Origin of the sequence: Belnapia mucosa, assembly GCF_016775475.1 — a bacterium.
Taxonomy (GTDB): domain Bacteria; phylum Pseudomonadota; class Alphaproteobacteria; order Acetobacterales; family Acetobacteraceae; genus Belnapia; species Belnapia mucosa.
Window position 1 is genome coordinate 55,002 of sequence record NZ_JAEUXJ010000008.1, and the last position, 174,180, is coordinate 229,181.

General features: G+C 69.0%; 152 protein-coding genes, 1 tRNA gene, 1 other RNA gene and 3 pseudogenes (1 of these 157 cut by a window edge). 79 read left to right on the forward strand and 78 right to left on the reverse strand.

The genetic code is table 11. The features are described 5' to 3' along the window. Positions 1-829 carry the 5' portion of an FAD-dependent thymidylate synthase gene (gene thyX, locus JMJ55_RS18405; protein WP_202827058.1) on the reverse strand. Its footprint begins 110 nt before the window's first position, so the window shows 829 of its 939 coding nt (coding positions 1-829); it begins with the start codon at positions 827-829; its stop codon lies off the left edge, out of view. 145 nt (positions 830-974) lie between these two features. Between thyX and ssrA the strand changes: the two genes are divergently transcribed. The 8 genes from ssrA to JMJ55_RS18445 all read left to right on the forward strand — a co-directional run bounded on the left by ssrA (position 975) and on the right by JMJ55_RS18445 (position 7,418). Continuing rightward, positions 975-1,272, forward strand: a transfer-messenger RNA (tmRNA) gene (gene ssrA, locus JMJ55_RS18410). 74 nt (positions 1,273-1,346) lie between these two features. Continuing rightward, complete coding sequence (locus JMJ55_RS18415) at positions 1,347-1,847, forward strand: SspB family protein (RefSeq protein ID WP_202827059.1); 501 nt, start codon at positions 1,347-1,349, stop codon at positions 1,845-1,847. A gap of 233 nt (positions 1,848-2,080) precedes the next feature. Next, positions 2,081-3,682 (forward strand): fumarate hydratase, encoded by a 1,602-nt coding sequence (locus JMJ55_RS18420; RefSeq protein ID WP_202827201.1) that lies wholly within the window; start codon positions 2,081-2,083, stop codon positions 3,680-3,682. Then, positions 3,682-4,077 (forward strand): RidA family protein, encoded by a 396-nt coding sequence (locus tag JMJ55_RS18425; protein WP_202827060.1) that lies wholly within the window; start codon positions 3,682-3,684, stop codon positions 4,075-4,077. Before JMJ55_RS18420 ends, JMJ55_RS18425 begins: the two co-directional genes overlap by 1 nt. Then, on the forward strand, positions 4,077-4,475 hold the full coding sequence (locus JMJ55_RS18430; RefSeq protein WP_202827061.1) for a VOC family protein: 399 nt from the start codon (positions 4,077-4,079) through the stop codon (positions 4,473-4,475). The genes JMJ55_RS18425 and JMJ55_RS18430 overlap by 1 nt, the downstream gene beginning before the upstream one ends. 12 nt (positions 4,476-4,487) lie before the next feature. Beyond that, complete coding sequence (locus JMJ55_RS18435) at positions 4,488-5,723, forward strand: methyltransferase domain-containing protein (RefSeq protein ID WP_202827062.1); 1,236 nt, start codon at positions 4,488-4,490, stop codon at positions 5,721-5,723. Positions 5,724-5,797: 74 nt separating this feature from the next. After that, entirely contained in the window at positions 5,798-7,204 is a 1,407-nt protein-coding gene (locus JMJ55_RS18440) for a class II fumarate hydratase (protein ID WP_202827063.1), read from the forward strand. Next, entirely contained in the window at positions 7,197-7,418 is a 222-nt protein-coding gene (locus tag JMJ55_RS18445; protein ID WP_202827064.1) for a ribbon-helix-helix domain-containing protein, read from the forward strand. Before JMJ55_RS18440 ends, JMJ55_RS18445 begins: the two co-directional genes overlap by 8 nt. Here JMJ55_RS18445 and JMJ55_RS18450 read toward each other — a convergent pair. Genes JMJ55_RS18450 through JMJ55_RS18460 form a run of 3 tightly spaced genes read right to left on the reverse strand, consistent with a single transcriptional unit; the run spans position 7,415 to position 9,549 of the window. Next, positions 7,415-7,729 carry a hypothetical protein gene (locus JMJ55_RS18450; protein ID WP_202827065.1) on the reverse strand — a complete coding sequence of 105 codons (315 nt, stop codon included), beginning with the start codon at positions 7,727-7,729 and terminating at the stop codon, positions 7,415-7,417. The two genes, JMJ55_RS18445 and JMJ55_RS18450, sit on opposite strands and share 4 nt — an antisense overlap. A 39-nt stretch (positions 7,730-7,768) precedes the next feature. Then, positions 7,769-8,395, reverse strand: coding sequence for a maleylacetoacetate isomerase (maiA, locus tag JMJ55_RS18455; RefSeq protein WP_202827066.1), 627 nt, complete (start codon positions 8,393-8,395; stop codon positions 7,769-7,771). Beyond that, the gene (locus JMJ55_RS18460; protein WP_202827067.1) at positions 8,395-9,549 is read right to left on the reverse strand and encodes an acyl-CoA dehydrogenase family protein; all 1,155 of its coding nucleotides are present in this window, start codon (positions 9,547-9,549) and stop codon (positions 8,395-8,397) included. Before JMJ55_RS18460 ends, maiA begins: the two co-directional genes overlap by 1 nt. Positions 9,550-9,653: 104 nt before the next feature. Here JMJ55_RS18460 and JMJ55_RS18465 point away from each other — a divergent pair, with 104 nt between their 5' ends. Both JMJ55_RS18465 and JMJ55_RS18470 read left to right on the forward strand, forming a co-directional pair. Next, positions 9,654-9,887 carry a type II toxin-antitoxin system CcdA family antitoxin gene (locus JMJ55_RS18465; protein WP_236033825.1) on the forward strand — a complete coding sequence of 78 codons (234 nt, stop codon included), beginning with the start codon at positions 9,654-9,656 and terminating at the stop codon, positions 9,885-9,887. A 1-nt stretch (position 9,888) separates the two neighbouring features. Continuing rightward, the gene (locus tag JMJ55_RS18470; RefSeq protein ID WP_202827069.1) at positions 9,889-10,185 is read left to right on the forward strand and encodes a CcdB family protein; all 297 of its coding nucleotides are present in this window, start codon (positions 9,889-9,891) and stop codon (positions 10,183-10,185) included. 4 nt (positions 10,186-10,189) lie between these two features. Here JMJ55_RS18470 and JMJ55_RS18475 read toward each other — a convergent pair whose 3' ends face one another. Further along, positions 10,190-13,621 (reverse strand): indolepyruvate ferredoxin oxidoreductase family protein, encoded by a 3,432-nt coding sequence (locus tag JMJ55_RS18475; RefSeq protein ID WP_202827070.1) that lies wholly within the window; start codon positions 13,619-13,621, stop codon positions 10,190-10,192. Between the two features lie 151 nt (positions 13,622-13,772). Continuing rightward, positions 13,773-15,095, reverse strand: a complete 1,323-nt coding sequence (locus JMJ55_RS18480) for an LLM class flavin-dependent oxidoreductase (RefSeq protein WP_202827071.1) — start codon at positions 15,093-15,095, stop codon at positions 13,773-13,775. Between the two features lie 22 nt (positions 15,096-15,117). On the opposite strand from JMJ55_RS18480, the gene JMJ55_RS18485 reads away from it, so the two are divergent. Beyond that, the gene (locus tag JMJ55_RS18485) at positions 15,118-15,570 is read left to right on the forward strand and encodes an Lrp/AsnC family transcriptional regulator (protein WP_202827072.1); all 453 of its coding nucleotides are present in this window, start codon (positions 15,118-15,120) and stop codon (positions 15,568-15,570) included. Positions 15,571-15,576: 6 nt separating this feature from the next. On the opposite strand, the gene JMJ55_RS18490 is transcribed toward JMJ55_RS18485, so the two are convergent. Both JMJ55_RS18490 and kynA read right to left on the reverse strand, forming a co-directional pair. After that, positions 15,577-16,872: a DUF4214 domain-containing protein gene (locus JMJ55_RS18490; protein ID WP_202827073.1), complete on the reverse strand. Its 1,296-nt coding sequence runs from the start codon at positions 16,870-16,872 to the stop codon at positions 15,577-15,579. A gap of 94 nt (positions 16,873-16,966) precedes the next feature. After that, a complete protein-coding gene (kynA, locus tag JMJ55_RS18495) occupies positions 16,967-17,791 on the reverse strand; it encodes a tryptophan 2,3-dioxygenase (RefSeq protein WP_202827074.1) in 825 nt (274 codons plus the stop codon). Between the two features lie 59 nt (positions 17,792-17,850). On the opposite strand from kynA, the gene JMJ55_RS18500 reads away from it, so the two are divergent. The 5 genes from JMJ55_RS18500 (at position 17,851) to JMJ55_RS31940 (ending at position 24,206) form a co-directional block, all read left to right on the forward strand. Continuing rightward, a complete protein-coding gene (locus tag JMJ55_RS18500) occupies positions 17,851-18,993 on the forward strand; it encodes an aminotransferase class V-fold PLP-dependent enzyme (RefSeq protein WP_202827075.1) in 1,143 nt (380 codons plus the stop codon). 98 nt (positions 18,994-19,091) lie between these two features. Beyond that, positions 19,092-20,669, forward strand: coding sequence for an ABC transporter substrate-binding protein (locus JMJ55_RS18505; protein ID WP_407927549.1), 1,578 nt, complete (start codon positions 19,092-19,094; stop codon positions 20,667-20,669). Then, positions 20,662-21,630 (forward strand): tripartite tricarboxylate transporter substrate-binding protein, encoded by a 969-nt coding sequence (locus JMJ55_RS18510; RefSeq protein ID WP_202827077.1) that lies wholly within the window; start codon positions 20,662-20,664, stop codon positions 21,628-21,630. Before JMJ55_RS18505 ends, JMJ55_RS18510 begins: the two co-directional genes overlap by 8 nt. 52 nt (positions 21,631-21,682) lie before the next feature. After that, positions 21,683-21,757, forward strand: a tRNA-Val gene (locus JMJ55_RS18515). 127 nt (positions 21,758-21,884) lie between these two features. After that, complete coding sequence (locus JMJ55_RS31940; RefSeq protein WP_202827078.1) at positions 21,885-24,206, forward strand: ATP-binding protein; 2,322 nt, start codon at positions 21,885-21,887, stop codon at positions 24,204-24,206. Here the strand turns inward: JMJ55_RS31940 and JMJ55_RS18525 are convergent, their stop codons facing one another. Next, complete coding sequence (locus tag JMJ55_RS18525) at positions 24,207-25,265, reverse strand: hypothetical protein (protein WP_202827079.1); 1,059 nt, start codon at positions 25,263-25,265, stop codon at positions 24,207-24,209. Between the two features lie 346 nt (positions 25,266-25,611). Here JMJ55_RS18525 and JMJ55_RS18530 point away from each other — a divergent pair, with 346 nt between their 5' ends. Further along, entirely contained in the window at positions 25,612-26,010 is a 399-nt protein-coding gene (locus tag JMJ55_RS18530) for a hypothetical protein (protein ID WP_202827080.1), read from the forward strand. Here JMJ55_RS18530 and JMJ55_RS18535 read toward each other — a convergent pair. The 6 genes from JMJ55_RS18535 to JMJ55_RS18560 all read right to left on the reverse strand — a co-directional run bounded on the left by JMJ55_RS18535 (position 25,986) and on the right by JMJ55_RS18560 (position 38,589). Then, on the reverse strand, positions 25,986-27,614 hold the full coding sequence (locus JMJ55_RS18535) for a hydantoinase B/oxoprolinase family protein (RefSeq protein ID WP_202827081.1): 1,629 nt from the start codon (positions 27,612-27,614) through the stop codon (positions 25,986-25,988). The two genes, JMJ55_RS18530 and JMJ55_RS18535, sit on opposite strands and share 25 nt — an antisense overlap. Next, positions 27,611-29,662 carry a hydantoinase/oxoprolinase family protein gene (locus JMJ55_RS18540; protein ID WP_202827082.1) on the reverse strand — a complete coding sequence of 684 codons (2,052 nt, stop codon included), beginning with the start codon at positions 29,660-29,662 and terminating at the stop codon, positions 27,611-27,613. The genes JMJ55_RS18535 and JMJ55_RS18540 overlap by 4 nt, the downstream gene beginning before the upstream one ends. A 201-nt stretch (positions 29,663-29,863) precedes the next feature. Next, positions 29,864-30,451: an EF-hand domain-containing protein gene (locus JMJ55_RS18545; RefSeq protein ID WP_202827083.1), complete on the reverse strand. Its 588-nt coding sequence runs from the start codon at positions 30,449-30,451 to the stop codon at positions 29,864-29,866. Positions 30,452-30,547: 96 nt separating this feature from the next. Beyond that, complete coding sequence (locus JMJ55_RS18550; RefSeq protein WP_202827084.1) at positions 30,548-31,969, reverse strand: M20 family metallopeptidase; 1,422 nt, start codon at positions 31,967-31,969, stop codon at positions 30,548-30,550. 175 nt (positions 31,970-32,144) lie between these two features. After that, complete coding sequence (locus JMJ55_RS18555) at positions 32,145-34,964, reverse strand: AsmA family protein (RefSeq protein WP_202827085.1); 2,820 nt, start codon at positions 34,962-34,964, stop codon at positions 32,145-32,147. 16 nt (positions 34,965-34,980) lie between these two features. Next, positions 34,981-38,589: a hydantoinase B/oxoprolinase family protein gene (locus JMJ55_RS18560; RefSeq protein WP_202827086.1), complete on the reverse strand. Its 3,609-nt coding sequence runs from the start codon at positions 38,587-38,589 to the stop codon at positions 34,981-34,983. Positions 38,590-38,688: 99 nt separating this feature from the next. Here JMJ55_RS18560 and JMJ55_RS18565 point away from each other — a divergent pair, with 99 nt between their 5' ends. Continuing rightward, entirely contained in the window at positions 38,689-39,198 is a 510-nt protein-coding gene (locus JMJ55_RS18565; protein WP_202827087.1) for a winged helix DNA-binding protein, read from the forward strand. 13 nt (positions 39,199-39,211) lie between these two features. Here the strand turns inward: JMJ55_RS18565 and JMJ55_RS18570 are convergent, their stop codons facing one another. Then, complete coding sequence (locus tag JMJ55_RS18570; RefSeq protein WP_328702698.1) at positions 39,212-40,366, reverse strand: acyl-CoA dehydrogenase family protein; 1,155 nt, start codon at positions 40,364-40,366, stop codon at positions 39,212-39,214. A gap of 75 nt (positions 40,367-40,441) precedes the next feature. Between JMJ55_RS18570 and JMJ55_RS18575 the strand changes: the two genes are divergently transcribed. The 6 genes from JMJ55_RS18575 (at position 40,442) to JMJ55_RS18600 (ending at position 46,448) form a co-directional block, all read left to right on the forward strand. Next, positions 40,442-41,239 (forward strand): IclR family transcriptional regulator, encoded by a 798-nt coding sequence (locus tag JMJ55_RS18575; RefSeq protein WP_202827088.1) that lies wholly within the window; start codon positions 40,442-40,444, stop codon positions 41,237-41,239. Positions 41,240-41,412: 173 nt separating this feature from the next. Further along, on the forward strand, positions 41,413-42,399 hold the full coding sequence (locus tag JMJ55_RS18580; protein ID WP_202827089.1) for a Bug family tripartite tricarboxylate transporter substrate binding protein: 987 nt from the start codon (positions 41,413-41,415) through the stop codon (positions 42,397-42,399). 34 nt (positions 42,400-42,433) lie between these two features. After that, complete coding sequence (locus JMJ55_RS18585) at positions 42,434-43,618, forward strand: thiolase C-terminal domain-containing protein (RefSeq protein ID WP_202827090.1); 1,185 nt, start codon at positions 42,434-42,436, stop codon at positions 43,616-43,618. Then, positions 43,615-44,052 (forward strand): Zn-ribbon domain-containing OB-fold protein, encoded by a 438-nt coding sequence (locus JMJ55_RS18590; protein WP_202827091.1) that lies wholly within the window; start codon positions 43,615-43,617, stop codon positions 44,050-44,052. Before JMJ55_RS18585 ends, JMJ55_RS18590 begins: the two co-directional genes overlap by 4 nt. 15 nt (positions 44,053-44,067) lie before the next feature. After that, positions 44,068-44,931: a MaoC/PaaZ C-terminal domain-containing protein gene (locus tag JMJ55_RS18595; RefSeq protein WP_202827092.1), complete on the forward strand. Its 864-nt coding sequence runs from the start codon at positions 44,068-44,070 to the stop codon at positions 44,929-44,931. Continuing rightward, positions 44,928-46,448, forward strand: coding sequence for an acyl-CoA synthetase (locus JMJ55_RS18600; protein ID WP_202827093.1), 1,521 nt, complete (start codon positions 44,928-44,930; stop codon positions 46,446-46,448). The genes JMJ55_RS18595 and JMJ55_RS18600 overlap by 4 nt, the downstream gene beginning before the upstream one ends. A gap of 12 nt (positions 46,449-46,460) precedes the next feature. Here JMJ55_RS18600 and JMJ55_RS18605 read toward each other — a convergent pair whose 3' ends face one another. Both JMJ55_RS18605 and JMJ55_RS18610 read right to left on the reverse strand, forming a co-directional pair. Next, positions 46,461-47,591: a PAS domain S-box protein gene (locus tag JMJ55_RS18605; protein ID WP_202827094.1), complete on the reverse strand. Its 1,131-nt coding sequence runs from the start codon at positions 47,589-47,591 to the stop codon at positions 46,461-46,463. Further along, on the reverse strand, positions 47,584-48,498 hold the full coding sequence (locus JMJ55_RS18610) for an alpha/beta fold hydrolase (protein WP_202827095.1): 915 nt from the start codon (positions 48,496-48,498) through the stop codon (positions 47,584-47,586). Before JMJ55_RS18610 ends, JMJ55_RS18605 begins: the two co-directional genes overlap by 8 nt. A 497-nt stretch (positions 48,499-48,995) precedes the next feature. Here JMJ55_RS18610 and JMJ55_RS18615 point away from each other — a divergent pair, with 497 nt between their 5' ends. The 6 genes from JMJ55_RS18615 to arsB all read left to right on the forward strand — a co-directional run bounded on the left by JMJ55_RS18615 (position 48,996) and on the right by arsB (position 55,994). Next, positions 48,996-50,453, forward strand: coding sequence for an ATPase domain-containing protein (locus tag JMJ55_RS18615; RefSeq protein WP_202827096.1), 1,458 nt, complete (start codon positions 48,996-48,998; stop codon positions 50,451-50,453). Next, a complete protein-coding gene (locus JMJ55_RS18620) occupies positions 50,440-52,557 on the forward strand; it encodes an ATP-binding protein (RefSeq protein ID WP_236033827.1) in 2,118 nt (705 codons plus the stop codon). The genes JMJ55_RS18615 and JMJ55_RS18620 overlap by 14 nt, the downstream gene beginning before the upstream one ends. A 218-nt stretch (positions 52,558-52,775) precedes the next feature. After that, on the forward strand, positions 52,776-53,147 hold the full coding sequence (locus JMJ55_RS18625) for an ArsR/SmtB family transcription factor (protein WP_202827098.1): 372 nt from the start codon (positions 52,776-52,778) through the stop codon (positions 53,145-53,147). 2 nt (positions 53,148-53,149) lie between these two features. Beyond that, entirely contained in the window at positions 53,150-54,514 is a 1,365-nt protein-coding gene (locus tag JMJ55_RS18630) for an FAD-dependent oxidoreductase (RefSeq protein ID WP_202827099.1), read from the forward strand. A gap of 20 nt (positions 54,515-54,534) precedes the next feature. Then, complete coding sequence (arsC, locus tag JMJ55_RS18635; RefSeq protein WP_202827100.1) at positions 54,535-54,918, forward strand: arsenate reductase (glutaredoxin); 384 nt, start codon at positions 54,535-54,537, stop codon at positions 54,916-54,918. Then, a complete protein-coding gene (gene arsB / locus JMJ55_RS18640) occupies positions 54,915-55,994 on the forward strand; it encodes an ACR3 family arsenite efflux transporter (protein ID WP_456237080.1) in 1,080 nt (359 codons plus the stop codon). The genes arsC and arsB overlap by 4 nt, the downstream gene beginning before the upstream one ends. A gap of 33 nt (positions 55,995-56,027) precedes the next feature. On the opposite strand, the gene JMJ55_RS18645 is transcribed toward arsB, so the two are convergent. The 3 genes from JMJ55_RS18645 to JMJ55_RS18655 are packed head-to-tail and all read right to left on the reverse strand — an operon-like array spanning position 56,028 to position 59,816. After that, complete coding sequence (locus JMJ55_RS18645) at positions 56,028-58,274, reverse strand: xanthine dehydrogenase family protein molybdopterin-binding subunit (protein ID WP_202827101.1); 2,247 nt, start codon at positions 58,272-58,274, stop codon at positions 56,028-56,030. Beyond that, positions 58,267-59,322 carry an FAD binding domain-containing protein gene (locus JMJ55_RS18650; RefSeq protein WP_202827102.1) on the reverse strand — a complete coding sequence of 352 codons (1,056 nt, stop codon included), beginning with the start codon at positions 59,320-59,322 and terminating at the stop codon, positions 58,267-58,269. Before JMJ55_RS18650 ends, JMJ55_RS18645 begins: the two co-directional genes overlap by 8 nt. After that, on the reverse strand, positions 59,319-59,816 hold the full coding sequence (locus JMJ55_RS18655; RefSeq protein WP_202827103.1) for a (2Fe-2S)-binding protein: 498 nt from the start codon (positions 59,814-59,816) through the stop codon (positions 59,319-59,321). The genes JMJ55_RS18650 and JMJ55_RS18655 overlap by 4 nt, the downstream gene beginning before the upstream one ends. 174 nt (positions 59,817-59,990) lie before the next feature. Between JMJ55_RS18655 and JMJ55_RS18660 the strand changes: the two genes are divergently transcribed. Beyond that, entirely contained in the window at positions 59,991-60,593 is a 603-nt protein-coding gene (locus tag JMJ55_RS18660; protein WP_202827104.1) for a TetR/AcrR family transcriptional regulator, read from the forward strand. A gap of 51 nt (positions 60,594-60,644) precedes the next feature. Here the strand turns inward: JMJ55_RS18660 and JMJ55_RS18665 are convergent, their stop codons facing one another. Then, positions 60,645-61,613: a Bug family tripartite tricarboxylate transporter substrate binding protein gene (locus JMJ55_RS18665; RefSeq protein WP_202827105.1), complete on the reverse strand. Its 969-nt coding sequence runs from the start codon at positions 61,611-61,613 to the stop codon at positions 60,645-60,647. A 199-nt stretch (positions 61,614-61,812) separates the two neighbouring features. On the opposite strand from JMJ55_RS18665, the gene JMJ55_RS18670 reads away from it, so the two are divergent. Continuing rightward, the gene (locus JMJ55_RS18670; protein WP_202827106.1) at positions 61,813-62,991 is read left to right on the forward strand and encodes a uroporphyrinogen decarboxylase/cobalamine-independent methonine synthase family protein; all 1,179 of its coding nucleotides are present in this window, start codon (positions 61,813-61,815) and stop codon (positions 62,989-62,991) included. Between the two features lie 102 nt (positions 62,992-63,093). Here JMJ55_RS18670 and JMJ55_RS18675 read toward each other — a convergent pair whose 3' ends face one another. After that, a complete protein-coding gene (locus JMJ55_RS18675) occupies positions 63,094-64,104 on the reverse strand; it encodes a tripartite tricarboxylate transporter substrate binding protein (RefSeq protein ID WP_202827107.1) in 1,011 nt (336 codons plus the stop codon). 191 nt (positions 64,105-64,295) lie between these two features. After that, the gene (gene phnF, locus JMJ55_RS18680; protein ID WP_236033828.1) at positions 64,296-65,069 is read right to left on the reverse strand and encodes a phosphonate metabolism transcriptional regulator PhnF; all 774 of its coding nucleotides are present in this window, start codon (positions 65,067-65,069) and stop codon (positions 64,296-64,298) included. Between the two features lie 295 nt (positions 65,070-65,364). Between phnF and JMJ55_RS18685 the strand changes: the two genes are divergently transcribed. Continuing rightward, on the forward strand, positions 65,365-66,213 hold the full coding sequence (locus tag JMJ55_RS18685) for a universal stress protein (RefSeq protein ID WP_202827108.1): 849 nt from the start codon (positions 65,365-65,367) through the stop codon (positions 66,211-66,213). 42 nt (positions 66,214-66,255) lie between these two features. Here JMJ55_RS18685 and JMJ55_RS18690 read toward each other — a convergent pair whose 3' ends face one another. The 4 genes from JMJ55_RS18690 to JMJ55_RS18705 form a co-directional block, all read right to left on the reverse strand. Further along, a complete protein-coding gene (locus tag JMJ55_RS18690) occupies positions 66,256-67,266 on the reverse strand; it encodes a 2-hydroxyacid dehydrogenase (protein ID WP_202827109.1) in 1,011 nt (336 codons plus the stop codon). A gap of 11 nt (positions 67,267-67,277) precedes the next feature. Further along, positions 67,278-68,204 carry a glucokinase gene (gene glk / locus JMJ55_RS18695; RefSeq protein WP_236033829.1) on the reverse strand — a complete coding sequence of 309 codons (927 nt, stop codon included), beginning with the start codon at positions 68,202-68,204 and terminating at the stop codon, positions 67,278-67,280. A 2-nt stretch (positions 68,205-68,206) separates the two neighbouring features. Further along, positions 68,207-69,169, reverse strand: coding sequence for a 1-phosphofructokinase family hexose kinase (locus JMJ55_RS18700; RefSeq protein WP_202827110.1), 963 nt, complete (start codon positions 69,167-69,169; stop codon positions 68,207-68,209). A gap of 135 nt (positions 69,170-69,304) precedes the next feature. Beyond that, positions 69,305-69,649, reverse strand: a complete 345-nt coding sequence (locus JMJ55_RS18705; RefSeq protein WP_202827111.1) for a c-type cytochrome — start codon at positions 69,647-69,649, stop codon at positions 69,305-69,307. A 291-nt stretch (positions 69,650-69,940) separates the two neighbouring features. Here JMJ55_RS18705 and JMJ55_RS18710 point away from each other — a divergent pair, with 291 nt between their 5' ends. Further along, positions 69,941-73,042: a PAS domain S-box protein gene (locus tag JMJ55_RS18710; RefSeq protein ID WP_202827112.1), complete on the forward strand. Its 3,102-nt coding sequence runs from the start codon at positions 69,941-69,943 to the stop codon at positions 73,040-73,042. A 12-nt stretch (positions 73,043-73,054) separates the two neighbouring features. Next, on the forward strand, positions 73,055-73,735 hold the full coding sequence (locus JMJ55_RS18715) for a response regulator transcription factor (protein ID WP_202827113.1): 681 nt from the start codon (positions 73,055-73,057) through the stop codon (positions 73,733-73,735). Between the two features lie 35 nt (positions 73,736-73,770). Here JMJ55_RS18715 and JMJ55_RS18720 read toward each other — a convergent pair whose 3' ends face one another. Then, a complete protein-coding gene (locus JMJ55_RS18720) occupies positions 73,771-74,184 on the reverse strand; it encodes a response regulator transcription factor (RefSeq protein ID WP_202827114.1) in 414 nt (137 codons plus the stop codon). A 485-nt stretch (positions 74,185-74,669) separates the two neighbouring features. Between JMJ55_RS18720 and JMJ55_RS18725 the strand changes: the two genes are divergently transcribed. Beyond that, positions 74,670-75,257, forward strand: a complete 588-nt coding sequence (locus JMJ55_RS18725) for a helix-turn-helix domain-containing protein (RefSeq protein ID WP_202827115.1) — start codon at positions 74,670-74,672, stop codon at positions 75,255-75,257. Between the two features lie 100 nt (positions 75,258-75,357). Next, positions 75,358-76,098 (forward strand): universal stress protein, encoded by a 741-nt coding sequence (locus JMJ55_RS18730; protein ID WP_202827116.1) that lies wholly within the window; start codon positions 75,358-75,360, stop codon positions 76,096-76,098. Between the two features lie 59 nt (positions 76,099-76,157). On the opposite strand, the gene JMJ55_RS18735 is transcribed toward JMJ55_RS18730, so the two are convergent. Beyond that, complete coding sequence (locus JMJ55_RS18735; RefSeq protein ID WP_202827117.1) at positions 76,158-76,871, reverse strand: CBS domain-containing protein; 714 nt, start codon at positions 76,869-76,871, stop codon at positions 76,158-76,160. A gap of 189 nt (positions 76,872-77,060) precedes the next feature. Between JMJ55_RS18735 and JMJ55_RS18740 the strand changes: the two genes are divergently transcribed. The 3 genes from JMJ55_RS18740 (at position 77,061) to JMJ55_RS18750 (ending at position 78,855) form a co-directional block, all read left to right on the forward strand. Beyond that, positions 77,061-78,086: a zinc-dependent alcohol dehydrogenase gene (locus JMJ55_RS18740; RefSeq protein ID WP_202827118.1), complete on the forward strand. Its 1,026-nt coding sequence runs from the start codon at positions 77,061-77,063 to the stop codon at positions 78,084-78,086. A 100-nt stretch (positions 78,087-78,186) separates the two neighbouring features. Continuing rightward, a complete protein-coding gene (locus tag JMJ55_RS18745; RefSeq protein ID WP_202827119.1) occupies positions 78,187-78,609 on the forward strand; it encodes a CBS domain-containing protein in 423 nt (140 codons plus the stop codon). Between the two features lie 24 nt (positions 78,610-78,633). Then, on the forward strand, positions 78,634-78,855 hold the full coding sequence (locus JMJ55_RS18750) for a hypothetical protein (RefSeq protein WP_202827120.1): 222 nt from the start codon (positions 78,634-78,636) through the stop codon (positions 78,853-78,855). A gap of 171 nt (positions 78,856-79,026) precedes the next feature. Here the strand turns inward: JMJ55_RS18750 and JMJ55_RS18755 are convergent, their stop codons facing one another. Next, positions 79,027-80,736, reverse strand: a complete 1,710-nt coding sequence (locus JMJ55_RS18755) for an HAD-IIB family hydrolase (RefSeq protein WP_202827121.1) — start codon at positions 80,734-80,736, stop codon at positions 79,027-79,029. Positions 80,737-80,992: 256 nt separating this feature from the next. Between JMJ55_RS18755 and JMJ55_RS18760 the strand changes: the two genes are divergently transcribed. The 3 genes from JMJ55_RS18760 to JMJ55_RS18770 all read left to right on the forward strand — a co-directional run bounded on the left by JMJ55_RS18760 (position 80,993) and on the right by JMJ55_RS18770 (position 83,825). Beyond that, positions 80,993-82,015, forward strand: a complete 1,023-nt coding sequence (locus JMJ55_RS18760) for an LLM class flavin-dependent oxidoreductase (RefSeq protein ID WP_202827122.1) — start codon at positions 80,993-80,995, stop codon at positions 82,013-82,015. Positions 82,016-82,029: 14 nt separating this feature from the next. Next, positions 82,030-82,623 carry an NADPH-dependent FMN reductase gene (locus JMJ55_RS18765; protein ID WP_202827123.1) on the forward strand — a complete coding sequence of 198 codons (594 nt, stop codon included), beginning with the start codon at positions 82,030-82,032 and terminating at the stop codon, positions 82,621-82,623. A gap of 68 nt (positions 82,624-82,691) precedes the next feature. Next, entirely contained in the window at positions 82,692-83,825 is a 1,134-nt protein-coding gene (locus tag JMJ55_RS18770) for a mandelate racemase/muconate lactonizing enzyme family protein (protein ID WP_202827124.1), read from the forward strand. Between the two features lie 10 nt (positions 83,826-83,835). On the opposite strand, the gene JMJ55_RS18775 is transcribed toward JMJ55_RS18770, so the two are convergent. The 3 genes from JMJ55_RS18775 to JMJ55_RS18785 form a co-directional block, all read right to left on the reverse strand. Continuing rightward, on the reverse strand, positions 83,836-84,636 hold the full coding sequence (locus JMJ55_RS18775) for an LOG family protein (protein ID WP_202827125.1): 801 nt from the start codon (positions 84,634-84,636) through the stop codon (positions 83,836-83,838). 49 nt (positions 84,637-84,685) lie between these two features. Beyond that, the gene (locus JMJ55_RS18780; protein ID WP_202827126.1) at positions 84,686-85,162 is read right to left on the reverse strand and encodes a DUF2934 domain-containing protein; all 477 of its coding nucleotides are present in this window, start codon (positions 85,160-85,162) and stop codon (positions 84,686-84,688) included. 79 nt (positions 85,163-85,241) lie between these two features. Continuing rightward, the gene (locus JMJ55_RS18785) at positions 85,242-86,636 is read right to left on the reverse strand and encodes an amidase (protein ID WP_202827127.1); all 1,395 of its coding nucleotides are present in this window, start codon (positions 86,634-86,636) and stop codon (positions 85,242-85,244) included. A gap of 117 nt (positions 86,637-86,753) precedes the next feature. Here JMJ55_RS18785 and JMJ55_RS18790 point away from each other — a divergent pair, with 117 nt between their 5' ends. Beyond that, the gene (locus tag JMJ55_RS18790; protein WP_202827128.1) at positions 86,754-87,644 is read left to right on the forward strand and encodes a polysaccharide deacetylase family protein; all 891 of its coding nucleotides are present in this window, start codon (positions 86,754-86,756) and stop codon (positions 87,642-87,644) included. A gap of 10 nt (positions 87,645-87,654) precedes the next feature. Continuing rightward, a complete protein-coding gene (locus tag JMJ55_RS18795; protein WP_202827129.1) occupies positions 87,655-88,593 on the forward strand; it encodes a polysaccharide deacetylase family protein in 939 nt (312 codons plus the stop codon). A 25-nt stretch (positions 88,594-88,618) separates the two neighbouring features. On the opposite strand, the gene JMJ55_RS18800 is transcribed toward JMJ55_RS18795, so the two are convergent. The 3 genes from JMJ55_RS18800 to JMJ55_RS18810 are packed head-to-tail and all read right to left on the reverse strand — an operon-like array spanning position 88,619 to position 91,944. Then, a complete protein-coding gene (locus tag JMJ55_RS18800; protein WP_202827130.1) occupies positions 88,619-89,395 on the reverse strand; it encodes an SDR family NAD(P)-dependent oxidoreductase in 777 nt (258 codons plus the stop codon). Next, positions 89,395-90,972: an ABC transporter substrate-binding protein gene (locus JMJ55_RS18805; RefSeq protein ID WP_202827131.1), complete on the reverse strand. Its 1,578-nt coding sequence runs from the start codon at positions 90,970-90,972 to the stop codon at positions 89,395-89,397. Before JMJ55_RS18805 ends, JMJ55_RS18800 begins: the two co-directional genes overlap by 1 nt. Before the next feature lie 15 nt (positions 90,973-90,987). Then, positions 90,988-91,944 (reverse strand): SDR family NAD(P)-dependent oxidoreductase, encoded by a 957-nt coding sequence (locus tag JMJ55_RS18810; protein WP_202827132.1) that lies wholly within the window; start codon positions 91,942-91,944, stop codon positions 90,988-90,990. Here JMJ55_RS18810 and JMJ55_RS18815 point away from each other — a divergent pair. Beyond that, the gene (locus JMJ55_RS18815) at positions 91,903-92,739 is read left to right on the forward strand and encodes a TauD/TfdA dioxygenase family protein (protein WP_202827133.1); all 837 of its coding nucleotides are present in this window, start codon (positions 91,903-91,905) and stop codon (positions 92,737-92,739) included. The genes JMJ55_RS18810 and JMJ55_RS18815 overlap by 42 nt on opposite strands. 25 nt (positions 92,740-92,764) lie before the next feature. Here the strand turns inward: JMJ55_RS18815 and JMJ55_RS18820 are convergent, their stop codons facing one another. The 7 genes from JMJ55_RS18820 to JMJ55_RS18850 all read right to left on the reverse strand — a co-directional run bounded on the left by JMJ55_RS18820 (position 92,765) and on the right by JMJ55_RS18850 (position 101,860). Then, positions 92,765-93,550 (reverse strand): ABC transporter permease, encoded by a 786-nt coding sequence (locus JMJ55_RS18820; RefSeq protein WP_202827134.1) that lies wholly within the window; start codon positions 93,548-93,550, stop codon positions 92,765-92,767. 1 nt (position 93,551) lies between these two features. After that, positions 93,552-94,376 (reverse strand): ABC transporter ATP-binding protein, encoded by an 825-nt coding sequence (locus JMJ55_RS18825; protein WP_202827135.1) that lies wholly within the window; start codon positions 94,374-94,376, stop codon positions 93,552-93,554. After that, positions 94,376-95,365: an ABC transporter substrate-binding protein gene (locus tag JMJ55_RS18830; RefSeq protein WP_202827136.1), complete on the reverse strand. Its 990-nt coding sequence runs from the start codon at positions 95,363-95,365 to the stop codon at positions 94,376-94,378. Before JMJ55_RS18830 ends, JMJ55_RS18825 begins: the two co-directional genes overlap by 1 nt. Beyond that, positions 95,365-97,113, reverse strand: a complete 1,749-nt coding sequence (locus JMJ55_RS18835) for a hydantoinase B/oxoprolinase family protein (RefSeq protein WP_202827137.1) — start codon at positions 97,111-97,113, stop codon at positions 95,365-95,367. Before JMJ55_RS18835 ends, JMJ55_RS18830 begins: the two co-directional genes overlap by 1 nt. Next, positions 97,106-99,214 carry a hydantoinase/oxoprolinase family protein gene (locus tag JMJ55_RS18840; protein ID WP_202827138.1) on the reverse strand — a complete coding sequence of 703 codons (2,109 nt, stop codon included), beginning with the start codon at positions 99,212-99,214 and terminating at the stop codon, positions 97,106-97,108. Before JMJ55_RS18840 ends, JMJ55_RS18835 begins: the two co-directional genes overlap by 8 nt. A 151-nt stretch (positions 99,215-99,365) precedes the next feature. Then, complete coding sequence (locus tag JMJ55_RS18845) at positions 99,366-100,487, reverse strand: FAD-dependent oxidoreductase (protein ID WP_202827139.1); 1,122 nt, start codon at positions 100,485-100,487, stop codon at positions 99,366-99,368. 5 nt (positions 100,488-100,492) lie between these two features. Next, complete coding sequence (locus JMJ55_RS18850; protein ID WP_236033849.1) at positions 100,493-101,860, reverse strand: metal-dependent hydrolase family protein; 1,368 nt, start codon at positions 101,858-101,860, stop codon at positions 100,493-100,495. 287 nt (positions 101,861-102,147) lie between these two features. On the opposite strand from JMJ55_RS18850, the gene JMJ55_RS18855 reads away from it, so the two are divergent. After that, the gene (locus JMJ55_RS18855) at positions 102,148-102,846 is read left to right on the forward strand and encodes a GntR family transcriptional regulator (RefSeq protein ID WP_202827140.1); all 699 of its coding nucleotides are present in this window, start codon (positions 102,148-102,150) and stop codon (positions 102,844-102,846) included. 51 nt (positions 102,847-102,897) lie between these two features. On the opposite strand, the gene JMJ55_RS32070 is transcribed toward JMJ55_RS18855, so the two are convergent. The 3 genes from JMJ55_RS32070 to JMJ55_RS18870 form a co-directional block, all read right to left on the reverse strand. Then, on the reverse strand, positions 102,898-103,110 hold the full coding sequence (locus JMJ55_RS32070; protein ID WP_407927548.1) for a hypothetical protein: 213 nt from the start codon (positions 103,108-103,110) through the stop codon (positions 102,898-102,900). Between the two features lie 65 nt (positions 103,111-103,175). Then, positions 103,176-103,943: an enoyl-CoA hydratase/isomerase family protein gene (locus JMJ55_RS18865; protein ID WP_202827141.1), complete on the reverse strand. Its 768-nt coding sequence runs from the start codon at positions 103,941-103,943 to the stop codon at positions 103,176-103,178. Positions 103,944-103,971: 28 nt separating this feature from the next. Beyond that, complete coding sequence (locus JMJ55_RS18870; protein WP_202827142.1) at positions 103,972-104,988, reverse strand: Bug family tripartite tricarboxylate transporter substrate binding protein; 1,017 nt, start codon at positions 104,986-104,988, stop codon at positions 103,972-103,974. A gap of 82 nt (positions 104,989-105,070) precedes the next feature. Here JMJ55_RS18870 and JMJ55_RS18875 point away from each other — a divergent pair, with 82 nt between their 5' ends. From JMJ55_RS18875 to poxB, 4 genes are all read left to right on the forward strand, one after another. Beyond that, a complete protein-coding gene (locus JMJ55_RS18875) occupies positions 105,071-105,880 on the forward strand; it encodes an IclR family transcriptional regulator (RefSeq protein WP_202827143.1) in 810 nt (269 codons plus the stop codon). Between the two features lie 138 nt (positions 105,881-106,018). Then, positions 106,019-107,572 (forward strand): acyl-CoA synthetase, encoded by a 1,554-nt coding sequence (locus JMJ55_RS18880; protein ID WP_202827144.1) that lies wholly within the window; start codon positions 106,019-106,021, stop codon positions 107,570-107,572. A 39-nt stretch (positions 107,573-107,611) separates the two neighbouring features. Further along, complete coding sequence (locus tag JMJ55_RS18885) at positions 107,612-108,598, forward strand: Bug family tripartite tricarboxylate transporter substrate binding protein (RefSeq protein ID WP_202827145.1); 987 nt, start codon at positions 107,612-107,614, stop codon at positions 108,596-108,598. A 58-nt stretch (positions 108,599-108,656) separates the two neighbouring features. Next, positions 108,657-110,384, forward strand: coding sequence for a ubiquinone-dependent pyruvate dehydrogenase (gene poxB / locus JMJ55_RS18890; protein WP_202827146.1), 1,728 nt, complete (start codon positions 108,657-108,659; stop codon positions 110,382-110,384). Positions 110,385-110,491: 107 nt separating this feature from the next. Here the strand turns inward: poxB and JMJ55_RS18895 are convergent, their stop codons facing one another. From JMJ55_RS18895 to JMJ55_RS18910, 4 genes are all read right to left on the reverse strand, one after another. Beyond that, on the reverse strand, positions 110,492-111,670 hold the full coding sequence (locus tag JMJ55_RS18895; RefSeq protein WP_202827147.1) for a pyridoxal phosphate-dependent aminotransferase: 1,179 nt from the start codon (positions 111,668-111,670) through the stop codon (positions 110,492-110,494). Between the two features lie 338 nt (positions 111,671-112,008). Next, positions 112,009-112,470, reverse strand: coding sequence for a deoxycytidylate deaminase (locus JMJ55_RS18900; protein ID WP_202827148.1), 462 nt, complete (start codon positions 112,468-112,470; stop codon positions 112,009-112,011). A 329-nt stretch (positions 112,471-112,799) separates the two neighbouring features. After that, on the reverse strand, positions 112,800-114,179 hold the full coding sequence (locus tag JMJ55_RS18905; protein WP_202827149.1) for a coiled-coil domain-containing protein: 1,380 nt from the start codon (positions 114,177-114,179) through the stop codon (positions 112,800-112,802). 76 nt (positions 114,180-114,255) lie between these two features. Then, the gene (locus JMJ55_RS18910; protein WP_202827150.1) at positions 114,256-114,516 is read right to left on the reverse strand and encodes a GlsB/YeaQ/YmgE family stress response membrane protein; all 261 of its coding nucleotides are present in this window, start codon (positions 114,514-114,516) and stop codon (positions 114,256-114,258) included. Between the two features lie 730 nt (positions 114,517-115,246). Here JMJ55_RS18910 and JMJ55_RS18915 point away from each other — a divergent pair. From JMJ55_RS18915 to JMJ55_RS18930, 4 genes are all read left to right on the forward strand, one after another. Then, positions 115,247-116,359 (forward strand): DUF3182 family protein, encoded by a 1,113-nt coding sequence (locus tag JMJ55_RS18915; protein ID WP_202827151.1) that lies wholly within the window; start codon positions 115,247-115,249, stop codon positions 116,357-116,359. After that, positions 116,359-117,132 carry an alpha/beta hydrolase family protein gene (locus JMJ55_RS18920; RefSeq protein ID WP_202827152.1) on the forward strand — a complete coding sequence of 258 codons (774 nt, stop codon included), beginning with the start codon at positions 116,359-116,361 and terminating at the stop codon, positions 117,130-117,132. Before JMJ55_RS18915 ends, JMJ55_RS18920 begins: the two co-directional genes overlap by 1 nt. 168 nt (positions 117,133-117,300) lie before the next feature. After that, on the forward strand, positions 117,301-118,368 hold the full coding sequence (locus JMJ55_RS18925; protein ID WP_202827153.1) for a DUF2332 domain-containing protein: 1,068 nt from the start codon (positions 117,301-117,303) through the stop codon (positions 118,366-118,368). 436 nt (positions 118,369-118,804) lie between these two features. Continuing rightward, positions 118,805-119,785 carry a Bug family tripartite tricarboxylate transporter substrate binding protein gene (locus tag JMJ55_RS18930; protein WP_202827154.1) on the forward strand — a complete coding sequence of 327 codons (981 nt, stop codon included), beginning with the start codon at positions 118,805-118,807 and terminating at the stop codon, positions 119,783-119,785. Positions 119,786-120,053: 268 nt separating this feature from the next. Here the strand turns inward: JMJ55_RS18930 and JMJ55_RS18935 are convergent, their stop codons facing one another. Together JMJ55_RS18935 and JMJ55_RS18940 are read right to left on the reverse strand one after the other, a co-directional pair. Further along, on the reverse strand, positions 120,054-120,299 hold the full coding sequence (locus tag JMJ55_RS18935) for a hypothetical protein (protein ID WP_202827155.1): 246 nt from the start codon (positions 120,297-120,299) through the stop codon (positions 120,054-120,056). A 243-nt stretch (positions 120,300-120,542) separates the two neighbouring features. Next, on the reverse strand, positions 120,543-121,559 hold the full coding sequence (locus JMJ55_RS18940; RefSeq protein WP_202827156.1) for an amino acid ABC transporter substrate-binding protein: 1,017 nt from the start codon (positions 121,557-121,559) through the stop codon (positions 120,543-120,545). A 574-nt stretch (positions 121,560-122,133) separates the two neighbouring features. On the opposite strand from JMJ55_RS18940, the gene JMJ55_RS18945 reads away from it, so the two are divergent. Then, a complete protein-coding gene (locus JMJ55_RS18945; protein WP_202827157.1) occupies positions 122,134-122,451 on the forward strand; it encodes a DUF3489 domain-containing protein in 318 nt (105 codons plus the stop codon). Continuing rightward, positions 122,451-122,789 (forward strand): recombinase family protein, encoded by a 339-nt coding sequence (locus tag JMJ55_RS18950; RefSeq protein WP_202827158.1) that lies wholly within the window; start codon positions 122,451-122,453, stop codon positions 122,787-122,789. Before JMJ55_RS18945 ends, JMJ55_RS18950 begins: the two co-directional genes overlap by 1 nt. A gap of 149 nt (positions 122,790-122,938) precedes the next feature. Here JMJ55_RS18950 and JMJ55_RS18955 read toward each other — a convergent pair whose 3' ends face one another. Next, a complete protein-coding gene (locus JMJ55_RS18955; protein WP_202827159.1) occupies positions 122,939-123,934 on the reverse strand; it encodes a catalase family peroxidase in 996 nt (331 codons plus the stop codon). 481 nt (positions 123,935-124,415) lie between these two features. Here JMJ55_RS18955 and JMJ55_RS18960 point away from each other — a divergent pair, with 481 nt between their 5' ends. Further along, on the forward strand, positions 124,416-124,808 hold the full coding sequence (locus JMJ55_RS18960) for a GNAT family N-acetyltransferase (protein WP_202827160.1): 393 nt from the start codon (positions 124,416-124,418) through the stop codon (positions 124,806-124,808). Positions 124,809-124,993: 185 nt separating this feature from the next. On the opposite strand, the gene JMJ55_RS18965 is transcribed toward JMJ55_RS18960, so the two are convergent. From JMJ55_RS18965 to JMJ55_RS18975, 3 genes and pseudogenes are all read right to left on the reverse strand, one after another. Then, positions 124,994-125,461, reverse strand: coding sequence for a CsbD family protein (locus JMJ55_RS18965; protein ID WP_236033831.1), 468 nt, complete (start codon positions 125,459-125,461; stop codon positions 124,994-124,996). Positions 125,462-125,840: 379 nt separating this feature from the next. Further along, positions 125,841-126,443 (reverse strand): annotated as a pseudogene (locus JMJ55_RS18970) (IS481 family transposase); the annotation flags it as partial. Positions 126,444-126,528: 85 nt separating this feature from the next. After that, entirely contained in the window at positions 126,529-127,149 is a 621-nt protein-coding gene (locus JMJ55_RS18975) for a histidine phosphatase family protein (protein WP_236033832.1), read from the reverse strand. A 154-nt stretch (positions 127,150-127,303) separates the two neighbouring features. On the opposite strand from JMJ55_RS18975, the gene JMJ55_RS18980 reads away from it, so the two are divergent. From JMJ55_RS18980 to JMJ55_RS18990, 3 genes are all read left to right on the forward strand, one after another. Beyond that, entirely contained in the window at positions 127,304-128,305 is a 1,002-nt protein-coding gene (locus tag JMJ55_RS18980; protein ID WP_202827161.1) for a Vgb family protein, read from the forward strand. 44 nt (positions 128,306-128,349) lie between these two features. After that, complete coding sequence (locus JMJ55_RS18985) at positions 128,350-128,664, forward strand: c-type cytochrome (RefSeq protein WP_202827162.1); 315 nt, start codon at positions 128,350-128,352, stop codon at positions 128,662-128,664. Between the two features lie 107 nt (positions 128,665-128,771). Further along, positions 128,772-128,957, forward strand: a complete 186-nt coding sequence (locus JMJ55_RS18990) for a hypothetical protein (protein ID WP_202827210.1) — start codon at positions 128,772-128,774, stop codon at positions 128,955-128,957. A gap of 459 nt (positions 128,958-129,416) precedes the next feature. Here the strand turns inward: JMJ55_RS18990 and JMJ55_RS18995 are convergent, their stop codons facing one another. Continuing rightward, positions 129,417-130,325 carry an acetamidase/formamidase family protein gene (locus JMJ55_RS18995; RefSeq protein WP_202827163.1) on the reverse strand — a complete coding sequence of 303 codons (909 nt, stop codon included), beginning with the start codon at positions 130,323-130,325 and terminating at the stop codon, positions 129,417-129,419. Positions 130,326-130,529: 204 nt separating this feature from the next. Between JMJ55_RS18995 and JMJ55_RS19000 the strand changes: the two genes are divergently transcribed. The 3 genes from JMJ55_RS19000 (at position 130,530) to JMJ55_RS19010 (ending at position 133,686) form a co-directional block, all read left to right on the forward strand. Next, positions 130,530-130,988, forward strand: a complete 459-nt coding sequence (locus JMJ55_RS19000) for a hypothetical protein (RefSeq protein WP_202827164.1) — start codon at positions 130,530-130,532, stop codon at positions 130,986-130,988. Positions 130,989-131,139: 151 nt separating this feature from the next. Then, entirely contained in the window at positions 131,140-132,159 is a 1,020-nt protein-coding gene (locus JMJ55_RS19005; protein ID WP_202827165.1) for a Bug family tripartite tricarboxylate transporter substrate binding protein, read from the forward strand. 282 nt (positions 132,160-132,441) lie between these two features. Further along, complete coding sequence (locus JMJ55_RS19010) at positions 132,442-133,686, forward strand: MFS transporter (RefSeq protein ID WP_202827166.1); 1,245 nt, start codon at positions 132,442-132,444, stop codon at positions 133,684-133,686. A gap of 155 nt (positions 133,687-133,841) precedes the next feature. Here the strand turns inward: JMJ55_RS19010 and JMJ55_RS19015 are convergent, their stop codons facing one another. Beyond that, a complete protein-coding gene (locus tag JMJ55_RS19015) occupies positions 133,842-135,452 on the reverse strand; it encodes an MFS transporter (protein ID WP_202827167.1) in 1,611 nt (536 codons plus the stop codon). 643 nt (positions 135,453-136,095) lie between these two features. Here JMJ55_RS19015 and JMJ55_RS19020 point away from each other — a divergent pair. Next, positions 136,096-138,477 carry a type IA DNA topoisomerase gene (locus JMJ55_RS19020; RefSeq protein WP_236033834.1) on the forward strand — a complete coding sequence of 794 codons (2,382 nt, stop codon included), beginning with the start codon at positions 136,096-136,098 and terminating at the stop codon, positions 138,475-138,477. Positions 138,478-138,512: 35 nt separating this feature from the next. Here JMJ55_RS19020 and JMJ55_RS19025 read toward each other — a convergent pair whose 3' ends face one another. The 5 genes from JMJ55_RS19025 to JMJ55_RS19045 form a co-directional block, all read right to left on the reverse strand. Beyond that, positions 138,513-139,043 (reverse strand): deoxycytidylate deaminase, encoded by a 531-nt coding sequence (locus JMJ55_RS19025; RefSeq protein WP_236033835.1) that lies wholly within the window; start codon positions 139,041-139,043, stop codon positions 138,513-138,515. A gap of 480 nt (positions 139,044-139,523) precedes the next feature. Continuing rightward, the gene (locus tag JMJ55_RS19030; protein WP_202827168.1) at positions 139,524-141,113 is read right to left on the reverse strand and encodes a serine hydrolase; all 1,590 of its coding nucleotides are present in this window, start codon (positions 141,111-141,113) and stop codon (positions 139,524-139,526) included. 104 nt (positions 141,114-141,217) lie between these two features. Then, positions 141,218-141,373 (reverse strand): hypothetical protein, encoded by a 156-nt coding sequence (locus tag JMJ55_RS19035; protein WP_202827169.1) that lies wholly within the window; start codon positions 141,371-141,373, stop codon positions 141,218-141,220. Positions 141,374-141,500: 127 nt separating this feature from the next. Continuing rightward, on the reverse strand, positions 141,501-143,231 hold the full coding sequence (locus JMJ55_RS19040) for a tetratricopeptide repeat protein (RefSeq protein WP_202827170.1): 1,731 nt from the start codon (positions 143,229-143,231) through the stop codon (positions 141,501-141,503). A 26-nt stretch (positions 143,232-143,257) separates the two neighbouring features. Further along, a complete protein-coding gene (locus JMJ55_RS19045) occupies positions 143,258-144,406 on the reverse strand; it encodes a hypothetical protein (RefSeq protein ID WP_202827171.1) in 1,149 nt (382 codons plus the stop codon). A gap of 229 nt (positions 144,407-144,635) precedes the next feature. Here JMJ55_RS19045 and JMJ55_RS19050 point away from each other — a divergent pair, with 229 nt between their 5' ends. Continuing rightward, positions 144,636-146,930 (forward strand): ETX/MTX2 family pore-forming toxin, encoded by a 2,295-nt coding sequence (locus tag JMJ55_RS19050; protein WP_202827172.1) that lies wholly within the window; start codon positions 144,636-144,638, stop codon positions 146,928-146,930. A gap of 284 nt (positions 146,931-147,214) precedes the next feature. Further along, a protein-coding gene (locus JMJ55_RS19055) for an IS630 family transposase (protein WP_202827173.1) occupies positions 147,215-148,161 on the forward strand; the annotation gives its coding sequence in 2 pieces (ribosomal slippage) (positions 147,215-147,554 and positions 147,554-148,161; 948 coding nt in all). A 43-nt stretch (positions 148,162-148,204) separates the two neighbouring features. On the opposite strand, the gene JMJ55_RS19060 is transcribed toward JMJ55_RS19055, so the two are convergent. From JMJ55_RS19060 to JMJ55_RS19080, 5 genes are all read right to left on the reverse strand, one after another. Then, entirely contained in the window at positions 148,205-148,627 is a 423-nt protein-coding gene (locus tag JMJ55_RS19060) for a hypothetical protein (protein WP_202827174.1), read from the reverse strand. A 179-nt stretch (positions 148,628-148,806) separates the two neighbouring features. Then, entirely contained in the window at positions 148,807-149,643 is an 837-nt protein-coding gene (locus tag JMJ55_RS19065) for an amidohydrolase family protein (protein WP_202827175.1), read from the reverse strand. Between the two features lie 68 nt (positions 149,644-149,711). Further along, positions 149,712-150,305, reverse strand: coding sequence for a 2-hydroxychromene-2-carboxylate isomerase (locus JMJ55_RS19070; protein ID WP_202827176.1), 594 nt, complete (start codon positions 150,303-150,305; stop codon positions 149,712-149,714). Between the two features lie 706 nt (positions 150,306-151,011). Next, positions 151,012-151,986 (reverse strand): Bug family tripartite tricarboxylate transporter substrate binding protein, encoded by a 975-nt coding sequence (locus JMJ55_RS19075; protein WP_202827177.1) that lies wholly within the window; start codon positions 151,984-151,986, stop codon positions 151,012-151,014. A 1,115-nt stretch (positions 151,987-153,101) separates the two neighbouring features. Beyond that, entirely contained in the window at positions 153,102-153,911 is an 810-nt protein-coding gene (locus JMJ55_RS19080) for an MBL fold metallo-hydrolase (protein ID WP_202827178.1), read from the reverse strand. A gap of 403 nt (positions 153,912-154,314) precedes the next feature. Here JMJ55_RS19080 and JMJ55_RS19085 point away from each other — a divergent pair, with 403 nt between their 5' ends. The 3 genes from JMJ55_RS19085 (at position 154,315) to JMJ55_RS19095 (ending at position 157,027) form a co-directional block, all read left to right on the forward strand. Further along, on the forward strand, positions 154,315-154,527 hold the full coding sequence (locus JMJ55_RS19085; protein WP_202827179.1) for a dodecin: 213 nt from the start codon (positions 154,315-154,317) through the stop codon (positions 154,525-154,527). Between the two features lie 367 nt (positions 154,528-154,894). Further along, the gene (locus JMJ55_RS19090) at positions 154,895-155,659 is read left to right on the forward strand and encodes an alpha/beta hydrolase family esterase (protein ID WP_202827180.1); all 765 of its coding nucleotides are present in this window, start codon (positions 154,895-154,897) and stop codon (positions 155,657-155,659) included. 981 nt (positions 155,660-156,640) lie between these two features. Beyond that, positions 156,641-157,027 carry a hypothetical protein gene (locus JMJ55_RS19095; RefSeq protein WP_202827181.1) on the forward strand — a complete coding sequence of 129 codons (387 nt, stop codon included), beginning with the start codon at positions 156,641-156,643 and terminating at the stop codon, positions 157,025-157,027. 65 nt (positions 157,028-157,092) lie between these two features. Here the strand turns inward: JMJ55_RS19095 and tnpC are convergent. Next, positions 157,093-158,081: pseudogene (gene tnpC, locus JMJ55_RS19100) on the reverse strand (IS66 family transposase); the annotation flags it as partial. 82 nt (positions 158,082-158,163) lie between these two features. Between tnpC and JMJ55_RS19105 the strand changes: the two are divergent. Then, positions 158,164-159,207: an IS110 family RNA-guided transposase gene (locus JMJ55_RS19105; protein ID WP_202827182.1), complete on the forward strand. Its 1,044-nt coding sequence runs from the start codon at positions 158,164-158,166 to the stop codon at positions 159,205-159,207. Between the two features lie 225 nt (positions 159,208-159,432). Here the strand turns inward: JMJ55_RS19105 and JMJ55_RS19110 are convergent, their stop codons facing one another. The 4 genes from JMJ55_RS19110 to JMJ55_RS19125 all read right to left on the reverse strand — a co-directional run bounded on the left by JMJ55_RS19110 (position 159,433) and on the right by JMJ55_RS19125 (position 162,329). Continuing rightward, positions 159,433-160,077: an IS66 family transposase zinc-finger binding domain-containing protein gene (locus JMJ55_RS19110; protein WP_202827183.1), complete on the reverse strand. Its 645-nt coding sequence runs from the start codon at positions 160,075-160,077 to the stop codon at positions 159,433-159,435. A 12-nt stretch (positions 160,078-160,089) separates the two neighbouring features. Continuing rightward, positions 160,090-160,446 carry an IS66 family insertion sequence element accessory protein TnpB gene (gene tnpB, locus JMJ55_RS19115; protein ID WP_202827184.1) on the reverse strand — a complete coding sequence of 119 codons (357 nt, stop codon included), beginning with the start codon at positions 160,444-160,446 and terminating at the stop codon, positions 160,090-160,092. Beyond that, a complete protein-coding gene (gene tnpA / locus JMJ55_RS19120) occupies positions 160,443-160,865 on the reverse strand; it encodes an IS66-like element accessory protein TnpA (RefSeq protein ID WP_202827185.1) in 423 nt (140 codons plus the stop codon). The genes tnpB and tnpA overlap by 4 nt, the downstream gene beginning before the upstream one ends. Before the next feature lie 396 nt (positions 160,866-161,261). Then, on the reverse strand, positions 161,262-162,329 hold the full coding sequence (locus JMJ55_RS19125; protein WP_202827186.1) for an AI-2E family transporter: 1,068 nt from the start codon (positions 162,327-162,329) through the stop codon (positions 161,262-161,264). A 292-nt stretch (positions 162,330-162,621) separates the two neighbouring features. On the opposite strand from JMJ55_RS19125, the gene JMJ55_RS19130 reads away from it, so the two are divergent. Then, positions 162,622-163,568 (forward strand): IS630 family transposase gene (locus JMJ55_RS19130; RefSeq protein ID WP_202827187.1). Its coding sequence is split into 2 segments (ribosomal slippage): positions 162,622-162,961 and positions 162,961-163,568, totalling 948 coding nucleotides; the frame shifts between segments, so codons are not numbered across the junction. Between the two features lie 255 nt (positions 163,569-163,823). On the opposite strand, the gene JMJ55_RS19135 is transcribed toward JMJ55_RS19130, so the two are convergent. Next, entirely contained in the window at positions 163,824-164,798 is a 975-nt protein-coding gene (locus JMJ55_RS19135) for a Bug family tripartite tricarboxylate transporter substrate binding protein (protein ID WP_202827188.1), read from the reverse strand. Positions 164,799-165,059: 261 nt separating this feature from the next. Between JMJ55_RS19135 and JMJ55_RS19140 the strand changes: the two genes are divergently transcribed. The 3 genes from JMJ55_RS19140 to JMJ55_RS19150 all read left to right on the forward strand — a co-directional run bounded on the left by JMJ55_RS19140 (position 165,060) and on the right by JMJ55_RS19150 (position 168,673). Beyond that, positions 165,060-166,052, forward strand: coding sequence for a Bug family tripartite tricarboxylate transporter substrate binding protein (locus JMJ55_RS19140; protein WP_202827189.1), 993 nt, complete (start codon positions 165,060-165,062; stop codon positions 166,050-166,052). A 336-nt stretch (positions 166,053-166,388) separates the two neighbouring features. Then, on the forward strand, positions 166,389-167,597 hold the full coding sequence (locus JMJ55_RS19145) for an LLM class flavin-dependent oxidoreductase (RefSeq protein WP_202827190.1): 1,209 nt from the start codon (positions 166,389-166,391) through the stop codon (positions 167,595-167,597). Between the two features lie 251 nt (positions 167,598-167,848). Beyond that, the gene (locus JMJ55_RS19150) at positions 167,849-168,673 is read left to right on the forward strand and encodes an amidohydrolase family protein (protein WP_202827191.1); all 825 of its coding nucleotides are present in this window, start codon (positions 167,849-167,851) and stop codon (positions 168,671-168,673) included. Positions 168,674-168,691: 18 nt separating this feature from the next. On the opposite strand, the gene JMJ55_RS19155 is transcribed toward JMJ55_RS19150, so the two are convergent. Continuing rightward, complete coding sequence (locus JMJ55_RS19155) at positions 168,692-169,666, reverse strand: Bug family tripartite tricarboxylate transporter substrate binding protein (protein WP_202827192.1); 975 nt, start codon at positions 169,664-169,666, stop codon at positions 168,692-168,694. 301 nt (positions 169,667-169,967) lie between these two features. Here JMJ55_RS19155 and JMJ55_RS19160 point away from each other — a divergent pair, with 301 nt between their 5' ends. After that, positions 169,968-170,465, forward strand: a complete 498-nt coding sequence (locus JMJ55_RS19160; protein WP_202827193.1) for a hypothetical protein — start codon at positions 169,968-169,970, stop codon at positions 170,463-170,465. A 17-nt stretch (positions 170,466-170,482) separates the two neighbouring features. Further along, positions 170,483-170,770, forward strand: coding sequence for a DUF3489 domain-containing protein (locus JMJ55_RS19165; protein ID WP_268885357.1), 288 nt, complete (start codon positions 170,483-170,485; stop codon positions 170,768-170,770). Between the two features lie 89 nt (positions 170,771-170,859). On the opposite strand, the gene JMJ55_RS19170 is transcribed toward JMJ55_RS19165, so the two are convergent. Both JMJ55_RS19170 and JMJ55_RS19175 read right to left on the reverse strand, forming a co-directional pair. Next, the gene (locus tag JMJ55_RS19170) at positions 170,860-171,858 is read right to left on the reverse strand and encodes an LLM class flavin-dependent oxidoreductase (RefSeq protein WP_202827195.1); all 999 of its coding nucleotides are present in this window, start codon (positions 171,856-171,858) and stop codon (positions 170,860-170,862) included. A 353-nt stretch (positions 171,859-172,211) separates the two neighbouring features. Beyond that, positions 172,212-172,646 (reverse strand): hypothetical protein, encoded by a 435-nt coding sequence (locus JMJ55_RS19175; RefSeq protein WP_202827196.1) that lies wholly within the window; start codon positions 172,644-172,646, stop codon positions 172,212-172,214. A 320-nt stretch (positions 172,647-172,966) separates the two neighbouring features. Between JMJ55_RS19175 and JMJ55_RS19180 the strand changes: the two genes are divergently transcribed. Beyond that, entirely contained in the window at positions 172,967-174,037 is a 1,071-nt protein-coding gene (locus JMJ55_RS19180) for an IS110 family RNA-guided transposase (RefSeq protein ID WP_202827197.1), read from the forward strand. Positions 174,038-174,052: 15 nt separating this feature from the next. Beyond that, positions 174,053-174,180, forward strand: a pseudogene (locus JMJ55_RS19185) (IS481 family transposase); the annotation flags it as partial.

Genomic DNA, 174,180 nt, shown 5'->3' on the forward strand with positions numbered 1-174,180 from the left:
GCATCCCGGCCGAAAGGGTGGCGGCGCCCATGCGGTAGTCCATGAAGGCCTCGTGGCAGGCGGGGACCCAGGCGCGCACCATCTCCAGCATTGGCTCGGCATAGGCGCGGATCTCGTACTGCGCATGGGCATCGGCGCGCAGCGAGAGGAAGTGCAGCAGGTTGTGGAGGTTGGTCTTCCAGTACCACTGCGTATAGGTATTGAGGGTGAGGTTCATCCGCGCCAGCTCCCGCGCCAGGCCCTGGCGGGTGGGATCGGCCGGCTGCCCCTCGGCATCCTCGTTCAGCATCCAGGCATAGTGGTCATAGGTCTGCATCGCGTCGCCGCGCAGCAGGTCGAGCACCCGCGCCGCCTCCTCACCGGCCAGGACCTCGCCGCGGCCCTGGCGGTTGGCGGTGGACTGGGCGGCGAGCTGATCGGGCGCCGGGATGTAGAATTCCCGGTCAAGGATGGAATAGCGCGCCGAATACTCGTTCACGTTCGCGGTGCGGTGCCGGATCCACTGCCGTGCGATGAAGATCGGCAGCTTTACATGGAACTTGATCTCGCACATCTCGAAGGGGGTCGAGTGGCGGTGCCGCATCAGGTAGCGGATCAGCCCGCGATCCTCATTGGCGGCGCGGGTGCCGCGGCCATAGGAGACGCGGGCCGCCTGCACCACCGCCGCGTCGTCGCCCATATAGTCGATGACGCGGACGAAGCCGTGGTCCAGCACCGGCACGGCCTGGAAGAGCAGCGCCTCCAGCCCTGGTGCTACGGGGCGGCGGGTGCGGCCCTCGGCGGCGCGGGCGGCCTCGATCTCCTGCTGCTGGTCGTCGGTGAGCGGCATCGCGGTCCCCTGTGCTGGGGGCGGGGTGTAGCCCAGCCCAAGCCGTGACGTCACGCTCTCAGGAAGGCGCGATCCAGCGCAGCCACCGCGACAGGTGTGGCGCCGCTGCATCGGCCGCCGCCTCACCGCGAGATGAGCCCCCTCGCCTCTCGTATTTCGCGGCCGGAGCGCTTATCTCTGCTCCGTCGCTTCGGCGACTATGGTGATAAACACGGTCTGAAATAATCGTTGCGGACCCGGGGGCAGTGCCCGGCGCCTCCACCATCACGGGGGCGAAACAGGCTCGACGCGCGTGGTAAAGAGACCGCTTTTGCCCGGCATGGTTCCGCCGTCATCGGGCCGATTCTAAGTGCGAACGATAACAGCCGCGAGGCTGTCGCACTCGCTGCCTAGGAATAGGTAAGCGCGGCTCGGGGGGCGCCGGGCAACAGAAGCCCCCCACTTTTCTGTCGTCTTTTGCACGCTCCCACTTCCGTGATTGAAGACAATCGCATTATATGGAGGCGGAGCCCGATGCATGAGCGATTCGACAACGCAACCTGAAAGCCTTCTGCCCTACGCTCTCTGGACCGAGGAGGCGCTACGCGCTGTCGTCCAGGAAGCCTTGGCGCATGCCGCACGGAATGGCTTGCCGGGCGAACACCATTTCTACCTGACCTTCCGCACCGATCATCCGGGCGTCTCGATCCCCGGCCATCTCCGCGCCCGCTATCCGCAGGAGATGACCATCGTGCTGCAGCACAAATTCTGGGATCTCTCGGTGGACCGGAGTGCGGGCAGCTTCTCGGTCGGGCTGTCCTTCGGTGGCGTCCCGTCGACCGTGACGGTGCCCTTCCGCGCGCTGACCGCCTTCGCCGACCCGCATGTGCGCTTCGGCCTGCGCTTCCAGGGCCAGCCGCCCGAGGCTTCGGCGCAGGAGCCGGAGCAGCCGGCCCCGGTGGCCGCTGCCGCCGCTGCGGCCGGGCCGAGCCAGGTGGTCAGCCTCGACAGCTTCCGCCGCCGCCCGGCGCGGGACTAGCTTCGGCTTGCGGTTCCGGTTGGCTTGGGCCCGAGCCTGGGCTAAGCCGCGGGGCAGATGATCGCGCCGCCGGTGCCCTGCCCGCGGCGCCCCTGCGGAGAGCACCCGTGACCCCTCCTCAAGACAGCCTGACCGCGTCGTCGCAAGCCGATGACCTGCGCGTGCCTTCGCACGACGTCGATGCCGGCCCGGTGACGCCGCCCGCCCGCCCGGGCAATTTCCTCTACAGCCCGATGTTCCCGATCACCGAGGACGGCACGCCCTGGCGGCGCCTGCCGATCGAGGGCGTCCGCGCCATCGAGGTCGATGGGAAGACCGTGCTGAAGGTGCCTGCCAAGGCCCTCGAGGAGCTGGCCTTCCAGGCCTGCCGCGACGTCTCCCACCTGCTCCGCCCCGGCCATCTGCAGCAGCTCGCCAAGATCCTGAAGGATCCGGAGGCGAGCGCGAATGACCGTTTCGTCGCGCTCGACCTGCTGAAGAACGCCAATATCGCCGCCGGCGGCGTGCTGCCGATGTGCCAGGACACCGGCACTGCCATCGTCTTCGGCAAGAAGGGCCAGCGCGTCTGGATCGAGGGTGACGAGGAGGAGGCGCTGAGCTACGGCGTCCACCGCACCTATACCGAGACCAACCTGCGCTACTCGCAGATGGCGCCGCTCTCGATGTTCGAGGAGGTGAACACCGGCAACAACCTTCCGGTCGATCTCTCGATCATGGCGCAGCCCGGCGAGCATCATGCGGACGAGCTTCACCTGATGTTCGTCCTCAAGGGCGGCGGTTCGGCCAACAAGACCTTCCTCTATCAGCAGACCCGCGCGGTGCTGAACAAGCCGAAGCTGCTTGCCTTCCTCGAGGAGAAGATCAAGACCCTCGGCACCAGCGCCTGCCCGCCCTACCACCTGGCGATCGTCATCGGCGGCACCACGGCCGAGACCACGCTGAAGACGGTGAAGCTGGCCTCCACACGCTGGCTCGACACCCTCCCCACCCAGGGCGACAAGTCCGGCCACGCCATCCGCGACCCGGAGCTGGAGGCGGAGGTCCATAAGCTCACGCAGAATCTCGGCATCGGCGCGCAGTTCGGCGGCAAGTATTTCTGCCACGACGTGCGGGTGATCCGCCTGCCGCGGCATGGCGCCAGCCTGCCCATCGGCATCGGCGTCTCCTGCTCGGCCGACCGGCAGGTGAAGGCGAAGATCACCGCGGAAGGCGTCTTCCTCGAACAGCTGGAGCACGATCCGGCCCACTACCTGCCGGAGGCGACGGACAGCATCCTCGGCGGCGACGTGGTCCGCATCGACCTGAACCGGCCGATGAGCGAGATCCGCGCCGAGCTCTCGAAGCATCCGGTGAAGACCCGCGTCTCGCTGACCGGCACGGTGGTCGTCGCCCGTGACATCGCCCATGCCAAGCTGCAGGAGCGGCTGGACCGCGGCGAGGGCCTGCCGGACTACATCAAGAACCACCCGGTCTATTACGCCGGCCCGGCCAAGACGCCGGAAGGCTATGCCACCGGCAGCTTCGGCCCGACCACGGCCGGGCGGATGGACAGCTATGTCGCCGCCTTCCAGGCCGCCGGCGGCAGCCTGGTCATGCTCGCCAAGGGCAACCGCAGCAAGGCGGTGCTGAATGCCTGCAAGCAGTATGGCGGCTTCTATCTCGGCTCGGTCGGCGGCCCGGCGGCGCGCCTCGCCCAGGACTGCATCCGCAAGGTCGAGGTGCTGGAATACCCGGAACTCGGCATGGAAGCGGTCTGGCGCATCGAGGTCGAGGACTTCCCCGCCTTCATCGTCGTCGACGACAAAGGCAACGACTTCTACGAGGGGCTGGAGTGATGGAGCAGCGCCGCATCTCCTCCGGCTCCCGCTTCGAGGAGGAGATCGGCTATTCCCGCGCCGTAGTGGATGGCGACCATGTCTGGGTCTCGGGCACCACCGGCTATGACTACAGCCGCATGACCATCGAGGATGATGTGGTGGCCCAGGCCGACCAGGCCTTCCGCAACATCGCCGCGGCGCTGGCGGAAGCCGGCGCCAGCCTCGACGATGTCGTGCGGGTGCTCTTCATCGTGCCTCGGCGGGAGGATTGGGAGCCCTGCTGGCCAGTGGTGAAGCGCTATCTCGGCCAGGCGCGTCCCGCCTCCACCCTCATCCATGCCGGGCTGCAGACCGATGCCATGCGCATCGAGATCGAAGTCACGGCCCGCCTGCCACGGAAAGGCTCCGCCTGATGCGCTTCGCGGTCGATCGGCTGGACCACCTCGTCATCAATTGCCGCGATGTGGAGGTCATGGCCTCCTGGTATCAGCGCGTCCTCGGGATGGAGCGGGAAGATTTCGGCTCCCCGCCCCGGGTCGCGCTGAAATTCGGCGGGCAGAAGATCAATCTCCGCCCCGCCGATGCCTCTCCGGAGGAATGGCTGGCCGCCGCCCGCTGCGAGCCCGGCACCCAGGACCTCTGCTTCATCGTGGCGGTAGCGCCGGATGAGATCATCGGGCAGTTCCATTCCTGCGGCGTCCGGATCGAGCTGGGCCCGGTGACCCGCACCGGGGCGCTCGGCGCCATGGGCTCGGTCTATTGCCGCGACCCAGAAGGCAATCTGATCGAGGTCTCCTCCTACTCCGCCTGAGGACCGCGCCGGATGCGCCCGGACCTGCTGCTGCCCCTGCTGGCGATCCCGGGCACCGACCGGCCGCCCCGCTTCCAGGCGGAGAGCCTGGTGGGCGAGGTGCCGCATTCCGGCTGGCTGCTGGACGAGGTGGGCGAGGCCATCGCCCGCCTCGACGGCTTCCGCTTCGACTTCCTGCATTTCGACCGCGTGGCGGAGACGGCCCGCGCCGCCGAAGCCGGCCCGCCCACGCCCCTCGCGCCGCATCCGGCCCTGGTCGCGATCGACCGCCGCTCGGCGCGGATCGAGGCGCGGGGTGGCTGGTTCTGGATCGGCGACTGGCTGCTCGGCCATCATGGCGATGCGGCCGGGGCGGAGCTGTCCTTCACCTCCGCCGCCCCGCGCATCCGCCTGGTGCTGCATGCGCATGGCTGGTCGGGCATCGCCCGCGTCACGGTGGATGGCGAGGTCTTCGCCGAGCCCGACCTGTACCACCAGCATGCCGGCATCCCGCATCTGGTCGAGGTGCCGAATCCGGCGCGGCGGCCGCTCCGCATCGCCCTCGCCCCGACTGGCCGCCGCCATCCCGAGTCCCAGGGGCGGCAGGTGCTCATCGAGGAGATCCTGGAGGAGGCCGGACCGCCCGTCCTGCCGGATTGGCGCAAGCCCGCCGCCGTCAACCGCGGCGGCGCCTTCGGCGAGAAGGCGCTGGCGCTGCTGGCGGGCGTGCCGGAGGACGGGGTGCTGCTCGATATCGGCGGCGGGCGGCGGCAGATCGCCGATCCCCGCTACCTCAACCTGGAATACACGCAGTTCAGTGAGCCGGACCTGTTCGGCGACGGCCTCGCTTTGCCCTTCCGCGATGGGGTGATCGACGCCATCCATTCCAGCGCCGTGCTGGAACATGTGCGGGATCCGCACCGCTTCGCCGCCGAGGTCTGGCGGGTGCTGCGGCCGGGCGGGCGCATCCTGGTCAATGCCGCCTTCATGCAGCCGATCCATTCCGAGGGGCAGCATTTCTTCAACCACACCCCCTATGCGATGGAGATGCTGTTCGAGCGCTTCGCCGACCGGCGGGTCTGGTGGGGCGGGTCGCTGCATGACGCCGTCGCCTGGATGATGCAGGTGGCGAAGGTGCCCGGCCGCGCCGATCCGGCGGAATACGAGGCCTTCCTCGCCAGCCTCCGCCGGTTCAGCGACATGGTGACCTATGACCGGCTGATGTATGTGGCCGGCGATGTCTGGCTGGAAGGGCGGAAGCCGGGCTGACGAACGGCCGGCCCTGCGCCACGTTGGCGCCGCGAAGGGGGCGCCCCCGCGCCCGCCGCCAAGGAGCCGCCAGCATGGCCGAGACCCGCACCGAGACCGACAGCCTCGGCACCATCGACATCCCCGCCGACCGCTATTGGGGCCCGCAGACCGAGCGTGCCCGGCGCCTGTTCCGTATCGGCACGGAGCATTTCACCCCGGCCCTGATCCGCGCCGTCGGCCTGCACAAATGGGCCTGCGCCGAGGCCAATGAGCGCCTGGGCGAACTCGCCCCCGACCTCGCCGGCCCGATCAAGCAGGCGGCGCAGGAGATCGTGGACGGCAAGCGCGACGCCGACTTCCCGCTGCCGATCTGGCAGACCGGCTCCGGCACCCAGACCAACATGAACGCCAACGAGGTCATCTCGAACCGCGCGAACGAGATGCTGGGCCAGCCGCTCGGCACCCGCAAGCCGGTGCATCCGAATGACCACGTCAATCGGGGCCAGTCCTCGAACGACAATTTCCCGACCATGATGCATATCGCCGCCGCCGAGACGGTGGAGGGGCGGCTGCTGCCGGCGCTCGGGCGGCTGCATGCGGCGCTGAACCAGCGCGCCGCCGAATGGGCCGACATCATCAAGGTCGGCCGGACGCATATGATGGATGCGGTGCCGGTCACGCTCGGCCAGGAGGCCGCGGCCTGGGCCCGCCAGGTGGAACTCGGCCAGGAACGCCTGCGCGCCACCCTGCCGCGGCTGCTGATGCTGGCCCAGGGCGGCACCGCGGTCGGCACCGGCCTCAACCGCCACCGCGACTTCGACCGCGTCTTCTGCGAAATTGTCGCCGACCTCACCGGCCTCGCCTTCGCGCCCAATCCCAACAAGTTCGAAGGCATGGGCGCGCATGACGCGCTGGTCGAGCTGCAGGGGGCGATGAATGTCATCGCCGTCTCGCTCAACAAGCTCGGTAATGATGTCCGCCTGCTCGGCAGCGGCCCGCGCTCCGGCCTGTCGGAGCTGGTGGTGCCGGCGGACGGCCTCTCCTCCTCCATCATGCCGGGCAAGACCAACCCGACCCAGGCGGAGGCGATGACCATGGTCTGCGCCCAGGTGATGGGCAACACCACCACCGTCACCATGGCGGGCGCGCAGAGCTTCCTCGAGCTCAATGTTTTCAAGCCGGTCATCATCCATGCGGTGCTGCAATCGGCGACGCTGCTGGCCGATGCCGCCGAGAGCTTCGCCGAGCACATGGTCCTGAAGCTGGAGCCGGCGCGGGAGCGCATCGCCGAGAATCTGGCCAAGTCGCTGATGCTGGTGACGGCGCTGAACCCACGGATCGGCTATGACAAGGCCGTCGCCATCGGCAAGCTGGCGCTGAAGGAGAATCTGACGCTGCGCGACGCCGCCCAGAAGCTCGGCCATGTCAGCCCCGAGGATTTCGACCGCTGGGTCCGGCCGGAGGACATGGTCACCCCCGGCGCGACGCTGGATGGGTGAGGAGAGGCATCTCCGGAAACGCAGCTTCCAGCTCGCCGGGCATCGCACCTCGGTGGCGCTGGAGGCGGAGTTCTGGGTGGTGCTGGAAGCGGCCGCCGCCCGGCGGGGGCAAAGCCTCGCCGGGCTGGTGACGGAGATCGACACCGCCCGGGCCGGTACGGCGCGGCCTTTGGCGAGCGCGTTGCGGGTCTTCGCCCTGGCGGAAAAGCCTTAACGCGTCCGCGCCGGCGCGGAGACGTTGCCGTGACCCTCATTGCCGCCGAGGGTCGCCGCCAGCAGCCCCGCCGCGACGCCGAGCGGCAGGGCGACCAGCAGCGGCATGGAACTGCCACTCTCCGGCGGCGGCGGCAGGCGGTCGCCGATCACCCGGCGCGGGCGTCGCAGCGCGGCGGTGCCGCCGATGGCCCCGGCGCCACGGGCCGGCACCACCACCGCCGCATCCCCTGGCACCACCACGCGCTGCTGCGCCGCCGCCGGCTCCGACAGGCCGGTGAGCAGGAACAGCAGGGCGGCTATCCGTTTCATAAGCGAACTGTTGACGCACCCGCTCTCGGGCTGCAAGCCCTATTCGGCATCCGGCTGGCGTTCGGGCGCCGCCTCGGCAAAGGCCGGCAGGGCGAGGCAGGCGGCCTCGGCGGCCAGCAGCCGCGGCATCGCCTCCAGCGCCACCCCGAAGCGCCGGGCATTGTAGAGCTGCGGCACCAGGCAGAGATCGGCAAGGCTGGGCGCCGGCCCGAAGCAGAAGGGGCCGGACTCGGCCAACGCCTCGCAGGCGGCGAGCCCTTCGGCGATGGTGTCATGCGCCCATCGGTTGGCCTCCTCCTGGCTGTGGCCCATGGATTTCAGCCGGGCGAGCACCTTCAGGTTCTGCACCGCATGAATCTCGCAGGCGATGGCCAGCGCAAAGGCCCGCACCCGGGCCCGCGTCACCGGATCGGCCGGCAGCAGCGGCGGGTTGGGATGCGTCTCGTCCAGGTATTCGATGATGGCGAGGGACTGGATGAGGCTGTGGCCATTCTCCAGCAGCAGCGCCGGCACCAGCCCCTGCGGGTTGAGCCGGAGATAGTTCGCCGCCCGCTGCTCGCCGCGGCGGAGATGGCGGAAGCTGTGCTGCGCCTCCAGCCCCTTCAGGTTCAGCGCGATCCGCACCCGATAGGCGGCGGAGGAGCGGTAGTAGCCGACCAGTTCCATCACCGCCTCCCCAGCATGCTGCGGGCGATGATCAGCCGCATCACCTCATTCGTCCCTTCGAGGATGCGGTGGACGCGGAGGTCGCGGACGATCTTCTCAATCCCGTATTCCGCCAGATAGCCATAGCCGCCGAGCAGCTGCAGCGCGTCGTCGGCCACCTTGTGGCAGGTGTCGGTGACGAAGCGCTTGGCCATGGCGCAGAAAGCGCCGGCATCGGGCGCCTTGGCATCCAGCTTGCCGCAGGCGCGCCAGAGCAACGTCCGGCTCGCCTCCAGCTCCGTCCGCATATCGGCCAGGCGGAACTGAGTGTTCTGGAAATCGGCGATCGGTTTGCCGAAGGCCTGGCGTTCCTGGACATAGGCCAGGGCCTTGTCGAGCGCCGCCTGCGCCCCGCCGAGCGAGCAGGCGGCGATGTTCAGCCGCCCGCCATCCAACCCCGCCATGGCGAAGCGAAAGCCGTGCCCCTCCTCGCCGAGCAGGGCGGAGGCCGGCACCCGGGCGCCGTCGAAGATCAGCTGCCGCGTCGGCTGGGCGTTCCAGCCCATCTTCCGCTCGTTGGCGCCGAAGGAGAGGCCGGGCGTGTCCTTCGGGATCAGCAGGGCGGAGACGCCGCCCGGCCCCTCGCCCCCCGTCCGCACCATGGTGAGATAGAGGTCGGAGGCGCCGGCGCCGGAGATGAACTGCTTGGTGCCGTCGAGGATGTAATGGTCGCCCTCCCGCCGCGCCCGGGTGCGCAGCGCGGCGGCGTCGGAGCCTGAGCCGGGCTCGGTCAGCGCATAGCTGGCGACGAGGCGCATCGGCACCAGCTCCGGCAGCCAGCGGTCGCGCTGGGCGTCGTTGCCGAAGCGGTCGATCATCCAGGCGACCATGTTGTGGATGGAGAGATAGGCCGAGACGGTGGGACAGCCCATCGCCAGCGCCTCGAACACCACCGCGGCGTCGAGCCGCGTCAGCCCCGCCCCGCCGCTCTCCTCCCGCACATAGAGCGCCGCCATGCCGAGCGCGGCGGCGGCCTGCATCTCCTCCACCGGGAAATGCCGCGCCTGATCCCATTCCAGCGCCCGCGGGGCGAGGGTGTCCATGGCGAAGCCGAGCGCGGTCTCGCGCAACTCTTGCGTCGCCTCGGGCAGTTCGAAGGCCTGGTCGGGCGGCATTCTGGGTTTCTCCTCTCAGCGGTATCGTTCGACGAGGGCGGCTTCGTCCAGGGGCTTGGTATCGGCACGTGTTATGCGCATAATGAATGCGCAAGGAGATGCCTATGCCCGAGCCAGTGCAGCGCCGCGCCACCAATGTCAGCCTGCCTGAGCCCCTGGTGGCCGCCGCGCGGGAGCTCGACATCAACCTTTCCCGTGCCTGCGAGGCGGGGCTCGAAGCCGCGGTGAGGGCCGAGCGTACCCGGCGCTGGCGAGACGAGAATCAGGCCGCGATGGAGAGCTGGGCCGAGGTGCTGGAGCGCGACGGCCTCCCCCTCGCCCGCCATCGCGGCTTCTAGGATGGCCCGCTTCGACCTGCATCGGCTGGATGGCACGTTGGTGGTCGACCTCCAGCACGAATTGCTCGACCATTTGCCGACCCGGGTCGTCGCGCCGCTCCTGCCGCCGGACAGGGCGGGCCGCCCGGTCCGAGACCTCAACCCCGTCATGACCTTGGAGGGAGCCCCGCATATTCTCGCGGTCCACCTCCTGGCCGCCGTGCCGCGACGGGAACTCGGCCCGCCGGTCGGCACGCTGGAGGGCGATTACGATTCCATCCTCCGCGCCGTCGACATGCTGCTGCTGACCGGGCTGTAGCGGCCTACTCCGCCGCCATCGCCACCACCGGCCGCGCGACCGCCGCCTCCAGCTCCGCCATCCGCGCCTGGGTCGCCGCGACGTTGCGGGCCTTGATATGGCCATAGCCCTTGATGCCCGCCGCCGCCTCGGCCCAGGCGCAGATGCGCGCATGGGTCTCGGGCGAGAGGAGGGCCAGCAGCCGCTCCACCCCGGCGCGGTATTCGCCGGGCAGGGCGCGTTCCATCCGCCGCTCCTCGGTGCGGCCGAAGGGGTCGAGCGGGGTGCCGCGCAGCGCCTTGCCATGGCGCAGCAGGCGCATCGCCGACAGCATCCAGGGACCGAAGGCCATCTTGCGCGGCTGGCCGGTCACCGGGTCGGTCTTGGCGAGGATCGGCGGCGCCAGGTTCAGCTCGACACGTTGGGTGCCGGTGAAGTGGCCGGCGAGATGCGCCTGCCATTCCGGCAGGTTGTGCAGGCGGGCGACCTCATACTCATCCTTATAGGCCATCAGACGGTAGAGCTGGGTGGCGACGGCGCGGGTCAGCCGCTCCTCGCCCGGCACCGCCGCGGCCTCGGCGGCGCGGACCTTGGCGACGAAGTCCGCATAGGGACGAGCGTAGGAGGCGCTTTGGTAGGACGTCAGCTCGCCGACACGACGGGCGATCAGCGCATCCAGCGTCTCCGCCGCCTCCGTCACCGGCGCGGGCGGGGCAAGCGCCGCAGCGCGGCCGAGGGCGAAGGCAGCCTTGTTGCGCTCGATCTGGGCGCCGTTCAGCTCCAGCGCCCGGTCGATCGCCTCGGCCGAGAGCGGCACCAGCCCGCGCTGGAAGGCGATGCCGAGCAGCCAGACATTGAGGTAGATGAGGTCGCCGAAAGCCTCCTCCACCGCATGGACGCCCGGGACCGTCACCACCTCGCGGCAGGCGCCACGGATGCTCTCCAGCATGCCGGCGCGGTCGTACTGGGTGCTCGTGTCCTTCACGAACTGCGCGGTCGGCTGCAGGTCGGCGTTCAGCACGGCAACCGTCCGCCCGGCGCCGAGCAGCGGCCGCGCCGTCCGCCCATGCGCGACCACCATATCGGCCGAGAGCAGGAGGTCGGTCTGGCCCATGCCGATGCGCGGCGCCTCGATCGTCTCCGGCGCCGCCCCGGCCCGGCCGATGCGGAGCTGGGCGAAGACGCCGCCGCCCTTCTGCGCCAGGCCGAGCATGTCGACCGAGCGGCTCGGCCGGCCCTCCAGATGCGCCGCCATGCCGAGGATGGCCGAGAGCGCCGTCACCCCCTGCCCGCCGACGCCGGCGAGCAGGATGTTCCAGGCCGGCTCGCCGGCGCGGGGCTCCGGCACCGCCGGCTCGGGCAGCGCCTCGCCCAACTTCGGCACCGGCTTCTTCACCGGCTCCGCGCCGACCAGGGTAACGAAGGAGGGGCAGAAGCCCTCGACGCAGGAGAGATCCTGGTTGCAGGCGCTCTGGTCGATCTGGCGCTTGCGGCCGAACTCGGTCTCGATCGGCTCCACCGCGAGGCAGTTGGAAGTGCGGGAGCAGTCGCCGCAATCCTCACAGACCCGCGGGTTGATGGCGACGCGCCGCTCCGCCACGGCCTGGGTGCCGCGCTTGCGCTTGCGGCGGCGCTCCGTCGCGCATTGCTGGTCGTAGATCAGGACGGAGACGCCTGGGACCTCGCGCAGCTCCCGCTGCACCGCATCCAGCTCGCTCCGGTGGCGATAGGTGATGCCCTTCGGCATCCGCGCATCGTCCTGGTGCCGCTCCGGGTCGTCGGAGACGAGGACGATCTTCCCCACACCCTCGGCCGCCATCTGTGCCGCGATCTCCGGCACGCCGAGCTCGCCTTCCGGCGTCTGTCCGCCGGTCATGGCGACGGCGCTGTTCACCAGGATCTTGTAGGTGATGTTGGTGCCTGCCGCGATCGCCTGGCGGATGGCGAGGCTGCCCGAATGGGCATAGGTGCCGTCGCCGATATTGGCGAACATGTGCTTTTCGCTGACGAAGGGCGCCATGCCGAGCCAGGGCATGCCCTCGCCGCCCATATGGGTCACCAGGTCGGTGCTGCGATCCATGTAGATCGCCAGAGTGTGGCAGCCGATGCCGGCCATGGCATGGCTGCCCTCGGGAACCTTGGTGCTCGTGTTGTGCGGGCAGCCCGGACAGAAATGCGGCGTGCGGTCATGCACCGGCGCCACGGCGAGGTTGGCCAGATCGTCGAGCTGGGCGATGCGCGCCGCCAGCTGCTCGGTCCGCAGCGCCTCGGGCAGCCGGGCATAGAGCGCCCGGAGCACCGCGCCGGTATCGAGCTCCAGCAGGTCGGAGAGTAGGCGCCGCCCCTGCTCATCCGTCTTGCCGGTGATCCGCGGCCGCTGAATCTCATGGTAGAGCGCATCGCGCAGCTGCGGCTCGATCACCGGCCGGCGGTCCTCGACCACCAGCACCTCCTCGAGGCCCCGCGCGAACTCCCGCGCGGCTTCCGCATCCAGCGGCCAGGCGAGGCCGACCTTCCAGATGCGAAGCCCCGCCATCCGCGCCAGCTCATCGGTGATGCCGGCATCACGCAGCGCCTGGCGCAGCGTCGCATAGGCCTTGCCACGGGCGGCGATGCCGAAGCGCGCCTGCGGGCTGTCCACCACGATGGGGTTCAGCCCGTTCGCCCGGGCGAAGGCGATGGCGGCTGGCAGCTTCACCTGCCGCAGCCGCTGCTCCTGCGGGATGGCATGGTCGCGGAGGCGGATATGCACGCCATCCGGCGGGAAGGTGAAATCCGGCGTGACGCTGGCATAGGCCGCCGGATCGACGAGGACGGAGGCGGCACCGTCCATCGTCTCCGCCACGCATTTCATGCCGACCCAGAGGCCGGCGAAGCGCGACATGTCGATCGCCTTCAGGCCGTAGTCGAGAATCTCATGGACGCCGGCCGGGTCGAGCACCGGCATCTCCACATCCATGAAGCTGATCTCGCAGCCCGAGGTGATGGTGGAGGATTTGCAGGTCGGGTCGTCGCCGGCCAGCGCCAGCACGCCACCCTTCGGCGCGGTGCCGGCGCTGTTGGCATGCCGCAGCACGTCGCCGGAGCGGTCGACGCCCGGCCCCTTGCCGTACCAGATGCCGAAGACGCCATCGACCGTCTGGTTGCCGTAGAGCGCCACCTGCTGGCTGCCCCAGACTGCGGTCGCGGCGAGGTCTTCGTTCAGCCCGGGGCGGACGACGATATTGGCCTCGGCCAGGCGCTTGGCCTGCTTCATCAGCTGCATGTCGTAGGTGCCGAGGGGGGAGCCGCGATAACCGCTGATATACCCGCCAGTGTTCCAGCCAAGCGCCTTGTCCAGCTGGTGGCGCATCAGCGGCAGCCGGACCAGGGCCTGGATGCCGGTCAGCAACAGGGTCTCGCCGGATTTCTCCCAGCGGTCGTCGAGCGTCGCTTCGGGGCGCTGGATGCTGCCCATGGTCCGTCTCCCGCCTTATTGCCCATCAATCTCGGGCGGCCGGGCCGCTGGGGCAATCCCCTGGACCCAGCCTTTCAGCGTGGAAGGATGAACCGGAATTTCCAGAGTTTCTTTTCGTATTTTGGTGTGCACCGCCGAAAGGACAGAAGGATCATCCGCGATGGGAGGTCGCGGGATGGGGAGCAGCCAGGCGCGGCCCGGCCCCGAACAGCTTTTCGCGATAGGCACCGGGCGCATGGGCCTGCTTATAGGCGCCACGCGCCTGCAATTCCGGCACCAGCAGATCGACCACCGCCTCGATTCCCTCCGGCATCACGGTGCGGGCGAGATTGAAGCCATCGACATCCGCCGCCTCGGCGAAGCCGATCAGCGCCTCTGCCACCTCCGCCGCGCTACCCACGATGGGCCGCTGCCGGCTGCCGAGGACGAACTGGTCGACCAGCTGCCGCTTGGTCCAGCCGGGACCGAAGACCCGACGCATGGCCTCGACATTCGAGCTGATGGCGTCGGTCTTCGCGACCTCGATCGGCTCATCCATGCCGAAGCGGTCGAAATCGAGGCCGAGCGAGGCCGCGGCATGGGCCAGCGCGCCCTCGATGCTGGCATGGCGGCGGTATTCGGCGAGCAGATCCTCCGCCTCGGCCCGGGTCCGGCCGACGATCAGCGTCGCACCGGCGAAGATGCGGATCGGGCGCGGCGCGGTCCGCGCCCGGAGATCGGCCGTGAGACGGGCGATATCCGCCGGCCGGCCGAAATTGACGAAGACGCATTCCGCATGCCGCGCGGCAAAGGCCCTGCCGCGATCCGAGGCGCCGGCCTGGTACAGCACCGGGGTCCGCTGCGGCGAGGGCTCGACCAGGAAAGGCCCGCCGCCGGCCACGTCCCGCACCCGCGCCGGGTCGGCATAGACCCCGGCCGACCGGTCCCGCCGCACCGCATCATCCGCCCAGGACCCCTCCCAGAGGGCATAGACGCGGTCCATGAAGGCCTCGGCCGCGTCATAGCGGTCGTCATGCGCGACCTGCTTCGGCAGGCCCATGGCGCGGGCGGCGCTGTCGAGATAGCCGGTGACGATGTTCCAGCCGATCCGCCCGCCTGTGAGATGGTCGAGCGTGCCCATCCGCCGGGCAAAGAGCGGCGGCGCCTCATAGGTCAGGTTGCAGGTGACGCCGAAGCCGAGATGCCGGGTCACCGCCGCCATGGCCGGGACCAGCAGCATCGGGTCGAGCAGCGGAACCTGCACCGCATGGCGGATGGCGGCATCCGGGCTGCCGCCCAGCACGTCATAGACGCCGACCACATCCGCGAGGAACAGCCCGTCGAACAGGCCGCGTTCCAGAGTCCGCGCCAGGCCCATCCAGTAGTCGAGGCTGGTATACTCCACCGACCGGTCGCGGGGATGGGTCCACATCCCCTGCTGGATATGGCCCACGCAGGCCATGTCGAAGGCATTCAGGCGGATTTCACGAGGCATGCCGGGCGGCTTAGCATAAGCCATGGACGCCATCGACCGCCGCATCCTCCGTGCCCTGCACCGCAATGCCCGCCTGACCAATGCGGAGCTGGCCGAGGAGGTGGGGCTCTCCCCCTCCCCCTGCTGGACACGGGTGAAGCGGCTGGAACAAGCCGGCGTCATCAAGGGCTATGTGGCGATCCTCGACCAGGCCGCGCTCGGCCTGCCTGACACGGTCATCATCGAGGTGATGATGGAACGGCACGACGAGGACAGCCTCCGCCGCTTCGAACAGGCGGTGCTGGAGATCCCGGAGGTGGTGGAGGCCTGGCTGGTGACGGGCGAATACGACTACGTCATCAAGGCCGCGGTCGGCGGCACCGCGGGCTATGAGCGGCTGCTGCGCGAGAGGCTGTATCGCCTGCCGGGCGTGCGGCATACGCGAAGCAGCTTCACCCTCAGGAACCTGAAGCAGGTCTGGACGCCGGCGCCCTAGGCCCGCTCACAGCATCCAGGCCGAGCCGACCGGATGGCTGGCGCTCGGCAGCAGGCCGGCGCTGATCCCGCCGGTATCCATATGCCAGGCAGCGCTGCCGCCCAGCGCCTGGGCAACCCAATGCCCATCGGGATCGGCATGGGCGGCCAGCGCCGCCGCCGAGCCGGCGATATCGGCCAGCATCTGCGCCCGGCTGGTGCCGGAGGCGAGCCGGCCGAGATCGAGGGCGAGTTCCGCCGCATCCGGGTCATGGCCGAAGGCGGCGTGGTAGAGGGTGGTGACCAGGTCCGTGTCATCCAGCCCGGCCAGCGGCCCCGCCAGCAGGCTCCCGGCGAGATCGACCCAGCCCTGCCCCGCCTGGACCTGCGCCAGCAGACTGCCGAGATCGGCACCGCTCGGCGCCTGGCCGGTCGCCGTCGCATGCAGCGCCGCGGCGCGGGTGGCGGCGCCGTTGGAGCCGAAATCCACCCAGCCATCGGCCAGCCGCAGGGTCTGCACCGCCGGCAGCCAGACCTCGCCTCCCTCGGCGAGGAGAAGCTGGCGGATATCCTCGCCATAGGAATTGGCCCCGGTCAGGTCGCGCGCCTCATGCAGGCTGACGGCCTGGACCGGGCTGCTGAGGGCGATGCCCGATTGCGGCTGCTCGGCCGAGACTACCGTCACCACGCTCTGCTGCGCGCCGGGGTCGTTGACGGTGATGTTGAGCGTGAAGCCTGCGCTCTGATGCCCGTCGGAGACCTCGATGAAGAGCGGATGGTTCGGCATCTCATCGAGGCCGAGGCTGATGCCGTCCTTCAGCTTCAGGACATTGCCGACCACCTCGAAGCGCCAGGCATCCTCCTCGGCGAAGGAGAAGAGGAAGGGGCCGGCCGAATCCGGATCCGTGATCGAGAGGATGCCGATGGTGCTGCCGATGGCCCCGGCGGTGACGCTGCCACCGCTGAGGAAGCGGAGCGCGGTGGGCGGCGTGTCATCCACATCGGTCACCGCGACCCGGTAGGTGGTCGAGGGGGCGTAGCGGCTGCCATCGGCGAAGACGAAGCGCAGCGCGAAGCTGAGCTGGGAGGGGATGCGTGCGACGGCGAAGGCCTCGAAATCCACCGGGGCGGCGACACCGAGCGTGGCGAGGCCGAGCGCCGCATTCCATTGCGCCGAGAAGGCCAGCGCATTCGCCCCCGTCAGCTCGATCCCGACCAGGCCGGAGGTGTCCCCGGCGAGTGTCAGCCCCGCGACCCAGTCTCCGGGTTTTGCATTCTCGCGGATGGTGGTGGGAATGCTGCCGGAAACCTGGAGGACTGGCATAGTTTCGCACTCCGTCGCCCTGTTCGGGACGGAATGTGCAGAAGTGGGATTTCAGAACCATAAATGAGACGACGCCCCGCTGTCGGGACCGGTCTCAGCCCCGGCCGAGCCGGGTGCGGACGGCATAGAGTTCGGGGAAGAAGCTGCGGCCGAGCGCGCCCTTGAGGTAGGAGACGCCGGCCGAGCCGCCGGTGCCCATGCGGTGGCCGATGATGCGCTCCACCGTCTTCATGTGGCGGAAGCGCCAGGTCTGGAAGGCGTCCTCCAGATCGACCAGCTCCTCGGCCAGCTCGTAGAGGTCGAAATGCGCCTCGGCCTGTTCGTAGATGATCGCCCAGGCGGCGGTGACGCCCTCATCCTCCGCGTGCCGGGTGGTGACGTCGCGGACCAGCATCGCGGCCGGCACCGGCAGGCCGCGCCGGGCCAGCAGCCGCAGCGCCTCGTCATACAAGGAGGGCGCGCGATAGGCCGCCTCCAGCTCCGCCAGGATGTCAGGGCGATGGGCATGCGGCTTCAGCATGAAGGCGTCCTTGGCGCCGAGCTTGAACTCGATCAGCCGATACTGCCAGGACTGGAAGCCGGAGGAGCTGCCGAGGCTGTCGCGGAAGGCGAGGTAGTCGTGCGGCGTCATGGTCGATAGCACGTCCCAGGCCTCGACCAGCTGCTTCTGGATGCGCGAGACGCGGGCCAGCGCCTTGAAGGCCGGGCGCAGCGCATCCTCGCGGATATTCGCCATCGCCAGGTCCAGCTCATGGTTGAGGAGCTTCATCCAGAGCTCCTGCACCTGATGGATGGTGATGAAGAGCAGCTCGTCATGCTGGCCGGAGAGCGGCTGCTGCGCCGAGAGGATCTGGTCGAGATGCAGGTAGTCGCCATAGCTCATGCGTTTGGCGAAATCGGTCTCGACGCCCTCGACCATGGTGGTGGCCTCCTCGCAGGGGTTACTTTAGGCTTAAAGCAATCAGCCGGAGCAAGACCATGCTGGACCTTCGCCCGCACTTCTCGCTGAGCCTCGGCGCCGTGCCGGGACGGCTGCATTTCGCAGCCCACAGCCACCATCCCTGGCCGGACGTGACGCGGGCGGCGCAGATCGCGGCCTGGGAGGATGCGGCGCGGCGGCTGGACGGCAAGTGGGACCACATCCTCGGGCCGGTCTGGCAGGCGGCGCAGCGGCATGTGGCGGGGCATCTCCGCCTGCCCGATCCGGCGACGCTGGTCTTCGCACCCAATACCCAGGAATTCGTGGTGCGGATCCTCTCCGCCCTGCCCTTGCACCGGCCGGCGCGCATCCTGACGACCGATGGCGAATTCCACAGCTTCGCCCGCCAGGTGGCGCGGCTGGAGGAGGATGGGCTGGCCGCCGTCACCCGCATCCCGAGCGAGCCCGCCACCGATTGCGCCGCAAGGCTGGCGGAGGCGGCGCGGGCCGGCTTCGACCTGATCTGGACGAGCGAGGTCTTCTTCACCTCGGGCGGCGTGCTGACCGGCATCGAAGTGCTGGCCGAGGCAGCCGGCGAGGCGGTGCTGGTGCTGGATGGCTACCACGCCTTCATGGCCCGGCCGGTCGATCTCTCGCGCGTCGCCGGCCGCGCCTTCTATCTCGGCGGCGGCTACAAATACGCCATGGCCGGCGAGGGCGCCTGCTTCCTGCATTGCCCGCCCGACTGGCTGCCGCGGCCGCGCGCCACCGGCTGGTATGCCGGCTTCGGCGCCCTGGCCGAGGGGCAGGCGGGCGTGCCCTATGCGGCGGATGGCTGGCGCTTCATGGGCTCCACCTTCGATGCCGCGGGCCTCTATCGGCTGAATGCGGTGATGGACTGGCTGGAGGGGCTCGGCCTCGATGCGGCGGCGATCCATGCGCATGCGCGGGGCCTGCAGGCGCGCTTCCTGGCTGGCCTGCCGGCAGGCGGGCTGCGGGCGGAGGCGCTGGTGGTGCCGGAGGATGCGCCGCGCGGCAATTTTCTCGCCTTCGACCTCGAGGATGCCGAAGCCTGGCAGGCCCGGCTGGCGGCGTGCGGGGTAGTGACCGATCGGCGCGGAAGGCGGCTGCGCTTCGGCTTCGGGCTCTACCAGACCACCGAGGAGCTGGACCTGTTGCTGGACCGGCTGCGCGCCGCCTGAAACCTCGGCCAGGCAGGCGGTCAAAGATCGCCCCTGTCCTTGCGGCCCCGCGCTGCGCCATGCTCGGTGCCTCGCCGGATCGGAGCCCGCCGATGCCCATCGCCCGCCGCCCGCTGCTCGCCGCCGCTGCCGCCTCCCTCGCCGCCCCGCGCCTCGCCGCGGCCCAGGGCGGGCGGGTTCTGAAATTCATCCCGCAATCGAATCTCAGCATGCTCGACCCGGTCTGGTCCACGGCCTATGTCGTGCGCAATCACGGCCTCATGGTCTTCGACATGCTCTACGGCATGGACGGCCAGTTCCGCATCCAGCCGCAGATGGCCGAAGGCCATACGGTGTCCGATGACGGCCTCACCTGGACCATCCGCCTGCGCGAGGGATTGCGCTTCCATGACGGCGCGCCGGTGCTGGCGCGGGATTGCATCGCCAGCATCCGCCGCTTCTGCGCCCGCGACGGGCTCGGCCAGTCGCTGATCGCCGCGACCGAGGAACTGGCACCGGCCGATGACCACACGATCCGCTTCCGCCTGAAGCAGCGCTTCCCGCTGCTGACCTATGCGCTCGGCAAGCCCGGCTCACCGATCTGCGTCATCATGCCGCAGCGCCTGGCCGAAACCGACCCATTCCGCCAGGTGACGGAGATGGTCGGCAGCGGCCCCTTCCGCTTCCTGCCCGGCGAGCACATCGCCGGCGCCCGCGCCGCCTATGCCCGGTTCGAGGAGTATGTCCCGCGCCCGGGCCCCGCGGCCGTCTTCACCGCCGGCGGCAAGATCGCGCATTTCGACCGGGTCGAATGGCTCGTCATGCCCGATCCGGCCACCGCCGCCGCGGCGCTCCGCGCCGGCGAGGCGGATTGGTTGGAGGCGCCGACCTTCGACCTGCTGCCCATGCTGGGGCGCGACCGCCGGCTCACCCTCACCCAGCTCGACCCGCCGGGCTTCATCGGCACGATGCGCTTCAACCAGCTGCATCCGCCCTTCAACAACCCGGCCATCCGCCGCGCGGTGCTGCCCGCCCTCTCCCAGGCGGATTACATGACCGCCGTCGCCGGCACCTCTCAGGAATACTGGCGTGACGGCGTCGGCTACTTCGCCCCCGGCACGCCCATGGCGAGCGATGCGGGGATGGAGGCGCTGACCGCGCCGCGGGACCTCGACAAGGCACGTCGGGCGCTGGCCGCCGCCGGCTACAAGGGCGAGACGGTGGTGCTGCTGGCGCCGGCGGATTTCCAGTCGCTGAAGGCGCTCGGCGATATCGGCGCCGACCTGCTGACCAAGATCGGCTTCAAGGTGGACTACCAGGTGACCGACTGGGGCACGCAGCTGCAGCGCCTGATCCGGCAGGAACCGCCGGACCAGGGCGGCTGGAGCGTCTTCCACACCACCTGGGCCGATCTCGATCATCTCGACCCGGCGGTGCACCAGTATATGCGCGGCAATGGCAAGGCGGGCCGCCCCGGCTGGCCGGACAGCCCGCGGGTCGAGGCGCTGCGCGATGCCTGGCTGGCCGAGGAGACCCCCGAGGGCCAGCGCCGCCTCGCCGCCGACCTGCAACGCCAGGCCTTCGAGGACCTGCCCTATATTCCGCTCGGCCAGCTCCGCGCCAGCACCGCCCATAAGCGGGAGATCACCGGGCTGACCGGCGGCTTCGCCATCTTCTGGGGAGTTCGCCGTGCATAACCTCACCCGCCGCGCTGCGCTGATCGCCGGGCTCCTGCCGCTCGCCGCCCGGGCCCAGCCAACGGGCTTCCCCGACCGTCCGGTGCGGCTGGTGGTGCCCTTCACCCCGGCCGGGCAGACCGACATCATCGCCCGCCTCGTCGCCGGACGGCTGGCGGATGAATGGGGCAAGCCGGTGCTGGTCGAGAACCGCGCCGGCGGCAATGCGCTGATCGGCGCCGATGCAGTGGCCAAGGCGCCAGCCGATGGTCATGCGCTGCTCGCCATCACCCTGACCCATGCGGTGAATGCCTCGCTCTTCCCGGCCGCGCCCTATGACTTCCTGCGCGACCTGCGGACGCTGACGCTGCTCGGCGCCCTGCCGCTGGTGGTGGTGGTGCGGAACGAGAGCCCCTGGCGGAGCCTCCCGGATCTGGTGGCCGCGGCGCGGACGGGGCGGCTGAACGGTGGCTCCTCCGGCACCGGCTCGCCGCCGCATCTGGCGCTGGAGATGTTCCGCCGCGCGGCCGAGGTGGGGGAGCGGCTGCAGCACGTGCCCTATCGCGGCGGCGCGCCATCGGTCACTGATCTGGTCGCAGGGAATCTCGACCTCGTCATCGGCAACCTGCCGGAGGTGATCGCGCAGGTGCAGTCCGGCCGGCTGCGGGCGCTCGCGGTGACGGATGCCACGCGCCACCCGCTGCTGCCCGCCGTGCCCACCACGGCCGAGGCCGGGCTGTCGGCGCTGCGGATCACCAGCTGGACCGCCATCCAGGCCCCTGCCGGCCTGCCCGACCCGTTGGCCGAGGCGATCGCCGCCGCGATCCGCCGGGCACTGGCCGATCCGGGCGTCGCGCAGCGGGCCGGGGAGCTCGGCTTCAGCCTGATCGGCGCCAGTGTCGCGGACTCGGCCCGCTTCGTCACGGCCGAGGTGCAGCGCTACGCCCAGGTGGTGGCGGAGGCGAATATACGCGCCGAGTAGGGTCTTGCGTCCGGCCGGCGATGCCCTTATTCAACCGGCCTCCGGCCGGACCGGGTGCGTAGCTCAGCGGTAGAGCATTGCCTTCACACGGCAAGGGTCACAGGTTCAATCCCTGTCGCACCCACCACTCCGGCATCTCTTCGCAAGAGATGGTGCGATCTGCCAATAAACACCGTAGACTGGCTGGCCCTTGAGAGGCAGGAGGGTATGGCTATTCGTCTGCGGTGGGCACTAGGCGGCCCGGGTGCCGGCGCGTGAGGATTTCCAACCGCCTGCTCCTGATCATCGCGCTCTGCCTGCTGCCAACCCTCGCGTTGCAGCTCATCCTCGGCTGGACCCAGTGGGCCGAGCGCCGGGAGCAGATCGGCACCCTGGCGATCCGTCAGGCCGAGCTCCTGGCCGGCAATGTCGCGAGCATCGCCGAGGGCGCCCGCATCCTGCTCGGCGCTGCCGCGGAGTTCCGCCAGGTGCGGATTCTCGGCGCCGATTGCGGCGCCCGGCTGACCGCGTTGCGGGACCATGCGCCGGGCTTCGCCTTCATCGCCCTGCTGGATGGCGGCGGGCGGGTCCGCTGCGCCTCCGATCCCACCCTCCAGACCCTCGGCGAGCGGCCGGACTGGGCGCCGGCCGAGCGGCCAGCGGGGTTCACGGCTGGCCGCTTCACCCGGGCGGCAGGCTTTCCCGGCGGGTTGCTGCCCTTCTACCTGCCGGTCGTCCCCGGCAGCGACCAGGGCGAGGGCATGCTGGTCGCGGCGCTCGATCTCGGCTGGCTCTCGGACTATCTGATTGGGCTGAAGCGCTCGGGCAGTTCCCTCCTGGCCGCTGGCGTGCTCACGGTCGCCGATGCCGATGGCGCCATCCTGGCGCGCGACCAGCGGCATGCCGAGTTCGTCGGCCAACGCTTCCCGCCCGCGGCCGAGCCGCTGCTGCGGGCCAGCCGGCCGGGCGCACTCCGCCTGCGCAGCCTGGACGGCACCCAGCGGATCGTCGCGATGACGCCGCCCACCCCCGCCAGCTACAATCTGGGGGCGACGGTCGGCTTTTCCGAGCCGGAGCTGATCGGCGACCTGGAACGGGCGCTGGCCCGCGGCGCGCTGCTGCTCGGGCTGGTCGCGGTCGTGGCCTTCGTCCTCACCCGGCTGATCGCCCGCCGCTTCATCGAGAATCCGACCGCGGCGCTGCTGGCGGTCGCCCGCCGCTGGGGCGCGGGCGAGCTTTCGGCGCGAGCGCCGGAGGGCAACCGGAAATCCGAATTCGGCCAGATCGGCGCCGCCTGGAACACCATGGCGGCCCAGCTCCAGCGACGGGAGGAGGAGCTGCGCGGCCATGCCGATGCGCTGGAGGCCCGGGTCGAGGAGCGCACGCGGGAGCTGCGCGCCGCCAATGACCGCCTCCAGCGCGAGATCGAGGAGCGGCGCCTGACCGAGGCGGCGCTGTTCCAGGCGCAGAAGATGCAGGCGGTCGGCCAGCTCGCCGGCGGCATCGCGCATGACTTCAACAATGTGCTGCAGGCGGTGCTGGGCGGCATCGGCCTGATCCGCCGCCGCGCCGGCAATGCGGAGGCCATCCAGCGCCTCTCGGGCATGGTCGAGGAGGCGGCGCGGCGGGGCGAATCCATCACCCGCCGGCTGCTCGCCTTCTCCCGCCGCGAGGAACTGCGGGCCACGGTGCTCGATGTCGGCGCGCTGCTGACCGGGCTGCGCGAGGTGCTGGCGGCGACCCTTGGCGGCCGGATCCGGGTGCGGGCGGATGTGCCGCCCGACCTGCCGCCGCTGCTGGCCGATCGTGGCCAGCTGGAAACCGTGCTGGTGAACCTCGCTACTAATGCGCGGGATGCGATGCCGGGGGGCGGCACCCTCACCCTCTGCGCCGAGGCGGTGCGGATCGAGGCCGAAGCGCGCGGGCTGAAGCCCGGCGACTACCTGCTGCTGCGCATCGCCGATACCGGCGAGGGCATGAGCCCGGACGTGCTGGCCCGCGCCGCCGAGCCCTTCTTCACCACCAAGCCGCTGGGCCAGGGCACCGGCCTCGGCCTCGCCATGGCGCAGGGCTTCGCCCAGGGCTCGGGCGGTGCCATGGCGATCGAGAGTCGGCCCGGCGAGGGCACCGTCATTTCGCTCTGGCTGCCGGCGGCGCAGGCGGAGGAGGCGGCCTCGCCACCGCCTGTGCCGGCACCGGCCCGGCCCGAAGCCTCCGCCCCGCGCAGCCGGCGGGTGCTGCTGGTGGATGACGATGCGGTGGTGCGGGAAGTGCTGGCGACCCAGCTCGCCGATGCCGGCCATGCGGTGACCGAACGGCCCGATGCCGGATCCGCCCTCGCCCTGATCGAGGCCGGTGAGCGCTTCGACCTGCTGGTGACCGACCTCGCCATGCCGGGCATGGACGGGCTCGGCCTGATCCGCGCGGCGCAGGGGCGCTGGCCGGGGCTGCCGGCCATCCTGCTGACCGGCTATGCCGGGGACGCGGCGATGCAGGCCCTCGGCACGGAGGCGCCGGGGCGCTTCCTCCTGCTCCGCAAGCCGGTCACCGGCGCGGAGCTGCTCGACCGGGTAGCGGCGGCGCTGGACGGGCGCTGATCAGCGCCAGGAGGCGCAGCCCTGGCGGACATGCGCCATCTCCTGCGAGGAGAGGCTGCCGCCCTGCTGGAAGCGGAAAACCGCGTCGGTGCAGCGACGGTCGATCGGCAGGGGCAGCCGGGCCGCCCGGCGCACCGGCGCCATCGCGCTGCGCTCCTCGACCGGCTCGGCCATGGGCGGGCCGAAGCCGCCGCTGGCGGGCAGCGGCGCCTCCGCCCCCGTATGGGGCGAAGGCAGCGGTTCGGCGGTCGCCACGGCCGCCGCGGCCGGCGGCGGTGTGACCAGGGCCGCCGTTGCTGCCGTGACGATGGGCGCCATGGGGGGCGCCATGGGGGGCGCCATGGGGGGCGCCATGGGGGGCGCCATGGGGGGCGCCATGGGGGGCGCCATGGCGGGTGCCACAGGGGCCGGCGCGATGGGCAGCGGACTGGCGAGATGGGCCAGGGTGCCGAAGCCGGTGCCGCCGGCGGCGGGCGGCGGCGCCTCCGCAGCCGGGGGCAGCAGCAGCGCCGAGGCGAAGCCGAGGCCAAAGACGCCGAGCAGGCCGCAGCCGATCAGGCCGGCGCGCAGCAGCGGCGCCAGGCGCGGCGGGGGCCGGCGCAGGGTCCAGGAGGAGCGCGGCTCGGGATCCGCGATCATCATCGGCGCGTCCAACGCCTCCCAGGTCACCCCGGCCTGGAGGGTGCGGCGCAGCACCGCGACCCAGCGGCCGCGATCGGCGATGGTGAGAACGGAATCATAGGTGAAGCCCTCCTCCAGCCGCGCATGCAGCCCGTCCATCTCCTCGGGCGTCACCTCGCAATGGATGATGGGCAGGTAGCCGCGGCAATGGGCGGAGAAGTCCACCGCGTTGAGCAGCCGGCGAAGCTGGGCCTCGGGCTGGCGCGACCGCATCGGCAGCAGGTCCACCAGCGCGACCCCGATCTCGGGATGGGCCAGCACGAAGCAGCCGCCGGTCGCCGCCCCATCCTCCCCAGCACGGCAGCGGCCGATGAGCTGCCATTCGGGCGGCAGCACGGCCTCGAAGGCCGGGCGGTAGTCGAGCAGCTTCGGTGCCATGGCTGGGGCTGCATCCGGCACGGGCTGGGCGGCACCTGGGACCGGTCCTTCTGGGCGCACGAATACCTCTCCGGAACCTGGGATAGCGGCCATGTCAGGCACGGGCCGAACAACGCAAAAACTAGCCTCCGGTCGGCGCGGAAACCGTCACAATCCCGAAACCGTGCCACTGCGGGTCGAGGCGGAATCTTTGTTATCAAAACTCCGGCGCGTCAATCCTGTGCGCAGAAGTTGTATGACAGATCGATACTATTGCTTCTTTGTACTGCCATCAGGATCAATACAACATTCTGTTGAGCACAAAATCCTCTTGCAGCGTTGCAGATGGACACAGCAAAGTACGCCCATGGGGTTTGGAACCGTTCAACAGGACACCATACGTTGGCGCTATGCGCTGCTGATCCTTGCCGTGGTGCTGGCGGCGGTCGGCACCGTCGTCCATGAGGGCTGGGATCTCGACCGGAACGGCGCGCTTTGCCTCTGGGAAGCGCTGATGGTTCTGGTGCGGCTGATGGCTTTCCCGGTGCACGCCCTGTTGCGCCTCACACCCGGGCCGCTGCTGGAAGCGGTGGGGCTGCCGGATGCGCCCTGGCCCTCCTCTGCCCTGCTCGCGGTCGGGGCCAGCCTGCCGCTCTGGGGCCTGCTGGTGATCGGCGGGCTGATGGCGGAGGCTTGGCTGGAACTGGGTGCCGAATCCGGCCGGGCCGGTCCCGGCGCGGCTCAGCGCGGCGCCAAGGCCCGGTAGGCCCGCCGGGCGGTTTCCGGACTGATCCGTCCCTCCGCCAGGTCGCGCGCCACCGCTTCGGGCGAGCGTTCCTCCGGCGGGCCGTAGCCGCCGGCGCCGGGAGTGATGATCTCCACCCATTGTCCGGCCTTCAGATCGCCATTGCCGAGTGCGAAGGGGGTGACGCCGGGGGCGAAGCGGAATTCGCCATGCCCGCCCGGCTCGCCGCCGAACAGCCCCCAAGGGCGGGAGCGCAGGCGGGAGCCATCGACCCGCAGCCGGCAATCCGCCTCCGCCCGATAGACTCGGCGGATCGCCATGCCGCCGCGCTGCCGGCCAGGGCCTCCGGAATCCTCCACCAGCTCGTAGCGCATCAGGGTCAGCGGGTATTCGTTCTCCAGCGCCTCGACCGGCAGGTTGGAGGTGTTGGTGGTGTGGACATGCACGCCGTCCAGCCCGTCCCGCGTCGCGCGGGCGCCGAAGCCGCCGCCGATCGTCTCCAGATAGACCCAGGGCTCGCCCGTGCCGGGCTGGCGGCCGACGAAGCTCGCCACCACGCAGGCGCCGTTATGCGCCGCCGTCACCCGCCCCGGCACCGCCGCGGCCAGGGCGCCGAGGATCAGGTCCACCACCCGCTGGCAGGTGGAGAGCCGCGCATTCACCGCCGCCGGCAGGGTGCAGTTGACGACGCTGCCCTCGGTCGCGGTGATGGTCAGCGGCCGGGCGAGGCCGGCATTGGGCGGCAGGGTCGGATCGACCACCGCCTTCACGGCGTAATAGACCGTCGCCTGCAAGGCGGTCATGACCATGTTGATGCCGGCACGCACCTGCGGCGGTCCGTCGAAATGCAGCCGCATCGCATCGCCGGCGACGGTGATCTCGACCGAGAGGTCGAGCTCACCCTCGATCTCCGGGCTGTCATGCCGGTCGGCGAAGCGATAGGTGCCGTCCGGGATGGCGGCGATGCCGGCGCGCATCTTCCGCTCGGCATAGTCGAGCAGCGCCGCGCCCGCCTCGGCCACCGTCGCCGCGCCGTACTTGGCCGAGAGCGCGGCATAGCGCTGCACGCCGAGCCGGTTGGCCGCCATCTGCGCCCGGAGATCCGAGAGGCGCTCGCGCGGCACTTGGCAGTTCAGCAGGATCAGCTCCTGCACATCGCGTTGCAGCTCCCCGGCGCGGTAGAGCCGGATGGGCGGGATGCGCAGCCCTTCCTGGTAGATATGCGCATGGCCCCGATCGGCGAAATCCGAGTGATGGGCGAGGTTCACCGCCCAGGCGGCGATGCGCCCCTCGATGAAGACTGGCTCGGCCAGGACGATATCAGGCAGATGCGTGCCGCCGCCCTCATAGGCGTCATTGCCGATGAAGACATCGCCCGGCCGCATCTCCGCCACCGGATGACGCTTCAGGATATGCGGGATCAGCCCGATGAAGCTGCCGAGATGGATCGGGATGTGCTCGGCTTGGCAGAGGGTGCGGCCCTCCGGCTCGAAGAGCGCGGTGGAGCAGTCGCGCCGCTCCTTGATGTTGGTGGAGTGGGAGGCACGGATCAGCGCCTCGCCCATCTCCTCGACGATGGAGGCGAGCGCGCTGCCGATGACCTCGACGGTGATCGGGTCGATCATGCCCCCTCCTCCAGGATCAGCGTCTCATGCGCATCGGTGCGGGCGGTCATGCCGGGCAGGACGAGGGTGGTGCTGTCCATCTGCTCCACCAGGGCGGGGCCGAGGAGGCGGTAACCGGGCCGCAGCCTCTCCCGTGCATAGACCGGGACCGTGGTGAAGCCGCCGGCCTCGGGCAGCCAGACCCGGCGTTCGCCGGCGAGGGCCGCCGTGGCATCGGGCCCGGATTCCGGCAGGGCGGGCAGCTGCGCCTTGGGCACGATGCCGGTCGCCTCCAGCCGGAAGGTGACGAGCTGGACCGGATCCTCCTCGGCGATGAAGCCATAGAGGCGCGCATGCTCGGCGGCGAAAGCCTCGGCCAGGGCGGCGAGCGTCGCCGGGCCGGGCTCGCCGGGCGGGAGGGGGATCGGCAGCTCGTAATTCTGGCCCGCATAGCGCATGTCGATGCTGCGGCGGAGGCGCTGGGCCTCGGGCGCGATGCCCTCCTGCGCGAACCAGGCCGTGGCCTCCCGCTCCAGTGCCGCGAAGGCCTCCCGCATCGGGGCGAGGCCGGCGGCGAGCGGGGTCAGCCGCGTCGCCGCGAAATCGGCGCGGAGATCGGTCAGCAGCAGCCCCATGGCGCAGAGGATGCCCGGGTTGCGCGGCACCAGCACGCGCGGCATCTCCAGCTCCCGCGCCAGCCGCGCCGCATGCAGCGGGCCGGCGCCGCCGAAGGCCATCAGCGCATAGTCGCGCGGATCATGGCCGCGCTGCACGCTGATGACGCGGATGGCGCGGGCCATATTGGCGGTGACAACGGCGATGATGCCCTGCGCCGTCGCCATCGGCTCCATCCCGAGCTGCTCCGCGAGGCGGGTGATGGCCTCGACCGCGAGGTCCCGCCGCACCGGCAGCCGGCCGCCCAGCAGATGCGTCGGGTGCAGCGTGCCCAGCATGATATTGGCGTCGGTCACCGTCGGATCGGCATTGCCGAGGCCGTAGCAGACCGGCCCCGGCGCGGCGCCGGCGCTGCGCGGGCCGACCTTCAGCAGCCCGCCGCCATCGACATGCGCGATCGAGCCGCCGCCCGCGCCGACCGTATGGATGTCGAGCATCGGCGCCTTGATCGGGTAGCCATGCAGCACGGCCTCGCCCGCCAGGCGCGGCTCGCCGCCCGGCAGCAGGGCGACATCGGTGCTGGTGCCGCCCATGTCGAAGGTGATGAGGTCGGGAAATCCGGCCAGCCGCCCCACGGCCTGGGCGCCGATGACGCCGGTGGAGGGACCCGACAGCACCATCCGCGCCGGCATCGCCGCCGCCGCCTCCAGCCCGATGACGCCGCCATTGGATTGCGTCAGATGCGGAGCGGCAGTGATGCCGAGCGCCGTCAGCCGCTCCGCGAGGCGGCGGATATAGCCCTGCATCACCGGGCCCAGATAGGCATTCACCACTGCGGTCGAGAGCCGTTCGTATTCTCGGAATTCCGGCGCGACGGCGTGGCTGGCGGTGAGGAAGGCGTCGGGCAGTTCCTCAACCAGGATGGCGCGGGCGCGCGCCTCATGCGCCGGGTTGACGAAGCTGTAGAGGAAGCAGACGGCCACCGCCGCGACGCCGGCCGCGCGCAGCGCCCGCGCCGCCTCGCGCACCGCCGCCTCGTCCAGCGCGGTCTCGATGCTGCCGTCATGGCGGAGGCGTTCGGGAATCTGCAGCCGCAGGTCACGCGCCACCAGCACCGGTGGCTTCTCCACCTGCAGGTCGTACAGGTCCGGCCGTCGCTGCCGGCCGATCTCCAGCAGGTCGCGGAACCCGTCCGTCACCAGCAGGCCGGTGCGGACGCCGCGATGCTGGATCAGCGCATTGGTGGCGACCGTGGTGCCATGGCCGAAATAGCCGAGATCGCCCGGGCTGCCGCCGACCCGGGCGATGGCCTCGGCCGCGCCCTCGGCGATGGCGCGGGACGGATCGTCGGGGGTCGAGGAGACTTTCCAGACCGCGATGCGGCCGGTCGCCTCCTCGAACAGGCAGAGATCGGTGAAGGTCCCGCCGGAATCCACGCCCAAGCGCCAGGCCATCCACCGGAACCCCCTGCTGCCCGGCGCCAGCCTCCCATGCGGGACGGCGCCGGGCAATCCGGTCAGCGTAGTCGGGTAAGCCCGGCACCGGCCTCCACCCCACCCGGCCACCCATCAGCATACTGTCGTGGATGGCGGGTGGGGGTGCGGGCCAGTGCCGCCATCAGGAATGCGCCATGCGGCGCATTCCTGATCGAGCTATCAGCGCGGCGGCGGCGGGGGCGCATCCGGGCCGCCATGATGCGGGCCGCGATGGTGCATCCGGTGATGCGGCACCGGCAGCTCGTCGAGTGTCACGCCGTTGTCGCCATTGGCATCCAGCGCGCGGAACCGGGCGTCCAGCATCGGCCGCAGCTCCTCGGGCGTCACCCGCCCGTCGCGGTTGGCATCCACGGCGCGGAACATCATCGCCATGACGCGCGCCCGCATCGGGTTCGGCTCGCGCGGGGGCGGTGCGGGGCCGCCGGCCGGCGGCGCGGGCGGCGCCATCAGCGGGGCGGACAGCGCCTCCTCCAGCACCAGCGCGCCGTCATGGTTGCGGTCGGCGTCGTTGAAGCGGGCCTGGGCGAAGGTCCAGGCCTCCTCCGGCGTCACCCGCCCATCGCCATTGGCATCGACGCGGGCGAACATGGCGGCCGGGCCGCGCGGCCCGCCCATGGGTGAGCCAGGCGGCGGGCCGGCGGGGCGGCCGGCCGGGCCGGGCGGCGGCGGGGCGGGCTGGGCCAGGGCCGGCAGGGCACCGGCGGCCAGCAGCACGGTGCCGAGCAGCGCCGTACGGACCATCCTCATGCGGTTTCTCCTTCTAGGGCCATGTGGGCAGGGGAGAGATTGGCCTCTCCTTGTAACGCCCACATGACGTCCCGGCCCTCGCTGCGTGAGGAAGCGTTACGCACCGGGTCTGGCCTGGGCCTTCCCTTGCGGCGTCCCCGGCTCGCCCAGGTCCCACCACATCCCGGCGAAGGCCAGCAGCCCCTCGCGCGCCGGGGCGATCAGCAGGTGCTCGTCCGGGCCGTGCTGCTTGCAGCCATTGTAGCTGTGCGGCACCCAGACCAGCGGCAGGCCGAGATGATCGACGAAGACATCCCCCGGCAGCCCGCCCGAGCTGTTGGGGATGATCTGCACGGCCTTGCCGAGGCTCTGCTCCATGCTCGCCTGCGCCCAGCGCACCCAGGGATGATCCGGCGCGGTGCGGCTGGCGGCCATGCGGATGCCGGCATTCTCGATCCGCACCAGCTCCAGCCCATGCGCGTCGAGGTGGCGGCGCAGCGCCTCTTCGAAGCCCGCCGTGTCGGAATCGACGGTGTAGCGGATCTGGCAATGCGCCCGGGCATCGGGCGCCACGGCATTCACCGGGTTCTCCGGCCGGCCGCTGATCATCGACAGGACGATCAGGCTGTTCCAGCCATAGATCTTCTCGGCCGGGGTCAGGTCGGGCTCGCCCCAGCCTTCGTCGATGGTCGCCGCCCCCTCCCCGCCGCCGACCGGGCAACCGGCGAGCACGCCGCGCACCGCGGCCGGGACGCCGTTGCGGGGCAGCCAGTCCCGCACCAGGATCTTGCCGTTGCGGTCCATGATGGTGGAGAGCGCATGGGCCAGGATGATCGCCGGATCGGTGGTCAGCCCGCCCCAATGGCCGGAATGCACGCCGCCCTCCCGCAGCTTGACCACCAGGTCGAAATGCCAGGTCCCCCGCGTGCCGGTGGCGATGGTCGGCACCGCCGGCTCCACCCGCGGCCCGTCCGAGGCGATCAGCGCATCGGCGGCCAACTCCTCGGCATGGGCGGCGACGAATTCGCGCAGGCCCTTGCTGCCCCGCTCCTCGGCCGTCTCCAGCACCAGCTTCACATTGAAGCCGAGCCGACCGCCGCGCTCGGCCAGCACCGCCTCCAGCGCCGCGAGGTTCAGGGCGTGCTGGCCCTTGTTGTCGGCGGTGCCGCGGCCGTACCAGCGATCCCCTTCCTCGGTCAGCGCCCAGGGCCTGAGCCCGGCGCGCCACTGGTCCTCGAGGCCCCGGACGGTATCGCCATGGCCATAGAGCAGGATGGTGGGGCGGGTGGGATCCTCGATCCGGCTGGCGCTGAGAATCGGGCCGAAGCCCGGCAGCGGGTTCGGATGCACCGTGCTGATGAAGCCGAGCCGCTCCAGCCAGGGGGCGATCCCCTCTCGCAGATAGGTCTCCAGCGCCGCCTCGGCGCCCGGCTCCTGCGAGGTGGAGGGGATCGCGACCAGCTCCGCGAGCAGCGATTTGAAGCCGCCCTCGTCGAAGAACCGGGTCGCGCGTGCCAGCGCGCCGCTGCGTGAGGCCATGGTCATTCCCACCCATCCAAGCTGTCGGCGGCCAGTGTGGCGGAACTTGCAGCTTTCGGACAAATCCCCCCGCGAGGGTGGACCGGGGCGGCAGGGGCCGGGATGGAGGGCGGATTCGGCATGGCGGGCGCCTCCGGAAATGGCGGCGTTATGTTAGGAATTCGATCTTATTCCGTCAAGGCTGCGCCGCCCGCCACAGCAGGAAGGGCGCCAGCTCGGCCAGCCGCCGCGGCTCGGTCGCCGGGCCGGTCAGGCGCAGCCCGACCTCCGGCGCGTCCGCCAGCGGCCGCGCCGCGATCCGCAGGTCCAGCGCGCCGCGCGCCAGGTCGATGCTGCCGCCGAGGCTCGCCGCCCCACCGCCCTCGGTCGCCAGGCTGCCGGCGGTCAGGGTGGCGCGGCCCTCATCCAGGCTCGCCGCCGCCTCCAGCCGCTCGAAGGCGGTGGCGCCACCGGCCAGCGCGGCGCGCATCGGGGCTTCCGGCTCGGCCAGCCCGGCCGCCGCATGCAGGGCACTGAGGTCGAGCCCGGTCAGCACCCCGTCGCGCACCGCCAGCGCCGCCGTCCCGTTCAGGGTCGCCGCCAGCGCCGCCATGCTGTGGCCGGCCGCCTGGAGCTTCACCTGCGCCTCCACCCGGCCGGCGCCGAGATCGAAGGGCAGACCGAATAGCGGCTCGCCGAGCGTCGCATCGGCCAGTTGCGCCTCCAGCCCGAGGCGCGGCGGGGTGGCGGTGGAATCGACCGAGAGCCCGCCGCGCAGCGTCCCGCCGGCGAGCCGGGCCTGCGCACCCTCCAGCCGCAGCACCCCGCCATCCAGCTTCAGCGTGCCGGCGAGGTTGGTCAGGGGCGGCCAGTCCAGCGGCTCCACCCGCCCCGCCTCCACCGCCAGCTCGGCATCGAGCAGGCCGAGCCGGTCGAGGCCGAGCGGGGCGGGGCTGCCCGGCACCGGCGCCGGCAGCGGCAGGCGCTCGGCCTCGATCCGCCCGGTCAGGCGCGGGCGGGGGCCGGTGAGGGCCAGGGCGAGCTGGCTGCGCAGCCGCAGCGTGCCGGCGACAAGGTCGAGCCGATCCGCGGTGAAGCCAGGCGTGGCGCCCATCTGCCCGGCGAGGCTGGCGATGAGGGAGAAGGACCCCTCCCCCAGCCACTCCGCTCCCGGCCCCAGCAGCGGCGCCAGCAGCCGCGGCGCGCCCGGATGGCGCAGCGTCAGCGTGCCATTGCCGCGGCGGGCCCGGGCATCGAGATTGGCCGCCGCCTCCAGCCGCAGGCCGCCGAGATCGCCCTCGGCCCGCAGCGCCACCGCCTCCGGCACCCCGCTGCCCGAGAGGCGCAGCGCGATGGGCTGGGCCAGCAGCGGCGCCCAGGCGGCCGGCGCGAGGGGTTGCAGCGCGGCCCCGGTCGGGCCGCTGAGCTCCACCGAGAGATCGGGCAGGCGGAGGCTGCCGCCGAGCTGGGCGGAGCCGGAGGCGGCGAGGTCCAGCTCCCCGAGGCGAAACGCCAGCCGCCGCAGCGTCAGCCGGCCGCTCTCGAGCGAGGCATCCAGCACCGCCCGCTCCGCCGCCAGGTCGCGCCAGGCGACCCGGTCGGCGGCGAGGCGGAGATTGAGGTCGAGCCCCGGCACCTCGGTCAGGGTCGGCAGCAGCCCGTTCAGGTCGAGCCGATCGAGGGTGAGGCCGAGCCCGACCGAGAGGCGCTGCGCCGCCCGCACCACGCCATCGCCGGCGAGGCGGGTGCCGTCGATGGTCGCGGCGATGTCGGAGATGGCCGCCTGTCCTTCCTCCAGCACCAGCCGGAAGCGGCCCTCGGCCGCGCGCAGCCGGGCCGGGTCGGTGCCCGACAGCGGCAGGCCGAGCGCCGCCAGCGTGTCGCGCAGGCTGGGCCCGGCGAAGCGGAGCGCGAGTTCCATGCGCGGCCCGGCGCTGGCCCCGGCCACGTCCAATTCCATGTCGCCCGGCAGCAGGGCGGAGACGTCGGAGAGGGTCAGCCGGTCGCCCTCGATGAAGAAGCCGCCGCGCAGCCGACGCAGCGGCACCCCGCCGAAGCCGGTGGATTCGGCCGAGAGGTCGATGCTGACCGGCACCGCCAGGGGCCGCCCGCCGCCACGGGTCGGGCGCAGCGCGGCGAGCCAGGCATCGAGGTCGAGCCGCCCCGCCGCCAGCGCGACATCGAGCCGCGGGGCCGGCGAGAGGCGCAGCGTCGCAGCACCCCGCGCCGGCTGGCCGCCGAGATCGAGCGAGAGGTCATCGGCGGCGAAGAGCTCGGCCGCGGCGGTCAGGCGGCCGGTGGCGCGGAAGGCGCCGGGCGGGGCCGGCAGCAGCACGGAGAGGTCGGGGCCCGCCGCCTCCATCCGTCCCTCGAACCCGTCCGAGGCGAGCACGCCGCGGGCCGTGAAGGTGGCGCCGGCAAGCGCGAGGGAGAGGTCGAGCGGCGCGATGCCGTCGAAGCCGGCGCGGCCGAGCTGGCCGGAGAAGCGGATGGCATAGCCACGCCAGGCGAGGCTGCCCTCGGCGGTCAGCGCCTCGGCCAGGTCGCCGGTCTGCAGGCGGGCATTCAGCGCCTCGAATTGCAGGCCGCCGAGCTTCAGGCGGCAATCCTCCAGCCGCGCATCCAGCGCGCCGAACCAGGGCGGCGGGCGGAGGCCCGGCAGCGCGGTGGGCGGCCAGGGCAGGCTGATCTCGCCGCCGACCAGCGCGATCTCGCGCGGCTCCAGCCGCCCGGCCAGCAGCGCCGGCAGGTCGAGCCGGAGGCGCATGGCGCGGGCGGTGATGGCGAGGCCATCGTTATTGGCGCCGATGGCGACGGCCGCGGCCTCGACCCGCGGCTGCGGCAGCAGCGTCAGGGTGATGCGGCCGCCCAGCGTCACCGGGCGGCCGAGCTGGGTGCTGGCGATATCCGCCAGCTGCGCCCGGTAGGGTTCCCAATCCAGCAGCCGCGGCCCGACCCAGATGGCGGCGCCGAGCAGCGCCAGCCACGGCAGCAGGAAGACCGCGAGCCGGCGCATCAGGGGAGAGGTGGCCTCATGCCGCGCGGCCCCAGCCGCCGCCGCCTGGCGTCTCCACCACCAGCGCGTCGCCCACGGCGAGGTCGGCGCTGCCGCTATTGCCGGGGATGGGTTCGATGCGGCCATCGGCGCGCTCGACCCATTGCCGGCCGGGCAGGCCATCCGTGCCGCCCATCAGCCCATGCGGCGGGACATTGCGGCGGGAGGCGACGACGATCGCCTGCATGGCGCGGAGGAAGCGGATGCGCCGCCGCGCCCCGTCGCCGCCGCGCCACTGGCCGGCGCCGCCGGAGCCGCGGCGGATCGAGAACTCCTCCAGCCGCACCGGATAGCGGAGCTCCAGGATCTCCGGATCGGTCATGCGGGTATTGGTCATATGGGTCTGCACCGGCCCCCAGCCGTCGAATCCGGGACCGGCACCGACGCCGCCGCAGACCGTTTCATAATACTGGTAGGTGTCGTCGCCGAATATCACGTTGTTCATGGTCGCCTGGGCCGAGGCACAGGCCTGGAGCGCCGCCAGCAGGGCGTTGCAGGTCATCTGGCTGACCTCGGTATTGCCGGCGACGACCGCGGCGCCGGGGCGGGGCGAGAGGAAAGTGCCCTCCGGGACCACGATCTCGAGCGGCTTCAGGCAGCCATCGTTCAGCGGAATCTCCTCGCCGACCAGGGCGCGGAAGCAGTAGAGCACCACGGCGCGGCAGACCGCGGCGGGGGCGTTGAAATTGCTCGGCCGTTGCGGGCCGGTGCCGGTGAAGTCGATGGTGGCGCGGCGGTTGGCGCGATCCACCCGGACGGCGACGACCAAGGGCGTGCCGTCATCCGTGGTGGTGCGGAACTCGCCGTCCTGAAGCCGTGCCAGGACGCGGCGGACGCTCTCCTCCGCATTGTCCATGACGTGGCGCATATAGGCGCGGACCGTCTCTAGCCCCTGTTCCCGCACGGCGCGGCGGAGTTCCTGCACGCCCTTCTCATTGGCAGCGATCTGCGCCTTGATGTCGGCGACGTTCACATCCGGGCTGCGGGCCGGGTATTTGGCCGAGGCCAGCAGGGCGCGGAACTCCGCCTCGCGGAAGCGGCCCTGCTCCACCAGCAGGAAGTCGTCGATGACGACGCCCTCCTCCTCCAACGTACGGGAGAGCGGCGGGGTCGAGCCGGGGGTGAGGCCGCCGATATCGGCATGGTGGCCGCGGCTGCCGAGGAAGAAGAGGATCTCCCGCCCCGCCTCGTCGAAGACCGGGGTGATGACGGTGACGTCCGGAAGGTGGGTGCCGCCGTTATAGGGGTTGTTCAGCGCCACCACATCGCCCGGCCGCAGGGTCTTGCCCCGCAGGCGGATGACGGTGCGGACGCTCTCTCCCATGGCACCGAGATGCACCGGGACATGCGGCGCGTTGGCGACGAGGCCGCCCGTCGCATCGAAGATGGCGCAGGAGAAATCCAGCCGCTCCTTGATGTTCACACTGAGCGAGGTGTTCTGCAGGACGGCGCCGGTCTGCTCGGCGATGGACATGAAGAGGTTGTTGAACAGCTCCAGCATCACCGGGTCGGGACGACCGGTGACCTCGGTGCGGGTCGCCTCGCGCGGGGTGGTGCGGCGGAGGATGAGGTGGTTCAGCGCCGTGACCTCGGCGGTCCAGCCGGGCTCGACCACCGTCGTTGCATTGGCCTCGCGGATCAGGCAGGGGCCGGGCAGACGGTCGCCGGCCAGCAGCGCCTCGCGGTCATGGACCGGGGCGGCATGCTCGGCGCCGGCGGCAAAGAGCGATGCGGTGTCGAGGAGGGGGATCGCCCCGCCGCCGGTGCGGTCGGCGAGGCGCGCTTCCTCGACCGATTCACCGGCGGCGGTGACCTCGGCGATGCAGGCCTCGACCACGATCTGCCGCTCCGGCGTGGCGAAGCCGAAGCGCTGGCGATGGGCGGTGGTGAAGGCGGCGACCACCGCCTCATGCGTGCCGAAGGGCACGGGGAGGAAGCTGTCCGTCCCGGCATAGCGGAGATGCAGGCGGCGGGCGGCGGCGATGCGGCCGGCCTCGGCGCCTTGGCGCAGCAACTCCTCCCGCCCCTCGGCGGCGAGGCTGTCGAGCGTCCGCGCCAGGCCGTCCATGCCCGCGGCCGAGAGCGGACCCTCGACCGCCGCCTCGCGGATCACCGTCTGGTCGGCGAGGCCCATGCCATAGGCCGAGAGCACGCCGGCGAAGGGGTGGATGAAGACCGTCTCCATGCCGAGTTCGTCCGCCACCAGGCAGGCATGCTGGCCGCCGGCGCCGCCGAAGCATTGCAGCGCGTGGCGGGTGACGTCATGGCCCTTCTGGATCGAGACCTGCTTGATGGCATTGGCCATATTGGCGACGGCGACGCGGAGGAAGCCCTCGGCCACCGCGCGCGGCTCCGGCGTCTCGCCGGTCGCGGCGCCGATCTCGGCGGCGAGGGCGGCGAATTTCTCCCGCACCACCTCGGCATCGAGGGGCTGGTCGCCATTCGGGCCGAAGATCGCCGGGAAATGGTGCGGCTGGATCTTGCCGACCATGACATTGGCATCGGTCACGGTCAGCGGGCCGCCGCGGCGGTAGCAGGCGGGGCCAGGCACGGCGCCGGCGCTTTCCGGGCCGACGCGGTAGCGGGCGCCGTCGAATTGCAGGATGGAGCCGCCGCCGGCCGCGACGGTGTTGATCGCCATCATCGGCGCGCGCATCCGCACGCCGGCGACCAGCGTCTCGAAGGCGCGCTCGAACTCGCCGGCATAGAGGGCGACATCGGTGCTAGTGCCGCCCATGTCGAAGCCGATGATGCGGTCGAGCCCGGCCATGCCCGCGGTCCGCGCCGCGCCGACAATGCCGCCGGCGGGGCCGGAGAGGATGGCGTCCTTGCCCTGGAAATGCCCGGCCTCGGCAAGGCCGCCATTCGACTGCATGAAATAGAGGCGGACGCCCGGCAGCTCGCCCGAGACCTGCTCCACATAGCGGCGGAGGATCGGCGAGAGATAGGCATCGACCACGGTGGTGTCGCCGCGCGGCACGATGCGCGGCAGCGGCGAGGCCTGGTGGCTGAGCGAGATCTGCGGAAAGCCGATCTCGCGCGCGATCTCGCCCAGGCGGAGCTCATGCGCCGGATGCGCCCAGGCATGCATCAGCACGATGGCAACGGCGCGGATCCCATCCGCCCAGGCGGCTTCCAGCGCGGCGCGGGCAGCACCCTCGTCGAGCGGCTCCAGCTCCTCGCCGGAGACGGCGATGCGGCCGCCGATCTCGGCCACCTGCTCATGCAGCAGGTCGGGCAGCTTGACGTTGAGGTCGAAGAGGCGCGGCCGGGCCTGATTGCCGATGCGCAGCATGTCGGCGAAGCCGCGATTGACCAGCAGCAGCACCCGCTCGCCCTTGCGCTCCAGCAGGGCATTGGTGGCGACGGTGGTGCCCATCTTCACCGCCTCGATCACGCCGGGCGGGATGGGGGCGCCGGGCGCGAGGCCCAGGATCTGGCGGATGCCGGCGACGGCGGCGTCGCGGTAGCGGCCGGGATTCTCGGACAGCAGCTTGGCGGTCGAGAGCCGCCCCTCGGGGTCGCGGGCGACGATATCGGTGAAGGTGCCGCCGCGATCGATCCAGAACTGCCAGCCCGCGTCCATGCCTGCCTCCACCGCATCCGTGATGCAGCCCCCTCGCCCCAGGCGCAAGGCCGCGGCGGCCTCATTGACGATTTATCAGTATTTTGTCAATGTTCGCTCATGGCCGAGCCCCGCCCCGTCGTCTCCTCCGCGCATCTCGCGGCCGGCGCCTCCCCGGCGCTGTCCGAGGTGGAATATGGGCTGATCGTCGCCGGCCATGCCTTCCAGCGCTGGATGGTGCTCTGCGCCGCCGCCGCCGGGGCGCCGGGGCTTTCGCCGACCGAGGTGCTGATCCTGCACACGGTGCATCATCGCGGCCGGCCGAAGCGGCAGGCGGAGATCCTGCTCGCGCTGGCGATCGAGGATGCGCATATCGCCACCTATGCCATCCGCAAGCTGGAAGGCGCCGGGCTGGTGAAGACCAGCCGCCAGGGCAAGGAGAAGCTGGTGGCGGCGACCGCCGAGGGCGCGGCCTTCTGCGCCCGCTATGCCGAGTTGCGGGAGCGGCTGCTGGCCGGGGCGGTGCGGGATAGCGGCCCGCCGGCCCCGGCCCTGTCCGAGGCGGCACGGCTGCTGCGCACCATCTCGGGCTTCTACGAACAGGCGGCGCGGGCGGCGGCGACGCTGTAGGCGGGCGTCCGCGTCAGGCCCTCTGCTTCGGCAGCATGCTCCGGGCGATGATCTGCTTCATCACCTCGATGGAGCCGCCGGCGATGCGGGCCATGCGGGCATCGGCCCAGGCCCGGGCGATGGGATAGTCCCACATATAGCCGGCGCCGCCATGCAGCTGGACGCACCCGTCCATCACCCGCCCCTGCAGCTCGGTCGCCTGCATCTTGGCGATGGCGGCGTCCACCGCATCCAGCTTGCCCTGGAGGTGGACCTCCAGGCAGCGATCCACATAGGCGCGGTTCACCGCGATCTCGGCCCGCATCTCGGCCAGGCGGAACTGGGTGTTCTGGAAATCCGCGAGCGTCTGGCCGAAGGCCTGGCGCCCGGTGGTGTAGGTGATGGTCCAATCGAGCGCCGCCTCGGCCGCGGCCATGCTGCGCACCGCCTGCACCAGCCGCTCCTGCGCCAATTCCGTCATCAGCTGGGCGAAGCCGCGCCCCTCCACGCCAAGCAGGTTCGCCACCGGCACCCGCACCTCGTCGAGGAAGAGCTCCGAGGTGTCCATCGCCTTGCAGCCGACCTTCTTCAGCGGCTTGCCGCGGGCGAAGCCCGGCCGGTCGGTCTCGACCAGGATCAGGCTGATGCCGCGGCCCCGCGCCGTGGGATCGGTCTTGGCGGCGAGGACGATCACATCGGCGCCCTGGGCATTGGTGATGTAGATCTTCTGGCCGCTGATGACGTACTCCTCGCCCTCGCGCCGGGCGGAGGTGCGGATCGCCTGGAGGTCGCTGCCACCCTGCGGCTCGGTCATGGCGACGGCGGCGAGCGCCTCGCCGGTGGCCATGGGCGGCAGCCAGCGCTGCTTCTGCGCCTCGGTCCCGTAATGCAGCAGATAGGGCGCGACGATGTCGGAATGCAGCGAGAAGGCCGGCCCCGAGAGGCCGGCGCGCGCGACCTCCTCGATCACCACGGCGCTGTGCAGGAAGTCCCCGCCCATGCCGCCATACTCCTCGGGGATGTTGCAGCAGAGCAGCCCCGCCTCCCCTGCCTTGCGCCAGGCCGAGCGGGGAACCATTCCTGCCTCCTCCCAGGCGGCATGATGGGGGGCCAGCTCGCGCTCGACGAAGCGGCGCACCTGGTCCCGGAACAGCTCGTGCTCGGAGGTGAAGACGGTTCTGGGGATCACGGTGGCAGCCCTTGGCGGTTCGGGCTTCCATTCTTTGTGCCGAATACTATTTTTGCAAGTTCAGAGTGAGGACGCATGACGGTGCAGACCAATCCGGCCGAGGACGCCGCGGCAGACCCCCGGGCCGCCCGCGGCGAGGTGCCGGCGGTGGCGGCCGCCATCCGCATCCTGCGGCATCTCGCCGCCTCGCCGGCGCCGCAGGGCGTGACCCCGCTGGCCCGTGCCCTCGGCCTGCATACCAGCACCTGCTTCAACATCCTCCGCACCCTGGCCCAGGGCCAGCTGGTGCGCTTCGATACCGAGGCGAAGACCTATGCGCTCGATCTCGGACTGGTGGACCTGGCGCGGGCGGCCTTCGCCCGGGGCGCGGAGGCGGCGCATCTCCAGCCGCTGATGCGCCAGCTGGCGCTGCGTCATGGCGTCACCGTCGCGCTCTGGCGGCCGGACGGGCCGGACCGGATGGTGCTCTCGCATGTGGCCGAGAGCGACCAGGTGATGCGGATCCGCATGGGGGTCGGCCAGCGCCTGCCGGTCCTGATCGGGGCCATGGGGCGCATCGCCGCGGCTTTCGGCGAGATGGGCGAGGCCGAGATGCGCCGCCGCTTCGCCGCGCTGCGCTGGCAGCGCCCCTTCCCCTTCGAGACCTTCATGGAGCAGGTGGAGGAGGCCCGCGCCCGCGGCTGGGCGCTGGATGACGGCTACTACATGCAGGGCGTGACCACGATCTCGGCCCCGGTGCGGGGCGGCGACGGGTTGCTGGCCATCAGCGCCACCATGTTCGGCGGCCAGCATGACCGGGCGGCGCTGGAGCGCATCGGGAGCGAGTTGCAGCTCCTGGCGCTGGATGTCGAACGCTGCCTGGCTTTCGAATAGAGAAAAAGCATTCGGCATTGCGAAAATCAGCCTTGCGTCGGGAGCCGGCCCGGGCCTAGAATTTCCTCAATCAAGGAGGAAACGGCCGCCCATGACCCGATCGCCGAAGGCATCCCGGCCCGCATCGGACCTGTCCGCGATCCGGCTCGGGCCGGGCTGAGGGGCGGCGGAGCATGTCGCACCTCACCCGTCGTTCCCTGGGCCGCTCGCTGGGCCTCTCGCTCCCGGCCCTCGCCCTGGCGGCGCCGGCATGGGCCCAGGCCTGGCCGGAGCGGCCCATCACCCTCGTCGTCCCCTTCGCGCCGGGCGCCTTCACCGATGCGGTCGGACGCTTCATCGCCGGCGCCCTGACGCCCCGCCTCGGCCAGACCGTGGTGGTGGAGAACCGGCCCGGGGCCGGCGGCTCCATCGCCGCCCGCAGCGTCGCCCGCGCGCCCGCGGATGGCTATACGCTGATGATCGGGACGCAGGGCATCAACGCCTCCAACGCCTCGCTCATGCGCAACCCGGGCTATGACCCGGTGGCCGACTTCACGCCGATCCATGGCATCGTGAAGGTCGTCCCGACGCTGTTCTGCCACCCGTCCCGGCCCTGGCGGAGCGCCACCGATGTCATCGCCGAGGCGAAGCGGCGGCCGGGCCAGCTCACCTTCGGCTCTTCCGGCATCGGCACGGTGCAGCATTTGGTCGGGGAGATGTTCAAGCTCTCGGCCGGCATCGAGATCGCGCATGTGCCCTATCGCGGCAGCTCGCCGGCACTGGCCGACCTGCTGGCGGGCAGCATCGACCTGCTCTTCGAATATCCCAATCCGGGCTTCGAGATGGTGCGCGCCGGGAAGATCCGCCCCCTCGCCGTCGCGGCACCGCAGCGGCTGGAGGAGCTGCCCGACACGCCGACCATGGCCGAGCAGGGCGTGCCCGATGTGGAGGCGGTGACCTGGTTCTCCCTGTTCGGCCCGCGCGGCCTGCCCTCCGCTGTGTCCGACCGGCTGGAGCGCGAGGTCGCCTCCATCCTCGCCGGCGAGGAGCTGCGGGAATTCCTGAGGATCCAGGGCGGGCTGCCGCTGGCCCTGCGGGGCGAGGCCTTCCGCGACTTCCTCGCCTCCGAGGTGACGAAATGGCGCCACTTCGCCGAGCGGACGGGCTTCCGGATCGATTGAGAATGGGTGGCAGGATGACAGGGGACGGGCGCAGATGACGGAGCGGAGCTTGCGCGGCAAGGTCGCCATCGCCGGGATCGGCGAGACGACCTATTACAAGCACGGCCAATCGCCGGATGCGGAATTCAAGCTGGCGCTGCAGGCGATCCTCAATGCCTGCCATGATGCCGGCATCGACCCGCGCGAGGTGGATGGCTTCGCCTCCTATGGCGATGACCGGTCCGATGGCCCGCGCCTCGCCGCGGCGCTCGGCATCCGGGAGCTTCGCTTCTCCAACATGCATTGGGGCGGCGGCGGCGGCGGCGTGGCGGCGGCGGTCGCCAATGCCGGGGCAGCGGTGCAGTCGGGGATGGCGAATTGCGTCATCGCCTTCCGCTCCCTCGCCCAGGGGCAGTTCGCCCGCTATGGCCGCAGCCGCACCGGCGCGGCGGCGATGGGCGACGATGCCTTCCTCGCGCCCTACGGCCTGATGTCGCCGGCGCAGCGCTTCGCCATGAAGATCACCCGCTTCATGACCGAGCACGGCATCCGGCACGAGGCGCTGCGCGCCATCGCCATGGCCTCCTACCACCACGCGCAGAACAACCCGAACGCGGTGATGCGCGGGCGGCCGTTGTCGGAGGAGAAATACGAGAGCTCCCGTTGGATCATCGAGCCCTTCCACCGCCTGTTCGACTGCTGCCAGGAGAATGACGGTGCCGGCGCCGTGCTGGTCGTGCCGGCGGACCGGGCGAAGGACCTGCCGCAGAAGCCGGTCTATCTACTGGGCGCCGCCCAGGGCGGCCATCACCGCAGCGCCGCGCCGGTGCACAACGCGCCCGACTATGCCTCCGCCCATTTCAAGACGGTGGCGAAGAACATGTGGGACATGGCGAAGCTCGGCCCGAAGGACTGCGACGTGGTCCAGGCCTATGAGAACTTCACCGGCGGCGTGCTGCTGAGCCTGGTCGAGCACGGCTTCGTCGACCCGAAGACGGCGAATGAGGAGCTGGTGCTCGAGAACCTGCTGGTGTCGGGCGGGCGGATGCCGATGAACACATCCGGCGGCAACCTGGCCGAATGCTACATGCACGGGCTCGAGATGGTGAACGAGGCGGTGCGCCAGTTGCGCGGCACCGCGATCAACCAGGTGCCGGGGGCCGATGTCGTCGCCGTGCTCGGCGGGCCGATGGTGACGCCGGTCAGCAGCCTGGTCGTCGGGACGGAGGCCACGCTGTGAGCAAGCCCTATCTGCCGGACGGCCTGCCCGTCCCCAACCAGGATTCGATCGCCCTGCCCTATTGGCAGGGCACCCGCGCCGGCAAGCTGGTGATCCAGAAATGCGGCGGCTGCGGCAAGCACCAATGGGGCCCGGAATGGGTTTGCCATCGCTGCCATTCCTTCGACCTGGGCTGGGCGGAGGTCGCGCCGCGCGGCCGCATCTATAGCTGGCAGCGGCCCTACCACCCGGTGCACGGCGCACTGACCGACCACGGCCCCTACCTCATCGTGCTGGTCGAACTGCCGGGGGCGGATGGCATCCGCATGGTCGGCAACCTGCTCGGCGACCCGATGCAGGAGGTGCGGATCGGCGCCGAGGTCGAGGCGGTGTTCGAGCCGCATGACACGGCCGACCCGCCCTACACGCTGGTGCAGTGGCGCATGCTGGGCTGAGGGAGGAAAGCGACCATGGCCATCGATTATGCGCGCCTGAAGGCCCGGCACTTCCCGGATGTCGAGCAGGCCTATGGCTGGAAGGACACGGTCCTCTACGCGCTCGGCCTCGGCCTGGGGCAGGACCCGCTGGACCGCCGCCAGCTTCGCCATGTCTATGAGGACGGGCTGGTGGCCCTGCCCACCATGGGCGTGGTGCTCGCCACCCCGGGCTTCTGGGTGAAGGAGCCGGATACCGGCGTCGACTGGCCGAAGGTGCTGCATGGCGAGCAGGGGCTGACCATCCACCGCCCGCTGCCGCCCGAGGGACGCGTGATCGGCCGGCTCCGCATCGACGACATCATCGACAAGGGGCCGGGCCGCGGCGCGCTGCTCTATTCCACGCGGGAAGTGCGCGACGCCGCGACGGGCGAGCTGTTCTGCTCGCTCACCAGCACCTCCTTCCTGCGGGGCGATGGCGGCTTCGGCGGCCCGGCCGGCCCGGTGCGCCAGCCGCACCCCATGCCGGACACGCCGCCCGAGGCGGAGTTCGACTGGACGCTCGGGCCGCATGCGGCGCTGCTCTACCGGCTGAACGGGGATACCAACCCCGTCCATGCCGATCCGGAGGTGGCGGCGCAGGCCGGCTTCCGCCAGCCGATCCTGCATGGTCTGGCTTCCTATGGCGTGGCCGGCTGGGCCCTGGCCAATCTGCTCTGCGAGGGACAGGCGGAGCGGCTGCGGCGGATCGACCTGCGCTTCACCGCGCCGGTCTATCCGGGCGAGACGCTCCGCACCGAGGTCTGGCGCACCTCGCCCGGCCGGGCCGCCTTCCGCATGCGCGTGCCGGCACGGGACGTGACGGTGCTCAACAACGGGCTGGCGGAGTATGCGGCATGACCAGCGACGGCGTGATCCTGAGCGGCGCGCGGCAGCGGAGCCGCGCCGAGCTGCTCGGCCGCGCCCGCCGGGCCGCGACCGGCTTCCGCGCCCTCGGCATCCGGCCGGGCGACTGCATCGCGCTGCTGCTGCGGAACGACTACACCTTCCTCGAGGCGAGCCTCGGCGCCACCATCGCCGGCGGCTATGCGGTGCCGGTGAACTGGCACTGGAAGGCCGAGGAGGTCGCCTATCTGCTGCAGGATTGCGACGCCCGCATCGTCGTCGTGCATGCCGATCTGCTGCCGCTGCTGGCGCGGGCCCCGGCCGGCATCACCATCATCGCCGCCCCGGTCCCGCCGGAACTGGCCGAGGCCTATGGCCCCAATCCCAGTGCGGCGGCCCCCACGGGCCTCGACTGGGAAGCTTGGCTGGCCGGCCAGGCCGAATGGGATGCCCCGCCCGAGCCGCCGCGGGAGAGCATGGTCTATACCTCCGGCACCACCGGCCGGCCGAAGGGCGTGCGCCGCCAGTCGCCGACGCCGGATCAGGTGGCCGGCATGGCGCGCAACCGGGCCGAGGTCTATGGGCTGAAGCCCGGCGTCCGGGCCCTGCTGCCCGGCCCGCTCTATCACAGCGCGCCTAACAGCTTCGGCCTGCGCGCGGCGCAGCTCGCGGAGCTGTTCGTGCTGATGCCGCGCTTCGAGCCGGAGGAATTCCTGGCGCTGATCGAGCGGCACCGCATCGACACCACCTTCGTCGTGCCGACCATGATGGTGCGGCTGCTGCGCCTGCCCGAGGCCGTGCGGCGGCGCTACGACCTGTCCTCGCTGCGCCAGGTGACGCATGCCGCCGCGCCTTGCCCGCCCGAGGTCAAGCGGGCCATGATCGAATGGTGGGGCCCGGTGATCCATGAATTCTACGGCGCGACCGATATCGGCGCCGTCACCGCCTGCACCAGCGAGGAATGGCTGGCGCGGCCCGGCACGGTCGGGCGGCTGGTGGAGGGGGCGTCGATCCGCATCCTCGACGATCAGGGGCAGGACTGCCCGCCCGGCGAGGCCGGCGAGATCTTCGCCCGCCTCGCCTGCCTGCCCGACTTCACCTACCACAAGCGCGATGCCGACCGGCGCGCGGTGGAGCGGGACGGGATGATCACCGCCGGCGATGTCGGCTATCTGGACGAGGCCGGCTTCCTCTTCGTCTGCGACCGCAAGCGCGACATGATCATCTCCGGCGGGGTGAACATCTACCCGACCGAGATCGAGGCCGCCCTGATCGATGTGGAGGGCGTGCTCGACTGCGCGGTCTTCGGCATCCCCGATGCCGAATTCGGCGAGGCCGTCTGCGCGGCGCTGCTTGCCGCACCCGGCACGACCGAACGGCAGGTGCGCGAGGCGCTGCGCGCGCGGCTCGCCGGCTTCAAGGTGCCGAAGGTGATCGAGTTCCACGAGGCCCTGCCGCGCGACGCCTCCGGCAAGCTGCTGAAGCGGCAGCTGCGCGACCCGCATTGGCAGGGGGTGGGCCGGCGCATCTGAAGGGGTGGGGGCTCAGCCCGCGCCGAGGAGGAGGGTGACGAGCGTCCCCTCCGTCCCGCCGCCGATCCGCAGGCTGCCGCCATGGATCGTGGCGATCCGCTCCGCCACGGCGATGCCGAGCCCCGCGCCTTCCAACCCGCGATTCGTCACCACCGCGGCGTCGAGCGGGGCCTGAAGGCCGGCCACGGCCTCCGCCGAGAGGGTCACGGCGGCGCAGCGCAGCTCGATCCGCGCCGGTGTGTCGAGGCAGCGCAGCCGCACCACCTGCCCGGGCGGGGCGCGGCGGCCGAGCTCGCGGAGGATGCCGGCCACCGCCTCGGCCGCCAGCGCCTCGTCGAGCGCCGCCGGCACTTCCTCCCCATCCTCCAGCGCGCCGGCGAGCTGGGCGCGGTCGAGCACGGGCGAGGCCCGGTGCAGGCCGGCATCGGCGACCTTGCGCAGCCCTGACGGACGCGGGGCGAATTGCCGCGGCGCCTCGTCCAGCCGCGCGAAGCAGGTGGCATCCTCCAGCAGGCCGAGCAGGTGGAAGGACGCCGCCGAGATCTCGCGCAGCCAGTCGGTCCGCAGGCCGCCCGCGCCCGGCCGCTCGGCTTGGGAGACCAGCAGGTCGGCGAAGCCGGTGATGACGCCGATCGGCGTGCGGAATTCGTGGTTCATCGCCGAGAGGAAGCGCGCCTTGCCGCGATTGGCGGCTTCGACCCCGGCGAGGGCGCGGCGTGCCTCGAGCTCGGACCGCTCGGCCCGCTCGCGCGCCTCCATCAGCCGCCGCTCATTGAGCTGATAGGCAGTCGCGTCGAGCAGCATCATCTGCGTCGAGACCGGCGCGCCCCCGGCATCCCGCCGGACCGCGGAGCTGACCAGCACGGGCAGCCTGTTGCCATCGGCGCAGACCAGCTCCAGCGCCAGCCGTTCCGCCACGCCCCGGGTGAGCAGGAGCTGCAGATGCCGCGTGGCGTGCATGATCCGCGCCGCCGGGGTGAGCAGCTCCTCGAAGCGCCGCAGGCCGACCAGCTCCGCGGTGTCGTAGCCGGTCCAGCGGCGGAAGGCGCCGTTCGCCTGCAGGATCGGCCCGTCGGTGCCCTGCCAGGACAGGTAGCCGCAGGGCGCGTCCTCATACAGCGCCTCGGCGCCAGGCTCAGCCATGGCCGCCCGGACCGAGCCTGGCGAGAAAGCCGCGGATGGCGGCGATGGTCTCGTCCGGCGCGCTGAGATGCGGGCAATGCCCGCTGGTGTCGAGGATGACGAGCTCGCTGCCCGGAATATGGCGGTGGATGTACTCGCCCACGGCGGTCGGCGCGATCATGTCCCGGGCGCATTGGAGGACCAGCGTCGGCGTCCCCACCCGGGCAAGGTCGCCACGGTTGTCCGAGGTGAAGGTGACCCGGGCGAAGTGGCGCGCCACCTCCGGGTCCACGCGGCAGAAGCTGGCGGCGAGTTCCTCCGCCAGTTCCGGCCGCTCGGCATGGCCCATGACTGCGGGGGCCATGGCGTTGGCCCAGCCCACATGGTCGGCTTCCAGCAAGGCCAGCAGCCCCTCGATATCCTCCCGCTTGAAGCCGCCGACATAGCGGTCGTCGTCGATATAGCGCGGGGAGGGTCCGATCATGACGAGGCCGGCGAAGCGCCCTGGCTCGCGCGCGGCGGCGAGCGCGCCGATCATGGCGCTGACCGAATGGCCGATGAAGACCACCGGCTCCGGGCCGACGGCCTCGCAGATCGCCAGCACGTCCTCGGCATAGCCTTCCAGGCTCGCATAGCGCACCGGGTCATAGGGGGCGCGGCTCCGGCCGGAGCCTACATGGTCGAACAGCACGGTCCGGTGGTCCGGCTCGAAACTGGGCGCAACCAGGCGCCACATCGACTGGTCGCATCCATAGCCATGGGCGAAGACGAGTGTTGGCCGGCCATGCCCAGCGATTCGCAGGTTGTGCCGGTCCAGGATACCTGGCTCTACCAAGGATAACTCTCCGGAATGGCCCTGAAGCGATGGCGGCTTCACCGGCAAGGCGTCGTGGCAGCCCGCGATGTCTGCGCCTGTCCAGGGATGCATCCCAATCTATACCTAAGCCAGGGACGCTTTCCTAAGGGTTTGAGGCCCACTATGGTTTAATCCACCATCATGAAAAGAATGGCGCCGCAACACCGATGTAACGGACTGGACCGAGCACAACAACGAAGGCGTGATTGGCAAGGCCCGTCCCTGCGATCCGGCGGCCAGTCCCGCAACCAGGCGTCCGGCTGATCGATGCCCCCGCAGGTTGTTGAACTGCGCCCGGATTGAAACCTTCCGGGTGCACCGGTATCCCAGAGGGCGCGGATATGGTGAGGTCGCGGTGCGACAGCGACTCGCCCTGCGGCTCGTGCTGGCCGAGCGGCGTACGGGTGATGCAATTCTTCAGGCACCGCACGCGTTACCGTTCGGCGGCCGGATGGCGAGACGAACGAGCCCGCGCAGGTAGCACCAGCCTCGCGTCCGACCGGCCGTGGCAGCAAGAGCGGAGAGGACGCGTGCCAGAGCCTAGGCCTATCGCGATCCTACCCACCGGCATGCCGGAACTCGACGTCATCCTGCGCGGCGGCCTGCCACGGAACCGATTACATCTGGTCGAAGGCGCACCGGGCGCCGGCAAGACGACCATCGCGCTGCGCTTCCTCCTCAAAGGCGTCGCCAACGGCGAGCGCTGCCTCTACATCACCCTGTCCGAAACCGTCGAGGAACTGGTCGCCTCCGCCGCTTCGCATGGCTGGTCGCTCGACGGCATCGATCTCTTCGAACTGGTTCCGGCCGAGGCGGATCTCGAGAACCAGCAAACGGTGCTCTATCCGGCCGAGGCCGAATTCGACGAGACCATGCGCACCATCACCGCCCGCATCGAGGCGACCAAGCCCGACCGGGTGGTGCTGGACAGCCTGGCGGAGTTGCGGTTGCTGGCCCAGGACCCCCTGCCCTATCGTCGGCAATTGCTCGGCCTCAAGCGTTTCCTCCAGGGCCGCCACATCACCACGATTCTCCTCGACGACCTGACCGGCGGCAAGGGCGATGGCGACCTCCACAGCCTGGTGCATGGCGTGCTGTCGCTGGAGCAGATCGAGCGCAATTACGGCGCGGCCCGCCGGCGGCTGCGGATCGCCAAGATGCGCGGCTCCGACTACCAGAGCGGCTGGCACGATTTCGCTCTCGTCACCGGCGAGGTGCTGGTCTTCCCGAGCCTCATTGCCGAGGAGCACCGGGAGCCGCCGGCGGAGGGTGCCGTGTCGAGCGGCCTCGCCGGCCTCGACAATCTCCTGGGCGGCGGGCTCGATCGGGGGACGACGACGATACTGGTCGGGCCTTCAGGTGCCGGCAAATCCTCGATCGCGCTGCGCTATGTCATGGCCGCGGTCGGGCAGGGCGAGCATGCCGTCTATTTCTCCTTCGACGAAACGCTTGAGACGCTCTCGCGCCGCGCCACGGCGCTCAATCTCGGCGTGGAGAGCGCGGTCCAGGCGGGCCGGCTCGGCTGGTACCGCAGCAGCCCGTCGCGCCTCTCCCCTGGCGAGTTCGTCTGGCAGGTCCGCCGCGAGGTCGAGGACAAGCAGGCCCGCATCGTGGTGATCGACAGCCTGAACTCCTATCTCGGCACGATGCCGGAGGAGCAGTCGCTGATTCTCCAGCTGCATGAGCTGCTGACCTACCTCAACCACAAAGGCGTGGTGACGATCCTGATCCTGGCGCAGCAGGGCGTGGTGGGAGACGTGCAGAACCCCGTCGATCTCAGCTTCCTCAGCGATACGGTGGTCGTGCTGCGCTTCTTCGAGGCGGCGGGGGAGTTGCGCAAGGCGATATCGGTCATCAAGAAGCGCACCGGGGTGCATGAGCTGTCGATCCGTGAATTCCGCCTCTTTCCCGATGGCATGCAGGTCGGCCCACCGCTGCTGGAATTGCGGGGCATCCTGACCGGAGTGCCGGTCTATGCCGGCCCGAGCGAGCCCCTTCTTGGGCTTGGGGGCAATGAGGCCAGCTGATCCCTCATCCCCGGGCCCGGTTCTCGTGCTGGCGCCGGTCGGCCGGGATGCCAGGGAGATCGAGCGCATCCTGACCGGCATGGGCCTGCCGGCCAAGACCCATGCCGATCTGGCGGGCCTTTGCGAGGATGTGCAGCCCGAAGGCGGCGCCAGCGTCGCCGCGCTGGTCGTGGCGGAGGAGGCGCTGGCGCGTGGCTCGGCGGGGCTCATCGCCTCCCTGGCGCATCAGCCGGCCTGGTCCGACCTGCCGGTCCTGGTGCTCACCGCCGGGCGGCATCGGCGTGGCAGCGCGGAGCGCCGGCGGCTGCTCGAGGCCCTGGGCAATGTCACCCTGCTGGAACGCCCGCTGCATGAGGAGACACTGCGCAGCGCCGTTCGCGCTTCCCTGCGCGCGCGCGATCGCCAGCACGAGACCCGCCGCTACCTGGAGGCGCTGCGGCTTGCGGCGGAGACGCTGGAATCGCGCGTCGAGGAACGCACCCGCGAGCTGGCGGCCGAAGCAGCCGAACGCGCGCGGGCCGAGGCCGCGCATCGGGCGCTCTACCGCCAGACGCCGATCGCGCTGCACTCCCTCGACGCGGAAGGCCGGTTGCAGAGCGTCAGCGACCGCTGGCTGGAATTCATGGGCTACGACGCCCGCAGCGAGGTCATCGGGCGCCATATCACCGAATTCATGACCGAGGATGCCGCCCGGCTGCACCGCATGGTGCATTGGCCACGGCTGCTGGCCGAAGGCGCCTGGGATGATGTCGAGTACCGCATGGTCAAGCAGTCCGGCGAGGTGGCCGATGTGCTGGTTTCGGTCCGGGTGGAACGGAACATGGCGGGCGGCTTCGCCCGCACCATGGCCGCCCTGGTCGATATCACCGCGCGCCGCCGGGCGGAGGCCGAGCTCGCCAGGGAGATGGCGGAACGCGCCGCCGCGCAGGAACGGCTGCGGCAGGCGCAGAAGATGGAAGCGCTCGGCCAGCTCGCCGGCGGCGTAGCGCATGATTTCAACAATGCCTCGGCCGCGGTGCTGGCGGGCATCACGCTGCTGGAGCGGCGCCATGGCGCCGCGCTGGCGGCGGAGGGGATCGGCGCGCTCCGCCTGCTGGCCGGGCTGCGGGAGGGTGCCGAGCGGGGCGTCGCGGTCTCCCGCCGCCTGCTGGCCTTCGCCCGGCGGGAGGCGCTGAACGCTACCCGGCTGGATCCGGCGGAGCTGCTGGGCGGGCTGCGGGACCTGCTCGGCGGCACGCTCGGCCTCGGGGTCAGGATGCGGATCGAGGCGCCGACCGGGCTGCCGGCGTTCGAAGCGGATCAGCGGCAGCTGGAGACGGTGCTGATCAACCTCGCCATCAATGCCCGGGACGCGATGCCCGGGGGCGGCGAGGTCATCCTGGACGCCGCGGCCGAGACGGTGGCCGAGGATAGCGCGCAGCATCCGGCCGGGCTGCGGCCGGGGCGCTATGTGCGGCTCTCGGTCCGGGATACCGGCATCGGCATGGATGCCGCGACCATGGCGCGGGCGACGGAGCCCTTCTTCACCACCAAGCCGAAGGACCGGGGAACCGGGCTCGGCCTGTCCATGGCCAGCAGCTTCGCAACCCAATCGGGCGGCGGGTTGCGGCTGGAGAGCGAGCCGGGACGCGGCACGACCGTGATCCTCTGGCTGCCGCAGGCCGAGGGCCTGGAACCAGCGGCCCCATTGCCAGCCGCAGAGGCGGAGCGGCCGCGGGCCCTTGTGGTCGAGCCGGTCTCGCTGACGCGGCGCTACCTGGTCCATTGCCTCCAGGACCTCGCCTGGAACGCGGCGGAGGCGGCGGGCACGGATGAGGCGCAGGCCCTGCTGACGCGGCAGGGCTTCGACCTGCTGCTGGTGACCGATCCGCTGCCCTCGGGCCCCGATGGCATTACGCTGGCCCGCACCGCGCGCCGCCACCATCCGGGACTGCCCGTCGTGCTGGTCATCGGCCCGGAGGCCTCGGCCAGGCTGGTGACCCAGGCGGTCCGCGAGGGATTGCGCGTGCTGCGCAAGCCGGTCTCGCCGACGGAACTCGAGGCGACGCTCATCTCCCTGCGGCAGCGGCCGGCCAGGGAGTCGCAAGGCGAGGCCGCCGACTAAGGCCCGTTGGACAAGGCCAATCGGGTCGGTCCGGCGGGTCTTCCAGTCCCCGGTGCGTCGGTCGGCTTGCCGACGCAACCAGCATCGGCTGCGCCGCGCTCCTTCCGGACCAGAAAATCCCTCGCCGGCCCTCAACCTCTGGCCTTGTCCAACGGGCCTGGCAGGGCTGGCGGATTACCCTTGATCTCCACCTCCAACATGTCCATGTTGCTCGACATATGGAAACGAAACAAACCCTCGAAGCCCTCGCCGCACTGGCCCAGGAGACGCGACTGGCCGTGTTCCGGCTGCTGGTCGAGGCCGGCCTGGAGGGCATGAGCGCCGGCGACATCGCCCGGCAGCTCGCGGTCCCGCACAACACCATGTCCAGCCATCTCGGCATCCTGGCCCGGGCCGGGCTGGTGACCTCTCGGCGCGAGAGCCGGTCGGTGATCTACGCCGCCGATTATGCCGGCGTGCGCGGGTTGATCGCCTTCCTGCTGCAGGATTGCTGCAAGGGACGGCCGGAGATCTGCGCGCCGTTGCTCGATGCCGCGCTGGCGCCCGCCGCCGCGCGCTGCTGCCCACCATCCGCCATGCCGGAGGTCTGACCATGCCCGATGCCGCCCTCCCCGATCGCAGCCTGCCCGTGGCCGTCATCGGCGCCGGGCCGATCGGCCTCGCCGCCGCCGCCCACCTCGCCGCGCGCGGGCTGCAGCCGGTCGTGCTCGAGGCCGGGCCCGGGCCCGGTGCCGCCATCCGCGCCTGGGGCCATGTGCGGATGTTCTCGCCCTGGCGCTTCAATATCGACAGCGCGGCCCGCGCGCTTCTCGCGGCCGGAGGCTGGCGCGCGCCGGATCCGGAGGCCTACCCGACCGGCGCCGAGCTCCTTGCCCTCTATGTCGAACCGCTGGCGGAAGCCCTCGCCCAGTCCGGCACCGAGCTGCGCTTCGGTGCCCGGGTCGTCGGCGTCTCGCGGCGCCATCACGACCGCCTGCATGAGGGCAATCGCACCGCCGCGCCCTTCGTGCTGCACCTCGCCGGCGCGGATGGCGACATCGATGTCCTCGAGGCCCGTGCGGTGATCGATTGCTCCGGCACCTGGACCCGCCCGAACCCGGCCGGCGCCCATGGCCTTTCGGCGCCCGGCGAGGCGGCCAATGCCGACCGCATCTCCTATGGCATCCCCGAGGTGCTGGGGGCCGCCCGAGGCGCCTATGCGGGCGCTACCACGCTGGTGCTGGGCGGCGGCCATTCGGCCATGAATGCCGTGCTCGACCTGGTCGCGCTGGCCCGCGAGGAGCCCGGCACGCGCATCCTCTGGGCCTTCCGGCGCCCGCTCGCGGCGGTCAATTTCGGGGGTGGTGGCGCCGATGGCCTGGCCGCCCGGGGCGCGCTCGGCGCGCAGGCCCGCGCGCTGGTCGAGGCCGGGCAGGTCGAGGCGCTGGCGCCCTTCCTCATCCATCGCATCGCGCGCAGCGGCGACGGGCTGCTGGTCCAGGGCGACCGGGGCGGGCGGAGCGAGGCGGTGCGCGCCGACCGGATCATCGTCGCCACCGGCTTCCGGCCCGACCTGTCCTTCCTGGAGGAGATTCGCCTCGCGCTCGATCCCGCCGTGCAGGCCACGCCCGCACTGGCGCCGCTGATCGACCCCAACCTCCATTCCTGCGGCACGGTGCGCCCGCATGGCGAGGCCGAGCTTCGGCACCCGGAGGAGCCCGGCTTCTACATCGCCGGCATGAAGGCCTATGGCCGGGCGCCGACCTTCCTGCTGGCGACGGGGCATGAGCAGGTGCGCAGCATCGCCGCCTATCTGGCCGGCGATGTGGCGGCGGCCCGGCGGGTGGAGCTGGTGCTGCCGGAAACCGGCGTCTGCACCACGCAGCGCCCTGCCCCGGTGGTAGCGCCGGCAGTGGCGTCGGCCTGTTGCGCGCCGGCGCCGGCCCCTTCCTGCTGTTCCCCGGCGCGGACCGCCTGAGCGCCGAAGGAGATCACGCGATGGATGATGTCACGATCTACCACAACCCCGCCTGCGGCACGTCGCGGACCGTGCTCGGCCTGATCCGCAACACGGGCGTCGAGCCGCGGGTGGTCGAATACCTCAAGACCCCGCCGAGCCGGGACGAGCTGGCCGGGCTGATCCGGCGCATGGGCATCCCCGTGCGTGCGGTGCTGCGGGAGAAGGGCACGCCCTATGCGGAACTCGGCCTCGGCGATCCGGCCCTGACCGACGACCAGCTTCTCGATGCGATGATGGCGCATCCGATCCTGATCAACCGCCCCATCGTGGTGACGCCGCTCGGGGTGAAGCTCTGCCGTCCGTCCGAGACGGTGCTCGACCTCCTGCCGGAGCCGCGGCAGGCCGCAGGGACGGCGCAGTGAGCGGCGGGGCGGCGGCCAGCGCAGCCGCGGCCGCCAAGGCGCCCTCCATGGGCGTGTTCGAGCGCTACCTGACCCTCTGGGTGGCGCTGTGCATCATCGCCGGTATCCTGCTGGGGCAGGCGGTCCCCGCCCTGTTCCGCCTGATCGGCGAGGCAACCCTGGCCGAGGTGAACCTGCCGGTCGCCCTGCTGGTCTGGCTGATGATCGTGCCCATGCTGCTCAAGATCGATCTCGGCGCCCTGGGGCAGGTGCGGGCGCATTGGCGCGGGATCGCGGCGACGGTGGCGGTGAACTGGCTGGTGAAGCCCTTCTCCATGGCGTTGCTGGGCTGGCTGTTCATCGGCGGCCTGTTCCGCGCCTACCTGCCCGCCGAGCAGATCGACAGCTACATGGCCGGGCTGATCCTGCTGGCCGCGGCGCCCTGCACCGCCATGGTCTTCGTCTGGTCGAACCTAGTGGATGGCGAGCCGCATTTCACCCTGTCGCAGGTGGCGCTCAACGACCTGATCATGGTGGTGGCCTTCGCGCCGGTGGTCGGGCTGCTGCTCGGCCTGTCGTCCATCACCGTGCCCTGGAACACCCTGCTGCTCTCGGTCGTGCTCTATATCGTGGTGCCGGTCGCCATGGCGCAGCTCTGGCGCCGGGCGGTGCTGCGGCAGGGCGGGCCGGCGGCGCTGGAGCGGCGGCTGCGGATGCTGGCGCCGCTATCCCTTGCGGCCCTGCTGCTGACCCTCGTGCTGCTGTTCGGGCTCCAGGGCGACCAGATCATGCGCCAGCCGCTCGTCATCGCCCTACTGGCGGTGCCGATCCTGATCCAGGTCTATGCCAATGCCGGCCTGGCCTATTGGCTGAACCGGCGGCTCGGGGTGGCGTGGTGCGTCGCCGGCCCCTCGGCCCTGATCGGCGCCTCCAACTTCTTCGAACTGGCGGTGGCGACGGCCATCGCCCTGTTCGGCTTCCAGTCCGGCGCGGCCCTGGCGACGGTGGTGGGCGTGCTGATCGAGGTGCCGGTGATGCTCTCGGTGGTGCAGATCGTCCGCCGCACCCGCCCCTGGTACGAGCGGCGCGCGGGCTGACCGGGCGGGTGCCAACCGGCCCCGCCCTTCCGATCAGGCCTCCTTCCCGCCGATCAACTGCTCGATCGCGATCGGGAAGCGCCGGACGCGCACCCCGGTCGCATGCCAGACCGCATTGGCGACCGCGCCGGCGGTGCCGGTGATGCCGATCTCGCCGACGCCCTTGATGCCGAGCGCATTCACATGCGGATCCTCCTCCTCGACCAGGATCGCCTCGACCGAGGGGACATCCGCATTCACCGGGACATGGTATTCGGCGAGGTCGGCATTCATCACCCGCCCGGTGCGCGGGTCCAGCACGGCGCCTTCATGCAGGGCGAAGGACACGCCCCAGATCATGCCGCCGTAATACTGGCTCCGCACCAGGCGCGGGTTGATGATCCGGCCCGCGGCGAAGGCGCCGACCAGCCGCGTGGCGCGAATCTGGCCGAGCTCGGGATCCACCTTCACCTCGGCGAAGACCGCGCCATGCGCATGCATCGCATAGTGCTCCATCGCCGCGGCATCGCCGGCGGCGCTGCCGCGCGCCTCGATCTCCGGCAGGCCGGCGCGGCCGAGGATATCGGCGAAGCTCTCGCTGCGGCTCTCATCGTCCCAGCGCACCAGCCGGCCGTCGCGCGCGACGACGCCGACATTGCCGGCACCGAACAGCGGCGAACGCGGATCCGCCACCGCCACTTCCGTCAGCCGCGCGATCGCCTGCGTGCCGGCGGCATGGACCGCGCCGCCCGCGGTGGCGGTATGGGTGGAACCGCCGGCGAGGCCGGCATTCGGCAGGTCCGAGCTGCCGGAGCGGAATTCCAGCTGCGCGAGATTGAGGCCGAGGCTATCGGCCGCGATCTGCGCCAGCGCCGTCCAGGCCCCCTGCCCCATGTCATGCGCGCCGGTCTCGACGAGGCCCGTGCCGTCGCGCCGGATCACCGCCCGCGCCTCGCCATGGAACATCATCGCCGGGAAGGTCGCGGTGCCCATGCCCCAGCCGACCAGCAGCCCCTGCTCGTCGCGCATCTGCCGTGGCGCCAGCGGCCGGCCGTCCCAGCCGAAGCGCGCCGCGCCCTCGGCATAACACTCCCGCAGCGCCTTGGAGGAGAAGGGCTTGCCGGAGACCGGCTCCACCTCGGCGTAGTTCCTGAGGCGGAAGGCCAGCGGGTCCATGCCGCAGGCTGCGGCCATCTCGTCGATCGCGCTTTCCAGCGCGATACTGCCGCTGGCCTCGCCGGGGGCGCGCATGAAGCCCGGCGTCCCGGCATCGAGCCGCACCGCCTCGGTCCTGGTGGCGATGGCCGGCGCCGCGTACAGCGTGTGGCTGATGCTGGCCGACGGCTCGATGAAATCATCGAAGCGGCTGGTCGCGGCGCGGACATGGTGATCCAGCGCCGTCAGCGCGCCATCCTCGGCGGTGCCGAGTCGCAGCCGCTGCCGCGTCGGCGCGCGATGGCTGACGGGGCCATACATCTGCGCCCGCGTCAGCACCAGCTTCACCGGCCGGCCGACCAGCCGCGCCGCGAGGATGCCGAGCGCCTGCGGCCCGCTCAGCAGCTTCGAGCCGAAGCCGCCGCCGATGAAGGGGCTGCGGATATGGATGCCCTCCGCCGGGATGCCGAACAGCGCGGCCAGGCGCATCTGCGTCATGGCAAGGCCCTGGGTCGGCATGTCGAGCGAGAGCCGGTCGCCATCCCAGGATGCGACGACGCCATGCGGCTCCATCGCATTGTGGAATTGCGTCGGCGTCTCATAGGTCGCGTCGATCCGCTGCGCTGCCGCGGCGAGGCCGGCATCGACATCGCCGTGATGCGCTTCCGCCGGATCGCCGACGCCGATCATGGGCGGGACGAAAGGCTCCGCATCGTCCAGCGACACGCTGGCGGGCTCGGCCTCATAGCGCGGGGCGAGCAGCGCGGCGCCTTCCGTCGCGGCTTCCAGCGTCTCGGCGATCACCACGGCGATCGGCTGCCCGGGATAGCGCACGCGGTCGTTCTGCAGCAGGTCGAGCTTGAAGGAGAAGGGGACGGATTTGTCGTCCGGGTCCATCGCCAGGGGCGGCCGGTTCTCCGGCGTCATCACTGCCACCACGCCGGGATGCGCCCGGGCCGCCGCGACATCCAGGGACGCCACGCGCCCCCTGGCGATGCGGCTGGTGGCGAGCACGGCATGGAGCAGGCCCGGCGGATGGTTATCCGCGGCATAGCGGGCCTGGCCGGTGACCTTCAGCACGCCGTCGCGGCGCGTGATCGGCTGGCCGAGGCTGGAGCCATGCCGGATGCGTTGGGGCTCAGCCATGGAGACCTCCGGAAAGGGGGGCGAAGGGAGAGGCCGGCAGGGCCGGCAGCCGCTCCGGCGTGCCGGCCGCGGCGAGCCTCAGCGCGCGGCGGGCGATGCGCCGCGCCAGCTCGATCTTGAAGGCGTTGTCGCCGGAGGGCCGGGCCTCCGCCAGCGCGATCTCCGCCGCCTGTTGGAAGGCGGCAGCATCCGGTGCGGCGCCCACCAGCGCTGCCTCGGCCGCTTCCGCGCGCCAGGGCTTGGCGGCGACACCGCCCAGCGCCAGCCGCGCCGCGGCGATCCGGCCATCCTCGATCCGCAGCGCTGCGGCAGCCGAGACCACGGCGAAGGCGTAGGAGGTGCGCTCGCGCAGCTTCACATAGCGGGCATGCGCGGCGAAGCCGGCGGCCTCGGCCGGCAGGCGCAGCGCGGTGACCAACTCGCCCGGCGCCAACACGCTCTCCCGCTCCGGCGTCGCGCCGGGCAGCAGGTGGAAGTCCGCCAGCGGGACCTCGCGCGGGCCGGCCGGCCCCGCGATCTCCACCACGGCGCCGAGCGCCACCAGGGGCACGCAGAAATCGGAGGGGTGCGTGGCGATGCAGGCCTCGCTCCAGCCGAGCACGGCATGCAGCCGGTTCTCGCCGCCCCGCGCATCGCAGCCGCTGCCGGGCGCACGCCGGTTGCAGGCGCTGGCCGTGTCCTGGAAATACGGGCAGCGCGTCCGCTGCAACAGGTTGCCGCCGACCGTCGCCATGTTGCGCAGCTGGCCCGAGGCGCCGGAGAGCAGCGCCTCCGCCACTGCCGGGAAGCGCCGGCGGAAACCGGGATCCTGCGCGAGATCGGCATTGCGCACCCGCGCCCCGATCCGCACGCCGCCATCCGGCAGTGCCTCGATCGCATCGAGGCCGGGGAGGTAGTTGAGGTCCACCAGCCGCTCGGGGCGGGCAACGCCGATCTTCATCAGGTCGAGCAGGTTGGTGCCCGCCGCCAGATAGGCGCTGCCCGGCACCGCGGCGGCCGAGACCGCCTCGGCGACCGTGCCGGGCCGGATATAGTCGAAGCGGTTCATGCCGCCTTCTCCTGTGCGGTGGCGGCCATGGTGCGGGTCGCCTCGACCACCGCCTCGGTGATGCCGCGATAGGCGCCGCAGCGGCAGAGATTGCCACTCATGCCCTCCCGCACCCGCTCGGGATCCTCGCCGGCCTCGCCTTCGCCGATGAGGCCGACGGCGCTCATGATCTGGCCGGGGGTGCAGAAGCCGCATTGGAAGGCGTCATGGGCGATGAAGGCGGCCTGCACAGGATGCAGCGCCTCCCCCTCAGCCAGCCCTTCGATGGTGAGGATCTCCGCCCCGTCATGGCTGAGCGCGAGCGCCAGGCAGGCATTCACGCGGCGGCCATCGACCAGGATGGTGCAGGCGCCGCACTGGCCGCGGTCGCAGCCCTTCTTGGCGCCGGTGAGGTCCAGCCGCTCGCGCAGCAGGTCCAGCAGGGTGACGCGCGGATCGTCCAGCTCGATCCTCCGCGCGACATGGTTGATGGTAAGCGTGACCGACAGGCTCATGCGGGTCCTCCGATGAGGGCGGTTTCCGGATAGGCTGCGCAGCAGGGGGGAACTGCCATGCGACTGCAGGGCTAAGGTGACCAGCGGCCAGGGCGCATATACGGAGGCGCCCTCCGTTTACAAAGATGAAGCGGAGGGAACCTCCGTTTTTTGTGAGGAGTTTAGGCCGGTCCCATGACCGATGAGGCAGCCCCCCGGCCGCGCAAGCCCCGGGCCGATGCGATCCGCAACCGAGAGCGCGTGCTGGAGGCAGCGAAATCCGTCTTCACCCAAGGCGGCGCTGAGGCCGGGCTGGAAGCCGTGGCCCGCGAGGCCGGCGTCGGCATCGGCACCCTCTACCGCCACTTCCCGACCCGCGAGGCGCTGTACGAGGCAGTCTACCGGCGGGAGGTGGAGCAGCTGGCGGAGCTCGCGGCGCAGCTTGCCGGCGAATACGGGCCGATGGAGGCGCTGCGCCGCTGGATGCGCGCCCTGGTGCAATTCGTCGCAACGAAGAAGGGCATGGGGACCGCCCTTGCGCTCGCGGCCCACAAGCCGCCGGAGCTCATGGCCTATTCGGCCACGCGCTTCCAGGAGGTGATGGGGATGTTGCTGCGCCCCGCCGCGGAAGCCGGGCTGGTGCGGACCGATATCGGTTCCGACGACCTGCTGAAGGCCGTGATCGGGCTCTGCTATCTGCAGGACGGGCCGGGCTGGCAGGAGCAGGCACTGCGCCTGCTGGATGTGTTCCTGGATGGGCTGAGCCTGCGCCGGGGCGATCCGCCGGGAACCGCGTGACCTTCGGCTGATCGGGCCGGGGAAATCTGGCCGCCGGCATCCAGCCGCTGGTTACTGCTGCATCTGCCCCTGCACGGCGGCGACCGCGGGCTTCCAGCGGGCCAGGTCGCCCGCGATCAGGCCGCGGAATTCCTCGCTGCCTGTGGGCGCAGGCTCCAGGCCGATCGCCGCCAGGCGCGCCCGCGCCTCGGCGCCGGAGACGGAGGCCTGGGCGATCTCGGCCATGGCGGCGATGGCGGCCGGATCGGTGCCGACCGGCGCCAGCACGCCGAGCCAGGAGGTGAAGTCGATCCCGGGCAGGCCGAGCTCGGCCAGCGTCGGCACCTCGGGCAGCAGGGCGGAGCGCTGCGCGGCCGCGACGGCCAGGGCGCGGGTCGAGCCGTCCTGGAGATAGGACAGGTGGACGGTCGGGTTGTCGCAGACGAAGGTCAGGCGGCCGGCCAGGAAATCGGGCAGCAGGGCGGCACTGCCGCGATAGGGGATCATCACGGCCTGGACGCCGAGCCGCGCGACCATCTGCTCGCCGACCACATGCATCGCCGTCCCCGGCAGCGGCGGCGCCCAGGATGCGGGCTCGCCCTTCGCCCGCAGGCGGGCGAGCAATGCCTTGAACTCCTCGATGCCGGAACTGGCCCGTGTCATCACGACCGCGGGCGAGGTCGCGAGGCGGGCGACGGGGACGAGACTCTGCGTCGGATCGACCGCCCCCGGTGGATCGCCGCGGAGATTGTTGATGACCAGCGCGGCATAGCCGAGCAGGAAGGTCCGGCCATCGGGGCGCGCCCGCACCGCGGCGGCGGCGGCGATATTGCCGCCCGCGCCGGTGAGATTTTCCACGACGACCGGCTGCGGCAGCCTGGCCCGTGCAGTTTCGACGAAGATCCGGGCCAGGGAGTCGGTCGGGCCGCCGGCCGCCGATCCGACCAGGATGCGCACGGGGCCATCGGGCGTCCAGGCGGCGGCCGGGCCGGAAAAGGCGGCGAGCGCCAGCAGCGCCAGGAACCAGGATCTCTTCGTCACGGCATCACCTCCTCACCCGCCTCGCGCATAGGCGACGCCGTTATTGCCTCGGCATGGCCTGCGGATGCTCCCACAGGCGGTGCCGGAGCGCCAGGAGGCTGCCCCAAGGCCATTCCGCATCGCCTTCGCCCGAGGCGGGGCTCTATGATGGCGGCAACGGGCCCGCCCTCGCCGGCGCGGCACCACGGGGAAACACCATATGCAGCACTCGGAACACCGCATCCTCACGACCCATACCGGCAGCCTGCCGCGGCCGCCCGGCCTGACGCAGCTCTATGCCCGCCGGGCCCGGGGCGAAGCGGTGGATGCCGCGGCGATCGATGCGGCGGGGCGGGAGGCCCTGCAGCGCATCATCCCGGCGCAGATCGAAGCCGGGCTCGACGTGATCAACAATGGCGAGCAGCAGCGGGACAGTTTCGCGCTCTATATCCGCCATCGCCTCACCGGCATCGGCGGCGAGAGCATCCGCACCACCTTCGCCGATATCGACGCCTATCCCGAGTTCAAGGCCGAATTCACCCGCCAGGCCGGCACGAAGGAGGCGGTGAGCAACACCGCCCTGCTGCCCGCCGCCATCGGCCCCGTCGCCTATGGCGACACCCGCGCGATCGAGGCGGAGTGCGACGATTTCGCCGCCGCCCTCGCCCCCGTCGCCGGCCGCCATGCCGAGGCCTTCCTGGCCGCGCCCTCGCCCGGGATCATCGCCTCCATCGTGCAGAACCGGCACTACGACACCGAGGAGGCCTATCTTGCGGCCCTCGCGGAGGCACTCGCGGTCGAGTACCGCGCCGTCGTCGCGCGGGGCTGGGTCTTGCAGCTCGATTGCCCCGACCTGGCGCTGGAGCGGCATTGTTCCTACCGCGACCGTCCGCTCTCGGACTTCCTGGCCTTCGTCGAGCGCGTGGTGACGGCCATCAACCGGGCACTGGTCGGCATCCCGCGCGACCGGGTGCGGCTGCATGTCTGCTGGGGGAATTACGAGGCGCCGCACGACCAGGACGTGCCGCTGGAAGACATCCTGCCGATCCTGCTGCGCGCCGAGGTCGGCGGCCTGGTGCTGCCCTTCGCCAATCCGCGCCATGCGCATGAGGTCCGCTGCCTGGAGCGCATGCCGATCGCGTCCGACCAGCTCATGGTCGCGGGCGTCATCGATACCCTGACGAATTTCGTCGAGCATCCGGAGGTCGTGGCGGAGCGGATCGAGCGCGTCGCGCGGGCGGTGGGCGATCCGCGCCGGGTGCTGGCCGGCACCGATTGCGGCTTCGACACCTCGGCCGGCCGTGGCCGTGTCGCTTCCGACGTGGTCTGGGCAAAGCTCCGCAGCATGGCCGAAGGCGCGCGGCTCGCCTCGGCGCGGCTCTTTCCCAAGACAGGCTAGGGGCGCCGCGCATGTGCTGGATCTGCGAGGTGCGCCGCGACTATGCCCGGCTGGCGGAGGCGGCCACGCCCCCGCCCGCCCCTCCACCCCTGGCCGAGCCGGCTATCCCTTCGCCAACCCCACATCCCGCAGCGCCTGGCCCATCGCCGCGTCCGAGCGATCCATGAAGGCGGCGAAGCCCGCGGCACCGGCGAAGCTGGTGCCGAAGCCGCGGGTCGCCATGAAGCCCTGGAACTCCTCGGACCGGTAGATGCGGTCGAGCGCGGCGCCGAGCACCTCCCTCGCCTCGGCCGGCAGGCCGGGCGGGCCGGCGATGCCGCGCCAGAGCCCTGCCGCATAGTCGATGCCGAGTGCCTCCTTCAGCGTCGGCACATCGGGGAAGGCCCCGTTGCGCTCGGCCGCCATGACCACCAGGGGGCGGGCCCGCTTGGCATCGAGCATGCCCTTGCCCTCCGGCAGCGAGCAGGCCACGAGGTCGACGCCGCCCGCCGCCAGCTCCTGCATCCCCAGCGCGGCGCCCTCGACCGGCACCCAGAGCACATGGTCGGCGCCGAGGCCCATGGCACGCAGCCAGCCGACAAAGGCCAGATGCCAGCTGCCGCCGCGGCCGGAGCCGGAGCCCTTGAACCGCCGCGGCGGCGCCGCACGCAGCGCCTCGGCCAGGGCGCGGATATCCGCATAGGGCGAGGCGGCATTGACCATCACCGCCGCCGGATCCTGGTTCATCAGCGCGATCGGCGTGTAGCTGCGCGGGGTGAGCTCGGTCAGGCCCACCCAATGCATCATGGCGATCTCGAGCGTCAGCATGCCGATGGTATGGCCATCCGGCGCCGCATTGCTGATCGCGGCATGGCCGACCACGCCCTGGCCGCCGGTGCGGTTCACCACGACGACCGGCTGGCCGAGCTCGCGTTCGAGCAGGGAGCCGATCATGCGCGCGACCGCATCCGTGCCGCCGCCGGCCGCCCAGGGCACGAGGAGCTGGACCGGGCGGGACGGGTAGCGACCCTGGGCCATGGCCCGTGGCGACCGCAGCGCCAGGGCCAGCGCGGGCGCCGCGAGCAGGCTGCGGCGACGGGTTGCAGCCCGCCCGGCATCGCGCCCTGGGACCATCGCAGGCGCGCACGGCCCGCCCTCATCTGTCGGCATTCGTTATCCTCCCCCGGCCACCTGGGACGGCATCGCGGCGGGAGCCTGGATGCCTCGGCGGCGTCCTTGTTGCGGGGGAAGTCAGCGCCGGGCCGGGTTCGGTGTCAAAGAAAATGCGCAGGCGAACCGAGTGGCCCGGAAGGCGCCCCGTTCCGTCAGCCCTCGCCCGCTTCGGTCACCAGCTGCACGCGGTCGGCGGCGTAGCAGCCGAAGCTTGCCTCGATCGGGGCGCCGGCGAGGTCCACATTGACCGCCTCGGTCAGCAGGACCGGCACCGCGAGCGGCTGCTGCAGCAGCGCGGCCTCGTCCGGCGTGGGCAGGCGGGTGGTGACGCGGGTCACCCGCCGCCGGAAATCGGCGATGCCGAACCGGGCCAGGGCCCGGGTGACGGAGGAATCCTGGCGGAGCGCCGCCCCGATCTCCGGGAAACGGTCCGCCGGGAAGCAATGCCGGCCGATGCAGAGCGGGCGGCCATCGACCAGGTTCAGCCGATGCGCGATCACCACCGGCCGCCCCGGCGCGATGCCGAGCAGGGCCGCCAGCTCGTCATCGGCCGGCAGGGTCTGCACCTGGAGGATCCGGCCCTCCGGTTCATGATTCTGCCGCCGGACCGATTCCGAGAAGCGGGTGCGGCGGCCGACCGGATAGTCGAGAACGGCCTCGGCGACGAAGGTGCCGCTGCCCTGCCGCGTCACCACCAGGCCACGGGTCTGCAGATCCTGCAGGGCGCGCCGGACGGTATGGAGGTTCACCCCGAAGCGCTCGGCGATCTCGCCGGCCGCAGGCAGCGGGGTGCCCGGAGTCATCTTGCCCGAGATGATCTCCTCCTCCAGGGCCAGGGCGACCTGGCGCCAGAGAACATAGCCCCTGATCCGGGTCAGGCGCCCAGGCGCCATCGCCGTGCCAGGGCTGCCGTCACCATCTTCCATGGGGTTGTCACCTGCCGAAAGGTCTGGGCCGTGCTGCCGGCCATCCAGGTGATCTAGATATCCGTACTTAACTACGGCGTCGATGCCTATTCTGCGAGTGATTCGCATCTTACTCTTAACGGCACCGCATCGAGAAGCAAGCCCCGGCTCCGTTTGTTTCAATTTCGATCTATGTGGGCGCGGGGCCGATCGCTGGCGCATGGGAAATCGCGGCGATCCGTTGATGTCGATCAACGCGGCCTTAGCGGACAGGGGCCACCATCCCACCCAGTTGGAAGGACGGCAGGAGGGCGCGATGCGGCTCAAGGACATCCTCATTCATCTCGACGCCAGCGAGCAGGCGAAGACACGCCTGCAGCTTGCGGCCGATCTGGCGCGGCGGAACGAGGCGCATCTCACCGGCCTCTATGTGGTCGATATCGTGCTGCCGATCATGCTGGCGGCCGATACGGCCGGTGGCGGCGCCATGCTGGGCGAGTTGCTGGACACCATGCGGCGGGATGCCCTGGCCGAGGCCGCCAAGGCGGAGGCTGCCTTCCATGAAAAGCTGCGGCGCGAGGGCATCGCCGGCGAGTGGCGGCTGGTGGAAGGGGTCACCCCGGAGCAGGTGGCCCTGCATGCGCGCTATGCCGATCTCACCGTGATCGGCCAGGCGGATCCCTCCGGCAGCCTGGCATCCAGCAATGCGGCGGTCGAGGCGACGCTGTTCTCCTCCGGTCGGCCGGTGCTGGTGGTGCCCTATGCGGGGCGCTTCGAATCCCTCGGGAAGCGGGTGCTGGTCGGCTGGAATGCGGGCCGGGAGGCGGCGCGCGCGGTGCAGGATGCCTTGCCGCTGCTCACGGCGGTGGAGTCCGTCACGGTGCTCACCGTCAATCCGCAGATCGGCCTGGACGGCCATGGCGAGGAGCCGGGCGCCGATATCGCCCTCCATCTCGCCCGGCACGGGGTCCGGGTGACGGTCGAGCATATGACGGCGCCGGAGATCAGCGCCGGCGACGTGATCCTCAATCGCGCCTTCGAGCTGTCGGCGGATTTGCTCGTCATCGGGGCCTATGGGCATTCCCGGCTGCGGGAGATGGTCCTGGGCGGCGTGACCCGCAGCCTGCTGCAGCAGATGACGGTCCCGGTGCTGATGTCCCACTGACCGGCGGGCCCCGCCGCAGGGCGGGGCCTCCCGGCGATCCGGTCAGACCAGCCGCTCGGTGGAGACCTCGTGCAGCGCGCGGCCGGTCTCCTCGAAGGCGGTGATGTTGGCGATCGTCGTCTCCGCGATCGCGCTCAGCGCCTCCTCGGTGAAGAAGGCCTGGTGCGCGGTGACGAGGACATTCGGGAAGGTCAGCAGCCGGGCGAAGACATCGTCGTTGATCACCCGGCCGGAGAGATCCTCGAAGAACAGATCCGCCTCCTCCTCATAGACATCGAGCCCGAGCAGGCCGATCTGGCCGGATTTGAGCCCGTCGATCACCGCCCGCGTGTCGACGATGGCGCCGCGGCTGGTATTGACCAGCATCACGCCTCGGCGCATCCGGCCGATGGTCTCGGCATTGATCAGATGGTGCGTCTCCGGCGTCAGCGGGCAGTGCAGCGAGACGATGTCGGCATTGGCCAGCAATTCCGGCAGCGGCGCATAGGCCACGCCGGCCGCGACCAGATCGGCATCGGGCCGCAGGTCATAGGCCAGCACCCGGCAGCCGAAGCCGAGGGCGATGCGCGCCAACGCCGCGCCGATCCGCCCGGTGCCGACGACCCCGACCGTCCGCCCCTTCATGTCGAAGCCGAGCAAGCCGTCGAGCGCGAAATTGCCCTCCCTCACCCGGTTATAGGCCCGGTGGATGCGCCGGTTCAGCGCGAGGATCATGGCGATGGTGTGCTCGGCCACTGCTTCCGGCGAATAGGCCGGCACGCGCGCCACGGTGATGCCGAGCCGGCGTGCCGCGACGAGATCCACATTGTTGAAGCCCGCCGAGCGCAGGGCGATCAGCCGCAGGCCCGCGCCGGACAGCGCCTCCAGCGTGGCGGCATCCGCCGCATCGTTGACGAAGGCGCAGACGGCATCGGCGCCGCGCGCCAGCACCGTCGTCGCCGGCGAGAGCCGCGGTTCCAGATAGTCGAGCCGATGGCGCCCGCCAGCGGCGGCATTGGCGGCATCGAGAAAGCGCCGGTCATAAGGTTTGGTGCTGAAGACGGCCACCTGCATCGGCTTCCCTCCTACCCGGCCCGGTACAGCGCCGCCCCCAGCAGCCCGGCATGGGCCCGCATCACCTGGTCGATCGGCAGCGCCTCCAAATAGCCCGCGAAGCGCCCCTTATTGGTAAAGCCTCGGATCAGCGCATCTCGATCGAGCAGGGGCCCCAGGTTGCGGCACAGCCCGCCGGTAACGTGCACGCCGCCATCCGCCAGCAACGTCAACGCCAGATCCCCCGCGGTGGCGCCCAGGATGGCGGAGAACATCCGCACCGCCTCCAGGCCCAGCGCGCATCCCGCCGCGGCCCTCTCGCTCACCTCGGGCGGGGAGGCGAAGCGTTCCGCCCGCCCCTCCAGCTCCGCCAGGCCATTCGCCAGCCGCAGCAGCCCGGGCCCGGAGAGCACCCGCTCGGTCGAGACATGGCCGAACTCCCGCCGGAGCCCGGCCAGGATCGCCGCCTGCCGCTCATCCTGCGGCGAGAAGGAGCTGTGCCCCGCCTCGCTCGGCAGGACCTGCGCCGCGTCCCTCTCGTTCATCAGGAAGGCGATGCCCAGCCCGGTGCCGGGCCCGATCACCACGCGCGGCCGCCCGGGCCGAGCGGTGCCCGGTTTCAGCGTGTGGTGATCGGCCGGTTGCAGCCCGTGGATGGCCCAGGCCTGGGCGACGAAATCATTGATCACGGCCAGATTCCGCAGGCCCAGCCGCTCCCGCGCCTCGGCGATGGTGAAGCGCCAGGGGCTGTTGGTGAAAGCGACCAGATCACCCAGCACGGGCGTCGCCACGGCAAGGACAGCCTCATCCACCCGTCGCCCGGCCAGGTAATCCTGCGCCGCCTCGATCAGCCCGGGATAGGCGCCCACGGGCAGCTTCCGCTCCTCCTGCGGCAGGCCGCCCGGCTCGCAGAGCGCGAAGCGGGCATTGGTGCCGCCGATATCGCCGACGAGCCGCATGTTCAGCCACCCTCTCCCATCGCGCTGCCCAACGGAACATCGCTGATCCGCTGCCGCAGCGCCGCCACCTCCGCCCGCTGCGGATGCGCCGTGCCGGCATTCGAGACGGCCGCCGCCCCCGCCGATACACCCCAGGCGAAGGCATCCGGGACGGCAGCGCCGCGAGCCAGGGCCAGCGTCATCGCGCCCAGGAAGCTGTCCCCTGCCCCGACCGCGCCGCGCACGGGGACGTCCAGCGCGGGCAGGCGCAGCGTGCCCTCGGCCGTCGCCAGCAAGGCGCCCTCATGCCCCAGGGTCACCGCCAGGTGACGCACCCGGCCGGAGCGCACCCACTCCATGGCCGCGGCCTCCAGCAGCACCGGGTCGCGCAGCTCGCGCCCCACCAGCGTCTCGAACTCGCCGCGGCTCGGCTTGGCCAATTCGACTCCGCCCCCCTCCAACGCGACCCGGAGGGCCGTGCCGGAGGTGTCGAGCACGAAGCGCATCCCCCGGCGCGCCGCGATCGCGGCCGCCCGGGCGTAGAAATCCTCCGGCACCCCGGCCGGCAGGCTGCCGCTGGCGACGAGCCAGCCGGCCTTCAGCTCCTCCAGGGCCGCCAGCGCCGCACCCCATTCCGCCTCGCGGACCTGCGGACCCTCGGGCACGAAGCGGTATTCCTGCCGGCTGCCGAGATCGAGCACGGTCTGGCTGATCCGCGTATGTCCCGCGATCGGAATGCTCTGCCGGGGCACCCCGGCCTCGTCCAGCAATTGCTCGAGGAACCGCCCGGTCACGCCGCCGGCGAGGATCACCGCCAGCGTCTCCCCGCCCAATTCACGGATGACGCGGGAGACGTTCACCCCGCCCCCGCCCGGATCCTGCCGCTCGTTGAAGGTCCGCACCTTGCGCACGGGCTGCACCGCCTTGGCCTCGCTCGCCAGGTCGATCGTCGGGTTCAGCGTCAGCGTGGCGATCAGCGGGGGCATGGCGGCGCACTCCAGGGCCATGGGCCGGCGGGAAGCAGGTGGCCGGACCTTATCGCACCGGGACGCGCCGCATGGCGATGGGCAGGTCTCGCCGCACCGGCATGTGCCGCGGCGAGGCCTGCATCCAGCGGAATGCTAGCGGCGGACTGGCTCCTGCGATCCCTTCAGACTCAGGATATAGGCGACCAGGCTGTCCTGCTCCTCGCGGCTCAGATGATAGTCCGGCATCAAGTTATGGGGAGTTTGCAGGAAGGCGTGGAGCGAGAGCGCGGTGGTGGAGGGCATGCGCGCGATGCTGCGGAAGGAGGGCGCCGCATCGGCTGCGCGGCCCTGAGTCCCGGCGCCGGTCAGGTGGCAGTTGTTGCACCAGATCGCGGCCAGGCGCCGCCCCTCCTCCAGCTTGTCAGGATCGTCCTGCGCCCATCCGGGCTGCAGCGCCGCCAGCATGAGGCCGAGCGAGAGGAACAGCGTCCGAAGCATGCCTGGTCCTTCCTATTCGCATTGCGTGAACCTTGCGCCAGCCCCGCCTGGCCGCCCTTGATCCAGGTCAAAGGCGGGCTTCGGCGTGACCCGCCGGACTCGCACCACTGGGAACGCGGCAAGCCTTGTCCTGATGTCACCGATCGAGGCAAATCTCCCTGACCTGCTGAGGCAACTTTGAAAGGCCTCTCGAAAGCTTCGGCTGACAGGCCGGGTGTCGGGAGGAGCTGACATCATGGGATTGATCAGCTTGCGCGGCCGCGATCCTCGCCTGGATGGCCTCCCGGTGCGATGCCGTTCCTGAAGCGGCTATCGCCCGTGGTGCCGGATGGTGCGGGCTCGGATCGCAACGCTCCTCCATCGCAGGCCTGGACCTTCGCCGCCCTCCTGACGGCGGCCATCATGGTGCCGGCCAGCATCCTGGCCTTCGGCGCCTGGATGGCCTGGGGGCAGGTCTGGGATCAGGCCCGCGCCGAGCTGACCGCCACAGCCGGCGCGGCCGCGGAATATGCGGCCCGGGTGCTGGATGGCCACGCCCTGCTGGCCGACCGTGTGGACGAGCTGCTGCGCGGCCTGTCCGACGACCAGATCCGGGAACGGGAGCCGGACCTGCACCAGGCCTTGCAGCAGCTCGCCGCCTCGCGTCCCATCATCCATGCCCTCGACGCGCTCGATGCGCAGGGAAGGCTGCTGGTGGCCAGCAACCTGTTCCCGGTTCCTGCGGATACGCGCTTCGACGACCGCGATGTCGTCCGCCAATTGCGGGATTCGGCGGCGCCGGCGGCCCTGGTCAGCAGACTCTACCGCGACCGTGCGGCGGGGGAGCTCTTCTTCGCCCTGGCCGAGCGCCGCGGCGCGGCGGCGCTGGGCAGGACGCCCCTGCCCGCGGATGGCGCGGGCTTCCAGGGGGTGGCGCTCGTCTCGCTTCGGCCCCGGGACCTGTCGCAGGGATTGCAGCGCCTGGCCGATACGACCGACCAGACCATCGCGCTGATCCGCACCGATGGGGAGTTGCTTGCCCGCAGCTCGGGCTTCGAGGACCTGCCTCCGCCCATCCCGCCGGACGGCCCGCTTCGGCGCATCATGGCCAGCCCGGCCGGATATGGCCTTGCCGAGGCCCGCACCGGCCTTGATGACCGCGAAGGGCTCATCGCCGTCCAGCGGGTGGCCGGATGGCCGATCGCCGCGGCGGTCACGCAGACGAGGGACGCCATCATCGCCCGCTGGCGGCGGGTGCTGCTCTGGGAGGCCAGCTTCGGCATTCCGGCGGTGCTCGCCCTGCTGGGGCTGGTCGTGCTGACGCTGCGCCGCACGCGGCAGGTTGCGGAAGCGCGCATGGCGCTCCGCCTGCAGGGGGAGCGCCGCGCGGCCGCCGAAGCGATGCGCGAAACGCTCGGCACGCTGGACCTCGGCGCCTTCATGGCGCGAAACCTGGACGGCACGATCCGGTACTGGTCGGCGGGATGCGAACGGCTCTTCGGCTGGACCGCGGAGGAGGCGGTCGGACACGTGTCGCATCGGCTGCTGCGCACGGTCTATCCGGTGCCCCTCCCGGAGATCGAGACCGCCCTCGAGACGGGCGGCGAATGGACGGGCGAGATCCGGCAGCGCATCCGCTCCGGCGAGGAGGTCGTCGTCGCCAGCCGGAAGGCCCTGCGCCGCGACGCCGACGGCCAGCCTATCAGCATCGTCGAGTCCATGGTGGATGTCACGCCGCTCTGGCGCATCCGGGCCGAGCTGCTGGACCGCTCGACCCGGCTGCAGCTCCTGTCCGAGGCGGCAGGCAATCTCCTGACCGCCGCGAACCCCAATGCCGTGCTGGTCGGCCTGTTCCGCTCCCTCTCGGAGAGGCTCGGAATCGATATCTCCTTCAACTACCGCATGGAGGGGGCTGCCGGTGACGAACTTCGGCTGGTGGATATGTTCGGCGTTCCGGACGGCATCAGGCCCGAGCTGGAATGGCTCCGGCTGGGCGAGGCGGTCTGCGGCGCGGCCGCACAGGCGCGCCAGCCCATTCATCGGACGGAGGTTCAGACTTCAGACGACCCGGCGCTGGATGTCCTTCGCAGGCTGGGCGTCCGGGCCTATGTGGCCTTTCCGCTCGTGGTCGGGGAACGGCTGATCGGCACCCTGTCCTTCGGCACGCGCCAGCGCGACGGCTTCTCGGAGGAGGATCTCGCCCTGCTCGGCACGATCGCCCAGTATGTGGCCGTGCTGCGGGAACGCCTCCGCGCCGAGGGTGCCTTGCGCGAGGCGGAGCAGCAGCTTCGCTCCATCCTCGAGACCGTCCCGGATGCCATGGTCGTCATCGACGAGCGGGGGATCATGATCTCCTTCAGCACCGCGGCGGAGCGCCTCTTCGGCTGGTCCGCGGCGGAGGCGATTGGCCGCAATGTCTCCATGCTCATGCCGCGCCCCGACCGCGACCGGCATGACGGCTACATCGCGCATTACCTGGCAACCGGCGAGCGCCGCATCATCGGCATCGGGCGCGTGGTTACCGGCATGCGGCGCGATGGTTCGACCTTCCCCATGGAGCTCACCGTCGGCGAGGTCCGCTCCGCGGGCCGGCCCCTCTTCACCGGCTTCGTCCGCAACCTGACCGAGCAGCAGGAATCGGAGCGCCGCCTGCAGGAGCTGCAATCGGAGCTGCTGCATGTCTCGCGCGTCAGCGCCGCAGGAGAGATGGCCTCCGCCCTGGCGCATGAGCTGAACCAGCCGCTGACGGCCATCGCCAGCTCCACCGGCGCGGCCCTCAGGATGCTGCGGACCGCGACACGGGCGGCCAATGGCGGGCCGGCCCTGCCGGAGCGGGCCATCGAAGCCATGGAGCGGGCCGTCACGCAATCGCTGCGGGCCGGCCAGATCGTGCGGCGGCTGCGCGAATTCGTCGCCAAGGGCGAGGCGGACCGACAGCTCGAAAGGCTGCCGGGGCTGATCGACGAGGCGAGCGCCCTCGCCCTGGTCGGCGCGCGCCAGCGGGGCGTCCGCGTCACCTTCGACCTCGCCCCGGATCTGCCGCCCGTGCTGGTGGACCGGATCCAGATCCAGCAGGTCCTGCTCAACCTCATGCGCAATGCCATCGAGGCCATGACCGAGGAGGGAGAGCCGCAGGAGCGGCGCGAACTCGCCGTCACGGCTGCCGCCCGTGGGACCGATGAGGTAGGCCTGGCCGTCGCCGATACGGGACCGGGCCTCGCCCCGCAGGTCGCGGCCCGCCTGTTCGAGCCCTTCGTCTCGACCAAGCCGAACGGCATGGGGGTCGGGCTCTCGATCTGCCGCTCGATCATCGAGGCGCATGGCGGGCGCCTCTGGGCCGAGCCGAATCCGGGAGGCGGCACGGTGTTCCGCCTCACCCTGCCGGCGGCGCCGCCGGACCAGGCGATGGTGTGAGGAGCGCCTTCCATGGCAACAGGGCCCGAAGCGACCCGCGCGGTGCATGTGATCGACGACGACGAGGCCGTGTGCTGGTCCGTCGCCACCTTGCTGACCTCCTTCGGGCTGGCGGTGGAAACGCATGATTCGGCCGTTGCATTCCTCGCCGCCCTGCCCGGCCTGGCGGAGGAGCCGGGATGCGTGCTCACGGATGTCCGGATGCCGGAGATGGACGGGCTGGAATTGCTGCGCCGGCTGCGGGAGCAGGGCTTCCAGCGCCCCATCCTGGTCATGACGGCGCATGGCGACGTCTCCATGGCGGTGCGTGCCATGAAGGACGGGGCCTATGACTTCATCGAGAAGCCCTTCGAGGAAGAGGCGCTGTTCGGCATCGTCCGGGCCGCGCTGGCCCTGCCGGACCCCGATGAGGCGAAGGCAGCGGGTGCCGCATCGCAGGAGGCCAGCACAAGGCCCGAGGTCGCGCAGGCCGCCGCCGTGATCGCCACGCTGTCGCCGCGCGAGCGCGAGGTTCTCGACCTCGCCATGGAGGGCAAGCCGAGCAAGGTGATCGCCCATGAACTCGGGATCAGCCCGCGCACGGTGGAGGTCCATCGCCTGCGGCTGCTGGCCCGCCTCGGCGTCGGGAGCCTGGCCGAGGCGGTGCGCCTCAGCGTGTTGGCGGATATGGCGGAGCCTCAGCACAAGCCATAGGCCAAGTGGGCGGATGCCCTTGGCGTATCGGAGGCTCAGGGCACTCCTTGCGCGGCATCCGGCAATTGCAGCGCTGTTCTGACTTCCTGCAGGAGGGCATCCATGTGGAAGGGATCGGCGAAGACGGTATCGGCGGGCGTCTGGCCGGATTGGCGGGCCGCCGCCGGTCTGACCGCCGCATGCAGGATGATGGTCTTCAGGTTCAGATCCGCCTCGGACAATTGCCCCGCCAGCTGGAGGCCACTGACCTTTCCCGGCAGGCGCTCCTCCACCAGGACGCAGCGGCGGGTGGTCGGCGCCCTGCGGAATGCAGGCAATTGGGCGAGAAGTTCACCAGCCGAGGCGAAGGAGCGGGTCCCGATCGCCTCCGCCTCCAGCAGCAGGACCAGGGAGCGGCGCACGGCGGCATCCGGGCTGACGATGAAGGCCAGGACAGGATGGCCTGGCATGGCATCCGCCGTCCCGTCCATGGCCCCGGATGGGCAGCCAGCGGAGAATACCTCGTCCGGGCACACGGCCTGAAGCGTCCTTTCCAACCTGCGTGACCGGGCCGCCTGTTCCCGCCCGAATGCTCGGCACGGAGGCACATGGCACCGGTCGCTCCCGGTCCCGACCATCCTGCGACTATGACGCCCGCCATGTTGCGCGGCCATTGCGGAGTTCTACGTAGCCCTGCCCGTGGTCTTGCCTGCGCCGGCGCATGGGGCCCGGCGATCGCCGGCTTACGTAGAATTCCGTATAGGATATTTCCCGAATATTCGGCGCCCTGGATGGCGGGCTAACCAGCATCCACCAACTCAGCAGGTGGAAGACCCCGATGCAGGTCGCCAGCACCCTCCGCAGCGCCACGCCTCTCCCGGCTTTTCCGTTCCCCATGCTCGGCCTGCGGGGTGCCGGCACGGGCCGTGCGCCGCAACCGCTTTCGGGACGCGTCATGCGGTTCCAGCGCGGGAGCGAGATCTATGCCGAGGGCAAGGCCGCCGACCAGCTCTACAAGGTCGTCTCGGGCACCGTCCGCACCTGCCGCCTGCTGCCGGATGGCCGGCGCCTCGTCGCCCAATTCGCCCTGGCCGGTGAGCTCTTCGGCCTCGACGGCGTCAGCCACCACCGCTTCTTCGCCGAGGCCGTCACCGATGTGGTGCTGATCGCCTTCCCGCGCGGGGAGATCAACGACTGGGTGGATCGCGACTCCACCGTCGCGCAGTCCTGGCAGGCCTATACGCTCGAGAAGCTGGCGGCGGCGCAGGACCGCTTCATCCTGCTCGGGCGCCGGACCGCCAGCGAACGCGTCGCCGCCTTCCTGCTCGACCTCGTCAAGCGCGGCCAGGGCCCCGACGACATCGTCGAACTGCCGATGTCGCGCTACGACATCGCCGACTATCTCGGCCTGACCGCGGAGACGATCAGCCGCACGCTCACCGCCCTCCGCAAGAACCGCATCATCGCCGACCAGGGCTGCCACAAGCTGCGCATCCTCGACCGCGATGCCCTTGAGGAGCAGGCCGACGAGGATATCCTCTAGCCTCGCCTCGGCGGCCGCTTGATCCGGATCAGCGTCGCCTCCATCCGACTGCGCCACTCTCTGGCAGGAGATGCCGGGATCCAGTCGGGAGGAAGGAGGGATGTGGAGCTACAAGATGCTCCTGGTGCAGGCCGGATGGGATGCTTCATCCGATGCCCGCCTTTTCCTCGCGGCCGACCTGGCCGACCGCTTCGAGGCGACGCTGATCGGCCTCGTCGCCGACCCGCTGGCATCGGCCAACGACCTGCGATCAGCCGAGAGGCGTTTTCACGCGATCACCAGCAGGGCCGCGAGGCACCGCGAGTGGCGGGCCTTCGTGGCACCTCTCGTCACGGCGCTCGCGCGCGAGGCAGGGTCCGCTGATCTCCTCATCCTCGGCCCTGTCCTGGACGGGCAGTCCGGGGCATCAGAGAGCCTTGCCGGACAGGTTGGATGCCCGATCCTCCTGGTGCCGGACCGGGCGCGTGTGCTGGATGCCTCGCATATCCTCGTCGCCTGGAGCGATACCCCGCAGGCCCGGCGCGCCGTCACCGCGGCCCTGCCGCTCCTGCGACTGGCCGAGCGGGTGCGGATCCTGCCCCTCCGCAATGCCTCGCCAGGGGATAGCGGCACGGGCGGAGAGCTGTCCGATGCGGTTGCCGACCTGTCGCGTCAAGGCGTGCGCGCTGAAGCGACCTGGCATGAGCCGGTGGAAGGCTGCGCATCCAACCAGGTCACCCTCGCCGCGCAGGAATTGGGCGCCGACCTGATCGTCTCCGGCGCCGGCGAGAGGCTCTGTCCCTTCGGGATCGATGGCAGCGGGGCCGGCCAGCCGCATCCATGCTGGCTGATCAGCGGCTGAGCCCGGGCCCTCGGCGGCCTGGCGCCTGCACCGGACCTGCCCGGCGGCAATGCCAGGGGCTACAGCCCCGGCATCACCACGCCGGAAGTGACGCTCATCTCGTCGATCACCCTTTTCACGCCCTCGATGCGCTGGGCCAGCATGCACATGCCGCGCCGGATCTCCTCCGAACGGACGATCCCATGGAGCCGCACGACGCCATCCGTCACATCCGCGAAGACGAAGGCGCCATTGGACCAGGGCTGCCGCCCGCGCTCATCCTCGATCGCGCGCAGGATCTGCTCATCCTCCGTCCCGGCCTCGGCCTTGATCGATGGCGGCGGGTCCAGCACCGCATGCAGCAGATCCGTCCGGGATACGAGGCCGACCAGCTTGCCCTGCCGCAGGACGGGAACCCGCTTGATCCCCTTCTCCTCCAGCAGATGCGCGATATGGGCGGCGCTCGTCTCCTCCTCCACGGTGATGACCCCCGTGGTCATGATGTCGCCTGCCGTGCGGCCATGCGTGCGGGCATAGCGCGCGGCCTGCCGGTTCTGGCTCGACAGGATCTGCGCCAGCAACCCCTTCTTCGGATCCTCCGCACTCGCCAGCCGCCGCAGCAGGTCGGCCTCGGTCACGATCCCCAGCACCTGGCCGGTCTCGCTCACGACCGGCACGGCGGAGATGCCGCGCTGGGTCAGCATCTGCGCCAGGATATTCACCGGCATGCCGGGGGGCACGGTGAGCACGCCCCGCGTCATCAGGTCCTTGGCAAGCAGGGGTCGGGTCTGCATGGCATCCTCCCTGGGATTGGCTTTCCCCGACTGCAGGATGCTGGCAGGCGGCAGGGACACCATGATCCAGATCAAGCCGGCCGCCGGTGCGGATTGACCCAGGTCAAGGCTGCTTCGTCGCGCGGCTGGTAGGGATGCGGAGGCTCGCTCGAACCACCCCTTGTGGCGGGCGCAGGGCAGGAGGCATCCATGGCAATGATGAAGGCCGCGGTCGCGCGGGAATTCGGCGCACCTCTCGTGATCGAGGACATGCCGATCCCCGAGCCGGGTCCGGACCAGATCCTGGTGCGGATCGCCGCCACCGGCGTCTGCCATACGGATCTGCATGCCGTCAGCGGGGACTGGCCGGTCAAGCCACGCCTTCCCTTCATCCCGGGCCATGAGGGCGTCGGCCATGTCGCAGGCCTCGGCCGGAATGTTCGTCGGTTGCGGGAAGGGGATCGGGTGGGCATCCCCTGGCTGCATTCGGCCTGTGGCTATTGTGCCCAATGCCGGACCGGCTGGGAGACGCTCTGCCCGGATCAGAAGAATTCCGGCTATTCGGTCAATGGCAGCTTTGCCGAATACGCCCTGGCGGATCCGAATTATGTCGGGCTCCTGCCAGCGGCCTTGCCCATGGCGCCGGCCGCGCCGGTGCTCTGCGCCGGTGTGACGGTCTACAAGGCCATCAAGGAAACCGAGGCTCGGCCCGGCGAGTGGGTGCTCATCTCCGGCATCGGCGGGCTCGGCCATATGGCCGTCCAATATGCCAAGGCGATGGGCCTGCATGTGGCCGCCATCGATATCCATGCGGAGAAGCTGGCGCTGGCGCGGGAACTGGGCGCCGATCTCGTCATCGATGCCCGCCAGGAGGACGCACTCGCCGATTTCGAGAAGCAGGGCGGGGCGCATGGCGCGGTCGTCACCGCCGTGTCTCCGGCCGCGATCGAGCAGGCATTCCGGCTGCTCCGCGCACGCGGGACGATGTCGCTGGTGGGCCTGCCGCCCGGGCGCCTCTGCCTGCCGATCTTCGATACCGTGCTGAAGCGCATCACGGTGCGTGGGTCGATCGTCGGCACGCGGCAGGATCTCGAGGAATCGCTGGGTTTCGCGGCCGAGGGGAAGGTGGCGGCACGCTTCACCTACCGCCGGCTGGACGAGGTCAACGACGTCTTCCGCGAGATGCGGGAGGCGCGGATCGAAGGCCGCGTGGTCCTCCGCATCGGGGATGCGTGACGCAGCGCCTCGATAGACCGACAGGCCGCCCCTGACCCAGATCAGGGCTCGGGCCTGTCCCCCGCTCGATTGTGTGTCGTCTCGTCCAGGACAAGCAACCATGCAGGACCGCACCGGCGCCGAGATCGTGCGCCACCAGAATCCACTCACCATGCCGCCCGATGCGACCGTGGCGCAGGCCTGTGCCGCGATGCATCAGCGGCGCGTCGGGGCCGTCCTGGTGGTGACGGATGGCAACCGTCTGGCGGGGATCTTCACCGGGCGGGACGCGATCCATTGCCTGGCCGAAGGGCTGGACGGCAAGTCCACGCGCCTCGCGCAGGTGATGACCCCCGATCCGGTGACCCTCTCGCCGGACCAGCAGGCCATGGATGCGCTGCGCATCCTGGACGATGCCGGATTCAGGCATCTTCCGGTATGCCGGGACGGCTGCGTCACCGGCATCGTCTCCCGGTATGACTTCCGCGCCATGGAGCATGCGCAGCTGAACGAGGAGAACAGGTTCTTCGAGATCCTCCGCTGAGGGTCTCGTTGCGAGGAGCCGAGCATGAACCAGCCCGATGCCTCCCTCACCCCACCCGAGCGCCATATCCGCGACGGCGAGGAGTCCATTGCCCGCCTGATTGCCATCGCCGAGGCCATGGAGAGGGACAACCATCCCTATGCGGCCGATCGGGCTCGTCGGGTGCTGGCGACCCTGCAATCGAGCCTCGACCTGGCGCGCGAATATCTGCGCCTGGAACGGGAGGAGCGCGGGCTGGAACCCTGAGCCCGCTGCCCGGGACTGGCGCCATGACCTAGGGCATCGATCAGAACCGACCTTTGCTTGGTGTCCTTCCGCGGCTTTGCCGCGGAAGGCTCCGCGAGGCCTTGGGAGTTGAGCGTTGATCCGGGGCGCCCGCAAGGCCGCGAAGCGGTTTTGTGGGGAGTTCTTAAGCCGTCAGGGGCATTGGGCCGGCGCGGCATAGCGGCGCCAGATCGCGTTGCGGATCAGGCGCCGGCTCTCCGCCGCACCCAAGCCGTGATCCGCCTCCACCCGCAGGGCTTCCCGGGCGAGGCCGTCATCCCGGATGACATCGCGGAACCAGGCGGAGAAATCGCCCGCCCGCAGGTGCCGCTCCCAGCTCCGGTCGTCGATCATGCAGCCCTGGTCCAGGAACTCATAGAGATTGCGCGCCCGGATGAAACGGTCGTGCCGCAGATCGTGGAGATAGAAGCTGCGCTGCTCGCCGACATCGCCGATGGCATATTTCCCGGCATGGCGGCGATGGTCCTGATCCGGGCGTTCCAGCCGCAGCGGCACCGGCGGCTCGGCCGAGCCGGGGCGCCAGCACAGCGCCTCACCCGCTGCGGTCTCGGGACAATCCGGGGCGGCATGGCCGATCAGCCGGGCGACGTCGCGGATCAGCTCCGCCGGGTTGGCGCCCAGCGCCAGGATCACCCGCACCGCGGCGAGGGCCTCTCGGCTCAAGGCAGCCGGCGCCAGGGTGATCAGGACGGTGGCGGCCAGGTCCTGGTCGAGCAAGGCGGGCGCCGCGTGGCCCGCCGCGGGCAGCAGCTCATGCGCCTCGTCGATCAGCAGCCAGTGCGGCCGGCCGGTGCGGGCCCGCAGATGCGCCGTCTGATGCAGCAGATCGGTGAACAGGGCCTGGCGCGCGGGGACCATCATCGCCTGGGTATTGACGACGACATTCACCCCCGCCTGCGAGATCAGGCGCAGCGCCTCCGTGGCGCTGGGCGGCGTTTCCAGGCTGCCGATGCGGACCGCGTCGCTGAGCTTCACATAATCGCCCTCCGGGTCCACCACGCAGAATTCCAGCCCGCATTGCGTGATCCGCTCCGTCAGCGCGGTGGCGAGGGTGGATTTGCCCGCGCCGGAAGGCCCCAGCACCAGCGCACAGCCATCGCCGGGGCGGAGATACAGCTTCCCGCCCTCGCGGTCGCGCCCGAGCCAGGGGCCGTGCTTATGGGCCGGCGCCAGCATCGCATCCTTCCCGATCAGGAGATCGACCAGCTCCTCGACACCGGCCCCGTGATCGCCCGCCATGCGGAGATCCGCGTCGCAGCGCACCATCGGCAGCGCATTCGCCACCGCCACGGAACAACCGCAGGCGCGCAGGAAGGCGTGGTCGTTCTCCGCATCGCCGACGCCGACGACATTGGGCATGGCGATCCCAAGCTCCGCCAGTGCGGCCTGCAACCCGGTCGCCTTGTTCACGCCGGAGGGCAGGACCATCACCGCGCCCTTGTTGAAGGAGATCTGCAGTTCCAGCCCGAGATCGTGGATCGCTTCCAGCACCGCTGTCTGGTGCGGCTCCCAGGTCGCCAGGATGCAGCGGCCGACCGAGAGCGGCGCCACCTGTCCGTCGTGCAGGCGCTGCACGAAGGCGGGGGGTGGCGGTGGCGCCAGCAGCCGCTCCGTCTCCTTAGCCGGATCATGGATGACGGCGCCATTCTCCGCGATGATTCGGTCGAACAGCGCCGGCTCCGGCAGCAGCGCCAGGATCGCCGGCAGTTCGCGGCCGGTGACCAGCAGCAGCCGGCGGTCGGCCCCCTTCAGGCGCCGCAGCGCGGCCCAGGTCTCGGCCCGGACCACGCCGTCGCGGGCGATCGTGCCGTCGTAATCCGTCGCCAGCGCAAGGAAATACATCGCGCATTCTCCATCGGCGCCATCGCTCGTGCGGCGACTCCAGACTGGCCCATGGGCCGCCACGCGCCCTGACCTGAATCAGGGCGCCGCTCCTCGCCATCGGGCGATCGGACTACCGTGCGGAACAGTCGGCCCCGGCGGCGATGACGGTCATTCACCGCGGTGATGGGCGGGCAAAGCCGGGGCATCCCATATGCAGCGGCAACCAAGCCCCGGCGGATCATCCCCGGGCCGCCCATCCGGACCCTCTCCCGTCATGAAGAAGATCGGCTTCCTGTCCTTCGGCCATTGGGCGCCCTCGCCCCATTCCGAGACCCGCTCCGCCGGCGATGCGCTGCTGCAATCCATCGACCTCGCCGTCGCGGCGGAGGAGCTGGGGGCGGATGGCGCCTATATCCGCGTGCATCACTTCGCCCGCCAGCTCGCCTCGCCCTTCCCGCTGCTGGCGGCGATGGGCGCTAAGACCAGCCGCATCGAGCTCGGCACCGCCGTCATCGACATGCGCTACGAGAACCCGCTCTATATGGCGGAGGATGCCGGCGCGGCCGACCTCATCAGCGGCGGCCGGCTCCAGCTCGGCCTCAGCCGTGGCTCGCCCGAGCAGGTGATCGATGGGTGGCGGCATTTCGGCTACGCCCCCGCCGAGGGCGAGACGGATGCCGATATGGGCCGCCGCCATGCCGAGGTCTTCCTCGACGTCCTGCGGGGCGAGGGTTTCGCCCGGCCCAACCCGCGGCCGATGTTCCCCAACCCGCCCGGGCTGCTGCGGCTGGAGCCGCATGCCGAGGGGCTGCGCGAGCGCATCTGGTGGGGCTCCGGCTCCAACGCCACCGCGGTCTGGGCGGCGCGGCAGGGGATGAACCTGCAAAGCTCCACCCTGAAGGATGACGAGACCGGCGAGTCCTTCCACATCCAGCAGGCGAAGCAGATCCGCGCCTATCGCGCGGCCTGGGCCGAGGCCGGGCATGCCCGCACCCCGCGCGTCTCGGTCAGCCGCAGCATCTTCCCGCTGCTGGATGACCGCGACCGCGCCTATTTCGGCCGCGGCGGCAAGGAGGAGGACCAGATCGGCTTCATCGACGAGCGCACCCGCGCGATCTTCGGCCGCAGCTATGCCGCCGAGCCGGAGGCGCTGATCGGGCAGCTCCGCGCCGATGAGGGCATCGCCGAGGCGGATACCCTGCTGCTGACCATCCCCAACCAGCTTGGCGTCGGCTATTGCGCCCATGTCATTGACGGCATCCTGAAGCACGTCGCCCCCGCCCTTGGTTGGCGGTAACCGCAGGAGATCCCATGGCCGCCCCGAACTTCCTCGTCCTCTACGGCTCCTACCGATCGGACCGGACCGGCATCCGCTTGGCGCGCTTCCTGGTCGATGGCTTCGCGGCACGCGGCGCCTCGGTCGAGCTGATCGATGCGCGGGAGGTCGGGCTGCCGATGCTCGACCGGATGTACAAGGAATATCCGGCGGGGACGGCGCCGGCGGCGCTGGAGACCCTCGCCGGCAAGATTCGCGCGGCGGATGGCTTCGTCTTCGTCACCGGCGAGTACAACTGGGGCGTCCAGCCCGGCCTCAAGAACCTGACCGACCATTTCCTCGAGGAATGGTTCTGGCGGCCGGCGGCGATCGCCAGCTATTCGGCCGGGCGGCTGGGCGGGGCGCGGGCCAACCTGGTCTGGCACGGCACCCTCTCCGAGATGGGGATGGTCGTCATCTCGAGCACGCTCATGGCCGGGCCGATCACCGCCTCGCTCGACGAGGCAGGGAAGCCGACCGGCGATGGCGGCGCGGCCCTGGACCGCGCCTTCCCGCGCTTCGCGGCCGATCTGGAATGGTGGGCGGAAGCGGCCCAGCAGCAGCGCGACCGGCAGAAGCCGCCCTACTGACCCGCTGCGTTGACGCTGCCCGGCCCGGTCCGCAAGCTTGCCCCCAATCATCCGGGAGGGGGCCCAGCATGAAGATCACCGCCATCCGCACCCATGTGCTGGAAGCATCGCTGGCGCAGCCCTTCGCCTATTCGCGTGCCTGGTATGCCTCCCGCATGGCGATGCTGGTGGAGATCGAGACCTCCGCCGGCCTGACCGGCTGGGGCGAGTGCTACGGGCCCGCCTGGATGACGGAAGCCGTGGTCCGCAGCCTCGCGCCCTCGCTGATCGGCCTCGACCCCCTCAGCAGCGAGCATATCTGGCAGGACGCCTATGCCCGGCTGCGCGACCACGGGCAGAAGGGCCTCGTGGTCGAAGGGCTGAGCGGCATCGACATCGCGCTCTGGGACATCAAGGGCAAGCATTTCGGCGTGCCCTGCCACCGGCTGATGGGTGGGCCGCTGCGCACCGAGGTGCGCGCCTATGCGACCGGGCTCTATCGGCGGGAAGGCGGCAACCCGCCCGACTATTTGGCCGAGGAAGCCGCCGGCTATGCCGCCGAGGGCTTCCATGCCGTGAAGCTGAAGGTCGGTTTCGGGATCGCCGAGGATGTCGCCGCCGCGCGGGCGGTGCGCGCGGCGATCGGCCCGGAGATCGGCCTGATGGTGGATGCCAACCATGCCTATGACGCAATGGCCGCCATCCGGCTGGGCCGGCTGATCGAGCCGCTCGATATCGGCTGGTTCGAGGAGCCGGTGCCGCCGGAGGATCTGGCCGGGTATCGCGCGGTGAAGGCGGCGCTGACGATCCCCATCGCCGGGGGCGAATGCGAATACACCCGCCTCGGCTTCCGCGAGGTCCTGACCCGCGGCGCGATGGACATCATCCAGCCCGACACCTGCGCCGCCGGCGGCCTGTCGGAGTGCAAGAAGATCGCCGACATGGCTGCCGCCTTCGGCGTGCGCTACAATCCGCATGTCTGGGGCACCGGCATCGGCCTGGCCGCGTCGCTACAACTGATGGCGGTGCTGCCGCCGCATACGCCCCCGTCCCTCGCCCCGGCCGAACCGGTCTTCGAATTCGACCGGACCGAGCACCCGATCCGTCAGGCCATCCTCCGCGAGCCGATCGAGCATCGGCGCGGCATGATCCGCATCCCGGACGGACCCGGCCTCGGCATTGAGATCGACTGCAGCGCGCTGGACCGGTTCCGGGCCGGCTGACGCCCTGGGCTCAGATCTCCTTGGGTTTAGCGGTGGGTGGGGCGGAGACCGCCTCCAGCCCCTGCTCGGTCAGGCAGGTCCAGGCGGTCTCGGCATCCTCGGCGAAGCGGAACAGCCCCAGATCGGCGGGCGCGATCATCCCGGCCTCGACCAGGGCATCGAAATTGATGACCGAGCGCCAATAGGTTCCGTCCACCAGCACGATCGGCACCTCCGGCGCCTTCCTGGTCTGGCGCAGGGTCAGCAATTCGAACATCTCGTCCAGGGTCCCGAAGCCGCCCGGGAAGACCACCAGCGCATTGGCCCGCATCGCCAAGTGCATCTTGCGCATGGCGAAGTAGTGGAACAGGAAGGTCAGTTCCGGCGTCGAGTAGGCATTCGGCTCCTGCTCATGCGGCAGCATGACGTTGAAGCCGATCGACGGCGCCCCTGTGTCATGGGCCCCGCGATTGGCGGCCTCCATGATCCCGGGCCCGCCGCCGGTGGCGATGACATTGTTCCGCACCCCCTCCCCGTCCCGGAAGGCCCCGCCCCGTTCCGAGGCAATGCGGCCGAAGGCCCGCGCCTGCTCATACCAGAAGGCATGCCGGCCAGCGCCGCCCTCGCCCACGCGGGCGCTGCCGAAGACCACGATCGTGGACCGCACATGCCAGGCGCGGAGCACCTCATCCGCCTTGGCGAATTCCAGCAGGAAGCGGACGCCCCGCATCGAGGCGCCCAGCAGGAAGTCGTGATCGAGCGCCGGCAGGCGGTAGGATGGCGAGGCGAGCTGCCTCGCATTCGGCTTGGTGCCGGGGGCGGTGTCGGGCATGCGATGTCCTTGCAAGGGCTGGCGCCCAGCCCAAGCCTCTGGAGGGCGGTCAGGCGCCGCCGCGCTTGTTGCGCCCCTTGCCGCGATTACCCGGCGAGGGACCATGCGGCGAGCCGGTGGCTGCGAGGCCGGGGCCCGCATCATCCGGCGGCACCGGGGCTGGCCCTAGGCGCGGCGGACTCTCCTCCATGCTCGCGCCAGTGCCCGGGCGGAGGACGGACGCATCGCCGGCGCTACCACCGGCCGCGCCCGAGCCCTCGCGGAGGGTCGTTCCAACCCCACCCGACAGGCTGGCGGCGCCCTCGCCCCCGACCTGCCCGCCGAGGATGCCGGAGACCGGCATCTGCGGCGGCGCGGGTGCATCATCGTTCACGCCAGGGGATGAGGCCGCTTCGCCAGTGCCATCCCCGTCTGCCGCGACCTCGCGGCAGGCCTCTGCCCAATGGGCCTCATGGCGGCCCTCGGGCCGCCCCTCGCGCTCCCAGATCTCATGGGCGCGGCGGCGAATGCGTTCCTCGTCCGGCATGGATCGCTCCTGACTCAATAGCTTGGATACAACGCTGGGCGGCCGGCTCGGTCGCCTGCTGGATGCCACAGGGACGCCATCAGACGACCGCCGGTTCGATGGTGTTCACCATCCACCGCGCGATGGCCGTCATCGCCGCATCGGCATGCGGCTGGCCGATAAGCTGGATGCCCATGGGCATCCCGCCGATGGCCGTCATGGGCGAGGTGACCACGGGCGCGCCGAGCGCGGAGCTCGGCGTGTTGTAGACCGCATCGCCTGTCGGACGCTTGGCCAGGGGCTGGCCCGGCACATCCGGCGTCCAGAGTGGTGCCACGCCTGGCGATGCCGGTGCGATGATCGCATCCACCAGTGGCGCAAGCGCCGCATGCCGCGCGCGGATCTCCTCGCGCTGGAGGATGGCGGCGCGGTAATCCTCGGGTGTCCACTTCTCCGCCGCGGCGACGACGTTCTGGCTGCGCTGGCTGACGCTGCCGGGCGCGCTGGTCGCGATCAGGTTGCGGATGCCCCAATGGTTCTCCCAGCCCGTGATGGCGCTGGTGAGCGCCTGGACACCCTGCAGCGAACGCTCGAAGGCCTCGACCAGGGCATTGTCGCCGCGCCGCAGCACGGTGACGCCGGTGGCGCGGATGCGCTCGATCACCGTCTCGAAGGCGGCCTTGCTCGCCTCATCCATCAGGGCCCAACCCTCGGCCTCCATCACCGCGAGCGTCATCGGCTTGCGCGGCCCGGGCGGGGTGGCGGGGCCGAACAGGCCCATCCGTCCGGGATCGCCGCCGGCGCGCCTGGCGATCTCGATCGCCACCTGCCACATATCCTCGATGCAGCCGGCATGGGGGCCATGCGTGCTCATGCTGGTCGCCTGGCGCTCGCCGCGGTTGATGCCGCCCTGGGTCGGCTTCAGTGCGAAATTCCCGCAATAGCTGGCGGGCCGGATGATCGATCCGCCGACCTGGGTGCCGATCGCCGCCGGCACCATGCGTGCCGCGATCGCCGCCGCCGAGCCGGAGGAGGAGCCGCCCGGCGTCCGCGTCGCATCGAAGGGGTTGGTGGTCGGGCCGGGATGCACACCGCCAAGCTCCGTCGTTACCGTCTTGCCGAGCACCACCGCACCCGCCTCGCGCAGCGCCCAGACGGCGGCATTGTCGCGCTTCGGGAAATTGCCCTCATAGGCCTTGCAGCCCATCTGGGTCGGCATGTCCCGCGTCTCCAGCAGGTCCTTGATGCCGAGCGGCATGCCATCGATGGGGGAAAGCGGCCGGCCGGCCTTCCACCGCGCCGTGCTGGCATCGGCCGCCTCGCGGGCGCCGGCCTCGTTCGTCACGACCCAGGCCTGCACCACCGGCTCGCTCAGGGCGATGGTCTCCAGGCAGCGCTCCAGATAGGCGCGCGGCGAATCCGTGCCGCTGGCGAAGGCTGGCGTGGCGTCGTGCCAGGTCAGCGCACGGAAATCCTTCGGCGAATAGTTCGGCATATCGAGCATCCTCCCACTGGCGTCGTGACGAATGGCGCACCGGCCTCGGCGGGCCCTCTTGCGTGTCCTGCCCTGGTGACGGAGCATCCCCGCGAAACCTCGAATGGGGAAGCGGCCATGGCGGAAAATCTTGACGCGGAGCTGGACGAGATCGACGCGGCCGCACAGCGGCACCTCGTCCGGCATGAATCCATCACCGACCCGAAATGGCCAGGCGGCGCGCGGATCGCGGTGAATTTCACCGCCGATTTCGACGCCATGCTGCTGCGCCGGCTGATGAATGAGCCACCCATGCAGCTCGCCAAGGGCGAGTTCGGCGGACGGGTCGGCATCTGGCGGCTGATCGAGCTGTTCGACAGCCACAGCGTCCAGGCCACGATCTTCACCCCGGGCCGCATCTGCGAGCTCTACCCGCGGGCCGTCGCCGCCGCGGCGAAGAGCGGCCATGAGGTCACCGACCATATGTGGGAGCACCGCGTCCCCAAGGAGCCGGAGCTGGAGCGCGACCACCTCACCCGCTCCACCGAAGCGCTGGAGATGCTGACCGGGAAGCGCGGTGTCGGCACGCGCAGCGGCCATAGCCACGGCCTGCTGCGGGAGCTCGGCTATATCTACCGCTCCAACGGATCGGCCAGCCACCGGCCGCATTATCTGCGCGACCCCGACGGCAGGAATGTCTTGATCAACCTGCCGTTCCACTACTCCATCGATGATGCGATGTTCTACTCCTTCGCCTGGATGGGCACGCCCACCGCCGCGCAGCGCATCAGCGACCCCGAGCGCGTGATGGAGCTGTGGTGGGAGGCGTTCCTGCAGCAGCATGCCCAGGGCCGCGGCTACCTCAATATCTGCCTGCATCCCTTCGTTTCGGGCCGGGCGCAGCGCATCCTGATGCTCGACCGGCTGATCCGGCGGATGAAGGAGAAGGGCGGGGTCTGGTTCCCCAGCTGCGAGGCGGTCGCGCGGCACTGCATCGCGGTGCAGCCCCCCATCGGCGGTTGGAACTGAGGAGGACGCCATGCCCTGGAAAGACCGCTACACGATTTCCAACGAGCGCAGCATCCAGGATGCCGAGCTTCGCTGGCCGGAGGGCAAGCAATGCGCCGTCAGCATCACGGTGGATCTCAGCCTCGCTTCCAGTGGCGAGGGCATCCGCGCGGCGGAGCTGTCCACCCCGGTCGCGCGCTTCGCCATCGAGGAAGGGCTCGACAACCTGCTCGCCCTGCTGCGCCGGCACAAGCTGCGCGCCACCTTCGCCACGCCCGCGGTCATGGTGAAGGTCTATGGGCCCAAGCTGAAGGAGATCCTCGCCGAGGGCCATGAGATCGCCGCCGAGGCCTTCCGCCACGAGGATGTCTCCACCCTCTCGCGCGAGGAGGAGAAGGCGCGGCTCGATCGCACCACGGCCATCCTCGCCGAGGCCATTGGCAGGCCGCCCGCCGGCTGGTTCATGCTGTCGCGCCAGACGGACAACTTCGCCGGCGGCACCATCAGCCCGAACACGATCGACCTGCTGATCGAGGCGGGCTACCGCTATTATGGCAACGGCCAGGCCGATGACGTGCCGCATTGGTGGGTGGCGGATTTCGCCAGCCGGCGGGCGCTGCTCGCCATGCCCTACTACTACCATTTCGATGACCAGTATTTCTGCATGTTCCCGACCAAGGGCACCGGCCTCGAGAATCCCGACATGCTGCTGCGCAACTGGCGCACGGAATTCGAGGCGCAGCATGGGCGCGGGCGCCATTTCCACATGACGCTGCATCCCCAGCATATGGGCTGGCTGCATCGCCTGAAGATGCTGGACGACTTCCTGGGCTGGATGAGCGGCCATGCGGGGCTGTGGAATCCGACGGCCGAGGAATGTATCGCGCATTGGGCGACGACCTATCCCGCGGAAACCCATCTCGAGCTGGAGCCGAGCATCTGGAAGGATTATCCGGGAAGCCTCAGCTAGAAGCGGGGGCTAGCCCCCGCTTCCCTCACAGGAATCCGCCATCCACTGGCAGCCCGACGCCCGTGACATAGGACGCGGCGTCCGAGCAGAGGAAGCCGATCACTGCCGCGACCTCATGCGCCTCTCCGGCGCGGCCGGTCGGGAAGTCGCGCAGCATGCCCGCCTTGTGCTCGGCCGAGAGCGCTTCGAACCGGTCGCGGATGCGGCTGCCCTGTTCGGCCAGGATCAGGGAGGGCATCACCGCATTCACCGTGATGCCATTCGGCGCTTCATCCTTCGCCAGTTGCGCCGTGAAGCCCAGCAGCGCCGCTTTCGAGGTCGAATAGGCGAGCCGCGCGCCCTGCGTCGTCACCGGCCCCTTCCGGCCGCGGGCCAGGGTCGAGGAGATGTTTATGATCCGCCCATAGCCGCGTGCCCGCATCCCCGGCACGAAGGCGCGGGAGAAGCGGAAGGCGCTGGTCAGGTTCAGCGCCATCACATGATCCCAGAGCTCGTCCTCCATCTCCTCGATGGTGCGGACCGGCCTTGGGCCGGAACCGCCGGCGAGGTTCACCAGCACATCCACCCGGCCCAGGGCCTCGGCCCGTGCGAGCGCGGCGGCCGGCGCCTGCGGGTCCAGCACGTCCAGCACCATCGTCTCGGCACGCCCGCCGGCCTCGCGCACCCGCTCGGCGGAAGCGGCGAGCGGTGCCGCCTGCATGTCCAGCATCAGGACCGACAAGCCCTGCCGCGCCAGTTGCAGGCAGACCGCGGTGCCGATGCCGCCCGCCGCCCCGGTGACGACGGCCCATCGCTGCTCCATCAGCGCCGCTCCCGCCGGATGTTCCAGAGCACCGGGAAGCCGACATCGAGGACACCGCGCAGATCCGCGCGATACACCGCCGGCCCGGCGAACTGGCCGAGCAGCACGACATTGACATGGTCATGCGCCAGGGCCTGGAGCTGCGCCGCGATCTCGCGCCGGCGCGCCGGGTCGGGCTCCTCGGAGAACTGCCGCAGCAAGGGAACCTGGCGCTGGTCGCACCACCAGCCCGGATAGACATTGGCGCAGTTGTACACCATGGCCGGGTTGACGATGGGGTCGGGCATATCGAAGCCGGTCCAGACCAGCGGCACCACATTCCAGCCGCCCTGGCCGATCGGGCTGCGGTTGGTGCGCCGCTGCGCGACGGAACTCCAATCAGTGGAAACCAGGTCGATATTGAAGCCCGCCCGCCGCATCTGGTCCACGGCGACCAGCGTGATCGGGTCGATCAGCGCCGAATCGCGCGAATGCAGCACCACGATGGGCTCGTTGTTGTAGCCTGCCTCCCGCAGCAAGGCGCGGGCGCGATCCATGCTGTGGGTCTTGAGCGCCTCCGTGCCCGCTTCGGTCGCATAGGGCGTGCCGCACATGTAGAAGGTGTGGCAGCGCTGCTGCACCATGTCGGGCGGCAGGCCGGTGCTCGCCACCACATCGGATTGCTCGATGGCCTGCTGCGCCGCGCGCCGCATGCGCACGTCGTTGAAGGGCGGGATGGTGTGGTTGAAGGTCAGCGCGCCCATGACCTCGCCGCCGCCGCGGCCCGGGGTCACCACCACCCGCCGATCGCGCCTGAGTGAGGCGATGAAGTCGAGCGGCGCCCGCTCGATATAGTCGATCTCGCCCTGTTGCAGCGCGCCGATCTTGGTGGCGTGGTCCGGGATGCTGACGAATTCGGTGCGCTCGAAATGCACCACCTTGCCGCCGGCCAGGCCATCGGCCGGCTCGGACCGGGGGCGGTAGCGGGCGTTGCGGTAGAAGACCACGCGGTCGCCCGGGCGCCATTCCTCCCTCCGGAAGACGAAGGGGCCTGAGCCGACGATCTCGGTGATCTGCGTGGTCCCGGCGGCATTGGCGATGCGCGCCGGCATCATGTAGGGCACCAGCGTCGCCGTCTTGCCGAGCGCCTCCAGCACCAGCGCGAAGGGGCGGTTGAGCCGCATCACGAAACTGTCGGGTCCGGTGGCGTCGAGGCTCGATGTCGCCTCGAGAAGCTGCCGGCCCAGCCCGTCGCGCGCGCCCCAGCGGCGGATCGAGGCGATGCAATCCTCGGCGGTCACCGGCGTGCCGTCGGTCCATTCCAGGCCGGGGCGCAGCTTGAAGCTCCAGCTCAGGCGGTCCGGGCTGATCTCCCACCCTTCGAGCATCTGCGGCCGCATGACGCCCTGGCTGTCCGGCGCGACCAGCGTATCCCAGACCATCGAGGCGAAGGCGCGCGTCACGACCGAGGGCGAGACGACCGGATCGAGCGTCTGCAACTCGTTGTTCATCACGAGCCGCAGGGGCTGTTCCTGGGCTTGCACACCGGGCACTGCGCCCAGCATGGCGAGCCCGAACAGGAAGGCTTTGATCCTCATCCGCGCATTCTCTCGCTAGATCTGCACCCGGCCGCCATCGACCTCGATCACCCCGCCGGTGGTGAAGGAGCTTTCCGCGCAGCTCAGAAACAGCACGGCCCTGGCCACTTCCTCCGCCGTGCCGAGCCTTCCCATCCCAACGCGTGCCAGGAATTCCTGCATCTTCGCCTCGCGGTCCGGCACACGGGTGAGCGTGCGTTCCAGCATGGGCGTGTGGATGGGGCCGGGAGCCACCGCATTCACGCGGATATTCTCGGCCGCGAACTCCAGCGCCAGCGCGCGCGTCAGCATGACCAGCCCCGCCTTGGCCGAGCAATAGGCGCCGAGATTGGGCAGCGGCCGCATCCCGGCGCCCGAGGCCAGGTTCACGATGGTGCCGCCGCCGGCCGCGCGCAGCAGCCGCAGCGCCGCACGGGTGACGAGAAACGGACCATCCAGATCAATGGCATGAACGCGCCGCCAATCCTCGTAGGAGGTTTCCGCGAGTGGGCGCCACAGGCTCACGCCGGCCGAGTTGACCAGCCCATCCAGGCCACCAAGCGCCTGTCCCGCGGCCTCGACAGCTGCCTGGACCGAGGCTTCGCTGGTGACGTCGCACAGGATGCCGGATGCGCCATGTCCCAAGGCCGAGGCCGCAGCCTCGCTACCATTGAGATCCAGCAGCGCGACGCGCGCGCCTTCCGCAATGAAGAGGCGCGCCGTCTCCAGGCCGATCCCGGATGAACCTCCGGTAATCGCAACGCGGCGGCCATGCATGCGCATGCGGACTTGCCCCTGCTGTCCATTGCAAGGCCGGCAGCCTTCCATAAGATGTCCATCCCGCAAAGAGGCATCGACAGGCGTGGCGGAAGAAATTACGCTGGCTACAGAAATCGGCTTGATGATCGTGCCCGCGCGACGGTTCCGGTGCTGGGCAAGCAGGAGGTGACGATGGACGGGATCACCACCCCGACCGCAGGGCTCGATCTGCATCCTCTCAACCCGCATTTCGGTGTCGAGGTGCGCAACCTCGACCTCCGCGACAATCCCGGCGAGGAGATGCGCGCCGCGCTGCGGGCCGCCTTCCGCCAGCATCGCTTGCTGCTGCTGCGCGGGCAGGAGATCACCACCGAACAGCAGACGCGCTTCGCCGAGATCTTCGGCCCCGTGCAGCTACGCGAGCGGAACCGCATCCGCAGCGCGGAAGCCACGGCGCAGCATGTCTCGAACGTGCGCAAGGACGGCGTCTTCGGAACGGGCGATCTCGACTTCCATTCCGATCAGCTCTTCCAGAAGGAACCGCTCTCGGCACTGATCCTCTATGCGATCGCGGTTCCGTCGAATGCGGGCGGCGATACCCGCTTCTCCGATTCCATGACCGTCCTGGACCGGATGCCCGAGGCGCTGCGCAACCGCATCGAGGGCCTGCATGTCCGGCAGGACTATACCTTCCGCGGCGCGCTGGCGAAGGACTGGAACGTGGACGATGCGGCGCAGCAGACAGCCCTGACCGCGGTGCATCCCATGGTCTGGCGCGCGGCGCCGGGGGATCGGGGCGCGCTCTGGGTGAACAAGCTCTCCAGCGTCGAAGTCGTCGAGCTACCCGGCGAGGAGGGCAAGGCGCTCATGGCGGAAGTGCGCCAGTATCTCTACGACCCGGCCGTCATCTATGACCATGTCTGGAAGCCGGGCGACCTCGTCCTTTGGGACAACCGGCGCCTGCAGCATGCGCGCACGCCCTATGATGAGTCGCAGCCGCGGACGCTACGCCGCAGCCCGATCCTCTAGGCTTCGTCAGCGCGGCGGTGGGCAGCTAATGCCCACCGGCCTGGCCACGCTGGGAGACATGCCACGGCAGCAATAGCCGCTCGAGCATGTCGACGAAGTAGAACAGCAGCGTGCCCATGACGCCGAGGATGACCAGCGCGACGAAGACGCGCGGCGTATCGAACTGTCCCTGCGCGGTCAGGATCACGAAGCCGAGTCCCGCGGAGCCGCCGACGAACTCGCCGACGATGGCGCCGACCAGGGCGAAGCTCACCGCCACCTTCATGCCGACGAACAGCGCCGGCAGCGCATTGGGGAAGCGGATCTTCAGCAGGATGCTGAGCGGCGAGGCATGATTGACCCGCGCCATGGCCAGCGCATCGGGATCGACCGAGCGCAGGCCGAGCACGACATCGGCGACGATGGCGAAGATCGCCAGCATCAGCGCGATGGTGATCTTCGGTTCCGCCCCCGTGCCCATCCAGATGACGAAAAGCGGCGCGAGCGCCACCTTGGGCAGGCTGTTCAGCATGACCAGCACCGTCATGACGATGCGGTCCGCCCAGCGGGAACTCACCACCAGCACGGCCAGCGCCACGCCGAGCGCGACGGAGAGCCCGAAGCCCGCCAGCGTGGTCCAGAGGGTGAAGCCCGCTTGGCGCAGGAAATAGGCGGGCGTATCGAGAAAATCGGTCAGGATGCGCGACGGCGCCGGCAACAGGATCGGCGGCGGCTGGAACAGCCACACCGCGGCTTCCCAAAGCACCAGCAATCCGACCAGCACCGCCAGCGTGCTCAGCAGCCCACCGGTGCGCCGCAGGGCATCTTCCATCTCACTCTTCCCTGACCAAGCCGAGGCGCGAGAAGAGCGAGCGGATCTGCCCGACATGGCGGCCGAATTCCGGCGTCTCGCGGATCGAGAGCGGCCGCGGCCGTGGCAGGTCGATCTCGAAGACCTCGGCCACCCGCCCCGGGCTGCGGGACATCACCGCGACCCGGTCGGAGAGATAGACCGCCTCGGCGATGGAATGCGTCACGAAGATCACCGTGCGGCCACCGAGCTGGACCAGGCGCGAAAGCTCGACATTCAGGTCGTCCCGCGTCATGGCATCGAGCGCACCGAAGGGCTCGTCCATCAGCAGCAGGTCGGGGTCGCAGAGCAGGGCGCGGCAGATCGCCGCCCGCTGACGCATGCCGCCCGAAAGCTCCCAGGGTCGCCGGTCCGCGAAGCCGCCGAGGCCGAAGCGCTCCAGCAAGGCGCGAGCGCGGCCGATATTCTCCTTGCGTCCGCGCCCCTGGAACTCGGCCGAGATCAGCACATTGTCGAGGATCGTCCGCCAGTCGAGCAACACGTCGCGCTGGAACACCATGCCGATGCCGGCCGGCGGCCCAGAGAGCGGCTTGCCGCGCACCCGGACCGCGCCGGTGGTCGGCTTGTCGAGCCCGGCGATGCAGCGCAGCAGCGTGGACTTGCCGCAACCGGAGGGGCCGAGCAGCGACAGGAACTCGCCCTCGCGCACCGTCAGGGAGACATCCTGCAAGGCCACGATCGGTTTGGCCGGCAGGCCGTAATGGCGCCCGAGCCTTTCGATCTCGACACAGGCCGGCGCCGTCGCTTCGGTCATCGCCTCCAGGCCCGGATGCTCGAGCGGCGCCATCACGTGATCAGCTCATTGGTGAAGTACTTCTTGATGTCCCAACCGGGCTTCACCACGCCGGCGCCTTCCAGCGACCGCATCGCGGCCAGCCAGTCAGCATCCGCCTGCCAGCCGATCGGCTTGCCCTCCGTCGCAGGGGTGTTGAAGAAATCGAGGGTGAGGCGAATCTGCTCGCGCTGCACCGCGGGGTCGAGCCGTGCATCGGGGCGCTGGCGGAGCATGGCCTGCACCCCGTCCTCGATATTGTCGCGGATATGCGCCCAGGCGCGCTGCTGCGTCTGGGCCAAGCGCGCCAGCGCGTCACGCTTGTTGCGTAAGGTCGCTTCGGTGGCGATCAGCCCGTAGCTGGGGAAGCCGATGCCGGCATCCTCGGCCAGCACGCCGCGGCTGGCCCGCTGCACATTCACCGGCGGCAGGGCGGAAGGCAGGGTGGAGAGCAGCGCATCGGCGCGGCGATTGGCATAGGTGCCCCAGACGGCCGCGGGATCCACCATCAGCACGGTGACGGTGCTGCGATCGAGCCCGCCGGCCTTCAGCCAGGCATCGATGAAGGGCGCCCATGGGCTGGCGGCGAAGCACACCACCGTCTTGCCGCGGAAATCCTGGACCTTCTGCAGCGGCCCGTCGCGATCGACGATCGCGGCGAGGTCGGTGCGCCGGCCCCAGCAGGCGAAGGAGGTCACCTGCGCGCCATTGTCCCGCGCCTGGGGCACCAGGCCGAGCTGGATCTGCCCGACATCCGCCTGCCCGGCATTGACCAGCTGCAGCGTATTGGCCGAGCCACGCCCATCCTGCACCTCGACCGACAGGCCGGCTTCGCGGAACCAGCCCTTGACCTCGGCCAGGTGCAGCGCCGCCTGGATGCCCCAGGGGGCGAAGTCGCAGCGCACGGTCAGCTTGTCCTGGCCCTGCGCCCGCAGGATGCCCGGGAGTGTCGCCAGCGATCCCGCCAGCGCCGCACGCCGGCCGAGACGAAGCCTGTCCAGCATCACCTGCCCTCCCCCCTGCCCTGGCTTCGCAGCGCCTGCGTCGCCATTCTGTCCACCGCGCCGGTCGCGGCATCGACCACCACGCCATAGCGGGCCTGCGCCGCCTCGGCCGTGACCTTGCCGTTCCAGACATCCGCCGCCACCGCCTCCGGCGCGCGCTGCCAGGGCTCGCCATGGCCGCCGCCACCGGCCTGGTGATGGGTCAGCAGCTCACCGCGGCGCATGGTCATGGTCACCTTCCCCGGCAGGGTCCGGCGCTCCGCCGCCTCGCCGAGCCAGTTGCCGCTGCGGCCACCGGGCTCGCCGCCCGCAAGGCCGTAGGGCGGAAAGACCAGCCGGTCGGCGCGTAATTGCAGGATGGCTTCCTCGGCCAGCAGCCGGTAGCTGCGGGCCAGGCCCAGCCCGCCGCGGAACCGGCCGGGGCCGCCGCTATCCGGCACCAGGGCGTATTCCTCGACCCGCACGGGATGCTGCCGCTCCAGCACCTCGACCGGCGTATTGGAGAGGTTCTGCGAGGGGTTGGTGATCGCCTCGATGCCATCCTGGTCCGGCCTTCCGCCCCAGCAGCCGCTGATCATGTCCACCATGATGAAGGGCGTGTTGTCGGGGTGGCGCCCGCCGAGGCAGACCACGGTATTGCCCCCCTCGCCGGCGGCCGGGATCAGGTCGGGCACGATCTGCGCCAGGGCGCCGAACATCGCATCCATCACCCGGTAGCCGGTCAGGGCCCGGGCCGCGACGGGCGCCGGCGAGCGCGGGTTCAGCACGCTCCCCTCCGGCGCCGTGACATGGATGCAGCGGAAGACGCCGGCATTGTTCGGCACCTCGCCCCGCAGGGCGCAGCGGACCGAGAGGAAGCTGTTCGACTTGGTGAAGGAGAGCGTGGAGTTGATCGCCGCCCGCACCTGCGGCGAGGAGCCGGACCAATCGACCGACAGGCTGTCCTCATGCACGGTGATGGCGACCGTCAGCGGCACCGGCGCGTCGGACAGGCCATCGCTGTCGATATGGTCGGTGAAGGTGTAGGTGCCCTTCGGCCAGGTGGCGATTTCCGCCCGCGTCATGCGTTCGGCATAGTCCAGCAGCTCCGCCAGATAGGCGCGCAGCTGCCGCGTGCCGTAGCGGTCGGCGAGCCTCTGGATCTCCCGTGCCCCGACCTGGCAGGCGGCATATTGCGCCCGCAGGTCGCCCAGCACCCGGTCCGGCACGCGGACGTTGAGCGCGATGATGCTCTCCAGCGTCTCGTTCACCCCACCATCGGAAAACAGCTTCAGCGGCGGGATGCGCAGGCCTTCCTGGTAGATCTCGGTGCTGTCGGCGGCGTTCGAGCCCGGGACGCGGCCGCCGACATCGGTGTGGTGGCAGATCACCACGATCCAGGCCAGGATGGCCCCATCGCGGAAGACCGGCAGGAACATGAAGATGTCCGGCAGGTGCATGCCGCCGAGATAGGGGTCGTTCATCACGACCGCATCGCCGGGCGAGAGCTTCCCGCCCCAGCGCGCCTGCACCGCCTGCATCGCTTCCGGGATCGCGCCCAGATGCTGGGCGATGGTCTTGGCCTGCGCCACCATCTCCCCATGCGCGTCGCAGATCGCGGCGGAGTAGTCCATCACGTCCTTGACGATCTCGGACCGCGCCGTTCGGATGACCGTATAGGCGACCTCGTCCACGATCGCGTCCATGGCGTTCTTCACCACGGCGAAGGTGATCGGGTCGGCGAGCGCGCCCGGGCTGTGGTCAGGCATCGGTCACTCCGACATCGATGGCGATGCAGCCGGAATCGGCCGCGGTGGCGGTGCTGCCGGGCGGCAGCACCACGGTGGTGTCGTAGCTCTCGATGATGGCCGGCCCCGCCACCGATCCGCTGGCCAGGGCGGCGCGGGGCAGGACCGGCGTCGGCACCGCCGGCGCGCCGCGGCTGAAGCTGACCAACCGCGTCCCTGCGGTGGCCGCGAGCGCGCTCGGGGCGAGGGAGAGGCTGGTGAAGTCGAGCCGCCCGGCCGCTACGCCTACCGCCGTCAGTCGCAGATTCACCAGCTCCACCGGCTCCTCCGGTCGGTAGCCGAAGGTGTCCTGATAGGCCTGGCGGAAGCCGTCGCGCAGCGCCGCTGCCTCGAAGCCATCTTCGGGCAAGGGCACGGTCAGCTGCGAGGACTGGCCCTGAAAGCGCAGATCGGCGGCGAAGCGCAGCAGCACCTCGGCGCGGTCATAGCCCTCCCCGGCCAGCGCCGCCTCGCCCTGGCGCCGCAGCGCCGCCAGGACCGGCGCGACATCACCCTCCGCCACCGCATCGAGCGGCGCGAGCAGGGGCTGGACGAAGTCATGCGCCGCCTCGGCCGAGAGCATGCCGGCGGCCGAGAAGACGCCGGAGATCGGCGCCACCAGCACCCGGCGGATGCCGAGCATGCGGGCCACCTCCACCGCATGCAGCGGCCCGCCGCCGCCGAAGGCCATCAACGCCAAGTCGCGCGGATCCCGTCCGCGCTCCACCGTCACCGCCCGGATGGCGCGGGCCATGTTGACATTGGCAACCTGGCGGATGCCATGCGCCGCCGCCTCCACCGAAAGGCCGAGCGGCCGCGCCACCTCCTGCTCGATCGCCGCCCGCGAGAGCTCCGGATTCACCGGCAGGGAACCGCCGGCCAGCGCCTCCGGATTCAGCAGGCCGAGCACCATGTTGGCGTCGGTGACGGTCGGGCGCCTATTGCCGCGGCCATAGCAGGCGGGGCCAGGATCGCCGCCCGCGCTCTCCGGCCCCACCACCAGCAACCCGCCGGCATCGATCCGGGCAATGGAACCACCGCCGGAGCCGACCTCGGCGATGTCCACCGCCGGCACCTTCAGCATATAGCCGGCGCCCTTGGTGAAGCGGCTAGGCGAGCTGATGCCGTCGCGGAACTCATATTCGGTGACCAGCGAAGGCTGGCCGGCCTCGATGATCGAGGCCTTGGCGGTGGTGCCGCCCATATCGAAGACGATGAGGTCGGGCGAGCCGATGCCCGGGCCGATGCGTGCCGCGCCGGCGACGCCCCCGGCCGGACCGGAGCCGACGACGAAGACCGGTCTCTCCCGCGCTGTCGCCACGCCGACCATCCCGCCATTCGAGGCCATCACCTGGATCGGCGCGGCGATGCCGAGCTGCGCCAACCTCTCACTCAGCAATGAGAGGTAGCCCCGCATATTCGGCAGGATATAGGCATTCACCACCGCCGTGCTGGTGCGCTCATACTCCTTGATCTCCGGCAGGACCTCGCAGGAGGCCGTCGCCAGGAGGTCCGGCGCCGCCTCCCGTAGGAGCGCCACCGCCCGCTGCTCATGCGCCGGGTTGGCGTAGCTGTTGATGAAGCAGACCGCGACGGCCTGCACGCCTTCGGCCTGGAACCAGGCGGCGGCGGCCCGCACCGAGGCTTCGTCCAGCGGCCGCACCACGCTGCCATCCGCCGCGATGCGCTCCACCGCCTCCAGCCGCCAGCGCCGCGGCACCAGCGGTTCGGGCTTCTTCCAGCTCATGTCGAACATGCCGGGCGTCCGGATGCGCCCGATCTCCAGCACGTCGCGGAAGCCCTGGGTGGTCAGCAGCCCGGTCCGGGCGCCCGCCTTCTGCAGGATGGTGTTGGAGGCAACCGTGGTGCCGTGGACGACTTCCGTCACCGCCGCGGGCGCGATGCCGCTCTCGGCCAGCACCGCGGCGATGCCCGCCGTCACGCCAAGGCTCGGATCGGCCGGCGTCGTGGAGACCTTGCTGATATGCAACTGCCCGCCGCGTAAGGCGAGGACGACATCGGTGAAGGTTCCCCCGACATCGACGCCGATGCGGGCCCCGCCAGTCATTGCTTCGGCACGCATCGCATCTACCGTTCCCATGCTTGGGGTCCGGCCGTCGCTGGGATCCGCCCTGTCCGGCATCCCGGCCGGAATTCTTGCCCGGTCTGTGCCGGGATGGCCGATGCTATCGCAGCGCCTCGCCGCGTCAACGGGGCGCTACGCCGGGCCATGCTCAGGCCGTCCCTGCCAGATCGGAGTATTGGCCGGTTCCCGTCGGCACATGCCGTGCGGCGCGCAGGCCCTCGTCATCCCAGGACATGCCGCTGGCGAGGATGCGGGATTCCGCGATCTCGGCGGCGCGGCGCTGGGTGTGGTCGGTCAGCGGCCGCTCGCGCGCTTCCCAGAGACGCAGCGCCTCCGCCGTTTCTGCCTCCTCCAGCGCCACGGCCAGGCCGAGCGCATTGGTGACCGCGCAGCCGGCGCCCTGCGCCAGCGTCGGCGGCATGGCATGCGCGGAATCGCCCACGATCGCGACGCGTCCCACTGACCACTGCGCCAGCTTCGTCGTCTCATAGACGTCGTAGCGGGCGACCTGGCCGATGCGGGTCAGCACGGGCTCGAGTTGCGGGAAGCACTCGATCCAGGGGCCCGGCCGGACCGGCACCGCAGAGGCCTCGGCATCCGCGACCGGCGCCATCATCGCCATATAGAGCTGATCGGCGCCGCAAGGCGTGTAGAGGATGCGCAGCGTCCGCCCTGCCGTGTGCCAGAAATCGATCACATGGTCCCAGTCGCCGCCCTTGAGCGTCGCCCGGTCGGTCAGCACCCGGATCAGCCCGTCCTCATACTTGCGGCGCTGCTGCGGGATGCCGAGCGAATCCCGGACCTTCGACCGCACGCCATCCGCCCCGACCACCAGATCGGCCCGCAGCCGCCTGCCATCGGCCAGCAGCAGCTCGCCCTCCGGCGTGGCACCGACCGCTTCGGAGGCGGTCACGATCTCCGCGCCGGCGCGCCGCGCCGCCGCCAGCATGGCGGCATAGAGGTGCTGGCGCGTCATGGTCAGCAGCCGGTACTGGCCGGCGCCGTTGATCGGCTGGAAGGAGAGCACCCTGCCATTGGTGCGGGTCTCATAGGCCGGCGCGGCGAAGGCGCCATCCGCCACGGCGTCATAGGCGCCGAGCGCGCGCAGCACGCGCAGCCCGTTCTCCCAGATGAAGATGCCGGCGCCGAAGGCGCGCAGCTCCGCATTGGCCTCATGCACCCGCGCGGTCCAGCCGCGCTGGCAGAGCGCCGTGGCCATGGCCAGGCCGGCGAAGCCGGCCCCGGCGATCTCCGCATGCCGCCGCGCCATCGGCGCTATTCCGCCGCGGCGAGGCGCGGACGCTGGCCGCGCAGCTCCCTCACCCGGTCCTGGGTGTAGAGGTCGGTCCAGTTGCTCCAGCTACGGTCGGTGACCTGGCGCGGGTCGTAGCCGCGCTCGGGGATCTGCATGCGCTTGCCGGCGATATGGACGTGACGGATGCGCGACTTGTCCTGCAGGATGGCGATGTTCTCGAGCGGCGAGCCATCGACCGCGATGAAATCGGCGAAGCGCCCCGGTTCCAGCACGCCGAGCTTGCCGCCCTTGGCCATGAAGCGCGCAGTGACGGAGGTGGCGCAGCGCAGCGCCTCGCCCGGGGTGAAGCCCAGGTCGCGGACGAAGATCTCGGGCTCCATGGCGTGCCATTCGCCGTAGGGCGTCACCGCGAAGCCGCTATCGGTGCCGGTCATCATCGGGATGCCGGCCTTGCGCGCCTTCTGGAGGTTCTCGCAGCCGATCTCGTATTCCCGCTCCACCGCCGAGGGGCGGCCCTTGATGGCGGCCGGCTCATGCGGCTGGGTGAAGTCGATGATGTTGCGTGGGAAGGTCATGGTCGGACCGATGGCGCTGCCCGACTTCACCATGGCGTCCAGGCATTCGTCATCGAGGTAATAGGCGTGGAAGATCAGGTCCACGCCGGCGCGGGCCGAATAGAGGGTCGCCTCGCGGCCCCGCGCATGGACGACCACTTTCCTGCCCAGGCGATGCGCCTCGGCGACCATGGTGCTGGTCTCGTCCTGGTTGAAGGCGGCGATCAGCTCGCCATCCTCGCGCGTCTGCACGCCATCCATGGCCAGCTTGATGCAGTCCACGCCGTTCTTCACCTGGACGCGGATCTCCTCGATCGCCTCCTCCTTGCTGGCGATAAGGCGGCCGATCGAGGTATCGGGCGCGCCGATCCAGGTGGGATACCAGTCGGTCAGGCCCTGGCGGCTGGTGAGGTAGCGGCCGGCGGCGGTGACGCGCGGTCCCTCGAACAGGCCGAAATTGATGGCGTCGCGCACGGAGAGGCTGATCTGCCCCGCATCGCCCGGCGCGCAGATCGAGGTATAGCCGGCCGCAACCACCTTCTGGGCGAAGAACAGGCCGCGGATCGCGCGGAATTCCATCGGCTGGTAGAGGTCGATGTCCTCCTCGCTCTTGGCGTTTCCATAGGCGAGGTGGGTGTGGACATCCTGCAGCCCGGCCATGACGAAGAGGTCAGAGTAGTCCAGCACCGTGTCCTGCGGGCCGACCGGCGGAGCCATGGCCGTAGGCCCGGCATGGGTGATGGTGCCGGCTGCGTCGAAGCAGAAGGTCCAGTCCCGCTGCGCCGTGGTCGCATCGCCCGCGAAGAAGCTCCCGCATCGTACATGGTGAGTCATCTGGGTCACGCGTCCTTCGGCTGGGTGGCAAGGGAGGCGGATGTCGCGGAGCGGCGGAGCGCGACCGCCGGGCACCTGCCCCGGCGGCGTGCAAGAAGGCGGCGGCGGCAGGCCTGTGCTGGCCCTGACAGCATGCCTCGACTTCCTTCCAAGGCCCGCGAGCGGGCTTTCGGCGGCGCCGGTGATTTCACTGGCGTCACGCCTAACCTTGGTATACCCAGCCCATACCAAACGGCGCAAGCGCCTATTGCGGTGCGGCGCCCCCCAGGGAGGACGGCGACAAGGGCATGGCGGCACTACTGGATGCGGGAATGGCCGGCGAGGCGAGCCTGGGCACAGCGGAGGGCGCATCCGGTACCCGCAGCCTGGCCGACTGGGCCTATGAGGTGCTGCTGGACCGCATGCTCTCGCGCGAGATGCCGCCGGGGCATCTGCTGCAGGAGCGCGCCCTGGGGGATGCGCTGAACATCTCCCGCACGCCGATCCGGGAGGCGCTGACGCGGCTGGAATCGGAGGGTTTCGTCACCCGCCATGCCGGCCGCCTGCTCATGGTGCGCGAACTCCCGGCGAGCGAGCTGATGGAGATCTTCCATGTCCGCTCGGTCCTGGAGGTGGAAGGGATTGCCCTGGCCACCACGCGGATCGGCGAAGCGGCGCTGGCACAGCTACGCGCCCTGTTCGAGACGCAGATGCACGGCCCCATCCCGGATGGCGGCAATCACTGGGACGCCGATGACCGGTTGCATGGCAGCATCGCCGATGCGAGCGGCAATGCCGTGCTGGCCCAGCTGGTGCGCAGCCTCCGCCGCAAGACCCGGATGTTCAACCTGAAGCGGATGCCGGAACGCTTCCTGCCGGGCTCCCTGGAGCATCTGGCGATCATCGCGGCACTCGAGCGCCGCGATGCGGCGGCCGCGCGGGATGCCATGGCGCTGCATCTCGACAACAGCAAGCGGAGCATCCTGCAGGTGCTCGCCGGGATCTAGCGCCGCCGTTGCGACGGATCCGTCACAGCTCGACCCGCGTGCCGAGCTCGACTACCCGCGCGGTGGGATCAGCAAGTCGTCGGGCGCCCGCACCGCATTGCGGGTCAGGAAGGCAATGAGCCCGACCAGCACCGCGGCGGCGAGCGGCACCACATAGGGCTGGAAGAACGGGGTGGCGCCGGCCTCCCGCTCCTCCGCGCCCGCGGCGCGAAGGGCTTCGCGGAAGGCATAGATCGGGCTGGTGCCGATATCGCCGAACACCACCCCGAGCGCGCCCAGCAGCAGGGCGGCGCCGGCGGGTGGGCCGGCCAGGCGTGATGCGCGGGCGGTCAGCCCCCGAAATTCGGCTTGCGCTTGTTCAGGAAGGCATCGACGCCTTCCGGGAACTCGTCACCGCCGAAAGCAACGGCCTGGGCCATGGCCTCTTCCTGCATGAAGCGCTCGATGGGCCCGTAGGCCTGATTGAGCAGCTGCTTGGTCAGGCCGGTCGACAGTCTCGGACCCGCGGCGATGCCTGCGGCCATCGCCATGACGTCCTCCATCAGCCGGTCCGGTGTGACGGCCCGGGCGGCGATCCCGAGGGCCACCGCCTCCGCCGCGGCAATGCGGCGGTTCGTCAGGAGAATCTCGCGCGCTCTGGCCACGCCGACGGCCCTGGGCAGGGTCAGGGCGAGGCCAAGATCGGGCACGGCGCCGATCGCGGGGAAGCCGGCCTGAAAATAGGCGGTCTCGCTCATCAGCAAGACATCGCAGAGCATGGCGAGCGCAAAGCCGGCCCCGGCCGCCGCGCCATTCACCGCCCCGATGACGGGCGTTTCGCCCGTCAGCAGCAATTGCGTCCAGGCATGGGCGGCCTGAAGCCGCTCCCGCACCGCGGGGGCCCGCCGGTCCTGCATATTGGTCAGGTCGCCGCCAGCGCAGAACGCATTCTCCGAGCCGGTGAGGACGACGCAGCGGACCGAATGATCCGACATCAGCGCCGGAAACGCGGACGACAGGCCGGCCTTGATCTCGACGCTCATGGCATTGCGGGTTTTCGGCCGGTTCAGCCGGATCAGGGCGACCTTGCCCACACGCTCGACGGTCACCGCTTCCATCGTCATTCCTCCCGGTCCCCCTGTCCCGCTATTCCGCTGTGATGCCGGCCTGGTTGACCAGTTCCCCGTTCAGCCGGAGATTCCGCCGGATGCTCTCCTGCACCGCGGCGGCACCGGGCGGCGTCGCCTCCAAGCCCAGCGTGTCTAGACGGGCGCGCGCCTCGGGATCGGCGAAGGTCGCAATCAATGCGGCCTCCAGCGCGCCCGTGATCGCGGCCGGGGTGCGGGCCGGGGTCGCCATGCTGAGCCAGGCGTCGAAGGTGAAGTCGTTGAAGCCCTGTTCGATCAACGTCGGGATGTCGGGCAGCGCGGCCGTGCGTTGCGCCGAGGGAATGCCGAAGCCCCGCAGCCGTCCCGCTTCCAGATGCGGCTTGGCCGAGGCGAGGGTGGAGAACATGACATCCACGCGGCCGCCGATGATCTCCGTGATCGCCGCCGCCGACCCGCCGAAGGAGACATGCAGCATCTCCAGCCCGGCGCGGCGGAGGAAGTCCAGCATGACGAGATGCGCGGTGGTGGCGGCGCCGAAGGAGGCATAGCTGAGGGCGCCCGGCCGCCGCCGCGCCTCATCGAGCAGCGCGGGAAGGTCCGGCCAGCGCGGATTGCCCACCAGGACGAAGAGGGTATTGCCGATCATCGTCAGATGCTCGAAATCCGCCAGCGGGTCGTAGCCGAGATTGCGGACCGTGAACGGCAGGACCGTGAAGGTGGTGACGCTGCCCATCAGCAGGGTGAGCCCGTCCGGCCGCGCCCGTGCGACCTGCCGCGCCCCGATGGCGGTGGAACCGCCCGGACGGAAATCGGTGACGAAGGAGCCGCCCAGCCGCTGCATCAGGCCTCGGTTGATCGTATCGCCCAGGATGGAGACCAGGCCCCCGGCCGTATAGGGCATCACCACCGTCGCGGTTCGCCCGCCGGGATAGTCGCCACTGGCCCCCGCCCGTCCGGCGAGGCCGAGCAGCGGCGCGGCCAGGGCCGCGCGCCGCCCGATCGCCATGGGAGACGGGAGGTCACGCTTCGGCGAGAGGAAGGGTCTGCGGTGCACCCTGGCATTCCTCCGAAGATTGTTGTGGTTATTCTTTACAGAGAAAATTATTCTTGCAAGCACAAAGAGGCATGATCGAACCATGGGTGAGCAGGCCGCAGTGAGGATGCCCGGCGATGAGCGGAAGCGGCCGGCCGCCTCCCCCGGCCGTGGCGAGGTGCCGGCCGTGGCCGCGGCGATCCGCATCCTTCGCCACCTCGCCGCCTCGCGCGCACCGCTCGGTGTCACGCCCCTGGCCCGGGCGCTCGGGCTGAACACCTCCACCTGCTTCAACATCCTCCACGCCCTCGCCCAGGGTGAGCTGGTCCGGATCGACCCGGAGGCGAAGAGCTACACGCTGGATTTCGGCCTGGTGGACCTGGCCCGGGCGGCCTTCGCACAGGGCGCCAAGCTCGGCCAAGTGCAGCCGCTGCTGCGGCAACTGGCCCTGCGGCACGGCGTCACCGTGACCTTCTGGCGGCCCGCCGGACCGGACCGGATGGTGCTGACCCAGGTGGCCGAGAGCGATCAGGTGATGCGGATCCGCATGGGCGTCGGCCAGCGCCTGCCCCTGCTGATCGGGGCCATGGGCCGCGTGGCGGCGGCCTTCGGCGGGATGGAGGCGCCGGAGCTGCGCCGCCGCTTCGAGGCCCTGCGCTGGCAGCGCCCCTTCTCCTTCGAGGAGTTCATGCGCCAGGTCGAGGAGACGCGCCAGCGCGGCTGGGCCCTGGATGAGGGGCATTACGTGCTCGGCGTCACCACCCTCTCGGCCCCAGTGATGGAGAGCGACCAGCTCTCGGTCGTCAGCGCCTCCATGTTCGGGGTGCAGCATGGGCCGGCTATGCTGGCGCAGATCGGGGAGGAGCTGACCGCCTTGGCCGCGAATACCCGGCGTGCCCTCGTATTCGACTGAAGGAAAATTCTTTGGTCCACAGAATATGGTCTTGCCGCCGGCTTTCCTAAGCCGTTAGCCTCCGGGAAGAAGATGGAGGGAGCGCCAGGGCATGAATCCCATGGTCACGGTCATGCGCCTCGCCGGGGCCGGCGCCGCATGAGCACACCGCCCTTTCGCCTCGCCAGCGCGATCTCCCGCGCCGCGTCCATTCGCGGCGACGGCGTGGCGCTGGTGGATGGGGCACGCCGCTACACCTGGCGCCAGCACGCGGACCGCGTGGCGCGCCTCGCCGCCGGCTTCCGGGCGCTGGGGCTGGAGCCGGGCGACCGCATCTCCATCCTGGCCGAGAGCGGCCATGCCTATATCGAGGCCTATCACGCCGCGCTCTGGGTCGGCGGCGTGCTTGCCCCCGTCAACAGCCGCTTCGCGCCGCCGGAGATGGCGGAGATGCTGGCCGATGCCACGCCGCGCCTCCTCATCGCCGATGCCGCCCATGCGGGGCTCGCGGCCGAGCTGGCCGCGGGGATGGAGCAGCCGGCGGAACTGCTCGACATCGCCGAGGACAGCCCGCGCAGCCTGGAAGCGCTGATCGCCGCCCATGCGCCGATGCCGGATGCGGGCCATGGCGGCGAGGATCCGGCCTGCATCTTCTACACCGGCGGCACCACCGGCCGCGCCAAGGGCGTGGTCCTGACCCATGCGGGGCTGGCGACCAATGCGCTGAACGTCTCCTCGGCGCTGGGCTTCAGCGCGGAGATGGTGCACCTGCATTGCGGCCCCCTGTTCCATCTCGGGGCCGGTGCCCGCGTCTATGCCACCACCCTCTTCGCCGGCACGCATATCGTCCTGCCGCGCTTCGACGCAGCCGAGGTGTTGCGCACCATCGCGCGGGAGAGGGTGACGACCGCGGTGGTGGTGCCCGCCATGGTGACTGCCATGCTGGAGGTGCCCGATTTCGCCGCGCATGATGTCTCCAGCCTCCGGATGCTGAGCTATGGCGCGGCACCCATGCCCCAGGCCCTGATCGAAGCCCTGCTGGCCCGCCTGCCGGGCGTCGGCCTGGCGCAATCCTATGGCCAGACGGAGCTCTCGCCCGTCGCCACCATGCTGCTGCCGCGCGACCACATCGCCGGCTCGCCCCTGCTGCGCTCGGCCGGCCAGACCGTGCCGAATGTGGAGCTGCGCATCGCCGATGCGCAGGACAGCCCTCTGCCGGCGGGCGAGGTCGGCGAGGTGCAGGTGCGCGGGCCGACGGTGATGCAGGGCTACTGGAACCGGCCCGAGGAGACGGCGCAGGCGCTGCGTGGCGGCTGGATGCATACCGGTGACGCCGGCTATCTCGATGCCCGGGGCTATCTGTTCCTGGTCGACCGCATCAAGGACATGATCGTGAGCGGCGGCGAGAATGTCTATTGCGCCGAGGTCGAGAACGCGCTGCACGACCATCCCGCCGTGCTGGAATGCACCGTCTTCGGCATCCCGCATGAGCGCTGGGGCGAGGCGGTGCATGCCATCGTCGTGACGCGACCGGGCGCCGAGGCCACCGAGGCCGCGCTGATCGCCCACTGCCGGACCCGCATCGCCGGCTACAAATGCCCGAAGACGATCGAGGTGCGGGCGGAGCCCCTGCCGCGCAGCGGCACCGGCAAGGTGCAGAAGGGGGCGCTCCGCGCGCCCTGGTGGCAGTCGGCGTCACGCAGGGTGAATTAGCCGCCAGGGCTTGCATCGCAACAGGGAGGAAAGAACACCATGCCGAGCCTGAACCGGCGCAGCGTCCTCGGGGCAGCGGCTGCCCTGGCCGCCACCTCGCGCGCCCGCGCCAGTACCTGGCGGCCGACGCGCCCCATGCGGGTCATCGTGCCGGCCCCGGCCGGCGGCATCACCGATATCGGGGGGCGGATCGTGGCCGCGCAGCTCCAGGCGGCCTGGGGTCAGCCGGTCGTGGTGGACAACCGTGCCGGCGGCGGCGGCATCATCGGCACGACCGAATTCCTGCGCGCGGCCCCGGACGGGGAAACGCTGCTGGTCGGCAATATCGGGCCGCAGGCCATCGCCTATACGCTGTTCCGGGAACTGCCCTATGCGCCGACCGCCTTCGCGCCGGTGTCCGGCCTGATCCGCGGGCCCAATGTGCTGGTCCTGCATCCCTCCGTCCCGGCCACGACCTTGCCGGAGTTCATCGCGTTGCTGCGCAGCCGGCCGGGGGCCCTCAACTACGGCTCCTCCGGCATCGGGCAGTCGCCGCACCTGTCGGGCGTGTGGTTCCTGCAGTTGCTGGGTGCGACGGCCACGCATGTGCCCTTCCGTGGCTCGGCACCCGCGCTGACCGACCTCCTGGGCGGAAACATCCAGTTCATGTTCGAGAACCTCATCGCCGCCAGCCAGCATGTGCAGGCCGGCCGCCTGCGCGCCCTGGGCGTGACCTCGGCCGAGCGCAGCCCGCTCTTTCCCGATCTGCCGGCGCTGCGGGAATTGGCGCCCGAATTGGCAAGCTACGACGTCAGCACCTGGGTCGGCCTCTTCGCGCACAGCAATGCGCCGGCGGAAGCGGTGGCGGCCTGCAACGCCGAGATCAGGAAGGCCCTCGCGCAGCCGGACAATGCGTCGCGCCTGGCCCAGACGGGATCGCAGGCGCATGTCACGACGGTCGAGCAATTCGGCGATTTCGTCAGCCGCGAGACTGCGAAATGGCGCGACGTCATCCGCCGCGAAGGGCTGGTGATGGAGCTGACCTAAGCCCAATGCCACCATCGGCGCTGGCTGGCGTTACCCCTCACGGAAGAGGGACTGACCCATGGCCAAGCAATCCGTCGCCGATTTCATCGCGGATACGCTGCATTCGGTTGGCGTCCGGCGCATCTACGGTGTCGTCGGTGATTCGCTGAACGGGCTGACGGACTCGCTCCGCCGCAAGCGCAATATCGACTGGGTTCATGTGCGCCACGAGGAAACGGCGGCCTTCGCCGCCGGCGCCGAAGCGCATCTGACCGGTCAGCTCGCCGTCTGCGCCGGGAGCTGCGGCCCGGGCAATCTCCATTTGATCAACGGCCTCTATGACTGCCACCGCAGCCGCGTGCCGGTGCTGGCGATCGCCGCGCATATTCCCTCGGCCGAGATCGGCAGCGGCTACTTCCAGGAAACGGATCCGCGCCAGCTCTTCGCCGAATGCAGCCATTATGTCGGACCGGTGGCGACCATATCGCAGATCGGCCGCACCCTCGACATCGCCATCCGCGAGGCCATTGCGAAGCGCGGCGTCTCCGTCGTCGTCATTCCGGGCGACGTGGCGCTGGAGGAGGCGGAGGTGGCCGTAGCCTCGCGCTGGATCGCGCCATCGCCCCCGCTGGTGCAGCCGAATGCCGAGGATCTCGCCTCGCTGGCCCGGCTGCTCAACGATGCGGGTCGGGTGACCATGTTGTGCGGCGGCGGCTGCGCCGGCGCGCATGACGAGGTGGTGGCGCTGGCCGAGGCGCTGAAGGCGCCGGTGGTGCATGCCCTGCGCGGCAAGGAATTCGTCGAATACGACAATCCCTATGATGTCGGCATGACCGGGCTGATCGGCTTCTCCTCCGGCTATCATGCCATGATGGATTGCGACACGCTGCTGATGCTGGGGACCGACTTCCCCTACCGGCAATTCTACCCGACCGATGCGAAGGTCGCGCAGGTCGATCTGCGGGGCGAGAATATCGGCCGCCGTTGCCGGGTCGATCTCGGCGTGGTCGGCGATGTGACGCTGACGGCCAGGGCGCTGCTGCCGCTGCTGACGCCGAAGACCGACCGGAGCTACCTCGACCGGGCGCTGGCGCATTACCGCGAGGCCCGCAAGGGCCTCGACGAGCTGGCGGTCGGCCATCCGGGGCGGAAGCCGATCCATCCGCAATATCTGGCCCGCATGCTCGATCAGGTCGCGGCACAGGATGCGATCTTCACCTGCGATGTGGGCACCCCGACGGTCTGGGCAGCGCGCTACCTCACCATGAATGGCCGCCGGCGCCTGCTGGGTTCCTTCTGGCATGGCTCCATGGCGAATGCCTTGCCGCAGGCGATCGGCGCCCAGGCGGCATTTCCAGGCCGGCAGGTGATCTCCCTCTCCGGCGATGGCGGCTTCAGCATGCTGATGGGCGACTACCTGACGCTGATGCAGGCCGGGCTGCCGGTGAAGGTCGTGGTGGTGAACAACGGCACGCTCGGCTTCGTCGAGCTGGAGATGAAGGCCAGCGGCTTCCTCGATGCCGGCACGGAGCTGCGCAACCCCGATTTCGGCGCCGTCGCCACCGCTTCCGGCATGCTGGGGTTGCGGGTGGAAGACCCGGCGGATCTGGAGGGCGCCCTGACCCAGGCCCTGCGCCATGACGGCCCGGCGCTGGTCGATGTCGTGACCAACCGGATGGAGCTGACCCTGCCGCCCAAGACCACCATGGAGCAGGCCAAGGGCTTCGGCATCTACCTGGCCAAGGCCGTCATCAGCGGCCGCGGAGACGAAGTCCTGGAACTTGCCCGCACCAATCTCTGGCGGTGAGGCATGAGCATCACGCGAGCCCCGCCTGACCAGGGCTTGCGACAGTGCCTGGCTTGTCTTCCGCGGACCGGAGCAGACGCCGCTGGACGAACCCGCCGCGACAGCCGCTAGACTGGCTTGCTCAGCACGCGCGCGAGCCGCGCCACCGCTTCCCGGGCCAGTTCCGGGCTGATGGCGAAGCAGATGCGGAGGAAGCCCTCGCCCTGCGGCCCGAAGGCCGTGCCGGGCGCGACGCCCACCTTGGCCTCGCGCAGCAACCTGAAGGCAAGGTCGAGGCTGGTCTCCCCCGTATCGACCCACACCATCAGGTAGAAGGCGCCTTCCGGCGGGAAGACCGTCACGCCGCGTATCCGGGACAGCCCCTCCACCAGGATGGCACGGCTCTCGACGCAGCGGCCGACCATCGTGCGGATGAACGCGTCGCCCTGCTCCAGCGCTGCCACCGCCGCATGCTGGATGAAGGTCGGGATGGAGGTCGTGTTGTACTGCCCAAGCTTGCTGAAGGTGGCTGCCAGCCCCTCCGGGTAGGTGACCCAGCCTGCGCGCCACCCCGTCATCGCCCAGTTCTTGGAGAAGGTATTCGTGACGATCAGCCGGTCCGTCGGCGTCGTGACCTGAAGGAAGGAGGGTGCGATCGCATTGCCGTAGGTGAAGTGGTTGTAGACCTCGTCCGAGAGGATCCAGAGACCGCGCTCCCGCGCCGCGTCCCGCAGCGCCTCCATCTCCGCCAGGGGCATTACCCAGCCCGTGGGGTTGGAGGGCGAGTTCACCACCAGGATCCGCGTCTGCGGCGTGACAGCGGCAAGGATGTCCTGCAGCGCCAGGGTGAAGCGGCCGCCCTCGGCCTGCTGGTAGGCGACCGGCACCGGCACGCCGCCCGCGACCCGGACGGCCTCGGCCAGGTTGGGCCAGCCCGGGGCGGGGATGATGACCTCGTCGCCGGGCTCCAGCAGCGCCTGGCAGGTCTGCATGATGGCGTTCATGCCGCCCGCGGTGATCGCAAAGCGCTCCGGCGCGACCTCGACCTTCCAATGGCGGCGATGGTAGTCGGACAGTGCCTGGTGCAGCGCCGGCAGGCCGCGGGAGTAGGTGTAGCGCGTCTCGCCGGCCAGCATGGCGCGGTGCGCGGCCTCGACAATGAAGGGGGGTGTCGGGAGGTCACCCTCACCGATCCAAAGCTTGATGACCTCCGGATCGTGGCGCCCGCGATCGGCCACCATGCCGATCTGGCTGGTGCCGACGCCGTGGATCCGGGCGGGCAGGGTTTCGGCGAGGTCGGCGTCCATGCGGCGAGACATCCTTGGCAGGTGCAGGGCGGATGCCGCGGGTCTCGGCCGAGGGCAAGCCCCCTTGTCAGCATTATTGGACCGGCACAATTGGACCGGCACAGGCACCCAGGAAAGACGTTGCGCAAGCGTCTGCTGGGGGCAGGACTGGGACACCACCGCCTGCCCATAATAACCCACCCGCTGAGATCGAACTACAGCAGAGCGGTGCATGTGGCGATGCCGACTGAGGAGTCGCTGCGCCCTCCCCTGGGCTGCGCTCCAGCTCCGTGCGCGCTCTAGCCTTGGCGGCTGCCTGGCACCGGCCGGAGCCTATGCCTCGGCCGGGACGTCTGGCCTTATGTTTCGGTGGCCGCTGCACGCTGCCAAGCCACGCCGGCCTCATCCATGAGGAGACGGCCCGCCGCCTCGCTATCGGCCCAGTCGGCCCGCAACTGGCCCTGAAACACAACCCGCTGAATCCCTGCCTGGATCAGTGAGGCAGCGCAGGCCGCGCATGGCGGATGAGTGATGTAGGCCGTGCAACCGGCGAGCGACACACCCGAGCGCGCGGCCGTGGCGACCGCATTGGCCTCGGCGTGTACGGAGAGGAGCAACTTCGTCGGACGATCGGCAAGCCGCTCCGGCAGGTCGGTCACCCCGCGCGGAAAGCCATTGTAGCCGGTCACCCGGATCCGGCGGTCGTCGTCGACAACGACGCAACCAACCTTGGTTGTACGGTGCTTGGACCAGCCAGCAATGTGCATGGCCAGAGCCAGGAACCGAGCGTCCCAACGGGGGGAGATGTGAGCGTCACTCATGTGGCGGTGCAGATGGCACAAAAAGCCTCGCGGTTCGAGACCGGCAGGCTTCGAAGAGCCGATTGTCGAGAGGTATCGTGCTTGCGACCAATCCTTGGGGTTTGGGGAGACCCCAGCACCTCGGAGAGGATACCCGCCCCTGGTCCACCGCTGCACCACCAAGCTAGCCGCGCTCGCTGTGGCGAAACCTGGACCTTCAGCGCCTACCAGGACTATAGGGAATGTTCCGTGAAGAGACCGAATGGAGCAGGGGTGGGAACTGGGGAATGAAAGTCTCTGGGGGGAGAGCGCCTACACGGCGCCGAGCCACCACGAGCGGCCTCCTCACGTCAGCGGCTCGGTTGCCCTCCACCTCCATCGACCGATGGTGACGCCGGGCTCGAACCCGGTACGGTCGGCGAGGCGCGCTCACGCGCGACCTGCGCCCGCAGGGCGGCGAGTTCCTGGCGTTGGCTCTCCAGCTGACCCCGCAGCAACTGCTCCTGCTGCTGAAGCTGCTGCAAGCTCTGGCGCGCTGTTTCGGCCGCCTGTGTCAACTGCGTTGCTTGTGCCTCCAGGCCCCTGGCGCGGGTGCCAGCCTCGTCCAGCGCCGCGCGTCGCGCAGCAACCTCGCCCTCGGCTGTGCCGATTTCGCGGCGGAGCGCCTGGAGCCGCTGCTCTGCTGCTGGAATATCCCGCTGCTGCTCTGCCAGGGACTGCTGTACCTGCCCAGCTTGGCCGCGCAGCGCCTGCAGGCGCTGCTCCTCGGCGGCAGCCTGTTGCCCGAGTTCGGTGAGGCGCTGCTCTGCAACCCGGATCGCGTTGCCGGTTTCAGCACTGCGGGTTTCAAGGCTCCGAATAGCCTCAAACGCTTGGTCGCGGGCGCTGCCCAGGCGCGACAACTCGGTCTGAGCGCGTTCGAGCTGAGTGCGACGCTCGGTAAGCGCAGCCTCGGCGGCCGCAATGGCCTCACGGCGTTGCGCAAGCTGGCCCTCTGTTCCGGCCACGGTGCCGGCCAGCTCGGTCGAGCGCGCCTCCAAGCCCCGCACCCGACCGGTAGCCTCCTCCGCCGCAGTCATGGCCTGCGTCAGCCGGGCCGAGGCCTCCTCTAGCGCAGCACGGCGAGCCGCGAGCTCGCCCTCAGCGGCTCGCACCTCGCTGAGAAGCGCCTGCAGCCGCTGCTCGGCGCCGCCGACTGAGCCAGTCAATTCGGTCGAGCGCGCTTCTAAGCCGCGCAGGCGGGCAGCAGCGTCCTCGGCCGCCCGGTTGGCTGCCTCAACCCGACCGCCTGCCTCCTCTAGGGCCGCCCGCCGCGCGTCAAGGCCGCGCTCGGCTTCGCCAGCCTCACCGCGCAGTCCCTGTAGCCGTTGCTCCTCGGCCGCGGCTTGCTGACGGAGGTCGGCAAACTGCCGCTCGGCAGTCTCGACACCGGTCCTCAGCTCATTGGCCCGCGCCTCAGCCGTGGCTGCCTGGCCTTGGGCGCCCGCTATCCGCTGCTCCAATGCGGCGAGATCGCCCGCGGCTCTGCGCTCCGCAGTCAGCGCGCCCTCAACCTCGCCGACCCGCTGCTGCGCCAGGCGCCCGCGGGTTTCGGCTGCGGCCAGAGCCTGCTCGCGGTCGCCGAGCCGGCTGTTCCTGTTGATAGCGAAGCCCCAGCCGAGGACCGCCGCGAGTAGGAGGACCCCCAGCGTGATCAAAGCGGGCCTAGGCCAGGTAGACAGCGGTGCCATTGAATTTGTCCCGTTTGCTGCTGAGGCTGCTTGGCCCTCGGAGGCGGTCAGCGGTCCGCAGGAGCCTGCTTAGAACTTAGGACGCGCGCCGGCGGGACGAGAAGGCATTGTAAAGCCAGAGCACGACGATTGCCCCGAGGACCGCTACCAGCAGACTCCACAGGTTGAAGCCGGTGACTCCAACACCGCCTATGGCACTTATCAGCAGGCCACCGACGAATGCCCCCACGACGCCGAGCACCAAATTCATCAGCAGGCCTGAACCCTCGCCATGCATGATTTTGTTAGCGATCCAGCCCGCGATGAGCCCGAACACTATCCAGGCGATAATGCCCATCCTGATTTCCTCCCCTGCGCGCCGAAACGGCTACCAGCGCCACCAAGACCGCCATGTGCCGCCTTGGCGAACACAACGCGTAGCTTGGCGCCTAGTGCCACCTCGGCATCAAAGCCCAGATGCGGACATCGCGCCTTTCGCCCGACCTGGCCAGCGGCGCACCGATTAGATGGGGCTGTCGGCACCAACATTGCAGGTCGGCGCAGAACGATCACTGCCGGCCTACGCACGGATACTAGACGCGCTGGAGCGCTCGCTCAGGAACGTCCGACGTGTGGCATCCTGGGCGCTTCACACCTGATGAAACACCGCAATCCAGCGACCTCCAACGCAGCCGTGCTGGACTTCTTGGCATTCTGCGAGACGTAACCCTGCGCAAGGGGATCCCGAAGCGGTAGCTGCGCTGCCAAGTGGGGGCGTCGCGGCCCAAAGCTCCTCCACGGCGGTGGGCGTACTACCCCCACTGGCGTGCCGCCCACCCCGCCCAATCCTTTGTCGTCCAGTGCCGCGGTCTCGTCCGGCGCAACGAGCTCCGGCGCAATGCGTCGAGCAAACTTCGGTGATCTGCCGACCGCGCCAGGCTGGCGCGCGCTCAGGCATTTGGTGTGGCCCTTTTCAACTCCTGCGCCGGATGCAGCGGCACGGCACCTTCCCGCAAGGCGTTCGGCCCCTCACCCCTGGGTGGCCCGGCGTTGCCGCTTGGCCTCCTAGGAAGTGGAGCATAGGCGCGATGGGAGATTTCCAGGTGCAGCGTGGCATTGTGGCGGTGTACTCCGACCCCGGACGCGGCTTCGCCCATAGCCACGAAAGGGCCACCCGCGAGGGGATAGCAAGGCAGCTGGCTGTTCTTAAAGGCTTCGAATTTGTGGGAGAGTACGATCCAGGCACGCGCTACCCGGGGCCGGTCTACCTCGTGCCGAGCGATACCCTGGTCGGGCTCGAGGTGGCGTTGGCGCTTGGGGTGCGCGACGAGCACGACCTGTTCGGCGGCGTGGTGTCTCATGCCTTTGTAGCAACCAAGGCGATCACCCACCCACTCGTTGATCCGGACGCGGCAGCGCCGCCCGGCTGGTCGCCCGCCTTCGGGCACCGGGTGCGTGGTGCCGTCCTTTCCGGCTTCACCGCCTTCGCCCGCGCCGACGCTCGCCGCGCTGGCGAGCATCTGCTTGAGCGCGGGCCAGTGCGCGTCAAGCCAGTGCGGGCGACCGGCGGCCGCGGTCAGGTCGTGGTCTCCGACATGGCCGAGCTGGAGGTGCTGCTCAGTGGAATGGAGGCCGCAACCTTCTCGGAGGACGGGTTGGTTTTGGAGGAGAACCTCGCGACGGTGACGACCTACAGCGTGGGCCAAGTGCGGGTGGCCGAGCTTGTTGCAACCTACTGGGGCACACAGCGCCTCACCCAGGACAACAGCGGCACGGCCGTTTACGGCGGCTCCGAGCTGTTCGTCGCACGCGGCGGCTTCGAGGCGCTGGCGGGGCTCGAACTTCCGGAGGAAGCGCGGCTCGCGGTGTCACAGGTGCAGGTTTATGATGCAGCGGCGGTGGAGTGCTTCGCGGGGATGTTCGCCTCGCGCCGCAACTACGACGTCGCCCAGGGGACAGACGCGATCGGCCGGCCCCGCTGCGGCGTCCTGGAGCAGTCCTGGCGTGTGGGCGGCGCAAGCGGCGCCGAGCTTGCGGCGCTCGAGGCATTCCGCGCCGAACCCGCGCTGTGCACGGTACGCGCCGCCACCGTGGAGATCTATGGCGAAGCCGCGCCGCCACCGCCGAACGCGACGGTGTACTTTCGGGGCGTGGACGCTCTGGATGGCCCGATGACCAAATACGCGATGGTGGAGTTCTGATGGCTACGCGCGATGAAGCGGTCGAAATCCCGGTCGACGGCCGGAGCATTCCCGGCACCGTGGTCGCGCCAGCGACCGCGATCCCCGGCATGCTTTTCGTGCAGGGGTGGGGGAGTAATCAGGATGTCTACCTCCCCCGCGCCCGCCAGATCGCATCGCTCGGCTGCGTCGGCCTGACCTTCGAGCCGCGCGGCGTGGCGCGAGACGACCCGCGGCACGACAGCGTGTCGCGCGAGGACAACCTGCACGACCTTGTAGCGGCCTACGATACCTTAGCCGGCCAACCGGGTGTCGATCGGGCAGCAATCGGTGTCGTCGGCAGCAGCTACGGCGCCTACCTGGCGGCGATCCTCACCACACTCCGGCCCGTCAGGTGGCTAACATTGCGGGTGCCTGCCCTTTACCGTGACGAGGACTGGGCAGCACCGAAGCAGCGGCTCGACAAGGACGCTTTGGCGGCTTACCGGCGGGGTCCAGTCGCCGCGGAGGAGAACCGGGCGCTAGGCGCCTGTGCGGAGTTTGAGGGCGATGCGCTAGTCGTTGAATCCGAGCACGACGATATCATTCCTCACGCGGTGGTCGCGAACTACCTGGCGGCGTTCCGGCGCGCTCGCTCGCTGACCTATCGCCGGATCGAGGGTGCCGACCATGGGCTGTCCGACAGGGCGTCACAGGAGGCCTACGCCGCGCTGCTTATGAGTTGGGTGACGGAGATGGTGTTGGACGCTCGAGGCGGCCGAGCCTACCCCTCCGGTCGTCCGTGGGCGGGTTAAACCGCATTTTACAGGCCCTGCTGCATGGGATGCCGCCGAACAGACGCGGCCGCTCTGGAAGACCTTATTGGGCGTGATCCCTCCGCCAGACAGCGTCCGCTCCACAAGGACACCCGCCGCGCAGACGCGTTCCGGCAGAGCGAACATGACCACGAGGATCCGCCCACGATGACCTCAGCCGAGACCGCCATCCGCGAGGCCTTTGCCACTCAGGCCAGATCGTGCGCCGACCGCGGCTCACCCTTTACGGGTCTGCTCTGCAAGGTGCTTGAGCGGTCGCTCGACCGCTCGACAGAAGTCGGACGACGCCTGCTGGACTGGTCCGGGCGACCCGACGCACGCGGCGACTCGGTTCCGCTCAGATTGGCTGGCGGCCTACATGCTCTAGTCCGGCAGGGGCGCCTACCGCGCCTGGCTGCGATGTACCCGCCCAACCCAACGCCCGAAGCGGGGACGCTTGGGGCGGCCCTGGCCGGCGCCTTGTCAGACGCCGATGCCGACCTCTTGCCCTGGCTCGACCGCCCGCCACAGACCAACGAGCCCATGCGCTCGGCCCCGCTCATGGCGGGCCTCCTCGTTATCGCCGCCGAGACCGGTGGACTGCCCTTCGCGCTGCACGAGCTCGGCGCGAGCGCGGGCCTAATCCTCATGCTTGACCGCTACGAGCATCAGTTGGGCGCCGTAACGGCCGGTACGCTGGGCTCGTCGGTAAAGATCTGTCCTGCCTGGGAAGGGGGGCTGCCGCCAGCAGGAGTGCCGGCACATGTTTGGCGGCGGCAGGGGTGCGACCTCGACCCGCTTGATGTGGCCAACCCGGCTGACCGTGAGCGCCTGCTCGCCTACGTGTGGCCGGACCAGGCCGATAGGCTTGCCCGCGTCGAAGCCGCCATCGATGTCGCGGCCAATGACCCGCCCCGGCTGGACCGCGCGGAGGCAGCCGCCTGGACCGAAGCTGTGCTTGATCCGGGTGCCGCCGAGGAGGGGGTGGCGCGCGTGCTCATGCATGCGGTGGCCCTCCAGTATGCCCCAGAGAAGACTGCGGCCCGGATCGCAGCGCACGCGGCGCGGGTGGGGGCGGCTGCAACAACGGAGGCGCCTTTCGCCTGGCTCCGCTTCGAGGCGGACCCGGCCTACGGCGAGCGAGCGAGCTTGCGCCTGACCCGGTGGCCCAGTGGAGGCGAGCGCGTGCTCGGTTTGGGCGACACGCATGGGGAGAAGCTACGCTGGCTGGGGTAGGCCAGCCTGCTATATGTCCGCTAGGTGCGGCACCGGCGAAAAGATTATAGGAAGCCGGCGCTTCACCGATCACACACTGTTCGGCGTCAGGTCCAGTTTGCTGCTGTCCCGTCGTCTGGGTTGGTCAGACGTCTGCGTGAGCGCAACGACTGGCTGGTCGAATGCCACCACCCTCCCCGCGGGCCCATCCTCGCCAAAGCCAGCCGTGATGCCGACGAAATGCCGTCTTTCCTGCGCGACGTCCAGCAGGCAGCAGCCGCCGCCTTTATCCATCGCTGGGGCTTGGGGGAGATAAGCGTCAATCTCTGACGCCCCAGCATTCGGCGTCCCCAAGCCTGCGCCTCACATGTTGACGTGGCCCAGCGCCACAGCTCCTACTTGGCATCTGAGTGCCGCCGCTTTGCGTGGACCGGCGCCTGCTGGAGGAGAACGGGTCATGTTCAACCGTCGTACCCTTGCCCTCGGCGCGGGGGGGCTCCTCGCCATGCCAAGTCTGCTTTTGGCGCAGGGCTGGCAGCCCACGGGCCCGATCCGCATCGTAGTGCCGTTCCCTGCGGGAGGCACTACGGACACCCTCGCTCGGCTCTACGCACAGCGTTTGAGCGAGACCATGGGCGTGTCCGTCGTGGTGGAGAACCGCGGCGGCGGCGGCGGTTCGATCGGCGCGGATGTGGTGGCCAAGGCTCCACCTGATGGCCAGGTACTGCTGTTCCACAATCTCACCTTCTCGACGACCACGGCGGCGCTCGAGTTCGTTGGTCGGGCGCCTCACTCAATCGAGCGGGACTTTGCCCCGATCACTCTCGGCGCCAACGTGCCGATGTTGCTACTGGTAAACGCGCAGGTGCCGGCGAGCAACCTACGCGAGTTCGTCGCCTGGGCGAAGTCGCAGGCCACGCCGCCTTTCTACGGATCGACCGGCCCCGGCAGCACGGTGAACCTAGTCGGTGAGGTTCTGAAGCGTGATGGCGACTTCCGCATGGAGCATGTACCCTTTCGGGGTGCGGCGCCGCTGGTTCAGGAGATGCTGGCCGGGCGCATCGCCTTCGGCGGCGACCAGCTATCCTCATCCTTGCAGCACGTCAGGGCTGGAACGTTGAAGCCGATCGCAACCCTTGCCGCAGAGCGCGCTCGTGCCTTGCCCGAGGTACTGACGGTCCGCGAGCAGGGCTTTCCCAATGCGGAGATGCTCGGCTGGAACGGCTTCTTCGCGCCTGCGCGCACGCCTGAGCCCGTTCTGGCACGCCTGCACGCCGAGATCGCAGCGGCAGCGCAGCACCCTCCGATTACCGCGCGCATCAGGGAGCTCGGTGCGGAGCCGGGCGGCAATTCAGCCGCTGAGTTTGCCGCGTCAGTCCACGCACAGGTTGCCGCAGTGAGGCCGCTAGTGCGCGAACTCCGGATGCAAGTTGAGTAGCCTGTCTACGCCGCCGCCGTGGGTAAGCCGTAGAGGCGCAGCGCCCCAAGCTTAATCTGGCGGCCTTTGCCAGCTGCACTGTCACACGCGGGCTGAGCAACGAATCGGCCATCTCCGCGCCACCAGTCCGGGCCGTAGAGGGAATATTGTAGAGCGGCGTGGTGAGCGAGGTCAGAGCGTCGCCAGCGGCGCTCTCCCGAACGTACCTTGCCGCATCGAAGCGGCCGACGAACAGTCAGGTGCCACCCGCAACATCCTCAATCCCACACTAATCGGAATTGGCAGAGGTCTCTTTGGGCACACGACGTTCCGCAGCAGCCTGCCACTGCCGCTGGACTTCGGCATCCACCTCGGCCGCCGACTGGCCGGGGTGGACGACCACATCGGCACCGTTCAACGCAAAGCGGACGCGATAACCATGCTTGTTTGCTTTATCGATGCAGCGGGTGATGACATGGGGCAGGTAATCTGTCGGTTGAGTCGCGTAATCCACGATGTCCTGGGCTTCACCCATGTGATGCATCCTCAGATTTGCAATGGACGCTAACATGCGCTTGGCAAGCCGCGCCAGTAGGCAGTCGCGGCTGCCTCGGAATGACCATGCGGTGCGGAGGCGCGACCGCCTCTTCCCACCTATTGATCCGGCTTGGGTGCAGTTGAACATTTTGTAGCAGCGCCCCGGAATACCCACTGCGGCGCAGCCCGAATGCACTTCAAGATCGCCCAAGTCAGTTCAATAACTTCGGGAGTTCAAGCATCAACGGAGAGGCAACGCGTACATGAGGCCGCCGCGGGTCCAAAGGTCGTTCTGTCCACGCGGAAGCCCGATAACGCTACCGCTCCCGAGATTACGTTCAAAGCTCTCTCCATAGTTCCCGACGGCCTTGATAGCGTTGTAAAGCCATCTCTCATCAAGCCCGAGTGCACCCCCGAAGCCGGGCGTCACGCCCAGAAGTCGCTGCACAGCGGGGTTGGGGTCACGCAGGCGCTGATCCACATTCGCTTGGCTGATGCCAAGTTCTTCGGCCTCGATCATGCCTGTTAAAACCCATTTCACAGTATCGAACCACTGGTCGTCACCGTGACGGACCATGGGACCGAGCGGCTCCTTGCTGATGCGTTCGGGTAGGAGGATGTGCTCGTTCGGGTTCTGGACGGCGGTCGCACGGTAGCTGGCGAGCTGACTTGCATCTTGCGTCATTGCATCGCATCGGCCGGAGCTGTAAGCTCCCACGAACTCGTCTGGCCGCTCAATCAGTACCGGCGTAAAGTGCATATTGTTGGCTCGAAAATAGTCGGTGATGTTCAGTTCACTCGTGGTGCCCGGCTGTATGCAGACTGTCGCACCATCGAGTTGTTGAGCCGAGGTGATGCCAAGCGAGCGGCGGACCATGAAGCCCTGACCGTCGTAAAAGTTGACCCCGGCCATGTTGAGGCCGAGAGCCGTGTCACGCTGTAGCGTCTGCGTGGCGTTCCGTGCCAGCACATCAATCTCGCCGCTTTGCAGCATGGTAAACCGGTTCTGTGATGAGGTGGGGACGAAGCGGACTTTCGCCGGGTCGCCAAACACGGCAGCCGCGAGGGCCCGACAGAAGTCTGCATCGAGGCCGCGGTACTCACCCCGGCTGTCTGGGGTCGAGAAACCGGCGACGCCCTGGTTGACACCACAGACGATGGTGCCTCGTGCGCGGATCGCGTCGAAAGCCTGACCTGCTTGGGCCATGCCGGCCAGCGCCATTGTCAGACCGATCGCGGTGGCAAACAAATAACGCATGCATCCCCTCTTCTCAATTGTGAAACGTTCTACCATCTTGCATGGTCGATTCCGCCTCACTTCGGTCTTGCGTAGAGCCAATGGTCGACCACGCGCCATAGTGAATAGCGGCGCGCCGCCCCAGACCGGCTACTCGGCTGGGCTCAGGGTCGTAGCACCCGGTTGGTTGGGTGCCGAACCCAGGAGCCCCGACGTGGCCCTCTCCGACACTGCCCTCCGCATCCTCATCGAGGCCGCCCAGCACCCGCTGCGGCTGCGTGCCGCCCGATAAGCTGCCGATCGCTGCCGCGCGGGCGGTGCTGAGCAGCCTGCTCAAGCAGGGCTATGTCGAGGAATGTGCGGCACCCGACGGCTTTACTGGCCCACGCTGGCAGCAGCAGGATGCCACCCAGCTCGCGGTGCGCATCATCGAGGCGGGCATGGCGGCCATCGACGCCGCGCCAAACGCTACAGCGACGCGGCCCGACACTGAGGCTGCCCTGCCGACAAGTCCAAGGAGCCTGATAGCGCACCGTTGGCAGCGCCTGCGGCTCCGGAGCCCCCGGGGTCGCCTGCCAACGCCAAGGCGCCCGCTATGCGCCCCAGCCTTCGCCACGCTGCCCAACGCGTCCTCGCCGTCTGGGACGACGAGGCCGGCGAGCACGCGGCGCTACCGGACGCCATCGCCGCTCTCCGCGTCATCTTGGTCAAGCCCACCGCGGCACCCCGCCCCACCGGCCCCCGGAAGCCACGCGAGAGCACCAAACAGCAGCAGGTGCTTGCCCTGCTGCGTCGGCCCGAAGGCGCCACCGTCGCCCAGATCACGTCGGCCACCAGCTGGCAGGCCCATACCGTCCGCGGCTTTCTTGCTGGCTCCAGCTACACCGTCTACCGCATCGCTGAGGCAGGCTGATGCGGCCGGCGCTGCCCCACGGCACCGCCCGGCTAACGGTCGGGTATCTGCGGGTCTCAACCGCCGAGCAGGGCCAAAGCGGCCTTGGGCTGGAGGCGCAGCAGGCCTGCGTCAGGGCCTTTGTCGAGGCACAGGGCTGGTCGCTGGTGGCCGAGTACCAGGACGTGGCCAGCGGCAAGGACGACCGCCGGCCCGGCTTCCAGGCGGCGCTCGCCCGCTACCGCCCGCCCAAGGGACCCAGCGCTGCAGCGGCGGCCCGGGCGCGGCGCGTGGGGGCGGATCGGGCGGCGCACCGGCTGGCGCTAGAGGTGGAGCGGCTGCAAGCGGAGGTATGGTAGTGCGGGCGGCGATCGCCAGAGCGTTGACCGAGCGGGGCGTGCCCACGCCGCAGAGCTCGGCTGCATGGACCCACACAACGGTGGCGCGGGCGACCTACTAACTTCCTGTCGCCCGCCGAGTTGACGAAATGCTACTGTATGGCTTGTCGCTACTGAGGCCGTGTCCGCTTCACCAGTGAAAGCGCATAAGGCGCCGGTCGAGCACGGAGCGTTGGATCGTCGCTGAACTCGGCCCCGGGTGGATTGGCGAGCGCCAGGAAGCTGATCCGATCGCAGGCGCCGCCCGGCCCGGGAGCGACCTCGGTGACGGTCAACCGGCCTACGGTCACGCGCTGTCGGTCGTCGGGCCATGCGGTGGTCGGGTCATTCAGGTCGTCGCCCGCCTGCGGGAAGATCAGCACCATGTCGAAGGCGACAGGCGCCTGGGCCACCCGGCCTCGCAGTTCTTCGGCGAGGAAATCGGCGGGCAGGCTGCGCATTTGCTCCTCGCTGAGGCGCTGCGTTCCGGCCACGGGCTCGAATACCCAACGTGCCGGGCGGACCTCACCATCAGCGCCGCGGAAGCGGAAGGTGTTGACGCCCCAATAGGGCGTCGTGGCCCAGCTCGCCGGCGGAGCATTGGCGGCGAGCCACCTCCCCTGAAGCGTGGTCTTCGGATTTGCCGCAACGAAAGCGTCGATCGCAGCCTGGTTCGGCCGCCCAGTTGCCGGGTCGGGCCTGCGCGCGCGAAGCCCTTCGACCAAAGCCTCAGGCGTCGGCGCGCCGAAGATGGGGACAGAGATGTTGGCCATATCCCAGGGCGTCCCATTGGGTACCTGGAACCGGATCGACAGGCTGCGGGTGGTGCGGCTGGTATCGGCGGCGGTAGGACCACCGCCAACTCCAAAGCGGATGACCGTAGGAATGCGTTGCCCACTGAAGGTCGGCGAGACCGACAGCCGTGCCCCCTCGGCCGTGCCCTCGAAGGACCCGGCGGCACAGGCACCCTTTGGGTGGCTTGGACGATAGGTCCGGATCGGGCCCTGGACGCCCTCAAAGGCTTCGATCACCTGCGCCGGGGTCGGCGTCTGGGCACCGGCCGGAACGGCTACCCCAAGGCTGAGCAGGACGGCAGCGATCGACGCGGCACGAAGGGATGCGGTCATGGGCTCTCTTCCTTGGCGGTTCGCTGCCGTATGATGTGGGCGCTGCGGTTATTCCCGCAACGTCGCACCGGCTGCCAATGCTCTCGGAGCGACCCAGGGCGGCGACAGGGGCTACCGGCCGCCTAGGGCTTCAGCGCCGCGGCAGCGGCCTGACGTGCCGCGTGGGCGCGAGCGGGCAGCGCACCGGCTGGCGCTGAAGGTGTAGCGGCTGCGGGCGGATGGTATTGTAGGGCGGGCGGCGATCGCCAAAGCATTGACCGAGCGGAGCGCGCCAACGCTGTCCGGAATGGGGCTTGGACGCATCCTTCCGTTGCCCGGGTCTTGGTGCGCGCTGGCTGAGAATCCGCGGTAAGGACCGGAGCGACGCCCAGGCGCAGGCGCCATACCCGGTGCCGTTCATGCGCGAACGAGGAAAGGATCCCCCCTGACGTCACGCTATGGCCTTGAGATCCGCGCCGCCACCGTCGCTGATGCCCCTGGCTTGGCGACCCTACTCGCCGAGGCCGGACAGATTGCCGATGGGCGTGAACTGGCGGAGCGGTTAATGGCGCTGCGCACGGCAGCAGGAGCGGTTCTGATAGCCGTGCGATGGGGTCCGCCCAGCGGCCTCCTGGTGATGCACTGGTATTTCACGCTCCACGCGGCTCGCCCCACGGCGCAGATCACCACGTTGCTGGTGGGCGTCGAGGAGCGTCGTCTCGGTATCGGCCGGCTATTGGTTAAGGCCGCCGCACAGGCGGCGAGAACGGCTGGCTGTGGCAGTCTCGAGCTCACGGCCGCGTCGGATGCAATGGACTTGCAGGAGTTCTGTCGAGCTACAGGCTTTGTCGGAGCTGGGCCGCGCTTCGCCCGGTCCCTCCGTAAAGGAGCGTAGCATTAGCAGAACCACGGTCTGGCGTTATCGCTACGTCCTGAAGCATTCAGCCAGACTGGAAACATCTCGAACCGTTCGGTGAACCGCGCTCTTCCTGGGCTGCGTCCGTGACCTGTTGCCCTGCATTGCGGCCATAGACCTTCTGCATCAGCTACACCGTAACGGATAGAAGCACCGCCATATGGTCAGATCCGGTGCACGTACCTGTTACTGCTCATAAGGCGTCCGATCAGAAAGCCGGCACCGACTGCTACGCCGACCGAGGTCAATGGATGCTGACGAATGGCATCGAGGTATCTGTCGAACTTCTCGCCGTAGCGATCGGCGGCGTTTGCAGCTGCATCCAGCCTGGGTGTGGCTGGCTCCCGTGAGAGGCGCTCTACTTCCGCGCGGAGCTGCTCGACTTCAGACTGGGGGTCGTCCGTGGCTTGCTGGGCCGCGTCTTTGAGGTTCCCGGCGGTGTTCTCAACAGTCCCAACGACCTCGTCAGACTGACCCTTTATCCAGAGCTTTCTGTCGCCAGTCAGCCGACCTGCTGCCGCCTCGGCCGTGCCCTTCGCTTGCTGCGCAGTTCCTGCGATGCGATCCGAATCCACGATCATCTCCTCCGATTTTTGCGAGATGCCAAACAACAATACGGGACTGTCCGGCATGCCAACGTCGGCGTGTGGTCGTGGTTCGCCATTTGAAGAGGCGGCTCGGCGGGCCGTGCCGAGGGCTACCCAATCCGGGCTTTCCTCGCTAACGCTGTTGCCACCCTTTCCAACGCCGTGCCCAGATTACCGACTGCTGGCTGACCGGGACCTGTTCACCACCGACCAACGGTCGTTGGTCGGTGGTGAACAGCTGCGGCTCAGCCTGTAGGGCCGCCGAACTCCATCAGCATTAGGCCTGGCTGCCGGCGTAGGAGTGGATCGCCTCCTGCAGCTCTTTATCCGGCATCAGCCCCCTCCCCTGGGCGCGGAAGAGTTCGCCACGATCCATGGCCTCGCGGATGAGTGGTGCGGCTGACGCGATGTTGCCGGGGGTGATGAAGTGGATCCTGTTGTCGGTGAGCACGGTGTGCACTCGGTAGGGCACGGCTTGCAGGAGAGCTCGGAGAAAGTCGCCCGCGACCCGCGTAGTGGCACGCTCGTGCAGCTGGGTGAAGACGAACTTCGAGGTGCGGTCGATGGCGACGAAGAGATAGGGCTTGCCCTGCTCGATCCTGACCTCGGCGATGTCGATGTGGAAGAAGCCGATCGGGCAGGCCTTGAAGCGCTTGCGGGCTGGCTTGTCGCCATCGGCTTCCGGCAGCCGGGAGATGCCGTGGCGCTGGAGGCAGCGGTGCAGCCCTGAGCGGGTGAGATGCGGAATGGTAGGCTGGAGGGCGTAGAGGCAGTCGTCGAGCGGCAACAACGTATGCCGCCGGAAAGCGACAACCATCGCCTCCTCCTCCGCGGAGAGGGTGGTAGAGCGGGGTGCGGCCGGGCCAGTGCGCTGGTCGGCCACATCGGAGCGGGCGCGCCACTTGGCCACCGTCTTCGGGTTGACCCCATGGCGCCGGGCCAGGGCTCTCAGGCTCTCTTGACTATGTTGGATCGCCCGACGGACTGCCTCAGTCGTGCGGGCGCAACCGTGAAGAACCTGGCCCATAGCGCGTCCTTCCATGCCTGGGAAAAGACTGCACCATCAAACCCTGGGATCAAACATCTAGGCTCGAGTTCCCGAGCAAGCGAGTTCATGGCCTCACCCGACCGACGACGACGAGGTCGCCGCTGCCACGCCTGAGCACCACGCCCTCTCCGGAGGACGGCACGGCACCCGTGAGCGCGGTGATGTTCACCTGGTGGGTTGCGACGACCAGCGCACCCGGCCCCCCCCAATCCAGCAGGATGCGCCTGGCCCGCGCCGTGTACGCTGGCCCCTCCCCTCGATCGGCGAAGAAGGAATCGAACGCCGGCTCGGCCCGGGCGAGACCGGGGAAGGCCACGTCAGCCGTCTCCATGGCCCGGCACCACCGCGAGGTCAGGACTATGCCGACGGCGACGCCTTGGGCGCGGAAAGCCTCGCCGATGCGCCTCGCCTGGGCGCGGCCGGCTTCGTCGAGGTTGCGCTGCGTGGCGCAGTCGCCGAGCCGCATGCCCGCGGGGTCGCCGGTGCCGGGCGCGTTGGCGTGGCGGAACAACGCAATCGCACCGTCCCGCAGCGCCTCCCAGGCCGCGGCTTCGGCGACGGCCGGCGTCCCGGCGAGCAGCACGAGGGGCAGAGCCTTGCATGAGGTCGTCAGGACGCGGCGGCGGGACGGGTCTGCCATGGCCCGCATCTGGGGTGAATTGAGCGATTTGGAAGCCCGATCCATCAGCGGCCCGGCGCCGACACAACCGCGCCGGGCAAGCCCACGAACCCGGGCGTAGGCTGCGGGCCGACGGGCATCAAGCGCCGCGCTCGGCCGTCCAGCTTGCGCCCGCCCTACCGGCTGCCACATTCTCCGCATCGAGCCTGGGAGAACCGGCATGAAGCGTCGTGATCTTTTCGCCCTCGGGGCCGCAGCCCTGATGGCCCCCGTCGGGTCCAGCCGGGCCACGGCCGCGCCGCCGGGCTACCGCGTGACCTGGTTCCCCGCCAAGGCGCCCGGCGTCACCGGCCGCGTCGGCTCGCGCGACGTGACCGCCGCTGGCGACGGCACGGTCTGGTTCTGCGGCCAGCGCAACGGCACCCTGAACCGCCTTGACCCCCGCGACGGCTCCATCCGCGTGGTCGATCTTGGCCAGGGCGCGGCGCCGCACGGCGTGGTCCGCGGGCCCGACGGCGCGGCCTGGGTCACCGAGGGCGGGCAGAACGCGATCGCCCGCGTGGAGCCGGGCGATCACCGTGTGCGGATCTGGAGGCTGCCCGAGCGCTTCGCGAACGCGAACCTGAATACCGGCGTGTTCGACGACAGCGGCACCTACTGGTTCACCGGGCAGAACGGCATTTACGGGCGCTTCGTGCCGGCGACGGAGCGCATGGACGTGTGGGAAGCGCCGCGCGGCCGCGGCGCCTACGGCATCACCAAGACGCCGCAGGGGACGGTCTGGTACGTCTCGCTCGCCGGCAACCACCTCGCGCAAATCGAAGACCTTGAGGCCGGCCGCGTCCGGATCGTCGAGCCACCGACGCCGAACCAGGGCGCGCGGCGCGTGTGGAGCGACAGCGCCGGGCGGCTGTGGATTAGCGAGTGGAACAGCGGGAACGTCTCGGTGCACGACCCACGCGACGCGTCTTGGCGGGTGTGGCGGCTGCCGGGCGAGCGGCCGCGTGCCTACTCGGTTTGGGTCGACCCCTCGGACAAAGTCTGGCTTACGGACTTCTCGGCCAATGCGATCGTGCGCTTCGACCCGGCGACGGAGAGCTTCCTGGGCTTCCCGTCCGACATGCCGAACGCGAACGTGCGCCAGATGGACGGCATGGCGGGCGCGGCCTGGGGTGGAGAGAGCGGCACGGACCGGATCGTCAGGATCGAATACGGCCTGTGAGGCCGTTCCTACTGACGGCGGCGGCGCTGCTGGCATCGTCAGCCTTGGCGCAGGACGGGCGCGCGCTGTTCGAGCAGCATTGCGCGTCGTGCCATGCGGTCGCTGCAGACGCCCCGCCTACGGCCGGGCCAAACCTCCGCGGCGTGGTGGGCCGGCCTGTCGGCGCTGACCCGAGGTTCGACTACTCCCCGGTGCTCGAACAGGCCAGACGCGGCGGCGAGAGCTGGGACGTGGGGCGGTTGGTTCGGTTCCTGGAGGATCCCGAGGAGATGTACCCGGGCCTCTGGATGGGCAACAATGGCCTGCGTGCGGCGGCCGAGCGGATCGCGGTGGCACGGTTCCTCGAGGGCCAGCGTTAGGCTAGCCAGCCCCGGCGCGAAGCACGGCACCGGGCGAGCGCCCCGAAGGTGACGAGCGCGACGACGGAGGCGGCGCCTGAGATCCGATCGAACAGCGTCGCCACAGCATGCCGGCCACCGCAGTGGTGAAACTGTGCGGCATCACCCGGGCCTTTCCGGCGGAGCAGGCACGGATCGTGCGGGCGCTGGTGGAGCGGGTAATGGTCGGGCCGACCGGCGCCGATATCCGGCTCGGGGTGGAGGGGTTGGCCGGCTTGGTCCGAGACCTCACGGCTATCGCGCCCGGGTCCTGAGGGCGGTAGCGTGACGGTGGCGACCGGTATCACAGTCCGGGGGCCGCTGAAGATCCGGCACCGGCCGGGCCGCAGGGCAGTGGTGCCGCCAGCATAGGAGGGTGCGCCAGCTATAGCGACGCGCGCGGACCCGGCGCTGGTGAAGGCGCTAGTTCCGGCGTTCCAGTACCAACGGTTGCTGGACGTGGGGCGGTATGCCTCGATCAGCGAGATGGCGGCGGCAGAACGGATCGAGCGGGGCTACCTGGGCAGCCTGCTGCAGTTGACGCTGCTGGCACCCGACTTGGTCGAGTTGATCCTGGATGGTGGGACGGCAGATCGCGTCGCGCTGCCGGCGCTGCTGGAACCGTCCTCTGGCCTGGGCACGTCAGCGGGAACGTCTGATGTCCGACAAACCGATCCAGCGCGCCAAACTCGAGGTCACCCGCCAAGCCCAAGATTGCGATGGAGCGTCCAGTCCTACCGCTTCGGAAGCCAGCGCTTGGCAATGCGGCAGGCGACCGTGAAGGCGGGGTTGAAGACATTGCCGACATCGTAGCGGACGACCTGTCCCATCAGGTGGCTAGCGGCGCGGGCATCCAAGCCGAAATCCTCGTCGAGCCAGCGCGACATCTCTGTCGTGGCGTGCTGCAGCGCCTGGTCTAGCGGCCTGGCATTGCCGACAGTGAAGATATCCTCGGCCGTCTCACCGCGCGGCCAGGCGATCGTCCGCTTCAGGACGCGGAAAGTCACCTCCATCTCGAACGATGTCTCGATACCGGTGCCGGTGATCTCTCCGTCACCTTGGCAGGCATGCCCGTCGCCGAGATAAAAGAGCGCGCCCGGCACCGATACGGGGAACCAAGCCGTCGTGCCGGGCGCGAACAGGCGGTAGTCCATGTTGCCGCCGTTCTGTGCGCTGGTCGCGGTGGACAGCGCCTGCCCGCCCGCTGGCGCGACACCGAAGCAGCCGATCATGGGCTGGATCGGCGGCGCGAAATCCTCCAGCCCCTTCACTTTGTCCTGCAACCGCACCGTCCCGGCCTTGCGGTCGATATCCCAGACGACGCGCTGCGGCGGCGGCCGGTCGAGGATCGCCGCCGGGTCCAGCACGGTCAGGGCGAGCGGCGAGTAAGTCCAGCCGGTCGCTCTGCTCGGCGTCAGCCGATCGATCCGCACGGCGAGCGTGTCCCCGGGCTCGGCACCCTCGATGAAGAACGGACCGGTCATCGGGTTCGGCCGGCTGGCGACGACCGCTTCCCGAGCATCGAGGCCGGACGCATCAATCGTGTCGGTTACTACTGTGTCGCCATCCGCAACATGCAGGCAGGGTTCGGCAACGCCGATTGCGTTGAAGTATCGTGTGGGATGGAAGCGGTGCGTTGCCATGGGGCTCCCCTGGGACATCTCGCTGGCATGGGTCGACCAGTCCGCGTCAAGGCTGATCCAGGCACGCTAGGAATGGGCCCGCGCCGCGGTCAAGACGCGGCGCGTGTCAGGGCTCTGGCACCGACCTCCGTCTCCGCCTGCAGGGGCTGGCCGGCCTCGTCCGAGACCTTACCCCCAGCGCCCCGGTGCGGAGCGTGCGCCGGCATGAGTGCGGCAGCCAGCATCACGGTGCGAGTGCTGCTGGCCATTCGGCACCGGCCGGGGCGGAACACGGTGGTGACGCCGGGCCGCGTCGGCGGCGAGGCGGTCTTGCTGACGCGAGCCGACCCGGCGCTGAAGGCGCTCGCGCGCGTTCCGATATCAGAAGCTGTTGGACGAAGGATGCTACGCCCGATCAGCGAAATGGCTGCGGCGGAGAAGATTGAGCAGGTGTGCCTCGGCATGCTGCTGCGACTGACGCTGCTGGCGCAGCTATTGGGGGCCGTCCTGGATGGGCGAGCGCCAAAAATCACCACGTTGCCGGCCCCGTTGAACATCTTTCCAGTGAAGTGGTCCGCGCAAGCCACCGCAGTTTCTTCGCCTGACCGTAGCCAAGGCCGGCTTGGCGGGACCGCCAAGTCTGCCTGGTTGACCGCGCCGCGCCGAAGCATACCGTCCGCTTGAAGGCCGCAAGGGGAGTGACGAACACTTGGATCCTGCAGCCGCGAAGCGTGAACGCCCAAAGGCTTCCGGTTGCGGCGGTGGCAGGCGTCACCATCGTGGACCGGTCCCACTGGACGCAGGAGTCGAGCCACCAACGCGCAAGGAGGTAGGGATGACGACGAGCACGATCAACATCGGCCGAAGCTGGTACGCATCGGGCGGCGGAACGCGCCGTGCCCTGCTGGGCATCGCGGGCGCGGCCTGCGCCGCCGCGGCCGCGCGCGCCCAGCGCCCGGCTTGGCCAACGCAGCCGATCCGCTTCATTGGGATCTTTCCACCTGGCGGTGGAACCGACATTCTCTCGCGCATCTGGTGCAACCGGATGGCTGAGATCACGGGCCAGTCCTTTATCGTGGAGAACCGCTCAGGCTCCGGTGGGAACGTGGGCACGGAGGCGATCGCGCGCGCCACGCCAGACGGCAACACGATCGGGCTCGCCTCGGTTTCCTCCCTCTCGATCGCGCCTAGCCTCTACCCTCGGCTGCCCTATGACGTGGAGCGCGACTTCTCCTACATCTGCGGCCTGTGGCAGCTGCCGAACCTGCTCATCGTGCGCCACGGCATTCCGGCCCATAGTGTCGCTGAGCTGATCGCGCTCTGCCGCCGCGAGCCCGGCCGGTTCAGTTTCGGGAGTTCGGGCGCCGGCACCACGCTCCACATCGCGGGCGAGATGTTCAAGCACATTGGCCAGTTGAACATCCTGCACGTGCCCTACCGCGGGGGCGCGCAGGCCTACAACGATCTCCTGGGCGGCCGCGTCGACATGGTCTTCGGCAACATCCCTGAGGCGCTCCGCCTCTCGCGCGAGGGGCAGGTGCGGCCGCTGGCTGTCACGGGGGCGGCGCGCAGCCCCCAGGCGCCCGAGGTACCAGCCATGGCCGAGTTCCTGCCGGGCTATGAGATCAACTCATGGGGCGGCGTGCTCGGTCCCGCGGGCATCCAGCCCGCGATCGTTGAGCGGATCGCCGAGGTCGGGCGCGAAGCGGTCGAGAGCGCCGAAGTGCGCCGTCGCTTCGAAGAGGCGGGTGCCACTGTGTGGTGGACACCACCCGCCGACCTTGCAGAGTTCCGCCGCGAGAACGAGACGCGCTTCGCGCCGCTGGTCCGGGCTTCTGGCGCGCGGGTGGAGTGAACAGCGCTGGGAACGACGCTTTCAGATGACGTGCGAGGCTCACGCTGCCTCGCAATCTGCCGGGCTTCTGGCAGATCGTGAGCACGCTTGCAGAACGAGTGGTGGTCAGGCCTACGGGCGCCCGGCGTGGAGGAATTGGAGCCGGCTAATGTCCCGACCGAGAAAGCCAGGCAGTTCTGTGCTGCTGTTCCGGTGTAGTGTGAGCTGTCCTGTCCTTGGAACGAAGCAGGGTCGCGCCCGTTTCATTGGCTGTTCCACTCCGTCCTGATCCGGAGCTATCCCATGCAGCAGCGGGGTGCCGAGCGCGCACTGGACGCCCTGAGCTTCTTCGTCTCCGACTCCCGGTACGGGCTCGGTGCCTTTCTTGGCGTCTACCTGTTGGCCGAGCACGGCTGGGACCCGGCGAGCATCGGTGCAGCGCTCTCCATCGGCATGCTGACCGGGTTGGCGTCGCAGGCGCCCCTCGGTGCACTCGTCGATGCGCTGCGGGCCAAGCGTGCGCTGATCGCGGGCGCGGTCGCGATAGTGACCGCGACTTGTCTTGTCATTCCATTCGCGCCCCATTTCTGGTCGGTGACGCTGGCCGGGCTAGTCGGGGCCTTGGCCGGCGTTACGATCGGGCCGACGCTCGCGGCCATTTCACTCGGAGTAGTTGGCCCGGCACGCTTTGCCCGTCGCGCCGGGCGAAACGAGGCGCTGTTCCACCTTGGTGACAGCTCGATCAGCCTGGCGATCCTGCTCACCGCACCCTTCTTCGGCAACTCAGTCGTGTTCTGGTTCATGGTGTTCACGGCCCTCGCCAGCGCGGCGGCCGCGGCAGCCGTACCTGCCGGCGCGATCGACCACGCGGTTGCCCGGGGCCTGCTATCCGGCGAGGCGGTGGATGGGGCGCGACCCTCGGCTTGGCGCGTGCTGCTGCGCTCGCGGGCCCTGTTGACCTTCGCGGTCTGTGGCGCCCTGTTCCAATTGGCCAATGCCAGCATGCTAGGGCTGGTGTCGCAGAAGCTGGCATTGGGTAATCTCGGTCAGGGCATCGCGCTCACCGCGGCCTCCGCCATCGTCGCGCAATTGGTCATGGTGCCGGTCGCGGCGCTGGTCGGGGTGCGGGCGGATGCCTGGGGGCGCAAGCCGTTGCTCCTGGCCGCCTTCATCGCTCTGGTGCTGCGGGGGACGTTTTACACCTTCTCCGATGACCGGGCTTGGCTGATCGGGGTGCAGGTCCTCGACGGGGTTGGTGCGGGGCTGACCGGCGCCCTCTTCCCGATCATCGTCGCCGACCTGACACGCGGTAGCGGCCACTTCGCCGCCGCCCAAGGTGTGGTTGGCACGGTGCAGGGGATCGGTGCCATGTCGAGCATGGCTCTCGGCGGCGTACTGGCCGTGTGGGCCGGATACGACACGGCATTCCTCCTGCTCGCTGCGGTCGCCGCCCTGGGTGGTGTCCTGGTCTGGTTGGCAATGCCCGAGACCCGAGGGGCCCCGGTGATGGCGATGGCCGCTGGGCCTGAGGCGAAATCGATTGCCTGAGCCCCGGTCGTCGGTAACGGCGCCCTGCTCGGGGATGCGGCTGGCCCTGCAGGTCGGAGAACATGGCTCAGCGGCGGGTGCTGCAATGGCTGCTCCGGATCACCCTCACAGCTGTGGGCCTCCCCCTGACTACTGCGCGGCCCTCGTCGCAAGCATCAACACGGATCGACATTGAGGTGCCGCGACGCCTTGGGCGGCTCGTCGCCGTGGTGCATCGCAGCGGCTCGGGCAAGCGCCGTACGGTCCGCTTCATCCAGCCGTGTCGCTTCACGCAAGTGCTCGGTCCAGGACTCGACCGCCCAGAGCTCCGTCCACCGCTCGGGCTGAGCGACATCCTCGTATAATCTCCAAACAAGCGCTCCCGTGCGCATCCGGACGTGGCGAACTTCCCTCATCGCCGCCAGGAAGGCAGCACGATCAACGGGATCTATTCGGTAATGCACGGCTTCCAGCAACCGGCCGGAGTCCTCGTGCAGCAGATCCGCAAACGTCGGCGCCGGCGCCTTCGGTAGGGGCAGCGGGACGTCCGGTAACCCCTTCACCCGCGATGCCGCCGTGCCCGGCGCGGAACCATCCAGTCGCCAAGGTCGTACTGCAACCGCCGCGAGTGCACCTGCGCCGGCGCAGAGCACCAGGGCCATTGGCACGCCCGCTCTTGTCCCCACCCAGCCCCAAAGCATGGCGCCGACCGCCAGCGCGCCGAAGAATGAGAGATGGTAGACGCCGAGCGCCCGCGCACGCGCCCAGGTCGGCGAAGTCAGCTGCGCGGCGACCCCGAGCGTGCTGCCGGCTGCGAGCCAAGCTGCCCCGAAGAGCAGCATAGCAAATGCCGCAGGTGCCCAGTGTGAAGCCAGGCCAAGCAGCGCCGTGGCAGCGTAGGCCAGGAGCGACGCGAAGAACACCAGCCTGCCCTGCGTGAGGCGCTCCCGGAGCATCGGCATCGCCACCCCCGCCGCCACGGCACCGCAACCGGCCACGCCCAGCATCAGGCCGAATGCCGCCGGTCCCAGCCCCAGTCGGTCACGCACCACCAGCGGCAACAACGCCCAGACAGCGGAGGCGAAGAGGAAGAAGGCACAGGCTCGCAGGATGGCCGCGCGCATGGCCGGCACTGCAATGGCGAAGCGCAGGCCCGCGCGCACCGCAGAGGGGAGCCGTTCGGGTGGAAGATCAGAGCGGGGCGGTATGGGTCGGCGCCAGGCGACCAGTGCCCAGAGCAGCGCGAGAAAGCCGAGGGCATTCAGGGCGAAGGCAGCTGCGGCGCCCGCGGCAGCCATGACAAAGCCGCCGAGCGCCGGGCCGAGCGCACGTGCCAAGTTGAAGCCGACGCCGTTCAACGCGACCGCCTGCACCATGTCTTCATGCGGCACCAGCTCGGGGGTGGCCGCCGCCCAGGCCGGGAAAATGACTGCTGTGCCCGCACCGATAGCGAAGGTGAGGGCGAGCAGGCCCCAAGGGCCAAGCAGGCCCAGCGCAGCAAGCACGGCGAGCAGGAGCCCGGCCGCGGCAATCCAGAGCTGGGCCGCGATGAGAGTGCGGCGGCGGTCCAGGACGTCGGCCAGCGCGCCGCCAGGCAAAGCAAAGAGGAAGACCGGCAGCATCGCTGCGGCCTGCACCAAGCTGACCATCACCGGCGAGGGCGCGAGCGAGGTCATCAGCCACCCGGCACCGGTATTCTGGATCCACAATCCGGTGTTGCTGGCTAGGTTGGCAATCCAGAGTGCACGGAAGGTGGAATGACGGAGCGGGGCGAAGGCTGCTTGCACGGTGGGGAAAGCCTGCGGGGGCGCGAGGACAGCCAAGACGCGGAGGGGACCCGCTCGTCCGCCCGCAGTCCGCACATACCATACGCGCTCTAAGCCGGCAGGTTCACCGGGTAGTTGCGGCGAGCCTCAGCGTGCTCCGTTGTACGTTACGCGGATCTCAGTTTGGGGCAGAACGTCGAACCTCTGGCCCGCCGCGCACACGAGGTTCGGCTCAAGAACTGAAGGGGCAGACAATCAGCTCCCAACCGCTGCGGCGGCTGCGGCTCAGGAATCGACCATTTTCCTCGTTTTGGATCCTTGAAGCTTCGGCATTCAACAGTTTGGTGCCCATAACCACAGGAAAGTTGCCGCTCAGCGCTGGAATGCACCGACGGAGAGCGGGTTTCAAAGCTGAGCTGGAACCGGTCAGCGCTTCGAACCTAGACCTCTAACGGTGACCGGAAGCGCCAGCCATTGGTGAGGTCGATGCTCAACTCGAGTTGGGCCGAACTCCGATGGCTGAGCCTGGAGCTCAGGAAGGATGCTATCTCGGGTTCTTTCCTACATGCGGTGAGGCTGCTGAACTTCAGCTCCCTCCAGTCATTTGGATAATAGCTGTGGTGCGGGGTCTCTGGAACCTTTAGAGAACATTCAGGCAGCCCGCATGACCGATCAGATTGTCATCACCGAGAAGACCAGCCAGGCGAAGGACGTCCGAGCGGCGGTTGGCGGCCGCTACGGCGCCATCCTTCCCGCGGAGGGCCACCTGTTCGACCTCGTCGAACCGGAGGAGATGGTAGCGGAGTGGAGGCGCTGGACGCCGGTGCTGCTGCGGCCAGATGGGCTTTACGGAACCAAACCGGCCACCGGCGGCAACAAATCCCCCAAGCTGAAGGCGATCCGCGACGCCCTACGGACGGCGAGGCGGGTGTGGCTCGCCACCGACTGCGACCGCGAGGGGCAGCTGATCGGCCAGGAAATCCTTGAGCACTACGGCTACCAGGGCACGGTCATGCGGGTGATCTTTACTGCGCAGGACCCGCAGACCATCCGTGACGCCTTCTCCCGGGCGAAGCCCAACGCCGATTATGCCCGCCTCTACGCCGCCGCCGTCGCCCGGCGCCAAGCCGACCAGATCTACAATCTGTCGCTGACCCGCACGGCCACCGTGACCCTGGCCCGCGGCGCACGAACCGTCATTGGCGTCGGCCGGGTGAAGACACCGACCCTGGCCATCGTCTGCAAGCGCGAGCTGGAGATCCGGAACTTCGTTCCACAAACCTATTTCGAGGTGGTCGCCTCCGGCCAGGTCGAAGCTGGTTCGCTGCGAATGCGGCATGCGCCAAAGGAGCGGATCCTGAAGCGCGAAGAGGCCGAGGCAATCGCCGCGGCCGCCGAGGGGTTCAGGGGCCCCCTTGCGGTGCGGGTCGAGGACAAGCGGCAATCCCCGCCACGACTACATGATCTGCCCTCGCTGCAGAAGCTGTGCGGCTCGCGCTTCGGCTGGTCGGCGGCGCGGACCCTGGAGGTGGCGCAGGAGCTGTATGACGGCCAGGGCAAGAAGGTCATCACCTACCCCCGGGCCGAGACCCGCTACCTGCCCGAAAGCCTGATCGCCGACGTGCCACGGATCATCGCCGGGCTGCAGGTCGGGCGTGCCTTCAGCGAGATCCCGGTGCCGGCGCCACCGGTCATCCGCCTTGGCGCGAGCGGTGCCTTCCACGACAAAGGTCTGGCCGGGGCGAGCCACCACGCTGTCATTCCCAACGTCAACACGGTGGGCACGCTGCGGGAGGTCTGGCCGCGCCTGTCGGGTGACGAGCGGCGGCTGTTCGATGTCATCGCCCGCTCCTACTTGGCCGCCATGATGCCGGACTACCGCTATCGGCAGACCACCGTCACGCTGGATATGCGCGGCCACCTGTTCCGGGCTGCGGGGCGGCAGCCCATCGAGCTCGGCTGGCGTGCCGCCTTCCCGGACTGGCAGCCGGCCGAGGAGAAGGGCGAGGACGCGCAGCTTCTGCCCGCGCTGAAGCACGGTGAGGTCGCCGTGCTGCGCGATGCAAAGGTCGAGGACAAGGAGACCCGGCCGCCGCCCCGCTACAATGAGGGAACGCTGATCGAAGCGATGCAGAACGCCTGGCGCTTCGTGGCGGATGAGGCGCTGCAGGAGCGGCTCAAGGAGGCCAAGGGTATCGGCACGCCGGCGACCCGGGCCGAGATCATCCGCGGCCTCAAGGCGCAGGATTTCCTCGCAGCCGATGGGAAGCACATCGTGCCGACCGAACGTGGCCTGGCCCTCTTTGCCGTGCTGGAGCGAGCCGATCCGGCCCTGGTCGACCCTGGCGTGACAGCGCAGATGGAGCGCCTCCTGGATGAGGTGCTGATCGGACAGCAGGAAATGGTCGGGGCGATCGATGCCGTCTGCGCCCAGGCCAGCAGGATCATTGGCCGGCTGCAGGAGGGAGCAGGCTCCGTCGATGCCATGTTACTGAGCGGCGCCGTCAGAGAAGCGGGCGCGAACCGGCCACCCACGCCGGCAATGAAGCGCTTCGTTGACAGCCTCGCCCGTCAGAAGGGGATCAAACCCCCGCGCAGCTACACGACGTCGGGCGCCGCTTGCCGTGCCTTCCTTGACCAGCACGCGCCCAGGAAGGACGGCGTGCGGGCGCCTGTTGATGCTGGAGCTCAGGAAACACCGCCTGAACGGCGGACAGTGGTGAAGGGTCGCCGGCTGGCCCAGCGCCCTGCCAACGCACCGCCTACTGAGACCGAACCAAAGCGGAGCAGTGGACGCGGCAAATCGAGCCGCAAGGTCGCTGTCCGTAAGCGGAAAGGCAGCACCGAACTACCGCTTGCGAAGCAACCAGGCCAGACCGCGGCAGAGCATGGATCCGCAGGCGCCCCCGGTGGCGATACACCCCTGCGGATCCCCTTTGGCAACAAGGAGGCCGCCCTCCAACTCGGCGCCCGCTATCGCGCCGGTGGCTGGTATGCGCCGGCCGGCATCGATCTCAATGGCTTCCGTGAACGCGGATGGCTATGACGAGGCGGGACAGAATCGCCCCACCGCCTTCGCACTCACATTTCGGTAGTCGCTCCATGCTGCCAAACCATGCCGGCCTCATCCATGAGGAGACGTCCTGCTGCCTCGCTGTCTGCCCAGTCGGCCCGCAACTGGCCCTGGAACACAACCCGCTGAATCCCTGCCTGGATCAGTGAGGCAGCACAGGCCGCGCATGGCGGATGAGTGATGTAGGCCGTGCAACCGGTGAGCGACACACCCGAGCGCGCGGCCGTGGCGACCGCATTGGCCTCGGCGTGTACGGAGAGCAGCAGCTTCGTTGGACGATCGGCAAGGCGCTCCGGCAGGTCGGTCACTCCGCGCGGGAAGCCATTGTAGCCGGTCACCCGGATCCGGCGGTCGTCGTCAACCACGACGCAGCCGACCTTTGTTGTACGGTGTTTGGACCAGCCAGCGATGTGCATCGCCAGATCCAGGAACCGGACGTCCCAACGAGGGGAGATATGTGTGTCAGTCATTTGCCCGTGCAGATGGCACAAATGGCTTACTGGTTCGAGATCAGCAGTTTTCGAATAACGGACTGCCAAGCGGTGATCCCGCTGAACGGCAACCAGGGACCCGCGCCTAAGATGGCTGAAAATCAAGGCATTAGACCTTGATGGGTAAATCGACCAACCCTCAAGGTCCGGAGAGTCTCCGGCATTTCGAAGAGAAAACCCAGCCCCGTTCCGCCGCTGCACCATCAAGATTGTCGCAAAAACCCAGGCCAAACCTGCGCCTCAGCGCGCTGGTCTGGTTGGGAGAGACGAGTTGTGTGGAAGGCGACTGGAGCAGTGGTAGGAACTGGGGAACGAAATTCTCTGGCAGTTGGGCGATAGAAGAGCGCTGCCATGGAAGCGGCATGAGGATTGAGGTGCTGACACGGCGCTCTTGCGGGCCAAGCACGACGATGGAGCCGCACGCCAAGGGGGCCGCCCAGCTCGCCACCCTCGGTGGGCTGCAGGGTTTCCAGCGTGCGGGATGGGCCTCTTGGCAATGCCCCGCCATCTCCGCTTGGTGCGCCGCGATCAACCGGGGCGCGCGCGGTCGAAGCGGCCCTGCCCGGTGGTATCGAGGTTCTCAATCGTGACTGAGGCTGCCTTCCGATCAGCGCCAATGGCGAACACCACGGCGCTCGGGCCGAAGGCGTTCTCGCCAATCGGCTGGTAGCTGAAGACGTCGCGATCGAAATGGCGGAGTGCGAAGGCCTGCCGTTTCGGGCCGAGCTTCAGCACCAGCCCGGCGACGTCGGCACCGGCGACCTCGATTCCGCCAAACACGGCGCTCTCATAGGCACCAGCATAGGCCACGGCCGGCAGCGCCGGGGAAGGCTGCGCGGGAGGCCTCGCGTAGTCCACCGTCATCCCGTAGTCCGGTGCCATCGCTTGGGCGAGGAGCGGACCAAACAGCGCCAGCCAGTCCCGCTCGATCTGGCCGTTCACTGCCAAGTCCAAGAAGCTCCGGCACAGCGCCTCCGGCACCCCAATCGGCTGTGCGTTGGTCAGAACGACGATACCGAGCCGCTCCGCGGGCAGGATGTTGACGCAGGTCGCGGCGCCGAGGTTGAAGGCGCCAGAGTGGCTCCAGCGCACGCGGCCCCGATCGTCGTAGTCAATGCCCCAGCCCAGCCCGTAGAAAACAGGCCGGTCAAGCGCCGGATCTCGGGGCGGCGTGCTAATCATGTGGGGGCGGTGGGTCTCGTCCAGTGCGGTGGCCCGGACGACCTCGCGCCCGTCCAAGGTGCCGCGGCCGAGTTGCAGCCGCAGCCAGCGGGCGAGGTCGCGCGCCGAGGAGCTGACGCCGCCAGCCGGCGATTGTGCGTCGGGATCGCGGACGTGCCTGGCGGCCCAGGCACCGCCGGTTCCCTGCCGCATATGCCCCACCGCCCGGTTGGCGGAGGCCTGGAAGTCGGCGAAGCGTGAACTCGTGTTCGCCATGTTGAGCGGACGGTACAGCCGCTCGGCCGAGACGTCCTCCCAGGATTTGCCGGCGGCGCGCGCCGCCGCGACTGCTGCCGCGGTCAGGCCGAAGTTGGTGTAGGCGTAATGCGAGCGGAAGCCGCTGGCGGGCCTTATGTGGCGCAGGCGGCGCAGGATCTCGGCCCGATCATAGCCGATGTCCTCAAGCGCGTCGCCGGCGTGCTCCGGCAAGCCGCTGCGATGGGCGAACATGTCGCGCAGGGTGACCTGCCGAGTTACCCAGGCCTCGTGCAACGCCAAGCCGGGATCATGGCGGAGGATTGGATCGTCCCAGGCAACTAGCCCGTCGCCCGCGAGCGCCGCGACTACGGTTGCGGCGATCGGCTTCGAGAGGGAGGCGAGTTGGAAGACGGTGTCCGCGTCCACTGGCTCCGGCCTGTCCGCCTGTTGCAGTCCGAAGCCTGCCAGGTGGACGACGTCGTCTTCGTGGACCACGGCAAGGGACAGGCCGGGAATGCCGGTCCGCCGCAGCATCCCGGCCACCAGCCTGTCCAGTTCGGGGAGGGATCGAACAACGCTCTCCCGAGTGATGACGGGCAGCCTCGCCGTGGTCAGCGCCTGCGCTGGAACCGTCGAACCTGGCCCGAGCAGCCCGACCGCGGCGGTCCCCTGGAGTGCCGTTCGGCGTGTCAGGCCCACATAATCCTCCCTTGGGCGACTGCTGCTCGCCCGCCCTGGCGGTCAGGCCGGCATCCTGCGCCGGGTCCCATTGCCGCGGCAATAGGACCCATGCGCCCGGCGCCTCATGGCGTGTCGGCGTGGGAGAGGCGCGTCGGCATGGCCTCGCAGAAATACGCCAGCACTGCATCCGGGATAACCCGCCCGATGCCGAGGTGGTCGAAGGCGACGACAAACAGGTCCGCGGAAAGCACCAGTGCCAGTATCCCCTCATCATGCATGTGCCTGCAGGCTCGAAGTCGAAGAACAGCCGATCGTTAACACGGAGCCGGCTAACAGCATGAGCCACACAATGCCCGAGCAAGGCCGAGCTGCTTCCACCTGGCCTGGGTCACCTGGTGGAGCTGGTCACGGGGCCGCCACCATCTGCTGCAGCGCCCCGGCGACACGCTCGACCACGCCGCTCCAGTCCCCAAACCGCGTCTGACGGAACAGTCGCATGGTCGGGTACCAGGGCGTGTCCTCGCGCTCTAGCAGCCAGCGCCAGTCCGGCAGGGCGGGCAGCATGGTCCAGACTGGCCGCCCCAGCGCTCCGGCGAGATGGGCGGCCGCGGTGTCCACCGTCACCACCAGGTCGAGCTGCGCCATCGCCGCGGCCGTCTCGGCGAGATCCGTCAGCTCAGGCGCGAGGTCGAGCACCGCCCCGTTCGGCGCCTCGCCGCGCAACGCAGCCGCGCGGGCGCCGACCTGCAAGCTGACCCAGCTCACCCCGGCGACGGCCCAGAGCGGCGCCAACTGATGCGACGCGATCGAGCGGTGTCGGTCGTTCCGGTGCTCGGGATTGCCAGCCCAGACGAGGCCAACGCGCAACGGCCCGGGCAATCCGGCTAGCCGCTCCCGCCAGCGCGGCAGTGCCGCAGGCTCGGCCCGTAGATAGGGGATCGGCGCCGGAATGCTCTCCAGCGTCGTCGTGCCACAGGCATATGGCAGGCTCAGCAGGGAGCATTGGAGATGCGTCCGCGCCGGCGACTCCCCCGGCCGCTGCAGCGCGTCGAGGCCGGGCAGCCCGGCCAGCAGGCGCGCAAAGGCTGGTGGCGCCGCGAGCAGCACCCGTCCGGCGCCGCGTCGCGCCACTTCCGGGAGGTAGCGGACGAATTGGATCGTGTCGCCGAGGCCCTGCTCGGCGTGCAGCAGGATCGTCCGGCCCGCCAGCGGCTCGCCGCGCCAGGGCGGCGGGCCAGGAGGCAGCCCGGGCGGGCGCGGCGGCAGGCGGTGTTCGTACTCGGCGAAGCCCTCTTCCAGGCGGCCGAGCAGCAGCAGCGTCATCGCCAGGTTCTGGCGGGCGATGGCGTGGCCCGGCTGCAGCCGGACTGCGCCGCGGAGCGTGGCGAGCGCGTCCTCGAAGCGCCCCAGGCTACCAAGCGCGAGGCCGAGATTGGCGTGTGCGTTGGCGTGCTCCGGCCGCAGCCGGATCGCGGCTTGGAAAGCGTCGATGGCGTCAGTATGGCGGCCCAGGTGAGCGAGGATCACGCCGAGATTGATTTGGGCGTTGGCGTGGTCCGGCCGCAGCCGCACTGCCGCCTTGCCCGCCGCCACCGCCTCGTCGATGCGGTTCAGTGTGCCGAGCGAGGCGCACAGGTTCGCGCAGGCATCGGCGGAACCTGGGTCAAGCACCAGCGCCGCGCGGAACGCCTCCACTGCCTCGGCGTGGCGTCCCTGCTCCGCCAAGAGAGCACCGAGATCGTTTCGTGCTCCTGCCTCGGCTGGGTCGAGGAGGACCGCCGTACTTAACGCTGCCTCGGCCTCCGCCTTGTAGCGCAGCCTGCCGAGCGCCAAGCCCAGCGCCCGGTGCGCCGCCGCCCGGTCCGGCGCGAGGCCGATCGCGGCGCGCAGCACGGTGACGGCGGCCTCATGCCGGCCGAGGCGAAGCAGCAGGCTGCCGAGAGCGATGCGGGCTCCGGCATCTGACGGCGCGCTTAGCACCGCCGCGCGGCGGGCATCCAACGCTTCGGGCAGCCGGCCCATGGCCTCCAAACCCGCGATGGCATCCGCGCGCAGCGGGGCGCGCGGCGGGGGCTGCGATCCGGGCGGCAGGCGGGCGGGCAGACGGGAGCGGCCACCAGAGCGGGCGTTGGTCATGCCTCAAACCGCGCCGGTCAGTTGTCTCATGCGTCGCGCCCGACCATTCGCCGCAGGGCCGGCCGGCCATGCATGTGGTCCGCCGTCGGTGCCGCACCGCCGTTGCTGCCGCCGCTTCCCGTTGGTTGCTGCGCGTCGTCCGGGGCGGCCACGACATGGCGGCTCCCGGCCAGCCCGCCAGGGTCGCTGCGCATGGCGAGGGTCTCGAGCCAGACACGGTCGCAGGACGTCGTCAGGGCAACGTAGTCCTCCGTGAAGACCTGGATCGAGCCCGGTGCCCCACGGGCCAGGTCGTCCGGGGCCAGATGGCGCGTAAGTGCGGCCGCCAACCGCTCCGGGTCGGTCACGTGCAGGCTGAGCGCCGTGATGTCGCGCGCCAGCGCCGCCGTCTCGTCCGGCTCCTCCAGGTGGCGGTTCGACCTGTCCAGGGTTGCCGCGGCGAGCGGCGTGCGCAGCATAAGGATGCGCGTCGCATAGGGCGGCTGGCCGCCAGGGTCCAACATGACGAAGCCGCCCATCAGGCCGAAGAGCAGGCTCGCCGGCGGTGGCGGGAGGATCAGGTGGATGGCGACCGGCGCCGCCCCCGGGCTGTACGTCGCCAAGTCCAGGGTGAGTGCGCGGCCGGAGACCTTTGCCGGGCCGGCCGCCCAGGCGCGACCGGTCGCCAGCGCCTGGGAGTAGGTACCGACCAGCCCCTCAGCCCGGCGTGTGGCCGGCTCGATCGCCAGCGTGCCGCGAATGATGCGGCCGCGGTGGTAGGGCGATTGCGCGTGCGAGTAGGTGGCGTAGACGCCGCAGAGGTAGTCATTCGTGCCGGCCACGGCTGGCCTGCCCCCATTGTCGTTCAGGCCGGCACGGCGGAGCAGCGCGTCTCGTTCCTTCGCGTGCCTCGCGCACACCGCCTCGATGAAGGCGTCAAGCGTGCAGGCGGCAATCCAGGCGGCAGGACGGTCGAGCCCGAGCACCTCGGCCCAGTCCTCGTACATGTGGGGTGAGCGGGGTAGAGAGCGGCCCTCGATCCACTTGTAGGAGCGCGCGAGGTCGAACTCGGTCTGCGGGTTCACCCGGCGGAAGGCGGCGCAGAGGTCCTTCTGGGTGGCGCCGTCGAGCAGCGCCGCGGTGACCCGCAGCTTCGCCGCAACATCGCGCGTCTCCTGCTTGCCGGTGCTCAGCATAACCGCTCCTGCAGATTTTTGCTCAGCGTTAAGCTATGGTTGAACGGAGCGGATAGGCAGAACGCACAAGTATTGTCGCATGTCGAGACACACAGAACATTACAAGACTTCTTTGGAATGTCCAGGAATTCGAATGAGGCGGCTTGCCGGCCGTCGGCCGCACCCGTTTCATCAAGCGAGGCAGCGGCCACGGCCAGTGGCAAACCCACGCGCCCCAGGGGTGAAACAAGTGACATTGTCGATTTTGGATCCAGGTATTTTCAATACCGCTGTCCCGTTCTATTTTTTCTATACAAACGAGATACCATCGGGATTGCGTCCCTCAACCATCACTAACATCGACGTTTCGAAGATGACTGATGCGGTCGAGAAGGATCCGATATTCGACACTGCGCATGCGATCGTCAGGAACCTGCCTATAGCCGGCGCGCAACTGACCACCGACGGTGACAACCGCAATAATTCGGACACAATGCAGTTGGATCCGGATTTACACCATAAGTGGGAATACGGCCACACGACAACCCACGAAACCAGTCAAGGTCTTACTGTTGGAATTACCCAGGCATTTACATACTCGATAGGTGGTGTAGGTGGCAGTACGACGCTTTCGGCCGAAGGCAGCTTCTCTTGGACGCAGGGCTCAAGCAACACTGACACTCAAAGCACAACGCTTGGTGGCAACTATCCTTTCGCGGTGCCGCCGCACCAATACAACCAGCAAGTAGTCTCTTTTAATCAAGACTTGGCGAGTGTGCCCTATGCCGTGGCGATCCGCGTGGACGGCAACGCCGATTATACTTGGAACAATCCTAGGGGATACCGAGACCTTACAGTAGCTGCTGAATACATCTTTAACGCTGTGAACGCCGGAGGTGGAGGACCGAACAACGTAGGGCCAATAACTCCCTACAAGGACGTCAATTGGGCCGATTTCAGCGGTGGACCCAATGGTTCGGGCATCTACTCGCTGCACGGGGAGCTAGAACTGAACGGTAATGCCACGCAGACCATTAATAAATACAACATCACCCTGGAGCCCATCACCCCCGTTACGCATACTGTGCAGTCGGAGTATGATCCAGCGGTACCGATCGGTGTCCATCGTTTCTTAGATGATAATGGGCGTGAGGTGCTCGATACGCCCTTCAACGACTGGATAGATGGTGGCGCTGGCAATGATGTCATCCGCTTCACCAGTGGCGAAGAGATTGCCTACGCCGGCGCGGGTAATGACAGGATCATCGCTGTTGGCGTCGGGCGGTCCCTGCTTGACGGCGGCGAAGGCAATGACGTGATCCGCCTGACCTCTGCTGCGGCCTTTGGCATGGTGCTGGGCGGCGACGGCAATGACCGCATTCGAGTGGATGCTCCAGCGGCCATGCTCTACGGCGGTGCCGGCAACGACCGCTACTGGCTGAACGGCGCGACAGCCGGCGGTACGGTGATCAACGATACCGAGGGCCGGAATCGGCTGGAAATTGACAACGGCGGCGTCCCGCTCGGCTTCGAGCGCCTGCCGCACGGCGACGACCTCTACATCCTGCTCGGCGGCGGCAACACCTACGACCGAATGCGCGATGTGGTTTGGGCGGACTTCTTCGCCAACCCGCTCAACGGAATCGATGGCCGCACCACTGCCGAAATCGCCGACGAGACCGTCACATTCCGCTTGCTACCGGCCCAGCCGTTACAGCCCACCCCGGCGCAGTTCATCAATGCTGCCAACGCCGCGTATTCGAGCACCTCCGACAAGCTTCCGGCGGATCTCAGCCCGTTCACGGCCGACGGCCGGCACCTAGCGCTGGAGATCACCGACGACGGCTTCTATGGCACCGCCTTCATCACTCCCGACGACCAGGTGATCGTAGCCTTCGAGGGCACGAACCTCTCTGCCCTGGACGACGAGCCGATTTTCGTCGCGGCGCAGATCGCCGCAGATGTCGAGATCCGGCTCGGGTTGGTGCCGGACGCCTATGGCGACGCGCTCGCATTCACCAACACCGTGCTCGCCGCCGCGGCGTCGCAAGGCATCGGTGCGGAGGACGTGTTCATCACCGGCCACTCGCTCGGCGCGGCAGAGGCACAGTATGTCGCGGCGCAACTCGGCCTCGCTGGCCAAACCTACGGCGGGCCCGGCATCGCGGCCAGCACGATACCGGCCGATGCGACCTCGCGACTCGTGAACTACGTCGAGTACGGCGACCCGATTGGCAACTACAGCGCCAACCCCAACCTGCTCAATGGTTTCTTGTTCAGCGACGATATCCTGCGCTTCGGCACGCCTGTCTATATCGGCGACCCGCTCGCCCGTGTGGCTCTGGAGGACGCCGGCGCGCTGTTCGGGCCGGGCACGACGCGGGAGCAAAATGCCGAAGGGCTCGCCGCGATCGCCACCCTTGAGTCGCAGTACCATCCGTTGACCACTCACGCGGGCGATCTCGGCGTGGTGCTCGCCGATCCCGACGTGGCACCGCCGGCGCCGCTGTCGAGCCTCGGCGCTCTCGGCTTTGCATTCGTCTGATGCCACCGCTGCCAGCATCGCCGCTGCGTGAGTCGCGGCGGCGGCAGAGGCGACCGTTTCCAGCGTATTGAGACGCCGATCTGGGTCCTGGCGATGAATGCCCACTGACTTTGCACCGGGAGGCGGAGAATGCCGATGCATCACCCGCCTGCCCTGCACGCGCCGTCGCCGCCACTGCCTCACGTTGCTCCTGCTAGAGCGGTTTTCTCCCTGTCTGAATCGCTTGTGACCTCCCTGGCTACGGGAGAGTGATTCAGTGCTCGCCTGCGAAGGGGCTGGTGAGCATGTCGAAGGCATTGTCGGTGGACCTGCGGGAGCGTGTGGTGGCTGCCGTTGCGGCGGGGACGTCCCGGCGTGCGGCAGCGGCTCGCTTTGGGGTCAGCGTCTCGAGCGCGATCCGCTGGTGCATCCTGGCTCGGGAGGTGGGCTCTGTGGCGCCTGGGCCGCTGGGCGGAGACCGCCGGTCGAAGCATATTGAGGCGCATGGAGCACTGATCCGAAGCCTCTTGGACCGGAAGTCCGACATCACGCTCAAGGAGATCCGAGCGGAGCTGGCCAAGCTGGGCGTGTCGGCGGGCATCGTGACGATCTGGCGCTTCTTCCAGCGGCACCGCCTGACGCTTAAAAAAAGACGGCGCATGCCGTCGAGCAGAACCGCCCAGACATCCTGAGGCAGCGCTGGACTTGGTTCGAGGCCCAGCCTGATCTCGACCCTGATTGTCTGGTGTTTATTGACGAGACCTGGGCATCGACAAACATGGCCCGCACCCATGGCCGGGCACCCCGGGGCGAACGGCTGCGGGCATCGATCCCGCACGGCCATTGGATGACAACCACCTTCGTCGCTGGACTGAGGAACACCGGCATGGTCGCGCCCATGGTGCTGGACGGGCCGATCAACGGTGAGCTCTTCCAGGCCTATGTCGACCAGGTCCTCGTGCCCGACCTGCGTCCCGGCGACATCGTCGTCATGGACAACCTCGGCAGCCACAAGGGCGCCGGCATCAGGGCAGCCATCGAGGCCGCGGGCGCGAGCTTGCTCTACCTTCCGCCCTACAGCCCCGACTTCAACCCCATCGAGAACGCCTTCTCCAAGCTGAAGGCCGCGCTCCGCTCAGCCGCCGAGCGCACCCTCGACGGCCTCTGGGCTAGCATCAGCCGCATCATCGACACCTTCACCCCAGCCGAGTGCGCCAACTACTTCGCAGCCGCAGGTTACGACGCAGACTGATCGAAAACCGCTCTAGCGGCGGCGGTGCGGCGCTTGCCGCCCATCATTGTATTAGCCCTTCGGGACGACGTAGCCATAGGCAGCAAGGCTGCGCTCTTGCCCATCCCGGAGATAGGCGGCCTTGATCCTCGCGACGCCATCGTTTTCGAAGGTGGTGTGCCGCTCGATTCTGTAGTGGCGCGAATCCGTGCTTCCTCTGCATATCTTCGGGGATCTCAAGGCGGCGCAGTGCCTCGATTTGCCACTGGGGCGAGCCGTACCAGAGTGAATCCGTGCGCCAGAACACGTGGTCCGCCCCGAGACCCTTGATGAGGGTGCCCATCATCGCCGCGCAGAAGCGTGGATTGGCCACCGCCGAGATGGCGAAACTCGTGCCGAGATCGGCATACACATTGCTCACTCCATACCGCTGCGGGATCTCGGCGAGGTCGGAGACCCAACGGATGTAGCCATTCTGCTCAAACATTGCGAGCTCGGCATCGGGGTTCTCGAGGAAGGCCCGCAGGGCCGCGTGATAGATTACGAAGCTGATTTGCGGCCAGTCCTTCGCGGCCTTAGGCAGATCCTCGACGCCGGCAAAGCGCCAAGCACCGCTCGGAATCGAGGTTTCATAATCTTTCGGCAGCAGCCCCTTGTGGATTTAGATCATGGTGATCCCGCCCTCACCGCCTTCTCGTAGAAGGGGTACATCAGTGCTTCGTCGTCCAGGCGCCATGGGTAGCCCGTCGTCCGCGGCGAAAGCGGATCGCCGATCGTGTAGCCCTTCCAGCTCGTCGGCCGGACCTCCGCAATGCAGCGGTCAACCTCTTCCATCCAGCCTGGCTGCTTCGGCGTGAACAGGGAATGGAACAGCAGGCGTCGCGTGCCGGCGATGCCGTTCACGGTCTGAGCCGCCTGCTTGATTTGGTCATTAGTCAGGAACGAGTTTTTCGGGTCGTCAAAGGGTGCGCCGCTGAGCAGGCCGACGCTGGTGTCGCTGTCGAGGTAGACCTCCTGGAGGAATTTCTCGAACCTATACCGCTCAAGGCCAAGCCCAACATGGTCGTCGGGCATTGCTGGGTTCCAGTGTTCGGCGGCGTACTTCGCAAGGTCTGTGAGCCCTTCGAACGGGTAGTCGTCCCGCACGAAATGCAGCTGGTCGTCGAAGATAAACTGGTTGCGGAGTGCGTCGCTGCGGGCGGCGGCCGCCTCGGGTTCCGCCGCCTCGGCTGAGCCAACTTCGAACAACGGGCCGAAGACCTCATTCATCGCGAGGAATGCGGCGGCCATGCCACTGCTGGAACGCAGGAAGCCGCGCCGACCAAGTCCGAGCCGATGCCCCTGAGCCTCCGCAATTTCAACGAGCCGGGCCTCAACCTGCCGCTGTGCCGGGCTCTGCGGCAACGGGTTGAACTCCCCGTTCGAGACCATCTGCGTTGGGACCGGCGAGTAGAACGCGGCTCTCTCGGCCGGCGCGAGGCCGGCGAGTTCGCGTCCGCTCAAAAAGCTGTGAGATGCGCGACCAGTCCGCGCTCCGTGGTGGTCCGGCAGATGAAAGCTTGGAGCGCGTGTTACAGGCGACCATGCTTAGCCCAGTGGATCGCATCTTCCAAATGATCGTCGCCCCAGAACACCTCCTTATTCACGACGAAGCTGGGCGATCCAAACAGCCCGAGACCCCGCGCTTCCTCCGTCGCGCAGTTGATCTCATCGACGATCTCGTTGCTTTCGGCCAAAGCTAGGATGCGGGCAATGTCATGACCCTGCTGACAGTCCGTGAGGGCCAATCGGAGGTTCTCATCGCCGCCGCTGCCGATACCGTGCTCAAACCAGTGTCGGTACGCAGCACGGACATAGGCAGGCCCCCAACCTTCGCGCATGCCGATCGTTGCCACACGGTTTGCACGTTGCGGGTTTGGCGCCGGGTAGGGAAAGGGAAAGCTAGCCGCTAAGCCAAGCTTCTGCGCGCGGCGCTCGATGTCGCGCCGCATGTAGGTCATCTTCGGGGTATCCGGCAGGAACGGAAGTTGCACGGCGCCCGTAAGGGCGAGAACATTCTTGAAAATCCTCATCCGGACAGAGACACCTGCAGCGCGGGCCACGTTCTCGATCCGACTCACGGTGAGGTACGTGTAAGTGCTTCCCATGGTGAACCAGAAGTCCATTGATGGTACTGTCATTGAGCTTCTCCCTGCACTGGGACCTGTTTGCAGCCCCTTTATCCAGTTAGTAGAGTGAAAGCTCTTGCACCAAGCAACTGCTTTGAAGCGTCCGTTTCCATTCAGCGGCAAAAGGCAGAGTTTAGTCTGATACCAAGTTAATCAAAAGTGCCTATCCACACTTAATAATTGCGTTAGCGCCAGAAGTCGCCAATCACGGATTTGAACGATATGTTCGAAGTTCGGCAGCATCTGCGCTCTCTGCTTATCGCCGAGCCCCGCCATGCACGGCCCCGGTCACCAGCGAGCTGTACCGCCCTTCCCGCGCGTCTGCGGTGGACTGCTTTACAGATTCCGCTCCACACGCTGCTAGGCATGGCCGTTGGTGAACCGGCGGGCCGGTGGATTCCGCTTCACTTCAGCCAGGCGCAGAGCGAATGGTCTATCGCACCGCAATGCATTCCGGTGCCTCGCCCCGCCCAGATCCTCGGCGGGGCTCTGGGCAGTAGCACCCGGCTGGTCGGGAGCTGTATCAGGAGCACCGACCTGGCCTGTTCCGACACCGCCTTCCGTGTTCGCGCCGACGCCCGCCAGCATCGAGTACGCACAGTGGTCGCCTGCAATAACGTGCTCCGCAGCCTGCTCGAGAGTGGCTACGTTGAGGAAGGCCCGGTGTTTCGAGCGTAGTCCGCTGCCGTGGCGCCCATGCCGCTCAGCTATCGGCCCGAATGCCATTCTCGCGCACCACACGGCCCCAGCGCTCGATCTCATTGTCGTGGAAGAGGGCGAAGCTTTCGCCCGACATCACAAGTACATCCATACCCTGCGCCTCGACCCGCGTTCGCACCTCGGGTTCCGCGAGGATGCCCGCCAGGGTCGTCTCCATCCGTCGCCTGATCGCCTCGGGCACTCCCGCCGGGGCGAAGACCGCCCACCAGGTCGGCGCCTCGAAGCCGGTGAAACCCTGCTCATGGAAGCTCAGCACACCGGGCAGGTCGCGCCAGGACGCACGTGTGGTTACCCCAAGCCCTTTGAGCGCCCCATTGCGGACATGCGGCCCGCCGACTGGAGCATTGGTGACGAAAAGTGGGATCTGTCCCGAAAGGGCATCCTGCAACGCTGGGGCGCCGCCGCGGTAGGGCACATGGGTCAACTGCACCCCAGCCAGATTGCTAAGCTGAACCATGGCCATGTGCATCAGGGTGCCGATGCCGGCGGTTGCATAGTGGAGCGATCCCGGCGGCCGCTCGCGCGCCGTAGCCACGAGGTCCTGGAAGCTGCGCCAGGGAGTTGAGGGATGGGCCGTGACGACCAGTGGCCCTCGCCCGATGAGCGTTAACGGCGTGAAGTCTCGCCGCGTGTCGTACGGGAGCGTCATAATCGAGGGGATGATCGTATGGCTGTCGACCGCTAGCAGCCATGTGTGGCCATCGGCCGCTGAGCGGGCGACCTCTGCCGCCCCGACCGAACCTGTGGCGCCGGGACGGTTCTCGACTACGACGGGCTGGCCAAGGACCGCCTGTAAGCGCAGCTGCAGGATTCGGGCGAGGATGTCGACCGAGCCGCCTGGTGGCCAGCCGACGAGCAAGCGGATCGGGCGAGCGGGCCATACCGCATCCTGTGCGAGGACCAGCCCTGATATAGCGGGGGCTGCGAGCAGCCCCCCAATGAGCGCGCGACGCTGCAAGGCGTGTCCCTCCCGGAACTGGCTCTTCTTGTGAGCGGCAGCATGCCTGACAGTGACACGCCTTGGCGAGTCTGTGCTTGGTTGAGCATAGGTCGGTTAGCAACTGCCCAAGACCCGCACTCCGCGGCACTCCGCCCGGAATACCGGTGCCGGAGCACGGCGGCATGCGGGTACCGGCAAGCAGCCGGCCTGCAACCTAGCCAGTTCGACTAAACAAGCAGATGATCCAACTATCCGCTTGGCTTGCGGCCGGCGCAGAGCCAATGGTCGGACACGCGCCGTGGTAGACGCCAGCGCACTGCCCCGACCGGCTTCTCGGCGGGGTTCTGGGTAGTAGCACCTGGCTGATCGGGTGCCGAACCCAGGAGCCCGACATGGCCCTCTCCGATACCGCCCGCCGTATCCTCGTCGAAGCCGTCCAGCACCCGCTGCGGCTGGCTGCGCCGCCCGACAGGCTGCCTGCTGCCGCTGCCCAGGCTGTGCTGAGCAGCCTGCTCAAGCAGGGCTACGTCGAGGAGTGCGCAGCGCCGATGGAGTACATCGGCCTCGGCTGGCGCCGACAGGATGGTGCCTGGGCGATGATCCGGGTCACCGAGGCGGGGCTGGCCGCCATCGGTGCGCCGCCGGCGGACACCACTGCGATGGACGCGGCCGAGGGAGACCCGGAGCAGGCGGAGGCACAGCGGGCGCTCAACGCCGCCACCGACCTCATCACCGCTGACAATCCGAAGCAGGCGGACGCCGCCGCCACGTTCCCCGGCGACACCGCGCAGGAGCCCCGTAGCGCACCGCTGGCGCCTCCTACGGCGCCGGCGGGGCTGGTCGCGCCGCCGGTGCAGAAGTCGTCCAGGCGCCCTCTACGCGCCCCAGGCTGCGCGACATCGCCCACGGCGTCCTCGCCGCCTGGGACGACGAGGCCGGCGAGCGTGCCGGCCTGCCGGACGCCATCGCCACCCTCCGCGCCATCCTGGTCAAGCCTGCCCCGGCCCCCCGACCCGCGGGCCCGCGCAAGCCGCGCGAGGGCACCAAGCAGCAGCTGGTGCTCACCCTGCTGCGCCGTAGCGGCACCCTTCAGCCTTCAACAGGCCTCGAGCCGACGTGGCGCTTGGCCGCGGCTATGCCTCGTTGGCCCGCACGACGTAGCGTGCGGCCGACACCGCGACCACCTGCTTGCCGTTCACGTCGATCTGGCTCCGGCCCGAGAAGGAGCCGTAGACCGCGTCGAAGGCGAACGGCTCCAGGATCGCCGCCATACGCTGCACCCTAGCAGCGGAAAGCGGGATGAGGTTCGGGTAGGACCACATGAAGCTGACGTGGCCGCTGGGCACCACCTGGAGAATGTCGCCCGAGAGCAGCACGCCGCGGCCTTCCCAGTCCTCCCAGTGCAGCACGGTGCCACCGGCGAAGTGGCCGCCCAGCCGGATCAGGGTGAGACCGGGCGCGAGGGGCTTGCTGTCGTCCTCCCAGAACTGCACCGCGGGGTCTGGCCGCATCACCCATTCGCGGTCGGCGGCGTGCAGGTGGATCGGCACGCCGCACAGCGCGCGGCTCCATTCCAGCATGGTGGTGTAATAGTGCGGGTGGGAGATCGCTATCGCTCTGACGCCGCCTAGCCCTTGCAGGATGTCAACTGTGGCCTCGTCCACCAGGGCGATGCAGTCCCACAGCACGTTGCCCGCCGGCGTGCTCGCTAAGATCGCGCGCTGGCCGATGCCGAACGCCGGAGTGGTTTCGATGGTGGTGAGGCCGGGTGCAAGGCGGCGGAACTTGTTGCTGTAGCCAGCCCGCAGACGCTCCAGGGTGGTCCAGGCCTGCCCCCCCGCTGGGATGAACTGCCGCTCGTCGGTGCACAGCAGGCACGCACCGGGCGGCGCGTCGGAAGGCGGATACTGCGTGCCGCAGGCGTTGCAGATAAAGGCTGGCATGACATTAAACTCCCTTGCCCCAGCGTCTGCATTAGGCAGCACACCGGGTGGGGCGGTGAACACGCCTCCGTGACCAGAGCTAAGCTCTGACAGGCCCTAGATCAGGGATGGGGAGGAATCTCACCAGTGGCGACGCTGGGGCAGTCCGGCCCACCTCAGGGATCCAGCGTGGTGACTAACCGCTTGCCCAATCCCGCTCCGGACCTTTTCTTGCAATCGCACCTAACCGCCGCTGTCGCTCCGAAAATGCTTCTAGAGTGATGGCTCGTGCCGCCATTCTATTGCTGCGCTCGACCGATTGCTCTGCATGTCCTCCGCCAACGCCAACGTACAATTCCTGAAGGTCTTGGACAGATAGGGTGCTCTGGTCGGGCGAATGGGCGGATCACCAAGGAGACGACCAGTGCAAGACGACCACGTCTACCGTAAGACCGATCTCGTCGGCAGTTCCAAAGAGTCGGTGACCAAGGCCATCGAGACTGCAATCGCGCGCGCGGCCAAAACGCTCCGCCACATCGAGTGGTTTGAGGTCGGCGAAATCCGCGGCCGCGTGCAGGACGGTAAGGTGACGCAGTACCAGGTCAGCCTGAAGGTTGGCTTCCGCGTCGAGACGTAAGGTCCGCATTGCGGAGACGGCGTTCGCAGGCCATCCATCACATGTCCGGCCCGCCTCCGGGTTTCAGGCTAGGGCAGAACGGCGAGGAAGTGCACCGCTGGTTGCGCCAGACTACCTCCCCGGACCGACGCGGCCCAGGCCGCGCCGCGCCGGCGCCGTAGTGCAAGCAGCGGCGGCGCTGGCTGCGTTGCTAATGTCTGCCTGCGACCGAGGCGCACAGCTTTCTTTGGTAAGTCATGGTATCGAAAGGCGGGCCACAGTCGACCGCCCTGCGCGGCAGGGAGGTGAGCGTCGTCCCCTGCTCGTCATCCTGCACGCGGCTATGTTCAGCGGGACGCTTGCGCGCAGCGAGCTGGAGCTGCAGGACATGGCACGCCGCGCCGAGGTGGCGCTCGCCTTTCCCGATGCCGAGGGGCTGGTCTGGAGCGACGGTTCGCTTTCTCAGGCGTTGTCGCGCCCACTCTCGGCGGTGGGCGATGACCTCGCCTTCCTTGATGCGCTGATTGCCGCCCTTGTTGCGGATGGCACCGCTGACCCGGCCGCCATCCACATTGTTGGGATCTCGAGCGGCGGCATGATGGCGCTGCGCTACGCATGCTCACGCGCCGACCGCTTGGCGTCAGTAGCCGTCTTTCTGGCGACCATGCCGCTCGAGGCCAATCAGGACTGCCGTCCGGCGCGGCCGTTGAACTTTCTCATGGTGGCCGGCACTGCCGACCCGGTGGTGCGCTGGACGGGCGAGGTGACGCTCGGGGGTATCGTGAGCCTGCAGCAGCGCATGTCGGTGCCCGCGAGCTTCGACTTCTGGCGCCGGGCAAACCGCTGCGCCGGGCTCGCGTCAGCGCGGCCGATGCCCCGACGCGGGCATGGCACACAGCCCGATGTCTTGATCCACGCGGCAACCGGCTGTGCCGCCGGGGTCCGCACGTTGATGTACGAGGTGCGAGGCGGCGGCCACCGGCTGGTTGCGGGCGACGACTGGACCCTGCTCCGGTTGCTCGGCCGCGCCTCGCCCGACATCGACCCCGGCGCGCTGTTGCTCGAGTTCGCCCTCAAGCCCGGCCACATCCCTGGGCTGGGGCAGGAGGACTCGCCGGCCGTAGCCCGTGACGGGGCCGGCGCCACTCCATGATCGCGCATGGTCGTGTCCTAACGTTCGTTATCTCTATGCGGGAGCGGTCATAGCCGCCGCTGCGCCAGGAGGTTCGGCTCGGACTTCGGCGCAGCGAGATGGTGTCGCCGCCTTGCTCCTGCTGCGTCCGGTCAGGGGCTTCTTCGCTGCCTTGAAGAAGCGTTAGGGCCTCGCGGTCGAGGCGGCTGAGCGCGTCCAGCAGGTCGGCCCGGGTAAGGAGGGCACCAAGGGCAGCTACAGCATCTACCGTATCGCCAAGGCGGGTTGGTGCTAGCCCAATGCTGCCCCGGCTCACGCTATGCGGTTGGTCCCGTAAAGGCACCTCCCACGGCATCTTGTGGAAGCACCAGCCAAAGGTGACACTAGTGTTGCCCGAGCATGGTTCAGCCCGCACCAATCATTGGACTGTTAGTTACAGGTATCTCGTCAAGCGCTCTGGCAAGCAACCCAATGACGTGGGCTCAGCACAGCACGCTCTCGTTGCCGATCCCGATGGTTGTGGTCGGCACCCAGGAGACAGAAGCCGGAACTGCGAGAAGCTTCTTCCAGACCCTCACCAACCAACACTTCAATTGCACTGCCGAGAACCACGCTCGGCGTACCATTCGACGCGTTCGAGTGGAGTGTAGACGCGGTGACGAGATATGGACGTATGAGGGTGGGTTCCCTGCCAGCTACAATCGGGTGGTGTTTGACCGAGTTCATCGTAATGGAGTGCTTCTAGGTGGAGCCCACTTGCCCGCACATGTGCGGGCAGTTGCGGCGAGCGCTGCGACGATGGCGACCAATCGCACCGGACCTACCCCAGACGCCGACGCACGGGTCCTGAGCCACCAAGCCGAAGCGCCCAACCCTGACCGGCCTCTGTCTGTACTGGCAAGAGCGGCAGCAGCTACGGCAGCGGACAACTTTATATCAGACTGCACGGATCTCCGCGGCGGACGGCCGATGCTATATCGCAATCCACGGTACAGCTTTTCCATGACCTACCCGTCCATCTTCGCCCTCGATCCTGAGAGCGTGCCAGAGAACGGCGACAGCGCCCAGTTTTGGACCACCGACCGCAAGGCCACCATCATAGTGACAGGCCTGCGCAACGGTATGCGCCAACCGCTCGAAGACCTTCTGCAGGAAGCAAAACGCGACATCGTGGAGAACAGCCGGGGCACCATCACCTATGAACGCGCTCCCGGCGGCTGGTTTGTCCTCTCTGGCTTAGTGGCAAACCGCATCTTTTATCGACGGACATTCCTCTCTCGGGGTGGAAGCATCATTGCGACGCTCTGGATCGAGTTTCCACGTCACATGCGCCCGTGCTTTGAAGGCGCCGTGACCATGATGTCGCACTCATTTAGAGTCATGCCATAGACGCGCGAGATCGCATTTCGTACAGCCGCACCAATGAGGGCAAGGCGCTGCTCCGTAAGCGGCGGCTACAGGCCCTTGGTGTCCTCGGTTGAGGCTGGCCGCTCCTGCGGGTCGGCCCAGCACCAGGGCATCACTTCGTCAATACGGTCATTGGGCCAGCCGTTGACCAGGCGGGTGAGGAGGTCGGTGAAGTAGCGCTGCGGATCGACGCCATTGAGCTTGCACGTCCCGACCAGCGACGCTGCCGCACACCACCGCGCCCCGCCGTCATCGCCGGAGGCGAACAGGGCATTTTCCTGCTCAGACACACGGGCCGGATGGCACGTTCGACCACGTTCGTGTCGAGCTCGATCCTGCCATCGTCGAGGAACCGGCAGAGCCCCTCGCGGTGGTTCAATGGATAGCGGATTGCCTTGGCGGTCGGGCTGCCGCCGGGCAGGCGCGCGAGCTGCTCCTCGAGCCAGGCGAACAGCGCCTCGACCAGCGGTCGGCTCCTTGCCTGCCGGACAGCCTGCCGGGTTTCCGGCGGCTTGCCGCGGATCTCGGCCTCAACAGCGTAGAGCGCGGCAATCCGCTGCAGGGTCTCGGTGGCGATCGGCGCGGTCCTGCCCTTGGCCAGCTCGATGAACTCCCTGCGCACGTGGCTCCAGCAGAATGCGAGGGTGATGCCCTCGTTGGCCGCGGCCAGCGTCTTGTAGGCGGCATAGCCGTCGCACTGCAGGATGCCCTGGTAGTCCGCCAGCAGCGCCTTCGGGTGCTCGGCGCCGCGGCCTGGGGCGTAGTGGAACACCACGGCTGGTGGATCCGTGCCGCCCCAGGGCCGGTCATCGCGGGCGAGCGTCCAGGCGTAGCCCTTCTTCGTCTGGCCGCGGCCCGGGTCGAGCACCGGCATGGTGGTCTCGTCCGCGAACAGGCGCGGCGAGGTCAGCAGGATCTCATGCAGGCGCTGCACCACGGGCGCGATCTCGCGGGTTGCTGTGCCGAGCCAGTCGGCGAGAACCGCGCGGCTGATCTCGATCCCCTGCCGCGCCAGGATCTGCGCCTGCCGATAGAGATGCGCTGATCGGGCTGGCCTGCCTCTGATTGGGATAATCTCTTACCCACCCCCGGACGGGGCTCGGTAAAGGAGGGCGTCCATGGAGTTTTTTGTCGGTATTGATGTGTCGCTCGACAGCTCGAGCATCTGCATCGTTGACGAGCGCGGGGTGATCATCAAGGAGGGCAAATGCCCGAGCGAGCCTGAGGCTATCGCGCGCTTCATTCGGCACAAGGGCCGACGTGTCGAGCACGTCGGCCTTGAAACCGGCGGCCTCTCGCAGTGGCTGCATGCGGGGCTAACGCGCGAGGGGTTCCGGGTCACGGTGATGGAGGCGCGGCATGTCCGAGCGTCACTGGCCACCATGCGCGTGAAGACCGACCGCAATGACGCGCGCGGCATCGCCCAGCTCGTACGCCTCGGTTGGTTCAAGGCTGTTCACGTGAAGACGCCTACGGCGCAGGAGACCCGCGCACTGCTGGGCGCACGCCAGTTCCTCGTGGACAAGGTGACCGCGGTTGAGAACTCCATGCGGGCAGCGCTTCGCAACTTCGGGCTGAAGATGGGACCGGTGACGCGGTCGAAGTGGGCAGCGCGAGCCCGGGAACTTGCTGCAGGCAACCAGGCGCTCGAGATCGTCGTGGAGGCGCTGCTGCGCGTACGTGACGCGCTGCTGGAGGAATTACGCGCGCTTGACCGAAAGCTGCTCGAGACAGCACGTGCCGATCCGGTAGTCCGCACGCTCATGACGGCACCCGGCGTCGGCGCGATCGTCGCGCTGACGTTCAGAAGCGCGGTTGATGATCCCGGACGGTTTCCCAGAGCTCGTGACGTAGGGCCCTGGCTGGGGCTGACGCCAAGCCGCTACCAGTCCGGTCAGATCGATCGGATGGGTCGAACCACCCAGGCAGGAGACGCTGGCCTGCGCGCGGCGCTCTACGAGGCCGCGGCGACCCTTTTGGGTCGCGTGACCAGGTGGTCGGCGCTCAAGGCTTGGGGCGTCCGCTTGGCGCGACGCAGCGGGACAAAAAAGGCCCGCGTCGCCGTCGCACGAAAGCTGGCGGTCGTGCTGCTCAGCATGTGGAAGGCTGATGAGCCGTTCCGCTGGTCCACCCAGACGGGGGAGGAAGCCGCCATGGCATAGAGGCGGTTCTCCACCCCTGCCAGCGCGGCCCCTCCGGCCGCGTCAGAGGTCCCCAACAGGGACGAGGGCGGGACGAGCTCGTACTTGCCGAAGTTGCCTTGAGCACGTGGTACAGATTTGGAGCCGTCCGCCTCCTCGTTTCGCATCATGTGGCGGCCACGCCGACCACGGACAGAAGCATGGCCCTGTTTGGTGGATCCTCGGCGCTTGACGGAAGAGGCCCGATCACAGAAGCGGCAAGTGATCCGCGTAGCGCGATACCAGGAGGTGCGCAACGGTCGCCTCGGTCGGCATGCCGCCCTCGATCAGGCGAGCGGGCGCGGGAGCCTGCAGCACGACGCCGGGGCAGGCGCGGCAGGCCAGCTTGGGGCGCCTGGTCACGAGGGTTCGGAACTGGGCGGGGATCACGTCCAGCCGCCTGGCAGTGTCGCTGCCGATCTCGACCAGCGGACCCTGGCAGCAGGGGCAGGCCGTCGCCTCCGGCGTCAGCACCTGCTCGATCTCCGGCAGATGCGCGGGCAGGCGGCCGCGGCCGGCCCGGCGGCGCTGCTTCTGCTGCTCGCGGGCCGCCGGCGACCGCTTGCCTGCCTCGGCGGCGTTCTCGGCCAGCGTCGCCTCGATCTCCTCGAAGGCGAATTGCAGCTGCTCATCCGTCAGCCGCTCCGACTTTCGCCCAAACTGCCGGCGCTGCAGCTTCAGCAGCAGGTGGCGCAGGCGCTCATTCTGCTCGACCAGCGCATCGCGCTCGGCGATCACGCTGTCGCATCGGGATGCCAGAACGTCGACCTTGTCCAGCGCCTCGAGCAGCAGCGCCCGCAGTGCTGCGGGATCCTCCGGCAGTGTCGGCGTGTCGGTGTCAGCGGCGCGCATCACCTGGCAATTCTATGCAGGCGCGCCCGGTTTGGGAATCTCTCGCGTCGCCTGGACGCGTCGCCAATCGATCCCGGAGAACAGCGCGGCGAACTCGACCGCGCTCAGCCGCATGACGCCGTCCGTCACTGGTGGCCAGCGGAACGCGCCGCCTTCCAGCTGCTTCCAGACCAACACCAGGCCGCTGTCGTCCCAGGTCAGGATCTTCACCCGGTCGGCTCGCTTCGAGCGGAACACCAGCACCACGCCCGAGAACGGGTCGGTGCCCAGTTCGGCGGCCGCCAGCGCAGCCAAGGCGTGCGCACCGCGGCGGAAGTCCACCGGCTTGGTCGCCAGCAGGATCCGCACGCCGGCGGGCAGCGCGATCATGCCGCTGAGGTCCGGATCGCGCGCAGCACCGTCGTCAGCAGGGCCTCGTCGGTACCGGTCGCGATGCGCAGCACCGCGCCCGCCAGCTTCACCTCGATCGATGATGGCTGGCGCACCGGCGCGGCCGCCGCTTCAGGCACCGGGGCCGGCGGTTCGGCCACCACCGGAACGAAGCTCGGCCCTGCCGTCGGGGTGGCGCTCACCAGGGCCCGGCGCGCTTGCCGGCGCCAGTCGAAGACTTGCTGCGGGCTCACCTGCCAGCGGCGGGCAACCTCGGTCACCTTCGCGCCGGGCTCGGCCGTCTCGGCGACGATCCGCGCCTTCTCGTCCTCCGACCAACTCCGCCGCCGGCCAGGCCCCGTCAGAACCTCGACCCGGCGATACCCGATACCCTTCGCGTCGTCTGTAACGCTATCCATAACGTCGTCCGGAAGCCTGCTGCCTCCAACCGACCCACCACATTCACAGGCATCGAGGGAAGAAGGGCCTCGAACGGCCGCTTACGCTGCTCCGTCGGGCCGAGCGGATTGAGCGCGGCTTCCTCGGGACGCTGCTGCGGCTCACCCTGGGGCCGCCTCGTATCGTCGGAGCAATCCTCGACGGACGGCAGCCGGACGGAATCAGCCTTTCCGCCACAATGGAGGCATTTCCGCTAGCATGGGCGGAGCAGACCCGGCACCGCACTTCCCTGTCTCTGTCCCGTCCGACAGGTCGCCAGAGGCACGGGTCGAAGGATACCCAACGTCGACCGACCGAGCTCGGTAGGCGCGTTTATTAAAGTGCACCCAAGCCGGCCTTGAAAGAGGCACGTCCCCTCAGATCAGGTTCTTCGCCAAGAGCTCGTTCTTGAGGTAGGCGTAGTAAACCGGCGCAGCGATTACGCCAGGTATGCCGAAAATTGCCTCCATCACCAGCATCGCGAGCAGAAGCTCCCATGCTCGCGCATTGATCTGCCCGCCCATCACCCGCGCGTTCACAAAATATTCTAGCTTGTGGATCACGACCAGGAACCCCAGCGAGCCCACGGCCAAAAGGGGTGAGACGCTCAGGCTCACGACTACGATCACAGTGTTCGAGATCAGATTGCCGATTACGGGAAGAAGCCCGGTGATAAAGGTCACCACCACCATAGTTTTGCCGAGAGGGAGCTGAATACCCATCCAGGGAACGATAATGAGCAGATAAACGCCCGTCAGAGCGGTATTCAGCGCCGAGATCCGAACCTGAGCGAAAACTACGCTACGAAAAGCTGCTCCAAGCAGGCGAGTTCTCTCGGTCAGCGCGTGCACCAGAGGGCCGTGCTCAATATCCCCGGCCTGGCGGCTGACAGCAATCATCCCGCCAATGATCATACCAAAGAGAATATGGAGCAGAGCTCGCCAAACATCCTGGCCGATGGAGCGCAGCTGTCCGGCATGCTCGCGCAACCAAACGACTACCGCGGCCTTCAGCTCGGTCGGTTCGTCCGGGAAAGAGCTGACCGCCCAAGCCGGGAGACGAGAGCGAGCTGTCTCGATCACCTCGGCCATTTTCTGGAGGAGAACGGACAGGTTCTCCGACCCGCCCGATAAGAGCGAGATGAGCCCCAGGATCGCGCCCCCAATTGCGGCAATGACAAGGATGGCGAGCAGGGCCACGACGATGATCTTGCCAGTGCGCCGATGCACAAACCGGCTGTTGTGGCTCGGCGCGAGCGAATGCACGAGTTCGTAGACCAACAGTCCAGCGAGCAGCGATGCCAGCAAATGGAACTGCAGGACCCCGAGCAAAGCGAGCCCAATCAGGAGTTGAGTCGTAAGCTCAAGCCGAGGAGAGATGGCCGCCGTCCTCCTAAACGGTATGGGCTTTTCCAGTGGTGGCTGGTGTCCAACAGGATCGAGCATGGAGTCGGCTCTGGCGCTGCACTTGGCCTAACTCTACTAGTGCCTCCAGCAACCCGGTCAACCCGCGCCGGCGCTTGCGCTGAGGAGTGATGACGACAATCTTGCCGAGTGCGGAAGAGCGCCGCCGGGTCGCAGTCCACCCATGGACCTCGCGCAGCACTGCCCGCCACCTCTTGGTGCCGCGCCAGGGAAAGCTGGGCACCTGGAGCGGTTTTCTGCCTGACTGAATCGGTTGTGACCTCGCTGGCTGCCGGGAGGTGATTCAGTGCTCGCTGCGAGAGGGCTGGTGAGCATGTCGAAGGCGTTGTCGGTGGACCTGCGGGAGCGTGTGGTGGCTGCCGTTGCAGCGGGGACGTCCCGGCGTGCGGCAGCGGCTCGCTTTGGGGTCAGCGTCTCGAGCGCGATCCGCTGGTGCATCCTGGCTCGGGAGGTGGGCTCTGTGGCGCCTGGGCCGCTGGGCGGAGACCGCCGGTCGAAGCATATTGAGGCGCATGGAGCACTGATCCGAAGCCTCTTGGACCGGAAGTCTGACATCACGCTCAAGGAGATCCGAGCGGAGTTGGCCAAGCTGGGCGTGTCAGCGGGTATCGTGACGATATGGCGCTTCTTCCAACGGCACCGCCTGACGCTTAAAAAAAGACGGCGCATGCCGCCGAGCAGAACCGTCCAGACATCCTGAAGCGGCGCTGGGCTTGGTTCGAGGCCCAGCCTGACCTCGATCCTGATTGTCTGGTATTTATCGATGAGACCTGGGCCTCGACCAACATGGCCCGCACCCATGGCCGGGCACCCCGGGGCGAGCGGCTGCGGGCCGCCATCCCGCACGGCCATTGGTCGACCACCACCTTCGTCGCCGGACTGCGCAACACCGGCATGGTCGCTCCCATGGTGCTGGACGGGCCGATCAACGGTGAACTCTTCCAGGCCTATGTCGACCAGGTCCTCGTGCCCGAGCTGCGTCCTGGCGACATCGTCGTGATGGACAACCTCGGCAGCCACAAGGGCACAGGTGTCAGGGCAGCCATCGAGGCCGCGGGCGCGAGCCTGCTCTACCTCCCGCCCTACAGCCCCGACTTCAACCCGATCGAGAACGCTTTCGCCAAGCTCAAGGCCGCGCTCCGCTCAGCTGTCGAACGCACCATCGGTGGCCTCTGGGTCAGCATCGGTCGCATCATCGAGACCTTCACCCCCGCCGAGTGCGCCAACTACTTCGCCGCCGCAGGTTACGATGCAGACTGATCGAAAACCGCTCTAGCCGATGCCGGTATTCGGTAGCACAACCTTCAGGGAAAGACTGCGCTTGAGGGTGTCTGCTGTGGCCGACGCAGGTGCCGCTTGTCACCTGCAGCGCCACCGAAGTGCCGTGCCGCTCCGTCACCTCAAAGGTCGGCTAGTTCACGCCGCGGCCGAGCAGTGTCTCCGCTGCGCCGAGCATCAGCACCCGCACAAAACAGCGGCCCTTAGCGTGACGTTCGCTTTCCTGCGCCGCAGGTGTCAGCCACCCTCAAAGGTGATGCCAAGCTTGCGAATCAGGTCGCGCTCGATCGGCACACGCTTCGCCACCCAGGCGCGGTACTCCTCACCGCTCATATAGAGTGTCGGCATGTCGTAGCGCGTCAGCGCCGCCTGGTGCGCCGGGTCGAACAGCGCCTTGCGGAAGGCATCGTGCAGCAGTTGCACCACCGCCGGATCCATCCCTTTCGGGCCGGCCAGTGCATAGGGAGCGATGCCACCGATATCGTGACCATATTCGCTGATTGCCGGGGCCTCAGGGAAGCGCTTCGGCCGCTCGTTGCCCCAGATCGCTAGAATGCGCATCCGCCCGGCATCGACGTGCGGCGCCCAGCCGCTGGAATCGGCGATAGCATCCACTTGGCCCGAGAGCAGCGCGGTCGTCGTCTCTGCCACGCCACGATAGGGCACATGCAGCATCTCCACCCGCTCGGCGGCCAGAAGCTGCGCCATGACGAGGTGCGACAACCCACCGACGCCCGAGCTGCCGAAGGAAAGCTTCCCCGGATTTGCCCGTGCCTCCGTCATGAGCGATGGCCAATCGCGCCAGCGCGCCTCGCTTCGCACCACGAGGCCGGAGAGGTAGCCGGTTAACGCCAGGAGATAGGTGAAGTCGTTCACCGAATCCCAGGTCGCGGAGCGCGTCATGAAGGGGTGCGACAGAACGCCCGAATGGATCTGGCCGATCGTATAGCCATCGGGCCTGGCCTGCCCGTGCAGGATCTGCGCGGCGAAGGTCCCACGCGCGCCGGGACGGTTCTCCACCAGAACCGGCTGGCTCAGCTCCCGCCCTGCGATTTCCGCCAAGACGCGCATTTGGCCGTCGGTGGAACCGCCCGCAGCCCAGGGCACGATGAGGCGGATCGGCCGTTCCGGGAAGCCGGCGGCACGGCCGAGCGATGGCGCGGTAAGCAGCGCGGCGGCGACCGGCGCCAACCGACGACGAGTGGGATGCATGGCCTATCCTCCTGCGGCCGCTCTGCCGGCGGCCGTCGAGACGGTAGGCTAGATCGAGTGAGTGCCGAGGCTCGATGCCGATGCCTCTGGCCGGGGAGGTGGGGACGATTCAGTCTTTCGCAGCGATCGGCAACAGCTCTAGGGTTGCGAGAAGCGAAAAGAGCCAGGCACCCAGCTGCCGGGCCGATCGAGAGGGCCAGTCCGGATGGTTAATGTCCTAGACTGTATGGTGCCGTCCACGCATTCCATGGTGCCGGCCCGATGAACCGCAGCAACATCTTCCGCCGTGCCCTGCTCGGCGGCGTTGGCGCCCTTGCCGCGCCATTGGTTGCCGATGCCCAGAGTAAGGGCCCAGAGGGCTGGCCGAACGGCCGCAGCGTCAGCCTGGTGATCCCCTTCACTCCGGGAGGCGGTACCGATGTCGTCGCTCGCATCCTGCAGGAAGGCTTCGGCGAGACCTTCGGTGGCAACTTCGTCATGGAACACAAGCCGGGCGCCACCACAACGGTCGGCGCGCGCTACGTGGCTCGGGCTCGGCCGGATGGCGGCACGCTTCTGGTCGGTAGCAACTCCGCCCTGTCCCAAGCCCCCTTTGCCTACCGCAACCTGGGCTATGATCCACTGACCGATTTCACTCATATCAGCCTGCTCTTCGCTTCAGCCTATCTACTGGTGGCGCATCCGCGCTGGACCAGCTTCGCGGAGGTGATTGAGGCGGCGAAGCGCCAGCCCGGCAAGCTCTCCTACGCCACCTGGGGTGTCGGCTCGACAGCACATATGCTGATGCTCGAACTCTGCGAGCGGAGCGGGATCGAGATGCTGCACGTGCCCTTCGGCGGCCCGGCTCCGGCGCTGACCGAAATCCTCGCAGGCCGCATCGACATGATGTTCACCACTTTCGCGCCGGCACGCGGGCATGTGCTGGAGAGGCGGCTGAGTGCGCTCGGCGCGCCGCATGAACAGCGGCTTGCGGCGGTGCCGAGGGTGCCGACGATGGGCGAACTCGGGCTACCCGAATTCCTGGTTAGCGCCTGGTGGTGCCTGGCAGGGCCCGCCGGCCTCCCACCGCCACTCGCAGACGCGCTGGAACAGGCAGTGCATGCCGCGATCGCCCGCACGCAGGCCCAGCGCCTGGCTGAGGAGTTCGGCCTGCTACCGCTACCACTCGGGCCGCAGGCGATGCGCGCCCGCATCACCCGAGACCTCGCGCTGAATGAGGGGCTGATGCGCAAGGCAGGCATTACGCCGGAGTAGGGCTGCGTATCTGGGTTGTGTCTAGCCGGTCCAAAGTGCGCTGCGTCATCCCGGCCACGCAATTTGTAATTGTGGCAACCTGGCCCTCGTACCGGGAGAGCGCATGATCGCGATTTTGCACAGATAGTTAAGCTCGGCGTCTGACGACGGATTTTTAGAGTTCATCAGCCCAGAAGGGTAATTTCGAGTCTACCTTTGCCGACGGCGTGGTTAACGGACAGGTATCCGATTTCGCTTGACCCCGCTCATATCGACTTACAGCCTCCACAGGAGGTCACGATAACGCCGAGCCACCGATCACGCCGCGACGGCTGGTACAAGGGAGGAAAGCTCCGGATGAAGTTCGGAATCTTCTACGAACTGCAGCTGCCAAAGCCCTGGGGGCCAACCAGCGAACGCGACCTCTACCGGAATGCACTCGCCCAACTCGAACTCGCAGACCGGCTCGGCTATGACTATGCTTGGGAAGTTGAGCACCACTTCCTCGAGGAATACTCGCATTCTCCGGCGCCGGAGGTATTCCTCGGTGCCGCTAGTCAGCGCACAAGCCGCATCCGCCTCGGCCATGGCATCATCCAGCTCACGACCAACCATCCGGCGCGCGTCGCGGAGCGGGTCGCTACGCTCGACCTCCTGAGCGACGGCCGGGTGGAGTTCGGCATCGGCGAAGGCGCCAGCATTACCGAACTCGCCCCGTTCGACCGCACTATGGCGGAGAAGCGCGCCATCTGGGAGGACGCAGTGCGCTGCATCATTCCCATGATGCGGGAGGAGGGCTTCGAGTACGACGGCCCCCACTTCCAATTCCCTTTGCGGAATGTACTGCCGAAGCCATTGCAGAGACCTCATCCTCCGCTTTGGGTTGCCTGTTCCCAGCTGGAGACGATCGAAATGGCTGGGCGCCGTGGCATGGGGGCACTCGGTTTCCAGTTCCTGAGCGCTGATGCAGCACGCGCCTGGGTAAGCGCCTACTACAACAGCTATGTGAAGCGTCTCGATAAGCTGGCCGACTACACGACCAACCCCAACATCGCCCTGGTCAGCTATTTCATGTGCGCAGAAACGGACGAGGAAGCCCGGCGGCGCGCGGATGGCGTCACCTTCTTCCAATTCGCGCTCCGTTACTACAGCGCGGCTCAGGGTCGCGAACGTGCCAAGCCCGGCACGGTTAGCCTCTGGGCCGAGTACGAGGCGTGGAAGCGGGCCAACCCGGAAGCCGTGGCACGGGCCCTCTCCGGTGGATTGATCGGCTCGCCGGAGACCCTCCGCCGCAAGCTGCGCAAGTTTGAGGCGTCCAACATCGACCAGATCATCCTGCTCAATCAGGCCGGCAAGAACAGTCATGCCGATATCTGCGAAAGCCTCGATCTGTTTGCGCGAGAAGTGATGCCGGAATTCCATTCCCGAGAGTCTGAGCACCAAGACTGGAAGCGGCGGGTTCTTGCCGGAGAGATCACGCTGGAGGAGATAGACACAACACCTTTCCGAGACCGCTTCGGGCCGAACGCCGTGCAGGCTGCGCCGGCCGCTGGCGCCGGGGAATGACAGCGGTGCGGCGGCGATTGATCGCGCTGGCGGCGCTGGTCTGGCTCCTTCTACCAAATCTCGGCCTTGCCGCCGATCCGGTCTAGCCTACGCGCCCGATCACAATAATGGTGTCTTACCCACCCGGTGCGATCGCCGACACAGTCGGCGGTCGGTCACCGAACGGCTCGGCCTCGTGCTGGGACGGCTATGCGGCGGCGGATGTTGCTTGCGGCTAGCGGCATGGCCTTGGTGTCAAGGGAGGAAGAAGCGTGAAAATCGTCGACGCACAAATTCATATCTGGTCCAGCGGTGCACCTTCAGGCCTGCATCGTAAGGTGTCGTCCTTTACTGCGGAGGAGGCGCTGAAGGAGATGGATGAGGCAGGCGTAGATGCTGCACTGATTCACCCGCCTAGCAGTTGGGATCCCAACTCGAATGACTTAGCGGTAGAAGCTGCACGAAAGTACCCGGACCGCTTTGCTGTGATGGGCCAGTTCCCACCTGACAGACCAGAGAACCGCAAGCTGATTCAGAGTTGGAAGAACCAGCCCGGAATGCTGGGACTGCGCTGGGCTTTGCTGACAGCTGAGCAACAGGCCTGGTTGCGAGATGGCACGCTTGATTGGCTGTGGCCGGCGGCCGAGCGGGAGGGATTGCCCATCGCCACCATGGCCGGCCTGTTCCTACCGGAGTTCCGCAAAGTCGCCGAAGCGCATCCGAACCTGAAACTCATCATCGACCATTGTGGACTGGTGCGGACCGCACAGGACGATGCGGCCTTTGCCAAGCTGGATGAGTTAATAGCACTGGCAAAGCTGCCCAATGTCGCCGTGAAGGCGACCGGTGCGCCGCACTACTCGACACAGCCCTATCCGTACCCGAACCTGCATGATGGTCTGCACCGCATTTTCGATGCTTTCGGGCCCCAGCGCTTTTTCTGGGGCACCGACATCACTCGTATGCCGTGCAGCTACCGGCAATGCGTGACCTTCTTTACCGAAGAGCTACCCTGGCTACGCGGCCGCGACCTGGAGCTCGTCATGGGCCGGGCGCTTTGCGAGTGGCTCGGTTGGAATCTGGCCTTGGATGACTGAGCGTTTGCACGGACGAGCTTACTCCGCACGGATATTGTTGGCGGCTATGACTGCCTTCCATTTCGCGCGGTCACGTAGGATCGTTTCTACCATCATATCAATACTACCACCGCGCGGCTGGTAGCCTAGCCCGACCAGCTGCTCGGCCACCTCCGGCATGGCGACGATCCGGTTGATCTCGACATTCAGGCCCTCGACGATCTCCCGCGGCGTACGGCCAGGAGCGGCGATACCGAACCAGTTGTCGGCGCGAAACTCTGGGAGTCCGGACCCCGCGATGGTCGGGACGCCAGGCAGCACTGGCGATGGCGGCGTGCTGGTGAAGGCGATCGGGCGGACGGCGCCGGAGCGAATATGCGGAAGGATCTCGGCAAGGTTGCCGAACATCATGTCGACGCGCCCAGCGATGATCTCGGCGATAGCAGGCGGCCCACCACGGAAGGGGACGTGCAGCATCCGTATGCCTGCCATGCTCGTGAACTGCGCCGCCCAAAGCTGATACGAACTACCCACGCCTGAGGAGCCATAGGTCAGTGTGTCAGGATTGGCCCTCGCGTAATCAATGATTTCACGCACTGTCCGGAACGGCGTCTTGTTTGCAACATAGAGCAGATTGTCGAGGCCCGCGATGATCACCGCAGGTGCCAAGTCCTTATCCGGATCAAAGGTCAGCGTCACACCGGGCATGACTGGCGCGGTACTGGCCATGCTCATGGTGTAGAGCAGGATGGTATGACCATCAGGTCGTGCTGTGGCCACTGCCGCTGCAGCAATCAGGCCGTTGGCGCCGGTTCGGTTGTCGACGTTGACTGGCTGACCGAGACGCTCGCTCAGCCGTCCCGCAACCAGGCGGGCCAGGATGTCGGCGCCACCACCGGGCGGAAATCCATTGACCAGCATGATTGGCTGGGTGGGCCAGCGTTGCGCAATCGCCGGGATGCTGCCCGCCAGCAGCGCGGCCAGTACGATGCTGATTCTTAGGCAGGTCTTCATGCTGTTCCTCCCCTGCATGATGCCGAGATAAGCCACCGGTCGGCACCGTAGTTGACGTCAGCGTACCGGAGCGAGGGGCCAGAGCATAGCGGCGTGCATGCTACGGAGAGGCGATCGTCATGGATATCGCAACGGCCAGCGCACGGTGACGCCCAGGTCCCGATAAAGCTTGCTGCGCGCTCCGGACAGAGCAAAGAATGCTGTTGCGCCGGGAGTACTCGGCGCCGCCCCGTCCGGCTCCAAGGCGGGGCTCGGGCTCGTAGCATCCGACTGGTCGGGTGCTGCACTGGGAGCCCCGAACATGGCCCTCTCTGACACCGCCCGCCGCATCCTCGCAGAAGCCGCCCAGCACCCGCTGCGCCTAGCCGCATCGCCCGACAAGCTCCCGGTCGCCGCTGCCCGGGCGGTGCTGAGTAGCCTACTGAAGCAGGACTACGTCGAGGAAAGCGAGGCGCCTGACGAGTTCGCTGGTCTCCGGTGGCATCAACAGGATGGCACCCGGCCGACGATGCGCATCACCGCGGCCGGGCTGGCCATCATCGGTGCCACGCCGGTCAATGCCGCAGTCGAGGACGGTGACCACGCGGAGGCCGTCAGCACGGTCCCCGCCGATGCGGCTCAGGAGCCCGGTAGCGCACCGCTGGCGCCTCCTACGGCGCCGGAGGGGCTGGTGGCGCCCACCGGCACCGAGGCGGCCCAGGCCCACTCCACGCGCCCAGCCTGCGCGACGCCGCCCACCGCGTCCTCAGCGCCTGGGATGACGAGGTCAGCCAGCGCGCCGACCTGCCCGACGCCATAGCCTCGCTGCGCGGGCTCCTGCCCAAACCCACACCAGCATCCCGCACCGCCGGCCCCCGCAAGCCGCGCGAGGGCACCAAGCAGCAGCAGGTGCTCGCCATGCTGCGTAAGCCGGAGGGCGCTACGGTGGCGCAGATCGCCAAAGCCACCGGTTGGCAGGCCCACACGGTCCGCGGCTTCTTCGCCGGTTTGAAGAAGCGTCAGGGCATCGCGGTCCAAGCCGCTGAGCGGGTCCGGCAGGTCGGGCCCAGCAAGGAGGGCGCCAAGGGTAGCTACACCGTCTACCGCGCCGCCGAGGCAGGTTGAAGCGCCGTTCGCACTCCAGGTCTCATCTCCCGCGGTTGACGGGGCAAGGATCGCATAGCATGAGCCGGAGCAGCGACGGGCGCGTCAACCTATCCGAAAATCTCCCCCAATCTGCGAATGCTTTCCAACACTCGCGCTTGCGGCAAGCCAGGCCACTGCACACGCATGATGAAGTGATCCACCCCGAGCTCCTCACGGTAGCGCGCCACCTCCTCTTTCACCGAGACCTTGTCGCCGATGATAAATCGGTCCTTTACAAAGGCTTCGAAGGGTTTGCCGAAGAGCGAGACATCATCATCTCCTGTTACCGGTCCGGAAAGGCCCCAGGCGGCATAGGCTGCGTACTTGTATCGCAGTGCTGCGCGGCATTCCTCGTAGGCCGTGGCATGAGATGAGCCAACGTAGCACTCCCGCGCGATCGGGAACTCTCTCGGCGTGCGGCCGTATTCCGCCAGCGCAGCGCGGTAGATGCCCATCTGCCGGCGCACCGTGTCCAGGTGGTCGGAGTTCACGATAAGCCAAGCATCGCCAATGCGCGCGGCGCGCTTTACCGCGAGATCAACCTTTGCGGCGACATAGACTGGGGGTCCGCCGGGTGTGAAGGGCGTGCTCCCAAGGCTCCCCTTGTCCACTGTGTAGAACTTGCCGTGGTGCGTCACTTCCGTCTCGCTCCACAGACGGCGCATTAGCGCGATGCTTTCGACAAGGCGTGGAGCGCGCTCGGTGATTGGCACGCCGAAGGCGGTAAACTCCGTCTCGCGATAGCCGAGGCCCACACCAAGCACGTACCTGCCGCCCGTCAGGAGGTCCATGGTCGCGGACTCCTCTGCGACCTGCACCGGGTTCAGCAACGGCAGGATACGGATGTTCGGGCCTATCACCATCCCCTCGGCCTCACGCATGAGCCAGGCGGCTAGCAGCATGGGCTGTGGCATCTGTAGCGGGCCGGTCAGGTAGTGGTCCGGGAACCACAAGGAGTGAAAGCCGGAATCACGGGCCAGACGCACCTGCTCCTGCATTTCCGGCAGGTAATCGGCCAGGCAATCGCCTTTCGGAAACTGAGTGTTGAGGAATAGCCCGACCCTCATGGCTTCGCTCCCGTGACGTTCGCCGCGAAGGCTAACGCGGGGTTAGGCGCGCGTCACCCACTCGTAAGTGGCGCCGGTAAAGCGAGATGCCAAGCGCCGGGGCGGATGGCCCGACGGTGGCCAAGCCGTTACGTTTTTTCGCGCACACTCAGGAAAATGCATGCTGCCGTCTGATCCGGCCGGGGGCGACTCGAACAAGACGGGCGCCAAGGGCAGTTACACCCTCTAGCGCATCGCCGAGGCGGGTTGATGCGGTTGGCGCTGCATGGACGTGCCCGGTTGACGGTTAGGCTTCGGTTTCGGCCGGATGTCCGAGGCCACCGCCTCGACTTGGCGCCGGACCAGCCAGGCACTCAGCCATCAAAGCGAAGTTCGAGGAGATCGACCTCGCGCATCAGCCGATGTGCGGTCTCGGTGCCAATCCTCCTGCTGCGAAGCAGCCCAGTGATGACGCCCCGCTCGGCCTTCAGCGCTGCGAGCATCATTTCCCGTTCCGCCGCCTCGCTACGCCGTGCCAGCGCCGCCTCCTCCCCATCTCCGCTCCGGTGGTCGATACGCAAGCGGTAAAACCCCATGATCCGCGCGGCCGCCGCGACGGTCACGTCCGCATCCGTCCGCCCTGAGGCCAGCGCATGCTGGGTGCGTTCCACCGCTGTTATGGCAGCCTGGGCCGCCACCACGCGCGCCCGGTCCTCTTGTTCTACCTGACTTTGGTCAGCCGGCATCTGCAGCCCCTGCAGGAGAAGCGGCAGCCCGATGCTTGCTGTGATGAGCGAAAGGATGATCACTGTTTGATCCCAGGGTTTGATGGTGCAGTCTTCCAGCAGGCGTGGAAGGACGCGCTATGGGCCAAGTTCAGCATGGGAGCGCCACAACGACAGCGGCGGTCCGTCGAGCGATACAGCTGTGAGTATATCGGTGCGGTCTGGAGGGTCTGACCCTCGATACAGCTGACTTCGTGTCATGACTTTGATGTGTCGACCCTCCAGGCTGCAGCTGGCTGTCGAGCGGATCGTGACTTCATAGGAGCTTGAGGGTCACCCTCCCATCACAGTTCTGTCCGCCCGCTCGACGGCCAGGCCCTTTGTTTGGCTTGGAGCGCCTCACCATGAGCGAGACCACGTCCAGTACCGCCATTATCATCGGCGTTGATACCCATAAGCTTACCCATGCCGCCGTGGCGATCAGCGCACTCGGCGCCCGCCTCGGCAGCCTGACCATCCCGGCCAACAGTCGAGGCTACCAAGCTCTGCAGGCTTGGGCTCGGTCCCTGGGAGTCATTCGCGCCTTTGGCATCGAAGGCACCAGCTCCTATGGCGCTGGCCTGTCCCGCTTCCTGTGCGAGCACGATCAGCCCGTGTTCGAGGTCAACCACCCTAATCGCCAGCTGCGACGCCAGAAAGGTAAGGACGATACGCTCGACGCCGAGGGTGCCGCCCGCAGCGTCCTGGCTGGCCAGGCCACCGCAGCACCGAAGCCCGGCACGAGCGCGGTCGAGATGATCCGCCACCTCAAGGTGGCCCGTGACACCGCGGTCAAGGCTCGGAGCCAAGCCATACAAACGCTCAGAGCCGTTATCGTCAGCGCGCCTGCGGTGCTGCGTGAGCAACTCGACAGCATCTCCGGAAAGATGACGCTGCTCCGCCACCTCGCTGCTCTGCGTCCAGGTCCACTGACCTCGACGACGGCCTCCGCCAAGGCCAGCCTGCGGGCCATCGCCCGGCGCTGGCTGACCCTCAACGAAGAAATCAAAACCCATGACGCTCATCTCGATCAGCTGACAAGCCAACTTGCTCCTGAACTGGTACAGGCGCACGGCATGGGCGCGGGCACCGCTGCCGAGATGCTGCTGCTCGTTGGGGACAACCGCGAGCGCATCCACTCCGAGGCAGCCATGGCTAAGCTATGCGGCGTCTGCCCGATCCCAGCGTCCAGCGGCAAGACCAGCCGACACCGGCTCAACCGCGGCGGCAACCGCCAGGCCAATGCCGCCCTCTACCGTGTGGTCATCGTGCGCATGCGCGCTCACCAGCCCACCCTTGACTACGTCAAGCGACGTACCGCCGAGGGGAAGAGCAAGCCCGAGATCATCCGATGCCTTAAGCGCTTTATAGCCCGCGAGATCTTTGGCTATCTCTGTCGCCCATCAAGCGCCCAATCCTCACCAGCAGGACCTTGACCAATATAGGAGCATCATAGTCAAGAGAGCCTGAGAGGGCTCGCCAAGCGCTACGGGATCAACCTCAAGACGGTGGCCAAGTGGCGCAAGCGCGCCTTTGTGGCCGACCTGCCTACCGGGCCAAAGAGGCCGACGTCGACGGT

What these genes read in the sequence shown, in the direction of transcription:
- JMJ55_RS18415 (WP_202827059.1), top strand. Translation starts at nt 1,347, where the DNA reads ATGAGCGATTCGACAACGCAACCTGAAAGCCTTCTGCCCTACGCTCTC.
- JMJ55_RS18420 (WP_202827201.1), top strand. Translation starts at nt 2,081, where the DNA reads ATGTTCCCGATCACCGAGGACGGCACGCCCTGGCGGCGCCTGCCGATC.
- JMJ55_RS18425 (WP_202827060.1), top strand. Translation starts at nt 3,682, where the DNA reads ATGGAGCAGCGCCGCATCTCCTCCGGCTCCCGCTTCGAGGAGGAGATC.
- JMJ55_RS18430 (WP_202827061.1), top strand. Translation starts at nt 4,077, where the DNA reads ATGCGCTTCGCGGTCGATCGGCTGGACCACCTCGTCATCAATTGCCGC.
- JMJ55_RS18435 (WP_202827062.1), top strand. Translation starts at nt 4,488, where the DNA reads ATGCGCCCGGACCTGCTGCTGCCCCTGCTGGCGATCCCGGGCACCGAC.
- JMJ55_RS18440 (WP_202827063.1), top strand. Translation starts at nt 5,798, where the DNA reads ATGGCCGAGACCCGCACCGAGACCGACAGCCTCGGCACCATCGACATC.
- JMJ55_RS18445 (WP_202827064.1), top strand. Translation starts at nt 7,197, where the DNA reads ATGGGTGAGGAGAGGCATCTCCGGAAACGCAGCTTCCAGCTCGCCGGG.
- JMJ55_RS18450 (WP_202827065.1), bottom strand. Translation starts at nt 7,729, where the DNA reads ATGAAACGGATAGCCGCCCTGCTGTTCCTGCTCACCGGCCTGTCGGAG.
- maiA (WP_202827066.1), bottom strand. Translation starts at nt 8,395, where the DNA reads ATGGAACTGGTCGGCTACTACCGCTCCTCCGCCGCCTATCGGGTGCGG.
- JMJ55_RS18460 (WP_202827067.1), bottom strand. Translation starts at nt 9,549, where the DNA reads ATGCCGCCCGACCAGGCCTTCGAACTGCCCGAGGCGACGCAAGAGTTG.
- JMJ55_RS18465 (WP_236033825.1), top strand. Translation starts at nt 9,654, where the DNA reads ATGCCCGAGCCAGTGCAGCGCCGCGCCACCAATGTCAGCCTGCCTGAG.
- JMJ55_RS18470 (WP_202827069.1), top strand. Translation starts at nt 9,889, where the DNA reads ATGGCCCGCTTCGACCTGCATCGGCTGGATGGCACGTTGGTGGTCGAC.
- JMJ55_RS18475 (WP_202827070.1), bottom strand. Translation starts at nt 13,621, where the DNA reads ATGGGCAGCATCCAGCGCCCCGAAGCGACGCTCGACGACCGCTGGGAG.
- JMJ55_RS18480 (WP_202827071.1), bottom strand. Translation starts at nt 15,095, where the DNA reads ATGCCTCGTGAAATCCGCCTGAATGCCTTCGACATGGCCTGCGTGGGC.
- JMJ55_RS18485 (WP_202827072.1), top strand. Translation starts at nt 15,118, where the DNA reads ATGGACGCCATCGACCGCCGCATCCTCCGTGCCCTGCACCGCAATGCC.
- JMJ55_RS18490 (WP_202827073.1), bottom strand. Translation starts at nt 16,872, where the DNA reads ATGCCAGTCCTCCAGGTTTCCGGCAGCATTCCCACCACCATCCGCGAG.
- kynA (WP_202827074.1), bottom strand. Translation starts at nt 17,791, where the DNA reads ATGGTCGAGGGCGTCGAGACCGATTTCGCCAAACGCATGAGCTATGGC.
- JMJ55_RS18500 (WP_202827075.1), top strand. Translation starts at nt 17,851, where the DNA reads ATGCTGGACCTTCGCCCGCACTTCTCGCTGAGCCTCGGCGCCGTGCCG.
- JMJ55_RS18525 (WP_202827079.1), bottom strand. Translation starts at nt 25,265, where the DNA reads ATGGCACCGAAGCTGCTCGACTACCGCCCGGCCTTCGAGGCCGTGCTG.
- JMJ55_RS18530 (WP_202827080.1), top strand. Translation starts at nt 25,612, where the DNA reads ATGGGGTTTGGAACCGTTCAACAGGACACCATACGTTGGCGCTATGCG.
- JMJ55_RS18535 (WP_202827081.1), bottom strand. Translation starts at nt 27,614, where the DNA reads ATGATCGACCCGATCACCGTCGAGGTCATCGGCAGCGCGCTCGCCTCC.
- JMJ55_RS18540 (WP_202827082.1), bottom strand. Translation starts at nt 29,662, where the DNA reads ATGGCCTGGCGCTTGGGCGTGGATTCCGGCGGGACCTTCACCGATCTC.
- JMJ55_RS18545 (WP_202827083.1), bottom strand. Translation starts at nt 30,451, where the DNA reads ATGAGGATGGTCCGTACGGCGCTGCTCGGCACCGTGCTGCTGGCCGCC.
- JMJ55_RS18550 (WP_202827084.1), bottom strand. Translation starts at nt 31,969, where the DNA reads ATGGCCTCACGCAGCGGCGCGCTGGCACGCGCGACCCGGTTCTTCGAC.
- JMJ55_RS18555 (WP_202827085.1), bottom strand. Translation starts at nt 34,964, where the DNA reads ATGCGCCGGCTCGCGGTCTTCCTGCTGCCGTGGCTGGCGCTGCTCGGC.
- JMJ55_RS18560 (WP_202827086.1), bottom strand. Translation starts at nt 38,589, where the DNA reads ATGGACGCGGGCTGGCAGTTCTGGATCGATCGCGGCGGCACCTTCACC.
- JMJ55_RS18565 (WP_202827087.1), top strand. Translation starts at nt 38,689, where the DNA reads ATGGCCGAGCCCCGCCCCGTCGTCTCCTCCGCGCATCTCGCGGCCGGC.
- JMJ55_RS18575 (WP_202827088.1), top strand. Translation starts at nt 40,442, where the DNA reads ATGACGGTGCAGACCAATCCGGCCGAGGACGCCGCGGCAGACCCCCGG.
- JMJ55_RS18580 (WP_202827089.1), top strand. Translation starts at nt 41,413, where the DNA reads ATGTCGCACCTCACCCGTCGTTCCCTGGGCCGCTCGCTGGGCCTCTCG.
- JMJ55_RS18585 (WP_202827090.1), top strand. Translation starts at nt 42,434, where the DNA reads ATGACGGAGCGGAGCTTGCGCGGCAAGGTCGCCATCGCCGGGATCGGC.
- JMJ55_RS18595 (WP_202827092.1), top strand. Translation starts at nt 44,068, where the DNA reads ATGGCCATCGATTATGCGCGCCTGAAGGCCCGGCACTTCCCGGATGTC.
- JMJ55_RS18600 (WP_202827093.1), top strand. Translation starts at nt 44,928, where the DNA reads ATGACCAGCGACGGCGTGATCCTGAGCGGCGCGCGGCAGCGGAGCCGC.
- JMJ55_RS18605 (WP_202827094.1), bottom strand. Translation starts at nt 47,591, where the DNA reads ATGGCTGAGCCTGGCGCCGAGGCGCTGTATGAGGACGCGCCCTGCGGC.
- JMJ55_RS18610 (WP_202827095.1), bottom strand. Translation starts at nt 48,498, where the DNA reads ATGCATCCCTGGACAGGCGCAGACATCGCGGGCTGCCACGACGCCTTG.
- JMJ55_RS18615 (WP_202827096.1), top strand. Translation starts at nt 48,996, where the DNA reads ATGCCGGAACTCGACGTCATCCTGCGCGGCGGCCTGCCACGGAACCGA.
- JMJ55_RS18620 (WP_236033827.1), top strand. Translation starts at nt 50,440, where the DNA reads ATGAGGCCAGCTGATCCCTCATCCCCGGGCCCGGTTCTCGTGCTGGCG.
- JMJ55_RS18625 (WP_202827098.1), top strand. Translation starts at nt 52,776, where the DNA reads ATGGAAACGAAACAAACCCTCGAAGCCCTCGCCGCACTGGCCCAGGAG.
- JMJ55_RS18630 (WP_202827099.1), top strand. Translation starts at nt 53,150, where the DNA reads ATGCCCGATGCCGCCCTCCCCGATCGCAGCCTGCCCGTGGCCGTCATC.
- arsC (WP_202827100.1), top strand. Translation starts at nt 54,535, where the DNA reads ATGGATGATGTCACGATCTACCACAACCCCGCCTGCGGCACGTCGCGG.
- JMJ55_RS18645 (WP_202827101.1), bottom strand. Translation starts at nt 58,274, where the DNA reads ATGGCTGAGCCCCAACGCATCCGGCATGGCTCCAGCCTCGGCCAGCCG.
- JMJ55_RS18650 (WP_202827102.1), bottom strand. Translation starts at nt 59,322, where the DNA reads ATGAACCGCTTCGACTATATCCGGCCCGGCACGGTCGCCGAGGCGGTC.
- JMJ55_RS18655 (WP_202827103.1), bottom strand. Translation starts at nt 59,816, where the DNA reads ATGAGCCTGTCGGTCACGCTTACCATCAACCATGTCGCGCGGAGGATC.
- JMJ55_RS18660 (WP_202827104.1), top strand. Translation starts at nt 59,991, where the DNA reads ATGACCGATGAGGCAGCCCCCCGGCCGCGCAAGCCCCGGGCCGATGCG.
- JMJ55_RS18670 (WP_202827106.1), top strand. Translation starts at nt 61,813, where the DNA reads ATGCAGCACTCGGAACACCGCATCCTCACGACCCATACCGGCAGCCTG.
- JMJ55_RS18675 (WP_202827107.1), bottom strand. Translation starts at nt 64,104, where the DNA reads ATGGTCCCAGGGCGCGATGCCGGGCGGGCTGCAACCCGTCGCCGCAGC.
- phnF (WP_236033828.1), bottom strand. Translation starts at nt 65,069, where the DNA reads ATGGAAGATGGTGACGGCAGCCCTGGCACGGCGATGGCGCCTGGGCGC.
- JMJ55_RS18685 (WP_202827108.1), top strand. Translation starts at nt 65,365, where the DNA reads ATGCGGCTCAAGGACATCCTCATTCATCTCGACGCCAGCGAGCAGGCG.
- JMJ55_RS18690 (WP_202827109.1), bottom strand. Translation starts at nt 67,266, where the DNA reads ATGCAGGTGGCCGTCTTCAGCACCAAACCTTATGACCGGCGCTTTCTC.
- glk (WP_236033829.1), bottom strand. Translation starts at nt 68,204, where the DNA reads ATGCGGCTCGTCGGCGATATCGGCGGCACCAATGCCCGCTTCGCGCTC.
- JMJ55_RS18700 (WP_202827110.1), bottom strand. Translation starts at nt 69,169, where the DNA reads ATGCCCCCGCTGATCGCCACGCTGACGCTGAACCCGACGATCGACCTG.
- JMJ55_RS18705 (WP_202827111.1), bottom strand. Translation starts at nt 69,649, where the DNA reads ATGCTTCGGACGCTGTTCCTCTCGCTCGGCCTCATGCTGGCGGCGCTG.
- JMJ55_RS18710 (WP_202827112.1), top strand. Translation starts at nt 69,941, where the DNA reads ATGCCGTTCCTGAAGCGGCTATCGCCCGTGGTGCCGGATGGTGCGGGC.
- JMJ55_RS18715 (WP_202827113.1), top strand. Translation starts at nt 73,055, where the DNA reads ATGGCAACAGGGCCCGAAGCGACCCGCGCGGTGCATGTGATCGACGAC.
- JMJ55_RS18720 (WP_202827114.1), bottom strand. Translation starts at nt 74,184, where the DNA reads ATGCCAGGCCATCCTGTCCTGGCCTTCATCGTCAGCCCGGATGCCGCC.
- JMJ55_RS18725 (WP_202827115.1), top strand. Translation starts at nt 74,670, where the DNA reads ATGCGGTTCCAGCGCGGGAGCGAGATCTATGCCGAGGGCAAGGCCGCC.
- JMJ55_RS18730 (WP_202827116.1), top strand. Translation starts at nt 75,358, where the DNA reads ATGTGGAGCTACAAGATGCTCCTGGTGCAGGCCGGATGGGATGCTTCA.
- JMJ55_RS18735 (WP_202827117.1), bottom strand. Translation starts at nt 76,871, where the DNA reads ATGCAGACCCGACCCCTGCTTGCCAAGGACCTGATGACGCGGGGCGTG.
- JMJ55_RS18740 (WP_202827118.1), top strand. Translation starts at nt 77,061, where the DNA reads ATGGCAATGATGAAGGCCGCGGTCGCGCGGGAATTCGGCGCACCTCTC.
- JMJ55_RS18745 (WP_202827119.1), top strand. Translation starts at nt 78,187, where the DNA reads ATGCAGGACCGCACCGGCGCCGAGATCGTGCGCCACCAGAATCCACTC.
- JMJ55_RS18750 (WP_202827120.1), top strand. Translation starts at nt 78,634, where the DNA reads ATGAACCAGCCCGATGCCTCCCTCACCCCACCCGAGCGCCATATCCGC.
- JMJ55_RS18755 (WP_202827121.1), bottom strand. Translation starts at nt 80,736, where the DNA reads ATGTATTTCCTTGCGCTGGCGACGGATTACGACGGCACGATCGCCCGC.
- JMJ55_RS18760 (WP_202827122.1), top strand. Translation starts at nt 80,993, where the DNA reads ATGAAGAAGATCGGCTTCCTGTCCTTCGGCCATTGGGCGCCCTCGCCC.
- JMJ55_RS18765 (WP_202827123.1), top strand. Translation starts at nt 82,030, where the DNA reads ATGGCCGCCCCGAACTTCCTCGTCCTCTACGGCTCCTACCGATCGGAC.
- JMJ55_RS18770 (WP_202827124.1), top strand. Translation starts at nt 82,692, where the DNA reads ATGAAGATCACCGCCATCCGCACCCATGTGCTGGAAGCATCGCTGGCG.
- JMJ55_RS18775 (WP_202827125.1), bottom strand. Translation starts at nt 84,636, where the DNA reads ATGCCCGACACCGCCCCCGGCACCAAGCCGAATGCGAGGCAGCTCGCC.
- JMJ55_RS18780 (WP_202827126.1), bottom strand. Translation starts at nt 85,162, where the DNA reads ATGCCGGACGAGGAACGCATTCGCCGCCGCGCCCATGAGATCTGGGAG.
- JMJ55_RS18785 (WP_202827127.1), bottom strand. Translation starts at nt 86,636, where the DNA reads ATGCCGAACTATTCGCCGAAGGATTTCCGTGCGCTGACCTGGCACGAC.
- JMJ55_RS18790 (WP_202827128.1), top strand. Translation starts at nt 86,754, where the DNA reads ATGGCGGAAAATCTTGACGCGGAGCTGGACGAGATCGACGCGGCCGCA.
- JMJ55_RS18795 (WP_202827129.1), top strand. Translation starts at nt 87,655, where the DNA reads ATGCCCTGGAAAGACCGCTACACGATTTCCAACGAGCGCAGCATCCAG.
- JMJ55_RS18800 (WP_202827130.1), bottom strand. Translation starts at nt 89,395, where the DNA reads ATGGAGCAGCGATGGGCCGTCGTCACCGGGGCGGCGGGCGGCATCGGC.
- JMJ55_RS18805 (WP_202827131.1), bottom strand. Translation starts at nt 90,972, where the DNA reads ATGAGGATCAAAGCCTTCCTGTTCGGGCTCGCCATGCTGGGCGCAGTG.
- JMJ55_RS18815 (WP_202827133.1), top strand. Translation starts at nt 91,903, where the DNA reads ATGGACGGGATCACCACCCCGACCGCAGGGCTCGATCTGCATCCTCTC.
- JMJ55_RS18810 (WP_202827132.1), bottom strand. Translation starts at nt 91,944, where the DNA reads ATGCAGATCGAGCCCTGCGGTCGGGGTGGTGATCCCGTCCATCGTCAC.
- JMJ55_RS18820 (WP_202827134.1), bottom strand. Translation starts at nt 93,550, where the DNA reads ATGGAAGATGCCCTGCGGCGCACCGGTGGGCTGCTGAGCACGCTGGCG.
- JMJ55_RS18825 (WP_202827135.1), bottom strand. Translation starts at nt 94,376, where the DNA reads ATGGCGCCGCTCGAGCATCCGGGCCTGGAGGCGATGACCGAAGCGACG.
- JMJ55_RS18830 (WP_202827136.1), bottom strand. Translation starts at nt 95,365, where the DNA reads ATGCTGGACAGGCTTCGTCTCGGCCGGCGTGCGGCGCTGGCGGGATCG.
- JMJ55_RS18835 (WP_202827137.1), bottom strand. Translation starts at nt 97,113, where the DNA reads ATGCCTGACCACAGCCCGGGCGCGCTCGCCGACCCGATCACCTTCGCC.
- JMJ55_RS18840 (WP_202827138.1), bottom strand. Translation starts at nt 99,214, where the DNA reads ATGCGTGCCGAAGCAATGACTGGCGGGGCCCGCATCGGCGTCGATGTC.
- JMJ55_RS18845 (WP_202827139.1), bottom strand. Translation starts at nt 100,487, where the DNA reads ATGGCGCGGCGGCATGCGGAGATCGCCGGGGCCGGCTTCGCCGGCCTG.
- JMJ55_RS18850 (WP_236033849.1), bottom strand. Translation starts at nt 101,860, where the DNA reads ATGACTCACCATGTACGATGCGGGAGCTTCTTCGCGGGCGATGCGACC.
- JMJ55_RS18855 (WP_202827140.1), top strand. Translation starts at nt 102,148, where the DNA reads ATGGCGGCACTACTGGATGCGGGAATGGCCGGCGAGGCGAGCCTGGGC.
- JMJ55_RS18865 (WP_202827141.1), bottom strand. Translation starts at nt 103,943, where the DNA reads ATGGAAGCGGTGACCGTCGAGCGTGTGGGCAAGGTCGCCCTGATCCGG.
- JMJ55_RS18875 (WP_202827143.1), top strand. Translation starts at nt 105,071, where the DNA reads ATGGGTGAGCAGGCCGCAGTGAGGATGCCCGGCGATGAGCGGAAGCGG.
- JMJ55_RS18880 (WP_202827144.1), top strand. Translation starts at nt 106,019, where the DNA reads ATGAGCACACCGCCCTTTCGCCTCGCCAGCGCGATCTCCCGCGCCGCG.
- JMJ55_RS18885 (WP_202827145.1), top strand. Translation starts at nt 107,612, where the DNA reads ATGCCGAGCCTGAACCGGCGCAGCGTCCTCGGGGCAGCGGCTGCCCTG.
- poxB (WP_202827146.1), top strand. Translation starts at nt 108,657, where the DNA reads ATGGCCAAGCAATCCGTCGCCGATTTCATCGCGGATACGCTGCATTCG.
- JMJ55_RS18895 (WP_202827147.1), bottom strand. Translation starts at nt 111,670, where the DNA reads ATGGACGCCGACCTCGCCGAAACCCTGCCCGCCCGGATCCACGGCGTC.
- JMJ55_RS18900 (WP_202827148.1), bottom strand. Translation starts at nt 112,470, where the DNA reads ATGAGTGACGCTCACATCTCCCCCCGTTGGGACGCTCGGTTCCTGGCT.
- JMJ55_RS18905 (WP_202827149.1), bottom strand. Translation starts at nt 114,179, where the DNA reads ATGGCACCGCTGTCTACCTGGCCTAGGCCCGCTTTGATCACGCTGGGG.
- JMJ55_RS18910 (WP_202827150.1), bottom strand. Translation starts at nt 114,516, where the DNA reads ATGGGCATTATCGCCTGGATAGTGTTCGGGCTCATCGCGGGCTGGATC.
- JMJ55_RS18915 (WP_202827151.1), top strand. Translation starts at nt 115,247, where the DNA reads ATGGGAGATTTCCAGGTGCAGCGTGGCATTGTGGCGGTGTACTCCGAC.
- JMJ55_RS18920 (WP_202827152.1), top strand. Translation starts at nt 116,359, where the DNA reads ATGGCTACGCGCGATGAAGCGGTCGAAATCCCGGTCGACGGCCGGAGC.
- JMJ55_RS18925 (WP_202827153.1), top strand. Translation starts at nt 117,301, where the DNA reads ATGACCTCAGCCGAGACCGCCATCCGCGAGGCCTTTGCCACTCAGGCC.
- JMJ55_RS18930 (WP_202827154.1), top strand. Translation starts at nt 118,805, where the DNA reads ATGTTCAACCGTCGTACCCTTGCCCTCGGCGCGGGGGGGCTCCTCGCC.
- JMJ55_RS18935 (WP_202827155.1), bottom strand. Translation starts at nt 120,299, where the DNA reads ATGGGTGAAGCCCAGGACATCGTGGATTACGCGACTCAACCGACAGAT.
- JMJ55_RS18940 (WP_202827156.1), bottom strand. Translation starts at nt 121,559, where the DNA reads ATGCGTTATTTGTTTGCCACCGCGATCGGTCTGACAATGGCGCTGGCC.
- JMJ55_RS18945 (WP_202827157.1), top strand. Translation starts at nt 122,134, where the DNA reads ATGCGCCCCAGCCTTCGCCACGCTGCCCAACGCGTCCTCGCCGTCTGG.
- JMJ55_RS18950 (WP_202827158.1), top strand. Translation starts at nt 122,451, where the DNA reads ATGCGGCCGGCGCTGCCCCACGGCACCGCCCGGCTAACGGTCGGGTAT.
- JMJ55_RS18955 (WP_202827159.1), bottom strand. Translation starts at nt 123,934, where the DNA reads ATGACCGCATCCCTTCGTGCCGCGTCGATCGCTGCCGTCCTGCTCAGC.
- JMJ55_RS18965 (WP_236033831.1), bottom strand. Translation starts at nt 125,461, where the DNA reads ATGCCGGACAGTCCCGTATTGTTGTTTGGCATCTCGCAAAAATCGGAG.
- JMJ55_RS18975 (WP_236033832.1), bottom strand. Translation starts at nt 127,149, where the DNA reads ATGGATCGGGCTTCCAAATCGCTCAATTCACCCCAGATGCGGGCCATG.
- JMJ55_RS18980 (WP_202827161.1), top strand. Translation starts at nt 127,304, where the DNA reads ATGAAGCGTCGTGATCTTTTCGCCCTCGGGGCCGCAGCCCTGATGGCC.
- JMJ55_RS18990 (WP_202827210.1), top strand. Translation starts at nt 128,772, where the DNA reads ATGCCGGCCACCGCAGTGGTGAAACTGTGCGGCATCACCCGGGCCTTT.
- JMJ55_RS18995 (WP_202827163.1), bottom strand. Translation starts at nt 130,325, where the DNA reads ATGGCAACGCACCGCTTCCATCCCACACGATACTTCAACGCAATCGGC.
- JMJ55_RS19000 (WP_202827164.1), top strand. Translation starts at nt 130,530, where the DNA reads ATGAGTGCGGCAGCCAGCATCACGGTGCGAGTGCTGCTGGCCATTCGG.
- JMJ55_RS19005 (WP_202827165.1), top strand. Translation starts at nt 131,140, where the DNA reads ATGACGACGAGCACGATCAACATCGGCCGAAGCTGGTACGCATCGGGC.
- JMJ55_RS19010 (WP_202827166.1), top strand. Translation starts at nt 132,442, where the DNA reads ATGCAGCAGCGGGGTGCCGAGCGCGCACTGGACGCCCTGAGCTTCTTC.
- JMJ55_RS19020 (WP_236033834.1), top strand. Translation starts at nt 136,096, where the DNA reads ATGACCGATCAGATTGTCATCACCGAGAAGACCAGCCAGGCGAAGGAC.
- JMJ55_RS19035 (WP_202827169.1), bottom strand. Translation starts at nt 141,373, where the DNA reads ATGCATGATGAGGGGATACTGGCACTGGTGCTTTCCGCGGACCTGTTT.
- JMJ55_RS19040 (WP_202827170.1), bottom strand. Translation starts at nt 143,231, where the DNA reads ATGACCAACGCCCGCTCTGGTGGCCGCTCCCGTCTGCCCGCCCGCCTG.
- JMJ55_RS19045 (WP_202827171.1), bottom strand. Translation starts at nt 144,406, where the DNA reads ATGCTGAGCACCGGCAAGCAGGAGACGCGCGATGTTGCGGCGAAGCTG.
- JMJ55_RS19060 (WP_202827174.1), bottom strand. Translation starts at nt 148,627, where the DNA reads ATGTTTGAGCAGAATGGCTACATCCGTTGGGTCTCCGACCTCGCCGAG.
- JMJ55_RS19070 (WP_202827176.1), bottom strand. Translation starts at nt 150,305, where the DNA reads ATGGACTTCTGGTTCACCATGGGAAGCACTTACACGTACCTCACCGTG.
- JMJ55_RS19080 (WP_202827178.1), bottom strand. Translation starts at nt 153,911, where the DNA reads ATGCCAGCCTTTATCTGCAACGCCTGCGGCACGCAGTATCCGCCTTCC.
- JMJ55_RS19090 (WP_202827180.1), top strand. Translation starts at nt 154,895, where the DNA reads ATGGCACGCCGCGCCGAGGTGGCGCTCGCCTTTCCCGATGCCGAGGGG.
- JMJ55_RS19095 (WP_202827181.1), top strand. Translation starts at nt 156,641, where the DNA reads ATGACCTACCCGTCCATCTTCGCCCTCGATCCTGAGAGCGTGCCAGAG.
- JMJ55_RS19105 (WP_202827182.1), top strand. Translation starts at nt 158,164, where the DNA reads ATGGAGTTTTTTGTCGGTATTGATGTGTCGCTCGACAGCTCGAGCATC.
- JMJ55_RS19110 (WP_202827183.1), bottom strand. Translation starts at nt 160,077, where the DNA reads ATGCGCGCCGCTGACACCGACACGCCGACACTGCCGGAGGATCCCGCA.
- tnpB (WP_202827184.1), bottom strand. Translation starts at nt 160,446, where the DNA reads ATGATCGCGCTGCCCGCCGGCGTGCGGATCCTGCTGGCGACCAAGCCG.
- tnpA (WP_202827185.1), bottom strand. Translation starts at nt 160,865, where the DNA reads ATGGATAGCGTTACAGACGACGCGAAGGGTATCGGGTATCGCCGGGTC.
- JMJ55_RS19125 (WP_202827186.1), bottom strand. Translation starts at nt 162,329, where the DNA reads ATGCTCGATCCTGTTGGACACCAGCCACCACTGGAAAAGCCCATACCG.
- JMJ55_RS19135 (WP_202827188.1), bottom strand. Translation starts at nt 164,798, where the DNA reads ATGCATCCCACTCGTCGTCGGTTGGCGCCGGTCGCCGCCGCGCTGCTT.
- JMJ55_RS19140 (WP_202827189.1), top strand. Translation starts at nt 165,060, where the DNA reads ATGAACCGCAGCAACATCTTCCGCCGTGCCCTGCTCGGCGGCGTTGGC.
- JMJ55_RS19145 (WP_202827190.1), top strand. Translation starts at nt 166,389, where the DNA reads ATGAAGTTCGGAATCTTCTACGAACTGCAGCTGCCAAAGCCCTGGGGG.
- JMJ55_RS19155 (WP_202827192.1), bottom strand. Translation starts at nt 169,666, where the DNA reads ATGAAGACCTGCCTAAGAATCAGCATCGTACTGGCCGCGCTGCTGGCG.
- JMJ55_RS19160 (WP_202827193.1), top strand. Translation starts at nt 169,968, where the DNA reads ATGGCCCTCTCTGACACCGCCCGCCGCATCCTCGCAGAAGCCGCCCAG.
- JMJ55_RS19170 (WP_202827195.1), bottom strand. Translation starts at nt 171,858, where the DNA reads ATGAGGGTCGGGCTATTCCTCAACACTCAGTTTCCGAAAGGCGATTGC.
- JMJ55_RS19180 (WP_202827197.1), top strand. Translation starts at nt 172,967, where the DNA reads ATGAGCGAGACCACGTCCAGTACCGCCATTATCATCGGCGTTGATACC.